This is a genomic window from Bradyrhizobium sp. USDA 4011, assembly GCF_054063415.1.
This window is the reverse complement of record NZ_JBSSGG010000001.1, coordinates 5885778-6114495: the sequence shown is the minus strand read 5'-3', so window position 1 is coordinate 6114495 and position 228718 is coordinate 5885778. Positions and strand designations below refer to the sequence as shown.

Below are 228718 nucleotides of genomic sequence, written 5' to 3'. Positions count from 1 at the left end.
TGTTTATGCCGGGGCGTACGCGTTCGGACGACGGGGTGTCCGGACGACGATTGAGAACGGCCGGAAGAAGGTGAAGCGAAATCCCCAGCGCGATTGGAAGGCCTGGGACGTGCTGATCCGTGAACATCACGCGGGCTATATCTCCTGGGATGAGTTTGTTCGAAACCAGCGCCTCATTGCGGACAATGCCAACGGCAAGAGCTATCTGGGTCGAGGAGCCGTCCGACGCGGCGAAGCACTTCTCCCTGGGCTTCTGCGCTGCGCGCGATGTGGTCGCCGGTTATACGTTCAGTATTCCGGGAGAGGCGGCGACACGCAGAGATATGTCTGCCGCGGAGACTTCAACAAGGCGGCAGTCGCAGCCTGTCTTGGCTTCGGTGGAATGCGCCTCGATCGGATGGTGGCGCGAGAGGTGCTGGAGCGGCTTCAACCGCTTGGCGTTGAGGCTGCGCTAAATGCAATGAAAACTCAGGGCGCCAAACAGTCGGAAAAATTGCGTCAGCTCCAAAGGTCTCTCGAACAGGCGCAGTACGAAGCGAGCCGGGCGTATCGCCAATACGACGTGGTTGACCCCGACAATCGTCACGTCGCTGGTGAACTTGAGCGTCGCTGGAACGAGCGCATCCAAGCTGTACGTACGATTGAGCGAGAAATCGAGGGCTTGACCAGCTCGCCTTCTCCTGGACTCTGCGCCGGCGATCGCGAAGCGATGCTTAAGCTCGGGGACGATCTGAATAGAGCCTGGCAACGCCCCGGCGTTACGTCGGAGACCAAAAAGAAGATCTTGCGTACAGTGCTGTCGGAAATCGTTGTCGACGTGGATCAAGACAATGAGCATCTTGACCTCGTCATCCATTGGCAAGGTGGCGATCACACCCGCTTGAAGGTTAAGAAGAACCGTGTCGGCGTGACGCGTTGGACGACCGACACTGAGGCAGTTGATCTTGTGCGCGCGCTCGCACGTCAAATGCCTGACTACGCGATCGCCGCCTTGCTCAATCGCTCCGGAAAAACAACCCCGCACGGGGCGTCCTGGACGAGGACCGGCATTTGTTCGTTGCGCAGAGCCCGCGAGATCGCCGGTTATCGTGAGGGGGAACGCCAGGATCGAGGTGAGCTCTCGTTAATCGAAGCAGCGGAGATGCTCGACGTCAGTCCATCAACCATACGTCGCATGATCATCGAGGGACGATTGCCTGCGGAGCATTTATACAAGGGCTCGACATGGATCATCAAACAATCTGATCTCACGCGACCGGACGTGCGCCAGGATGCCTCTCGCAGGCGATCGCGCCGCAGTCCGCCGTCTTGCGACGCCAACCAGAAATGCCTTGAGTTATAAGAGGATAGACAGATGGGCAGTATGAAGCGCCGTCGTCGGAGCCTGCGAACAGCGCATTTTTCCGGTTCAGCGTGATCGGACGGATCGAGCGCTCGACGACGTTGTTGTCCAGCTCGATGCGGCCGTCATTGATGAAGCGCGTCAGGGCCCCCCCAGCGTGAGAGCGCATAGCGAATGGCGTCGGCCAACTTGCCCTTTTGGCTGATCAACGCGAGCTAGCTTTGCGCGGAGCCATCGCTCGAAGGCTTCCGCCAGCGGCCGGATTTTCTGCTGCCGAACGAGACGGCGCCCCTCGGCGCCGCGACCACGGATGTCTCTTTCGATGGCGTAGAACTCGGCGATATGCTTGAGCGCCTCGCTGGCAATGGGCGCGGGACCGGGTGTGGCAAGTTCGTAGAAATTTCGTCGCATGTGCGACCAGCAGAATGCAAGTTGGACATCGCCACGCTCGGCGAGCTTGCCATAGCCGGCATAGCCATCGACCTGCAGGATCCCTTCGAAGCCTGCGAGATGGGCGATCGGCCGATCGGCTTTGCGATCGGGGGCATAGACATAGGCAACGCCCGGCGGATCGGCACCGCCCCACGGCCGATCGTCCGCTGCATAGGCCCAGAGCTGACCGGTCTTGGTGCGCCCGCGGCCGGGATCGAGCACCGGCATCGTTGTCTCGTCGGCGAACAGCTTTGGCCGTTGCCTGAGCTTGCCGAGCAGACGGTCATGCAGCGGACGCAAGTGGAAGGCAGCTTGTCCTACCCAGTCCGCCAGCGTCGAACGATCGAGCTCAATGCCCTGGCGGGCGCAGATCTATGCCCGCCAGGGCATCGCTCTCGATCGATCAACGCTGGCGGATCGGCAGAGGTGGACATACAGCTTACCAATAACACATTCAGCAAGCCGTTTTTGAGCGATCGCAATTCAAACTCAAAAAGGCCTCCGACGGGCATGCCGGAGGCCTTCTGGGAGGTCAGCGGAGGATCTTTAAGAATCCCAAGCGCGACTTAATTGACGGCTCAGAAGGTACGCGTAACGACCAGCTGGCCTGCGATATTGCTTTGGTTCTTCAGCTCATACAAAGCTGCCGGCTTTCCAATACCGGCTTGCAGCGGAAGTGCCACTGTACTTCCGCTCGCGAATTTTTGGTTGATCGTGCTGTAATCGAATTCCAACGCAAAGGCCAGACCCTTGACCGGAGTCCATATTGTCCTTGTGCCGACGACCCCATAGCTGAAGTCGGGATTGCAGCCGCCCATGCCACTCGACAGCGCGAGATTGGCTACGAACGCACCGCAGACGTAACTTTTGGCAGTACTATTATAGCGCACGAAGCCCAAGCCGCCGAAGATGCTAGAGCTCCAGTTCGGGTTCCAATTGTGGTTAAAAGCGCCGTTGAAACCATAGGTCGTGGTCAACTCTTGCCCGGAACCTGGAACGAATACCGTATCCGAAACACCAGCAATGCCGACACTCTGATAAACACCAGGCAAGTTCGTACTGCCGTACTTGGCGAAACTATTCGCTACGGAATCATGGAAGTTGTAGCGCGTAGCACCGTTCGTATACACCCCTGTAACGTTGATCGAGTCGCCAGGGCCCGTTGGGATGTTTTTAATGGAAAGCGCCAGCTGACCAGCCCAGCCCCACTTATCGTCCGGGTGCCCGGTGAGCTCAGTAGCACCGTAGTAGGCCGCATGATTATCGTGCGCAGCCAACGACGCTTGAAAGAGTCCCCACGGCTGGTCAACACGAAGAGACGCAACAAGGTCTGGAGCTATGGTGCCTGCGAGGTCGTTGCCACCATATGTCCCGGTCGCGATACCTGCGGCCGATGCAGCACTCACGTTCCAGACGCCGGATTGATCATGCTGGACCTGATCCTGTGCGGAGAACGAAAGCATGACGCCCTGACCGAAATCAGCGGTGTAACTGAACTGGTTAACTTGGTCCAAGGCGCTACTGCCGGGAAGCTCAGTGAAGTTTCCGGGATACTCGGCCCATGGCGTTGAGAACTGCGAGGTTGCCTTGCCGATCGTGAAGCCAGCGAACTGGAGAAAGGCGGTCCAGAAACCGACCGTACCGGCAGCGATGGCGCCCGGGTTAGCGTTATTTGGTGCCGAGACGCCACCGATAGATTGGTAAACGGTCGAACCATTTCCAGCCCCGCTGTAGCTTCCCGAGGTCCACTGAAACAGAAATTCGGCGTAGGTACGAATAGTGCCGTATTCACTAGCGGTACGGGTATCAATGATCGTAAATTCACGAGCGCGCCAAGTGTAGGCGTTAGTATAGCGGTTCACTGCACCAGCCGGACCAGCGTCCCCGTTGACAAAACTATTGCTATTCGTTTGCAGCCAAGCACGCAGGTAGCCTCCCAGCCTGAGGCAAGTGTCAGTGCCTGGGATGTAATAGAAGCCAGGGCCATACGCCGAGCATATCTTTACGTATTCGATAGGTTTTGCCTTGACGGGCAGATCGGCAGCCTGCGCCGAGCCCCACCCGATCAAACTCGCGGCCGTACCGAATAAGAGAGTCTTCGCCATTTCCATGAAAATTCCTCCAGACTTTTTGAAGGTAGGCAAGTCCCTAAAGCAGCGACTGACCATCTTCGCCCCCCAATGGCTTTCCCAAAAGTGAGTTCGCGAGACGGCCCATTCCGCTACCCGCAGATTCAAAGCTGACAGATAATCTTCACACTTGGCCCACAAAGTCTGTACGAACCGTACAGGCTTTGTCTGCGCCCGAAGGCTTGTGATCCAACCGCTTCATATCGGTACGACTGGTACCAACGTATCGAGAGAAATTTCCGCTTTCTTCGCTTGGTCACGCAACAAACTCGATTCAATAGCGTTACGAACCCAAACCGAAACTAAATGTGCAGGCCCGGGCACCCCATCCGCGACGAGCCTCTGCCCAGTTCGTGATGCAGAGCAAGAAGGTGGGACATGTTCAGAACCGTGGCGACATACTCGGATAGCGTAAGCGCTTCGCCAATCCCAATGAGGTTGGGCTTGACGCCTTTTGGAACCTCCATGGCGTGGGGTCTTCGATTGCGCTGTGCGCGTGACCGTCGAGGATCGCTGTGAGTGTCTCGGTGATTGTATGCGACTGGATTGACGTCGTTCGGTTTGCAGGTGGCGACGATGGACAGTGTCAAGCTTGAGGAGATCATCGACAGTTGTTTTTCGAGCCCCGGTTCAAGGAGGCGATAATCGGCGCCGCGTACTGTCGTCGAGCAGCGAGCCGGACTTCCGGCAACGAGGCGCGCATCGTCGTCTCGACAGCATACAGTGCTGCGATCTGATGCACGGCGGCCTCGTCGATCGGGACTTAGTGTTGCGCGTCAACTTGACAATGCGTCGACGCAGGTAACTCCAGCAATGCACGAGCGCCCATGGTCCTTGAGGCCGCTCGATGCGAGTCAGCAGATCGCAGCCCTCATAGGAACCGCCCGCGGAAGCACTGCAGGTATCGCTCGGATGCTCACCGCTGCGGCCCGGCGCAGAGCGGAACAGCACGATCGGAGGACCTTGGCCAACATGGCCACGATCATCGCAGGCCATCGCCCAGAAGAAGCCTTTCTTGGCTGGGCGTCGTCCCGGATCGAGCACCGGCGCCGTGGTTTCGTCCATGAACAGACGATCCGCCGCGGTCAGGTGTTTTCGCATGTGATCGGCGATCGCCGTAAGGCGGAAGTAGGCCCGGCCCAATTGCCCGGGTCGCGCGATCCAGTTGGCCCCCTTGACGGCCATACATCTCAGCTTGTCGATTGAACGCTAAACGGCGGCCGTCACTATGATTTCAACCAACATTCCGGGTTTCGTCATCCTCGCCTGACCTGTGGAGCGCGCTGGGGCGTGCTCTTTGGAGACCCACGCGTCCCAAACTTTGTTGACATCATCAAAATGCCTGAGATCGTCCAACCATAGAATTACATTGAGAATTCTGGTCTTATCGGTTCCTGCCAAGGCGAGAAGACGATCAATTTTTGCGAGGATTTCTCTGGTCTGGTCTGCTGCGCCTGCGCCTGCGCCTGGAGTGCCAACCTGGCCGGTAAGGTAGACGATGCCGTTGTAAGTTACCGCGTGGTGAATGCGGGTGTCGAATTCAATGCGCTCAATCTCGCCCATTCGCCTGTCCTTTGATGACTCTAACTGTGACATGAGACTGGAGGAGTAGTAGCACACTAATGCCATTCGTCATCTAGTACCTCGCTCTGGTACATTTAGGATCACGTGAGCCTCGATCGCTCATTTCAAACGGCCTCCTAACCCAGCAAAGTTGAGACGAGAGCTTCGCAGATTGGCCTTGTGATAAACCGTCGATCAGAATCTCAGCAGTCATGAGCTTCGCCGTGGATCGGCCAGAGAGGGCGCGGTCGCCCGCATCACTATCTCGCCTTTCTTTCCTGCTCGAAGCGTGCTGCTTTTCACCTCTCCATTCGATGCCCGACCAAAGTCAGGTAAGAGGCGAACGCTGTAGAGAGCCGAGCGTCCCGAGCGTTGCATGCCCACAAGGTGAGCCAATGAAGAGCCTCCCGCTCCGGGCACCGCCTCGTCGAGAAGGCTGTCAAGCTGGTCGCGGATATCGGAGAGCCGCAATCGCACCATCCTGGCATGGAGCGGAGACGATACTGCAGCTCGGTGCTCTCCTGATGCTGGCGCACCTGGTTCACGGATTACTGCCGCACGTAGACATGGGCCAGCTTGGCTCGGTATGCGGTCATGAGCCGCTCGTCAGCGATGTTCGAGCTGATCGGCACGCCCCAGTTCTCTTCCGGGCGTGCCGGGGGATCGCTTGCATTCATCGCATCAACGCGGCGATCGTTTAAGCAATCTGGGTTTGCGTCGCGGTCGCCAGATTCGGTCACGGGGCGGAATGCCAGCCTTCGGATGGCCGGGTGGATTCTGCAAACGTCGGCAGGGATCGATTCGCAACGCGACCTGGAAGCGGTCGGTGGGTCATCGCGAATCACCTTCTCGTCGAGAAGGCTCAGACTCGCGCTCAAATGTTGCATCAATGGGGTCAGCGTAAGTGCACTGACGCGCGGCAGAACGGCTGCGTCCGGGCAGGAGTTGATCGCCGTCACGGCAAGGTCCGCCGGCGCGATCCGAATCGCCGCCGCGTCCATCCAGCAGCGCCACCACGACGTAGGCGGGACCGCGTCTCGACCGCTCCTTCAGCGCCTCAGGCCGATACCCAAATAGGAAATGATGCGGGTCAGTGATCGTGACGTGGGACACGACCCATCAAGAATAGGGCAGCGGCGCCGCCCGCCATCGATCGACTTGTTCACTATGCAAGGATCAGTGAGATGAACGTCGCGAGCTATCGCAGACGCACCGCGCTCGAACGAAAATGCGGACCGGGACCGCCGCCCTCGCGCGCGACATCGAAAGCTCTCGCTGATAGACGCTCATATAGAACGGCGCGGCGCTCGCAGATCACCACAGTTCTGTTTTAATTCCTGGTGGCGCGCCCTTGGTTCACATTCCGGCGCTCTTGCTTGCGTTCGCGCCTTAGTCGCGGCAGGAACTAAGCGAAGAACTAGGGGTTTTTCTTGCCTGGAGGGTTCGTCCTGGGCTTCGGCGGCGGTTGAGCGAGCCTTCATGAACTCCAGGACAGCACGCCCGTTTTCCGTGATGCGCCAGCCACCCATGATACGCTCAACAAGCTTGTGCGAGAAAATGTCGAGGTTGGGCACACGCCCGGCCAGTCTCTTGGTGCGCTCGGCCCACTCTCGACCGCTCGTAGCTAGAATGGCCATGTCTCGCTTGAGGTCAGCCATCGATGCGAACCCGTCCTGACAGCTTACCAAGATCTTAAGAACTGTGACCTGAAAATTCACCTGAGGAGCAATATCATTTGTCGGGGCAGCTAGCGCCACATGGTCGGCGCGTCGGAAAGGGCTGCACGACCGATCTGTATGAGCCCTTCGTGAGTCGTCTCACCCTTAATGGCCGCTTCCAACATTTCCGAAGCGACATAGGCACGAATACCAGTTTGGTATGGTGAGAGATTCTTGCAGACCTCGTCAAGTGTTGCGCGCGTCAGCGCGGCGGTAGCGGCATCCAAAATCCCGAGCCTCCCCCTTCACTGTAAAGGATAGTGCGAATCTCCACCTCGGGAAATTGAAATCTTTGATTGGGCGCAAAGGTCGAGCCAATAGTCTTTGCGCATTCGGACCGATGACAGCGGGCGGAAAAACCATCGAAGGCATCTTCGAATGAAATGACTTGCTCGTGCCTGAGTCTCGATCGCGAGTTGTATGGGCATACAAACGCGAATACGCGGCAGGAGCAGAGTAGCGCCACGCCAGAGGGGGTCCGAAAGGCTACCCAAGACATGGTTACAAGCGCGCATAAAGTGGGCTCGGCCCCTCACAGGAGAGAGAGCCGGTTGCTCTGAGTGAGAAGCGGACCAAATAGCGTGAGCGTCTCCTCCAATATCTCGTCAGCGCGTCATGTCGCTAGTTCAGCAGTCCTCAGACATTGGGGGTTGGACCTGAAACCTAGAAAGCCCCAAGCGGGCATGCCTGAGGCCTTCTTGGAGGGCGACGCCGTATTGGCTAAGACGATGCAGTAGTGATTGGTGCCCTTGCTCAGGCCGCCTTGGCTTTAGCCACATGCGTCGCGATCGCGTCCATCAGCGCAGGCGACAGGCAGTCGTAGGGCTCGAGGCCAAGCTCCTTCAGCCGCGAACGAATGACAGTCATCTGCTGCGGCCTCACGCCCGATTCGATTACCGAGGAGACGAACGCCGCGAATTGCGGTGCCTGCGATCCTGGCTCCTGGAACAGCTCTGGGTGGATGAAGTCGAGGCCGTAGAACGGATGACCTTGTTCTCGATCCGGCCGTACATGTGCGTGCCGCATCCGGTGCAGGCGTGGCGCTGGATCACCGCGGCGCTATCTACGATCTTCAGCTTGTCGCCGTTCTCCAGCACGGTGACGTTCTCGCGCGGGACCACCGCGACCACCGAGAAGATGGCGCCCGCAGGCTTCCAGCATTTGGTGCAGCCGCAGGCGTGGTTGTGGGCGACGTCGCCCTTGACCCCGACCTTGACCTTCTTGTCCGCGCATTTGCAGACCAGCGTACCGCCGGCAAAACTGCCGGAGCCTTGCTTGACGCCATTGTCGACTGACGGGTGGATATGAACAGTCATTGACCTATCCTCCTAGTGCTTGGTGTTTTGATTTTAGAACACGACGACCGAACGGATCGACTTGCCCTCGTGCATCAGGTCGAAGCCCTTGTTGATCTCGTCGAGCTTCAGCACGTGGGTGATCATCGGATCGATCCGGATCTTTCCGTTCATGTACCAGTCGACGATCTTCGGCACGTCGGTGCGGCCGCGCGCGCCGCCAAACGCGGTGCCCTTCCAGACACGTCCGGTGACGAGCTGGAACGGCCGGGTTGCGATCTCCTTGCCGGATTCCGCAACGCCGATCACGACCGACACGCCCCAGCCGCGGTGGCAGGCTTCCAGCGCCTGGCGCATCACGTTGGTGTTGCCGGTGCAGTCGAAGGTGTAGTCGGCGCCGCCGTCGGTCAGGCTAACCAAATGCTGCACGATATCGCCGCTCACCTTGGTCGGGTTGACGAAATGCGTCATGCCGAACTGGCGGCCCCAATTGTCCTTGGAGTCGTTGATGTCGACGCCGATGATCTTGTCGGCGCCGACCATCTTGGCACCCTGGATCACGTTGAGGCCGATGCCGCCGAGGCCAAACACTATGACGTTGGAGCCCGGCGTCACCTTGGCGGTGTTGACGACCGCCCCGACGCCGGTGGTGACGCCGCAGCCGATGTAGCAGCTCTTGTCGAACGGCGCGTCCTCGCGGATCTTCGCCACCGCGATCTCGGGCAGCACCGTGAAGTTCGAGAAGGTCGAGCAGCCCATATAGTGGAAGACGGTCTTGCCCTTGTAGCTGAAGCGCGAGGTGCCGTCGGGCATCACGCCCTTGCCCTGCGTGGCGCGGATCGCGGTGCAGAGATTGGTCTTCTGGCTCAGACAGCTTTTGCACTGGCGGCATTCGGGCGTGTAGAGCGGGATCACGTGATCGCCAGGCTTCACCGACGTCACGCCGGTGCCGACCTCGCGAACGATGCCGGCGCCTTCGTGCCCGAGGACCGAGGGGAAGATGCCTTCGCTGTCGAAGCCGTCGAGCGTGTAGGCGTCGGTGTGACAGATACCCGTCGCCTTGATCTCGACAAGGACCTCGCCGGCCTTGGGGCCTTCCAGGTCGAGCTCGACGATCTCAAGCGGCTTCTTGGCTTCGAATGCGACTGCGGCGCGGGTTTTCATGGTAAACTTCTCCTTGGAGACGCCAAGAAGGGATCTCGGCTGCACTCTCAAGTCCAATTGCTCTTGATGCAGGAGTGTTCAGTCCCGGACATCGCAGTATGGTTTCGATGAATATCGCTAATACAGAGGTCAGTTTAATACCATGCCACCGCTGCGAACACGGACGTTTTGTTTCCAGTGTATCACTGGCACGTCACTTTCGTACGTCGCGTACATTTGCACATGCCGCTCTTCGGTATGTTCGTCAACTATGGTCGCTCATCGCTCACAAGCCGGCGGCGCGTGTCCAGTAAGCGGCATGTCCTATTTGGTTCGTCGGAATGCCAGTAGTGACTGTGCAATTACCCGACATTGGCGCCGCGGTTCGACGCGGCCAGCGCATGCATCGAGGTCTCCAGGACGCGCTCATCTTGGGTCGAGAAGCGTCTGCCGATCGTAGAGAGCTCGCCAGTACCCGCCCGTGTGCCGATCCATTAGAGCTAGGCGCTCCACCTTCATCGAGTACGCCCTCGCAATCAGCAACACTGAGGCTCCCAGTCGAGTAATATCTTTCGACCTGAGCCCAGCGCCTGTGGACGCTGTGAAGGAAGGAAAGCCACATCCCCTAGCTGCCCTAGAAAGCAATCGCAGTTGCGGCATCCTCTCACTTTACCAAATCTCGTACGTGACCTGCAGCCAGCCCTCGAAAAATAGGGTCCGGGCCGTGCCGCTCCATGGTTCGCAAGCGCGAATTTCATAGCGTGGACAACCGTCTCAAATGCGAGCAGCACGCCACTCGAACCCGATTTGGACATCCCGCTAGTGGCGCACGGGGATGATCTGCGAGCGAAAGTTGCTATTCTGCCTGCCTTCTGGAGCGCCGCTTGGCGCATCCAGCCGGCTCATGCGCCTCCCCTCTTCGCGATCGGTCGGTCGGGCACGTTTGAAAGAAACTCGTGCATGATACTTTTGCAGTTTCTTCAAACTCAGTTGGTATTCGGTTCCACGTAGACCGCTCGCAACCGCCGTAGCCACATTCGGTCCTCCTCTCGCCGTGCCGTGAAGCGGTCGAGGCATTTTTTTGAGCAGAGGGCCGTTCGCCAACTATAGTGGCGGATCAGTCCGAATTTGCCGCTGCAAATGGCGCAGCGCTTCACTGAATGGTCGCGGAAACTATCGTATCTGTTCTGCATGCTCGCCTCCTGTCGGCGTTACGTCGGTTACCCCCTGCCTTCCTTCGCCGCAGCACCAGTGCTGCGCATAAGCTGTGTCCATCAGATGCCAAATTTCGCGCGCACCGCCGGGGCAAGAGCTTGACGCTCGTGCGCGTTTTTTCGGCGAAGCGGCACTTCGCCAAACCCGGAGTTGCGATTTCGCACTTGACCAGTTGAGTTAGCTGGGCGTCGAAGCCCCTAAGTTGCGCCGACCCTCGCGAAGCGATCGACGACCTCTCCACGAGGACGGGTAGCTAGACTGAGTCTGTCGAGACTCATTTGACCGTGGCTTGCTTTGAGAGCATGGGGCATTTCTCTTCCCCAGTAGGTTGGTCGAGGCCGGAGCCGAGCCCTCGCTCATAACTCATCGATCGGAATCATACTAGGTATACCTAGATTGTCAATAGAAAAAATCAGCACATTTGCCCTGGAATCGCTTGCAAACTTGTGTCAGCGGTAGGTTCGACGCTGGGCATCAAGCTTTCCCAGGTGGGCGCCGCTAGCTAGCTTTCAGGCGTACCCGCGCATTCCGCACACTGGCCCTCCACCTCGATCATCCCGCCCCCGTGGCGCAAACGTTTCTCGTCGATGATGATGTCCGCCGCAACACGAAGCTGGATGCCATCGTCACGGTCATCGACGCAAAGCACCTCCTCGGAGAGATCGACCAAGCCCACGAAGCGCAGGAGCAGATCGCATTCGCTGACGTCGTCCTGCTCAACAAGACCGATCTGGTGTCGGAGGCGGACCTCAAGCTTGTCGAGGCAAGGATTCGTTCAATCAATCCCTATGCGATGATCCATCGCACCGAGCGCTGCGCGCTCGATCTCGAAAAAGTCCTGGATCGGAACGCGTTCGATCTCAACAGGGTCCTTGAGTTCGAGCCCGGCTTTCTCACTGAAGCTCACGACCATGAGCACGACAGCCACGTCAAGAGCCTGTCTTTGACGACGAATATACCGCTCACTCCCGAGAAATTCTTTCCCTGGATGCAGGAGATCGTTCGCCAGTTCGGAACCGATATTTTGCGCTTGAAGGGAATCATCCAATTCCAGGACGATCCTGATCGCTTCGTCATCCAAGGCGTCCACATGCTGCTCGAAGGAGACCATCAACGTCCCTGGAATCCCGATGAGCCCAGAACCAGCCGTCTGGTCTTCATCGGGCGCGACTTGCCGGAGGACGTTTTGAAGGCAGGCTTTGAGCAATGTCAGGGCTCAAATCACTGATTTAAGGTACGAGTGATGCACCAAACTGCAGCACGGCAGCGGAGCTTGTCCGTTGCCATGCTGAGGCTGGCAGCTCGCAAATCCATTCGGACGCCAAAAGCATGCCAAAGATTGCCTTACCTATGGGGCGACGGGTCCAAAGAATCGGCTATCCTCAGGCAGTTCAGGAATTAAAGCTGCAAACGCAGAAGCTGTTGGGCTTGTCGGACGACGTGACTGTTTCGGTCAGCGAGTTGACCTGTCGAGAGCCAGGATGTCCCGATGTGGAAACCCTCGTCGCGATCTTAAGAGACGGCGAAAAGCCAATGATTGCAAGAATCCACAAATCGATTCCCGATATCACTCTCGATGAACTGAAAACAGCGCTTGATCTGCGAGTTCATACCTAGCTCGAATGAAAAATGTCCGCGTCCGATCTTTCGAATAATGTGGGTCGAAAATATCTGCGCGGCAGAGCGTCACCGCGAGCGGCAGCGCCTCTCCCGTGAGGCCCTTCGAGTAGCAGGCAATATCGGGCGTCACACCGGCCTGCTCGCACGCGAACAACGTGCCAGTACGGCCCCAGCCTGTCATGACCTCGTCGGCAATGAACAGGACGTCGGAGGCCTCGCAGATCCGCTTCATCTCCCTTAACACCCAGTCCGGGTACATCAGCATCCCGCCAGCCCCCAACACGAGTGGCTGCACAATAAAGGCGGCCGGAATTTCGTTTCGACAGGCAAACTCGAGCGCATCGAGCGTCGCCTGCTCACAACCGTTTGTCGGAAATGGAATTGAGGTCACGTCGACCAGCAGAGGGCCATACGCCGCGTTGAACACGCCACGGGCTCCCGACCGAATCGCTCCGACCGTGTCTCCGTGGTAGGAATGTTGCATTACAACAATGCGGATTCGCTGCTTGCCGATGTTGTGCCAGTAGCCGAGCGCCATCTTTAGCGCGACTTCCACAGCGGCCGAACCGCTGTCGGAGAAGAAAACATGGTCGTGGCCACGGGTTCAAGCGTAGCGCCGCAACTTCCTCAGCCGGATCGTGAGTATAGGCGGCAAAAATGATCTGGTCGAGCTTGCCCGCTTTTTCCTGAATCGCACGCACAATGGGTGGATGACAATGACCGTGGGTCACGACTCACCAGGACGAGATTGCGTCTATGATGCGCCTACTATCTGCGGTGTAGAGATAGGTGGAAAAGCCGTGGCAATCGTCCCAACCAACGCACCCGCGCGATCTCACAAATTGCGCTCTCGCTCTCTGCATTGCCTTCGCCAATGAACGCCATACCTAGAATGCGGATCTGGCGCTTTCGGAAAGACTCCAGCGACAGCAGCGCGTGATTGATCGTGCCGAGTCCCGTCGTCGCACAAAGCACGACGGGAAGCCGCCAGCGCTCGAAGTTGTCAATGTAGCGTTCCGGTCTCATTTGGACCGGCCGCCGCACCGGCCAGACCGGCGTGGCCCCCTGATGACCCTTGCCAAGCCCGCCGACCGATCAGCTCGGCGGGCACGTCGCCCTCGTCGGAGAAATCGATGCCGGCCTCAATCAGCGCCGACGCCGCGATGATCTGTAAGCGTGTCGCCGCAGAGTGGCACCATCAGCCCGCCGGCGCCGCTCGATCACAAGCGGCCGCTCCCCGGTGTTCGGCACCTCGAGCAAATCAGCGTCGATGTGAACTCCGTCAATCTCCGCGGAATGGTGCGGCGAGGCTGAGATTCCTAGACGGTAGCGCTCAGGCAGGATGCGATCGGCAGGGAGGCTGCCTAGCCGCGCGGCGAGCTCAGTGTCAGTCTCTCCATCGAGGCCGGCCTGATTAGGTTTCCGATAGCTGGCTCCAAGAAGAGCCGCCAGCCCCGCTGAAGAGACTGTTTTTCCGATCCCGGTATCGATGCCTGTCACCACGGCGCGCCCGCTCATCGCGCATCGCCCCAGGTCTCTTCGACCAACGCATCGAGCATGTCGGATACATCCTCTTTGCCGACGTTCAGCGTCAGGGATATTCGTAGCCGTGCTGTTCCCGGAGGCACGGTAGGCGGCCGTATCCCGCGGATGTCAAAGCCTCGAGCCTGTAGGCTCGAGGCAATCCGCATCGCCCGCGCATTGTGGCCGACGATATAAGGGATGATGTGTGAGGCCGAAGGGTTTGAGCGGCCGCGTATGACGATCTCCCGATGTGTGAAGGCGATCAAGTCGGCCAGACGTTGCTGCCGCTCGGGTTCTTCCTGCAGGATCGAGAGAGACTCCCGTACGGCGACCGCCACTAATGGTGAGGGCGCGGTGGCGAAGATGAATGGCCGGCAGCGATTGATCATGAAGTCGCGCAGCACACCGCAGGCAGTGACGAGCGCGCCGGCGGCTCCCAGCGCCTTGCCGCAGGTATGGACGACCAGAAGGTTCTCGCGCCCTTCATACGGGGCGGTAAGGCCTCGTCCCTGCTCGCCGTAGACGCCCGTGGCATGCGCTTCGTCCACCATCAGGAACGCATCGTACCGGTCCGCGATCGCGACCAAGTCTTTGAGCGGTGCGAAATCGCCATCCATGCTGTAGACGCTCTCGACGACGATCCAGACGCGGCCTGTTCCGCCTTTCGCGCGCCAATCGCGAATTGTGCTTTCGATCGACTCGCGGTCATTGTGGGCACTTATGCGAACATCGGCCCGTCCTGCGCGCGCGCCTTCATGAATACTGGCGTGCACGAGAGAATCGAGGACGAGCAAATCGCCCCGTTGCGGCAACGTCGTCAGGACAGCAAAATTTGCAACGTAACCGCCGCCAAAGAATAGCGCAGTTTCGGCCCTGAAGAACTTGGCGGCTTCTGCTTCAAGACTTTCGTGCTCCTCGCAATTGCCGCGCAAGAGCCGCGACCCGCCGGCTCCGATCGGTGTGCCAGCCTCGATCGCAGCCATGACGGCCCTTTTCATGCGCGGCGCGCTCGCCAGTGCCAGATAATCGTTCGATGAAAAATCGATGCCAGCGCGTACCCTGAGGCCACGCAGCCGGTCGTCCGCTTTCAAGGCATGCAGATGCGCGACATAATCGGCAAACTTGGGCGCGTGGATTGAGTTCATTTTTTGCTCGCAGTGTAGTGATCGATCTCGGAAATTCTGATAGGCGCGAACAGGAGCACGCGCCTTGGGTGTTAGGCCGGCAAGATGCGATTTTGTCGGTCAACCAGCACAACACGTGGTCTGAAGTCGTTCGCTTCCACCTCGTCAAACAAGGAATATGCAACGATGATGACCTTATCTCCGGTCATTGCGAGGCGCGCGGCCGCGCCATTCAGGCCTATCGTGCCCGACCCCTTGGGTGCTTCGATTACATAGGTCGCAAACCGCGCTCCGGTATCGATATTGTAGATTTCGACGCGCTCGTTGATCAAAACCCCCGCTGCGTCCAGCAACGTACGATCGATCGATATCGAGCCCTCATAGTGCAGATCGGCCTCCGTCACCGAGGCACGATGGATTTTGCCTTTCATCAAAGTAAGCTGCATTTGTCACCTACACTGGGGTTCGAGAACAGCGTGCTCGCCTGTTTCACTTAGGCAAGCCCGGACGCGATGCCGAGCCGGTCAAGCAGATTGGCGTCACGGTCGGCTTGCGGGTTCTTGGTGGTCAACAGCACGTCGCCGATGAAGATCGAATTCGCGCCGGCCAAAAACACAGCGCCTGCACCTCATCGGCCATGTACCGGCGTCCGACGGAAAGTCGCAGCACGCTCTTCGGCATCATGATACGGGCAATAGCCACACGGCGCGCGAGCGCGATCGGATCGTTCCGCGGTGTTATTGACCGGCACGCCCTCGACCTGGTTCCACAAGCTGATCGGCACGCTTTCCGGATGTGTTTCGAGATTGACGAGCATGCCGAGCCGGTCCTCGAGGCGCTCGCCCATCCCGACGATGCCGCCGCTGCACACCCTGAAGCCGGCATCGCGGACATGTCCAAGCGTGTCGATACGGTCCTCCAAGGTGCGGGTAGAGATGATCTTGCCGTAGAACTCCGGCAAGGTGTCGACGTTGTGGTTGTAGAAGTCGAGCCCGGCTTGAGCGAGCCGTGTCGCCTGCCTCGGTGACAGCATGCCGAGCGTGACACAGGTTTCCATGCCAAGATTTTTGACCGCGCTGACCATGTCGCAAACGGAATCGAGATCGCGTCTTTTGGACTGCGCCAGGCCGCGGCCATGCAGAAGCGGACAGCACCGGCGTCTTTGGCGTGCTGCGCGGCGGCGAACACATCGGCGATCCATCAGGCGCGTGGCCTTCAGGCCTGTATCGTAATGAGCGCTCTGCGAGCAGTAGCCGCAATCTTCCGGACAGCCGATGATGCTGAGCAGGCTTGCCGTTTCGACATGGCTTGGATCGAAGTTGTCGCGATGAACGCTCCGGGCGCGAAACATCAGATCGGCAAACGACAGGCCATAAAGTGCTGCGGCCTCGGCGCGTTTCCAGTCATTGCGGACCGGCTTGTGGTTGCTGCCGTCGTCCCGTTCCGCTTCCTTAGTCGCAATCATTTAGGCTTGGTTCCCACCCCTATTATCATAGATTATCACCATAATTATCTATGATATTGACCATTGATGAATGCTAACTCACGTCCCATGTGTATGCATGTATTTTTATGATAGATAATCTATGATGAGTGCAGCTGAAGCATGACGACTGCGGCACGCATCGCCGAGTCAATCGGTGAGCGCATCATCAGCGGCGAACTGCCGCCGGACGCTCCGCTCCCGCAGGATCACATCGCGCGGGAATTCAATTCAAGCCACGTCCCCGGTGCGCGAGGCCTTTCGGCAATTGGAGGCCCAGCATCTTGTCGTAGCTCGGCCCCGCCGCGGCGTCCGAGTTGCTCCGCTCGATGCCAACTCGGTGCGGGAGATCGCCGAGACGCGCGCAGCGCTCGAAGTGGTCGCGCTGCGCAATGCGGCGCCAAAGCCCACCTCTCACCATTTGGCACGCATCGAACTCGCCCTGATCGAAGGAGACCATCCCCAGACAATTCGAAGTCGCTAGCCGCTCTTTTCACCAAACCTTGGTGGCGCCCTGCGCGATGCCGCGACGGCTTGCGAGCCTCGACGGGCTTCAGCTTGCAAATTCAAGATCGGTGTTTGCGATGGCGCGTACCAGCGGTTGGCGACCGCGGCCCAATCAGGATCACCGCCTGATTGTGCAAGCGCTCCGCGTGCATAACGTAGTCTGTCACCTGCTCGCGCGCTACATTCAGACCATTGAGCGTCTCGCAGTTCCCGCGTCCTGATCGGGTAGAAGTTCTTTGCGAGCTTCCGTTACCTCGGGATGTCACACGAGCGTCAAACAGCGTCTGCCGTCAACGCAGCGTCGGCATTGCCCCGACCATGATCCCGATATAAGGATGCGGCCAACCTGAGACTCGCGTTTGCGGCCACCATGATCCGTCACATCGTCTTCTTCACAGCCAAGGACAAGGCCGGTATCGACCAAATTATCGAAGGTCTATCGGTTCTCACCACCATCCCACATGCACGCCGGCTCGAGATTGCGCGCAATCGCAAGAGCGATCAACTCGGCAACGACATCGATGTCGTGGTCTATGGTGAGTTCGACAGCGAGATGGAGCTCGCAGCGTACAAACGCACGGATTGTATCAGGAAGCGATCCGGCGCGTACGACCGGTCCGGGAGCTGCGGTTTGCCGCCGACTACGATCTATCGAAAGACGTGCATTTCGCCGGAATGGCAGGCTTAAACCAAATTGCTCGGCGCGGCCGACCAAATGGCGGAGGCTGACCTGATGATCAGTATCGAAGGCCCGTACGTTTCGGACGAAGTTTGCCTTCATTCGGGACGGGATCACGATCGGTGCAAACGTGACAGCCTATCAGTTGTCGGCGACCGATAGCCTATGCACGTGCGCGAGTTGCCGTGGATTGAGCCTGTCAATGCGCTGCGATGTTTGCACAGCGGCCGCACCTTACTTTTCTCGATAGCGCGGCACGGCATGAGCAGCTTGGGCGTTACTCATATCTGGCCTGCGAGCCGTTCAGCACCTATTTGGTCACGGGTGGACAGGCAAGTTGTAATGGAGAGGCCATTGAGGGCGATCCATGGGCCGTGCTTCGTACCCTCCTCGCCAGATATCGACAAGCGCATCGACCCGATCTCCCACCGTTTCAGGGCGGCGCCGCCGGCTTCCTTGCTTACGATCTGAACAGGACATTGGAGCGATTGCCGGCGCCCGAAAATCCCGGCCAACGGCTGCCTCAATCCGTCCTGCATTTCTATGACGTGGTGGTCAGCTTCGACCACCGGGACCACAGGTGCTGGATCGTTTCGACGGGATGGGCGGAGCAGGACCCCGCTCGACGCGCCGAGCGTGCACGCCGTCGTGCCGACGAATTTGCAGCGCTGCTCGCGAGGCCAAAGTTGCCGCGGATCGTACTCCCGGGCACGGCGGGCGTCTGGCATTCGAACTTTCACCGCGAAAGCTATATTGCAGCGGTCCAGCGCGTCATCGGCTTGATCCTGGCCGGGGACGTCTTCCAGGCGAACATTGCGCAGCGCTTCAGCGCCAGGGTGTCCCGGCTGTTCGATCCGCTCACCTTCTACGGCCAGCTGCGGTCATTGAACCCGGCGCCGTTTGCGGCCCTCTTGCGCTACGGCGAGCTGACCATTGCATCGAGTTCGCCGGAACGCTTCCTGAAACTTGACGGACGACAGGTCGAAACGCGCCCGATCAAGGGCACAATCGAGCGTTCTGCTGATCCAAAGGAAGACCAGCGCCGCGCCGAAATCCTCCTTGCGTCCGAAAAGGACCGTGCCGAGAACATTATGATCGTCGACTTGTTGCGTAACGATCTGTCACGTGTTTGCACTGCGGATTCGGTCGAGGTTCCGCTACTCTGCGATCTCGAATCCTATGCCTCGGTGCACCACCTCGTCTCGATGGTCAGGGGCGAACTTGCTGCCGACGAAGACGCGGTCAGCCTGATTCGCGCCTGCTTTCCGGGAGGCTCGGTGACCGGTGCTCCAAAGGTGCGATCGATGGAAATCATTGCGGACATCGAGCGAGTGGCGCGAGAGGTCTATTGCGGGGCGATCGGCTTCATCGGTTTCAACGGGCACATGGACACGAACATCGCGATCCGTACTGTGACGATCGACGACGGCCTGGCTATGTTTCATGCAGGCGGCGGGATCACGGCGATGTCAAGGCCGGAAGCCGAATATGAGGAGACGTTCGCCAAGGCACAGCGCATCTTTGACGCTTTTGACGTCGAGCCACCTGGTGCATTGTGATTGTCATCATCGACAACTACGACTCATTCGTCTTCAACATTGCTTGCTATTTCCGCAAGCTTGGTGAAGAGACGGAAGTGGTCCGAAACGACGCCGTGAGCGTCACCGATCTTGTTGGATTCAAGCCGCGTGCAGTTGTCATCTCTCCGGGTCCCTGCAGCCCAATGGAGGCCGGCATATCCACCGCCGTCGTCCGTGAACTTTCAGGTCGCGTCCCTATTCTTGGCATTTGCCTTGGGCACCAGTGTATTGGAAGCATTTTCGGCGGACGTATAGTGCGTGCACGTCACCCCATGCACGGCCGGTCCTCGTACATCACACATGATGGCCGAGGGTTGTTCCGCGAACTCTCGTCCCCACTTTGCGTCGGACGCTACCATTCTCTGGCGGTCGAACTGGATGACTCCAACGCGCAGCATCTCATTGTGACGGCCCGCTCGGATGAAGGTGAGATCATGGCCTTCGCACATCGGCGTCAACCGACCTATGGGGTATAGTTCCATCCGGAGTCGGTACTTACCGAACATGGCCAGGTGCTGTTTATGAATTTCTTGCGGCTCGCAAAGAGTTTCCGAGCGTAAGGATCGGAGACGAAGTTGCGCACCACGCCGGCTCGCCCACAGGAGTGTAACGTGAGATACGCCCACCTCTTATAGGCGCTGTCTCACGAGATCTTTGACGGGAAGGAAGGACAGCGCGGCTTAGCCGTGGCTTTCGCTTGAGGGGACGCCGAACTTGACGCGGAGAGCTGAGCAACAACAGGAAGAGTGCTCGATACGCTTCATACCTAGCCGCAGGTCTGGTGCGCCTTGAACCTGACATGAGTGGGGCGGCTTCGGACGTGCCTACTGACCATAACCAAATTCGTTTTCGTTGAAGAAGCAGCATCTCGAAAACTGGAAGGTGGTCTGAGGAGAATTCAAATTCTAGCATTTCTGAGGATTGCGTTCTCAGGTTCCTCAGAATTCGGCAAAAGGCTTCAATTGGCTCGCTCGACGTTGAAGCCACATCACTTGCGCCATCTAGCTCGGATCGAAAGCCGAAAAAACGGCTTCAGCAAACCAAGAACTGACGTCCATACGGGGGACTCCATCGCCGTTACAGAGTCGCTGACTTTCTACTCAGATGCGGGCAAGCTAGTGCGTCGTGTCGCCGCAGGCAGGATCTGTCGCGTGCGAGTGGCAAGACAAGGTGAGTCCCTCCCTCTGCAGGCGAAGCCTTGCGAAAGAAAGGATCTTGTTTGTTGAAGAGGCAATACGACAGCGCGAAAAAGGGGCTCAGTACGCCCCGTACGTAACTTTCTCTTTTATTGCAATCTCGATTGAATTACTTGAGCCGTTAAGGTGAAGCTCTCCTCGTATCACCTTTATTCGATGAGACGGCGGATAATCCTCTGGCCCGGCCACCGAGATACCCTTTCGATATCCGCCAAGCGATTGGCGGTGCCGTGCGATAGTTTCACTATCGCTGCCCATACGGGCGTTTCCTCCCTAAACTTGGCCGCCGGTCCCCTAGGACCGGCGGCACCTTTCGTCCGAGTGTCAAAATTCTGATAATCGATGATCTGCACCGGGACGACGCGGGGGCAGAAAAGGGCGTGTGCTGGAATGGTTCATGCAATATAGAGGCGTACAATTTAGCATTCGAGAAGCGTTGCCAGGCGAGTGGCGCTTCAGTTTTAAGATTGCTGGCAAGACGATTACAGGCAAGACGCAAACCAGATTGCAGATTCTTGCGATTCGCCGCGTCAAGAAACCGCATAGATCGCGAACTGAGTCGCAGCGCGCTCTCGAGCGAAACTGAGAATTGAGGGTGAGGCCAGCGTCTTTTTTGTACGCACTTGTCTAAAAAACGAGGGTGCCTCAGCAAAACGTCTCGATGTCAGACTTCACAGCGCATTGGTGATCGAACGAGCTTGACATTCGCTATACAAAGAAGGGTGGCCCTGTGCCGGCGCGCTTGTAGCCGGCGCGGCAAACTCGGCTGCAAGTCGAATGTAGGATTATGAGCAGTAGATGTGTTGCTGGGGTCGTAATTATCAGCACGAGCTAAGCAAGACTCCGCGGCTCGATAGACCTGAGGATCGGAAGGTACACCGCAAAGAACAGCGCGTGAGGGAGCAGCACCTATCGCTGGCGATCAGAGATCACAAGCAAGCTGGCGTATCTTGACAAGCGAGCGGGATAGCGCATACCTAACCACCGATTTTCGACACGTCGGATTGCGCTTTCGGCCAAAGGGAAGGAAGAATCGTTACGCTGAACATCTGACGCTGGGAGAGACCGAGTTGTCGGCGCCGAAGGAGCAACCGCCCCAGGAAACTCTCAGGCAAAAGGACCGCGTCAGTCCAAACATCTGAAAAGAGATGCCGCTTGCATCCGCCGACGGGATAACGTTCTCAGGCAAAGAAACAGATGGGGCACTCAACATAGCTGAAAAAGCTGGAGTGCTTTGCGTGACAAGCCGAAATCCGCCCAACTTCCATTCTGAACTGCTAGCTCGTTCTGCTCTTAGGGACGGCGCAACCAAGAAGTTGCCGATAAGCGTCTTCGATCTGTTCAAGATCGGAATTGGCCCGTCTTCTTCACATACCGTCGGCCCGATGAAAGCCGCTGCGACATTCGTTCGTGGTCTGAGGGATGGGCGCGAGGATAGTGTCGTGCGGATCGAAGCCAGGATTTTCGGCTCCCTCGCTTGGACAGGCAAGGGTCATGCGACCGACAAAGCTCTCGTCCTGGGGCTTTCAGGCAAGACCCCCGATCGCATCGATCCCGACGAGGCGAGCCGACTGTTCGAACGAATTACCAACGAGCGCCAGATTGAGCTGCCGAGCGGCCGCAGGATTACCTTCGAGCAGGAGAAAGATATTGTTTTCGATACAAAGCGTCAGTTCAGCCGGCATCCGAACGCCATGGAATTCAAGGCGTTGGATGTAGGTACCAACGTTGTTTCGTCCGAAGTGTGGTTCTCGGTCGGTGGTGGATTCATTGAGCGACTTGGCGCCGAAAGACAGGAAGGCGATCTTGAATATCGTCTCGGCTTCGAATTTGGATCCTCGCGCGACCTTCTGGAGCTATGTCGAGTTCATTCCTGCAACATTGCCGATATTGTCAAGGCAAACGAGATTGCCCGCCGCGGCGAGGGAGAGACAATTCGAGAGCTCGACCGCATCATCGCTGTCATGATGAAGTGCATCGATCGTGGCCTAGCGCAGGACGGAGAACTCCCGGGCGGGCTGCGCGTGCGAAGAAGGGCCGGTGCTCTTTTCGAACGGCTGCAGAAGGTTGCTCTCAGCAATTCGCGGTCAACCAGCCGCCCCTTCGACCACATATCGGCTTTCGCCATCGCGGTGAACGAAGAGAATGCTGCCGGAGGGCGAGTCGTTACCGCTCCGACAAACGGGGCTGCCGGCGTCGTCCCAGCTGTCCTTCGCTACTACCGTGACCTCTGCGAGGATGCGAATCATGAAGGGCTGCGTACCTTCCTGCTTGCGGCAAGTGCTATCGGAAGCATCATAAAACGGAACGCCTCCATTTCGGGCGCCGAGGTTGGATGTCAAGGTGAAGTGGGATCGGCCGCTGGGATGGCAAGTGCCGGCCTCACGGCGGCCCTTGGCGGCACCAATGAGCAGATCGAGAACGCCGCCGAGATTGCCATAGAGCATCACTTGGGGATGACTTGTGATCCGGTCGGCGGCTTGGTTCAGATCCCATGCATCGAGCGCAACGCCTTTGGCGCCGTAAAGGCGGTCAATGCTGCGTACTTGGCCCTCGCCGGTGATGGCGAGCATCGGGTTTCGCTTGACCAGGTCATCGAAACGATGCGGCAAACGGGCGCCGATATGAATGACAAGTACCGGGAGACCTCGCGCGGAGGACTCGCCGTTAACGTTCCGGAATGTTGAAGGGAATCTCTCGTGAATGTTCAAGAGCCATCGACGCGAGTGTCGCCTGATCCGGCCGTTTTCCAGGCAATTGAGCGTGAACTCGCACGTCAGCAAAACCAGATCGAGTTGATCGCGTCGGAGAATATCGTTTCCGAAGCCGTATTGGCTGCTCAAGGATCGGTTCTCACAAATAAGTACGCTGAGGGTTACCCAGGGCGGCGATACTATGGTGGGTGCGAGTTCGTGGACGAAGTCGAGACGCTGGCAATTTACCGGGCGAAAAATTTATTCGGCTGTCAATTCGCCAATGTGCAAGCGCACTCGGGAGCTCAGGCCAATTTGGCCGCATTTCTGGCGCTTCTCAATACAGGCGATACCTTCATGGGCATGTCGCTTGCCCATGGCGGACACCTCACGCACGGCTCTCCGGTAACCATCTCCGGTAAATGGTTCTCGCCGGTTGAATACTGCGTGAGGGCGGATAACCATCGTATCGACATGGACAACGTGCGCATGCTTGCGCTTAGACACCGGCCAAAACTCATCTTGGCCGGCGGTTCAGCGTACCCTCGCGAGATCGATTTTGCGGCATTCCGTCAAATAGCCGATGAAGTCGGTGCGAAATTGATGGTTGATATGGCGCACGTAGCGGGCTTGGTCGCTGGCGGGGTCTATCCATCCCCAGTGCCGCATGCCCACGTCGTGACGTCCACCACGCACAAGACGCTGCGCGGACCGAGGGGCGGCCTTATTCTGACGAACGATCCAGACTTGGCGAAGAAGATCAACTCCGCAGTATTTCCGGGCGTCCAGGGTGGGCCGTTGATGCATGTCATCGCAGCCAAGGCTGTCGCTTTCGGGGAGGCGCTCGAGCCCTCGTTCAAAACATATGCGCGGCAAGTGTTGAGCAATGCGCGCGCGATGGCCGCCGTATTGGCAGAGGGCGGTCTATCCATCGTCTCGGGCGGAACGGACAGTCACCTGATCCTTGTCGATCTTAGACCCCTTGAGCTGACCGGGAAGGCCGCCGAAATCGCGCTCGAGCAAGTAGGACTTACCTGCAACAAGAACGCCATTCCCTTTGATCCCGAGAAGCCAGCCCTTACGTCTGGCGTTCGGCTCGGCTCTTCGGCCGGAACCTCGCGCGGCTTCGGAGAACGCGAGTTTCGAACAATCGGCTCGCTCATTCTGCAGAGATTGACGGAGCTTGCGAAGGACGATCCTGACAAGGCGCGGCTACAGCAAATTGCCAAGGACGTACGCAGGCTGTGCGAGGCCCATCCAATCTATTCTTCGATGCGGACCTAGCGAATCAGGAGAACGACAATGGTCTACGAACAAATCTTGAACGACATGCGCAAGGAAGCAACGGATCTCTACAAGGCTGTGCCGGAGGTCATGCGTTCGTTTCAGGGGCTGATGAGTGCCGTGAGCAAAGAGGGGGTGCTCTCGGTAAAGACCAAGGAGCTTATGGCTCTGGCGATCGCCATCAGTTCGAGTGTGAAGGCTGTCTGGTGTTTCACGTCCAGAACGCGATCAAGCACGGTGCAAGCCGCGAGGAAGTGACGGAGACGATTGCCGTCTCGATCGAAATGGGAGGTGGTCCTTCAACAGTCTATGGCGCAAAGGCGCTTGCCGCATTTGACGAATTGAAAGGCATGACAAATTAGGGTGTGGCAGGAGGAGTTCCACCCTTTCCGTAATTATAGACGGGTATCGGCTGCCACCCACGCAGCGGTCGCGCACGCTGCCCACCACAAAGTCGGCGCGCGGCTTCCTTGCCTACGAGCTGAATAGGACATTAGCGATCCCTCGTCCGGAAATCATGGCCAACCGCTGGCTTAATCCGTCCTGCATTTCCACAGCGTTGTGATAAGCTTCGACCACCGCGACAAAGGGCTGGATCGTCTCGACCGGATGGCCGGAGCAGGACCCACGCTCAACGAACTAGCGTACCCGCCGTCGCGCCGACGAGATTGCAGCGCTGCTTGCCGGGCTAAAGTAGGCCGCGGATTGTTCTCCGTGGCACGTCGAACGCATAGCAAGCAGCGCTCGTTACATCTGCCGGCATGACCTTGCCCCCAAGTTTTATCCAGTTCTGAGTTCGCTCTGGCTGGTGGATTTACCCGAATGGCCGGTGGTAGCGACGGGAGCTGGTGCGGAGCCATCGGCATAACGCAGCGCTAGATCCCGTCGCGGGTTGCAGGTGAAGGCAACTCGGATGGTGTTTTCCATCCGAGTTGCGAGTGGGGTCGGGTATCGTTGTGGTCGACCCGCCAATGTCCGAGTTCCGGCCCTGGCCTGGGCCAGCGAAGTGAACAGCGTCTCGTTCAACAATTCGTCTCGGAGACGGCCATTGAAGCTTTCGATGAAGGCATTCTGCGTCGGCTTTTCTTAGCGCGCAGAGGATGGGCGCTCTTTAAATCCATTATCCGAGCGCAGAACGCCTTTGACCGACCGTTCACCTCATCAGTTTCGGCCTCTGTAATAAGAGATCTCACCGTTGTCCCGATGCAATCGCGCTAATCACGACGAGAATAATACAGCCCACCACGAGGAGAGCGATCTTCCGTCTCAAGGACCGTTGAGCATCCAGCCGCTGCGTGCACGACAGACACAACGTCCGAAGACCGAAATAGCTTCTGATCGAGGGTGCTTCGACCCCTGCAAGAGCGGCTAACGCAACCAGTATAATTGATGGTGGAATGCTAAATAGTCCAGCCACGCTGGTTCCCGTTCTGACATTCCTGCGTGTACCTTGCCCTTTTGCCAGGCCGGTCCCACAAAGATAGCAGCTCGCCATTTCTGAACCTCGCTACCCACATCGATAGTATTTCGAGTTTCCCTTTGCGCTGGACCAGGAAAGGGCTTTTCCGGAAACAGCGAACTCAATTGTTGCTGGCCATCTATCTGCCCCGACCTGACAATGACCTCGCACTTTCCAGCCAGTTCGACTGGGGAGGAACGATTCGAATGTGCAGACGCCCCCCTCGGTCCGAGCCTCTTGGGCAGAGATCGTAAGCTCAGTGCCTTGTGTGCACGTCGGGTCGCTGGCCCAACCGCCCAAAAATGAACGGTTACGAGTGATAGCCCGAGGTGATTGCAACGCTTGAGTTGTTGTTGGGTCCAAACGGCTGTCAGGCGGCAAGTGATTAACGATCTTGAATTCCCGCAATCCATTAAGCGAAGTTGCGGTCCAGGAAGGCTCGATAGAGGCGGTAAACCCCAGGTCCTTCAGGCGCCCGATCGCGGGATCGAGCGTGACAGCGCTGGGAAAAGTGGGATCAGTTGGCGGCTGAGGTGCCGATTTAACCTCACGAACCGGATCGAGCGGAGGCAGCACTGGTGGAATAGCGGCAATCTCGGCGGTGGCCTTTTGCGGCTCCTGCGGAAGGCGGTCGAACGGCGACGGGGCTTGTCGCAGGGAATTTCCAACCAGGGCCGGTGTGGGTTGCACGGACAACCTACCGCCAGAACTCACGTTAGGCTGACTATTGTCCGCTACTATTGAGATATTCGAACCCGCCCAGGGCACGTTCATTGTAGATCGGAACGTGGGAGGGGTTGAAGGTACCGAGGGCGCGCTCGGGCCGCCGCCCGTTGCGCCAGCAACAAGGAATGCCGCAAAACAAGCCACTCCATACACCCAGCGGCGAGCGACGACATCACCGAACACCCGCACCTTCTCATCGGCTTCGGCCTGCTTGTATTCAACCCAGATCGCACGCGCTCGGTTGGTAAGATCGGTCCGAGAGCGCTGTATCTCGGCGGCCGCTGTCCGGATAGTGATCAAATCAGCCTTCAAGGCTGTCTCGAGAGCAGCGCGCCGGTGCGCGATGTCCGACTTAACTTGAGCAATGTCGCCGGGATTCACTGGTTGACTCGGATTGAAGACAAAGCGTCGTTCAAGGTCCGAGCGCCACGACAACAGAAGGGCAGCCGTCGCTGGCCCAAATCCGGGGATTCCCTCGATCCGTTGCCGAGAGATATCTGCGGCTGTGTTGATCCCATGCGAGCGCAGCGTCGCTTTCCTTGCGCTTCCGACGCTCTTTATTTTCGCTGTTACGAGGCTGAACCGCTCAAGATGATACTTCAGCTGTATCTCTCGCTGCCGCTGGGCCAAGTCTGCCAAGCGTCGCGCTTCTTCGTTCGGCAACTCGTTGTATTCGCGAATTCTCAGCTCGGATTGGCGCCTCGCATCGTTGAAGCGGGATGCGTCTGCTTCTGTCCGATAGCGCTGATCTACCTGATCCCAAGTCTGCTTGAGCTGATGCGAGCGTGGACCACTGGCGTGAAGCTGCTTCGGATTCCTAAGCGCGAAGTATGCGGACGTTCCGAGAGCCACCATGCTGATCAAGGGTGGGACAAAGCCCAACCTTAAAAGAGCGGCCGCCGCAACGCCGCCAAGCGTTGCCAGGATGAATTGTCCTGAGGAACTATCGAGCACTCCCTTGTTCTGGACGGTTGGCGTGAGCTGGACGGCCGGCATTGCGGAGTCTAGCGACGGCGCGCTTCCCGGATCAGCCACGCCACGGATGGCGGCAATGAGCTGGCCTAGATCCAGCGGTGTAGTCGTATTGATGTTGAGCGGCGATGGAAATGCAATGAAGCCTGGGATGGCCTTTTCGAGCGCGCACCACGGGCACTTTGGTGACGACGAGAAATGGTAGTGTCCCGCTGTCGCGGTACACTTGATTAGCTGCGTCTCGGCTCGGTCCAGAAGCGAGATCCAGTCGGCGGACTTAGGACGCCCGCCGTTTGCGCCGCCGGGCCCGAAGCAGGCCTCAAATGCGGTCGCAAGCTCTCGCGGAACATAAGAGAGCGTCGGCGCGAAAGGCGGGGGCTCTGTTTGGGTACGAGACTTATCCGCGGAATACGCAAAGCGGAATTCAGCGATCGCCCGTTCTTCGGGCATATCGCCGCGACCAAGATACCGACCAGAAAATGGATGCCGCCCGAGAAACAGCAAGCTGAATATAGCTACGCCCAAGCCGAATGCATCATGGTTAGGCGTCCGACTTGTGTTGAGAGATTTCCCCTGCAACTCGGGAGGCGTGTAGTCCGGCACGCCTACCTCACAATTGAACGTCTTCCCATCCTTCGAGAACTGAAATGAATCGCAGTCGATAAGAGTCGCGGTAGCATCACCACCAACGAGGATACCGGAGTGATTTAGATCCCCGATAACGCAACCGCTCGAATGCACCGCGGCGACCGCCCTTGCAATGTTCTTGGCGGTCCGAACCAACAGCCTGTAGTCAGCGTTTGGAAACTCATTCCGCCGGCTCGCGGGTGAGTACAGCTCGTGAACCGGCTTTTGCTTCCCGACGCGCCGCATCGTGAAACCGGCGAACGTGCCAGTGCCCTCATATAGCGGAGCCAGAGGGAATGCCGCGTTGGGTACCTGAGTCTGTATCCCGCTGGCGGCCATGGCGACGATCTTTTGCTGCCGCTCCCGTGCCTTGTCGGGATGATAGATCTTTGCCGCCAGGTCTGGCTCGCCGACTATTTCAAAGACAGCCCCTTCGCCGCCGCGTCCTAGCAGCTTACCGAGTGGAATCGCCTTCCTATGCTGATCAAATATGCTCTTGAGGCGCGACATTGATAATTCGACGTGCAAGCAACAAAGTTTTGTCGTCATCAGTCCTGTCGCACACCGATGGACTATTCAGATAATTGTATAGGTGCCGCGACAGCTTACGGTTCTTCCGAGACCCCTCCGATTTAAAGCCGGAGAACATTTGATTGAAGAACGGCGGGAACGCGCCGCGTGTCGAGAAATTAAGAACAAGATGTTCGATGCCATCCGTAAAGACGGCGAACTCGGAGACAGAGCCTTCGATCTCGGTCAGCTGAAACGAAGGCTCGGGATCGTCCGTTACAAAGTAGGTGGTCGACGCATATTCTCCATGCGATGGCCAGCTACCAACCAACCAGTCCTCAGAGTTAGTCGCGCGATAGACAACGGCTCCGTCGCCGACGTGCAAAATCTTGGCTGTCCTTTCGCCGACGACGCAGCCAACCAGCGTCGCCGCAAAGTCGCGAGGAGTCAGTTCAGCGGATGTTGACGTAACCTCTATCCGCCCGCGCATGTCGTCGAGCCAATCGCTCGCAATCTCCCTGGAAAGGCCGGCCAGCGTTCCACCGCCATTAAAGTAACTCGATACGCTTCGGCAAAAGGCGCGAACGATGATGCGCGAGCCAACGGACGATCGCTGGGCGGATCCGGCCCCATCTGAGCAGACCGCGACGAGCGCCGATTCATTCTTGCCTGCCACGAGCATGCAAGCGCCCGAGTCATCGCAGCCTCGATTAACTCGAAGATGCGATGTCCCTATGGCGCTCGCAGAAACCCATTGCCAATCGGACCTGGTCATCCCGCCGTGGCCCAGCCATCAGGAGCCGTGGGATTTTGCAGCGGCACTTGATCGCCGGGATTTGACTTAGAGACGGATGAAAGGGAGGCCGAGAGCCACTGAAAAAACTCTTTGAACTGAAGCCCCTTCAGTTTCAGAGGCTCCCGAGTCGCAATTGTACGCAATGTACCGAAGTCGGCACCTTCGACCGCCACCGCATAGAACATGAACGATTTCGCGGCCTCCCCCTCGTGCACAAGCTGAGCAGCACGGCTTACGGAGTCGGTCGGCGAGCCGTCGGTGATCAAAAAGACCCAAGGGCGATAGTGCTTAACGCCAGCAGCGCGGTAAGTCGCCTTCCTTTCCCTCAGCATGTCGAGGGCGCGCTCGATAGCCTCCCCCATTGGGGTAGCGCCGGCACTTTCGATCCGTGGCGGATAAAAATTATGGACCGTCGCGAAGTCTGACTGGATTTGAACGGGCCCGAATGTGATGACGGCCACCTCAACCCTCTTGGCGGCCAGGCTATCCGCCGACAGTTCTTCACGAAACGCCTGAAGGCCCTCGTTGAGTTGTTGTATAGGAGCACCGCTCATCGACCCAGAATTGTCGAGAACCAGGATAACCGGGCACCGATTTTCGGGATTCTCTACGAATTCCGCGGCATTGAACGGTTGTTGTGCAAAGTCGGACTCCGACATGTTCGCCCCCTAATGTCGTGCAATTACAAGCTTATCTATACTATGCGCGGGCCAATACAACCAAAAGAGGAGCGACGAAATGCGGTCTTCGACTAAATGAGGAGATTAAAATCGCATCGCATCCTTTCCGGCTCCGCGTTTGCCGAAGTCCGGCTTTTCTCGCCGCCAAAGACACCTATCCCACCTATCGATGTTTCAGTGTCACTTCGGCTGCATCTGGCGAGGCTCGGTCACGTCGACCAGACGCCCCCGGGCTTCGCCCGGCGCTTAACGGGACGCGCGACAAAGATATCAGACTTTCAGATATTCACGGGCGGCACATTCCTAACCACTGCCGCCGGCACGCCTTCGGCCATGATCGGCTTACCTTAAGGAGGGGCGCAGCGACCAACGTCGCCTGCCCCCTGCCAGAGACCCCCGGGACGGCCTCTTTCTAAGAAACTACTTTTTCTGCGCCCGCCTGGGCGGAGGCTTCAGGAATTCAGCGGGCTCAACGTCCAGCACCTTTGCCAGTTTCCCAATTATTTCCAGACCTACAAACGATCCGCCCTTTTCCAACTTGCTCATGTAGGTCCGATTACGCCGGCCTCGTAGGCCAGATCTTCCTGAGACAACCCCTTGGCGTGCCGAAATCGGCGCAAGTTTGCAGCAAAGACTTGGCGGAGGTCCATGCCTCAACCAAACAAGGGGCCGCTTATTTACCCACCGCTTTAAACAGACAAAATTCTGGACTATTCGGTGAGATAAACATTACAAACCGACAACCGAACCTTGACCACGCGGCGAGACATCAACACCCGGGGGTTAATTTTGACCGATTCAACGGCGGGCGACGAAGGATGGTTCTATGCACAGGGCGGCCAACGCAAAGGCCCTGTGACTACCGACAAGCTACGCGAGCTCCTGGCAGCCCAGACAATCGACGGAGAGACCCCCGTCTGGCGTAAGGGCCTGGCTGACTGGCAACCACTACGCACCGCAGAGATCGGGAGGCAGCTCCAGGATACTCCGCCACCAATCGCCGCAAATCACGTGAACAATGGTTTTGTATGGGCGCTTGCTTTCGCACCGTTCGTCTATCTATTCGTGGATGTCGCTCTGGTCAGCTACCAGAATAGTCATCCGGCAGGCGACGAATTCTTCGAAGCCTTTCTATCACCGATCAGTTGGCTTGTTCCGCTCTTGACGAACGCGGCGCTCTGCCTAGTCGACACCGAACAGCTCAAGCGCGCTGGCTACGGTTCGGGGTGGCTGACACTCTTCGCGCTACTGTTAGCACCAGTCTATCTTTTCGTACGCGCGCAACGCCTGCGCCAGACGCCAACCTACGGATTCGTCTGGATCGCATCGTTTATCCTGTCGACCATTTTGCGGGCGGCGTGACGTGCAAACAGATTCCCATACCGACGACCTCTTCCTAGTCATATTTTTCCTCGTCATCGGCATTATCTACATCGCGCCCACTATCGTGGCCTTCTGGCGCAATCACCCGAACCGTTGGGTTATCCTGGTCATCAATATCGCCTTCGGCGGCACCATCATCGGATGGGGGATTGCGTTGGTATGGGCGCTGCGAGCAGCTCACCGACTAGGCGCAGTGAGCAGTGGCGGGGAGTCTGGCCTCAACCTCTTCGTCAACGACGTCAGAAAGATTCAGATCGTTGATCCCCCACCTCTGCCGGCCACATCGCCTGTGCAGGAGCTGGAACGCCTCCATGATCTCCTCGTCCGGGGAGCGATTTCCCAGGTCGAATTCGACGGGCTGAAAGCCAAACTGCTTGGCGCTGCCTCATCACGTTGAGCAAGAAAAATGAAACTTCGACTGATTATTGCGCTTCTGCTCTCGGCCATTCGGGTCGATAATCTCGACGCTGAGGAAATCCCCTTCTATAAGAGGGAGACGGATGATTGGTGGACAGTTTTCGGGGGAGCCAACGCGGAGACTGGGCAAGCCACTTGCTACGGCAGCGCGCACAAGAAAGATGGATCCTTCATTCAAATCCATCGCTCCCTAGTTGACGGCGAGGTCTGGGCCATCGTCCACGACACCGAATGGGAAATTCAAGGACCAGAACGAGGCTCACTTCGCTGGAACTTCTTCAACGGTGTCTCAAGAATGGTCTCGTCGGAGGTGCAAACTTCGACTACGTCCTCAAGGACAAGAACACGATCCTGATCCTGCAGATTGACCCCAAGGATTTCTCGCAGGCACTATGGAATGCCCGGTACTTCACCCTTGTGATGCCCGGCAACGTGCCGAACATTTCGATCAGCTTTGGGAGCAAAGGCGGCTCGATGCTTTCTGCGCTGGCAGAGTGCGTCAAACGGAACGAGGCGAAATACAAGAACTTCAAGCCGTCTTTGGAAAAGGTCCCAGATTCGGTAAGGGAACAGCTCTGAAGGCGTGGCCACCTGTACAGGGGCGGAAAATGGCCGGAACAAATTCCGCACGCGGTCGAACCTGTCTCCCATAGACCAAACGGCGATCTGAGTATGTCGAGCTGGACGATTTCTGCCTTCACCCATCGCGGTCGCGTGCGTCAAAACAATGAAGATGCAGTCGCAATCGACAACCGTGTGCTCACTGGCGAAATGGACGTGCCGATCGTCATGACGTCACGGAACGATTATTGCCTCCTTATGATTGCGGACGGCATGGGCGGCCATGCGCATGGCGCGGTGGCTAGCCGAGCCGTACTCGATCATTTGGTTGCTGCGATCGATCGGCTTTCAAAGCCGGCCTCCTGCGCTGAGGCAGTCGAGGAAGCGAATCGACACCTTTACAAACTCATGCGAGACGACCAAGAAACGCTCGGCATGGGTTCGACCCTTGTGGGAGCCGTTCTAGGAGGCGGTCAACTACTCACATTCAACGTCGGCGACAGCCGCTGCTATCTGCTCAGCAGAGGCCAATTGGTGCAACTCAGCCATGACGACATAGTTGAAAGCGAAAGCAGGTACATCCGTCCCCGCCGGTCCCATGTCCTCACCCAGGCATTGGGCGGCTCTTCGTTTCCAGTCGGGATCGAACCGCACATTTCCGTCGACCCGCCGCTTGGTGCCGGAGAGACCCTGCTCCTGTGCAGCGACGGCCTCACCGACATGGTCACCAGAGATGTGATTGGCAGCATCCTGAGAACGGCCGACGATCCTCTCCGGGTCACCCGGCAGCTCGCTGCCAAAGCTTTCGGCGGTGGCGCGCGAGACAACTTGTCCTTACTGGCCCCGCGGGTCGGTCAAAATCCCCCGGGTATGGTCACTTGAAACTCCCCCACCCGATAATCGCGGTCAGCGCCGCTGAACAGCGGTAGCCGATCAGGCAGGACGTTATTTTCGGTCCCTTTAGCCAGCAAGAGGCCGGGGAGTTGAACGTCTTGAAGCCACACCTGCAAAGCACGGTATTTACGCTACTCGATCGCAACGCCAGCCAGCGCGAGATCCACAGGCTGACGGGGGTCGACCGCAAGACGATCCGGCGTTACCGGGCGCTGCGGGCTGATGCGGAGGCAAATTCCCCCGGGGAAGTGACCACCGGCCCGGTGAGCGTAGACGGCCAAATTGCTCCACCCCGACCACCGGCTTCTGGGGCATCGGGAGCGACGGTCACCAGCAACCTGGCCCGTTCGGCTTGCGAACCGCATCGGACGTGGATCGAACAACAGGTCCGCCTGAAGCGGAATGCGCAGGCGATTTACCAGGACCTGGTCGATCAATTTGCCTTTCCGTCCAGCTACCAGAGCGTCAAGCGGTTTGTGCGCACGTTGCGACACAGCGATCCCGAGCAGTTTGATCGACTTGAGTTCCTTCCCGGCGAGGAGGCCCAGGTCGACTATGGCGAGGGCGCTCTGACGATTGATCCCAGGAGCGGCCGGTACCGCCGTCCCCGCCTGTTCGTGATGACGCTGCGCTACTCGCGGCGCAGCTTCCGGCGGGTGGTGTGGCAATCCAGCCAGCAAGTCTGGGCGCAGCTCCACGAAGAGGCGTTCCGGTATTTTGGCGGGGTCCCCAGCTATGTCGTGCTCGACAACCTGAAGGAAGGCGTCCTCAAGCCGGATTTGTACGAGCCCGAGCTCAACCCGATTTACAGCGCGATGCTGGCTCATTATGCCGTGGTCGCCGATCCCGCGCGGGTGGCCGATCCCAATCGGAAAGGATGCGTCGAGAGTGCGATTCAACATACCCAGGGCACCGCGCTGGCCGGACGGCGCTTCGAGACACTGGAAGCCCAGAACGAGTTCTTGAGGCACTGGGAGGAGAATTGGGCCTCCAAGCGCATCCACGGCAGCACGCGTCGTCAGGTCGAGGCGATGTTCCAGGAGGAGAAGCCACACCTGCGGCCGTTGCCAGTAGCAGCCTTCCGCATCTTCACCGAGGTCGTTCGGACCGTCTGCGACGATACCACCGTGCGTGTTGATTGCAGCTATTACGCCGCGCGGCCTGCGCCCATCGGCAGCCAGGTCGTGGTGCGGATCTACGCCTCGACGATCAAGATCCGCGATCGCCACACCCATGCGCTACTGCGCGTTCATCCCCGGATGGCGCATCCCGGTTCTGTCGTCCTGCCGACCAACGAGCGGCCGTTCAATCCGTCGCGGCAAACCGCGGTGCTGCTGGCGAGCGCCGAGCGCATCGGTCCGCAGACCAGGGCGCTCTGCCAGCAAGTGTTCGACACCGAGGGGCGCCCCGGACAGCGCGCGATGTGGGGCATTGTCGGGCTGAGCCGGAAGTATCCGGCACGGCTGGTCGAGCAGGCCTGCGCGCATGCCATCGGCAACCGCATCTATCGTTAAAAGCACGTGCGTGCGACCGTCGAGCGGTTGTTCGAACAGGCGATCGCGCAGGTTGGAGCGACGCCACAGCCGGCATCGCCGCTCACCCAGGATCATCCGCTGATCCGCGCTCCAGCCGAATACGGCGATCTCTTCAGCCGTGCCGCGCGGCACGATGCCGGCGCCAATGGCCGGCAGGCCGAGGCTCACGACGACCGCGCCCCTGCAGCCCGCGCTCGTGGCGCCTGCGCAACCCCGGCCAGCTCCGGCGCCTCGAGCGCTCCCGCGGCTTCTCACCTCAAACTGGAGACCAAACCACATGATGACCATGCCGGAAATTGAACGTTGCCTGCGGCAGCTGCGCCTGTCAGGCGTCCGAGACACGCTGCAGACGCGCGTGCTGCAGGCGCAGGGCGCCAACCAGCCATTCCTCGAGACCTTCTCGCTGATCCTGCAGGACGAACTGGACCGTCGTCAGTCCCGCCTTATCGAGCGACGATACCAGCAATCCGGGCTCGACGAAAAGCTCACGCTCGCCGAGTTCGACTGGTCCTTCAATCCCAAATTGCCGCGCCAAACCTGCTTCCAGCTCCACACCCTGGCGTTCATCGCCGCCGGAGAGAACGCGCTGCTTGTCGGCAAACCTGGCACCGGGAAGTCCTACATCGCCAAGGCGATTGCCTATCAAGCGATCCTACAAAGCCACAAGGTCCAGTATCTTGAGACCGACGACTTCTTCCATCGCTACGCCATGAACTCCCCGGCACAACGCGACGCCCGGCTGCGAGCCGTCATCGACTGCGATCTCCTCGTGCTGGACGATCTGTTCCTCGCCCGCGCCATCCCTGACGACGCCGGCACATTGCTGCAGACCCTGATTCATCAACGCTACAAACTCCACCGCAGCGTCATCGTCACCTCCAATCGCGTCGTGCAGGATTGGGGGACATACCTGGGGGACAACACCATGAGCACGACGATCCTCGATCGCCTGATGCACCATTGCCATCTGCTTGAGTTCGACGGACGCAGCTATCGGCTCAAAGAGGCTGCTGAAGCCCTTGCCCGGGAAACAATGTCAAACTAACAATCATCATGTCCTGCCTCGCGGGTGGAGGAATTTGACTGACCACACCCGGAGGAATTTGAAGTGACCCGCGGGGTACTGGTTGCACGATGCGATTGACACGCCTGTCAAGTCACAAGAGCAGCGGCGCCACCTGGATCCGCATGGGGTGGACGCGTCTCCTCTTCGGACGTATGCACAACTCATTCGTCGCCACCCTTGTTGGCCCACGCATGATGAAATTCACGACCGAGACATGAATCTCTTGTTCGCCGAAAATGGGTTGATCAGCGCATCAGCAGTGATTCAATCACATGTTGCCCCGCGATCCGCGACGCAGAAGAACCAGTCGCGCAATGACGCTCGGAGTGCGATCGAGACCGCCCCGATCGGACCCTACCTTCGGCGTCGTTCCAGCGGGAAGCTGCCTATGGGCTTCTTGGAAGTCGACTTCAGATACTTCGAAAGTTTGCGCTCGACCTTCGACCGATCGAAGGTTTCGCACTCCCACACCACAAGCACTCTCCATCCACGGCGACGCAACTCCTTTTCCGCGATCTTGTCGCGACGAAGGTTTGCAAGGAACTTCGACTGCCAAAATTCCGCGCGCGTCTTCGGAGTAGTAGTTCGAGCACATCCTTCGTGCCGATGCCAAAAGCAGCCGTGGACGAAGACGACCTTGCGCAATCTAGGAAAGACGAGGTCCGGGCTTCCCGGAAGATCCTTGCGGTGTAGGCGAAAGCGATAACCGAGACCATGAGCGACCCGCCGGACGATCATCTCCGGCTTCGAGTTCTTGCCTCGAACCCTCGACATCAAGGCAGAACGGCTTGGATCGATTGGAGGATCGTTCGGCCCAGATTTCACGATATCTTGGAACCCCGCGGATAGAAGTCGATTGGCTCGACGGGCGTACCTTGAAGGGAGACCAGGGGCGATTTGTTTGGATTCTTACCGAGCTGGCAATAATTCTCGATCGTGGAGACCAATCGACTTCTCTGATGCAAAGTGTACTTCTGAAGACGGCTCTGCATGGCGACGCCGACGCGGGCATCACGCCACTTTTGTTGGAAAACCTCCATCAAGGCGAACTCAAGAACGTCCAAGGGATGGGCCAACACCGAAAAGATGCGCGGGACCTCCTTGACCTTTCCTTCGAATTGGACATGAAGCATCGGATGACCGATCGTGCCCGGGTGAATGTCGAAGTGACATTCGGTCGACTCGGGCGCGTCTCGCCATTGGATCTTCAACGACGTCTTCCCGCCCGCGACGATCAAACGGTTCGGATGGCTCGGGTCCAAGGCACCGGTAAACGCGAATGAGATTTCCGCGAAGATCTCCTTGGTCAATGTCTGGAAGCTACGATAGTCCTTGCTGAACTTCGTGCGCACCGGATCCTCGGAGCCGCCGTGCTTGGTGCTCCAAATCACCGAACCGCCGCCTTGGCGAGCTTGTGCGGTCGCGCTCACAAGCTGATTTCTCAACCTGTCGAGCCGCGTCCAATCCGCCACGAACTTCTTCGACGCTTCCGCGAATGCGATCAAGTCCGCCTCCAAGGCATCTATCTCGATAGCGACAGCCACCTTCAGTTTTCCTCCAGATCCGACGGATCGCACATTGCCCTCAACGTACGATCCCTTTCGATCTCGGAACGTGGCAGCCAAGGTTCCATCGCTTCGGCAGGCCAGCCGGGTGGATGAAGCTGAACGAGTTGGTCGACCGGTCGAATGGAATCCTCTCGAAAGTCATCTGTCCACGCTACCGCGTGGGTCGATATCGGGACGAGAGGACCGACTTTTATGCCGGGTGCGACCTCAGCCAGGGCAGACTCGCGAGTCGCGGATCGCGCACTCACCTCTTCGAGTTGCCAGACCAGCTGACCGATTCCGGCGCGCCACCAGCGGCGCCCCAAGAAGTCGTGGAGCAATCCTTGATAACGACACTGATGCAGCCCCTCAAGCCAAGCTGTTTTTGCTTCCGCATTGGCAAGCGCCCGAAAGCCGTGCACCGTGAGCCCCAGCGACCAAGCGGCGAAGAGGTCCGACATCAGCATTCCGGGATAAGACAGCGCGCGCTGGCACAGCCATCGGATGACTTGAGCAGAGCCACGAACCGATTCCTGGGCGGACGGATCCATTTCGTTGACAGGTGGCCTCGCAGACTGCAGTTCTTCCTTCGCTCTCTCCGTCCAGATAGCGCCGGCTGGGATTCGCAGCAAGCCCTCGATCTCCCCGAGGCTCACTCCGTTCGAACCCGAAGCCTTCCGAACTTCTTCGTAGCTTAAAGCGAGGCTTGAGATGCGGTTCGCGATATCCTTTTCGTCCTTGAACGCGATCCACTCGACATCCAAGGTAGGTGCAAGCCGATGCTCCCGTCCTCGGAATGAACCGCCCAACGGGACCGACGCGCCGACGGCTGGAATTTCGTTGGCGAACGCGTCCTCTTGGTTAGTGAACATCACCAAGGGGGCGAGCTTCACACGACGAGTTCTCGCCCAGGAGCGAAGATGAGCAACGAAGCTCGCCCCATCCTGCGCCTTCATGGATAGACTGGGCGTTTCGTCGCGGAATTTGTGGTCGATCAATATCACCGAGGCTGATCCGACATGAGCGGTCAGTTGCTTGGAAAACTCCGCATCATCGTCTCCCGTGGGATCTATGACCTCGAGATCGAAGCGGGCCGGAAGGGACGGTAATGCCGCGTGCTCGTCGTCGATGGCCAAAACAAGCAATTTATCTTCCATGTGTCGCTATCCGTACCTCGACTGCCGTCGAAAATCCTTTGGAAGGCGGAACGAAAGCGATCGACCCGCCATATTCATCAAGAAGACTGCGCGTAATTGTCAGCCCGAGACCCATTCCTTGACCGAGCGTTTCATCGACCTCTGAAGTAGTCGACTTGAACGGTTCGAATAGTTTCTCGGCGTTCTTCAAGTCAACCGCCTCTCCCGTGTTTTCCATTCTGATGACGAGTTCGCCATCATCGGTCGAGGCATTCGTTTTGATCGTTCCGTCCTTGCCGGCGAATTTGACGGCATTGCCGAGGAGATTGCTGAACAGCGCCGAGACCTCGGCAGGAAACATGGGTGGCGTCTTGAGGTGCTCCGGGAGGGAGGTCTTGAAAGTGATCCCTCTCTTCTCGGCGGCCGCGGAGAAGAAGTCCGCGACCTTGTTGAATCGATCCAGAAGCGACTGGCGCGATCTCCGTTTTCGACCTTCGATCCCGGTCATATCGGCCAAGTAGACCGCGTTGCGTCTCAATCGATCCCGGATCTCACGTGCTTGTGCTGCAACAAGACTCAAGCGCCTCGACAATTTCTGGTCGGTCATCGAGGCGATCACCGCTTCGATCCCCTTCACGACGCCATCGCAGAGCACCGCGAGAGCATTCACTTCGTGGATGAAGGCGGCCTGTTCGAGGCCCATGGAGGCGACCACGCGGTACATTGCAGCCTCCGAAATCGACTCCGACGACAGCTCTCTCGCGGAAGAGACCCGTCGCTCCGCCTCCACTATCGTATCTTCGGCGACCTTGACGTCTCCCCGCGACAAGGCGACACGCGCGATTTGCAGGGATTTCAGCGCCTCGTCTTGCAGGGATGCGACGACGAAGGAGGTGGGAGCTTCCGCGACATCGGATCGATCGACGGCATCTTTCTGACGCCGCTGGTTCTCCTTCCTGGCCCGAGAGAAATCGGTTCTTGCCGCAGAGTTCTGTCTGATCTGTAGATCGATTCCGAGACGCACCATTTCCACGACAAAGTCCAGCTCCCTTCCGGGTAGGAAGCCCTCGCGGTTGACCAACATCTTCAGACCGGAAGCTCCTTCTCTCGTAAGGAAGACGGCTCCGAAGAATTGACGGTTGCCTTGGATGACCAATCCTTCTCGGCCGCCGCCGGCGGGGAGATTCCAGGAGGAATATCGGCGCAATCGCCCGAGCTCCTGTTCTCCGCGCGTTCGATAGTCCCGATCCAAATCGAGCCAATCATCGGTCGGATCCCCATAGGGCAGGACTCGAAAGCCCTCGTGATAGACGCGAATTCCGAGGAAAGCTTTCGGCCAAGAGGCGTAATTTCTCTGGAATATCCTCGCTTGGAAGCTGATCGATGGCGCATCGCGCAATTTGCGCTTCAAGTGGAACGGCTCTGGTTTCGCTACTTTCGGATCGTTGAAAGCGACTAACGTGGGCAATACGGCGATACGTAGCACCCGGGTCAAGGACTCGTATTCGACCTCGATTATCCACGCGGCACTCTCCAGCGCCGAAGCCAGTTCCGGTTCGCGAAGAGAAAACTCGCCCCCGAAGGTTATTTGGAAGCCAGCATCCCTTTGCGCGTCTCGTACCCGTACGGTGTCGAAGACCGACTTTTCGTCCTTTATGAATTTACTCGGAAGGGGGGCCATCAATGCCGAAGGCGGCGTCAGCGTGACGACTTCCGTAAAGAACGAATCCAGCGCTCTTGGAGTCCACGTGCGCCGCAGCCCGTGTATCGTGAACCGCGTCCCGGAGCTCCGCCCCTTCACTTCCGGACGAGGAAGGTGATCCACGACGACGGCGTTGGAACGCGCTACTTCGGCGAGCGTCTCAAGCTTTTCGATCCGATCCCAATCGATAGTGGCCTTGACGCCGCTCGAAGCCGCGAAACCAGTTACGTCGTCTCTCGCCTTGCCGTCCCATTTGCGAGACACGACCGAAAGCTTGCGGCCCAACTTGTGCGCGGCAAGCCGGCCCACGCCCTTCTCGCCGGTGAAGCGGCGTTTGAACCATCCGGAACGCCGATCGGCAGTCTCCTTCGTCCGTCCGGCGATGCGTAGAAATCCCTTCTCGAAATCAGCCTCGTCCATCCCGGTGCCGTCGTCGGCGATCGAGATCGTGCCCTTGCTCAGTTCGTTGAGGTCTCGCCCGACGATTTCTACTTTCGTGGCATCCGCATCGTAAGCGTTCTTGATGAGCTCGACGAGGGCCGTGGAATCGCGCCCCACCAACAGCTCGCCTAGCTCTCGGAACAACTTGGTGTCTACGGTAAAGCCTGCCACGTGGAAGTCCCTTGCGCAACCTATTGTAGAGAAAACGACGCTCACACCAAGACAATTTGCTCCAGGAAGCGCTTGTAGCAGCGGATGAACCCACCCTTCACCTTGGGAGCCTTTTTTTCCAAAGCCGCAGCGAGTCCGCCCCCCAGCAGTTTCTCGTACAATGGAGTAAGACGGTCATCAGGGGCAAAGATCGCGTAGACGCCGTGCGAGGGGATCCTCCCCTCGGGGTCGAAGGCGACCCGAGGAACCTTCGCGAGCTCCGGAATCAGCAGCTTGGGGCGCGACCAATCGACGGCGCGAACACGGTCGATGGTGCGGTACCAGGGAGCGCCGTTCTCGACGATGGACCGCTTCTTCAACGGCTTGGAAAATCGCCTAAGTCTCGCAGCCAATTTGGGTAAATTCCGCAGATCGCGCAGCTGACCATCCTCACCGTACATGGTTATCACGCGGCGCCCTCGCCAGCGGATGAGCCCCTCCTCGATCTCCGTGCCATCCACCCAAGGAACGAGGAGTTCGGCCTCGACTTCCTGCTCGTCGGGCGTGAGGACGTAGGCTTGGGTGTGTCCCAATGCCGGCCCGACCTTCACCACGTATCCCGCCTCCCTCAAGGTGCGTTCCGCGCCACCGGCTGCACGGACGACGAGCGGGTGCCGGGCCGTCGTCTTCTTCGCCGCCAGGATCGACGGATATGCATCGACTTCGCGCATGAATGCACTGGCCGCGGCAACGCTTTCCTCGGCAATCACGTCGAGACACGGCAGCCATTTGGTGCGGAATTGAGCAGCGAATGCCATGAAGCGCCATCGGTCCGAGCAGAGAAAACCACACTTCCCGCCCAATCGCATTTGATCGAGAGCCCGGTCCAAGAACGGCAGAAAAAGATCGCCGCCGGTCATCTCGCTCGGCAGCGAGCGATCGTAACTGCTCCGCAATTTCGCGGGTATCTTTGACCATCTGATGTAGGGCGGATTTCCGACCACGTGCGAGAACTTCTCCCGCGGCGGGGCTGACAACAGAAAATCGCCCTTCACCACCCATCTCGACGCGAGGGATGAGGCCGTCCGAGGATGGAGACCCAAGGTCAGCAGGGTCGTCGTCACCTTTCTTCGGCAAGACGTGGCTGCGGGGGCATAAAGCTCATAGGCCAGAATGCAGTGTCCGATGTTCTGCACATTGGGCTCGATCCCGAAACGCCGACACGCGACGATAAGCCGCCGTGCAGCCTCACTCACGAACGCGCCATCACCGGCCGCGGGCTCAAGCAGCCGAAAATCGAACGCCCGGGCCGACGACTTCCAGCCGACCGCATCGAGGATGCGACAGACGACCTCGGGTTTGGTGTAAACCCCGCACCTCCGATGAAGCTCGCGCACCTCGGTCCGCGCTGTTTGCGGACCAGGCGCAGATGAGCCACGATTAGCTGTTGATGGGGAAGGAGAAGGCATCTGGTATCCGTGGTGGCCGCGTACGCACTATGTCATTCAGTAGTCGAACGAATTATGTTCGATCAGGGATTCTCGTCGGGTTAATAAAATGCGGGTTGCGGGGCTTTTTTCGGGAATCGGCGGGTTCGAGCTCGCCTTCGCGCAGGCGGGTTTCAAGCCCACGCTGCTCGCGGAGATCGATCCGGATGCGCACCGTGTGCTGAATGTCCGTTTCCCGGATATTGAGCTGTTCTCGGACGTCAGAGACCACATGGAGATCTCCAAGGACGTCTCCGTCCTTACCGCGGGATTTCCCTGTCAGAATCTGAGTATGGCCGGTGACAAGACAGGGATCGACGGACAGAAGTCGGGCATCGTAAGCAGGATGTTCGAACTGATCGGCCAATCGTCGATCCCGACAATCGTAGTCGAGAACGTCTATTTCATGCTCCAGCTCGATCGCGGTCGGGGCATGCATTGGCTGGTGCAACAGTTCGAGGTGCAAGGCTACAAGTGGGCTTATCGTGTACTCGATACCATGGGTTTCGGTCTCCCTCAGCGACGACGGCGCGTTTATCTCGTCGCAAGCAAGGAGCTGGACCCACGGTGCGTCCTGTTTGCCGATCAAGCCGTGGCGGCGCAACAAGAAACCGTAAGTCTCGCACGCCCCGTCGGTTTTTATTGGACCGAAGGGCGAACCGGTGTGGGACTGACGGCGGATGGCATTCCACCACTCAAGGTCGGCTCGTCCGTAGGCATTCCTTCCGCGCCGGCCGTACTCTTTCCCGACGGTGAGGTGCTGATGCCCAGCCTACGAGCTTGTGAGCTGCTGCAGGGATTTCCTGCAGGATGGACCACCGTGGACGGCGCCCCTCCCCGCAGCCGACGGCCGGAATGGCGCTTAATCGGCAATGCAGTTTCCGTTCCGGTGGCACATTGGGTCGCCGGACGGGTAATGACGCCGGGGCAGCTTCTGGACTTCCCGCACAAGGCGCTGGAGGACGGCCAGCGATGGCCGGATGCCGCCTGGAACGTAGGCAGCGGCCGCTTCCGCGTGGAGGCGAACGACACACCCAAGATTTCTCAAACGCCCTCGATATCCACTTTTCGTGATTCGGCATGGACGAGGCTTTCGGATCGAGCCCTCGACGGATACATCAAACGGGTAGTCGCCGGGGGGCTTCGGGTGCCGCCCGGGTTCGTGGAGGCCCTTCGGGCCGCGGAGCGAAAGATCGTTCGCGCTGCCTAACCGGACAAGCTCATCGTTCCTGCTGGTCGTCGTCGTGGAGAGCCAAGTCGGGACGCGCCGCTTCGACGCACAAAATACCATTGACTCGACTTGAGATTGCCTAGCATTGCTTTGAAAACGCCGGGCTGACAGCTGATCGAGCAGGCGCGCTGCCGAAGATCGGTACGCTTGCGGCGGTGCGCTCGAACAAAACAGCGATAGGGCCGCAAACCAAAACTGGCGCCAGCCGAGCGGAAGGCGGCCCTGGCGCTGTGCTTAGCCGATCAGACACAAAGCCGTCGGCCCGGGTTTTATGTTGCAGCTCGACGATTTCGCGGCTCAAGCCACCTATCCCGGATGATCGGACTGCTTCGGAGAATGCCGCTCAAGAGGAAGCTCGTACCGGAACGTGAGACGCAATCCTTCACACTTCGTGCGGCGCTGCTCGATGCGCGGCCAGCGGAAACCGGTGGACGGGATCACGTAGTAGAGAAACGCGAAGCACTGCAGCATACCGCCGGCAAAGATGTCATTCGCGATCTGCCGGTTTTTCTCGGAACCGATGAGCTCTTCAAGCCCCGCTGGCCGTGAACGCTCATCAGGAAACAACTGAAGATGATTGCAATAATATCCTTTTGCTTGTCGACCACCTGGTGCTGCGGGGATGTCCAGAGCTGCATGGCGCCGGTCGCGTCCCTCGATGCTTTCAGGAACGTGTAGAAGGCAGTAATATCGTTAACGACCGCGGGATCGAGGGACGCCAGATCGCTTGCGTTGGCTTTGAATATTGTGAAATAGTCGCTCATTTCGGGCAGAGTCCGCGAAACCAACCGCGCCTGTCGCTTCCATTGCAGATGTGGATGCATTCGCCGTTTGTACCGGCGCATTTTCCGACACCCCTATCCTCTCATAGAGCCTTATGAAATCGCCAATGATGTTGGCCGAGGCGACGACGCGCATGATGCTAAGAATCTCGCTGGCGAATAGGTCGATCGTCGCCAGCCGCTTGATCGCGGCGTTGTATGTTCGACGCAAAAGCTCGATGAACGTGCCGAATACCGCCGTCCCGAAGATGATTTGGAGTCCTGTGCCAAAACCTTGAGCGGTATCGGTCAGATGGGAGCCGAGGATGACTGAAAGGGCATTGCTATGCCACCAGATAAATGAGCGCGGCGATTCCAAGATCGACATTGTACCCGGCCAAGATACGGCGCCGCGTCGTGCGTTGCCATGCGTCCTCGACGCAACTCGAAGTTTATTTGGTGATCGCATGCTCGACGACGAATTTAACAAGCAGCGGGCCAGTCTGGTTCGCGACCTCGCCAGCCGCGCCGACCCTTTTATCAAGCGGCGCCTGCTCGATCTGGCCTCGCGCTATGAGAAAGGGTCACCCAAGACCAAGCCGCTGCCGATCCTATCGCTGAACGACCCGCGCACTTCGGACCGGTCGGACAGCAGCGACGCCGACTAGGTCATTTGGAGCTGTCGTGTTCGGTCTTAGGCTCGGAGCGTTCACACCCTGCCGTCGCGCGCCTGCTCAGCAAACGCGATGACGGCTTCGCGGACTTGCTGATCCTTGATCTCCGAAAAGGCCCGTAACAGCCTCAACGCCCGCAACTGCTCCTCTGTGGCTTTCATGATGCCTCCGACCAAAAGTATACGACGGGGAGCACGCCGGGTCACTAAAGTGCGGCGCGCTTCGACTTAACCTTGAATGCGGGACGTCAACGGGCTCGGCAGTCTCAGCACTGCGAACGCCTGAGGAATTCCGGCAACCATGAAATCGCCCTGGCGATCCGCCGGGCCTCTTCGCACGAGAGGAAGTTGTTCGCGTATTTGTGTTTTGTCGCGGCGAAGATCTTCACGATGCGCGACCCCGCAGATGAAGAAGCCGTTGGCGTCCTCTCATGCGGCACCTGTGTCCGGGTCCCCCGTCCTCCGCCAGCAATAGGCGAGCATCGAAGAGACTTCGATGCTCGCCTGGAAACCCGAAATCCGTCCTCGTGCTCTTCTATCACCCAGGGCGCTTGAAACGTCCAGAGATCTCCGAACAGGAAAGTGACTTACATTGTCAAGTCCGCGTCAATGTCGATCGAGGCCAAGCTTTGGAATTTTGCAAAGCTTCCGGAAAAGCGCGTCCACTGGGAATTCACCGTAGGAATCTGCAACCGCCTTCAGACCGTGGCCCGTAATAGCGTCCAGGATATCTCGAGCAAGCCCATGCTTGCGTCCCAGCGTTCTGATCCGATGACGCCAGGAATGGCTCGGTGACAGGCGAGGATCCTTCAATCCGAGCTGACGTACGAAGCGACCGATCATTTTCGTGCCATTGCCACCGCGCTTACCGAACTTGTCGGGCGAGAGATCGGCAAAGACCGGTCCAGACTTGACCTGAGCAACGTAGTTCAGCAGCCCGCTCTCACTGAGAGCGGGATGAACGGGGACGATGCGCTCAGAGCCCGAGGTCTTCAGGGACCCTGCTTCTGGAGCAAATTTCATGCACCAGATGTCCTCGATCTGGAGGACGTCCTCGGAACGCAATTGGCAAATCTCGGAAAGGCGAGCGCCAGTATAGGCGCCGATCCAGGGCACCCACCGCTTGACGGGGTCTCGTTCTGACAAGGCCGCGCGCAGGATGATCTTTGCCTCCTCGTCAGTGAAGCTGCGCTTCTTCTCTCCCTGCTTGCTTTTGGTCTCCAGCGAGATGCCGTCGGCGGCATTGGACGCGACCAGCTTGTTTTGAACGCCCCACTGCAAAATCGCGCGCACAGGTGACAACTTTGACCCTTGAATGGTCTTTCCGCGGAGGCCGGCGGCAACCATTGACCGCTTCCACTCGACGAGGTTGTCGCCAGTGACCCGATGCGCGTCGCTGTGACCGAGATACTTCTCAAGCTCTCTGATCACGCGTGACCATTCGTAGACAGTTTTGGCGACCGGCCGGCGCTCAGCCTTCCAACCATCCAGCAGGTCCTGGAAGGAAACCGCTCGCTGCGGTGGGACGGGAATTGGCGACAACGGGGTCATCCCAGCAGGTGAGAAGAGCGTAGAGGCTATAAACTCGCCCTTGGCCATCCTCGACAGGGTGACACTTGCACGTTGGACGGCTGCAGCGACAGCGCGAGCCAGAGTTCGTCGGCTCTGATCATCAACAACGAGCCCCCGTTGCGAAAGGCAGTCGTCTGCCGCCCGCAAACACCATTCTTCCATTTGGAAGATCTTTGTCGCGGCATCATCAACCGCGATGGTTGAGAGGTCGAACAAATGATCCAGCTCGGTCGAAGTGAGCCGCTTCGGCGGTGCGAAGATGCGCTCCCCGAGTTCGATGTCCCAAAAGGCTTGTTGGCTCGGATTGTCTCTATGCTGTTCCAGCCAGCGATCATGCGCAACGACCGCCAACTCGTGCGCCTCGCGCTCCGTCAACGACTTCGGGCCCTTGCGCAGGTTCGCCCATCGCGCCTCGAGCTCGGCCAGGGCCTTGGCATGGCGAACTTTCGCTCCTCCGCCGGATCGCGAGTTTGAAGGCTGAGCTTCTCCTCGCGCTTGCCAACGAGCTTGCGCAGGTCGTCAGGTACGACTTTTCGGAGCTGATAGATTCCCGTTTTCGGGTGCTTCCAAGGACGTGACATTGCGAGCGGCATTGTACCACTTCTTTGTACCAACGAGGTAGCGTCAAGCCATTGAATTTGCTGAATTGCCTTGGACAACAGGCCCTTAGGAGAGCCGTGGTGCCCAGGGGCGGGGTAACCGACGTAACGCCGACAGGAGGCGAGAATGCAGAACAGCTACGATAGTTTCCGTGACCATTCAGTAAAGTGCTGCGCCATTTGCGGTGGCAAATTCGGGCTGATCCGCCACTATAGTTGGCGAACGGCCCTCTGCTCCAGAAAATGCCTCGACCGTTTCACGGCGCGGCGAGAGGAGGACCGAATGTGGCTACGGCGGTTGCGAGCGGTCTACGTGGAACCGAATACCAACTGCGTTTGAAGGAGCTGCAAAATTATCATGCACGAGCTTCTTTCGAACGTGCCCCGACCGTCCGATCGCGAAAAAGGGGAGGCGCATGGGCCGGGCTGGATGCGCCAAGCGACGCTCCAGAAGGCAGAATAGCAACTTTCGCTCGCAAATCATCCCGGGGCGGCCGCTACCGGGATGTCCAAATCGGGCTTGAGTGGCGTGTTGCTTCGCATTTGAGACGGTTGTCCACGCTGTGAAATTCGCGCTTGCGAATCATGGAGCGGCACGGCCCCGGACCCTATATTTTCGAGGGCTGGCTGCAGGTCACGTACGAGATTTGGTAAAGTGAGAGGATACCGCAACTACGATTGCTCTACGGGATGTCGCCTTTCCTCCTCACGGCGTCCACAGGCGCTGGGCTCAAGTCGAAAGATCTTGCTCGACTGGGAGCCCCGCTGTTGCTGATTGCGAGGCGTACTGGATGAAGGTGGGAGCGCCCGGCTCTAATGGATGGGCACACGGGCGCGTACTGGCAGCTCTCTACGATCGACAGACGCTTCTCGATCCAAGATGAGTGTGTCTCGGAGACCTCGATGCACTGCGCTGCCCGCGTCGAACCGCGGCGCCAATGTCGGGTAATCGCACAGTCACTAATGGCATTCCGACGAACCAAATAGGACATGCCGCTTACTGGACACTCGCCGCCGGCTTGTGAGCGACGAGCGAGCATAGTCGAAGAGCGGGGTGCACAAATGTACGTGGCGTACGAAAGAGAACTGGATGACCGCACACCGAGCCAAGCTGGTCTATGTCTACGTGCGGCAGTCATCCGTGAACCAGGTGCGCCAGCATCAGGAGAGCACCGAGCTGCAGTACCGCCTCCGCTCGATGCCAGGCTGGCGCGATTGCGGCTCTCCGGTATCCGCGGCCAGCTTGACAGCCTTCTCGACAAGGCGATGCACGCGAACCTGTCGGCGCGTGCGACGCTGAGGCCAGCGTAAGCGGATAGAGTCGTCGAGCGGGAGGCTCTTCAATTGGCTCACCCTGTGGCCATGCAACGCTTGGGGCGCTCGGCTGTCTACAGCGTTCGCCTCTTACTGGACTTTGGTTGGGCATCGAATGGAGAGGTGAAAAACATCACCCTTCGAGCAGGAAAGGAAGGCGAGATAATGATGCGGGCGACCGCACCATCTCCGGCCGATCCGCAGCGAAGGCTCATGACTGCTGAGATTTTGATCGACGGTTTATCACGAGGGCCTATCTGTGAAGCTCTCGTCTCAACTGTGCTGGGTTAGGAGTTTGAAATGAGCGAGGCTTACGTGATCCCAAATTTACCAGAGCGAGGTACTAGAGCATGATGTGTTTATACGGAAACGTACCTGAATTTTTGAGATAGTTGGCGCACTCCTCCTTGGAGAAGACGTCGAGGAGTTCGCCGACCTTGCGCCAAGTCGCTTCGACATCACGCGGCTGCGCGGCTCGCATCAGGTGTTTGAGCTTGGCGAAGACCTGCTCGATCGGATTGAGGTCGGGGCTATAGGGCGGCAGGAAGAGCAGATGGGCTCCTGTGGCGCGGATGGCGTTGCGCGCCGCCTTGCCCTTGTGACTGCCGAGATTGTCGAGAATGACGAGTTCACCCTTTGCGAGGGTCGGCGCCAGCACCTGCTCGACATAGAGGGTGAAGAGCTCGCCATTGATGGGGCCGTCGATGACCCATGGCGCGCTGATCCGGTCGTGGCGCAGCGCCGCGATGAAGGTCATGGTCTTCCAATGGCCGAAAGGCGCAGACGCCTGGAGACGTTGCCCACTCGGTCCCCAGCCTCGCAGCGGCGCCATGTTGGTTTTGATCCAGGTCTCGTCGATAAAGACCAGGCGCGAAGCGTCGATCCTGCCCTGATGGGTCTTCCAGCGCGTCCGTTTACGCGCGATATCGGGGCGATCTTGTTCGGCCGGCAGGATCGTTTTTTTTGAAGCTCAGCCCTTCGGCATGGACGAACGTCCACACTGCCCGCACGTCGGTCTTGATCCCGCGCGCAGCCAGTTCCTGCGTCAGCTTCCGCAAAGTGAATGGGCCGGAGCGAATGCGTTTGCGCAGCCAGTCGGCATTGGTGCCGGACAGAACCGGCTTCTTGTGACCGCCGATCTTGCCGGGAGAAACGCCTCCGGTCTCCCGCCGCAGATTCTTCCACTTCGTCACACAGGAAGGACTGATCTGAAGCGCTTCTGCAATCGAACGAACGGTCTCGCCCGCGTCAGCCCGCTCCAGAGCGAGTTCACGAAGATCTTCCGAATAGGGTCGCGTCATCCATGCTGGCCCCCGTTCCAGCATGGAGTTTGAATCAGAAATTGTCCCCTCTGGGAATCCCGATTCCGGCAAAAAACAACATGCACTAGTGCAGCGATTTGGACCACCCAGAACTAGAGTTTTGCGCTTCTTTCACGGTGGCGGGCTGGTGTCGCCATCGCGGTTATGCGGCAAAATCGGCGCTCTGTTGCCGATTGCCCCATGCGGACGTTCTTCATTGTACAACAAGATTCAAGAACGCCCACAGGATCGTTTTTCGCGAGGTACTTTATCGGCATCATCCTTGGTTTGGTCGCGGAGTTTGCGTTCATGGGGCCATCGACAAGGCTGACGATATCATTTTTCGCTGCGCCCTGGACGAGTCGCAAGCAGATCGTTGGCTGGAAGTGCCAGCATGGATGTTCGACCGGACGGCATGCCCTGACCCCACGCTTTTGACAGCTCAGCCATTTGTTAGCATCGATGCACTTGCGGCGCTTTCTGCGCTTCTCGATTTGGCGTTAAAGGATCGAACGCGGCGCTGACCAGTCTGATGACGCAGTTGATCCTCGACCATGCTGCGACGACAGCGACGCCGCGCGCGATCGCGAGAGCAGCGCGTTGCAATACGCCATGCGGGACCGGCTGACGGCGCTCGGGTGTCAGAGATCGAAGTGATCGATGCTGATCTCGGTCGTTCCGCCGCCGGTGGGGTCCAACGCGCCGGCTTCGAGCGGATGGTCGCAGAGGTTTGCCTTGGTAAGGTTGGTGCGGTTTGCGCCCGCGAGGTCTCGCGCTTCGCTCGCAACAGCCGGGATTGGCAGCAACTCATCGAGATCTGCCGTGTGGTCGATACCGTTCTGGTCGATCAGGAGACCATCTCTGCGCCGAGGCACGGTAACGATCGCCCTGTTGCTCGGACTCAAGGGCAGCCTCAACGAGTACGAGCTGGATCTGTTGCGCCAGCGCTCGCTCTCGGCCCGCTACGAGAAGGCGCGCCGCGGCGAGCTGGTTGTGGCGGCGCCGATCGGCTTCGTGAAGTCCGGCGACCGTTATGAGAAAGATCCGGATCGCCGTGTCCAGGAAGCGATCACGCTGGTGTTCGACAAGGTCGAGGAGCTGGGTAGCGCGCGACAGGCGCTCTGCTGGCTCCACGAGTACAATCTCGATCTGCCGGTGAAACGGATCAACGGCGATACGGCCTGGCGGCGCCCGAGCTACTCCGCCATCCACCGGATCATTGAGAACCCGGTCTACGGCGGCGCCCATGCCTATGGTAAGACGGCTGGCGCGGCGGGATACGGCGCCGATGCCATGAGCGTGAAGATCCGCCGCAAGGCGCGGAACGAATGGTTGGCGCTGAAGCCCAATACCCACGAAGGGTATGTGAGCTGGGAGAGGTTCGAGGCGATCCGCACCATGGTCAGCAGCAACGTTCCCACCAGTCGGCATCACGGAGCGCCCAAGCAGGGTGACGCGCTGCTGGCCGCTCTGCTCCGGTGCAAGCGCTGCGGCCGCAAGCTCATGCTCCGCTACTCCGGCATGAAGCACCATATCCCGCGCTACAGCTGCAACCGAGCTTGGATGGACTTTGGCGGTGCCCACTGCATCGCCTTCGGCGGACTGCGCGTCGACGATGCAATCGAGGAGGCACTGCTCGGCGTCGTCGGTCCAGGCGCTATCGCCGCGGCGACCGCTGCCGCTAGGGAGGCCAGGGAACGGCGGGATCGGGTGCGCGAGGCTCTCAGTCGCGACCTCGAAGCGGCGCGCTATGCCGCCGACCGGGCCTTCCGGCAGTACGATGCCGCTGACCCCGTGAACCGGCTGGTGGCAGGCGAACTCGAAGCGCGCTGGAACAGGGCGCTCGGCCACGCGGCGGAGGTCGAGGGCAAGGTCGCCATGCATGATGCGGCGATGCCCGCCCCCATTGCCGATCCAGCCTCGCTTGGCGTTCTGGCCTCGAACCTCAAAACGGTCTGGGATGCGCGACGACGGATGCGCGCCTCAAGAAGCGGATTGTGCGCACCGTCATCCATGAGGTGGTGGCCGATATCGACGATGCGGCCTCCGAGATTATCCTTATCGTCCACTGGGTCGGCGGCGTTCACAGCGAGATACGCCTGCCCAAGCGCCGGTGCGGGCAGCGCAACAGCACCTCCGCCAACATCATCGAAGCTGTACGCTAACTGGTGCTGATCGCCAGCGACGAGCTGATCGCCGGCCTCCTCAATCGCAATGGCCTCAAGACAGGTAACGGCAATCGCTGCACGCGCGAGCGCGTCACCTCGATGCGCTCGAACTATCGCATCCCGGTGTTCAAGCCCGCCGAGGACGGGATCGAGCCCTGGCTAAACCTGAGCAACGCGGCAAAGCTCCTAAAGATTGCGCCCAAGACGCTCCGGCTCGCCGCCGAAGCCGGCGAGATCGCAGCCATCCATCCGCTATCGGACGGCCCGTGGATTTTTGCTCGCGCCTCGCTGACAACAGCTGCTGCTCAATCTATCGCTGAACGAGCCCGACAGAATCCAAGATACCCCACGGGATCACATCCCGATCAGCAAAATCTCTTCTCTTCAACAACGTAGACAGATGGGTGTTCTGATGCGCGATTGTAGTATCTGCGCCAAGTCTCCACCTTTTCCTGGGCGTCCGCAAGGCTGAGGAACCAGTGGACGTTGAGGCATTCGGCTCGGAAGCGACCGTTGAAGGCCTCGACGAAGGCATTGTTTGCCAGGCCGCGAGAAGTCCAGCGTGACGCCGCGCTGGTAGGCCCACAAGTCAAGCTCGCGCGACACTAACTCGCTGCCCTGATCGACGCGGATCGTCGCCGGGAATCCCATTTCCTTGCAGGCCCTTTCCAGGATCGCCACGACGTCGCTGCCGCGGGGCTGCAGCGCCGGCGAGAAGCGGGAGAAGATATCGACGATCGTGAGCACGCGCAGCTTATACCAATCCGCTGAGGTGCTGGCTCACGGCGGCCTTCCCAAATCAGAGGATCGATGATTCCTATGTGGCAACTGGAGGGAGTTGCCATGGGCCAGCCGATTGCGGTTCGAAGGGATTTTGCAGCGGTTGAGGTGCGCCGGCTGCCGCGGCGAGCGAAGGACAGTGATCAGGTCCGGCGCCTTCTGGCGATCGCTGCCGTGCTCGATGGCGCATCGCCGGCGGAGGCCGCCAAGGTCGGCGGGATGGACCGGCAGACGCTTCGCGACCGGGTGATCAGATTCAACGAGCAAGGGCCTGACGGTCTGGTCAATATTCCCGCGCCAGGTGCGCCGGCGAAGCTCAACACCGAGCACCGGGCGTTTCTGGCGCGGATCGTGGACGAAGGGCCGACCCCGCCGATCCATGGCGTGGTGCGCTGGCGGGCCTGTGACCTGATCATGCGGCTGTATGAGGAGTTCGGCATCTCGGTGTCAGACGATACGGTCTATCGAGCCCTCAAGGACCTCGGCTTCTCACACGTCAGCGCCCGGCCGAGAGCCTACAAGCAGGATCCCGAGGCGATCGAGGCATTTAAAAAAAATTCCACGCTCGCGTGGAGAAAATCCGCAGTAGCCTCGCGCCGGACACGCCGGTAGAGGTGTGGTTCCAGGATGAGATGCGGGTGGGGCAGAAGAACAAGCTCACCTATCGCTGGGCTAGAAAGGGATCGCGGCCGCGGGCCGCTCACGACCAGCGTACGCAGTCGACCTACCTGTTCGGTGCGGTGTGCCAGGAGCTCGGAACCGGCGCGGGACTGGTTCTGCCCTTCTGCAACAGCGAGGCCATGCAGCTTCATCTCAACGAGATCGCAAGCAAGGTCAGCCCTGGCGCTCACGCCATCGTCATCCTCGATCAGGCCGGGTGGCACGGAGCCAAGGAGCTGAAGATCCCGCACAACATCTCGCTGATGCAGTTGCCGCCGCGTTCGCCCGAGCTCAACAGTCAGGAGAATATCTGGCAGTTCATGCGCCAGAATTGGCTGTCAAACCGCGTCTTCAAATCCTATGACAACATCGTCGATCACTGCCGTTACGCCTGGAACACTCTCATCGATCAGCCGTGGAAGATCATTTCAATCGCGCTCCGCGATTGGGCCTACATCGGTCCATCAATTTGAGGATTGGTATTATATTATGCCCCGTCGCCAACTGATCGTGGACAAAATCCATCGCCCAGGTCTCGTTCGACCGCGTCGCCGGCCGGCGATCGTCGCGCAGCTTGCGCCTTGACGCCGGCGCTTCGGCGTTTTGTTGCGCAATTGCAGGCCCAACTCGCGATAGATGCGCGGGGTCTTGTTCTGGCCGTGGCGCCATCCCTCGCGGCGCAGCAGAACGTGGACACGGCGGTAGCCGTAGCCAACGCGGGCATGACAGATCTCCCTGATCCGATGTTCGAGGGCAGCCTGGCCGGAGCGACGCGACTTGTAATGGTAGGTCGACCGGTCGAACTCGAGGGCTTCGCAAGCCTTGCGGATCGAGACCTGCCACTCACCGCAAACCTCGTCGACCAGCTTGCGTTTCCGGCCAGGCTTCATAGCTTTCGGCGGATCACGTCCTGCAGCATCTCCTTGTCGAGCGACAGATCCGCCACCAGCTTCTTCAGCTTGCCGTTCTCGTCCTCGAGCTGCTTCAACCGTCGCATCTCGGTCAGCAGCAGTCCGTCATACTTCTTCTTCCAATTGAAATAGGTAGCCTGGCTGATCCCGGCCTTACCGCAGATCTCTGCCACCGCAACGCCATCGTTGCCCTGCTTCAGGATGAACGCCTTCTGAGCGTCCGAACGAAGCCTTCATCGTTCTTCGCTCCTCCCAGCCGGGAATCGGTGCGAAAACTCTAGTCAAGAATGGTCCAGTTTGCCGACCTCGGATCGGTTCGGGCCGGACTCTAACTCCTCGTGGAGGAAATACGCAGTGGCAGGTCGAGGCCTTTCGAGTAGCAGACGATATCGGGCGCGACGTTGGCCTGCTCACACGCAAAAAATGTTCCAATGCGGCCCCAGCCGGTCATCACCTCGTCGGCGATGAACAGAACCCCAGATGCTTCGCAGATCCGCTTCAATCTCCTTGAGCGCCCTCGCGGGAGAGATCGGCACGCCGCCGGCACCCAATATGAGACGCTCGACGAAATGCTGCAGGAATTTCGTTCCTACCTGTTCATGACCTCTCACAGGAAACGGGACGGAGGTAACTCCGAACATCAGGGGTTGGTATGTTGCGTTGAACACGCCTCGGGCGCCAACCGACATCGCCCCAACCGCATCGCCAATGCGAACTCACTGTTTGCCGATATTATGCCAAGAGCCGAGCGCGAATCGAACATGCAGCTGGCACACGGCACTTGGCTCAAAGCCCAAGAACCTCATCGTCATCAGGCAGACCGAGCCCGCTTCATAATGCTCACCTTTCTATCTCGTTAGAGTCCCAGTTCATTTTGTAGCGGATTGCCAGACGGCGGACGTCGGAGGCGCCGCGCGGTGCGGCTCGTTTGACGTCAGGACGCTCAAGATCGGCTGCTTTGATGATCCAAGGTGCCCCTTTGCAAAGCTGGCTCGCCGCGAGCTGGCCGTCCTTGATCAGACGTCGCACGGTTGATTGGCTGACGGAGAGGGCCGCCGCAGCCTCGTCCAGAGTGGCCTCGCCGCGGTCGCGGCGCTCGCCTTCGCGATAGGCTGCGATGTCGTTGTGGCTGCGCAAGCTGCACACTCGCGACTTGGTCCAGCCATTGCCGCGCCCCGGGTCTTGCCGGAGCGGTTGAGCACCGACGCGATCGCTTTGTCTGGCATCTGCCGCGCCAGCACGCGCACGAGATCGACTGTCTCTCCCGCTGCGCTCCAGCGGTGCTGGCCGGAGCGATTCTTCTTGACCTTGAGAGCGGAGTGGTCGCCGCCGTGCCAGCGGATCACTAGATCGAGCGCGTTGTCCTCGACGCGGACGACGATCTCGTCGATCAGCGTTCGCACGATCCGCTTGCGCGTCTCGGGTGCCACGCCGGCACTCGACCAAGCACGCTCCAGGTCGGCGCCTAGCGTCATCAGCCGCTCCCTGTCGGCAGGTGTGAGATCAACAGCGGGCGAAGCCGTCAGTCCCTCCAGCTCGGTCTCCAGATTGCGCACGACCGCCAGCCGGTCATTCCATCGCTTTTCCAGCTCGGCGGCGACGAGGCGATTATCGGGATCGACGGCATCGTATTGGCGGCGCGCGCGCCCCACCTCATAGCGAGCCTGCTCCAGCGCCAGCTCGACTTGGCCGCGTTTGTCTTCGTTCGCACGGCTGCGCGCGGCCTGCGCGGCGAGTGCCGCCTTCGATACCGAGCGGCTGCAGGCGCTCGATCACTTCGGCGGCCACGTCACGATCAATCCGCATGCCGCCGAACGACATGCAAGGGTCACCGCCATGATTGTTGGCGCCGCCCCGACAATGGTAGCGACCAGTGTTGCCGTCCTTGCCGGAGTAGGCGACGTGAAGTTTGCGCCCACAATGGCGGAGCGCAGCAGGCCGGCGAGCAGAGCCTCACCTCGGCGCAGGGCACCGCGGCTCCTCGGGTTCTTGCCGTTGGCGTTGTCCGCAATCAGGTCGAGGTTCGGGCAACGGAACGCGCTCGTGTCTGAACCAGAGGTGCACCTGACGCACCGACTGCATCTCGGTGAACTTGGCGAAGACGAGTGCGATCGCCTCGCCGACGCGCCGATCCGGGTCCTTCTCGATGCGGTTGTGGCCGACCCGCACGTAGCCGACGGCGACGGTCATGAACAGCTCTCCCGGCGCGCCTTCTGCTTCAGCGCTTCGAACGAGCGCTGGCGCAATACCGACAACTCCATCTCGCTCATGGTGCCCTTCATGCCAAGCAGTAGGCGATCGTTGGGCTGTCGCGGATCGTAGACGCCGTCCTCGTCGGCGATCAGCGTGCCGACGAGACCGCAGAACTCGAGTAGTGTGTGCCAGTCGCGACCGTTGCGTGCGAGCCGCGACGCCTCGATCGAGACCACGACCCCGACGCGTACCTCACAGATGGCGGCCAGCAGCTTCTCGAAACCGGGCCGCGCGACGCCTCCGCCGGAGCGGCCGAGATCGTCATCGATGACGGCAACATCGCTCCAGCCCAGCTGTCGCGCGCGCTCTGGCAAATTGTACTGACGGCGTTTACTTTCCAGGTTGTGGACGACCTGATCAGACGTCGACTGACGGATGTAGATGACGGCCTGACGGGCGACGTGCTCAGGCGTGATCTTGCTCATGAGCGGCCTCCCTCATCTCTGTGATTGGCGTGCCTATCTCGATATTGCTCCGTCGGCGAGGGCCTCGACCAGCAGCCCCTCGATCAGGCGGACCAGAGTGCTTCTCTGCGACACCGGAATCGCCGGCGTCTGGCGATCCGCCTCGAACAGGCCCTGTTGCAAGTGGCGTCTTGGTTGCATGATCCCCTCCTTCAGGCGGGGATCATGCCCCGCCTTGACAGGCGATAAGCACACGATTCGCGCCCGCAGCTCGACGAGCCTTTCGACAGCCAACCGAGGGCTTGCTGTGAGCGTTGCAGAGCGAGCAATATCCTCGCTCATCCAGGCCGGGATCAGGGCGAGTGTCCCGTCGGGCTGCACCACGACCAGATGGTCCTCGCCGGCGAAGCGCTTGCGGTGCTCGACCTGCACCATCTGCCCGGCCCGAGGATGGAGCGGATAGAGGATCAAAACCTCGAACGTCGGACACCCGGCATTGTGACGCTGTCTCGACCAGTAATGGCAAAACCTGGCTGGCCTGTGCCTTCGGACGTCAGGCCGCTAGGCTCGATCATTCCGTCCTCCACTTGCGGATGCCAGGCCTGTTCGAAGCCCTCGCCATGGCCCGGCTCGACGGTCGCTGCCCACGTCTTTCGACAAGCTCGCGCTCGTCCAATTGCTTATCGTGGACGATTGGCGCACCCACACCCTCAATGACCCGCCGCGCCTCGACCTCCCGGAAATCTTCGAAGAGCGCTACAAGCGCAAATCTACCCTGATCACGGCCCAAGCTGCCTGTTGCGCAATGGCACGACAGGGCGGAGAATCCGCCATCGCCGACGCTATCCTCGACCGCATCATCCACAATGCGCACTGCATCGCCCTCGAAGGCGACAGCGTGCGGAAGAAAAAGCTGCGCCTGACCAGCGCTGAAAACAGCGAACCAATCTTAAGTAAAATCAGGCAACCAAGTCCGCTGCAGCATCACTGTCCGCAATTTAGCGAAACTGCTGTCCCTTGGCTATCGAAACCACTTTCCGGCTTTCGCGAAATACGCAATTAGTATCACTTTATCGACCTGTACGCCCTTACGCGTCGCTTTGGTTTGTGTCTGTTCGCTGGCACTCATGCTACGCCTCTTTCAGGTTTAGTTTTTGGTTTTCGAACGCCGTCTTAAGGGCGGCTCGATCGACAAGACATTTGCATCGACCGCATTGTAGGTACGCTTGATGACGAGTCCATGTTCGGCTTAACGATCGTTTCGTGGATGTTGAGGCGCGCAGACGTTTCCTGTTCTGTCAGCATGCTGCGATCTCGCAGCAGCGCGAGCGCAGGCCGTAGTGCTGGACGAGCTACGCGACCTTCAAGTGCCGTGAAGCCGCATCGTTGCGGCCGCGCAGGCCAACTCTCGAGTTTCCCTGTACACACGATCCCTGTCCAATCCCGTCTGAGGAAAAGAGCCGAACAGCTGACAAAGCTGCCCGGATTGTCGCATCCGCGACACGGTGTTGTTCTTGGCCTGCTTCTGCACTCGTGTAAGCGACTGCACCGTTGATGGAAATCGTTGTGACCCTATATCTGCGCGGTTGGCACGGCTTTTGAAATTTCCTTGTCTAGAACCGCAAGAAGCTGCCCATCGATATCGGGGGTGAGCAAGGTATTCATGCGGCCGGTCTTCGCCAGAGCTCAAGCCTCGCCAATAGGGAGATCCAAATGCGTGCGACGCTGAAAACATTGTCACCCTTTGATTCCGCCATGGTCGCCCATTTGGACCTTGAGCCCGAGCAAGAACAGTTCGTGGATCCGTTGGATTGGGTATTTGCTCAACTTCTAAATAGCTCATATCCTGAACTAGAGCACCCGTTCGCGATCGTCTTTCGCCATGAGGTTGTTGGTTTTCTCGTTCTTCGCGAAAAGGCGGCTTCACCTGAATGGGCGCCGCCAAACGTGATCACATCGCATAGTCTTCGGATTGGCCGCGCATACCAAGGGAATAGATATGGTGGGGCAGCGGTTGGGCTTATGGCTGAATGGGTATTGACAAATCGACCAGGTATCAACCGTATCATGGGAGCCATCAACGCGCGCAATTTAACGTCTAGAAACGTTCTTCTGAAGGCTGGTTTTCGAGATACGGGCGCTACTCACTTAGGCCCAATCGGGCTTCAGAACATTGTTGAATACCAGATCAGTTCGGGATGATTAGCTCGGTCCTGCTGCTCTTTTGACTATCCTGGCAGGCATTTGTGAAGAAAGCCGTGTGGATTTTACCAGTCTTAGCCACAACTGTGTGGTTGCTGCCACTACACGACGCCCGTCGGCCTTGCGTAAGGGTGCGACCTCCCCTACTGGACTCAGTTGGAAAGACATGATGCTTTCCACGATCGTAATGCAGGTAATCGGACGGCACCGATGATGCGATCGAACTCACCAAGCGGGACGATTGTTGGTTCTGAACTCGAAACAAAACAATCCGGCGGCGCGATGAAAGATCGCGTGGCAAAGTACAGTCGTCACCGCGCTCCAGGAAGACTATGCTAGTCTCGCCGAAGAACCGATCGGCCAACTTTAGGACGCATCGACGCGATGATCCCGAGGGAGCCGGGCGATCGCGTGCAGACAAGGCAAACCGCCCGGACGCTGTTCCTCTCGCCCGGCTGGTGCGCGCCGGGCTCCCTCAAGCCGTAGCCCACGCGGCACGCTGGCGGGCCGCCTTCCAGCTCCAGGCGAACGGCTCATGCAGCTGATGGCCCTTGGTTCGCCCGGAAACGATACGCTTCAACACGTCCCCTAGGTAGGCCTACGGATCGAGACCATAGAGTATTGCCGTGTTCACGATTGACGCCAGGATCGCCCGGCTTTCAGCGCCACCTTCGCTGCCGCTAGACAATGAGTTGCGTCTTCCCATCGCGATCGGGCCCATTGAACGCTCGACCGTGTTGGAGTCAACCTCGACGCGACCGTCACGGAGAAACAGCGTCAGCTCTTCACAGTTGCCTCCGCGAACTTTGAGCGGGAGAAGAGCTGGCCGACTATTGCCGTTAATTGCCCCCTGAGCGCCGCCATCAACGGAGCGGCCCTAGCGCGGCCGGCGTTGGGCTTCACAGACGGCGTTCACAAGATCATCGCCAATCTCACCACAACATCACACGAGCGCCACCGCACCGGCAAATTCTTGAAGCGAACGGCGCGAAGAAGAGGCGAACCGTCAGCGATCGGCACTAAGTGGCATTGACGAACATGCGGTTGATGCAAGGCGAGACTCCTGGAAAGCAACCAAACATGTCCTAGACCCTATGTTCGCGATCTGAGGTGACGGGCGGCCTGCCCCGCCGCGCATCGCTCCGGCCACTGCAACCGAAATCGTCGCCTTATGCACATCCAGCCCTACGAAAATGCTATCGTTCATCAGGCCCGCTCCCCCTGCTTGAGGCTCGGCGCCGGACCATCCGGCGCAACCCTCGATCGGAGCTTGCCGCGGGGCATGCCGCCCGTCACCTCAGATCGCGAACATAGGGTCTAAGTCTTGGGTGATTCCAAAGAGTCTCCATCAGACCGAAGACCTGTGTTCGTGAGCGAGATCGCCTTGAAATCGCTCCCGGCGTGAGGCCAACCTCGATCTGAGCTAATTACAGCAATCAGGGTACGACGGTATTGCCGTGCATGCCCCGTCGCAGCCCCCTCGACATCACTTAACGGAGCTGCAAACAACGGTTCAACCATCTATGAGCCACAGCCTCTTGCCCAAACAGTGCCGACGCCGAGTCAGCGAATATGGATTTCGAAACGGCGGTCACCGCTTGCACCCTGCGGTAAGGCGTGACGCCAATCGTACCCATGGCCATCAACGGCCAAGGCCCAGTGCTATTGATCATCGCCGTCCACACTCTCTCAGATTTAACAACTTCTCCCGGCCTCCTGCGTGTCCCGCGGTGGCTCACATTGCGGAAGCGGCAACAGGCCCTCCACAATCGCGAACGATATAGCGGCAATATCTCGGTCCATCGCTCGATCTTCGACTAATGGCGCGCTGATCTTCCTCACCTCTTCATACAAGTGGCTCAAGGCGGAGGGCAGTTGAGATCCATTGGACCGCAGGTCGACGGCTTGACAGGCCGCCAAAAGCGTCATCGCGACGACGTCTCTCAATTTAAGCTCCATCTCCGCTGCGCCAAGCGCTGCGTGGAGTCCCAGGCTGACGATATCCTGATTGAACTGTTCGGTTGGCAACGTATGAACGCTTGCCGGAGCACTCTCGCGCCGTAGATGCGCGACGAGAGAGGTATGCGACATTTGCACTCCTTTAAAGCCTTGGTATAGGCCGAGCCGGGGACTCAACGAATTCGGGAGACCTCGCGAAAAGCGGCTGTCCATCAAAAGGGCCATGACGGCATGCATATGATTTCCGACTGTTGCAATATCAATCTTGAGCGCGTCCATTGCGCGGGAAACATGCTGCCCCATAAAATTTCCGCCGTGAAGGACATCCCCAGTCTCCGGATCTATCAATGGGTTGTCGTTTGCTGAGATCGCCTCGCGCTCGATCACTATCCGTGCCTCACCCAGGGATTCCGGAACAATGCCGAGTATTTGTGGCGCGCACCGGATTGAATATATCTCTTGAACGCCTTCCGCGAGCTGGACGATTCCGGTGGTTTCATTCGACCTGTGAACACCTGAAGAAAGATGCGATGACCTACACGCCAACATTTTGCGAAGCGCTGTGGCGACGGCAATTTGACCTGGATGCCCTTTCGCAGCATGAATACGAGCATCGTAGTGTTCTCTCGAGGCATGCAATGCATCTACTGCGAGGGCTAGCGCACCGAGCGCAGCTCGAAACGTCATCCATACTCGCTGCACCGTTAGCGCGCCGATGCCTGTCATCACTCGAGTACCATTGACGAGAGCCAGCCCCTCCTTCGCTTTCAATTCGACCGGTGTTATGCCAGCTCGAGACAACGCTTCACTGGCGCTCATCTCTTGTCCGGCAAAGCGGACGCGACCGCACCCGCAAAGCGCGCTCGCGATATAACTTGATGGAATCAAGTCTCCGCTCGCGCCAACGGAGCCATGTCGCGGCACAGTTGGAACGATGCCCAGATTAATGTGCTCAAGAAGCCTCCTCACGATTTCAGGACGCACGGCGGACCAGCCGCGCGCCAGAGCCAACAGCGTCAGAAATTGGGCTGCCCGCACGTACTCCTCTGCAAGGCATTCGCCGGTTCCCGCTGACAGGAATATGAGGAGATTGCTTTGATGGAGCGCCAGCAGATCGTCAGAGATTACGAGATTGCTGTTGCCGCCGAAACCCGTGTTGATGCCGTAGATAACTTTTCTTGAGGTCAGTCGATTTTCGAGCTGGGCCCGCCCCTTCTGGACTAACTCCAACGCGGCGGGTGCCAAGTCAACCTTGCGGCGATGTACGGCGACGTCGTGAATGTCGTTAAGATTGACATCTGCATTAAGCTTTACAACGAAAGGTGTTTCCCGTCGACGCGCGGCATCCGCCGATTCGATTACCATAAACTCGTTATTCCCGCGGGCAGGTTTAGCGCGCACATTCATTTGCAGCAACTCCATTAGAGACGCGAATCCAGATATAATCTGTTGTCGCAATTCGTCGCTCGCCCCGGAGCTAGCGGCTCCTGCACTCTGGCGCGCAATCCAATCGAGCAAAATCGTACGACGGATATGACGACGGGGCTAGCCTAGGCGACCTCCTAATCCCGGTAGTTGGCCCGACGCGTGCCTTGCAGTATTTTCGCTGGGTCGCTGCTTTCTTGGGACCACGACCGCTAGGCTGATCGCACGACGTAGCAGACTTCCGCCGCAGTTTCGCCGCCGTGTTCTTGGCGGCAACATTCGTCGGTCTCTTGCTCTCGATCGGCAGCAAAATCTGAGTGACTTCTCAGTCGGCAACCACGCCCGCTCCTTGTCGACTTTCGTGCGCAATCGTCCATCACGTCGACCACATCGCTCACGCTGGGACGCTCCTTCTTCGCGATCGGCTGATCGACCTCCTTCTTGTTCATCCGATCAATCAGCGCCGATTCGTAGTGATCGTCAAATTCGTCTGGTTCGAAGTACGCTGCCTTGTGATCGACGATGTGCTTGGTCAGATCGAGCACTTTATTGCTCCGCTCCACGTACCGTCGAAACGTTCCTTCTCGTCGCGCACTTCGTGCGGGTCGGCGTAGCGCGTGTCGACTAGCCCAGCTTCACCTGCTAAGTCGCGCCTTGCATTATATAGTCCATTGACGACCGGCGGGAAGACGGAGCCTTTAGCAGAGACGCGGCAGCCATGCGTGTCGAGGCGTTGTCGCGCAAGCCGGTCAGATCGGCCCGGTAGCGTTTAGTTTGACGAGAGGTCTGACGATCGGGGATTCGGAGAAGAAGGCCATCCGCAAGTTCGGCGAATGTGCCGGACGATCTCAGTGCGCTGTGATGGTGTCGCATTGTATATTTGGCGCTTAATTCCGGCCCTGCTCCAGGTAGAGAAGGTCTGATCATGAAAGCTGCGAGCGCCTAGGAGACATTGCCACGACGCTGCCGCTCAACGATCACACATAACGTCCATGCCGGTTCAGGTGCGGTAGTGAGCAATTGGCTTGATCGGAGCACTTCGCCGCTCATCGCGATTACCGCAGGATAGAAGCATCGCTTGCGATTTAAGCGTGCAGTACGGTGATCAAGGCCAACGACGCCGGACAGCGCTTCACCGACGCTTGTCTGCCAGTATTGGGCCAATACCAAGGTAGCCTTTCACAAATATGATGACCCGTCCGAAGCACCGAGTCGTCAAGCTACAAGAATCAGCCAGCTAGAATCCGGTTAAAGACACGACTAGCGGGCTTCAGCCCTGGTTTGAAAAACCGGTCACCAGTGCAGCCGGCAGGGGCTCCCCACTCGATCGGAGAGTCCGGCCGCGGCCGTCGGCGGCCCTCTTTCAACAGAAGCCCGAGCTTCGATCGATCGGTACAAGGAGCCATGCTTCAGCCGAGGTGACGGAGGCCTTGGTCTGAGCCCCGTAAATTACTCCAAAAATGGGTAGAGTCCGTCACCTGGGAAGGGATGGACCATGAAGCCAAGTCGGTTCACAGACGAGCAGATCATCGGGATTTTGGGGGAGCAGGAGGCGGGCGCGACGACTGCTGATGTCTGTCGCAAACATGGGATCTCCAGTGCCACGTTCTATAAGTGGAAGGCCACGTACGGTGGCCTGGAGGTGTCGGATGCCAAGCGGCTCAAGTCGCTGGAGGACGAGAACGCCAAGCTAAAGAAGCTGTTGGCCGAGGCGATGCTCGACAACGCCATGCTCAAGGACGTTGCATCAAAAAAATGGTGACGCCCGTCGCGAGGCGAGAGGCCGTCGCTCATCTGCGGGCCACGTTCGAGGTGAGCGAGCGGCGGGCGTGCAAAGTCCTTGGGGCAGATCGCGCCTCGGCGCGTTATCGCGGCGGCGCCCCGACGATGCTCTCGTACGTGCCCGCCTGCGCGAACTGGCGGCGATCCGCCGCCGGTTCGGCTATCGTCCTCTGCTGGTGCTGATGCGCCGCGAGGGGCTGGTCATGAACCACAAGAAGTTCCGGCGCCTCTATCGCGAAGAACGGCTGCAAGTCCGCCGGCGTGGCGAGCGCAAACGGGCACTGGGCACCAGGGCGCCGCTTTCGATACCGCAAGGCGCCAACCAACGCTGGAGCCTCGACTTCCTGTCGGATGCATTCGCCGACGGTCGACGCTTCCGCATTCTGGCTGTGGTCGACGACTTCACCCGCGAATGCCTGGCGCTCGTCGCCGATACCTCGTTGCCGGGCCTACGGGTCGTGCGTGAGCTCGATGTCATCATCGCCTGGCGAGGGCGGCCGGCGATGTGCCTGTCCGATAATGGCACCGAACTGACCGGTATGGCCGTTCTGCGCTTTAGCCAGGAGCAACAGATCGAGTGGCATTATATCGCGCCCGGCAAGCCAACCCAGAATGCCTTCGTCGAGAGTTTCAACGCCCGCCTGCGCGACGAACTTCTCAACGAGACGCTGTTCACCTCGCTCGCGCAGGCGCGCGCGGTGCTGGCGGCCTGGAAAGACGACTACCACGACGCCCGGCCGCACAGTACGCTGGGCAACCTCACACCGATCGAATACGCCAATCGCAGCGATCCTGAGCCGCAACGGGGCGGGACGCTGCGCTATGCCGAGGGCTCCGCGCCCCGCCCCGTTGCTCCACCGAGCCCTATGGGCTCAAATGTCACCGGAACTCTCCCCATTGCTGGATGAGGTAAGGGGCTCAGACCAGAGAGAAGGCCGACATTGAGAGCACGCTCTTCAGCGTTGACGGAAACATTTACAGCCTGGATTATCTCCGAAGTGATCGCTTTCTTCATCGATACGCTGGAGGGATGCTGGCGCCGCGCAAGGGACAGTGCCGACGCTCACGAGCCGACCGAGAATGCCGGCCTGCTGCTCTCGCTTTTAAGGGCTGGCGAAAATGCCAAGAAGTCCGACATTTACGGGTATTGGTACGCCCTACGCGATTTCTGGAACGGCTTTCAGGATCACCGCCATAACAGGCCAGTTTGCACCATATAGAGTTTCACTTCCTGTCGGCTCCTGTGGTCTTTCCCCAAGTCGGTCTGGGTGAGGCCTGGCGTCGGAGACTCCGCTCTTTTCGAAACGAACCAGATGAAAAATGTCTACAACGGCCTGTACGCCACGTATACCGAAGCTCTGGGCTACAAATTCCGGTTGATCCATCCGGAGGATATGTACATCGCGAGCGGCGAGTCCCCCATCGTCTGGCATGGTGAATTCGGCAACATACTGACCCAGGATGGAGCCGCCTACATCGGTCTGATACATCCCGATCTGCAAAAGGAAAGAAAGCAGGAATCGCTTTATCGACTGATCGCGAATTCGACGAACGTTCGATTGCTGAATTTGTACGGCAAAGTTCCCGATGGTCTGCAAAGACAAGTTTCGCGGAGTTGATATCGCGCGGAAACTCGGGCTGCACGCATTGACTACGGCACTGCTCGGGGCGGAGCGCGCCACTCGTTCACAACTGGACTTTGCCGAGCAGACCGGGGGCTCCTATCCAATGTTCATCCGGCCACGCGATCTGACATCGGGGCTGGGGAAGAGAACGATAAACGACCGGGCCGGGCTGCTGAAGTATATTGAAAACCCTCCGTTTCCAGGGCCATTGCTTATTATTCAGCCCTGCATTTCGATCGAAGCCGAGTATCGCGTTTATCTCGACCGCTGCGAGATTGTCGCGTGCCGCAGGCGCGGGCCATTGAAGGAAGGAGAATTGTGCGCCACGCCGGATGCTATGCTGGAAGGCTCCCGAGCTCTCGCAGAACACCTGGAAACGACATACCTGTGCGTTGACTGGCTATGGACCGGCTCCGAGTTCTGGTTTTGCGAGTTCGAAACGGGCGGGGGATTCAGCGAACTGAGTGAGCCTCATCGGAGCCGTGTTGCCGCAGCGTTCTTTCGGAAGCTCGCAGCATAGCTGCAGCTACGAAACGTCAGCACCATGGCGTCGAGTCGTACTGGCCTGCCACTGCTTGTTCATCTGGCAGCGGCAAGAGTCGTGGAGTTTTGTACGCCAGGTGGTGCCACGGAGGATCGGCGACGCTGGTCGGGATAGCGCAGCCGATCGTCCGTTGCGGTGAGGCAGGCGCACAGGCCGCCGGCGTGAAATATCCGGGGAGTGCGGACCGTCGGAGACCGCAGCCGGCGACCCGGTTGGCGACCTGGTCCGGTTTTGCTTGATCTCACTGTTTCAGAGATTTGCTCATTTGCTCGACGACAGGGCACTCGAGTTTATGCCGATCGATCGAAGGAGTGATCTTACCAGCAGGCATCTTCTCGATCCTGCCGATCAGCGTCACGACGTGGCCGCCGGCACCGACGCCGGGGCGAATTCGGGCGATCATTTGCCGATTGCGTCTCCTGCTCGACAGCGTATTTCGAAATCCGGCGCGCGATCATGTAATGAATGTCCGAGTGGGAACGGCTCCAGATGGCGCGCGTGCAGAACAAAACAGCAGTCTTTCGCCGTTGAGCAGGTTTGTGATTTCCGCATTGGGGCGCACTTCCCGGACGGCGCGATGACTTCGTACAGCAGCGGCCTTCAGAACTCGTCGCCGCGACAGCAGACCGGCCAGTCCACCTGGTATGGGGCACAATCAAAATATGAAGGCCCCCGGCGGGCATGCCGGAGGCCTTTCCTGGAGGTTAACCCGGATCAACAGAGCTGTTTCGTCTTCTCCTTCGCTGGTGTGATTTGACACTTACCAATTGCGCTGAGCGCGGAGCAGAAGCGTAAGGCTGTTCTGGTCCTTTAGCTCATACACAGCACCTGGCTTGGCGATACCTGACTGCACGGGCATTGTAACCGTGCTTCCGCCCGCGTATTTCTGGTCGAGCATTGCGTAAGAAAGGTCGGCCGAGAACGTCAGATTCTTAACCGGAGTCCAGCCAGTCATTAGACCTACAGTCGAATAGTTGAAGTCCGGGTTGCAGCCGGCGGCGCCGCTGGATAGCGCAAGCGTTATCACGAACGCGCCGCAGATATAGCCCTTGGCGGTGTCGTTGTATCGCACGGCAGCCCACGCACCGTAGATGCTGGTGGCCCAGTGCGGATCCCAGTTGTGGGTATAGCCGCCGCGGAAGCCGTAGGTCGTGGTCAACTCCTGGCCGGAACCTGCGACGAACACAGCGTCAGAAAGGCCACCAAGTCCGACGCTCTGGTAAGCTCCTGCGAGGCCCGTCCCGCCGTACATCGCGTAGGTGGTCGACATATAATCTTGGAAATTGTAGCGGCTCGCGCCGTTCGTATAAACACCGGCCACGTTGATCGTGTCGCCCGGTCCGGTCGGGATGTTCTTGATCGACAACGCCAGCTGGGCAGCCCAGCCCCATTTGTCGGCCGGATGACCGGTCGTCTCATCAGCGCCGTAGTAGGCGGCGTGATTGTCATGTGCAGCAACCGCCGCCTGGAACAGGCCCCAGCCCTGATCAACGCGAAGCATGGCAATAAAATCAGGAGACGCTGTTCCAGCGATGTCGTTTCCGCCGTAGGTACCGGTCGCAAGACCCGCGCCGGTTGCCGCGCTCACGTTCCAGATGTTGGTCGTGTCATGCTGGACCTGATCCTGGGCCGAGAATGAGAGGCTGACGCCCTGGCCAAAGTCTGCAGTATAGGTGAATTGGTTGACCGGGTCCCAGCCGCCGCCGCCTGGCAGGCCGTCGAAATTATTGCCGGGATAGTTTGCCCAGGGAGCGGAGAATTGCGACTGCGCCTTGCCGAGCGTGAAACCGGCAAACTGAATGAACGCATAGTAGACACCCAGCGTGCCGCCAGCAACGGTCGCCCCACTATAGGCAGTCGAACCATTCACGGCAGTTGTACCGGCACCGGTATAGCCGCCCGCGTTCCAGGTGAATACAGCGTCGAAGAATGTGCGTACCAGGCCATATTCTGTCGCCGTGCGGGTGTCGATGGTCAGATCTTCACGCGAGCCGGTGCTGTAGGAGTTGCCCAGTCGATTTTGCGCGCCGGCCGCCCCATTATTGGCCGCGTCATAGAGCGCGTTCGTGGCCAGCCCCGCCTGGACGCGCAGATAACCGCCGAGCTTGATGCAGGTATCAGTGCCGGGAATATAGTAGAAGCCCGCCCCATACAGCGAGCACGTCTTCACGTACTCGATCGCTTTAGCCTTCACGGGAAGATCAGCCGCCTGCGCTCCGGCGCCAGCGAACATTGCCGCAGAACAGAGAACAAAAGCATTCGTCAGTTTCATCGATAACCCCCCAGGTTGGAAGCACGATCGTCGCTTAAACGTCGTGCCTGACGAGAACCTTACGTCGTTACCGCAGTCGGGCTTCGTCGATCTGGGCCTTCGGAAGTTCCAAATTATGCGCCGAAGCGGGAGGTTTCGCAGTTTTTTGGCGCTCGCGTGTCAGGCCTCAATTCCAGGTCAAGGCTCACGCTGTACTCAGCAGGAGCCTGGTTCCAGCGCCTGACCGCGTTTCTATAAAGCGATTGCGCAGGACAGTCTGACCCATGCTCGAACTACAGACAGACAGGTCCAGGAAACGGCTCGCGACCCGTCTGGCCCCGCGCGGGGCGAGCTCGGCATCATCTGGGCTATATGGTCTAACATCACCAGCAGGCTGCGCGCCTGGCGCGCAGCCGGTCTCCAGGGCCATCCGGATTCTTCAGGGAAACGTTCTCGCAAGCGCAGGCAACGACCGCAGTGCCAAATCGGAATTCGGCTTCACGCGAAAGCCGATTCTTTCGAGAGTTCGTCGAGCACCTGCCTTGTCGCTCCGTGCGCGAGTTCAACAATCTCATCGATTTCAGCTTCGGATACCACAAGGGGTGGAGCGAAGCCAAGAATGTCCCCGTGCGGCATCGCACGAGCAATGAGCCCGCGATCACGCGCAGCTTTCGAGACGCGGGCACCGACCTTGAGCTGCGGATCAAATCGCCGTTTGGTGTGGCGATCTGCAACGAACTCGATTGCGCCGAGCAAACCCACGCCTCGCACTTCCCCGACGATCTCGAGCTGCGCGAACCGCTCCTTGAGCCTGTTCTGGAAATGCGCGCCGACAATCCTCGCGCGATCGCTTAGGCGCTCCCTTTCGACGATATCAAGAACTGCGTTGGCAGCTGCGGCCGCAATGGGATGCCCAGAATAGGTGTATCCATGCGAGAATGCGCCGACTCGATCTGCGGTTCCCTCCATGACCGCGTAAACTTTTTCACCAACGATGGCTGCCGAGAGCGGCACGTAGCCGGAGGTCAGGCCTTTGGCGACAGTCACGAGGTCAGGCTCGATCTCGTAAAGCATGCTGCCGAAGTCCGCTCCGGTTCGCCCGAACCCACAAATCACCTCATCGGCGATCAGAAGCACGTCGTGACGTCGAAGCACGGCCTGGATTTCACGCCAGTATCCTGTCGGGGGAGGCGTAATACCGCCCGTGCCCAACACCGGCTCGGCGATGAACGCGCCAACCGTTTCGGGCCCCTCCCGCAGGATCAGCTCCTCCAGCTCGGCAGCACGTCGGCGAGAAAACGCCTCCTCCGACTCGCCTGGTTCGGCGCCCCAATAGTGGTGCGGTGCGCCTGTGTGCAGGATACCCGGAAAAGGCAGATCCATATGATCGTGGTAGAATGACATCCCGGTCATCGAGCCGGAAACGACCGAACAGCCATGATAGCCGCGCTCACGCGAGATGATCTTTTTCTTCTTCGGCTTGCCGCGTAAGTTGTTGTAGTACCAAACGAGCTTAGCTTGGGTTTCATTGGCATCCGAGCCGGACAAGCCGTAGAACACCTTGCTTGGCTTTCCAGGCGCCATTCGTACCAGACGGTCTGACAGTGTCGCCAGCTCTTCGGTCGTGTGGGCGGCGTATGTGTGGTAGTAAGCCAATTGGTGAGCTTGCCGTGCGATGGCCTCAGCCACCTCGGTCCGGCCGTATCCAATGTTTACGCAGTAGAGGCCAGCAAAGGCATCGATGTAGCTGCGTCCCTCGGCATCTTGGATGCGAATGCCTTGACCGCCCGTGACGATTGTCGGATCTCCAAGCTTTCCCGAGGCGAATTCCTTGAGCTGGGTGAACGGATGCAGGACACTCGCGCGATCTCGTTCAGCGATGATTTTGATGTCAGTCATTCCAATTCTCCTAAGCTACCAGATCGCCGAAGCAGACGTATTTGAGCTCCATGTATTCCGCCAGACCATGTCGCGAGCCCTCGCGACCAAGACCGGACTGCTTCCACCCCCCAAATGGAATCGGCGGTCCCGTGAATGAAGCCGTATTGATACCGAGCATGCCGCACTCGATCTGCTCGGAAAGGCGAAGCGCTCGACGCAGATTGTCCGTGTAAATGTACCCGGCAAGCCCCATTTCATTCGCATTGGTTCGGGCGACGACCTCTTCTTCAGACTCGAACGGAAGTACGGCAGCTACCGGCCCAAACGTCTCCTCCCGCGCAATGAGCATGTCTTCGGTGACGTCGCTTAGCAGCGTCGGCAAGACAAAGTTCGGACCCAAACTGACACCTTGATCAGCGCAGAAGACGCGCGCGCCTTTTTTTACGGCATCGTCGATCTGGGCTCTGCATTTGTTGGCAACCGACAACCTGGTCATCGGTCCGATGTCTGTTGCAGCTTTCAGACCGTGACCGACTTTCAACCGGGCGATCGCGGCGGCAAACGCTTCGACAAAGCTCGTGTAGATGCCTTTTTGAACATAGATGCGATTGGCGGCCAGACAGTCCTGACCTGAGGTAGCAAACTTTGCGGCCATTGCCCCCTTGACGGCCTTCTCAAGATCAACGTCGTCAAAGATGAGGAAAGGAGCATGTCCTCCGAGTTCGAGCGAGACCTTCTTGATCGTATCGGCGGCGCCCTCAAGAAGCAGACGACCGACCTCGGTAGAACCGGTGAATGAAAGCGCGCGTATTCTTGTATCGCGCAACAAGGGTGTCGAAAGTTCGATCGGATGACCAACCACCACTTGAAATACACCACGCGGGATGCCGGCCTCTTGGGCCAACCTGGCCACGGCAAGGGCAGAGAGCGGCGTCTCGGGTGCGGGCTTCACAATGACCGGACACCCGGCCGCAAGAGCGGCCCCCGCCTTTCGGGTAATCATCGCGACAGGAAAATTCCACGGAGTAATCGCGGCCGCCACACCGACTGGCTGCATTCGCACCTGAAGCAGGGTTCCTGCCCTGTGGCTGGGGATTGTCTCTCCATATGCGCGCTCGCCTTCTGCGGCGAACCAGTCGAGAAATCCGGCGCCATATGCAATTTCCTGACGGGCCTCATGGAGTGGCTTGCCCTGCTCGCTCGTCACCAGAATGGCGAGTTCTTCGGAATGGTCGAGCATCAATGACGCCCAGGACCTGAGGATCGCTCCACGCTGTGCCGGCAACAGGCTTCGCCATGCAGCAAATGACCGATCAGCTGCCGCGATCGCAAGAGCCATATCACTGGCAGAGCAACGAGCCACATCCGCGATATCTTCCCCGGTCGCGGGATCGACCACCACCTCTCTCTGGCCGCTCGCAACCCAGCGTCCGTCGATCAGCGCGTCCCCCGCCGCAAAATCGCGACGGCTAAGGTTCTGCAGATGCCTGGCAGCAAGACCGACCAAAGAAGGGCTTTTGTGCCGGATAGTCTCATGGGCCATTCGAAGGTCCGAAGCGGTCATTTTGTTGAAATTTCCTGTGCATTCAGGATACTGGTGTCGCACAAGACATTTGCGTCGCATTTCCTGCCGCTCGGATGATTTCCTGCATCGCGCAGGCATTTTGCGGCGAAATTCACCTGAAGGCTGGAGAAGACTATGCCGTACGATCGGACAGACGCTCGAATCCTCGAGATCGTGCAAAAGAACAATCGTTTGACATCCGAGGTGATCGGCGAAATGGCGGGCCTTTCCGCAACCGCATGCCAGCGACGACTGAAGAGGCTCCGCTCAGAAGGCATCATCGAGGCCGACGTCTCGATCGTTGCTCCGAAGGCGGTGGGAAGGCCTATTCAAATGCTCGTTCTGGTAGAGCTGGAGCGGGAGCGTTCAGATATCATTGACAGGTTCAAGAAGGCGATCAAGTCGTCGGTTGACGTCGTCAATGGATTCTACGTCACCGGGGAGGCCGACTTTGTCTTGTACGTCACCGCGCGCACGATGGAAGAATATGAGCAGTTCACTCGGCGATTTTTCTATGAGAACCCGGACATCAAAGGCTTCAAAACGATGGTGATCATGGACCGCGTAAAGGCGGGCTTTGCCGTTCCAATTGAGGCTCCGCGCGAGGACTGACATGACGGTCCCGAGGCGGATCGATGCGCTGAGTGCTCTTCATCGCCAAGTCGTGCTGCTCTCGGCACAAGCCGCCGACCATTCTGCTGTACTTCAGCAAGGAACGCCCATCCATCTCTCTGGAACAGTTGCTAAGCCATGTTGAAGGCGAGACGCGAAGCCGCAGGCCGCCAGAGGTCTGTGCACTCCTGAAACAGACGTTTCCAAACACGCAATTTATCCTCACCACACAGGACGGGTATGGCTCAAGTTCATGCAGAACGAAAAGCTGGTTCAGAGCACGCTCAGCTTCGGCGGCTGGACGGTTGACGGCGGTCCACAGGTCTGGACCGAAGGCGGCGTCTGGACGCAGATCGAAGAAGGCCTCGCGAAGAGCAATGTCCCGCAGGCGGCGGGAACCTTGCGGCGCTATCTCGAATTCACCTCGACGATCCTGGCGGACAACCTGCGCGCTCGCATCGAATACCACGGTGGACAATATGATCTCGGCGGGCCGAGTGTGTTGGCTGCATGGAAAGCCCGCCTCCAGGAGGCGCGATTCTGCTGCCTCATGGGGCAAGAATATCCAGGATGCCGAAACGCTTCAGGTCGAGTCCAAGAAACGCGTCGCTGCGACGAAGTCAGAAGAATGGATGATTAACAAGGCCGTCCACTACAATGCTTGGGCGGATCTCCAGCCAAAGGAATTTGTTGCGGTCGCGAGTTCGTTCCGTGAGTTGCTCCGACTGATGCAGTGCCCCAATGCCGATTGTGGAGAATTCCTGTGCGTGTCGCCGATCAAGGGTGACAAGGAAGTGCTCCGCTGACGATGAAGCTGGGCGCATCCGCTATGTTGTGGACAAGTCGGAGACGTTGCAGCTGCGGTAGCGTTACGCTCAACCTGGTAGCCAAAGAGAAATGACGACTCGGCGGTTGCAGAGGAGGACGGGCGCCAGGCTGTCGCCGCTAGACGAAGAGGTGGAGCTGGTCAGCGCGTCGCTTGACGCCGATGACGCCGACTTTTGGGTCCAGGCAAGCGTCAGCATAGGCTGCCATGCGAGTTCGATCGCCGCGCATGTTGTCCGCTGATGTGTGATGCGCGAAGATGGCCAGAATGGCGCCAAACACGGAGGCCTGCGATCTTCGCGCTTCCAGCGTTTCCCGACTGCTTAGCGTGGACGGATGGTCAGCAGCTCTTCGACGTCGTCGGTTGCGATCGTCGGAGCCTTATAGCTGAACCCTTCGGGAGGGAACGCGCTGTGGATCAGCTCGCATTCCCGCTTGCTGACGCCAACTTGCCGGCAGACTCGATACCATGACTGCCCGATGGTCGCTTTCATGCCGTCAACGCAAATGCTACGGGGCGTGTTGCTAGCCTTCGCCACGTTTTTCTTTGTCCTCGAACTTCTCCCGACGACTTGCGACGTGCTTCCCGCCTTCGGTTGCGGCTGATGCGAGCACCTTATTTGGTCCAGACCGGTGCGTTGCGCTTGAGCGATCTTGAAAGCCATGGGCTAGCTCTCTTGACCAGCGGCAAAGCAATTGTAAAGGCTGCGGTCGAGCTCATGGAGAAGGTTGCCCGAGCACTTGGCCCAAGGCAACAATGCGATCAAGCAATGAAGAAGCGGAACATCGCCACTATGACCAGTGCCGGAATATTCCCATTGAAAGGCTGGCCGCTGTGTTTGCCCTGCTGGGCGATGGAAGCGACGGGAGCTGGCGCGGAGCCTTCGGAGGCGACTGCCGCCCCCTCAGGGGGCCGCTCGTCGCGATAATGTCTGCCCATGTCTCCTAACAAATGGGCATTGACGCATCCGGCCCCTGCTCTTGAAGCCCTTGTCGGCGGCTTGTAGGGGCGCGAGAAAGTCCAGCGTGCCGCCGCGCTAAGAGTCCACAGGTCACGATCACTCGCCTCCTTGATCGGCGCGGATCTTTGCCCGGAATCCCACCGACCTGCAGCCCTTTCCAGCATCACCACGATGGCGGAGCCGCGGAAGGCGATCCGGAGCATGCAGCCGAAACCAATCCCGCGGAACTCCAAATTGTGATGGAAGCACGGATAGACCCCACCAATTCGTGCAGGAGATTTCGCAGCTCACGTCAGTTAGCTTGCTGGGTGTTAGTGACTTTGGGAGACTTTTTCTTCGATGTTGATTGTTGAAACTATTTTGAAGCCAGACCAGTTTGGCGGTATTGGACTTTTCTCCGCGACTCGTTTGCCTAAAGGCACGTTAGTTTGGATCCGCAACCCGATCGTTGACATTGCGGTGACGCGCGAACAATACGAAGCTCTAGCTCCAACATTTCAAGCTTTACTTGATAAGCATGCCTATCCCAGAGACCACAAAGTTAATGACGGTGTCGTAGAATATAATGCTGACAACGCTCGCTTCATGAATCACAGCAGTCATCCAAACACATATCAAGACGATCATTGCAGAATTTTCACAGCCCGTGACGTACGACCTGGTGAAGAACTTACTTGCGATTACTTGTCTTTCGATCCAGGGTGTGACTTATCGTGGAATAAGGAGCTATTGCCGACCTCCAGCTCCTGCTTTCGAAGCGGCGCGGAGCCGGCTCCGACAGGCTGATCCTGCGCCGTACGCGTTGTTCTAGTGATTCAGTGAGCAGCTCTCGACAACCTAAAAATCCTCGCCGTCCAATCGCGCGGCGGAGCAGTGTCGCTTTTGGAGCGGACTCGCGACGTTCAGCGCGTGACACGCTGTAATCGCGTGCAAAAGCAGTTCATGAAGCTAAGCGATTTGTGCGACGTAAGCGCTGCGCGAGCGGTGCACGAATCGTCAACCTGTCGCCCGGCCGGGAAACAGATCAAGCAATCGCACCGCAAACCCGGGTCCGCCAATAGGCCACGTTGCGACGATTGCCAGAAGCTCGGCTAGACCGCAAATTTCGCACGCAGCGCGGACTATGCGCTCAACGCCGAGCCGGGCTTGGTAGGTTGATTATTTTGCGCGGCGGCGCATGTCGCCGCGCTTCTCCATTACCCACAGCGACCACAGCAGATCATCTCGTACACAGCGTTTATAATCCGTTTAACGTGGGCTCTCCGTTCGTTACCGGCAAACCCATTGCTTTCCTGCATTCCCTGTTCAGCTCATCTTCCGGCACGCGATTTGCGCCGACCGAGTGCGCCGGGCAAGGAGCGCGCCCCGCTGGTATGCCCCACTAAATCTTCCCATAAATTAATAACTAGGAAGGCTTCGAGGCAGCCTTCGGTTCGTCGGGCGGCTTTAGTCAAGCCTGGGTCACGCAGAATGATGCAGTGCGCGCTCTTTGGTCTGAGATATCTCAAGGATCAGATTTCGCGGCATTGGTTGCTCACGCCCGCTGCAGCGTCGCGTCGCCCTTGCGCACCAACGTCGCGGTAGGATTCGCAGTCTCCATCTAGCCTGCGCAAACCCAATCATTTATACGGCACATATATCAGCTAGCTGCAAGCGGCGCTCAATTCTTCGTGGCGCCCCTTCAGATAGCGCGCATCGGCGAGCGATGAATAGCATGCGCCGTGATGCGAAGGCTACTGTACCCTCGCCGCGATGTCGCTTTGACGACGTCCGGCGCGTTCACCGAACCGAACGCCCTTGAGCCAGCCGAGCGATGGCCTAGTGTGAACTGTACCATTGATGATCCCGTCCGCCTTTTCGTCGCGTTATCCCCAGCCAAGGGAGCTCGAAGCGGGTTACGCACTAGAATCCAGCGGATGCGCACACTAGATTCTAATGTCGGCGAGATGGAACTGAGTCTCTCGCCCGCACGGAGCTGCACGATGCCGGAAGTGACGGAAGCGGTTCGGGCATTGGCAGATACGCTGGAGCATCTTGGCGCGCCTTTTTCGTTGCCGGAAGACTGGATCATCCTTTGCGACAACGATGATCTGCGACACATGCCGCGGGCAGAGGCAAAGCAGTTGCTGCGCAAAGCGAAAAAGGAAACCGCGCGCCGATGGTTGGCTGCGCGCTTCGATCCAAGCGAAATGGATCAGGAGCTGTCCGAGGAGTCCGGTTGCAGTGACGAGAGCCACGTGTTTGACGACAGGCAACTAAAGCAACGCGCGATCATATCAATTGATGATGCCGTATCCACCGTCATGTCCTCGCGAGCTGCTTACGCAAACCTTGCGAGCGGCAGCACGCAACCGACGGCTCACGAGAAGACGGTCGCCGCGGCGCGTGGCGTATGGCTATTCAAAAGATCGACCTGATCGGAGGGATTGCTTCGATCAAGATGTGCGCCGCCAATGCGCCCGTATCATCAACGGGATCTACGGCCAATCGGTGAAATCATCCGGTCCGGTGGTCTACCTGATCAGCACGGACAATCTGGAATTCGTGAAGATCGGATTTACCAGGTGTCTGGAGCACCGCCTGAGGTCGCTTCGGACGGCATCGCATGTCGAGCCAATCATTCGCTTGACCATTCCGGGCACGCAATCGCTGGAGCGCGAGCTTCACACTCGCTTTGCAGCATCTCGCACTAATCGCGAATGGTTCCGGCTGACAGACGACATCAGGACACTCATTGCTTCAGCGAGCGGGGGCTGAAGACGAAAGTCGCCTTTGCGTTGTCGCGAAGTGTGACCATAGGGTCATAGAGGCAGGTCTTGATCACCGCAACCTTGGCGTTGTCGGGTACGAGGAGTTGCGTCGCGCCGCCAAAAAAGCTGAAGGCCGCATTGTGTCCCGCGATCCAGTCGCCGAGCTGCTCGGTCCACGTCGCAAGCGCGAACGACAAGCTGGACGGGCCCATGACCGCCACGAAGATGTGCGCGTCACGCACCTCGCCAGTCTTAATCAACCACCGGCACCGTGTCGCCGGCATAGTCCACAAACAATTTCCCGCCCCCGCCGTGGTGCTGACGCATCACCAGCGGCAGCCGGTCTTCCCAGTTGCCGAACAAGTCACAGAAACGGCTGTACCGCTGCCCATCCGGACGATCCGCAATGTACTCGTCCCACAGCACCTGCAAAGTCACATGCTTGCGCTTGAGCGCGCGGGCAATAACGGACCCGTCAGCTCGGCCACCTTGCGGCGACCAGGCATCACGCCAGGTACCCCGTACAGCAGTTGCTCCAGCTCGGTGTGGCTTATCGCTTCCGGGACTGGCCATGCCAGATCCGCGCGCACAAACCGCTTTACCGTATCCCGTACCGTCGTCGGCCCGACGCCGACACGCTTACCAACCACGCGCGTCGAGAGCCCAGCCTCAAGGCTCAATCTGACAATCTCGCGCACCTGGCGTATGATAACCCTCCTCGTCGGCATCCAATTCTCCAAACTGTTTCTTGCCGAAGAAATGGCCCAATGATCGGGCCTCACACCATCCGTAACTGCGCGCGATCAAATCGAAATGCTGCGCCTAAAATGCTCGGAATGCTGCGCGCGATCATTGCGGAACACTGCGCGCCATCAGCTCGGTACGATGCGCACCATCTTCTCGGAATCCGCATTCAGTAGCATTTCGAATTCATTTCCGCCGTCAGAGGATGTAGAAACTTCTCTTCATCCTTCGCTTTCACGAGAAAATCTGCCGATGCCTGTTTGACCACCGAGATTGCATCACGCATGGCAGGCCCACGCGGGGACCAACTCGCGGCGATTAGATTTGTCAAGGAATGTGAACTCTTTCATTTTGCCTAGCGCCTAGTCGGGCGACGAAACCCGGACGACAACTCCAGGGCTAGGCTCCAACTGCGGTATCCGTTGTCCGTTCACATGGGCGATCGTTTCGCTGATCAAAGCTCGCAGGTGATCTCGAAGAGAGCACTAATCTTCTCATGTCCACAGTCCTAGTGCGGTGGCTTCGAGCTTCGCGTTCGCAGTCTCCCGCTGCACTGCGAAAGGGCGTTGAAACCGCAAAACGAAGACGACTTTTGACACCAACCATCCATACGGAAGGCAGCTTGTGAAGCCGAAGAGGCCGCAGCTGCCGTGCTACAGCGCTCGCAGCGCGACTATTTGCGTCTCAGCGTGATCGAGGTACGCCGGATGCGTCGGATCAATCCGCCAAATACTTCGAGCATAGATTCCATCGATCGCGTCCGCCGTAGAAATTGTGATTGCTCTTGGGAGGGCATGTCCCCGTCGGTATCGTCGCTCTGCACGGGCCGCCTCGCTCGCCATCATTCATCGCGATTTTGTCGAATTCCGACATTCTACACTGCTAGCTCGAAGTATAGATCATCGACCTGAACGCCTGATAGCGCGACTTCAGGGGCCTTATCTGTCCTCAGCGTTCGCGCATGGGTCCTATCCGACAACGCGGCCACCAAGGAGGACAGCGGCATTGCTCCCCAGCGCATCTTTTTGGCAACGACCTCGTCGACCGGGATGATCGCCGTTTTCAAGCCGGTCATCAAGTCGAGCCCCTTCTCCTTCATAGTGGCGTTGTGGCTGCCGTGATGACCGACCTTGTAAAAAATCGTGTGCTTGAGCAATCCCGGTCCGGTTCTGCGGTCCGCGCCCGTGCCCCATTCCAGCGCCTCCCACGAGAGCCAATTCCCGACTTGAGCGTCCGCCGCGAAGAGCAGCACGTCCCCGCCCGCCAGTTCGATGGCCAGAACGAGACTGGTATTGTTGGTCGCCGATTGAAGCATCAGGGCGAACTCGTCGGTGTTGCCAAGCCACTCCGTGTCGATCCGCTGCCAGTCGGCTCCAGTCCAATAGGCCTTGCGGAAGAACCGATGTTCTTCCGACATGGAAAGCGGAATCCGGGAAGACGGTGGAAATGGTACGACGTCGCCGTCCCCGGAGAGCGCGCCGATGACACCGAGCGGCAGCACGCCACTGCCGTCGAGCGCTAGCTCATAGGTCTCTGGATTCTTTTTTGACGGGCTAAAGTGTTTGATGGCCTTCTCGTCGTGCGGCGGCCCAAGGACGAAGATCCGGAAGTCGCATCCTTCAGGTACGATGGGCGGATCGGCCGGATGGAGATAGACGGGAGCCCCGCTTCCCGCCTTTGCCTTGGCAATGTCGAATGCGGCCTTTGTCTTCTCCCCTGCCGCGCCGAACATGCCCGTCAGGGCGAGAACAGAATCGGCGCCCTGCTCGTTTCCTGCCGCTCGCAACGCATCGACACTGGCTGACACCAATTGGAGCGCCTGAGCGCGTTCTTTGCGCAGCTTTTTCGCGAGGTCATCGCTAGGATCCTCGGTCCAGGCAACCCAGACCTGACCGACGGTGAGTTTGTCGAATAGTTCCTCCGCCTGTTGGAAGCCGGAAACGTGGTCCCAATGCTCATGGGTCACGGCGAGCGCATCCACAGATCCTTGCGTGACGTCCAGAATGTCCCTCATCACGGATTGCATTTTTTCCGCGCCCTGCTTTTGGGCTACTGCCACTCCGCAATCGATGAGCAGCTTGAACATCGGCCCGTTCTTGCGCGGAATCCGGACAAGAATGCGATCCCCGAGCCCGTGTCTGTAGATGCGGATCAGAGCCCTCGGATCGCCTGTGCGTTCGGTCGGCGTCTTGCGTCGCGTTCCCTCAGCCGGCTTCGTCTTTTTTGCAGCTGGAGGCGTCTTTGCCGCGCGAGTGTTCTTGATGGCGCCGGTCTTGGTCGTTGCCGCAGATTTTCTGTGACTTGGTCGCTTGGCGTGCTTTGCGGTCCTCTTGGCCATTTCAAGCCCCCCAGCCGCGGTGCAGCAGAGCAAATTGCTCGCGCTCGTGATGAGGATCACCCGGCGAAACGTACGCGGCGCCCCGCGCTGCTGCGCGCTCTCTGGCCGCCAATCTGGCGCTGCTGCTGGGCCATCGCGCCCGCCGAGCCGCGCAGACACTTCCGGATGAAGTAGACCGGCATATTGTCGTTGAGATCGACCATCACCGTGCACCCACCGCGATAGCGCTCGGCATCAGGCTGCGCTCTGAAGGTCTGCGTGATCCCCATCACCAACCAACCGTGACTGGAACCGTCCGGCGCCGTCTTACGCGACGGCCGCACCGAATGGACCTCCACCGGACGCATCTCGCCGACCATCTCACCGATCTTCACGTTGTCGGCTGCGTTCTCGAAACCAAGCGAAGACAGCAGCGCCGCGCGCTTCGGATCGGATATCCATTTCCAGACCTTGAAACGGTTCCGCTCTGAGGTCTCATATGCATTCCGACGGACCGAATTCAGATTCCAATCGAGGTCCAAAGACTTAACGAGAGCCGCGAAATCGCGCGCCATTTCATCATCGATGGCTGGCGGTCTCCTCCACACCAGGCTATCCTCGGCTAGATGGGCGACGTCCTTCGGATAGATGCCGCGATCGCGAAAGGCGGAGATGAAGGCAACGCGGTAGCCGCGGGTGTCTTCGCGTACCAGATCACGATCGCCTGTGATCAATGCTCGCAGGTATTCGCCAAACGTCAGATCGGTCGGCGGACAATAGTCCAATGCGCGGATGCAGATGTTGAGAACCTGGTCCGCAACCGTGGACGCCTCGGCGGCCAGTCTCAATGCCAAATCGTGCGAGATCTCGCCTTGCGGCAACACGCCTGTGCCATTGGTCGCCAGCCTCACAAGGTCTGCGCTCCGTCCCCGATAGATTGTTTCGAACGCCGCAAACACAGCGGAGACCAACACCGAGCCCAAAAGGTGCGGATCGGCGGTGGCCTTCTGCGTGTCATAATCCTTCTTGCTGGGTTTGATGGCTTGCCACTTCCCCTTCACGTTCTTGCCGATCGCGCTCCGTAGTGGCCCGTGCATCCCGCTGGCCTGTCCGAACTGCACAGCGAGCTGTCCCAGCAGACTTTCTTGGCCGAGGTCGCCGTGTGTGTGCTTGATCTGTTGGAGGAGCGCTTCCGGGATCGTGAAGTGCTGAAATAGCGCCACGATATCCGCAAATGCCTCGTGGAACGCGAGCATATCCGGGTTGGTCGCCTCCTGGTATCTGGGATGGAGACCGTCGAGCAGTGCGTGGGTCGTCTCGTGTGCGATGATGTCATGCGAGACTGAGCAGAAGACCTGCGATCCTGGCAGGGATGTGCCGACATCGCCGTCTTGCGCGGTGAAATAGCCGAACAGAAGCGCCATGCGGGCGCTGCTGTAGTAGGCGTTGTTCTCCCTCAACGCGTGGGGATAGACACGTAGGCGCTGCACGAATTTGCGGTCGACCGCGTTCCCGTCCGGCCCCCGTACCATCCGTGGCGCCCAGAGCGCTCTTCGCCCGAGTGCGCGCTCGAACCGCGTGATGGTTCGCATCGCTACCGCATAGGTCATCTGCTGGTGAAATTGAGGGTTCGCCTCCGATGGGGCATGTCCGTTCATCGCGAGAAGATGGGGATGATTGAGATCCACCGGAGCGTAGCAACATTTGCTTGCCGGATCGACGTCCACCACCTCGAGATATTCTCCGGTCGGACCTTCGGTCAGATCGGTTTCCCAGGGAACTGATACCGTTGCTTCATTGATGCCGAACATCTGAGGATCGGTCTGCAGAGTCGGGTCGTAGGCGAAGACGCGCAGCTTCCGGACCGGAGGAACCGGCAATGGAGGTTCGAGCGCAAGCTGAATGTTGAGCTGATCCATTGGCGTCATCGCGGCGGAATGCGTGGTCGCCGGCGCCTTTGCGCTCGCCGCCGCAATTGGCGCATTCATCAACGCCTTCTTTAACGTCTCCGAAGCGAGCGGGCTTGCCAGTATCTCAGCCACCACGGCACCGAGCGCGGCCCGCGCCGGTCGGTCCGCCAATTTGGAATCAAGGCCGGTCTTCTGCAGGACCTGGCAGAGTTCAAGGTCCAACATCGGTTGCTTCAGCGGTCCTGCGGCCGCCAGTCCGAACACGAGGTGGGCCATGGAAAAGCTGGCATCGTCTTCGGGCTGCTTCTCCATGTGGCCATGCGGTATCCAGGTAGACGCGTCCTTTGCGCGTAATCTTCCGGCCCCGAGATATTTCGCACGGGTCCGGTCGTGAGCTGCGGATTCGAATAGCGCATTGCGGATCAGTTCGACCCTTTGCCACGGCTCCGCTACTCCTTCGTAGAGACGCCGATTTACCTGGATCCAGGTCGCCGCTGCGGCGGCGATCTGAGGCGTTGCGGCGGACGTGCCTGCTCCATCGAAATCGACGATGCTCGGTTCTCCGAATCTGGCCCAGGGAACATTGGGTGTGTAGGCGGCTAAGGCTCCTGCCATCTTGCTGTCCGGGCCGTAATCACCCGCCATCAACGACGCCGCCAGATCGGCGTAGGGGGCCCCATCCGCCATGACGCCGCAAGCGGCAACCACCCGATTGAATCGCGCCGGATAGACTATGAGATGGGTCGGGAAATTGCCGTAGTTGTTGCCGGCGGCCGTCACCACGAAGACGCCAGCATCATAAAGGGCATTCACAGCTTCTGCCCAGGCCTGCGACGGCACGCCTCCCATGCTCATCGTGACGACATGAACGAACGTCGATGGCGTCCTGCACAGGCCGTGGACATGATCGAACGCTTGCGCAATCGCGCTGTTGCGGAACAGAATCACGCGGTTCGCCACTCGAATGGGAATGATCTCCGCGTTCGGCGCACAGCCGAACGGCCTCACGCCTGATCCGCCTCCTCCCGCAAGAATGCTAATCGTACCGGTGCCGTGGCTGAAATTATTGAACAGACCCGATGAGCGGTCCCTTGCATCGTCGGGGAGGTCAGGGTCGACGAAATTCTTCTGGCCTCGGATGAACTTCGGGCAGGTCGCGTGGTCCGGATCAAAGCCGGTATCGAGGTGAGCAATCCGGATCCTATGGCCGTCGCCCGGATCGGATTGCCCCAATGCGGAAAACTGGCCGTGATCGCGATCCGCAAACCAGTAATTGTCGGCTTCGCGCGGGTAATGCGGATCTTGATCGTTCGGTGCACCCGTGCGCAGTGCAAGCGTCTCCTCGACCAATGGCGGTTTGCCAATCGGCCATTGCTGCTCCAAATCCGGCTCGGCAAATCGGATTCCACCCGCCGCGAGCGCCTGCCCTTTCGCGACCAGTTCATGACACGCATCCCAGGCCGCGGCTGCGTCCGCATGAGGAGCATCCGCCTCGACGATGAGCCAGTTGGCGGGTGTCGCGGCTCCAAGCCCCGCCCCCCTGCCGATGCTTTGAAAAAGCGGTTTCGCCGTCACTTCAACGGCGGGTCCCGTAGCCAGAGCGATCGGCGCTGTCGGCGAGCCTGCCGCCTTCACCAGAAACCGCATTTTGCCGCTTGCATCGCTCATCATCGATCCCGAGCTGCAGGGCTCCGCCAAGGGCGGAGACCGCTCACGAGCACAACGAAATCAGCAGTTGAGCCGGCTGACTACTGGGCGCCTCCCTAGGTGAGCGCGCCGAACCGCGTCACAGCCTCGCTCAGAAAAACCACTCGGCGTGACGAGCGCCGCCGTAGAAGGCCGGTGCAAGGGCCGCCCCGCTCCTTCCCAATGCTTGCTTCGCGTTTCGCGTACAGCCTCGGACCCGTAACGTAGACGTTCCATCCCTGTTTCTCGGTGTGGAATTTGAGATGCCAGCGAAAGGGGTCACGGGCACCAACGGCAATCCAGATTTCGTCCATCTTTAGAGCCTTGGAATAGTCCAGCCTGTCAGGATCAGCGGACCCAGGTGAGCCGGCCTCAAACCAAATGCGTTGCCGCGGTGCACGATACCGACCTCCGGTCCCGGCCGAGGCACGTGAGCTGATAACCATTCGATATCAAAGAGACGCCGTGAACTGCATCGCCCAATGTCGTGCGTCGACGTTTTCCTCCTCTCCTTCAGAGATTCCTTGGCGTACCGTTCGACTGCATGCGGCTTTGGCATTGTCAGGGCTCGCAGCAACATCAGCCAGCCGCCCTTTATTCGCGAAAAACTCATCCGGTCACGCCGATCCACACTGCGGCTCTTCGAGCCACATGCCCAGGCCACATTCTGGACAATCAAGCCGCTCCAACGAGTCCTCACGGCTGAGCGAGATTGCGGGGCGGTGGCCCGGCGCCGCCGGCGTCGTGACAGCACTCACCACTGTGATTGGCCTCCGCGGTGTGCATCGCGCACCACTATTTGACCAAGGCCATGTCGCCCCCTTTTTAAGAACGCTCCCTAGTCGCCCTTCTTTGCTTGATCCGGAAGCTCGAACAGCACACCTACGACCTCTAACAGGTCAGTCAATCTCGGCAGGCCATGCGCGCCATCCAAACTGAGCAATTGCGCAGCCGTCGTTCCATCCGGATTCAAGCTTTCCAATACAACGAGACTGCCGTGAACACGCAACCGCTTAAAATACCGTTCGCCGGTCTCGTCCACCGCCACAACAAGCCGGCCTTCGAGCCGCTTCAATGTGTCGGGGCCAAACGTGGCAGGGTGAGTGGCAAGAAACTGCCCGTCCAGCGCGATCGGCTCAGCACTTCTACCCTGTACCTGGAATAGGCGCGCATTTGATAATGTCTTTTCTACCAGAGCCAAATCGTTCACCGCCACAACCTCCTGACTGGCGATGTTGGGCGGCGGTGATGCAATATGGGAGACAAACAGTGTTCCGACGATCTTTTTCTGCTGCACCTTCTCCTTGGGTGCGATCAGGGGCTGCGCGAGTTGATGAGGTTCGAGTGTTTGCGCCGTCAAAACAACCATCGTCGGGTGAAGATCAGTTTCGCTATGACGGCGGGCCAATAACTCATCGCCAAAGGTTGCAACGACCAAGCTGTGTTTGGTGACGGGAGCAAAGTTCGAAACGATTACGAAGTCACCAATGCCTGCGACCGGATCGAGGGTACCGGCAGCCAGCTGATAGACATCGTGGTTGAAGAGTTTGACCGGTTCGCCTGATTGCCACTCGCTGAGCGCGACAATTCCATCGCCCGCTTTGCCGTCCGACTTGGCGGCCGCCGCCACGCCCGTCTTCATCAGCGTAAGCGCCTTCAGGGTGTCTCTGTGACCGGTCGGGAATGCAATAACGTTGTCCTGCCATGAGAACATTCGCGGCTCGCCAGAAAACGCCTCGAACTGAGCGCACACATGAAATGCCTGGTGCAACTTCGGCCGGAGCTTACTATCCCAAAACTTCTTGATATCGACTGCCTGCGCGACTCCCAGGGTTTCGTTATCCTTGTGATGAGGATCGTTGATTATGTTCATTTCTTTGCCGCCGCCACCAACCAGCAGGTCGACGAGCTCTTTGAACGTCTGTCGGTTGAATGGCGCCACGTGCGCTTCGCGCAAGCGCTTCAATTCGTTCCGCAACGCATCAAGGCTCATATCCGCGATTTCCGGACTTTCCGCCCGCATCATGCACTTCAGCAAATCTTCAGCGTAGACCCTTATGGCGCCGATGAACTGACGAGCCATACTATCATCGTTATTGGCTTCGGCTTGGTAGTACCAACGGTCGACGTTGGTACCGTTGACTATCGTAGCGACGGGCGAGGCCTTGTTGAGCGGCGCGACCAAGCCTTGCTGCCCGCTCAGGCGATGTTCGTCAACGACGAATTGGAAGAACTGGCGTTCATGCGTCGTCATGATCAGTTGCATTCCGAGAGGATTTTCCGCACCTGCGTTGGCAAGACGAGCGATCTCTTGCGCCCATTTTCGCTTGTTGCGAGGGTCAAAAGTCACTTGAGGGTCATCCAAAAGCACAAGCGGCATCGGATTGGAGCCTGCTGTCTCGATCGTTTCTTCGCGCAACGCAAAAACGAATGCCCACATAATTGCACGGAGCCAAGACGTGTTGGCGACCAATAACGCATTGATTTGAAGACCGGGTTCGAAGCTGCCTTCCACATTGATAGCTTTGCGCCCCAGCGCTGCGTCTTGAAACAGAAAACGCTCTTTCAGACGGATTTTGCCGAGGACTGACCGGATGCGGCCAGAAAGTGTCGTTATCGATCTCGCAGTTTCTGCAACGACGAGGTGCTTCAGATCCTTGAGAGGCTCTAACGCCTCAATGATCGCTTCGCGAACACGCTGATGTTTTTGGACGGTCTCCCACTTTTCTGCCGCTTCCGCGGCTGTCTGCAAGCTGACTGCGAGATCATCTAACGGTTCGGCCTTCTCGATTGCTTGCTCAAGGATGTGCAGCTGGCCTACGATGGACCTAAGAGGCGGCGGATCGTCTTTTTCCGCCGTCTTGCCGATAAGTTGTGCCCAAGCGTTTCGAAAAGCGCTTGCATTGTCTTCCCACCAAATAGCGAGGTCAGAGACGACCTGAAGCGAGTGAACAGTTTGCCGAAGGGCGGTCACCGACTGGGACGTATCCGGCACGAGCCCTTCTATGTCTGACGCGAAGAAATCCGGAAGGGCAGCGACCTGTTCATCGACAATCTCGTTCGTCAGTTTTGCAATGCCGGTCAGAACGTCGCTGAATGCGTCATTCGTGGCGAAGCGCAGCCGCGCGGCATCAGAATACGCGTTTTTGGGAACCATCACCCGGAGCAGGTCGAAATGCTTTCGTATCGCGGGCGTGAGCAGCGCTCTCAGTTCCCGATCAATGGCGCCGCAGGCATCGTCGATCTTGCGCTCCGCCACTGACGCATGCGCCCGCAACTCCGCAAGTTGAGCAGCAAGATTCTTTTGCTGCTCGCTTGCAAGCTGCCCCTCGCAAAGCGGACAAATCGCAAGCGCGTCATCTTCCGGCTCAACGAAGTATTGTGCCGCCAGTGCCTTAAGTCTCAACCTCGCGTCTTCGCGCTGTCGCTCATGCCAATGCACGGCTTCTGCGAGTTTCTTTTTTGCTTCTTCTATAGCCGCAGGAATTGACCTGAACTTCTCATCCTTCAGGGCTTCTCTCAAAGACACCCAGGCTTCAAATTGTATAATTCCATCAACGCCGAGTTTCGTGATGGCGCGAGCGCTCTCTACAGCTTGCTTTACCCGCGCTCGAACGGCGGCAACGCTGGTGTCCAGGTTATCCGAGATCTCGCTCTTGAGGGTTGCGATGTGTTCGGCAGCCTGAGCAGCAGCTGTCTTCGCAGCCTCAAGAAGGGATTTATGATGATCCTGCTCGCCGAGCGTCCGCAACCTGGAGAGGTCCATCGCCAGGGCCTTGGCATGGATTTCTGCCTTTCCGATGCTCGTGGTGAACGAGCCTATGATCGCATCAATGCCTTGATCTTTTGCATATTTGTAAAAGCGCTGGGACTTATTACCGAATTTTGCCGCGCCGTCGGCGATATCCCCAAGTTGATCGAGGCCTGTGAGAAGCTTTACGGCCTCGTAGAGCGATTGGCTTTTGTCGCCGAAACCTATCCGAGGGATTCGCGCGGGCATCAGGAGCCCGGTCTCAAGCAGCTGGGGAATCGTCGTCAGCCGCGCGTCGACTGATACGCCAATCGAGGCCGGCCCCTCTTTAGGCGACTTGAGTTCACGTTCCGCCAGCGCTTTCTCATTTTTCTCGTTCTCGAAGGTGAGCCGTACCCAAGCAATGGCCTCCTTCGCGAGCTCTGCAACCGTTTTGGGGTAAGAAACAATGGAGGGCCAGGAGCCGACCTCTTTTCCTCCAGGGCCGTTGACCGGTGATCGTTCTCCTAATTCATCGACAAGTCCATCCTGTTCACGAACGCGCTTTCCCGTCATCGCCCATAGGATGGCGTTGCTTAGAGACGTCTTCCCACATCCGTTTTGCCCCTCTAAACACCAGTTCTCACCGCCGACACTCATGTCGAAAGATGGACCGTCCCAAGTCGTCAGACCCGCGAAGTTCTTGGCTTCGATGCGAACTAGCCTCCAAACGCCACCAGCGTCGACATCCATTTTGGTTGCCGTCGATGATGCGGGATCATCGGTGGCTTCCCATGCGGCGATGAGGCCTGGAAAAAGCGCCTCGTTCGCCTCAGCGACTTTTGAAGGGCTTTGTTCGACGAGAAACTTTAAAAGCCGTCTTGCACCGGGCGTATTGAGCGTTAACGAACCCGCTTTGTGATTTTCGAACTTCGTCCAGGACAGAGGCGCGCCCTTGAGCAACTGGGCCGTTGCTTCGCTCAGCGATATCGGCATTTCGGTTCCGCGTCATGTTTAGAGGTCTGTGCCCACCTTCCGGCTTTTCTCAATCTCAAACCAGGCATGCGGGACTGTTCAAATAAATTGTGCAGCGGAAAACATGCACTTGGGATGACGCAGCGTCTGACCGCATAGAAGACATCCGCGCTCGTTTGCGGTGCATTAAGGATTTCTCGCAGGGCCTTCTGCGCCGGCGCGTGGATTCGAAATACCCTCAACTCCAGATCTTGCTCGTTTTCAGACATCGCTCCCGTCCTTCGCGGCTCGTGTAATTCGGCCCCAGGGTCGCTGGTCCACATCCGAAGGCAGGGTCGCTGGCCAACGACGGAATACCGAGCTGTCGATGTGGAGACAACGTTTCCGTAACTGAAGGCAAGCTGGGGAAACGCCTAGGATACCGGGACGTCATGGCTGCTAGAGTGGTGTATCTGTATCTACCAGGCCCCTCTCGATGCCGGCAGGAACCAGACAACCAGGCAATCCTCCTCCCTTCCGACGTCTACGGATCTATGCGTTCGATCCGTCGGCGTCGCTGGATATGCAGACCGCCGTGATTAACGAAGCGCGGGTGCAGCTTCCTTGGGAAGAGTTGGCTGAAGGCCCAAGCGGAGAATACGTCGAAGTCATCGACGTGGACCCGGCCAGCGGCGGCTTCTACCCGGCGGTGCAGCTCGATGAGGTGGCACTGCTGGTTCAGGACGGGCTTGCTCCTTCGGAGGGGAACCCTAAATTCCATCAGCAGATGGCTTACGCCGTCGCAATGATGACGATTCGGAATTTCGAACGCGCTCTTGGGCGAAAGGTGCTCTGGGCTCCTCGACCTTGGCGCTCGATCGGCAAAAGCGGCGAACGTTTTGTGGAGAAGCTTCGCATCTATCCTCACGCATTGCGCGAGGCAAACGCTTACTACAGCCCCTCCAAGGTCGCTTTGCTGTTCGGCTATTTTCGAGCTTCGACGCGAGACGCCGGCCGCAACCTTCCTGGTGGCGTCGTCTTCACCTGCCTCTCGCACGACGTGCTTGCCCACGAAACCGCCCACGCAATTCTCGATGGAATGCATCGACGGTTCATCGAAGCGAGCAACATTGATTCGCTGGCCTTCCATGAGGCGTTTGCTGACATCGTCGCATTGTTTCAGCACTTCACCTTGCCCGAATCCGTTCGACATCAGATTTCGCACTTGCGCGGCGACCTTGGCCAACGCTCGCTTCTGAGTGGGCTCGCGCGACAGTTTGGCGAAGCGATCGGGCGACACCATGCGCTCCGGGATGCGATCGACGAGGTGGATCCTGTCACCAATCTACCTGATCCAACGGCGCTCGATCGCACGACCGAACCTCACGAGAGGGGCGCTATTTTAGTGGCGGCTGTGTTCGACGCCTTCGTATCGATCTACAAGTCCCGCGTCGCTGATTTGCTCAGATTGACAACCGGCAACGCAGATCGGTTTCCTTCTTCCGACCTCCATCCCGATTTGGTCGGTCGGCTGACCGTCGAGGCCACGAAGTCGGCGGGGCATGTCCTGCGAATGTGTATCCGTGCGTTGGATTATCTTCCGCCTGTCGACGTCACTTTCGGCGACTACCTGCGCGCTATCATCACGGCCGACGCCGATCTAGTTGCTGACGACGTACGCGGATATCGGCTCGCCTTCATCGAGGCATTTCGCCGCCGCGGCATCTACCCTAAGGACATAAGGTCTTTGTCGGTTGAGAACCTGATCTGGGAGCCTCCCGAGGCGCCCATCAGCATTGGCTGGCTAACCAAGCAAGACTTTTCATATCGCGGGAAGCGGCGCGACATATTCCGGACAGAGGAGCTCAGGAAAAGGAATCTGGCGAACTGGCTCGTTTCGAATGCGGAGATATCGCATGAGGCAATCAGAGCCATGGGACTGTGGCTCCGGTCCAACGCGAAGGTTACGATCCGGCGCTCCAGAGAGTTGAAAGGACCGCGTTTCGAGGTCCAGTCCGTGCGTGTTGCCAATCGCGTGGGTCCCGATGGACAGCTTGAGCCCCAGATCATCATCGAGATAACCCAGGAACGCAGAGGCTATCGCACCGCGGAGCTCCAACAAGAGGTCGAGCGACAGGGGCGGATCCCGGGTGTGAGGGCGGACTTCACCTTTCGCGGCGGTGCCACGCTCATCGTCGATCTTCGGACACGCCAGGTCCGCTGCTGCATCGTCAAGGATATCGATAGCGATGCCCGGCTCGAGGCTCAACGAGCGTTTCAGTTCGGCGCACAGAGCGAATCGCTTGGCGCCACCTATTACGACGCCGCGGGCCGCCGCGAGCCCTTCGCTTTTCTCCACAGAATGCTGTGAGCACGATATGCGTGATCAAAATGTGCAATCATCGGCAGGGAATGTTGCAATTCGGATGTATCGCGACATCCTCGGAGACTGTTTCCTGTTGCGGCTCCCCCAAACTGAGGGTGCGTTCCATATCCTGATTGATTGCGGAATTCTGCAGGGAATGCCCGACGCCGCATCCCGGGCAAAGCGCATCATGAGCGACATCCGCAAACAAACCAATAGAATAGACGTTTTGATTGTCACCCACGAACACTGGGATCATCTATCTGGCTTCGAGCAGGCCGCAGAGGAGTTTGCATCGATTTCGGTGGGACAGCTTTGGCTCGCGTGGACCGAGGATCGTCGGGACGAACAAGCTCGACGCCTCCGCGAGGGGCGTGAGCAGGCTATGCGGGTGATCGATCGTAGCTTCAGCGCTCTCACAGCCCTCCTCGCCCCTGAATTCGATCCCGATGCTGCAGAGGAGGAAGAGTCTGAGCCCTCTTCTGCTTCGATGCCGCTGGATGGCCTCACGGGACTGATGGCGTTCGTCGGAGCTGACCAACCGGGTTACATGCTGCCTGCGGCAGAACGCACAACGTCGATCCTGGACCGATTGCGTGCCAAGGCCGAGACCGTAAAGTTTCTCTCCCCCGGCGGCGCCGTCATCCGCCCAATGGATAGTGACCAGCTTTCGGTTTATGTGCTGGGTCCACCACGCGATGAAAAGATGCTGAAGCGGAGTCGTCCCAGTAAACGGGGACGGGAAGTTTACGAGCTCGCCGGAGATGGTCCCGAGGTGGATATGTTCCTGGTGGCGGCGCTATCGCCGGTGGCGGGCGTCGACATGGCCCAATCAAAGCTTGGTATGCCGTTCGCAACGCGCGAACTTATCGCAAACGATGCGGTTGGTGCTCGAGCTGAAGGAATTCGTACATCTCGAGCGAAATACAACGATCCCGACGCGGAATGGCGACGTATTGATACGGACTGGCTGGGCGCCGCCGAAACCCTAGCCTTAAGACTCGATTCGGACACCAACAACACCAGTCTTGCCTTAGCCTTCGAACTTCGGGGCGGGAAGGTGCTGCTTTTCCCTGGTGACGCGCAGGTCGGTAGTTGGATGTCGTGGGGAGACTACGTGTGGCCTCCAGAGGCCGAACAGAGCGATCCAGGACGCGTGACCGCCGAAAAACTTCTCGCCCGAACAGTCGTTTACAAAGTAGGCCATCACGGCAGCCATAATGCCACGCTGCGTGAGCGCGGATTGGAGTTGATGAATCATCCCGGACTGGTCGCTTTTGTGCCGGTCGACGAGCGCTTCGCGCGGGACGTAAAGAAGTGGAATATGCCTTTTCCCTCATTGAACAAGCGACTTGAGCAAAAGACCGGCGGCCGCGTGATTCGTGGTGACAGGGATAGGGACTTTCTCGTCACGGAGGCTCGCCACCGATCAGGGAAGGCTGGAGAATTGTCGAGATCAGACTGGGACAGCTTCCTCGATGACGTTTTCGACATCGAAGATGAGGAGGGAAAGGTGGCGATCGAATATCGTCTGCGCATCTAACTTCGCCGACGGCCAAGGGAAGCCAACTCAACAACGCCGTTCCCGCCTGGCGCAAGCGGTAGCTGCGATCCGATCCGCCCCTTGGCGAGCAACCATGCCCGCCTGCCGCCTGCGGGCCTTAACTCAATCGAACAGATGCGATGCCTCCAAACAACCGCAAGTCGTCCGAGTTCGGGCGACGAAGCGGGACCTGGACGTTGCGGCCACTGGGGCATTCCCTAGGTTGTTCGAAGCGCGTTGTCTGGCCACAGATGAAGACAAAAGGGAAGGGATTCGCAGCCTTCGGCGGTGATCATGCTGCTGGGCACTCACGAAGGACGGAGAACATTCGTGCTCGATATGAAGATTCGTCTTGGCGGAAATTCGCTTGCCGTGCGCGTTCACCGAGGCAAGGGACCGGCCGTCCTGCTGATACACGGCAACTCCTCTTGCAAGGAAATCTTCCTTCACCAGGAAGCCTACCTGACGAGGCGCGGGCATACCGTCATCATCCCTGACCTCCCCGGCCATGGCAGCTCTTCGGATGCCGTCGCAGCCACGAGGACTTACAGCTTCCCGGGCTATGCCGCGGCTCTGAAGGGAGTGATGGACCACCTCGATATATCCAGCTTCCACGTGATCGGTTGGTCACTCGGCGGCCACATCGGCATCGAGATGTGGTCCCGCATGAGCGCCGTCCGCTCGCTTCTGATTTCGGGAACCCCGCCGATTCGGTTGAGTCCCGCCGGCGTCGCTGACGGCTTTCTCTCATCAAAGGTGATGGACCTCGCGGGCAAGCGCGATTTTACGCCTGCAGACGTCACGGCCTATGGTTCGGCCATGCTTGGCAAGCCCCTCGATCGACGTAGCCGCCTTGCGGCGATGATCGAGCGAACGGACGGCAGAGCCCGCTACTGGATGGTCCGCAATGGTCTGGCCGGACGGGGGCGGGACGAGATCGCGTCCGTCGCCAGATGCGCCAAGCCGCTGGCGATTATCCAAGGACGGCGCGATGTCTTCGTACGTATCGAACATATCCGTAAACTTACCTATAGACACCTCTGGTTGCGCAGACCAATATTGATGGAGGCTGGGCATGCGGCGCATTGGGAAAGCCCCGATGCATTCAATAGATGGATGGGAAGGTTTTTGAAATATGTAGACTAATTGCCGGGGAGCATGGGCGTTTAAGGGGGATGCCATATGGTCGCCAATGTAGATGATTTCATTGACGCTACTTTTCCGATTGTTTCAGACACCGAACTGCTCGACCTGTTTCTGAAAGCCGTCGAAGCGGAGGGCTATCAGAATGCCGTGTTCGCGAAAGCACGAAACAACCGTTTGCAGTCGATCCCTTGGGACCGCTTCCCGACGGGATATCTAGACACGTACAGGATACACGAATGGGATCGGATCGATCCGGTCGTGCAACAGATCCAGCATGCCAGACGTCCGTTCAGTTGGGACGATCTTTGCGCCCGGACAAATTTGGACCGCAAGCAGAAGATCTTCTTGCAGGAATGCAAGGAGCTCGGCGTCCATTCGGGCGTCACGATCCCGCTGCACGGACCGGGTGGAGATGTCGATCTGATCAGTCTTAGCTTGAGGGACCAGCGCAAGCCGAATCCAGATACGTTCGGACGAATTTATGGCGTGGCCGTGCAGTATCGACTCAAACTGGGAGAGTTGCAGGCAAAACCCGAGCCGCGCGCGCTGCACCTGACCGGACGAGAAGTCGAGTGCTTACGCTGGTGCAAGGAGGGAAAGACGAACTGGGAGATTGGCGAGATCATCGCGACTTCCGAAAAGACCGTCGAATTTCACCTGTCGAATGCGATCAGAAAATTGGGCGCCTGCAACCGTATCACGGCTGTCGTGATGGCGATTCAGAACGGAGTCATCTCGCTGTAGGCTCAGGCGGCCAACTCGGGCCGATTGGCTTCCTCGACCGCTACGGCCTCGACGGCGGCGACCAGTCGAGCCAAGCCCTCTCGGAAAAGAGAAAGATCGATATTCAAGGGTGCCAGGATTTTGACGACCTCGTCACGAGGTCCGCAGACCTCGAGCAGAAGACGTCGTTTGAACGCCTCATGTGAGATGGCCTGAGCAAGCTCAGGGGAAGAGCACTCGAATCCGGCCATCATAGCAAGGCCCTTCTTGCGCGTGATGATGCGCGGAAATCGAGCGCATAAGTCCGCCAGCGATTGATCGAGCATCCTCGAGCGGACGGCGATTCCGGCCACAAAGTCCGAATCCGACCACAGATCGATCGCCGCCCGCGCCGTGACGAATGCCAAGCTGTTGCCCCGGAACGTCCCGTTGTGTTCGCCAGGACGCCACGTGTCGATCGAGGGATCGATTAACAGCAGTGACATCGGCAAGCCACAGCCGCTAATGGACTTTGCAAGGCATACCATATCAGGTGCTATCGCAGCATCTTCGAAGCTGAAAAAACGGCCCGTGCGTCCGCAGCCGGCCTGTATGTCGTCGACGATCAGCATCGCCCCGATACGGGTGGCGACGTCGCGCAGGCGACGAAGCCAATCGCTCGATGCGACGTTCAATCCGCCCTCTCCCTGGACCGTCTCCACGATGATGGCGGCAACAGGATCTATTCCTCCGGACGGATCTTCGGCCATCGCCGCGAACCTTTCCAGGTCCGATTGGCCTGCCCCGTGATAGCCGTCGAAGGGAAGCCGCACCACGCCGTCCAGGCATCCCTGCAGACCCTCTCGCGCTCGGTTCGATCCGGTCGCCGATAGTGCTCCTAACGACATTCCGTGGAACGCGTTCGTGAAGGCGACGATGTTCGTTCGCCCGGTATGTTTGCGCGCCAATTTGAGAGCCGCCTCCACGGCATTGGCGCCCGTCGGACCGGTGAACTGCATGCGGTAGTTCAGGCCACGCGGCGACAACACAACATCGCGAAATGCGCGAATGAATGCCAATTTCGCGCCTGTATGAAGATCGAGCGCGCAGCCGATACCATCAGCGTGGAGATAGTCGAGCAAAGCCGATTTGATCTTCGGTTGGTTATGGCCATAGTTCAGAGACCCGCATCCTGCCAGGAAGTCGATGAATTCCATTCCTTGCGCATCCCAGACGAGCGATCCCTTCGCCGTCACGAATAGATTCGGGATCTGGCGACAATAGTAGCGGACCTCGGACTCCGAGTACGCGAAATCAGCGAGATGGTTCATTTTCCAGCCTTTCTGACTGTCGCCTCATCTTCTTGGCAGAGCTCATCCGCTGGGACGGCCGCGCTCCCGACACCGTCTTGCTTGGTTTCTTTCATCAGACTGCGACGCACGGCGCGGAGGTCTTCTGCGATTTTGGATAGACCGGTCCGATCGGCCACCGAACTCAAATACGTCACGGCGTCGGCCATCCTCCTCGCAACCTTGGCCGGAGCCGAATCGTCCTCTGGATTCTCCAATGTCATGCAGCTCTCCGGAACGGTGTAGGCGGATGTTCCTTCAAAACGGAGCCAGGGATGGCGTACTTCCGGCAAAAATACACCGGTCGAATGTGGGCGGTGGGAACGAAGAAGGCGCGTTCGACCTCGCCTTCGATGAGCGCTTCGTCGCCGAGCCACTCGATCCCTTCCCTGATGAAATGGGACAACAGATGCTGGCGCGTCACGCCGACCATGCCCGCGAAGCCGTTTGCTTGAAAGAATTCAGCTATCGCACTCAACAGCTCGGGAAACACCGTCCTGCGTACCTCGGGTGCCAGTGTCCGATCAACGCAAACCCTTGTCACCTCCCAAATCTCGGAGCTGTTGGGCAAGGCACCTGACTTCACCAGAAAAGGCCAGTAACGTGCCAGCATGTAAGGTCGATTGGTGACAAGCAACCTCGCCATGCCGCGGACCCGCCGCTCCCCGTCTCTCCAGACCAGGTAAAGAGCTGACGGCGTGTCGAATTCATCGAATTCGAGCTCGTCGAACGAGGAATGATCCAATCCGCGCTGTTTTACGAAGACATCGTATCTGAGCCTTGCCTGTGAAGCCAAGGCATCCTGGTAGAGATGGGCCGTCGCAAGCGAAAATGCCTCGATCATCGGTCTTTCGATCCTTCCGGCACCGGAAGGAAAACACCAGACCTCGATTCGACCTACTCGGAAGGTTCCTAGGTTCACGCGAAGCAAAGACCCTGTTCTGAGCCCACGGTCACATCAAGAGGCCTGCCTCCGACGTCGGTCTCGGTTTTTAAGCCATCCATTGTTTGACGCCGGACGGCTTTGCGGCGGTCGCCGACGTTTCGCAGACAAGGTCCGGGCTGCCGACACCAACCTGGTTCGAGCAACAACGATGACCGATGAGGTGATGAACCTTCGCGGGCCTAGCAAGGCATATGGCTTCATCACGTCGTTGAACGGTGCGCTGGTGACCCTGCCGCAGGGCACAAGTGTGTTACCCTGGGGTGGGTGATAACCTAATGATGACGGTAAACTGTCCGGAGCGTGTTCGCCGGTTGCTCCGTTTATCTGGATGCTGTTCGGGACGAGGGAATGCCCCGCGAACTGCCTTTGAAGCAAAGTCAGGCGGTGATGCTGCCGCTTGTGGCGGCATGCCAACTCCGCTGATGAGATCAACAGCTGCCGCAGCAGCGCGCGAATTCGACCGCAAGGAGCGTCAATCTTGTAAAAACGAGGATCCGTCGCTGGCTCTTCGTGACAAATTGCGCCAGCCGCGAGCCGTCGGCCTGGGGCGGGTAAGGCCTTGCAAACGCGCGGCGACATCACCCGGATCCCCCCCGGATCGCCTTCGTCATAAGGGCCATTAGCCATCAACAAAAAACATCAATCAAAGTCAACTGAATTTTTTCGTTTGACTAATTTTTTTCATAAATCGATAGTGCTCGAAGATCGATATCCCCATTCCTCGTCAATCAGCTTTTGCAGCCATCATGACCGTGCGTGAAACCATAAGGCGTGAAAGCGCGAATCTAACCGCCAGCGAGCGTAAGATCTCGAACGCAGTGCTCGCGGACTATCCATTCGGCGCTCTTCAAACCATCCAGGAACTGGCCGAGCGTACAGGCGTCAGTGCGCCCTCGATTACACGTTTCGTCACGAAGATAGGCTTCGCCGGCTATCAGGAGTTTCAGCGCCAATTGATAGCAGAATTGCGGGAAAGCCGACGCTCGCCGCTGGAGCTCAAGGCCACTGAAAAGCTCGGCAACCGTCGCGCTTTTCTGGCCGACTATGCGCGGCGGGCTTCCGAACGGATACATGAGATGAGCGCAAGCGTTCCGCAGGAACAATTCGATCGGATCCGAGAGCTCATCGCCGATCCTGCCCGAGCAGTTTTCGTGCTCGGCGGCCGCGTCAGTGACAGCATAGCTAGTTTCCTCTCCGTGCACCTCAAGCAGATTCGACCGAAGGTCTATCATCTTCCACCCAATCCAGAGCACTGGCCGGACCAGCTGCTGGCGATTCGCAGGCAAGATGTCCTGGTCCTGTTCGACTTTCGCCGGTATCAGCCCGACTTGCAGACCCTCGCCGATATCGTCGCAAAAGAATGCCGACCGTCGATTGTGCTGATCACCGACAAGTGGATGTCGCCAATTGCCCGCCACAGCGACCATGTCGTTGCCCTGCCCATCGAAATTGAAACAGCGTGGGACACGCTCGTCTGCGCACTCACCCTCGTCGAAGCCTTGATCGTCAAAGTATCGGAATCGAACTGGTCTACGACGAAGAAGCGGCTAGAGGCCTGGGACAAGCTTCGCCTGGTGCCACCGGGTCAGCCTTCGGAGGAAAAAAATGATCGCTGAGGAAATGCTGATTGCATGCTGCACGGATCTTGCCGGCAAGCTTCGCGGCAAGGCGTTTCCCGTGACGCAGCTCGACAAGCGCGCAAAGCGGGGCATTGGCTGGACGCCGACCAACGTCCAAATCACGTGTTTCGACACGATCGCCGAAAGTCCGTTTGGCTCGCTTGGTGACCTCGTCCTCATTCCCGACGAAACTGCGAGGGTGCGCGTACAATTAAGCGACGATTTGCCGGCAGAGCATTTCGCGCTCGGTGACATCCGCCACACTGATGGTCGGCCTTGGGAGTTCTGTACCCGTTCGATCCTCAGGACTGCTCTCGATCGCCTCGATCGGGTTACGGGGCTGACGCTATTGGGGGCCTTCGAACACGAATTCCAGTTCCGGAATGACGATTGCCGCATTGGCGAGGCGTACAGCGTCAACGGCTTCCGTGTCGAGCGACGCCTAGCCGAAGCGGTTGTGGCAGCCATGCGCGCGGCAGGCCTGGAGCCGGACACATTCATGAAAGAGTTTGGCGCCAACCAATATGAAGTCACGATGGGGCCGTCGCGCGGGATCGCCATAGCTGATCAATCCACGATCTTACGCGAGCTTGTGCGCCAGGTTGCCTACGCTTCTGGAAAGGAGGTTACGTTCACCCCCATCCGGGACCCGGCCGGCGTGGGCAATGGCGTTCACATTCATCTCAGCTTCCTCAATAGCGATAAGCCTGCGACCTGGGATCCGACCGGCAAACATGAGCTTTCCAAGACTGCTGGCCAATTCGTTGCTGGTATCCTCAAGTATCTCCCAGCGATCATCGCGATCACAGCGCCTAGTGTCATATCTTATCTGCGGCTCACACCGCATCGCTGGAGCGCGGCCTTCAACAATCTCGGCTTCCGCGACCGCGAGGCGTCGGTCCGCATCTGCCCCGTTTCTGATTTGAGTGATATTTCCAAAGCAGCTCAGTTCAATTTTGAGTTCCGCGCGGCCGACGCCACGGCGAGCCCGCACTTGCAACTCGCCGCCATCGTACACGCCGGGGTCCAGGGCGTTGAAGAAGAACTGCCGACGCCTGACGCCACCACCGAGGACCTCTCGCTTCTTGATCCATCGGCCTTGGCGGCGCGCGGATTCTGCCGCCTGCCAACATCGTTGCCCGAAGCCCTTGATCGCTTGCTGGCGAATCGCACGGTAACCGAGTGGTTTCCTGCCGGATTCACTGAGACCTACGTAAAGCACAAGAAGGGGGAGATGGCGTTCCTTGAGGGGAAAACGCAACAGGAGATCTGCAAACTGTATGAGCAGGTCTACTGAGGTCCGGTCGACGACGGGCTGCTGCGCCCGAATACAAACGCCCGCATCAGCCATTTTGTCAGGCTGGATAGATATATCGCCGCTTTGCATGGGAGCACCCAGACGGGATCGCACGACGTGAAAGTTGCAGCCGTTGTGGGAGCTCGCCTGATGGCGCACTGGCCCTCACCATCGAGACCATCAGGCGATGACCGGGAGGATGCCAGGGCCGAAGCACCGCATAGCTTTCCATGGGGGCGGCCGGCCGGTCGTCAGTACCTGCTCGGTCAAGTCCGCCGCGCATGACGGCCGGGACGCTTCCGGAAACTCCTGTCTCCCACCGTACGGCTGGAATCGAGGCGAGGGCAAACGGTCGTTGAGTCGGTCCCGCAACACCTGTCCGAATCTTGCCGCTGCGAAATGCCGGGTGGCTTTCGGGTTAGGCCAAGGCGGTCTCGCCAAGCCTTCTTGACCTGGCGTGCCGCGCTCCATCCCTCATTCCATCGAACAGCTGGGAATACGGCCGTCTTTCCACTTCGAGCCTGATCGTTCCATGCATGGCATGACCTCAAATGAAGGGCGCCGGCGCAGCTGAAACGAGAGCAGCCAGTGCCAAACGCGGGCAGGAGTGCCGCGACAACGGGAGCCAGCCGTCCGCATTCCGATATCAAGGGTTACCAGGAGCTCGCGGCGCGCCAGGTGCTTTCTGTCCCAAAGGTGACCTTTGACGATCAGGAACCTGCCAATGTGTTGCACACGCGACAATCAACCGCAAATTTCCCACCAGTTTTCGTCAACATAGCTGGCCCAACTCATGCACTCGAGTGACGCAGTTCGATCCGTCATCGGGAGCGCCGCAGCGCCTTGAGCTGCTTTCAGCCAGGCCCACAAAGTTCAGGTGCCCGTTCCGGGAGGCAAACGGACATGCGCCCCGAATAAAACACGCAAGGAGACGTGACGCTCATGATGATTGAGACGGTTACAGGGGCGATCCCCGTCGCGAGCCTCGGGCGCACCCTGATGCATGAGCATTTGTTCATCGCCTTTCCAGGCGCCTGGTTCGATCCGCTCGCCAGATTTAGCCGCGCGGAATTGATTGCGGAGGCCGTCCGGCGGCTGGTGCAACTTCGTACTGAACATAAGGTACGCACGTTCGTCGACCCCTGTCCGATCGAGCTCGGGCGCGACGTCACCCTGATGAAGGAGGTTTCTGAAAAAGCCGGCATGCAGATCATTTGCACCACCGGCTTCTACTACGAGGAAAGGGGGCTGCCGTTCTACTGGCGCGCCCGCACCGAAGACGAGATTGCGGAGCTTTATATTCGGGAAATCACCCATGGGATCGGCGAGACGGGCGTGAAGGCGGGCGCTCTCAAGGTCTCGACGAGCGCGCCGGCCGTCACCGATCAGGAGAAGAAATTTCTGGCCGCGGCCTGTATCGCACAGAAGGCGACGGGTGTGCCGATTATTACCCATACCACAGACGGCTGCTGCGGGCCTGAACAGCAGCAGCTGTTCTCGGTCGGCGGCGTTGCCGCCCATCGATGCCTTATCGGCCATTGCTGCAGCAACGCCGATCAACTCTACCATCGGCGGATCGTGAATGCTGGCTCTTACATCGGGTTCGATCAAATCGGGGCGGACCACTTCCAGCGTGACGATGTTCGCGCCGACAATGTGGCGAAGCTCGTGCGCGATGGTTTTCGTGCGCAGATCATGATCAGCATGGATCGCCTCTGCGGTCACCTCGGCAAGCCGTCTGCGCGGCAGCTGAGTACCGACGAGATCGCCAGGATCGAAGAGTTGAAGTCACGAAGGCTTTGGCAAGAGCACACCTACATGTTCACCGACTTTATCCCCATGCTGCGCGCCCGCGGCGTCGCTGAAACGAACGTCATCTCGATCCTGGAAGACAATCCTAGGCGTTTCTTTGCCGGCGCGACTCTGCCGGGAAACGCAGCAAACTAGCGTGCGCGCCACACTGCATCAGGCAAGGAACGGGCGCATTTTCGGCGGCACTTCCGGGCTGGATGATTGCAGCCGCAACTGCGTCACATGCGCGCGGTCAAGTAACTTCAGCCAGGAGGCAGGCTACTTGATGAGGTGATCTGCCGCTGGCCATTGGAACGCGCTGGCTGGAGTTTTCGCCACCGAAATTCTGCGAAAGGCAGAAGTAAAGGACGACTAGCGTGAGGGCATTCATGCTGGAACAGGAGAAATGATGACTTGCTCTCGCAGAGTTCAGCCGCCGGTCGATCAGCAGAGGGCCTGATGCAAGAGGACGATGATGAACGACTGCCGAGATCTCGATTCCCAGGCCGCAGGCTGGAGTTTGACAGGATGGCCGGGTGCCCTCGAACAGCAGATCAGGGCATCTGTCATGGCCAGCTTTGCTAGGCGAGCGAATATCGCAGGTCGCACCCGTCCACCTTTCGATGCAGGGCGATCGTGGTTCCAGTGCCGTTCGTCTCATGGCGCTTCCTGACCACAATGAACCGATGATCCTCCCGAGGACGTTCATGGACCCGAAGGTCAACCCGATTGACGCCGACGTCATTCCTGCTCAGAGCCGCGCCGACTACCATCGGCGCTCGCTACTCAGCCTATGGCACAGAGCCATCCGACATCCTGCCACGCGCCACCAATTCCCAGTCGGAGCTGCACAACCAACGTTGGCCAACATCACGTTGGCTTGGGCAACGGTGGCTGTAAGGGACGTCTACGATCACTTTGAGCATCTGCATTCGGCTGGTCCGCCCGAGGCCGACCGACCATGCCGCGGTTCAGACATTATCCTTTCCGCAGGAGAGCCGAGGAAGCCGAGGACCCTCATCGGCACACATGAGGAGATGCTGTACAACGCCTGCTTCGATGGAAAGGCCTACTATCTTTCAGGCATCGACCGTGATGACAGGGTACTCTTGTTGGGGGCAAGCGGGACTTGTAACGCGGATTATTGCAATTCATACGCTTTGTCACGAACGGCATGCACGATCATACCCGTCAGGGACTATAAGAGCGGTCACGAGATCGCTAAAATCATGCGCGAGTTGCGCGCGACCGCAATCGTTGGGCCTCTGAGTGCTCTCCTTCCACTGCTGTCTTACTTGGAACTTAAGGATCTGACTTACGCTGGGATTAGGCACATTGTTAAAGGCGGGGAGCCCTTGTCTAAACAGCTTCGCGCGCGACTTGCGCAGCGATTCGGGGAAGATTTATCCTTCCATTCTGTACTTCAGACGCCGGATCATGGTGCGCTAGGTTTCCAATGCGCCTCGTGTGGACCGGGCGAGTACCACCTCCATGAAGGCCTTATCTACGCGGAGCTCCGTCCAAGGAACGATGAGGGCGCGACAGAACTCGTTGTTTCGAACCTGCATCGCTCCCGCACGCCAGTTGTCCGGCTTCGAACCGGCGATTACGCTGAATGGGCCGATCCAGAGGGAATGTGTTCGTGCGGGCTGACCTCCAGGAAAATACGAATTCTGGAGCGAATACGCGATTCTTCGGAAACCCGGGATGGCAATCCTCCGCCATAATTTGCGCCTCGCGCACTTGAGCGGCTAACTGCCGACATTCCGTCCTGCAGTAGTGTCGATTTTCCGAGCGCCGCGGGCAATCTTCGCCATCGAGCGCATCGCGATCGCAAGCGGTCGCCCTGGCCGGTAGTTGTTCAAACCGTGAGCGCTTATTGGCGGGTGCCGCTGCTCAGCAAGCAGCACCTATCTCCTCGATCAGTGCGTTTGTGTATACCTGGCGGCAATACCCTTCGATGACCCGCAAACTATGGTCGTGATGCTCCTGGCTGTAGCTGACGCAGGCATCTGGCACGAGTGTGACCAGGTAGCCGAGGTCGCAAGCGTCACGTACAGCCGATTCCACGCACTCGTCGGTAACCACCCCAGCCAACACCAGCTGCTTGACGCCAAGATTGCGCAGCAGGTAATCGATGTTGGTCGATACAAAGACGCTGGAAGACGACTTCGGCAGCACGATTTCGTCGTCGCCAGGCGCAAGCTCGTCAATGACCTTGCCATCCCATGAGCCTCTTGGGACGTTGAAACCCACGATCTTGTAATTCAGGCCACGATCACGACCATCCTTTGTGAGATTCTCGATGGTCGTGTAAAGTACTTCTATTTTTGCCGTCCGAAACGCCGCTTGCAAGCGCTGCATGTTGGGTATGGCAACGCTCTTCAAGCGATCGAAATAGTAGCCGTAGTTGCCGGCAATGTCTGCTTCGGGGACATCCTTGAACTCACCGCCATCACGACGCACGCAAAAGTTCTGGACGTCAATGAATAACAGCGCCGACTCCTTCGGATTGAGCGGCACCTCGCGTGTCGTCGGGATTTCGTTCGTTGGCATGCTCTTTCTCCCGCGCATCGATCCGACCATCGGCAATCACGGTCGCACTGTTTGTCATCCCTCAGGATCACCGATCAAATGATTTGCGAATTTCAAATAGCAGGCGCGGCAACCGGCACGCGTTCAGCATCGACGGGCAGGCACGACGGTTATGAGGCCAACATCTGCTCAGCTTCCTCCTGACCAACAACACGGCTCCTCAACTCTTCGCCAGTCAGCCAGATCAGCCAATCATCGTCGACAATTTGCTCTTCCACCAGCCGCAATATCGATCCGGCTTTCTCATGGTGTGCATATCCGTACTGCGAAACAACGCCCTTATCAATCAGCCAGCGCGCCACCAGTCCGCATACGAAATCAGGAGCCCACATGGCGAAAGACACACCGAATGCTATTCCCGCCATGATCCTGGGCATGCCCGATCCTCTGAAATCTCTGCGCACCCAACCATCGCCGTGATAAGCTACTCTTCCGGACATCGTCTTCGCACTTGGTGCTCGACAGGTACACGTGTCCTCGGGATGGGCATGTTTCGCCGGATCGGCGTAGAATGCCTTCAAGGATTCAAGATGCTCTGCAAGGTTGCTGCGCGAAAGGTCATAAAGTCGGACAGCCTGTAAGACCGCAACTTCGTCGTTTTTGTCAGCGCCCACCATCCAAAATCCCTCGCCTGGTCTAATGGGCGAGCGGTCCGGCCGGAAATTCGGATATGTGGGCCCCTTCGTTTCAGTCGATCGCGTAATCGAGACATACTCGTGAAAGTCGACGCCCAACGAAAGCTTGATGCCTCTTTTGGCGGCGGCGGCGTCATAGCTGTGAATGAAGCGCGATACGTGCAGCAACTCAACTACACTCGTCATTGCTGCACCTTGCCCTGGTGTGATGCGTCGGGTCCGCAAGGACCGCTACAGCATGAGCGAGGATCGAGATACTATCGGGTCTGGTAGGGAAGATGAGGGGTCCGATATTCGATCAAGTGGCTTCGCTAGCCAGCAGCACCATCGCGCCGACAGGACAATCAGGGCCCAGGGCAACCACCGACGAGGTCATCGCCGGGCTGAAGACCAGACTCTCAGTGCGGTGCATCTTGTCCACCGCCCTGCTACGTATCAGATCAGAGTGTGCGGGCAGGCCTATCCGTCCGTTGTGCGGCGCGCTGATGAAGTTGGGTCGTGAATAGGCATCAAGCTCATCGTCTTCTTTCGCACTCCGGGCGATTCTGGTCCCATGTTGCGAGACCTGCGACAAGGTCCGCGCTTGCATGGAGATCCGGAGCAGCGGCGCTGGCCGCTCGCGCCGCGCGGCCGTAGCGCTGCACAAGCCGTGAGTTCGCGTGCGGCTATCGTTTTTGAGCGTTTGCACCTTTGAGATCGTCGGACATCACTGTGGCCGCTATCGATAGGGCCTCCATGATCTTCTCGAACAACAGGCCAGTGTCGCGTTTCGATTAAGTGCTAATGCTGCACATGAGGCCGGGATTTAGTCGCGCCATGCGTCTTACCCTTCCCTTCCGATTTGTCGCGAAGCCTTGATGTGACCGAGGCGTACCGCGAACTCGAGCGCGTGAGCGAACAGCTAAGCCACAATCCGATCTTTGAAGATCACGGCATCAGCTAACCACCAGCGCCGGTCGGCCATCCGGCGGCGCCGACCGCACCGGTCGGCCGCGCAAGCCTGCGCGCGTCGTGTCAGGCCATCGTCCGTTTTCGCCGTCCCATTGACCGCATTCTGCGGCTGGATCGAGCAGATCGGCCGCAATCCGGTCGTACGCTGGCTGCAAACCGGAAGGCCCCTTCAACGCCTGATCAACAGCTTCTCATACCTTCGCCCGGCCGTCTGCCTAGGACCTTCCCTAGTCGCTCACCGCGTCATGTAGGCGCAAGGTGTGCCGATGGACTCTCATGCGCTGAACGAACCGGGGGCAACACAATGGCGAAGCGGGAAAAGAAGGCCGCTAAGACGGCAGCGAAGAAGGGAGGCAAGAAGGCGGTCAAGAAGCTCTCGTCGTCTCGAGGCGGAAGAGCTGCAGTTCGCGCGGACAATCTGGTGCTCGAGAGCTTGGCCGCCGACTCGAACAGAGTGATCTTCGACCACATCATCGGAACGCACTGGCCGGATGATCGCAAACTCGACCCTCCGTTCGACAGGCTCGCGTTAGCCGGGCTTGCCGCCAATATCAAGGCGCACGGCGTTCTCGTACAGACCGCCCAGGTACAGTTGTGCGACGACGTCAAATGCGTTCTCGGCTTGATGAGAACGGCCAACCCTGGAGGCGGATAATGAAACGCGTTCTTCCGCTGCTCCTCCTGCTGTACTTCAGCGGCGCGTCGTGGGCTGCAGAACTTACGCCGGCCGAATTGCAGGCCCTGCACGACATCGCCCTCGACAAAGACAAGCTCGCCGCCGCCCGCAAACGTCTAACGCCGGCGGCGAGCGATGCGAGCCAGAAGAAGGGCAAGCCTGAGATGATCGCGGGCGCGCCGCCTCCGCGCATAGCTTATTCCGATGCGTTTTCCGAACTCGTCCGCAAGCAGGAAAGAGCCCCGGATACCCCGATAGCTGCCGCGAAGCCAGTCGAATTCAGTCCCTGCGCGGGTCTCAAGTTTCTCCTCAGGCAGGACTGGAAGGATATCGGGCTTCTCGAGTGTCCACAGTCGGTCGACAAGGCTACGGGCGCAGAAATCGCGTTTGCAAATGATCTGGCGAACCACAATCGGACGTGGTCAGTTAATGGCACTGCCGCACTCGTCTACAGTTCTCTGACCTCCGACCCACCTTTCTGGTGGATGCCCTATTACACGTCGTTTGCGAGCTACGTGACCGCCAATCGAACCGTAAATACGTCACCTGCCTTCACGAGTAATGACGTCGAGAAGTTGGCATATGGCGCGTCGGCGGAGTTTGGCTGGGAAAACGCCGGAGGCGCAAATTACTTCCGCGTCCGCGGGGATCAGGTCGAAAACAATCTGAAGGGAACCATCTCGGCTACCGCCACGGCCGAGTTCATTCCTGTATACTACCCACTTTACATCCACTATCCGGTCATCCGGCCGGCCGGGCTTCCAATCGACGTTCGCTTCGACCCGGAGCTGCTCGTCCAGTATGCGGAAATAACCGGTCCGAGGGGCGTCCTCGACTTCAATGGCATGACGCGCGCATTGCGCGTCGGCCCCCAACTATCGGTCTATCTCTTCCCGGAAGTCGATCCGACGAACTTTCTGTCGAGAATGAACGCGAACCTGACCTACCACTGGGCTTACGAAACATATTCGGGCAGGCCGATCGACTGGTTGCAGGCTGCGATTACCTACAACATCGACGATGCAGGCCATTTCGCTGTGGCGGCAACTTACAAGCGCGGACGCGACGAGGACACGGGCAGCTTCTCGCATATCTACCGTATTGGATTGACCGGGAAAATCTGACTGCAACGAACGCGCGCATGCTCGGGTGCAAATGGGTAACAGGTTTCGTTTGCGTTCGCGCTGCGGATACGCCTATCGAAGATCGTAAAACGGCTTCTTGAACGCATTGGATGCCTCTGCTTCGACCGTCTCAAGCTCGGATAAAGCGGCGGCAATGGTCAGCCAGGGCGGAGATGCATACTTCCCGTCTCCACGTCGCCGCGCGGCGATGTCCTCCACAATCACGCGTCGCTGCGCCTCGTCGAGCAGATGCGGGCTCTCGAAGAAGATCAGTCGGCGCCCCAGGCGTTTCAGGCGCACATCTTGGAAACGATGGACCAGGTCCGGCCGCGCCTCCCATGGGATGCCATGAAATTGCCGGCACAACTCGGCATCGGCGTCGGAAAAGAAGCTACCGTAGATCTGTTCCTCGACGTGATCTGAGGGCGCATATGTCGGCTCGAGGGAGGCCGCCGCACGGGTGAGCGCAGCCATGAACTCGGGGTCGGCGCGAACCGACGATGCTCGGCGCGCGCACTCGTCTTCCGTCAAATCTAAAAACCGGTCGGCGTCGATGTCCCACAACGGGTATAGCAGTGGCGAGGCGTTGACCTTCAGCCGCCGGATGGGGCGAGGCTCCACTGTCATGCGGGAGGCGAGTTCGCCGTCGTCGAGTTTGCGCAAAGCATCGATGTCGCTTGCGAGGTCAAGGCAATAATGCGCATTGGCGTCGCGGGGGCTAATGCCGACCCTCGTCAGGAAGTGCATCACTTGCGGGCGCCCGAAGTAGTCGAAATATGCGAATGCGTCCTCGGCGCGGACGAAGTCGATCACCGCCGCCTTCGAGGAGAAGCGCAGGAACGTCGACCAGAGATCGGGCGCGGCGGTGCGCACCAGTTTGCAAAGACCGAGCATGGTATCGACATCGGCCGCGGCGTCGTGGACATTGCGCGACACGATGCCGTTCGCCGCAGCGACGGCACCGAGACGATGAGTTGGACGCCCGTCGGGCTCAAGGCCGGCATGCAACACGGAAGGATACAGCGTCGTTGCAGCGCGCATCAGGTTGAGAACATCGGCGCGGGCATTGCCGTTCGTATTGGTCAGGAAGATTGGATGCAGGCAATGATAGAACGCCTGCCGCAAGAATTCCTCGTCGAAGCGAATCGAATTGTATCCGAGGAACGTCGCCGGGCACCACGATGCGAGCACATTGGCGACCTCGCATACCATGGAATAGTGCGACTGCCTTGAAAGGCTGTCGACGTCGGCGAGCGTATGACCGGTAACGAGCAACGCCTGCGGCGACGGGACGACGTGGGGCATCAGACGCGACTTCGTCTCGAACCGATGGGTCTCATCGAGATCGGCGTCGGTTCTGACGGCGGCGAATTGGAGTATCTGGTCGAAGCGCTTGTTCAACCCCGACGTTTCGACATCGTATAGGATGAAGGCCACGATCGGCGCCGCCTACAGCCTTCCGAGCCTGAACTGCAGCGCGGCGAGGCTAACGCGGAAGCGATTAGCCATGCTGATCAGGTAGTCGTCATCTTGGATGTCGCGGGATGATTCTGCCAACACCTGTCGGACGAGCCGCTCCGGCATCAGAAGTTCGGAAGCGAACGCATTGGCTTGCATTTCGAAGGGATCGATGCCTTCCGTGGAAACGGAATCGCGCGGGAGGAAATTTCTGCCCTTATCGACCAGGACCGTCGCTTCGAGCTTCGACCGATGCAGCACAACGTGAGCCAGTTCATGCGCGATCGTGAAGCGCTGCCGGTTCGGGTGATGGTTGGAATTGACGCCGATGACCGGCTTGCCGTCCCGGATGAACGCCATTCCCGACAATTCGTCGTCGAAAGGCGTGTATTCTACGCGAGCTCCGAAAGCCTTTACGAGCTTTTCCACCGGGACAGGGGGAGCCCTCAGTCCGAGCTTGTTGACCAAGGCGCGTGCTTGCTCTCTCGCCTCGTCCAGTTCGCTCATTTTCGGCCCCCGCCGGTCCGTCTTACGATTTGCTCGATCTGCGCCCGCTGCGCCTCACTCACCTCGCTGCCCTCGATCATCAGCGGACCGCTCGCCTGCTCAAACGAAAAAGTCCCCGGAACGAGGTCAGTAATCGACTCGGCCCTTAAGGCCGAAGCCAACCGATAGATCTGGTGGAGCATGATCTTCTGGCGTCCTCGCTCGATGTTGGCCAGCGAAGCCCGCGTGAGACCGATCTGATCTGCAACCTCCGACTGCTTGAGCCGGAGTTTCTTCCGCCTGGCCGCCAAACCGGCGCCAACGATCCTGTAGATCTCCAAATCAGCCATGGCACGAGAGAATCGCAATTCGATTCGCGCGTCAACCACGCAAACAAATTTGTGCTTAATACAAACATTACGTATATTTAATGTTTTTGACATAAATATTGAGTGGGGATCCCGGTAGGCTTTGGACGTTCGGGTGCCGATTCCGGAGCGCCCGCGGAAACGGAGTCGATCATGCACGATCGCGGAAATAAGAACGCCGACCGGCTGGACCGTGAGGCAAAGGAACTCGAGCGGGAAGCCGGCCGGTTGGAAGAGACCGCGCATTCGATCGAAGAGCATGCCCATGATCTCGAGCGGCGAGCTCATCAGCTCGAGGAAGAAGCCCGTCGCGAGCGGGACCACGGCAATGACGACCGCGGCCATGACGACGGTCACGACCATGGCGGCAACAATCACGGCAACGTCGTGAAGATCACGATGGTGGTCAACGGTCAGCCGGTCACGATCGAGGCCACTCAGCAGGAAAAGCTCTCCGACGTCCGTCAGCGCGCGCTGACCGAGACGGAGAACCTGGCCCAGCCCCCCGAGAATTGGGAAATCAAGGACGAGGCAGGCACTGTGCTCGACCCCGACAAGCGCGTCGGTCACTATCACTTCGGCAAGGAGGTCACGCTCTTCCTCAGCCTGAAGGCGGGAGCTGCCGGTGGCGCCGCAGGTCGTTGATCCGGCGGTCTCGCGCGCCAAGTTTGACCGCGAGATCGCGGCATACCGGGAGTTGGAAGCCACCTACCGCAAGCGCGGGTGGCTCCTTCTTGACGCCGGTTTTCCCGAGGTGTGCATTGCCTTCGCGGTTCCGAAACTGCGTCCCTTTCCGATCGTTGCGGCAGTCGTGATCGACTTCACCAACTACGACCTGTGGCCCTTGTCGGTCCGCTTCGTGGATCCCTTCACCCGCGAACCGTTGGTCGCGCGCAACCTCAACTTTCCCATGCTGCGGCGTCAGAGCATGCCGCCCGAAACGTTCGCAGCAATGCTCCAGCAAGGCGCCCTTCCGGCCACCAACATCGTGCAGTTCAACAGTCTCGACGACCATCCCTTCATCTGCCTGCCGGGAATCCGCGAGTATCACGACAATCCCGCCCATACTGGTGATTCATGGCTTCTGCATCGCTCTTCTGGCGAAGGCTCCTTGGCCTTCATCCTCGACAAGATCTGGACCTACGGCGTCGAGCCTCTGTCGATGTTCCAGATCCAGGTGCAGGCGACCACGCTCCCCTTGGGAGTCGATCCGCAGGCGCTCCGGGAATGATGCGGCTTTCCGACGTTCGTTTCGTCCGTGTACCACGGAACTGCGCCGATACCGTCCACGCCCACATGCGCAAGGTCGGACGAGACGGCTTCGAAGGTCTTGGCCTCTGGGCCGGCCGGCAGACCGGCGACACGTTCACTGTGGAGGAGGCCGTCATCCCGGCCCAGAAACATATCCGGACCGAGGACGGCGTTTGCGTCATCACGGAGGCCCAGGAGTTGCATCGGTTGAATGTCTGGCTCTACCGCCAGAAGCTGTCGCTGATCGCGCAGATCCACAGCCATCCGAGCCGGGCCTACCACTCCAGTACCGACGACCGATACGCTGTCGCAACGACGGTGGGCTGCTTCTCCCTGGTGATGCCCGATTTCGCGACCGGGCCGTTCGCGATCGACCGCCTCGCCTCGTACCGGCTGGACGCTTCCGGCACCTGGCGCGGCATTTCTGCGTCGCAGGCTGCCCGCATGATCACGATCGTGGAGTAGCCATGGCCTTCGCCAACTTCTTCGATAGAAGCGTGACGGCCGCCTCGCTGGTCCTTGCGAATTTCCGGCTGGAAGATTTCAAGGAGCGGCTGGCGGCGCACCTCGTAGCGCTGTCCTTCGACGATGCTGCGGTCAAGTCGCCGGAAGGTCGTGCCACTCTCGATCTGTCGGTGCGCCTCCTTGCCCGGCTCTATCCGGTGCTGGCCATCCATCCGGTCGGATCCGCGGCCGCCGAACACGCGGCCCGGCTCCAGGAGCTGGCTGTGAGCATCAACGACCGGATCGAACTGAAAGACGAACTTGCCGAGGCCGACATCGTCGTCGCCGTCGGCGACACCGCAGTGGTCGCCGGACTCGACGTCATCTACATCGGCTCCGACGGGTGGCGCGCTCTGTTGTCGCGGCAGGGGCCAGTGCGGTCCGGATCGACGACGAATCCATTCGGCGCCGGCGCGGCCGCGTGTTTCGGCGCCGCCAACGTCTTCAGAAGGATCTTCGCCGACCAGCTTGCCCGCGGCGATCTCGACGACGGGATCGACCTTTCGTTATTGACCTATCTTCAGGGATCCACGACCGCATCGGCGCTGCCGGAGAGCTGTGACCTGGGAGACGCCTATCTCGTGGGGCTGGGTGCGATCGGCAATGGTGCCGTCTGGGCATTGTCGCGCGTTCCAGGTCTCGCCGGCATCCTTCATCTCGTCGATCACGAGAACGCCGACCTTTCGAACCTGCAGCGCTACGTCATGGCCACACAGCTCGACGTCGGCCGCCAGAAGGTCCGGCTTGCCCGCGCGTTGTTCGAGCAGCGCGCACTCAAGGTGAGAGCCCATCCGCGACGATGGAGCGACTATGTCAACGCTCGCCGCACGCGCGCCTTCGAGCGGGTCGCGGTGGCGCTTGACACCGCCGAAGATCGCGTCGCGCTCCAGGCCTCACTGCCCAAATGGACCGTGAACGCATGGACCCAAAACGTCGATCTGGGCGTCTCCCGGCATGGCTTTGCGGACGATGGCGCATGCCTCGCCTGCCTCTATTTGCCGACCGTCGCGGTGAAGAACGAGCACGAACGGGTGGCGGAGGAACTAGGGATTCCCGATGCCCACCAGGAAATCCGGGAACTGCTGCAGACGCATCAGCCGGTGTCCGAGCCCTTCGTCAGACGCGTCGCCGCCGCCTTCGACGTCCCCTACGAAGCGCTCCAGATGTTCGTCGGCCAGCCGGTACAGGCGTTCTACCGGAATGCCATTTGCGGCGGCCTGATGGTCAGCCTGACCGGCGGGAGCCACGCGGGCACAGCCGTCGTACCCATGGTGTTCCAGTCGGCGCTCGCGGGGATCATGCTTGCGGCCGATCTGGTCAAGCACGCGGCCGGCATGCAGCCGGCTTCGACCACGACGACACGGATCAATCTGCTGCGACCGCTCGCACCGGTCCTGGGCGACCCGCGCGCCAAGGATACGAGCGGCCGCTGCCTCTGCTGCGATCGCGACTTCCTCGATGCATACAGGCGGAAATACCGCGTGGCGTAGACCTGGATACAGATCCGAGGGCCCGCGCGAGACCTCCACGCCGACGACGCGCCTTCACGCGATGGGCCAGTCCGGCGGCGGGACGGGCGCGATGACGGGGGGATAACCGGACTTCGTCGTCATGGTTGACTGGTCACGAAATTGCTACCAATGGTCGGGGATGGACAGTCGCTGTCACGTCACGAAAGGGGTTCCCCCTCGCGTCCGCGAACCAGTTCTCTGGCAGGGCACACCTCTGTCGTGCCTCGCGGACATCGCACGCCCGCGAAGTCCTTCGGTGGCGGCATGAACGGACCTATCCGGGACATTTTCGGTATCTGGTGCGGGCCGGACGGCCTTGCGAGCTCAGGCGATGGCTTCGCTCCTCCGCTCGAGGGTGACGCAATGAGCGATCTGTTCGGTTGCGTGCCGCCCGAAGCCTTCAGGATATTCACCGGTCGCCACGCCCGGGCGGCGGAAGCGGCGCTTTTGCGGCTGTGCGTCACGCATTTCGGCGAAATGGCGATCGAGAATCCCGAACGCGATCAGGTCAAGAACTCGATCGCCGCCGCGATCGAGGGAATGCCGGCACCGCCGCCGAGCACCGAACAAGGCGAGGAAGACGAGCCGGAATCGGCGTCGTCCGACTACCTGTATCTGAAGATGCGCGAAGGCGGCTGGCTGGTCGAGGAGTCCGACCGCTGGCTGATCCGGGTAACGATGCCCGATGGCTACCGGCGGTTGATGACGGTGCTGCGCGACCTGAAGGAAAACGTTGCCAGGAGCTTCACGGGACTGGTCTCGCAAGTCTCTTCCCTGATCGGCGCGGCCGCCGATGACCCGACGATGCACGCCACCAACATCGATGCCGCGTGGCAGACCGCAGTCGGATTCCGGGGCCACATGGCCGGCATTGATGCGGCGCTGATGGGCTCGACGGAGCGATCGAGGATGCCGCCGACAAATGGACCAAGGGAGCCGAGTGGTATCGCCTGCCGGCCAAGGCGGAGCTGGTGAGCAGCGTCTTCGCCACCGCGGCCGGCTTGCTGGACGTCGCGTTCGGGACGCATTTCCGCGTCGCCTCCGCGCAGACCTCGGGTCGTCCAATCCTCGAGCGCCATGGCGCAGCCGTCCGCGCCATCCTGCGGCGCGCGCTGGCCCTGCCCTGACGACACGCGGCAGGACGAGATCTGGGAGATGCTGGGCCTCGTCAGGTTCGGCCATCCCGTCTGTCTGCGCGCCCCGCTGCGATTCGCCGACGCCGCGGGAACCACGGTAAGCGGCTTCGCTCTCCCCTGGAGCGCAGTCAATCCCGACTTGGTGGCAAGCTGTGCGCCGAGCGGGGACGAGCCCGCGTTCATCATGACAGTGGAGAACTGGACAAGCTTCAACGGCCAGTGCCGCAACATCGGACGGGGCGCGGTGGTCTACACGCACGGTTTCCCACCGCCGCCGGTCCGCTTGCTCGTTGGCCGGATGGCGCAGTTCTGGCCGGACGCCCCGTTCTATCATTGGGGCGACGTCGATGCGGGGGGCTCCTGATCGCCCAGTCGATCCGCGAGGCTGCGGGCCGGCCCGTCAAACTGCACCTCATGACGGCCTCATTGGCCGAGCAACACGGAGCGCGACGAAGACCGCTGGCGCGGGTGGCGCCCCTCGCTGCGAGGAACGACGACTTCGGCGAGCTGGCCCGCTATCTTGCGGGCGACACCTGTCGCACCTTTGAGCAGGAGATGTTGCGACCCGTGGATCTCTTGGAGATGACTCCGTGAGCAGACAGTTCACCGACGGGGAGATCGTCGCAGCGATCCGGGCGATTGCCGCCGAGGGGGCGCAGCTGTCGCGCGCCACGGTGCGCAAGCGCCTCGGCGGCGGCGGCTCGACCCGGATTTCCGCGATCCTGAAGGAGTACGCCGCTGGCGCTCACGGTCCAACGATCCGGCCCGGACCGAACGGTCCGGTCCGAACCGGACCGGCCTCCGTTGCACCTGACGGCAAGGCCGTGCCGGCCCCGGCGGATGTGCCCTCTCCGGCGGTCGTGGCCCCGTCCGCGAGCTCAGCCCCGGCGGACGGCCGGGAGAGCGAAGGCAGCGTCGCTCAACTGCAGAGCGAGATTTGGGTGTTGAAGATCCTTCTCGAGTCGGAACGGAACGCCCGCCGCGAGGAAGAGGCAGGCACACTCGCACGATCGAGGCTCTTCGGCGCGAGATCGAGATCGCCAGCCGCGGTTTGACCGACCGGGGCGCCGGAGGCGCCCGGCCATCGCGGACGGCCAGCGCGCCGGAACCGCGTTCGAGGACCAGATCATGAGAGCCACCGACGACCGGTTCGGACCGCTGGCGCGAGGATTGCTGCGGCCCGGCTGCAGATGGCTTGCGACGGAACGACGATTCGCGCTTGTATTCGAATCCCTGAAACGGGTGCGCCTCGGCCTAACACTGGGACGTATCAATCGGCGAGACCGATCGCGCCTGCCGGCATCTCAAGCGCGGCAACCACCAGGTTCGGACTTATCTGTTCGAGGCCGCGAACGCGCGAACGGACGTCTTACGTCCAGCAGAGAGTTGCGCTGGACTGTAAGCAGTCCCTCTGGAACTTCAGACAGCGAACACGCGTATTGTTGCCTCTGAGATTTTCCGGGCTCACGCCAACCAGGCTTATCCTTCTCTTCAGTCAGCTCGTCGGCAAAGAGCAGCGCGCAAGGAGGGAACGACGAGATCCCATGCAAGACTTCTCGCAGATCCTCGACGGTGTTATTCGTGTAGCCGAAGAAACCAAGCGGCACTAGCGCAACAGCCTGATGGCAGCGACCTGCTTATGCGAGACTACGGCGAAAACGCCCAAGACGGCCATTTGCCCGACGTAGCAATTCTCAACCGATGGAAAATTGCTTTCGCCGATGGCGAACTTCCTCCGGATTCCTCAAAGAGCTGATCGCCATATTGAAGAGACAACGGCGCACTTATACATCGAGATGCGCTCGACATAGATCAGACGAAACGCTCCGCGACTGTCCTGAAGGTTGTCCGACAATCCCATAAGCCACATCGAATTTTATCCGCGGCGCCGCCTAGCCGCCCGCATGCAAGCTAGCTTTTTTCAGCGAAGATTATCCGGCGCTCCAAGCGAGAGTCCGCTGTTGCGGCCGCTGCACATCGCACCTGCGAACGTCTCACGGATCGGCATAATCAGGTACATTATTACCAGCCAGCGAACGCTCCCGCGAGCGAAGGGTCCACTTTGCCCGCCTCGACATCTGTAAGAGCCATATCAAGCATCTCGACACCGCGGTCGGCTTCCTCACGCGTCAACGTCAACGGCGGGGTGAGCTCGAGCACGTTCGAGTTGACACCAACATAGAACATCACCAATCCGTACTCGAACGCGCGATAAACAGTCATTGCGGTCTGCCGTTTTGCCGGCGCCCTTGTGCCTTGGTCGGTGACCAGCTCTATTCCGATCGCCAGACCCTGGCCGCGCACGTCGCCAATCAGCCCATGCCTCTTCTTTAAGGCTTGGAGACGGGTGAGCAAGTGAGCGCCGACCTTGGCAGCATTTTCTGCCAAACGATCGGTTTTGATGGCCTCAAGCACGGCCAACGCTGCGGCGGCGCAAATCGGATTGCCATGTAACGTCTGAAAAGAGAATGCTGGCGCGAAATTCATGATGGCTTCTGGCCCTGCGACTGCCGAGATCGGCAATCCGCCGCCAAGCCCCTTCCCGAACACCACGATGTCGGGTTCGATTCCATGATGCGCAAAGGCATGCAGCCGCCCGGTTCTGCCTAATCCGACCTTCACTTCGTCGCTGACGAGAAGGATTCCGTGCTTGCGGCATCGCCGCTCAACTTCTGCAAAGAAGCCGACTGGAGGAACCAGCATTCCGCCGTCGGACTGGATTGGCTCGATGAAGAAAGCGGCTACCTCTTGTGGAGGGACAGCGCCCGCAAAAAGCCGATCGAGCTGAGCGAGCGCTTTTTCCGCAGCTTCCTCCCCGTCGGCATAGCTGTTGGGATAAGGCACAAGCGTCAAGCCAGGCGCCTTCGGTAGAGCTTGCGACGGGTGACCGGAGACTGCGGCAGAGCCGGTGGTGCCACCGTGATAGGCGCCTGCGAAGGAGATGATCCGCGGCCGGCCTGTCGCTGCAACGACAATGCGTGCGACGGTTTCATTGGCGTCCGAACCGGAATGGCCAAACCAGATCCTGCCCGCTGCGCGAGAGGGCACCAGCGAGAGGAGCTCTTCGGCCAACTGCACTGTCGCGAGGTTGGCGCTCGAAAGATAGCTTGCTCCGGCCTGGCTGGACAGAGCGCGGTCAACCGCCGCCCTGATACGAGGATCGGAATGACCCAGGCTCGCAGCGCCCCAGGAGGCCGCAAAATCCAGAAGCTGTCTGCTGTCATCCGCAATCAGTGTCGCGCGGGCGCCACCTTTCACGGCCAGCGGATAGAAGCGCAAATGAGCCAGTTTCGAAATCGATTGGGCTTCACGTTCATACAACCGGGTCATGTCTCGTTCCTGAGCTGAGATACTGGACACTGGCCGCTCATTTTGCCCCTTACGACTGGCGTGCGAAACCGAGCGCGTTGAAGACGGCTTGCGACAGTCTGCACCGCGGTCGTCTCACCATCGTCATGCCCACGAGGTCATCAGGGCAGCGAGCCCAGCCAATTCTCCTTGACCTCGATCAATTCCCGGACAACCACGCGCTTTTAATCGTATCGCCTGATCCGAGGCTTGGATCCCACCCTCGCCCTGCACCGAATGAGACTGCGGTCGCTCAACGGACCGCAGATTGACTGGCAGTTTCAGCCTCGTTCTCCTTGTCGGTCGAAGTCATCAGCACCTGATCCGCCGAAGCCGTCACAGGCTCTCGCGATCGCTTTTGGTTCGCGTTCCTTGCAAGACTTGCCGGCAGTGCGGAGGCCAGCCCCTTTGGAAAGAACAGGAGGACGACGATCATCGCCAGAGCAACCAGCATGAAGCGACCTTCGGCGAAGTTGTTAATGCCTGCGAGCCCTTCCGAGATGAAGGTCAGGAAGAGCGCAGCAAACAGCGGCCCGTAGATGCTGGACGTGCCCCCGACAAGCACCATGCTCAAGATGAGCGACACGGTCGAGAAGTCGAAGACCTCCGGCGAGGCAACGCGCAGATAGATCACGTAAAAGCCGCCCGCAACCCCCGTGAAGAACGCACTTGCCACAAGCGCCTTCAGGCGTTGCAATGCGATCGGGATGCCGCGCGAGACGGCGTAATCCTCGTTGTCGCGCAGAGCTTTGATCGAGAGGCCGAAATCGGAGCGCACCAGCCAGCGCAAACAAACGGTCGTGGTGACAAGCAGCCCAAAGGCGACATAGTAGTAGCCGAGCTTGTAGTCGCGCAGGAAATTGTAGCCCGGCAACCATATCGTCGGCACGCGTACCATGCCTTGAGTTCCGCCGGTGAGATTTGACTGATTGATCACAAGTTGCATCACGAGCTGGCTGAAAGCAAACGTGACCAGCACCACATAGACGCCCTGAAGGCGTACGACGGGCAGAGCGACGATGACAGCAGCAGCAGAAGCGGCGAACCCGCCGATGAGCATCGCAACCCACGGATCAATCCCGAGAAGCTTTGCGCTCAGTCCTGTCGCGTAAACGCCCACGCCAAAAAAGGCGACATGGGCAAAATTGAAGATGCCAGCATAGCCAAGACTGAGGTCCCAGCTCGCTGCGACAATCCCGTACACAAAGGAGATGATGAAAAGATGCCGCAGATAGCTGTCCTGGACGAAGATCGGCACAAGGAGCCCGGCGATAAGCAGGACGCCAATCAGCCATACCTTGCCGTTGCGAAGCTTGCCATCGTGGAGGGCCATCATCAACGCACCACCTTTCCGAGCAGCCCCTGGGGCCGGACGAGCAGCACGAGGATGAGCAGGAGAAAGATCATTGAGGGGGCCCAGTAGATGCCTACGAAAAACACGAGGGCCGCCTCAAGGAGGCCCATCAGATAGGCGGCGACAACCGTCCCTCCCAACGAGCCGAGCCCGCCGAAGATCACGATGATCAATGCCTTGACGAGCGGCTCGGAGCCGAATTCCGGAGTGAGCAGACGAATCGAGCCGAGAAGAACGCCCGTAAGCCCGGCAAGGACCGCCGAGAGGGCGAACGTAATGATAAAAAGCCTGGAGACGTCGATGCCGATCAACTTGGCGGCATCCCGGTTCTGGCCAACCGCCCGTATTCCGCGTCCTATCCGCGAACGATCGAGGAAAAGCCAAAGCGCTCCAAGCAACAAGGGCGCCACGACTATAATGAGCGCCTCCTGTGCGGAAATCGTCGTTTGCCAGATTTGAACATTGCCCGTCGCGATCGGAGCCAATTGCTTGAGCCTTGCCCCCCAGATGAGCTGGATCCCCTTCTGCATGAATATCATGGCGGCAAGGGTTGTCATGACGGTGACGAGCAGGATATCGCGATGATCGTAGAACGGCCGAACAATGACCCGCTCGATCAGAATGCCCACACCGATCATGATCGCTGCTGAAACGGCGATTGCCAGACCCAGCCCGAAATTGAGCCCGGCCGCATCCGACACGGTCCATGCGAAATAGGCGCCGAGCGTCATCAGCACCCCGTGAGCGAAATTGAAGATGCCAAGTGTCGTCCATACCAGGGAAAGTCCGCTCGCCATCAAGGCATAGCCGGAGCCGAGCACGATGCCGCTGACGAGAATGGCGCTAAGGATGTCACTCGTGATCATGCGTTCTCCGACCCGAAATACATGTCCATGATTTCCTGATGGTCGAGTTCTCCGCTCCGGTTGATTTCCCGGCCGATCTCGCCGTGGTCGACGAGGTACATACGGTCGACCAAGGAGAGGATGAATGCGATATCCTGTTCGACGAGAAGAAGCGGAATGCCGCGCGACGAGATTTCCGAGATTGCCTCAGCAAGCTCGTCCTTGAGCTTCGGAGACAGCCCAAGCGTTGGCTCATCCAGCATCAGCATGCGAGGCGCGCACATGAGCCCTGCGCCGATCGACAACATCTGACGCTCGCCCCCTGACAGCGTCTTGCATTGCTGCCGACGGCGCTCGGCAAGCCGGGGAAACAGGTTGAGCACATAATCGAGATTTGTCTTCAGCTCCTCCCGCGCGCGCGGCGTGAACGCCGCAAGCTCGAGGGTCTCCATGATCTGCATGTCGGGAAAGAGGCGATTGGCCTGAGGCACGTGAATCAAGCCGCGTGCCACGATCTTCTGGGGCGCGAGCTGATTGATCGGCTCGCCCATGAAGCGGACATCTCCCGCTCGCGGGCGGATCACCCGCGAAATCGTGTTGAGAAGCGTCGTCTTGCCGTGCCCGTTGGGTCCAAAGAGCCCGACGCGCTCCGTCCGTCCGACATGAAAGCTCATGCCGAGTAGCACGTCGGAAGCATCGTAACCGGCGCGCAACCCGGCGATTTCAAGGGCGTTCGTATTGTTGCTCAAAGCCTGGCCTCCCGTTTGCCGAGATAGGCTTCGACGACCTCCGGGTTACGTACGACCTCTGCCGGACTTCCTGAGGCGATGATGGCACCGTGATTGAGAATCATCAGACGTTCGGACACGTTCAAGAGAAGCGGCAGGACGTGTTCAATGAGAACAACCGTTATGCCGCGTCGGTGAACAGCAAATATGAGATCGGAGAGCCCCGTGACTTCCGGCTTGGTGAGACCGGCGGCAGGCTCATCGAGGAGAAGCACCTTGGGCCGGCCCGCGATTGCGGAAGCGATCATCAACTGCTTGCGCTCAAAGACCGAAAGGTCCGAGGCAGCTTTGGCCCGGCGTTCAGCCGTGAGTGACACGTCATCGAGCGCCCGGTCAGCGGCTTGTTTCGCCTCAGTCGATGTCATCCTCCCGCAATAGACGGCGCTTGCATAAACGTTCTCGCGCGCGCTCAGCGTCGCAAACTCCGCGTCCTTTTGGAATGTTCGAAGGACACCCGCTCGGCTGATCTGATGCGGGGGCAGCCGATGGATCGGCCTGCCAGCAAGCAGTATCTCACCCTCGCTCGGCGGAAACGGAATCCCGGTGATGACATTGAAGAGCGTGCTCTTGCCACTACCGTTCGGACCGGCGATGCCGAAGATCTCGCTCTTTCGAACCGAGAACGACACATTGTCAAGCGCGAGCAGTGCACCGAAGCGCCGGGTTACCTGGCGCATCTCGAGCAGCGGCTTATCGTCATTTGGTTCTACCATCGTCTCATCTCCCGGCTCGCAGTGGAAGAAGCGGCCACGTGCCATTGCCGCGTGGCCGCACGCCGAAGCGCTATTGCTGCATCCACGGAGGCATGCGGAACTCTCCGTCTGCATACTGCTTCGGGTAAAACAGAACCCGCTTGCCGTCCCAGATCTGGAAGAACTGGATGGGAATTGAGTCATCACCTTGGTTGGCGAGATGCGTTTTCGCGTCAAAGGAGAGCTTCCCGCTCACGATCTGCTTCCGGCTCTCGCCAATAGCCTTGCCGATCGCGCTCCTCTTGGTCGGGTCCCCCACCTTCGCCAGGGCATCGGCATAGACCATGACCTCCTCGTAGAGTGCCGGCCCGTACGTGCCTGGTTCGTGGCCGTATTTGTCCCGATATTTCTTGATCACCTCGGCAGCCCGCGGGTTCGCAGGCGTGTTGAGCGTGCCGCCCAGCAGGTTATAGACGACGCCCGTGGCCTGCTTGCCCGTCAACTTCAAAAATTCGGGAACCGAAGGCGCATACTGGATGAAGACCAGGCTGTCCGTCGGCTGCTCGAGGAACTGGGTCAGGAATTTCCCCGCGTTGCCCGGCTGATAGTCGGTATTGATGATGACGGCCGGATTGTCCTGGCGGACCTTGGCCAGGAATGTTCGCCAGTTGTCGATCTCACCGAACGGCAGAAGGTCTGCCGATGTCACGGTCCAGCCCGCGCCCTCGAAGCTCTTCTTGAGCCCGTTCATGATGGTCTTCGAATAGGGATTGTCCGAAGAGATCAGGGCCACCTTCGTATTCCGCAGCCTGAGCTTGCCATCTGCAAGAAGGCCCTTAACAACCGGGACCATGGCCGTATTGTACTCATCCAGGGACGGAGCCATTGACCAGACAGTCGGGAACTTGTCCGGATGAGGCGCGATGATGTCCCGTGTCTGAGCCGAATTCGCCCAGATCAGGTACGGCATATCCTGCTCGGCCATGATCTCGATTTCAAAATTGCTGCCGCTGGCATAGCCGGTGAGGATGGCGTTCAGGTCATGGTCACCCGCCAAGCGTTCGATCGCGCTAGTCACGGCATCGGCGGACTGGTTCTGGGTGTCGCCTACGACCACCCGCAGCTTGTAGCCAGCCACCCCGCCGGCTGCATTGATTTCGTCAACGGCGAGCTTGGCGCCGTCGATCATTTCGTTTCCATCCGCGGCCGAGTTTCCGGTCAGCGGCGCGAGAATACCGATCTTGGCAATTCTATCAGCAGAGTGGGCAGGCGCTGCCGCGGCGAGCGCAGCAACAACCAGACAGGTCAAAAGACTAGAAAGCCTCATTGTAGCAATCCCTCTTTCACAGCGTTTGTTACTCATTTGCGAGCAATCATTTGATTCCGCACCAATCGATGATTCCGGCGGCCAGGGTTTTGGTTGTTTCCTCCAACGAGGCGATATCCACATACTCGTCGGCGCCGTGGAAACCATCGCCGGTTGCACCGCAGATCACGGCATCAACTCCCGCGCCGGCGTAGTGCGCCGCGTCGACGACGGCAATCATTCCGGAGATCTTGGGCTTGCCGCCCAACTGGGTTCGACGCTGCAAAAGCGACTGCACAAGCGGATGATCTGGCGCGGTATCCATAGGCGGGAAATGGAGGCCACCGAGCTCCCATTGCACCTTGATCGGGTTCTTCTGCAACCAAAGATCCTGCTGGCAGAAATGATGGACGAACGCTTCGAACTCAGACCGGATCTCTTCCTTGGTCTGGTGGGGCAGGAATTTGTAGTCGAGGTCGATAACCGCCACATCCGGAATGATGGCGGGATTGGTCATGATGAGCGGCAACCCGTCCGGCCCAAGCCCCGCGCCAGCACGCATTGCCCCGACATTGATCGTATTCATACCGGGCGGCAGCAGTGGGTGTTGACGCATGCGGCACCTCGAATATTCGAAATTCCTGAGCGCTTCCAGAAAACGGGTTGCAATATCGATCGCATTCACGGCTGGCCGCAGCCGATCAGGTGCATCACGCTGCGGCCAAATCTCGTTGTAGCGCCACGCCGAATGGCCTTGCCGACCGGTGATGGTGATGCGTATCCATTCCAGACCGCCTTCGCAGACCTGGATATCGCCCATCGTGAGTTCGGTGATGATCGCCGCCTTGGCGAGATAGCCTCGCTTGACAGCGTCTATCGCACCAAAACCGCCAGCTTCTTCGTCGACCACCGAATGGAGGGCAACACGTCCCTCAAGTTCGATACCTGCCGCCCTGATGCCGCGGATGGCAGCAATGGCAGCTGCGACGCCGCTCTTCATGTCGATGGCACCACGCCCGTAAAGCTTGCCACCCTTGATCTCACCCCCGAAGGGGTCGACCGTCCAGGTGCCGACCTCGCCGACCGGCACCACATCGATATGCCCGCACAACAGCAGGCTGCGCTCTTCTGAGCCAGAGAGCTGACCGATGACGTTCGGCCGGTCCGGAAAGACGTCCCACCGGTCAATCGACATACCAAGTGACGTGAGTTCCGATTCAACCAGGTCTTGGACCGCGCTCTCGCGGTTCTGGCTCGGATCATTGACGAACTTCGGATTGACCGAGGGTATTCGGACCAGCCTTTGGGTGAGCTCAGTCGTGTAACTCCGCTCGCGATCGATCGCGTTCCAGGCGGCCTTTACTGCAGCGTCTAGATTACCCATTTGGAACCCCTCCCTTATTTCCAGCAAGATATCGCTTGGCCATGGCAGCCAACGCGCGGCCGCCAGTCTCATGGATCAGCATGTCTGAGCGTGAGGCGATAACGCCGCGTCGCTGCAATACTTATTGCTTCATCCAGGGCGGCATGCGGAATTCGCCGTCCGCGTGCTGCTGCGGAGAAAACAGGACCCGCTTGCCGTCCCAAACCTGGTAGAACTGGATCGGAAAACCGTCGTCGCTCTGGACGGCAAGATGAGTTTTCGGATCGAAAGAAAGCCTGCCCTGCGCTGTCAGCTTGCTGGTTTCACCGATGGCTTTTCCGATGGCGAGACGCTTTTTCGGGTCGCCGACCTTCTTCAATGCGTCGGCGTAAAGCATAACCTCCTCGTAGACCGCCGGTCCGCTTGAGCCCGGCTCGTAGCCGAACTTAGCTTGAAACTTAGTATTGATCTCAGTCGTGCGCGGGTTTTTCGGCAGCGTTCCGCCGATGAGATTATAGATGACGCCCGTTGCCTTCTCGCCCGTCAGCTTGAGGAATTCCGGAATGTGCGGCGCGTACTGGATAAATACCAGGCTGTTGGTCGGCTGCTCGAGAAACTGGGTCAGAAACTTTGCTGCATTGTCGGCCCTGGGGTCGGTATTTATGACGACTGCCGGGTTGTCCTGGCGGACCTTGACAAGAAACGTCCGCCAGTCGCTGACCTCCCCGGTCGGCAGAAGGTCAGCAGATGTGACCGTCCAGCCGTCTTCCTCGAAGCTCTTTTTCAATCCATTCATGATCGTCTTCGAGTAGGGATTGTCGGTGGAGATCAGAGCCACTTTCCTGTTCTGCAGCTTCAGCTTGCCGCTCTTTTCCAGGCTATGCAGCACCGGAATCATTGCCGTCTTGTAGGCGTCATAGGAAGCATTCAACGACCAGACGGTCGGGAACTTGTCCGGATGGGGTGCAATGATCGCGCGCGTCGAGTCGGTGCTGGCGTAGAGCAGATACGGCATATCCTGCTCGGCCATCAATTCGATCTCGAAATTGCTGTAGTCGGCATAGCCGGTGATGACGGCATTCAGGTCAGGGTCACTGGTCAGGCGCTGGACGGCGCTGGTAACCGCCTCCACCGACATGTTCTGCGTGTCTCCCACAACGACCTGAAGCTTGTAACCGGCAACGCCGCCCGCCGCATTGATTTCGTCGACGGCGAGCCTTGCACCATCCACCATTTCGTTGCCGTCGGCAGCGGTGCCGCCGGCGAGCGGCGCAATCACACCGATCTTGCTGATCTTGTCGGCGGCCTGGACAGGGTTGGTCGCGATCAGAGCGGCGAACCCCAGGCTCATCCAGAGGCCGGAAAATTTCATGGTCATCGTCATACTCCCCTCTCCTTGATTGCAGGCACCGAACATCCCTCAGCGGGGGCCGATGATCGCCGCCACCACGATCGGTCCAGGCGACCGACTTCAGCCGCAAGGACTGGCGATTAACTCGCCCTCATGACCTGACCTATCCCGGGCGCGTTCCGATCTCGTCGAGCAGCACCTCTGTGTCGACCTGCCGGCAATACCCCTTGATCGCCCGCAAGGTGTTGTCGTGGCGGTCCTGGCTGTAGGTAGCGCAGGCATCCGGGACGAGCGTCACGAGGTAGCCGAGATCGCAGGCGTCACGCACCGCCGATTCCACGCACTGGTCGGTAACCAGCCCGGCCAGGACCAGCTGCCTGACCCCGAGATTGCGCAGCAGGTAATCGATGTGGGTGGACACAAAGACACTCGAGGACGATTTCGGCAGCACGATTTCGTCGGCGGCGGGCGCAATCTCGTCGATAACCTTCCCATCCCATGAGCCCTTCGGGACGTTGAAGCCGGTGATCTTGTAATCGAGGCTGCGATCGCGGCCGTCCCTGGTGAGACTCTCGATCGTCGTGTAAAGTACTTCTATGCCTGCGGCACGAAACGCTCCCTGCAACCGCTGCATATTGGGGATGGCAAGGTTCTTCAATCGATCGAAATAGTAGCGGTACCTGCCGGCAATCTCGGCGTCCGGGACATTCCTGAACTCGCCGCCATCACGTCGCACGCAGAAATTCTGCACGTCGATGAACAGCAGCGCCGACTGCTTCGGATTGAGCGGCACCTCGCGTGTCGTGGGGAAATCAGTCGTTGACATGCCTTTTCTCTCGCGCATCGGTCAGCCCATCGGCGATCAAGCTCGCCCATCTGTGCTGCCCCTCGGGAACGCCGATCAAATCGTTACGAATTTCAAGCAACAGGTGCGGCAGGCCGCGCGCCTCCCCGTGCACCGGGATCGTGTAGTCGCCCTGATCGTCGACCACATAGGGCTCGTTGTGCGCACAGATTGTCGCTGGATTGCGCTCCTGAAACGAGTCCAGAAAACGCCCGGCAAAGCTGCGGTCGCGGTTGGAGAGCACACCGAGTTGCCATGGCCGCCTCGGTCCTCCTGCCAGCCGCGGTGTAAAGCTGTGCACCGCGACCAGCACTGCCGGCGAACCTGCCGACGCGCGACGATCCAGAAAGAGCGCCACTTCCCGATGGAAGGGCTCGTGGATCTCCGCATAGCGCTGCCGGCGCCGGTACTCCGCGAGCTGTAAATTGCCCGGAACGACTGTCCCGTCGCTCACCTCCGGGATACAGTCGGGTGCGCTGAAGGGACGATTGCAGTCGATGACAAGCCGGCTGTAGCGCTGCAGGAAAAGTGGGGCATCGAGCTGATCCGCAAGGCGACGCGCCACACCTTCGGCGCCGATATCGCAGGCAATGTGCCCAAGAGTTTCGATCGCGGGCAGACCAAGGTTCGCGAGCCGTCGCGGAACAGCGGTCCCCGCGTGCTCGCAAACCAGCACGAAGTCAGCACGTCCGTCGGCGTTGACCAGCTCAACCGGGCGCGGATCCGACGACGAGAGCACACCCGGCAATGTTCCTGAGTACTGCAACACGTCACCCGAAGTTGGTGCATGGCATCCGTCGCCACACTGGATTACCCGAGAAAACGAAATTCATAGATCAAAGTCAAACATTTTCTTTCGTTTGACATATTTTTTTCATAAGGCTATTGCCGGAACTCGACTTTTTCCGATCCGGATTTGCTCAGGTTGGGTTGCGTGACACGGCAGGACACGAGGCGCGCTGCGCCATCCAGCCCGGCGACGGGGCAGCGGAGCTGTTCAAGCTTTTGCTGGATGGTTGCGGACGTTCGATCAAATGGAGAGGCAGATCGCGAGCAGCGCCTGCCAGCCCGGTGCTGCCAGCGTCAGGAAGACTTTGCTGTAAATCAGACGCGCACAAGTGGCTCGCAAATGCTCATTCCTGCCCTCCCGTTGCGCCGCAGCCTGCCTCAGCATGCTTGCAGGAAGCAGGCGCGAAGCGCGCGCAGTCAGCGGTCGCACTTCTCCTGACAGACGCCGGCACAATGAAGCCGTCGTCGAAAACATGACGAAGAGCACAAGTTAGCCGAAGGATGCATATCGCCCGGAGCTCAGCTTCAGGGATGGCGACCTTCTCAAACGTGCAACTGAGGACAGGTAATGCTGAAAAAAGGCAAAACGTTCGACGAGGTTCGAACCGGGTTTCGGTGGAATATCCCCGACTACTACAATATCGGTGCGGATATATGCGACAGGTGGGCCGATAAAGAACCCGGTCGACTGGCGATCATTGACGTGGAGCCTGGAAAATCCACTCGCGAATACAGCTTCGCCCAGCTGAAGGCATTCTCCAACCGGCTGGCCAACGCCTTGAGCGCGCGCGGCATCGGCCGGCGTGCCGGAGAGATGGGCGATCGGGTTGGCGTTATGCTCCCTCAGCGCTTCGAGACAGCAGTTGCGCATGTTGCGCTCGCAAAACTCGCGTGCATCTCGATCCCGCTATTTACCCTGTTTGGACCCGATGCCCTTCTGCACCGTCTGGCAGATTCCGGCACACGGGCAATCGTGACAGACGCCCCGGGCGTCGAGCGAATAAAACCTCTTCTTCAACAGCTGCCCGCATTGAAGCTGATCATCTGCGTCGATGGCGCGATCGGACCGGCCAGCTGCCTGGCTGCACTTTGCGCGGCAGAATCAGATGTGTTCGAACCTGTGTCGACACGCGCGGATGATCCGGCAATTCTGATCTACACGTCAGGCACCACAGGAAACCCCAAAGGCGCCCTTCATGCCCACAGGGTTCTGTTGGGACATCTTCCGGGCGTCGAAATGAGTCACGAGTTTCTCCCCCGGGACGGAGATCGTTTCTGGACTCCTGCGGACTGGGCATGGATTGGCGGTCTGCTCGATGTGCTCATGCCGGCGCTTCATCATGGCATTCCGGTTGTCGCCTGTCGGTTTACCAAATTCACCGCAGAGGCGGCTTTCGACCTGATCAGAAGCTGCCGGATACGTAACGCCTTTTTGCCTCCCACCGCTTTGAAAATGATGAAGCTCCTGCCCGGGACCCGGACGCCTGAAGTGCGCCTTCGCTCGGTGGCAAGCGGCGGCGAACCGCTTGGTGAAGAATTGATGGAATGGGGGCGTGCCACGCTTGGGGTGACGATCAACGAGTTCTACGGCCAGACCGAGTGCAACATGGTGGTTTCTTCCTGTGCAGCGCTGGAGCCCCCCTTGCCGGGCAAAATGGGCCGGTCTGTGCCTGGCCACGTTGTCGATGTAATCGATGCTGCGACCGGCATTCGTCAGCCTGACGGGAGGGAAGGCGCGCTTGCGATCTTGTCCCCCGACCCCGTGATGTTCCTCGGCTATTGGCAAAATCCCGAAGCGACCCGCGAAAAGTTCGCGGACGGGCCGGATGGGAAATGGCTTCTCACGGGTGACCTGGGGATACGCGATGCTGAGGGCCGGCTTCACTTTGTGGGGCGCGATGACGATGTAATTGGCTCCGCCGGCTACAGGATTGGGCCTTCAGAAGTCGAGGATTGCCTGCTTGCGCACGAGGCTGTCCGCCTTGCCGGGGTGGTCGCCAGGCCGGATCCGCTGCGAGGGGCGGTCGTTGCCGCATATGTCGTACTCAAGGACGGATATATCGGATCAGATGCATTGGCTGACGACATTGCAAAATTCGTCAAATCACGCCTGGCGGCGCATGAATATCCGCGTGTAGTACGCTTCATTGATGAGATTCCCCTGACAACAACGGGCAAGATTATTCGTGGTGCCCTGCGCAAGATGGCCCGGGATGAAGCTGCAGCAGAGCACGTCGCAGCGAGTGGATGAGAACGCAGAAGCATTCGTTTGCCGCGACCAGGCGAGTCCGGACTCGACACACCCGGGACCCGAAACATTTTCCGTCGCAACCGTTCGGCGCCCCTGCTCGACAGCCGGCGTCATGGCAACATCCCGGCCTGAGCCCGGCACGAATTGCCTGAGCACTGGTCGAGGAGGACTCCGAAACGCTGCGCCAGCTCGTTGGTGGCGCCTCTCACCTGCAAAAAGGAGGCAAGAAACTCGCTCTTCGACAGCCTCCGCAGGAATTCGACATCGTCCATCGGGATGCCATTCGCGACGACGTCCTTCCCCCGCCCTGTGAGAATTTGAGGCCGATTGACAAGCATCCACCGGAGGAATGGCGCACCCCGATCTCGCGCCCCGCAAGGTCCCGCGCCAGATCCTGGAATTCAATGTGGGACAAACTCAAAAAGCTCATAGGTGATACGGTCAGCCTACGGGGCCCATTTGTTGGCCAAACAAGCAACGAATCTATTTTCCTCGCTTCGAAGCTTCGCGCGAAACAAAATCCGCGGCAATTGTCGCGTCTGTGCGCGTCGGCGACGCTTCGGCCTGGTGATCGCTCGCGCAGGGAGATCAATCAGGCACTCGGGTATCGTCCAGCCAAAGCAACTCTATGAGAGAGACTTCATCCGGCTTCGAGAAACCAGATCAACGTACTCTTTCATCTGGTCGATCCGTGCCGCTGAAGGAGAAGATGTACATTCATCCAAATGGTCTTCCAGCCTTTCAATGCGCATCAGTATTTTTTTGCCCTGCCAGGAAATGCTGCGAAATACCGGGATGGGCTTGATGCTTTCGATATATGTGCTCCGGGCGCCATTTCTGCTGCCCTTCGACAATTGAATGTTCAATATCATACTCAAGACGAGATGCGGCGCGGTATACCATCCCCACGTCAAGCTGCCCAAAGAGTAGGCGATCACACCAATCCGGTCCGGATCCCTCTTCGTCCGGTAATATTCAAGTGGCTGAATAACGTGAGGGTGATGCCCCAGGATCAGGTCCACTCCGTCCTCGATCAACGAATGAGCGGCCTCGATTTGTCTGTAACGTGGAAAAAACTCAAACTCGTAGCCCCAATGAATTGATGCAATAATGAAATCACAACCTTGCTTCTTGCAATCCTCGATTTGCATTTTGAGCAACGTCAGGTCCGTTGGGACATACCTGGACAAGAGTCTGGCCGTGTGCACCCGAAACGTTTCGTTCCCGGGGAGCTGATGAGCATTGAGTCCAAATGTCGCCGATACGAATCCGATCGTGACTTGATTCTTGACAAGAATGTTCGCCCGCCCGTATTCCCGGGGGTGACGGGGGGCACCGATATCAATGATCCCGGTTTGTGCCATCGCTCTCCGGGTAGCTTCAACACCCTCTATTCCCAGGTCCAGTATGTGATTGTTGGCAGCGTTGAGAACGGTAAAATGCCTGCCCCGATGCCCGGTCAACGCGGAATATTGAGCGAATGAGCAGCACATCATCGCCGTTCGTCCGTCACCTATGGCTCTTCTTACAACCTCCTCATCTGCTACAGGCGATTCATAGTTCGCAAATGAAATGTCGGCATCAAAGAGGGCAGAAGCAACATTTTCAAAAAGGAAATCCCTGGAGGATTCGAGGCCATCTGCCTGAATCAAATCACCCGCAGCGCTCAGCGTCACCGACGTATCGCTCCTGAACTCATCCGGCAACTTCACAACGGATCTGTCGTTTAGAAACAGGATTTCAGGCACGTTCCTTTCTGATTTTATGATCGGCCTTGCGCTTTTATAGAACCAGTACGCCATATCGGCGAATTTCATTTCTTCCAGATCGGTTGCGACATCCCGAAGCGGACGATCCCAGAGACGTAACCATGCCGCGCATTGTACGGCTGCGCGCGTTCGGACAGAAGCACGGAAAACCTCGGCAGGACTTGCGGGAAGGTGACGCGGCATGAACAGATGTGTCTCGACTGAAGAGGAAGGCGTTTTGTGATCCGGGCGGGTTCAATAGCCGCGGTCGGTGACCCGATTATTCGCGCTGGCAGAACACTCCCGACGAATTCAACCCGATGACCGCGTCCGCATCGGGATTTTCCCGGTTGGTATTGATACGCTCCTCAACCAGAGTCTCTGACGCGTCATAGCCGACCGCCGGATGAGTTTGACAATCTGCCGTGCCATCGATTCCGGCGATGCCAAGTGCTTGCAAGTCCGTTGTTTGACGACGCCTGCCACCAGTAGCGGACATAGAACTCCTTCCTCTTCCCGGAACTGCTTGCCTCCAGATCTTGATGCACTCAAAGTAGATGGAAGCTCGCACCTTGAAACTACCAACATCGGTAGCTGGCACCCCGGCGAGCCTCCGTCGACTGCCAGTTACGCGACGGCCTTCCGGTCACCTATCCATCCTTCCCCAGCCTTACGCTCATGGGGACACAGATGATGAGTTCGATTTCCCGAACGGAGAACCAACGGACCGGCGACAGCCACCATTTGCAGATTGTCACGAAAGGACGTTGCGCTGCTGCCGCCAATGCTGGACTTCAACCCGGGCCGCTCCCGGACGACAGGCGACGCAGATCGATTTTCGATCGGCGGCAGGATATGAACGCAGGTTACCCGGACGATCCCGGACTACCCCACAAGAGGCCAGATCAGGCTCGCCTCGGTCATTCCGGTATCCAGAGGTGCAGCGGCGAATCTCGAGCTCGAATCAGGAGGCCGGTTGTTGCTCTGCCTCAGCGTTTCCCCCTCGCCCGGGCCCCTTCTTCCGCCACCTCGACCGCAACCAACCGGTGATTTCAGAGTGGAGCGGCAGGCTCGTCGAAGGCTCTCGCAGTCGTTGGCGCTACGGAGAGGCGGCGCCGGCGTCCGGATGACAGCCAGGAAGAGGAGCAACTGGCCGACGCCTCCCGATCCCGAATGATGCCGCTGCCGCGCCAGCTACCAGGGAGCACTCGGGCAACCCGGACAATAGCAGACAGGGCCAGCCCGGCTGAGGAGGGTGACAAAATCCCGGCTCTATGAGCCAGCGCAAGGCGAGCCGGAGATTCATGAACATCAGAGACCGTGCGACGACGAGGGTGCTCTGCCCTCACCAACTTCGCTGGGCAATCTGCGCATGGGGAGGCTGGTCGTCCGCTGCGCGTCCATGAGCCAGCATCTGTATAAGCCGGACGCCCCTGACAGCTTCCCTGTTCTTATACTCAATATTGGTTCGAGACTGTCGCGCGACCCGCTGGACGTGCCAGATCATCCTCACGCAGAAATCCGGATTTGAATCTGCATCAACTGTACCTGCTTCGTCTTCCGGGAGGCGATCCCAGCCGGCGCTTTTGAGGAACAAGCGCAGCTGTCAGAGAGACCTTCGATCGCTCGCGCAGCCCGATCACGGAACAGATCCTACGGTGATGCTCCAGCGGAGCTTTCCTCGCAGCTCACATCCTCGAAATATTTTCTGGCCTTGAGATGTTTCTGCAGGGCGACTGGTCTGTACGGGCCGAAGCTCGTATAGTTGCGTACGGATTTCATGGCAAGGCGCTCATAGACCGTGTCATGAAGTTGCGCTGTGTCCGGGACTTCACGGGCGGCCCTGGACCAATGCAGCGCCGTTCCACCCATTCCGACCATGCATTCATCATGCATCATTCCGTCGGCTGACGGATAGAGCCGCAGAAGGTTTCTGTCGACGAGGACACAGCCGGGTTCCGGGATTTTTTCGGTAATGAATTCCACCATCCAGGCGAGTGTGATGTCCGACAGGCGCGACTCATTTTCCGGATAGCTTCCGCCTATATCGGCGTGATTGCCGGCGAACCAGATCTGGTCGAATTGCTCGGGCTCGCCCTGCCTGTCGGGCCACGTGACCGTCCCGGTGCCTCCCCATGGCACGCGCTTGAAGTCCTTCCGACCTTCGTCAATCGATTGCAGATGCCGTGCGTACTGAACGTCGGAGGGGAAATGCCGGTCGTAAGTCCATTCGGGAAAGATGCGCTGCCAGCCGATCGCCGCAACTGCATCCCATATCCCGATGAAATAAACGGAAGCACCGACGGCGCGTCCGGCTTCCGATTTGTATGCCGACCGGAACTGCTCCGCTCGCCGGTCCGCATCCGTTCCCTTGCGTGGCATTCCGAGCCAATAGATACAGGCAACGGCCTCTCTGGCGATCCGTCGCAACGATTTAGGATCAAGGCTGATGGATTCACCACTACGCTCCGTCCTTGGAATGCCGCAGAGCTCCAGTACATGGGCAAGGCACCTGGCGGTGTAGGCACCCCGGCTGAAGCCGAAGAGATAGATGCGATCTCCGGGCTCCCACACGCCGATAATCGCCGTGTAGCAATCAATGATCTTTCTGGTGATACCGAAGCCGAACATCTGCTGGACCGTTTCCTTGAGCCGGCGCCAGCGGCTCTCATATCCTGGCGCCGGGGTGCCTATCCCCGGGACATAGAGTGCCAACTGCTTCCCGGGATCGATGATCGAGTCGGGGCCGGTCCGCGTGGCCCGGTAGAGTTTATAGACATTGGTCCGGCTCTCGTCTGGCAGCAGACCACCTTCGTTTCCCGTCCCGTCAGCGAACAGCAGGATGTTCTTCGCCAAGTTCAGTCTCCCAGGGTCACGAGCGGTTCGAGCAACGAATCCGCAATGACGATGCCGGTCGCATCCGTGAAGATCGCGGCAACATCCCTCGCCTTCTGCCGGAACGCCTCGTATGCATCCTGGCCGATCAGCGGAATGGCTTCAGCGAGGCTTGGCACGTGGCCCGGCTTTTTTGCGACTACCGCGGCCTTGAGTTTTTGTTTCGTCAGAGCGAAGGCCCGCGATGGCGGCGTTGAGCTCAGAGATGTTGGTGGGCGTCACGAGCTTGCCGCCAATGTAGACAGCCTGGCTGAGACCGACGATGCCAAGAATCGTATTCGGAACGGTGAACGTCGACAACTGACTGACGCCTGCGGCGACCAGACCGCCCATGACGACCAGACCAAATATGAAACTCTGGTAGCGGTACACGTCAAAGACGCCGTCGGTGGTGAAGAAGTCCCGCCATGTTGCGTTCGATGGGTCAACGACAGTCCTTGCCATGGGAATCCACCCATGTCTCAGAAGCCAAGCCCGATTGTCAGCTGACAGCATATTGCGCTGACTGTCCGTACCCTTGGCTATCGTGGCTCCGATGCCGCTGATCCCGAGCAGTGCAAGGATCGAGCCCGAGAGGTCTACGAGGGTTCCAGTCTGCAACAGCAACAGCGTTATCAGGGCAGCGACGGCCAGCGAGAAGGCAAGTGTCTGGAACGTCGAAAGACTGCCTTTGCCGTCCGGCCCTGCGGAGACCCGGGCAGGATTCAACCCACGCAGAAACGATCCGAACGTGTGATCCCGCCTGCGAAGCGCAAATGCGACCCAAAGGTAAAGGACGAGAATTTCGACGAATACCGAGAAGATGCTGAGCCAGTACGGACTGAGCCTGACGCTCACGGACGAGACTCGCCAGGGAGACTGGCCGACGGGACTGTTGCACGTGTAGAGATACAAATCGACCCTGCTCCAGAACCAGGCCAGATCATCGGCCATGTTCAGCGTAACAATTGTCTGATCAGGCTCGAGCAGATGCTTCTGCACCAGCAGATCAGACTCTGTCGCGCGGCGCGTGACAGCGTCCTGACGCTTGAAGATATAGGTCTGATCGCTGTAGTCGATTGCGGCAAAGTATCGGATGCCATCGACGAATGGCGTACGCACACCGATGTCCACACGCTGGTTTGTCGGCAGGAAATTAGTGGGGAGCACGATGGGAGCGCCGACCGGATTCCGGCCGGAGCGGAGCTCCACGGCAAATTCGCCGGGCTTGACGCATTGCTTCTGGGGATCACCCGATGCGGCGACTGCCGGGACCCCCGCAGCTGCGGGCTTTCCGGCCGTCAGATCCTCGCGCGGCGCCTCGGGCACCGGACTCTGGTCCGCCAGTACCTGGCCCTTCACCGCAGCCGTGCGCTGTTGCGCGTTCGTCGCCGGGCACAGCGAGACACCCGTCAGCGCAACAGTACATAGGGCGACGAACAGCGATCTGAGCATTACCCCCCGGCGGCCGGATCATCGCCATTTACCAATGGTTGCATTCACTTTGCAAGCCAACCTGTGCCGTTGTCCCGGCCGTTCGATCAGCGTCCCCGATGCGGGCAGCGACAGCTAGGCCGGAACGAAATATCCGGCGCGGAGCCAGCGTCCCGTCTCGCGTCAGTCGCCGGAGGTGGAAAAAGTGTAGTCTCATTCGCCAAAGCCTATCACCTGCCGGGTACCGGCCGACGGTATGGACAATACCGGGCGTCATGGCCTGAAATCATCGTGACGGAAGGAGGCCCTGAAGGCGGTTTGCAACGTATCTGCCGAAAGAGGAGCAATCCATGGCAGTCGGCCCAACCATCGCACCCGACCGATCTCGCATATTGCCCTCACGGCACCCGAGTTCCTTTCGCCAACGAAGGCTATGCCGAGAATGTCGATATGACGTCTTCGAAGAGCGTCTATGGACAGCAGTGAGTAATTGATCGTCCCCGGAGCCGAGCTGGCGCAGAGAACGACCGGGAGCCGCCATTTTTCGAGAATATCAATGTAGACCGAGCCGCTATTCAGGGGCTCCATCAATCCGCCGGTCCCCTCAATCACAAGTGGCTGCCTTCCCGTATCAGGCACGTCCAGCGAATCTGTATCGATGCGAACCTCGCCGGTTTCTGTCGAACAGTGGAGCGAAGCGGCCGCCTGCAGACGGTAACGCTCGGGCAGCGTACGACCGGATGGAAGAGCGCCAAGCCGAATGACCCGCTCGGTGTCCGTCTCTCCTTCGAGCCCGGCCTGAACCGGCTTCCAGAACTTCGCGCCCAGAAGATTAGCAAGCCCGGCGCAGAAGACCGTCTTTCCGACGCCGCCGCCCGTACCTGTCACCACAATCCGCTGCGGGTTCATCGAGCCTGAACTCTTGTCCCGTCGACGAGAATATCCAGCATTGTACGCACCTCATTCTTCACGATACGCAATCGTGAGTTCTCAAACGTATGCCCGCCGAGTGAAGCGACGTAACACCGGGGCGATTGCCTCCTGTGACGATAGCGCACGGATACCCGACCTTCCCGGCGATTCGAGCAAGAAGCCGCCGAACATGTTTCTTCACTTCCTCATGCGGGGCAGCAGCTGCACGGTTGACCGGTTGACTACAGGAGTCTGCCGCGCAGTGGTCGCGGCTGCCCTGAGTTGCGTTTCATGCGTTGTGGCAGGTCAAGATTGTTTTCGGCGCGCAAATACCGTCCGTACCGGACGATGGCGTTCATGTTTGGGGGGATGTATCCCGATAGATGCAGAACTGTACGTTTCGAACTGCAGCCTTACGACCTGGTGACTGAATCAGCTTGTCCGGCCTCCTTGCCAAAGACATAGGTCAACCGGGACGAAGCGATTTGCGTATCATCGACTTACGCGCGCGAACATCCACGGGGATGCCGGCAGGTCGCGTCGCGCAGCCGATCAGGATGATCCGCCAAAGGACAAGTCTCTCAGCCCCGAAGCAGGAAGGTCGCTCAATTCATAATCAGCCCCGTTTCGCTGCCCGAGTCTGGGCCGCGGGTGCGGTCGTTCCAAAATGCACACGGCCGCGACACCAGTCGACCACCCCGGGACGACCAGATCGACCCCATTGCTATTTTCTGAAGTCCCGCAGCATCGTAAAGGAGGCTCATTGACCGGCGAAGACCGACGGCTCGGCCTTTTTCGCGTTCAGGCCGGCAATATCCGGTTTTCCCGATCAACCAGCACAACGCGCGGCTTGAATGTAATTGCTTCCGCCTCCTCGAAGGAGCCGTAGGCAACGATGATCACCTTGTCACCTGTCATCGCAAGCCGCGCAGCGGCTCCATTCAGGCCTATTGTGCCGGATCCTTCCGGCGCCTCAATCACGTAGGTGGCAAACCGCGCTCCAGTTTCGATATTGTAGATTTCGACGCGTTCGTTGATCAGGAATCCTGCCGCATTCAGCAATATACGATCTATCGATATCGAGCCTTCGTAGTGCAGATCGGCCTGGGTCACCGAGGCGCGATGAATCTTTCCTTTCATCATAGTAACCTGCATGGATCTCCTGTCCTGAAGTCTGTGCGCAGTGCACTTGCTGCTCTGGTCTGGCTTGAGCACGGTTACGGACCTGATGCCGTTCCGGCCCAGGAATCGTGTGGCGGTCGGCTTACGGGATTTTGCTGGTCAAAAGCAAGTCAGCATTGATGCGCCGGGCAGGGTCTGAATCCAGGTCCCGGCGATGAACGCCCCGCGCCGAAACATCGATCGCTGCGAGCCCCCAATCCACTCCAACAGCCGCAATCACCTGTCCTGCTCTTCCTCTGGAATCATATAATCGAGACCTGTGAGTCTGGAGTGGTCGCATTGCGCGATACGGTGCAGGAACTGAACCTGCGACCGTGCGGAACGTCCGACTGGCGTTGATCGTGCAGAGCGGACAATTCGGAAGAGGTTGCCAGCCTCGCCTTTCATAAAATCCTGATGGCATCCTGCGCAAAGACATGGCTGCCAGTCAGCCGGGATCGCGAAAGACACGACGCATCACGGATTGGTATTCACCATGGCACATACCAGTGTAGCGCACGCGATCACAATTATCGCCCTGGTTTTACAAAACGCCCACAGCATTGCGCCGATCAGGGTTCACCTGTTCGTACGCTACGTTCAGAGCGTCGGGCGCCAGGCAACTCCCGCATCCTGCTCAGGCAGAACTTCTGCAAACGTCTGCTGCAAGGCAGGAATGGTCGCACAGCATCGGACAGCATTCCTGCTGCCAACGTCATTCGTGCATTGCGCTCGGCCTGATCCAGATATAAGACGCGACCAGGTTGCGGCGTCACGTTTGCAGTTATCATGATCCGTCACATCGTTTTCTTCACAGCCAGGGATAATTCCGGTATCGACCAGATCGCCGAAGGTCTGTCGGTTCTCACCTCAATCCCGCACGCGCGCCGGCTTGAGATCGCGTACAACCGCAAGAGCGATCAGCTCGGCAATGAGATCGATATCGTGGTGTATGGCGAGTTCGACAGCGCGACGGAACTCACTGCGTACAAAACGCACGATCTGTATCGAGAAGCAATCCGGAACGTCCGGCCACTTCGGGAATTGCGGTTTGCTGCTGATTACGAGCTTTCAGCAGATGTGCGTTTCGCTGCAACCGCAGGGGTAAGCCAGGTTGCTCGACGCAATCGATCGGTTCGCGGTTAGCTTGATCATCAGCCTCGAGGCTTCGTACGTGTCGGACGAGAACGCCCCTTATTCAGGACGGGACTACGATTGGAGCCGACTTTACAGCCCGCCGATCTTCGGCATCCGATAGCCTCATGCACGTTCGCGAGCTGCAGTGGATTGAGCCTGTCAAGGCGCTACGATGCCTGGCGCAGCGCCCGCATCTTACCTTTCTCGATAGCGCGGCAGAAGATGAGCTCCTCGGGCGTTACTCGTATCTGACCTGCGAGCCGTTCAGCACGTATCTGGTCTCCGGCGGACAGGCAAGCTGGAATGGACAGGCACTTACGGGAGATCCATGGGCAATCCTGCACGACCTTCTCGCCAGATATCGGGAAACACATCGCCCCGATCTCCCGCCGTTCCAGGGTGGTGCTGCCGGCTTCCTTGCGTACGATCTGAATCGGACGCTGGAGCGGCTGCCGGCGCCGTCAATCCCCGGTCTCGGATTGCCCCAATCGATTCTACATTTCTATGACGTTGTGCTCAGCTTCGATCATCGGGACCACAGGTGCTGGATCGTCTCGACCGGATGGCCGGAGAAGGATCCCGCCCGGCGGGCCGACCGTGCGCGACGTCGGGCTGACGAGTTTGCCGCGCTGCTTGCCAGACCAAGGTTGCCGCGGATTATCATTCCTGCCACGGCGGGTGCTTGGCATTCGAACTTCAGCCGGGAAGGCTTCATAGCGGCGGTCCGGCACGTCAGAGAGTTGATTCTGGCCGGAGATATATTCCAGGCGAACATCGCGCAATGCTTCAGCGCCAAAGTGTCGCCCCTGTTTGATCCCCTCACCTTCTATTATCAGCTGCGGTCAGTGAACCCTGCACCGTTTGCAGCCCTCCTGCGCTACGACAGGCTGACGATTGCATCGAGCTCTCCTGAGCGATTTCTGAAACTTGACGGGCGACAGGTCGAAACGCGTCCTATCAAGGGAACAATCGCGCGTTCCGCGGATCACGCAGAAGATCGGCGCCGGGCCGAAATCCTGCTTGCGTCCGAGAAGGATCGCGCCGAGAACATCATGATCGTCGATCTGCTGCGCAACGATCTGTCACGCGTTTGCACAGACGATTCGGTTGACGTTTCAACACTGTGCGACCTCGAATCCTATGCCTCAGTGCACCACCTCGTCTCGGTCCTCACGGGCGCACTTGCAGCAGGGCAAGATGCTGTCAGTCTGCTTCGCGCCTGCTTTCCTGGCGGATCCGTGACCGGTGCTCCAAAGGTACGAGCCATGGAAATCATTGCGGACATCGAGAAAGTGGCCCGAGAGGTCTATTGCGGCTCGATCGGCTTCATCGGATTCAGCGGACACATGGACACCAACGCTGCTATCCGCACAGTGATGATCAATGATGACCAAGCCCTGTTTCATGCGGGGGGTGGAATAACGGCAATGTCCAATCCTGAAGCCGAATACGAGGAAACGCTTGCCAAGGCGCAGAGTCTCTTCGGCGCTTTTGGTGCCGATCCGGCCGGTGCATTTTGATCTTCATCATCGACAATTACGATTCCTTCGTGTTCAATATTGCACGCTATTTTCGCAAGCTTGGCGCGGAGACGAAAGTCGTCCGGAACGACACGATCAACGTTACCGATCTCGTTAAACTTCAGCCACGAGCAATCGTCATATCTCCCGGTCCCTGCACACCAATCGAGGCCGGCATATCCACTGCGGTTGTTCGCGAACTTTCGGGGCGCATCCCCGTGCTTGGCATCTGTCTTGGGCACCAATGCATTGGAAGCGTGTTCGGCGGATGCGTGGTCCGCGCACGCCGCCCCATGCACGGTCGGGGTTCCCATGTAACTCACGAAAGGGACGGATTGTTCAAGGGACTCCCGTCCCCCCTTTACGTGGGGCGCTACCATTCTCTGGTCGTCGAACTTGGTCCAGCAGACGCGCCGGATCTCATGGTGACAGCTCGTTCAGATGAAGGTGAGATCATGGCCCTGGCGCATCGGCATCAACCAACCTACGGGGTACAATTTCACCCGGAGTCCGTACTTACCAAGCACGGTAATTTGCTACTTATGAATTTCTTGCGCCTGGCGGAAAGTTTTCGAGCGTGAACCAGAGCTCCTTTATTAGCAGCTCCAGAAATCGGGTGCCGAAGACAAGATGAGCTGCGGCATTTGATGGACGAACTCGATGCACGTCGTGAAAAACAGTAGATGGAGCGAAAGCGCGAAAAAGCTTAATTTGTACGCCGCGTAGCGCAGCTACAAATGCACTACTTGAGACCACCAACGCGGAGCCTCTTCGCATCACCTTGTTTGATGAACAGGCGGATTATCCTCTGGCGTAATCGCAAGAATATTTACTCGAGATCCGCCAAGAGATTGGCGGTGCCTTGCGGTAGTGTTGCTACCGCTGCCCTTAAGGGCGTTTCCTCCCTTGACTTGGCCGCCGGTCCAATCGGATCGGCGGTCCTCTTCGATGTCGAGTCGGCGCTCTCATGATTGAGGAATTCCTACAGCGATCTGCAGCTCGACGACGCCGGCTGTAGCTGCAACGTCTGTCATCGTGGTTGAAAGCATTCATGCAACATAGAGGTGTCCAATTCAGCATTCGAGAAGTGCACCCCGGCGAGTGGCGCTACAGTTTCGAGGTCGATAGCAAGAGGATCAGTGGCAAGACCCGAACGAGGCTGCAACTTCTTGCAGTCCGACGGGTTAAAGATCGCATTAATCGTGAACTGAATCGCAGCACGGAACATGGAAGTTGACCGGTTGCCCGTGGGTTCGAATCCTACCCCTTCCGCCAGTACACTGTTCTCCGTTGTTCTCCACTGTTCGGAATCCCCAGTAAAATCAGCGCCTTTGTCGGCAAACTGTATTCCTTAGTTCGCCGTCGTTCCTCACAATCGGGGTGCAAACCGTAGTTTGGGACCGTGAGTTCGGAGGACGGTTTTGACCGGAGGAACACATGGCTGGGAAGCTAAAGCCGCTCGACGTTGAACGCCAAACGAGGCCCGGCAAATACGCCGATGGTGATGGGCTCTATCTCGTCGTGACTGGACCAGCAGCAAAGAGCTGGTCCTATCGCTATTGGAAAAATGGCAAGGAACGCTGGCACGGCCTTGGCTCGTTCAAGGACGTGTCGTTGAAAGATGCTCGGCTAGCTCGTGACGCCGCTCGGCTGCGAGTGAAGGGCGACCGCAATACCGCTGGCGTCGACATTGTCCAGGAGCGCCGCGAAGCCCGTGAGGACGCTAAGGCCGTCGAAATCAAGGTCGCCGCGCCGGCTTTTGAACAGTGTGCCGAGGCATTTATTCGAGAGCACTGGTCGACCTGGAGCGAGAAGCACCGGGATCAATGGCCATCTTCACTCAAGCGGTACGTCCATCCTCCGAACTCGATCCAAGAAGTCACTGCAAATGCTGACGTTGTTCGCCCTGCAGCTTTTGGTAAGAAGGCAAGCTACGGTCGAAATCCACGGTCGCTGAGGCGGTACGGTCTGCAATTCGTGCTCAGGTCACCTCATTATCAAAGCAGCTTCCGCGCCCGTCTAGGTTGCGGTAAGCTCCCCACGTTGGTTTTAGAGGATCTGGATGAGCCACTCAGTATGGGCGATTGCCGCCCTCAGTTTTGTTGCCGGAGTGCTCGCCGTCGTCGCGCAGCAGTCGCTGCAGATTATTGTATTCAAGCAAGCGGCTCCGCCTGGGCTGGCCGCTCTCGCACTAAGTGCCATAGGACTTGTGAGTTGTACTGCCGCGGCGGCAGAAACCCAGCTGTTCGACCTTGCGCTTGATGTCCAGCCTTTAGAACCCACCTCTTATCACGCACTCAAGCACAAGAGGCTTTTGTTCGCGACGACCCGAGCGATCGCACAGAATGCAGAGAACGCCGCGCGATCGAAGGAGGGTGGATCTTACCGATACGAAGATGTCTTCCAGGAAACGCTTAGCCCGCTCCTGGCCTATGGATGGGTTGAAGTAGCGTTCCCAAGCAATCGCGAGTTCGGCGCTCAGAGCTATAGCGATGACCCCTTGAAGCCAAATCCATTTAAGTATTTCGCAATCGAGGGGCATGGTTTCGTTTCGACACGGCAAGACGCCCAAAAACTGGTGTTGACGCAAGGTTACGACCCGACCCAACGGGCCCTCGTTTTCGTCCACGGGATCAACAACAGTTTCCGCGACGCCGTTGAACATCTTACGCAGTTGGCTGTGGATCTGAAGGTCAGCGGGGCACCTGTCCTGTTCAGTTGGCCGTCTGAGACCGGGACACCAATAGTGCGCGTCAGTGCTAATTCTTACAAGAAGGTTCTAGAAAACGCGAAGACCTCAGAACCCTACCTGGCGCAAGCTCTTCAGGACATCTTGGCGTCACAACAGAACAATTTCGATGTTCTTGCACACAGCATGGGAACACTTGTCGCATTCGATGTGCTCAGGTCGCGACCTGCCAAAGACGTTGGCAACTCGGACCCAAAAGCGTCCTCTCCTACGGCACTTCCAAACGTGGTTCTTGCGGCGCCCGACATTGGCATGAAGCATTTCAATACCTGGCGCGACGAATTCATCCGGAAATCGCAGCGGCGTACGATCTACTGCGGCCCAGACAACGCGCTCTCTTGGTCTAAGGATGTAAATAAGGACGAGCGCCTTGGCTATTGCAAAGACCCGAAGCCAGTGAACGACGACGTCGAAGGGCTGGAATTCGTAAGGGTATATGGGAATTTTCGCGACGTTTGGAAGCATTCCTATTATCTGAATGTACCTCAGGTTGTGAGTGACATAAAGGAAGCGCTTTCCACAGGTGTTGACACCGGCGCTTCCCGCCGGAGCGATCGGCCCTATCGCGAGATCTTTCTAAATTATTGATCAACTCAGGGATCTAACGTGACCCCGCGTTGCGCTTTGGACGGGCTGGGCCTATCCTCTTTCGACCTTGGAGAGGATGTCATGAAGACCCTCGTCAAAATTGCTGCTGCAGGCTCCCTGGTTTTCGCTGGCCCCTGCATGGCTCAAGATGTTTTCTTGAAGGAGAAGTTCGGCCTCTGGTCGGTCTACTGCCTTAGAGACGGCGCACCAAGTAATGGCAAGTGCACCGTTACCGCGGGAGTTCACGCAAACGACAATCCTGATCTCTGGATTAAGGTCGCAGTGGGGTTCGCAAATCCCGCCGGAGATCTAGTGATGACGTTACGAACGCCGCTGCTGACCTATCTCAGAAACGGCATCTCCGTTGGCTTCGACGGTAAGCAGACCGTGAAAGCGTTCGTAGACAAGTGTCCGAACTCTACTTGCGAAAGCACCTTAGCAATCGATGACCGGTTGATGTACCAGATTGCCACGCACGATAAGATGTCGGTCGAGTATCAAGTTTCTGAGGATCGAGGCATCGCGCTTATTCTGGATCTCGATCAGATCTTGTCGGCATTGAATTCGATAAAACCGGGAGGGGGCGAGGCCATCGCTTCTGCGGACCCGAAGAAACCCTCGCCGCAGGCTGCCGTGCGCGTACTGGTCGAGCGGCGAAAGCATGAGCTTGCAACCAGTCTCAGCTCAGGAGCTTTAGCAGCATGGAACGCGCCCCTTCAGAACTGCCCCAAGGTTCCCGCCACTAAGGTAGTCCTGGTCAATGCTGATCTCACAGTGCAAAATGAGGAAGAACTTCTCGATTGGGCTGACAAGTCGAATAAGTGTACGCCTGATGCGGTTGCCTGGATAAAGGCCGAAGGTAGCTCAAGCCCAAACGGCCCGGCATTAGATCGATCCCGAATGGCTTCCTGGACGCTGTACAATTACGTAAGCAAGACGATGCCTGCCGGAGTAATTCCCGAAGATGGTTCTCAAGTGGCTATTCTTCCGGAAGCATTTGACTTTTACCCATCAAAAGTTGGCCGGGGGACCATAGTGACCACTACAAGCGGCGGCGCAGTTGGTCGAGATACTACCGGTTCATCAATCCCGGAAAAAACGGCGACGAAAAATCGACGTCGGGACTAAGGCCGACACTGCTCGCAAGTTAGCTGGGCAGGCTATTTATACCATTCGATTTTCTTGCCGAATGTGCTGCTTCGCCTGTGCCGGTTACGTCGTGGCCGGGACCGTAGCTTTGCTACGCGAGATTTCAGAAAGCTAAGTTATTTCAATGTGGTTGACAGGACACCCCTTCCGCCAACAGCTTGTATTTCTCCGTTCACCCACGTCATTTTTTGTAGCGTAAGCACTGTATTGTCAGTGGCTTGCTGTACTTTATATCTAAAAGTGTCAGCCTAAGTCAGCCCGTGTTCACGATTTTGACGTGGAGGGCAGCGCGGGTTTTGGAGGACACTTTTCGATGGCCAGAGAGACGCTAACGGCATCCCAGGTCATGAAGGCCCGGCCGGGTGACAAGTCGGCGACGGGGGCGGTCTCCGCCTCGACGTGGACCCGCGCGGGGGCTGCTCTTGGGTCTTCCGGTTTCGGTCCCCTGTGACCGGCAAAGACCGCTACATGGGATTGGGATCGGCCGACAGAAGTCAGCTAGCGCAGGCGCGCAAAAGCCTCGCCAGCCCTCGTCAGGCCGCCGAGGAAGCGCGCGGGCTGATCCAGAGGGGTAAGCGTCCGAGGAGAGACGCCTTGCAGCGGGCTAGCCTGATGGTTGAGAACTGTACGTATGGACAGCCATACGATCAGTGCGCTGAATCGACTTGAAGTGGTTGATACAGGCCGGCGGCGCCGCTGGTCTGAGGAGGAGAAGGCACGGATTGTTTTGGAAAGCATGTCCGAGCCGCGCCTGGTTGCGGCGACGGCGCGGCGCTATGGGCTGTCGCGGTCCCTGCTGGTGACTTGGCGGAGGGCGTTCGCGGCGAATCGGGCCGAGGCCGACGCTGGTTTTGTCAGAGCGGTTGTCGTGGAAGGTGGGCCAGTATCCTCGGCGGCCATTCCATCGAGGAGCGCCACGGCGCATCCGCCCGGTCAGCGAATTGAGATCGAATTGACGAGCGGACGGCGCATCATTGTGGATGCATGCGTCGACGTCGAAGCACTTCGCCGGGTCATCGAGGCTCTGGATCCGCGATGATTCCGGTTCCCACGGGAGTTCGGGTGTGGCTGGCGACGGGCCACACCGACATGCGCAAAGGCTTCGCCTCATTGTCGTTGCAGGTGCAAGAGGTGCTGCGCCGCGATCCGCTGAGTGGTCATTTGTTCTGCTTCCGCGGACGCAGGGGTGATTTATTGAAAGTGATCTGGCATGACGGCCAGGGAGCATGCCTGTTTACGAAGAAACTCGAGAGAGGTCGTTTTGTCTGGCCGTCACTGGCGGACGGCGTGGTGTCGATCTCGCAGGCGCAGATGAGCTATCTGTTGTCCGGCATCGACTGGCGCAATCCCCAAGAGTCCTGGCGTCCGACCAGCGTGGGCTGAGACTTTGTCATTTGAGTTTGGCAGCGAATGTGATTCCATCTGGCTATGGACTCCAGCGCCGACCTGCCGCCCGATCTTGCCGCCGCGCACGCAATGATCCTGGCCGAGCGCACGGCCAGGCTTGCGGCGGAAGCCAGGCTCGCTGAAGCGGCCAATGCCCAGGCGAAGCAATCGAGCACCGAAGCGCTGATTGCCCATCTCAAGCTCGAGATCGAGAAGCTACGACGCACGATATATGGCGCGCGCTCGGAGCGGTCGGCGCGGCTGCTCGATCAGCTGGAGCTTGAGCTTGAGGAACTCGAGGCGGGCGCGACCGAGGATGAACTCGCTGCCGAGAAGGCGGCCGGGAAGACGCAGACGGTGCGTTCGTTTGAGCGCAAGCGGCCGGTGCGCCAGCCCTTTCCCAATGACATCGAGCGAGAGCGCGTGGTCCTGCCGGCCCCGACGCAGTGTCCCTGCTGCGGATCGGCCCGGCTGTCGAAGCTCGGCGAAAGCGTGACCTCGACGCTGGAGGAGATCCCCCGCCGGTTCAAAGTGATCGACACGGTGCGGGAGAAGTTCAGTTGCCGGGACTGCGAGGCGATCACGCAGCCGCCGGCGCCGTTCCATGCCACGCCACGCGGCTATATCGGACCGCAGCTGCTGGCGACGATTCTGTTCGACAAATTTGGTCAGCATCAGCCGTTAAACCGACAGAGCCAGCGCTTCAAATGCGAAGGGATCGACCTGTCGGTCTCGACGCTGGCGGACCAGGTAGGCGCTGGAGCCTTTGCGGTCCGGCCGGTCTTTGAACTGATCGAAGCCTATGTGCTCTCCGCCAATAGGCTTCATGGCGACGATACCAAGATCCCGATCCTGGCGAAGGGCAAGGCGGATACCGGCCGGATTTGGACCTATGTTCGCGACGATCGGCCATTCGGCGGGCGAGATCCACCGGCGGCGCTGTTCTACGCCTCACGTGATCGGCGCGGCGAGCATCCCGCGCGGCATCTTCAGAACTTCGCCGGCATCCTGCAGGCCGATGCCTATAGCGGGTTCAATGCTCTCTTTGATCCCGGACGCAAGGCGTTGCCGGCCACGCCCGCCTTCTGCTGGGCACATGGCCGGAGGGCGTTCTTCGAGCTTGCCGACATCGCCCAGAACGCCCGCCGCGGAAGATCGGCGACGGCGATCTCGCCCATTGCGCTGGAAGCGGTTCGTCGAATTGACCAATTGTTCGAGATCGAGCGCGAGATCTATGGGCTGAGCGCTGAGGAGCGGCTGCGGATCCGCCGGGAGAGAAGCGCGCCACTGCTGACCGACCTTGAGGCTTGGCTGCGGGCGGAATCTGTCCGGCTCTCGCGTTCGTCCAACGTGATTAAGCCGATCAACTATCTGCTCAACCGTTGGGACGGCTTTGCCCGCCTTGTCCACGACGGAAGGATCTGCATGACGAACAATGCTGCAGAGCGAGCGTTGCGCGGTTTTGCTCTGGGAAGAAAGGCATGGTTGTTCGCCGGTTCTGATCGCGGCGCCGAGCGGGCTGCCGTGATGGCCACGCTCATCATGACGGCGCGTCTCAACGACATCGACCCGAAAGCTTGGCTTGCCGACGTTCTTGCGCGCATCGCCGACATGCCACAGAGCCGCCTGCACGAGTTGTTGCCCTGGAACTGGACGGCGCCTGCGTCGGCACCCTCCACCCAAGCGGCGTAGCCATGCACGTCAACAAGGTTCATGCCGTCTTCACCATCGATCGCGTCGCCAAGGACCTCGGAGAGGACGAGGACTGGCTCTGGGATGTCGCAAACGGAATGGAAACGGAGGACGGCGTGATCTGGGTTTACGGCATAGGTGAAGACGGTGTCATGGCGTTCACCGACTTCGGCATCGAAAACCTGATGGAGCTCATCAGGATGCACAAGGAAGACCCCGAACTCCTCAAGCGGTGGAAGCCGTAAGCCATGTCCGCGGCTTAGCTCGGATGGATACCCAGAGGGATGTCGATCCCATAGAGCACAGGAACGACCAGCGGACCGCCGTGAAGGCGGCGGCCCAGAAGGCGATAACCTTTCAGTTCTTCGCCGAGCAATTCGTCGGGACACATAAGCCTGGATGGAAGAACCCCAAGCACGCTCAGCAATGGGAAAACACGCTGAAGACTTACGTCTACCCCGTGATCGGGGCGACATCGGTCCCCGACATCACGACGGACGACGTGGTCAAGGTGCTGAGCCCCATTTGGCTGACCAAGCGAGAAACAGCGGCGCGCGTCCGTGGGAGAATCGAACAGATAATGAATGCGGCTGAAGCTAAGAAACTCCGCCCCAGGGGCAGCAATCCGGCAGTGCTCGCAATCATCAAGCATCTGCTCCCTGCTCAGAAACGAAAGAAGCACGTCAAACATCACCCCTCCCTGCCCTACGAGGAAATGCCGCAGTTTTGGAAGTCGCTGGCAGAGGACGCGTCCGACTCGGCACGCATGTTGCGATGGATCATTTTGACGGCCTGCCGTTACGGTGAAGCCCGCTATATGGACCGGGATAAGGAAGTGAAGGCCGATCTTTGGACCGTCCCGGCCGGTCGAATGAAGGCTGAACGAGAACACAGCGTGCCGTTGACGCCGCTGGCTCTGACGCAGTTGCCGTTCAGGCCCGTTTCGGATGCCGCGTTAGCGCATTGCATTGCACGCCACACCAAGCGACACGCCACGACCCACGGAATGCGATCTACCTTCCGAGATTGGGCTGGGGACGAAACGGCACACGCGTGGGAAGTCGCGGAGGCCGCAATAGCGCACTCCACCGGGGACGATACGGAAGCGGCGTATCGAAGGCGAACAGCGCTGGCGAAACGCCGCAAGCTGATGGACGACTGGGCGGCTTACTGCACGTCCGAACGTCGGTAGCGCGAGTGCGACCGAGCCAGCCGCAAAATGCTCGTTCCGGGCATGACGAACGTCCAACTTGCTCCACACGCCTAACTTGTGCAAAAACCGTCACTCTACATTAAGGAGTTTCCCTCTCATGAAGTTGACTGACGGCGAAAAGCTCATCCTGCTCATGCTGACCGACATGTATAAGGCAATGAATATCAAGGGTGAGTTTGACCCGGAATTCATCGCTAATACGATCTACAAAGACAAGCTCTGGGGCTTCAACTGGGAGCTTTCGGGCATACCGTGGGAGCGTTCTGAAGACCCGCCAGAGGTGCGAGAAACGACCGACTTTCTCGACATGTGGCGCTTCGTGGAGGAAGGATACGAAGCACTGACCCCGGCGGAAAAGACGAAGCTAGCAAAAGATGCGGAGCCGTTCGGAACGCATGTGAAATTCCCGGGCTTCGACGGGAACAACGAACCGCATTATCGTATTGCAAACTACATGCTGAACGATATGCGGCATCGCTTCGATTCCTTCAAAGGCCGTGGTGACCTGAACTCACATAGCCATTCGGTCGAATCTTACAGGCGGATGTACAGTGTGTTCGAGCCCATTCGCGCAAACCTACACAATCGAAGTCTCAATTTAGCCGAACTTACGGAAATCTTGAACGCACGAAGGCATCCTAGCCAATGTTAGTTGCTGGCGCGTGGAGGTAGCATGAAGGGCCTTTTCAACGGTCTATTCGGTTTCGGACGGGCCTATACGAAGTTGCCTCCACACCACAACTTCGCCGAGCTTGCTGACAATATCGACGCCTTCGCCAGCCAACTTCTCGACCGCGCTGTCGGCAAGAATTTTGGAGGAGAGAGCTATTTGAATGCACCCGATAGATGGGAATGGAAGCTCGGTCGCGACCTAAAGACGCTAGTCGATTACGCGCGAAGCTATGTACCTGACGATGTTGATGGGCTGCATCGAAAGTGAAGCGGTCGACCGGATACAAAAACGTCCGCTACCATCACTGTGAAGATGACTTCGCGCCGCATGAGCTTGCGGTTCTTGCGCCACCGGCGGGTGACGGCGAACTAATCTGCGTTCGGTGCATTGAAATTGTGCTCGGCCGAGCCCATCGCGAAGCAGGACTGGCTCCTAGATGAACGCGATATTACCGAATGTGAACTCGTAGGGCTGCAATCGCACCGTGATAATCAACCGAGCATCGTGCTCGCTCGGTGGTGTATCCAAATCCTCTAGCAATTGATCCATTTCGACTGTGACTTTAGAAATGAGATTGTCATTCTGTAGCGGCAGTAAAATGGCGTTTCGCCATCGGCCGGAAGCACGGTGTCGTATCCCTGGTTGGCGTCCGGAATTTGCAGACTGTCGAAGAGCGTCTTCAGCCGGTTACCTATGTCGCCATGGTTCCATACGCTGCCCCGTGGCTGCCGCCGAAGAAACAGCACGTCGAGCCAACATGACAACTTCAGCTCCTCAGTAACTAACGGCAAGAAAGTCCAGCCGTACCTTTGGTACTAATTGGCTACGGCCTCTTTGCTGTATCGAGGAAGATAGGTCTCGGTATATCCGTCCAGCGTTGGGCCACTCGGAGTTCCGGTGTTGAGGAACGGCGTGTTCTCAAAAACCTTCTTTATCTGAGGGTGGAAGCTCTGGCGTAAGATGCGTTTATACCCTTTGCGTGCGGGTCTGGTATCCCGGTCGCCCGCGTTGCTCGCAAGCAACTGGCCATCATATGTCAGCCGGAATTCGACGCGCTAATTCCTCCTCGCAAAGGGCGGATCACGTTAGACTCTACTCCTCGTCGTCCTTCTTCCCTCGCCACGCTCCTATGATCTCGGAAAGCTTTTCTCGTCGAATCACGGCATAGGACACGAAGGCGGCAACGTCACCCGACGTTCCGCCGAGCTGGTGCAGCGCGTAGCCGCCGAAAATGACGCCAGTCAGCTCAAGAAAGACCTTCGTGAAAGTTGGATAACTCTCTGTGAACCGAACGATCTGATCGCGAGCTTCCACGATTGCCCTAGCCGCCGAGGCAAAACGATCTGTGGCGAAGCCGTCCAACTCTAAGGCTGCACTTTCAAACCGATTTGCGATCTCGTTGAGCTCGGCTTTGATAACGGCGGCGCTATTCCCCTGTCCGCCGTGAGTGGAATAGTTCTCTGCGTCCTTTCGGAGCGCGACAGCGGCAAGTTGGATGAGTTGCCGATAGAAATCTGGATTCTGCGCTAGACGCTCCGCGATCCCATTCTCGCTAAAGGGAGCCCAGATAACCTCCGCATCAGTCGTCATGCCCACCTGTACGGCTTCGGTAATGCTGGCCTCGGCCGGGACTGGTTCGGTCAATCGAATCTCGGGTGGGTGGAACAAGTCCGGCGCTTGGTGGCTCTCGGCAAAGCCATCCGGCAAGAACGTTGCCCCGGTGCTGTTAAGTGCCAATGATGCCGAAATCGGTGCCGCCACCCCAATCGCAGCCACGCCTGTAACGGCAGTATGCCCTGACGCTGTAAGGTGCACTTGGCCGTTCGGCGGTCCTGAGCCGCGCTGCGGTGCGGATGGTTTGCTTTCGGCCGCCATAATGAAGAGCCCTCCGTGCGACCCGACGCCGCCCAGCTAGAAATGGCAATTCGGCAAGAAAGTCCAAGACCCGAATTGTTACGCCGGAAACGAATCACTACTTCGCTCACCGAAGCCGCCACAACGTACCCGCCTTTGTCAATCCCGAAATTCACTCTATCCTTGCTTGAAGTAGCGGCTGTCGGCAACCATGTCCCAGCCGGTATTCGCGCATTTGTGGGACACGCTTACGCGCGCAAAGCTGTGCAGGCGTTAGCCGATAATCGCATAGAGCCAGGTAACTATGAAAAAGCGGTCAGCACTACTGTTTGCAGGCCTCCTCTGCTTCTTACCGTCTTTGTCGGCATTTGCGCAGACTGGTGCACCTGCTCCAACAGCAACTGTCGATTGGTTCGCAAGACTGACTTCGCTGATTGCACTTTTGATCGGTGCGGGAGGTTTGGTTCTTAATCTGCTCACCCGGCGTGATAAAGCGCGAGAGCGCGAACCCTCGATTGACATTGACCTTACAAAGTCGTCTCGCATGGCCGACTACGATTTCGAGCTGAAAGTACGCAATCGGGGCGATGTCTCGATTCAGTTGGTTAGCCTGCGATGCAAGCACGGCGAACTTGAACCGGACGATGCAGACATCGACGATGGCGGAAGGCGAGCCAACTATAATGGCCTTCGCATCGAAAGGGGCGCGGAGGAATTACTAATTGGGACGTACAGGTGCGAGTACGACTTCGAAGGACCGGAGGAGTTCACGGTGACCATTCGCATCAACGACCAGAGGCAGCAATTGAGCGAGCGGCTACTGGTTCGACAGCTCCCGTAACGTTGCTCGCGGCGATGCCGGAGAGATAACGTCGGACCGTGCGCGGCACTATTTCAGCGAAAGACGGATTTCGGGGATACGAAATGTTTAATACAAGTACAGTTTTTATAATTGGGGCGGGCGCTGGAGTTGAAATCAATATGCCTGTTGGCAGCGCCTTAAGCTCGACTATCGCCGATAAGACGCACATCAAATACAAAGATTTCGGCCACGATCTAGCATCGGGTGACGCTGCTATAGCGAACGCACTGAAGCGTATCACCAAAAAGCGCGACCTCGATTTCAATAAGTGGCGAGCTGAAGCCTGTGCGATCCGTGAAGGCATTCACCATACTCGCTCTATAGACGCGTATTTGAACACCCACAAAGATAACGAAGCCATCAGGGTTGCCGGTAAGTTAGCCATTGTGCAAAGCATTCTGGGGGCGGAAAACCAGAGCGATGTCCAGCGTTACCATGGCCACTGGCGGAATAACGACCGCGTAGCCCAGTCGTGGTTCCCAGACCTATTCTACATAATGCAAGACGGGGTCGGTAGGTCGAGCGACACGCGCGACATTTTCAAGAACGTCAGCTTCATTAGCTTCAATTATGACCGGTGCCTTGAGCATTACCTTTTCCATGCAATCATCGAACTTTACCGTTTCGACGAACAAACTGCTGCGGACGTTATGGGATCAATTCGCATGCTCCACCCTTACGGGCAAGTCGGCTCGCTAGCGTGGGCTTCAAAGGGCCGGAATGTGGGTTTTGGCGTCGAAGATTATGGCGACATAGAGGGACTGTCACAGGAGATCAAAACCTTCAACGAACAGATTCAGGACAGAACATTAGTCGACGCTATCCATCAGGCCATAAACGAAGCTGAGCGGATCGTTTATTTGGGATTTCACTTCCACAAACAGAATTTGGACCTGATGACCGTGACAAATGAATCCGGGACGGTTCGTCCGAAAGTATACGCCACAACGCTAAACCGATCTGGGCCTGAGCAGACCATGATCGCTGAACGCATAAGCAAACTGACCGGTGTCAATCGCCCCTCGAAAACAATCGACATGGAAAACGTCGGCTGCAAAGACCTTTTCAAAATTTACGGTACCACCTGGATGTGAGGCATCTGAGGTCGTTCGCTGGTCAGGGTCGATTTCGTTCGGCGCGCTTAGATTGCCAGTCTGCCAGCGGATCGCTCGATGCGGCCGTATCCGTGGGAAGACCAGAAGCCCGGTCCAGATACCAATCAATCGCCTTCCGGTCCCACCGCTGCGTGCCGGGAATCGCCCCCGGCACAATGCCCTTCTTTACCCATGTATCGAACGCGTCCTCAGAGCAGCCGCAGTAAGCGGCTGCATCGGCCTTTGTCAGCCCTCTAGGGGCGATCTGCTCGGGTCGCCGCATTTATCTAGGCCAATTCTGAAAGTCTCTTTGTGATCGTACAGTCCACCCGAAGTAAGCACCCCAACCGAGTGGGATCGTCTCCTTCGGGCCGACCATTCTCTTCGGCTTCTGCCCATTCGGCGATTAGGACGCGGAGTCTGTCGTGAATTTTGGTGCGCTCCACGTCGGTCAGCCTGTATCGAGAAGCAACCCAAGTCTGACGCTACAGCATCGATCAATTTGAGCTTGGTCTTCTCTCGCTCGAACAACAGCCTCACACGCTCGGGACACTCGGCAAATTTTTTTACCGCCGAGTCCACCACGTCTGACATCATGCTCAAAAACGAACGATACTCCCCGTCATCATCGGGCAACGGCCCATAAGACTCCAAGCAGAGTATGATCCTAACAGCCGCTACGTTGTTCGGATCGACAAAGAATTGGTTCCATCCGTGATCGCTCATACTCTGCTCCCTTACGCTGCCAACTCAGACAACAGTCGCTCGTTGCATCGACGTTCAGCGACCGATGCTCCTCGACGACGCGCAGGATGGTAGGTCAGCCAACTTACCGCCTGCTCGCGGTGACCGTCGTCACGACTTCACGTCCTCCAGGCTTGCGCGCCTCTTCGGCGAGGTAGAGCTTACCGTCTGCTTTGCGCATGAGACGGAAGTGAGCCTCACACCATTCGCCGCTTTCCGGGTGGCGGTCTAGACTGATGCGGGTAGCGACAGCGACATCGCCTGCGGCGTTGATCTTCGGCTTCGAGACAGCAAGGTTGGCTTCCATCGTAGTATCCCCATTTTGTTCACGTGGAACGCCAAGGGAGACTGTGAAAGCCCCCGCTGGCGGCGGGAGGTTGATAACCTGTGAAGGACAGGCGGGCTTATTCGAGCGGTTTCCCGCCTTATCTCGCCGCCCTCCCGCCGTAGCGGAACGTCAAACGGAAAGTCGAACACAAAAATAGCGCCGTAGGACGTTCGGCGCTTTGTGCGCCTTCAAGGGGTTATCACGCCCCCCCCCCCGATCTATCGACCGTGCAAGGCCTACAGAGCAGACCGGCGTATTTTTGTCACGACTTGAATCTAAGTTTTGTTTTCGCTACTATACGCCTCAAGGTTGTAAGGTCTGTAAGGTGACAGACCTTACTGCCCCACAGCGGCTGGAACAGCTCGCTCACCGGAAAGCGCAGCTTCAGTTGCTTCAAGCGAGCACGACCAAGCGCGCGTTCAAGCACCGGCTCCCCGCAGCACTTCACTAGCACCTGCACATGGCGTGCAGGCACGTCCTGTCGGCGCGATGCCGCCCATGCAAGATGGGGCAGCAAGACATCGGGCAACGCATCGGTGAGCCGCAACACGTCGATAGCGTCCTTGCAGGCTCTAAGCTTCGCCAGTCTTTAACAAGAACATCGGGCATATCAGTTTCAACGGGCGCTGTGCGCGGCGCGAACTGAAGCTTGATGACGTTGCTCACGGGTATCCCCAAGCAACGCATCGTGAGTTGCGATGACATGCGACTGTTGCTAACAGCGCAACCTCAACCGACGTGGAGTTTTTGAGTTGAAACGCGTAAAGAAGAAGACTCAATATCGTCGCGAATGGACTGCGATGGACGTACGGACCTTGAAGAAGCATTCAAAGGCCCGCACGCCGGTTGCGAAGGTATCCAAGGAACTTAAGCGGACCGTTGGTGCCGTTCGGGTTAGAGCCTCGCAGCTTGGCATTGGCGTCGGTCATCAACGCTGAACGACAGTCTTTGAAGCTCCATGTCGGCGCGTATGTCTTGCTCGCGCGCGTTGCGCATGATGGCAAATCCCGTCCGTGCCAACTCAAGGAAGTGGCTCGCTTGGATCGCGGCGACCTGCGCGAATAGTTCTGCATTGATCATGTGGTGATTCTCATCAATAGGAGCGCCGCGCGAGCGAGAGGACTAAACGCTCGCGCGGCGCAATGAGAGCGCGACACCCGCAAGTCGCGCCTCAATCGGTGTCTTCGATGTCTATCGTTCGGTCGCACCGAAACGAATCGCCCTGCCCGGAGCGGAGATAGTTCACGGGAGGCGTCTCGTCGGACGACCCAGGGCAATACGCCTGACCGATGCCGATGCAGGATGCGAACAACATTGTCAGCGTTGCGAACGTGTCGGCTTGACGTTCAGCGGCATCGGCGATGCGCCTTTGCACGTCGAGATTGGCTTCGGCCAGTTCGGCCAGCCGCTCGGTTGCCTTTCACGCAGCGAAGCCGCTCGCGGGTCTTCAGTAGGTCGGTATCGACCGTGATCGTGTCGTCGGGAAGTTCAAGGTCGGCCGGCTTCAAGCCAGCGGCGAGGCCTGAAAAAAGCGGATCAGATTTGGACATGGTGTGATGCCTCTAGTGAAAGCATGCGCCGCGCAGATCGTCACGAGTCGTCCGCGCGGCGTGAACGGGACGGCGACCAAGTCTGCCAGTCCGCTCATCTAGATTTCGTCGGCCGCAATTCGCTTCGTCGCCCCTACTCGACCTGGGGTTTGGTCCTGTGGCGACCGAACCCTCACGGATCACGATCCTGTGGCCTCCGGCCCGGCCGTGCTGTGTGGAAGCAGCTTGGCGTGGTCGGTGTGGCAGCCTGCCCCGGACGCGCATCAAACGTGACCGCGCGTTGTTTCGGAAGCGTGCATTCCCATGCGATCGGAAGCGGTGCGGAGTGCTCTTTAATGCCGTAGCCTCGCGCGGCTTGGACGCGATGAGGATTGCGGCCCTCATAGATATAAACGCCCCAGCGGGGCGTTCTGTGACAGCTACGGCAAGAAAAAAGATCGTGCCGCCTTCTGGTCTGCACTCCCCGGTCTTTGCCTCTCCCCTTCGCTCCGACGAACAGACGGTCGGTCTGTCAGTCATCTCCTAAAGGAGAGAGATGACTGACCGACCAACCGACCGACCGCGCGGTCGGTTAGTCAGGTCGGTTTGTCGCGCGACCGACCGACCATTGATGTAATTAGGGAATTGGGGATTTTTGACGCTAAGTCGATCAGTCGGTCGGTCGTGCAAGTGACCTTTTGGGTCGGTTGGTCGACGTTTGGTCGGTCAGTCAAAATCCGCGACTGACCGACCCAACCTCCTCGGAAATCGCGCCAACTCATTGCGACTTGGCTCGCCAGCTACCCTCACGTGCATTTGCCCCATTGAACAGGCTGCAATCTTAGCGTTAGTATGCGGATCATTTCGACTTAAAAACATACTTGCCTGAACAGGAGAGTGCATAATGAGGTCGTGTCCCCGGTGGTGGTGTAGCTCGGTAGAGCAAAGCCGCCCGGACGCGCGCCTCAACTAGCGCCGTAGCGGGCGGGCGGCTTTGCGGTGGTCACCGGCGGTTCTCCGGTAGGATCGGGTTGCGACACGCCAACGCAACCGAGGAACCACCGATGACCGACGACATGATGAACCTGCGCACGCTCGTGGAGAAGACCCCTGATGCCGATCTGTTGCGCGAGATGATCGGCTTTGCTGCCCAGCGGCTGATGGAGCTGGAAGTCGAAGGCCAAACCGGTGCAGCCTACGGCGAGAAGAACCCCGAACGGCTGGCCCAGCGCAACGGCTACCGCGACCGGACCTGGGAGACCCGGGCCGGCACGGTCGAGCTTCGCATCCCCAAGCTGCGCAAGGGCTCCTACTTCCCGGGTTTCCTGGAGCCGCGCCGGATGGCCGAGAAGGCGCTCACCGCCGTAGTTCAGGAAGCCTATGTGCAGGGCGTCTCGACCCGCTCGGTCGACGATCTGGTCCAGGCGATGGGGATGAGCGGCATCTCCAAGAGCCAGGTGAGCCGGCTCTGCGCGGAGATCGACGACAAGGTGAAGGCGTTCCTCGCCCGGCCGATCGAGGGCGACTGGCCATATCTGTGGATCGACGCCACCTACGTGAAGGTGCGCCAGCAGGGGCGCATCGTGTCGGTCGCAGTGATCGTCGCTGTTGGCGTCAACAGCGACGGCCGGCGCGAAGTTCTCGGCATGGATATTGGCCCTTCCGAGGCCGAGACGTTCTGGACGGCGTTCCTGCGCAAGCTCGCTCGCCGGGGCTTGCGTGGCGTCAAGTTGGTCGTCTCCGACGCCCATGAGGGCATCAAGGCCACCGTCGCCAAGGTGCTCAATGCCAGCTGGCAACGCTGCCGCGTGCACTTCATGCGCAATGCATTGGCCCATGCCGGCAAGAGCGGCCGCCGCGTCGTCTCCGCCTTCATTGCCACGGCGTTCGCCCAGGACGATGCCGAGGCCGCACAAGCACAGTGGCGGAAGGTCGCCGACCAGCTTCGTCCCAAGCTGCCCAAGCTTGCCGGCTTCCTCGACGAGGCCGAGACCGATGTGCTCGCTTATATGGCGTTCCCGCCGCAACACCGGACCAAGCTGCACTCGACCAACCCGATCGAGCGCCTCAACGGCGAGATCAAGCGCCGCACCGAGGTCGTCGGCATCTTCCCCAATGAAGACGCCATCGTCCGCCTCATCGGCGCGATCCTGCTCGAGCAAAATGATGAATGGGCCGTCCAGCGCGCTCGCTATATGACGCTGGAAACCATCGCGCCGTTGAGCGATGATCCCACTGTCAGCCTTCCGGCGATCGCCAGCTGACCTGCCCGGCTCTTGCCGGTGAACGCGGTCTCCCGCCGCCAGCTACACCACGCAACGGGACACGATCCATAATGAAAGCGAGAATTCCTACAACGGTGTTCTTACTCCTGGCTACAACGGCCACCGCCTTCGCGCAAAATCTGCCACTACTTTCAACTTGGAAGAATGATGGCGGTTCTATCCTGACGATCTGGTCGACGTCCGGTGACACCTTTCGCGGCTCATTCACCAATTTCGCACCAGGCTTCAAGTGTCAGGGGATTCCGTATCCCGCCGAAGGTTCGGTGAAATCGAATGGGGCCGTATTCCTGACGGTCACATTCACGGACTGCAGCACTGTCACGAATTGGCGTGGGAGGCTCGTCGGCGATCAAATTCCAACACGCTGGAAACTGATCTATTCCGACTCCGAGAAGTTCCACACCATGTACGGGAAGAACGTCTTCATCCGCCAATAACAGGATGTGCGCCCGGCTGGGAGACAAGCGGCCCGAATCGCTCGGACCGCTCCGGAAGTTTGCCATACACGGCGGTGGCCTGTGACCGATTGTTGGACGTTTCCGGACAGCGCAATATGGGGCACGATCCCCCAGTGGTTGGCAGCGGCTATTGCATTTGTCGCGGCAATCATCGCAATTTCTTCCATTCAAGTTCAGCGGCAAATCGCCCGCAAGCGCGCGACAATCGATTTCTTCTTGAAGTCCTCAATGGACAAAGAGTGCCTGGAAACCTACGAAACTTTCAAAGCCGAGCTTGCAAACATCCAAAGCCCGGGCGTTCATTTTGACAACTACATTAAGACGCCCGCGTACAAGAAGGTACGTATCTGGCTCAATATCTGTGAGCTGATATCTGTCGGCATAAATCGCCGCGTCTTCGATGACCGCGTCGCATTCGACTGTTGGGAAGACCTACTACCCTGGTGCTACAATGAGAGCGAACCCCTCATCGAGTGGTTTCGAGAGAAACAAGGGAGCGAGTTGTCGTATATTGACTTACATACAGTAAGCACGCGGTGGCAGAAGCGTGCTGTTCGGGAAGACTACGCAAGCAAAGCAAGACGACGCGCAATCGAAAGAGTCAACGGCCCGCTCTATTAGGCGCTCTCGCGCAAAGAGCGGCCCATTGCCCGAACCGCTCTGAACGTCTGTCCGACTTATCGACCGCCAGCCGTTACGCCGCTTCGTCCTCATCGTCGACCGGGTCGAACTCGTACACACGCGGCGCAGGGCGCGACGCACCGCGCTTGTAGACCTTTAAAACTTGCGCCGCTCCGACCCCTTCCCGCTGGCCTCCGAGATGGCTTCAGTGATCCAGCCGCGAGCTGTCCAGTTGGCGATAATCTCACGGATGCTCTCCCGAACATGCTTGGCGTCAATGTCCCACCCGGCCGCGTCCGCGATCAGGCGTCCGATCCAGTTAGCATGTCGCGTGTCCGAACCGACCGGCTCACTGCCATCGAGCGCGGCTAGGACTGTGAGCGTAGCGTCATCGCCGATTCCCACGTCCTCTCGCTTCGGTGGGTTGTACACCGCAAGCGCGACCGTGCTGTCCGCCGCGAACTCATCCGTGCCGTTTTCGGCTTGTACGGAGTGGGCACGAAAGAGCTTTGGAACGACATCGCGGGCGCTGTAGTTGCTCTTCGCCCCGGCTGACAGCGCAATGATATGCGGTGCGTCATCAGGCGGGATGCGCCACGTCTGAGTATCCTTTTTGCTAAGCCTCCGCATGTTGAGAACGACGCGCACAGGTGTCGTTATCGTTCCCGCTCCACGGGCGTCGTCCTGATTGGCGTCATCAAGTCCCTTTCCGCCAATGTTCTTTTTGTCATGGTGCGCGAGCAGCAACGCAATCAGCTTCGTCGCCGCGAGATTCTTGAATCGGGTCATGACGGCGTTCATCTCCGAGTTTGCGTTCTCGGGGATTGAGTGCAGCGCAACCAGAGGGTCGAGAATTAAGATGTCGATACCGCGCGCTTCGATAAGCTCTGCTAGTTTCTTAAAGGCTTTATCGTTAAGAACGACGCGCCCATCTCTGTATTCCGCGAGCCGCATCGATGCCCTGACGCCGCTGATAATCGTCAAGTTCTCCCGTACCAACGCGCGCATTTCGGGCGTGAAGTTGTGGTGTGTAAACTGCGCGCCGACACGCCTCAGCATCTCGTCCTGATCGTCCTCACCGTTGTAGACGAGAACCTTACGCGGCTTGAACTCGCCAGCTCCCAAGTGGTTGACCCCGCACGCGATGTCTATCGCCGCGTCTAGCGTCCATGCGGATTTGCCAATGCCACCGGCCGCAGATAGCAACGTGACGTGCCCGCGCATCAAGTACTTGGCGTACAGATACGGGCGCGGAGGCAGCCTATTGATGTCGAGATCAACGGGAATGCTGATCGCATTATCGTATCAATGAGTCGTTTCGGTCTGCCCGTCTGAACGCTCTTCGTCCTCATCGACGACCGCGCCGAATGCTTCGCCGGTCGACGCCTTGCTGAGGCCCTGGTTCTTCAGCCACTCGCGGGCGGTCTGCCGCTTATCGTATTCGCCGGATCGCGGCTTGCCTTCGACGAAGTCGCCAGCCCCATCCCACGCTGCGAAGAATGACGCAAGATGCTCTACCGGCATCTGCTGCCACTCCCGCATAATAACGCCTGCCTGCACCAGAGCACTTGCGGTGTGTTCGGACATGCGGCCGATGGCCTCGACGACTTGGGTCGCTTCGAGCTTCCCGTGAGGGTCGTCCGCGTCGGGATATGCATCATATGTGAGAGAGCCATCCTCGCCGGAGCCGTCGCGATCTGCGACGCGCGGCAGGTCCGCGTGAGATACCTCACGCTTGTGAATGCGACCGCGTTTACGAAGGTAGTCCCGAAACAGGTTTCGCGTGAGAGCGTATAGCCAACAGGGTACGCTACCGCCATGGAATTGATCGCGGGATTCTAGGGCGCGCAGATTGGTGTCCTGTAGAATTTCGTGGGCGGTGTCTTCCGCGTTCGGTTGACGCGCGCACAGTCCGCGAGCTGCGGAACGGAGAAGAGGCTGTGAACGAACCAGTTCGGATTCGAAATGCTGCCGGGTGATTGATGCCATCACACCACCTCACGAGCTGCGGCAAAGCGCTTCTCTTCCAAGGCGGTCACGTCAGCCAGTCGCCAGAAGCGTTTGCCGCCAACGAGGACGGATCGCGGAAGGTCGCCGGTTTCCTCGCAGTGATAGATGTAGGTTCGGCTGGCCGGTTTGCCGTTTGTCCCATAGCGGGCGCGCATGTCGGCCATTGAGAGTAGAGGGGCAGTCATTGGGGCAGACTCCAAGGATTGGGCGCGCGGAGGCGTTTGGCTGCCAGCGGCCACGAACGGACGTTTTCGATGTTGGTTGGCTGTCTGGCCGTGTCCGACGCGGAGTTTCCCCGTCAGAATGCTGCGCTGATTTCTCGGCCCCACACCTGTCTACACCCAATGGGTGCTGTGAGACTTCTCGACTGCGCGAGATAACGTCGTGTGCCGCGTATCGGCGGCAGGGTTAGAGAAACACAGACTTGGACAATCTGTCGACTATTTCTCCCTCAAACTTCCCGATGCAGCCGTGAGCGATACATGTGTTCAACACCCGAACCGTGCTTTAGGCTGTAGCTTTTGAGAGAAAAAATAAACTAGGAGCCCCCTCCCCACGTTTCGCCTAGTCGACGTGGAGAGCCACGTGGAGAATTTACACAAGGAAGAAAAATTACAACAATTACAGCGATATATGGAAGACACCCCTTCCGCCAAATCAAGTGTTTTTCCCGGGTTTTTGGACAATTCCGAAACTTCACCCGCACTTCAACCCGCCTCGGGTATAGCGTTCGCTCAGAGGAAATGAGTCCAGGCCGTTCTCGGTTCGGCCTTGTCCGTGGTGGCCCTTTAGGGGTGCGTTTGTCCCCGAGATTGCCCTCAGAGGAACCCTTCCCGTGAACCCGCCGATGTTTCCAGTCCAGACGCCTTCCGGATCGGAGGCGCAGCAGTACCTGCACCGGGCGATGGTGTTTCGAGATGCAGGATATCCTCAGGCCAGCTATGTCAACGGGCAACCCAACTGGCCGCGACTTTCCCTCCTGACGCACGCCATTGAACTTGCGCTCAAAGCGTTTGTCCTCAACGCAGTGGAGTCTGGAGGCAAGGCTCCGGCGCGCCGCCCGGCGAACCACGACTTGGAAGCCTGGTATCAGACCGCGGTCGATTGCGGGCTACCAGATCACGATGGTTTGGCGGGAGACATCACGGAGTTGAGCGACGTACATAAGCCTCACCTGGCCCGATATCCGGCTAGCCCATCCCGTCCTATTCCCGATCCTGCAGTCGTTCCGGACAGGGTTGTTGAGAATCTGATGGCATATCGGTGATCTTCCCGCGATGATTGACTATCCACACCCGTGATGCGCAGCTACCGAAGGAGTGCGAACGTGCATAGCGAACCTGACGTGTTGAAATGCCCCGAGTGCGGGATCGAAGCTCACGTTGAGGGCGGCGGAGCAGCAAAATCTTTCGCCTTCCCGCAAAGCGAAATAGACGTTACTGCAAGCACAACAGCGTTGGTTCTATCTGTCCTCACGTTCGACAAGGGTTAGACCAGGTCAGGGACTCGATGGTGCAACGGGATGATCGGTGAACGGGCATTTTTGACGGCGCGTGCGGCCGGGACCGTCAACCTTGCGGTTTGGCGGTCCCTCGTCTCTGGGTCCGCTAGCTAGATCACGTCGAGCACGCTCTTGATGAACTCAATCTGATACCTTGTTTGATCGATCGGTAGGCCATTGTCGTCAATTTTGCCGACCCGAAATATTCCGGATTCAAGCTGCTCTAGCCGCCTGCGGAGATCGCTGGCCTGATCCTCGATGTTGACGAATTTTTCCATAGTCACTCCTATGCGATTGTGGGTGTGACACCACGTCACCCGTAAGCAGCCTCATCGCAGGTCCCTTGCGGAATCGTTTAGCCGACCTGCCGCCAGCCCTTACAATTCGCAGTCCTTGGACGACAGTTCCGCTGCCGACCAAGGGCGATTGATGCACGGGTTCGCGCCAATGATGGGTCGGCGGCTCCCCCATTCACGGTCAACGATCAAGATTGACGTTCAATCCCAGCTGAGCGCTCCGCCGTTCTGGTATTCGATCACGCGGGTCTCGAAGAAGTTCTTCTCCTTCTTCAAATCCATCGCTTCCGACATCCACGGGAACGGGTTCTCCGCCTCCGCGAACACCGGCGTCAGCCCGATCTGGGCGCAGCGCCGGTTGGCGATGAAGTGCATGTACTGCTCGCACAACCCCGCGTTCAGCCCGAGGAAGCCGCGCGGCATCGTATCGCGGCCGTAAGCGGCCTCGAGTTCGGCGGCCTCGCGGATCATGCCACGGACCTCGTCCTGGAACGTGGACGTCCACAGATGCGGGTTCTCGATCTTGATCTGGTTGATGACGTCGATGCCGAAGTTCAGATGAATGCTCTCGTCGCGCAGGATGTATTGATACTGCTCGGCGATCCCAACCATTTTATTGCGGCGGCCGAGCGAGAGGATCTGGGCGAAGCCGGTATAGAACCACATGCCCTCGAAGATCACGTAGAAGGCGACGAGGTCGCGCAGAAACGCCCGATCGGCGGCCGGCGTGCCGGTCTTGAAGTCGGGATCGTCGAGATGCTGGGTGTGCTTGATCGCCCACACCGCCTTGTCGGTAATCGAGGGCACCTCGCGGTACATGTTGAACAGCTCGCCCTCGTCGAGGCCGAGGCTTTCGACGATGTACTGGAAGGTGTGGGTGTGCACCGCCTCCTCGAAGGCCTGGCGCAGCAGATATTGCCGGCACTCCGGATTGGTGAGGTGGCGGTAGATCGCCAGCACGATGTTGTTGGCGACCAGGCTCTCGGAGGCCGCGAAGAAACCGAGATTGCGCTTGATGGCGCGGCGCTCGTCCTCGGTGAGGCCGTCGCGCGACTTCCACAGCGCGATGTCGGCCTGCATCGAAACCTCGGTCGGCATCCAGTGATTGTTGCAGCCGGCGAGATATTTCTCCCACGCCCATTTGTATTTCAGCGGCAGAAGCTGGTTGACGTCGGCGCGGCAGTTGATCATCCGCTTCTCGTCGACCGAGACGCGGCCGCTATGGCGGTCGACGGTACCGAGGCCGGCGGCCTCGGTCGATGCGGCAGGCGCCGCCGCGAAGGGCGGCGGTGCTTTCTTGGCGGTGGCGGCGGTCTCTGACCAGTCGAGCATGTTCTTGATCCTTCTTACTGGCAGGCTTCGCAGTCGGGATTGTCGATCGAGCAGGCGATGGCGCCCGAGAGGTCCGGCGCCGGCGAGGCCAGCGCCGCCGACGACACCGCATTGAGCTTGCCGTCGGTGCCCTTCAGCGTCGATTTCTCGACATGCGTCGCGCTACGCGAACGCAGGTAGTAGGTGGTCTTCAGTCCCAGCGACCACGCCAGACGATACAGCGCGTCGAGCTTCTTGCCGGAGGGATTGGCAATATAGAGGTTGAGCGACTGCGCCTGGTCGATCCATTTCTGCCGCCGCGCCGCCGCCTCGAGCAGCCAGCTCGAGTCGATCTCGAACGCGGTCGCGTAGAGTGCCTTGAGGTCGTCGGGGATGCGGTCGATGGAGCCGACGCTGCCGTCGAAATATTTCAGGTCGTTGACCATCACCTCGTCCCACAGCCCGCGCGCCTTGAGGTCGCGCACCAGATAGTCGTTCACGACCGTGAAGTCGCCGGACATGTTGGATTTGACATAGAGATTCTGGTAGGCGGGCTCGATCGACTGGGCGACGCCGCAGATGTTGGAGATCGTCGCGGTCGGCGCGATCGCCATCACATTGGAGTTGCGCATACCGACCGACGTGACGCGGCTGCGCAGAATCGCCCAGTCACGCGTCGAGGTGCGATCCATTGCGACGCCGCCACGGGCGTCGGCAACGAAGTCGATCGAATCGATCGGCAGGATGCCCTGGCTCCACAGCGAGCCCTCGAACGAGGGATAGCGGCCGCGCTCGGCGGCGAGATCGCTGGAGGCCCAGATCGCATGGTAGGAGATTGCCTCCATGCTGATATCGGCGAAGGCAACCGCCGCGTCCGACGCCACCGCGATCCGCAGCGCATGCAGCGCATCCTGGAAGCCCATCAGGCCGAGACCGACCGGGCGGTGCCGCAGATTGGAGCGGCGCGCCTCCGGGATGGTGTAGAAGTTGATGTCGATGACGTTGTCGAGCATCCGCATCGCGGTCGTCACTGTGGCCTTCAGCCTGGCGTCGTTGAGCTTGCCGTCCTGTATGTGGTTGGCGAGGTTGATCGAGCCGAGATTGCACACCGCAGTCTCGTCGTCAGACGTGTTCAGCGTGATCTCGGTGCAGAGGTTCGAGGAGTGGATCACGCCGGCATGGCGCTGCGGCGAGCGCAGATTGGACGGGTCCTTGAAGGTGATCCAGGGATGGCCGGTCTCGAACAGCATGGTCAGCATCTTGCGCCAGAGATCGACGGCGCGAATCTGCTTGAACACTCGCATCTCGCCGCGCGCGGCCTTGGCCTCGTAATGGGCGTAGCGTTCGGCGAACGGCTTGCCGTAGAGATCGTGCAGGTCCGGCGTCTCGTCGGGCGAGAACAGCGTCCACTCGCCGTCAGCCTCGACGCGCTGCATGAACAAATCGGGCACCCAGTTCGCGGTGTTCATATCGTGGGTGCGGCGGCGGTCATCGCCGGTGTTCTTGCGCAGATCGAGGAATTCCTCGATGTCGACGTGCCAGGTCTCGAGATAGGCGCAGACCGCGCCCTTGCGCTTGCCGCCCTGGTTCACCGCGATCGCGGTGTCGTTGGCGACCTTGAGGAACGGCACCACGCCCAGGCTCTCGCCATTGGTGCCTTTGATGTGCGCGCCGAGCCCGCGGACGCGGGTCCAGTCATTGCCGAGCCCGCCGGAATATTTCGCCAGCAGCGCGTTATCCTTGATCGACTTGAAGATGCCGTCGAGATCGTCAGCCACGGTGGTGAGGAAGCACGATGAGAGCTGCGGCCGCTGCGTGCCAGAATTGAACAGGGTCGGCGTCGAAGCCATGAAGTCGAACGACGACAAGAGATTGTAGAACTCGATCGCGCGCCCCTCGCGGTCGATCTCGCGCAGCACCAGACCCATCGCAACGCGCATGAAGAATGCCTGCGGCAGCTCGATGCGGTTGCCCCGAACGTGCAGGAAATAGCGGTCATACAGCGTTTGCAGCCCGAGGAACTGGAACGACAGATCGCGTTCCGGCTTCATCGCCGCCGCAAGCCGCGCCAGATCGAAGCGGCCGAGTTCGACATCGAGCAGTTCGGCCTTGATCCCGGTCTTGATATAGGCCGGGAAATACTCGGCATAGCGGCTCGCCATGTCGGCCTGCGAGGCGCTGGTCGGCATATCAAGCACATAGGACAACACCTCGGTGCGCAGCTTGTCGAGCAAGAGGCGCGCGCTGACATAGGTGTAGTTCGGCTCCTGCTCCACCAGGGTGCGCGCGGCCATCACGGAGGCGAGCGCCAGTTCATCCTGGCTGATGCCGTCATAGATGTTGCGCTGGGTCTCGGCGATCAGGGGCGCAGCATCGACGCCATCGAGGCCGGCGCAGGCCTCGTTGATGATCAGCGCCAGCCGGGCGTGGTCGAGCGGCACCTCGCTACCGTTCGGCAATGTGATGTGAATGGCCGGCCCGGCCACAGGCTGGGCCACCGCCCTCGCCGCGTCCTGCTCAGCGCGCTGCCTCGTGCGCTCCTCACGATACAGCACATAGGCGCGCGCCACCTTATGGTGCTCGCTCCGCATCAGCGCGAGCTCGACCTGGTCCTGCACGTCCTCGATGTGGAAGGTGCGACCTTCGCTCATGCGACGCGTCAGCGCACTGAGGACCTCGGCGGTGAGCTGCTCGACAACCTCATGGACGCGGCGCGATGCGGCGGCGGTGTGCCCCTCGACCGCCAGGAACGCCTTGGTCATCGCAACCGAGATCTTGCTGGCGTCGAATTTCGACACCGTGCCATTGCGGCGGATCACCTGCATCGGAGGAGCGGCCTCCGGCGCGGCAAGCACTTCCGGACGCAGCAGGATGAGTGGCGCTGGCTTTGTTTCGCGATCGAGAGAGAGTGACATCGTGCAGACCCCGTGACGTTTGTTGGGGCCGGATGTCAGGGGACGCTGCATCATCCCGGCGGCAACGCACCGGCATGGCTGTGCAAGCGACCGCCGGGACACCCCGCCCGTGGACGTAATTTCGGTGTTACGGCAGGTCTCCTGACTCGCAGGTCGTCGTCGCTCCCGTGTCTTCCCGATGCGGACGACGCATCAGTGACGTGATTTCGGGAACAACTCGCTGCTTACAGTTGCGGGGGCAGTGCCGGATTTTCGGTGAGATCACCGGCTTCCCTCTTAGCCACCATGCTTTGCGGCATGACGGACCGTAACAACTATATCTGGTGTGATTTGGCACACTGTGTCAATGGGTCGCCAGAAAATGCAGATGGCGCCTGTTGATGATGTGAACAATGTCGCTCGATCACACGTGATGCCGCCCGAGTTGACGGCCACGCGAAGTTGCCGATAAGTGGCGGCGTCGTGGTTCTCCGAGAGGCACTTTCTCCCGGAGCTAAGAGGGAAGCCGGTACAATGCCGGCGCTGCCCCCGCAACTGTAAGCGGCGAGTTGTCGTCCACTCAAAGCCACTGAGGCGAAAGCTTCGGGAAGGCCAGACGACAGCTAGGACCCGCGAGCCAGGAGACCTGCCTCGACAACATGAACGTCCTCGGGCGGGGTGTCCCGGTGGTGCGGTTGCGACCCCGCACGCGCTTTTCCCGCGTCTTGCGGAGTCCAGACGTGTCACTACGGCCTTTGCCCCCAACTTTTGGGGTTAAGCCAATGTCTTCCACATCTACCTCCTCACTTGCTGTTGCGACTCTCGGCACGCCGCGGATCGGTCCGCGCCGTGAACTCAAGCTTGCGCTGGAAAGCTTCTGGGCCGGCGCGACAAACGAAAAGACGCTGATCGAGACCGGCGTCGGTCTGCGCGCCGCCAACTGGGCACGCCAGAAAAAGCTCGGCGTCTCGGTGATCCCGTCGAACGACTTCTCGTTCTACGACCAGGTGCTCGATACCTCGGTGATGGTCGGCGCGATCCCGGCCATCTATGGCTGGAGCAGCGGCCCGGTGCCGCTTGCGACCTATTTTGCGATGGCGCGCGGCGCTGAAGGTAGCGCGCATGACGCGTCGTGCGGTCACGCGCACCATAGCCAAGGTCATGGCGTACCGGCGCAGGAGATGACCAAGTGGTTCGACACCAACTACCACTACATGGTGCCCGAACTCTCTGCAGATCAGCAGTTCCGCCTCGCCTCACGCAAGCCGATCGAGGAATATGAGGAAGCCAAGGCCCTCGGTTACCAGACCCGACCGGTGCTGGTCGGCCCGGTTACTTTCCTGAAACTCGCCAAGAGCAAGGACGCCGGCTTCGAACCGCTGTCGCTGCTGGACCGCCTGCTTCCGGTCTATATCGAGGTACTGCGCGAGCTTGCCCGCCGCGGCGCCGAATGGGCGCAGATCGACGAGCCCTGCCTGGCGCTCGATCTCGACGATACCGCCCACGATGCGCTGCGTCGCGCCTATGGCGAGATCGCCAAGGCGGTGCCGCAGATCAAGATCATGCTGGCGAGCTATTTCGGCAGCCTCGGCGCAAACCGCGACACTGCGTTCACGCTTCCCGTCGCCGGCCTGCATTTCGACTTGGTGCGCGCGCCCGAGCAGCTCGATGACCTCGCCCACCTGCCCGCTGAGCGCGTCGTCTCGCTCGGCGTGCTCGACGGCCGCAACACCTGGCGCGCCGATCTCAGCAAGCTGCTCAACCGACTGGAACCGGTCGTCGCGAAGCTCGGCAAGAACCGCGTGCAGATCGCGCCCTCCTGCTCGCTGCTGCACGTGCCGATCGATCTTGCCCTCGAAGCGAAGCTCGACGCCGAGGTCAAGAGCTGGCTCGCCTTCTCGGTGCAGAAGATGGAGGAACTGGCCGCGCTCGGCACCGCGCTTGCGAGCGGCCACAATTCGATCGCGCCGACGCTGAAGGCGTCCGACGCAGCTGCCGCTGCGCGCAAGACCTCGCCACGGATACACGACGCGAAGGTCGCACAGCGCATGGCTGGCATTGACACCGCGATGCGCGGCCGTGCCAGCTCCTTCGAGGAACGAACCGAAGTGCAGCGCGCGCGGTTCAATCTGCCGGCGTTCCCGACCACCACCATCGGCTCGTTCCCGCAGACGCCCGAGGTCCGCAAGTCGCGCGCCGCGCATGCCAAGGGCAGCCTGAGCGACGCCAGCTACAAGGCCTTCCTGCAGGAGCAGACGGCAGAGACTGTGCGCTGGCAGGAAGCCGTCGGCCTCGATGTGCTCGTGCATGGCGAGTTCGAGCGCAACGACATGGTGCAGTATTTCGGCGAGCAGCTCTCCGGCTTCGTATTCACCGAGCATGCCTGGGTGCAATCCTACGGCTCGCGCTACGTCCGGCCGCCGATCCTGTTCGGCGACGTGTCGCGCCCGAAGCCGATGACGGTCGAATGGTGGCAATACGCGCAGTCGCTGACCAAAAAGCCGATGAAGGCGATGCTGACCGGCCCGGTCACGATCCTAAATTGGTCATTCGTTCGCGACGACATCCCGCGCAGCGAAGCCTGCCGGCAGATCGCGCTTGCGATCCGCGACGAGGTCGCCGACCTCGAAGGTGCCGGCGCGGGCATGATCCAGATCGACGAGGCGGCGCTGCGCGAAGGCCTGCCGCTGCGCCGTTCGGAGTGGACGACCTATCTAGACTGGGCGGTGGAATGCTTCCGCATCTGCTCGTCGGGCGTCCGCGACGAGACCCAGATCCACACCCACATGTGCTACTCCGAGTTCAACGACATCATCGACGCGATCGGCGCGATGGACGCCGATGTGATCTCGATCGAGACCTCGCGCTCGAAGATGGAGCTGCTGGATGCATTCCGGAACTACCGTTATCCGAACGAGATCGGTCCCGGTGTCTACGACATCCACTCGCCGCGCGTGCCTGAGATCAACGAGATGACCGAGCTGCTCAAGCTGGCGCGCCAGCGGCTGTCCGACAGCCAGCTCTGGATCAACCCGGATTGCGGCCTGAAGACCCGCAAATGGGAAGAGGTCCGCCCTGCCCTCGTCAACATGGTCGCTGCTGCGCACGCCTTGCGGGTGGCGTCCTGACACTTACGGAGACTGCCGATGCAATTCTGGATCAAATGCACCCGCTTTGGCAAAGCGGATCCCTACTATGTGAACATCTCGCTGGTCGGCGGGATGTCGCGCGAGGGCGAGAAGACGATCCTGGAATTCGTCGGCAGCAACGCACAGATCATCGAGGTGAATGAAACGCCGGAAGAAATTCTGGCGCTTCACCTCGGTGAGTCCGGTGAGCGGCGCTCCTGAGCGCCGCTTGTCCGGCTGCTAGCGCCGCTGCGGCATGCCTTCGGGAATGATGGTCTGAACATCGAGGCGTCGAGCGCCTCGTACTCATGCAGGCCGATTGTGGCATAGAGCTCGGCGCGTGTCTGCATCAGCTCGACGGCACCATGCGTGCCGCCATCGCGCGCGATTGCTGCATAGAGCGCTTCCTGCGCCTCCCAAGCTCATGATCGATGGCATGCCAAGTCGGCCATTCAGTACAGTGACAATAAGGGTGCAACAGTGAAGCATTTCAGATGTCGTTGCGTAAAGCGCATCACCTGATGTGGCATCACCAAAACTATTCCACAATCGGAGGATACTGCGACTGCGCACCAAGCTCGCGACGATCCCTTCGTCGCGCCCCTAAAGCTGCCCATGGAGACCTTTCAGTGCAGGAACCGCTGCTCGATTTGACCGTCGATGACATTGCACCATTGGGTGCGAGCCTGACCGTCTATGACCAGGAGCACTTGGCTACATACTGGCGGCTGCTTGACGCTGATGCTGAAGCTGCAGATTGGCGCGAGGTAGCGCGCGTTGTTCTTCACGTTGACCCTGCTCAAGACTGGGATCGGGCGCGTCGCGCTTTTGACAGCCATCTCGCTCGGGCAAAGTGGATAGCAGATGACGGTTATCGTCAGCTTCTCCGCAGTGACGCTCGGAACTAGACGAGTGGATCCACCTCGCAACCCATGACGCGTCAAGCCGGCGGAACCCGAATATCGGCCTTCAAAGAGCCGACTCAATTAATTGAGCTCCAATAAGCAAAACAATCACTGTCCCCGGGTGCGCCCAAGCATGGATGGGAATGCCTTTACTGTGAGCCCTTGCGGCCTAGGCACCTGTTCCGGCGGCGTTGCGGATAACTGGTTCCTGAAAGGCTCACGGCTCATGGCGGGCATCGCCTAAATGCTTGGCGACGACCCGAGCCGATTTCCTCCGACATGTCAGCTACGCGAAATTCCGTCAGTGTATCCGATGCCTGACAGGCCTATCGACGATGGCAACACGGCTTGGTCGCGACGAACTCATATGAGTTCGCACAGAAGAACACGAGCCATTCATTCGCAGAGGCGGACACACTATTTCCAGTCGCCTACCAACCTGATCAGTTGATCAAGAAGATAGCCACATGGCATGCATCCGCGTCTATGAACCTCTCAAGAACGTTGACCTCGGATTGGGTCGAGAAGAATGAAACGGCTGCTCCTGGGCACGATAGTCATCGTCTTGCTGGTCGCAACTGTCGCCAGTCTGGCCGCGCCGCTCTGCGAGCGAAGCGGTTCTGATATCGGTCTCAATCGCGGTGATGGCCGTCGACGTTGGGAACTCGGCAACGCGGCAGATGTGGTCCGTGCGCCATCTCCTGCCCTGACGTATCCTAATCCAACAGGAAGTCCGGCCGGCGGTGAAATCGGCTTCCGCTGGCAGATCGCCAACTCGGTGTTTGGAATCGCGATGAACGGCACTGCGCCAGTCCCGACGGCTCTAACGCTAGACTCATTCTGCCGGGCCTTCAGGATGAACGCAAACTTGTTACCTGTAGCCCCGTTAACGACCCACTCGGTGACGCCTGGATTGACGTCCTCCTGTACGCAACAGGCGCTACTGCGGTCGTCATCAATAAATATCAGACCTGCGACCTTGCGACTCAGCTGCCGCTCGTCAACGGCAGCGAGGGCCAACAGGGCTGTGCAGCAGGCGTGGACATAAGTCTTCTTTTCTGCCCCCTTGGCCGCCAGCGCTGAGTACGATTGCGTGCCCATGGCCCTCCGCTCGTTGGTTTTTGCTCAACCGGAATCGCAGGCTTTTCCAACGAGCTGCCCGTAGGAACTGCCCGCGTTGGGCAGAACATCAACGTCGGCTTGGTCCACGTGAAAGCTGACGGCTGGATGTCGCGGGCGTCCTTGTTGGTGTGAATCCATGTCGAACGACAAGAGGCACTGATGTCCAGAATTTTGGCTGTTGGGACGGCTTTGCCACCGTTTCGGTTCTCTCAGACCGAGCTCAAGGCTTTAGCGGGTCACCACTTCGTATCCAGAATGGAGAAGCTGAAGAGATATCTTACCGTATTCGATCATGCGCTAGTCGATCAGCGGTTCTTTTGTGTTACGCCCGAATGGCTTCTCGGCGAGCATCGCATAAGTGAGACCAACCAGATATATTTGGATTGGGCGAAGGAGCTCGCGTACAAAGCGACGATGCTCTGCCTCGACCGGGCTGGGGTTAAGCCCGAGCAAGTCGATCGGCTTTTGTTCGTCTCGACGACAGGGATAGCGACCCCTAGTCTCGACGTGGACCTGATCTTCAAGGTCGGGTTGCGACCAGATGTGGGACGGACGCCGATTTTTGGCCTCGGATGCGCTGGGGGAGCATCAGGAGTTAGTTTGGCAGGAGCCCTTTGCCGAGCTACCAACGAACGCATTCTCCTCGTTGCTGTGGAACTGACTTCCCTTACATTCCAACCGAATGATCTCACGCCAAAGAACGTTGTCGCCTCAAGCCTCTTTGGAGATGGTGCTGCCGCGTTATTAATCGCGCCAGCTGAAAGCGGTTCTGGCAAGCTGGATATCGTGAGAAGTACGAGTTTGCTTCACCCGGACTCGACTTCTCTAATGGGCTGGCATTTTGGCGACGCGGGATTTGAAGTCGTGGTCTCCGAGCGCATTCCGTCAATGATTAGGGAATTGATGCCACGTGCAATGGACTCGTTGCTCGCGGAGGCTGGCATCCTTCCTGGCCAAGTAAGGAGCTTTATCTTTCATCCTGGCGGCAGAAAAGTATTGGAAGTTTGTGAGCGGGGCCTCGGCAGGTCCTCTGAGAGCTTTTTTTCCAGCTATGAGACGCTTCGACTTCATGGAAATATGTCGAGCGCAACTGTGCTATTCGTGCTGGAACACGTGCTGGCGCATGAGGAGCAAGCGGCTGGATCATACGGTATCTTAGGCGCCTTCGGACCAGGGTTCTCAGCCGAACTGACGCTACTGAAATGGGCTGACACGGAAGCAGCACAGCCAAAGCCCGCCCACCTCGAACAGCCGGGCAACCAATTGAAGCGGGTTTCCTAGTCGTGATCGGCATCACCAAACTGATCGCTTGGTGCTGTTGAGCGCTTGCGTGGCCGAGATGCTGCCGCTGATCAGCTCTGTTCCACGGCACACAGCAGCGTCCGCAAGACCGCTTGCAGTTACAGAATTTGCTGCGCCAATCCGGCTCTCCCTCTTAAGTAACCTCAGACGGCGAGTTGATCAATATCGAAACTTCGTCACGGTTTAATCGCTCATGCACCGCCCTGATCGCCTTGAAGACCGGAAAGCGCTTTTGCTCGATTTTCAGGTCCTCGCCCGTTCGACGGATGACGCCTTGCGAGTGCAATAATTCAAGCCCGCTCCTGGCGACACCCAACATGTCGCACGTCACGTCCACCTTCACATCAATCGATGCAGAAATTCCTGCACTGTCCGCACCGCGACACGTGCCAAGATTGCTGGATCCGATTCATCCTTTGCGGCCAGCCTCCAGACCTTCTCGGCAAAGCATGCCTTCCGCCTCAGTTTGGGCACCATCCGGTCGGCATCGTCAGAGCACATACCAGCTCAGTACACACTCTATTTGGGACCGATTTTGTAGGTCCCATGATGCTACTCAAAATAGAATCTGTTCGTGCCGGCTCCGGCTCAGCCCAGCCAGTATTTCCGAAAAATGCAATCCGGCATCCTTGGCGCGTCCCTCTGGTGAATGTGGCAGGGGCTAGCCAATTTGGCTCTCTCTTAAGTCTCTAAGTGCGTCAGCTTGTCGACAGCTGAACCTAATAGAGCGAGAACAGAGAGCGACACCATCTGCTCGGGATCGCGACCGACTCAAACGGGAGGTGACATGGAACCATTTAACAGCATCAACCCATTCAGCCAAGATCGCGCTGCTCACAACGCCGCGGAGCCACAACCGCAGCAGCAAGCGGAGTTTGAGCCGTACTTGGATGAGGTGGCGCAGCTTGATACCAGTGCGGTCGCAGGGATTCCTATTTCTTCAGATCACTACCCTCATCTGCCTGACGAGGACCGTGGACTCACCGAGGTGTTGGAACTTGGGCACCATAGGGCCCGCCCTGAAGACGCAGTTACCAGACGCCTCGGGGGCACCGCTGCGCAGCACAGCGCGCCGCAGGAAGCTTTAGGTTGGCCGAACGAGCTGACTGCGGAACATCACCGTCAGGATCCGCTGCGAGGGATGATGGGCGAAGCCATCCTAGCATCGTCTCTCATGCCAACCGCGCGCGATCACCAGGCACCGGATCCCGGAGCCGTGCATCACTTCAGCCGGAGCGATAGCTACCAGCCGGCTCCGACCGAATTGACAGGGAGCTGCCCCCTTTCAAGGCACGAGGTCCTCATGGGTGAGGATTACACGGGGCAGTTGAGGCCTGCGAAGAGGCAGAGGACGCTAAATCAGCTGGAAGGGGATGCCATTGGGCGCCAGCTGAGCGAGTCCGACAATTCAGTCGCTCGTGTGCTGATGGAAGACGCCGGCGCACCGTCGCCTTTCGGGACAGCGGTCGGTTCGCCGATCGTCCTTCCCGCGGAAGACTACGTTCAGGATCTGCTGTGGGCGATGATGGAAGACGCCGGCCCATCGTCCTCTCGCGAGCCGACCGCGCGCCATCACCAAGCCCTGGATTTAGGAGAGGCCGTTCGTTCCTTTAACTCGCGGCACGGCGACCAGCACGCGCCTGCTGCCCTTGACAGTAGCAGCGTCCCGGCGAGCCAGGACAGCCGCCCCACCCGTTTCGTGGTTCACAATGACCGCTACACCGCGCTGTTCGTGCCCGCGGCGGAGATGAGGCGAACCACCCCGCTTAATCCGCCAGGCGCTGGCATTCGTCTCGGATCTCGGCCGGAAAACGTTCCGCAGCCCAGCGCGCGGCCTGCGAATCGGGCCTCGCCAGCGCTGCTTGGACGGTCGATGGAGCAAGCCGCTCCGTCGTCCGCCAGGGCTGCGACGACATCTCCGGCGGCCCGCGAGGTTTATGCTGCATCATTCGCCGTTCCCGAGGATTTTTCGCACGGCACCCAACCCGCCTCGGCCACGATGCTCTCGAAGCTCGGCCGCTGGGGCCTGTTGCCCGACGCGACGCAGCCGGTAAAACAATACGACATTCGCGGCGAGCGCTACTTCGCCATCGTGGGGCCGGGAGGGCCCAATGACGTTCGGCTCATCCATGAACCACGAATGGCGCCGACGGACACTCCCGACGCTAGGAGCCCGTCCAGATAGCTCTGGTATCGGGCTCGTTAATGGACGACAGCTTGCTCCAGCGACTCTTACGAGCTTGGCGACCTTATGGGCGGTGCAGATGAGCGCTACCCGTCCCGACGAACTTGCGCGCATCATCGCTCAGCGACTCCTCGTTCAACCGAACGGCCATCGCGTCTTGTTATTGAAGAGCCGGCCGCCAAAGCTGCAAAGAAAAACCTACGGTGTTCTTGACCGCACGTTTGGCGGCATTGCCCTTCGTAAGGCCCTCCTAAGCCCCGAAATAAAGGAAGCATCCTCGGAGTAAAGAGGCTGCTTCCTGCGTCGTATTGAAACCCCAGTCGACTGATTGGTGCCAACTGATGACGGTTCTGGTGGTCCATCAACCCAGATGCACATCCTGGTCGTGGCCTTCCGCAGCTCCTCTGGCCAACGCCGTGCTGCAGCGTCGTCGATTCGCCTCGAGTCTATTAGTGCCGTATCTTCGGGATCAGCAATGGTCGGATACCGGGTGCGATCGCCGTCGCTTTTGCGCCGACCGACTTCCGCAGCTGAGCCCGTGCTGCGCCGACGTTGCCGCGACGCCAGTGTCCTGGTTATAGCTCTTGACATCAGCATCCAGCGCCTCTGCGGAAAGCCGGCCAGCAATGCCCTATTTTTTGAGGCAGATAGTCGCTGACCTCTGAGAGCAGTGCATAGATCCTTCCAACTAGGTCACCGACGCTCGCTCAGTTCGCTGAGATCCTGATCTGACAGTAGCAGCACCGAAAACAATGCAGAGATCGAAGAAAAATCGAACTTGTGGCGGAGGCGCGATTAAACGACCCTGCCAATTCTTGCAGGAGATTTGCGGGACCTAGGTCAGTTAGCTTGCTGGGTGTTAGTCACTTTTGGAGCTATTTCAGTGTTGATTGTTGAAACCATTTTGAAGCCAGACCGCTTTGGCGGCATCGGACTTTTCTCCGCTACTCTTTTACCTAAAGGCACATTAGTTTGGATTCATAATCCAATCGTTGACATTGCCGTGACGCCTGAACAGTACGAAGCCCTACCTCCAACGTTTCAAGCTTTACTTGACAAGCATGCCTATCCGAGAGACCGCGATGTTGATGATGGTGTTGTAGAGTACAATGCTGACAATGCCCGTTTCATGAATCACAGCAGTCAGCCAAACACATATCAAGACGATCATTGCCGAATTTTCACGGCCCGTGACGTACAACCTGGTGAAGAACTGACTTGCGATTACTTGTCTTTCGATCCAAGGCGCGACTTATCGTGGGTTAAAGAGCTAGCGCCGAATCCTGGGGCCGGAAGGCGCCAGGCGGCGTTGGATTGAGTTTGCGGTCTGGCGACGTTGATTCCGTCGGCGAATCGGCACCGGGGATAGTTTCGGCAGCGGTTGTTCCCATCGAGACGACGCGAGTTGAAGATCATCGTGAGCGCGGTCTTGTTCGACGTCCCTTGGCGCCCACGAACGCGCTTTCGATGACGTTGGTAGCGCCTACGTGGAGTTACTACATCTGTTGCGCCAACCTAAGGCTTCGCCACTGACTCGCTAAACGTCCGCAACGCGTCCTGGCAGCGAAAACACTGGGCTGCTGTTACGATTCCCTCCTGAGTCTTTAAAGGAATTGGTGAGGCGCTCATGAAGAAGCAGATCGTGGGAGCGGACGCTGCTGCCAGAATGCCTCGAAGACTTGGTTGACGAGAGCAGCCCGGTTCGCGTGACTGACGTATTTGTCGATGCGCTCGGCTGAGATAGGCTTGGAGGTTGCGGAGCCGGCGGCGGTTGATCATCATCGGCGCGCCGATCATCGCGTTCCGGCAATTCTGGCGCCGGCGCCGCCGACGGCGATCATGGGCGCGATGATCGCGCTGTCGACATTGATACCGACGCCGACGATCCTCATCCTGCTGGTGCCGGTGTTGGTGCCGCCAGCGCTGGCCCGCGCACGCAGCCCCTTAGGCTGAAAGTGTCAACGGTCGTTTATAAGACCGATCCGGCGAATAGCGGCGACTCTTATCGAGTCTGCCAATTCTTTGGGAAAGCCCTTGGGGAGGCCCTTTATCACTTTCGCAAAGGCTGCCTCGAAGTTTTCGACGAGATCCTCAAAGATTGCGTGGACTACGGCCGGCCCAACGCCGGAGATTTCGGCGGTCTGCAGGAAATGACGCGGCAAAATATCAGTCATTCCATAGTGGCGATTTTTGCCGACCGACATTGCAAGTTTAAAAGCTTTGCGCTGAATTTGTCCGGCGTCGAGGCTTGGTTGCGCGCTCAAGACATCATAAAGCGGCGTGAGTCGGAAGCGCCCGCCGGGGCTCAGGAATAGGCTAAAATTCTTGGCGTGTCCGTCGGTTGCGCCGATGAGCCAGAACACGATGCTGGCCCGCAAAAATGTCGCGATGTCTTCGGTCGGTTCATCGCTACCCTTGAGCAGTTGCAGGATGTCTTTCATGCCGGGGCCGCCATCCGATTGATATTTCCGGGTGGTGGGTACGGATAGAGCCTGGCAGCAATCTTCCTGAGGAAGGCGCAGCAACCTTTTATCATTGGTCCAGCGCCTATCGAAGCGCTCGACAATCAACGTGCGGCGACCACCAAAATCGGCGATCTCGACGTTCGCCGTTGGCACGCCAAGCGCGGCCAGCAGCTTAAGGCAGAAATATTCGTTCTCGACGCTGTTCGAGAGATCGATCCCGTTCGGCAAACGACCGATTTGCGGTTTGAGAATGTGCGTCGTCGCCGTGGTACCAGTCGGCTTGTACCATTTGCCATCTCGCCGCAGCAGGGCGGTCTTCTCCTGGGCACCAGCGATGGAAATCCGGAAATCGTCGTCTTCCCCCATCCCAAGTGGAGCGCTCGCAAGGTTCTTGATGATGGCGGCGACATCGCGGTCGGTGACAGCCTTCCCTTCGATCGTACCGGCAGGTGCAGGATCGACACGCTGTGGAAGAAACTGGAGTGCACCAACGCAATCATGCCCGAGTGCAGAGAGCATGCTGTAGGCGTCAGTACCTTTTGCCCCCACCCGCTCCGCGACTCGTTTGCGTATCTGTTCGCTATCGGGCAACAGGTTGTCAAACACGGCGATTACAGGTGCGCCGATATAGCGGTCTTCGCGCAAGGGCAGCGATAGCGAGATTGGGAAGGTCGATTCCCAGGAGAGCCATTGCGGAGTGTAACGAAAATCGATCGCACCGCTGGACTCGCGCCGGAGCATGCCTGCCAGGCGTGCGTTGACGAACACATTCAGGGGCGCGTTTGCTGGAGGCCGGCCCATCAGAAAATGTCCTCGATGTCAGTCGAGGTGGCCTTGCTGCGGGTACGGACCACCAGTTCAAGATTGAGCGCGGCCAGCGCCTCCATGAGGGTGCGGAGCTGAATGGCAGGCTCGCCCGCTTCCAGTCGGGATACGGTGCCCTGACGCAGATGGATCTGCTTTCCTAAGCCTGACTGGGTAAGTCCGGCCTGTCGGCGGGCCCGCCGTAGAATGGCGCCGAGTTGCTTTTCCGTACGAGCAATATGCTGCGTCATGTGAATCTCCTCGTTCAATATACGCGAATCCGTATATATTGTCAATATACGCAAATCCGTATATCATAGTAATATACGTGTATGCGTATATGAAACAGATATACGCGATCGCGTATCGGCTATTCTCGATTGCCGGCCGTGCTGGGTGGTGCTTGGCAAGTCAGTGTTCGGCAACATTCCAAAATGTCATCGATCGCCGCCATCAATGCTGCCGTACTCGAGACGTGCTTATCCGTCGTGCCAGATGGTCGCAAAGACCCATCCGCTGTTGGGATCGAAAAATGCGGCTTGCTCGTCCTTCTTGATCTCCTTGCGCTTGGCCCGAAGCAACTGAGCGAGACAGCGTCCCTCAACCGCATTGACCAGAAAGTGGCCGGTCGGTTTGTCCTTGGGGCCGCGTTCGGGTTCGACGACAGGAAATCGCAGCATGCCGAGGATGCGATACTGCGGCGAGAGCTTCGACTTCAGCCTTTCGAATTTGGCATCTTACGAGCATTCTTGGGCGACTTCTTCAGTTTGCCGCGCGGCACCATCACGACAGGCTGCGGCGGAGGTCTTGGTTCTGTTATTTTTCTCCTTAAGGCTGAGTTTGTGCGCGACAAAAAGCCGCCATAACCCCTGCCTCGCAGGCGTAGCGAGGTGTGCAAGGCGCAAGGGCTGAAGGAAGTTGGAACAACTTTTTTGGGGCACCGCGGACCGTGGGGGAGCCAAAACCGAAGGCCTGTCCTTGCGCCGCGCTGAGGGGCGACGCCCCTAAGCTGCTGCCGCGGCAGCGGCGATACAATGCTTTATAGAACTAAAGGCGCGCAGGGCTTGGGAATAGAAGTATTTCCAAAGCCTCGGGGAGAGTGGCGCTCCGGCGGCACCGGCCTTTGAGCGGCACCCGTCTGACGCGGCAGCGATAGCGACGGCGGCTGACCGCCGGACCGCTTCAGCGAGTGCCCCGGCGAGGAGAACCTTATGTCTTGCGCGAGTAATCGTGACCCGAGGCCGAGACAGCATGCTCGGTGAGCCGGCGCATAGACGAGGTCGTCACCGCGTGTAATGGCGATCTGCGCAACGCCCTCATCGCTGGCGATTGACCAGGGATGACCTTGATGATTTCAGCCCAATACTGAATCCCGGTAAGCACCTGATCTATCTCCCAACGAGACAAATTGCGCGATGAAGATCCCGGATCGGCCTCGTCGGCACTGAGTATGCGGACCCGCATGAACGGCACACCGTTCGAATCAGCGACATCGTAAATTTCGACGGCCCTACTGGGCGACCCCAGCACCGCTGCAACCGTAAGCACGACGGTGGCAATTGTCTTCGAATTCATACTACCCATTCAATTCGAGGAGTTGATTGCAGCGTGCGTTGCCATCACATGTTCGACCATGCGCACGCGTAATGCGCCTGAGAAAGCGCGCCTGCCCTTGATTCCTGGGCGAGATCAAATCGGTACACCCGGGCGAGATCATCGGAATCCGCACTTGATCAAACACTGGCTGTGCGCATTCGCGGCGACAACCTGACGGCCGCGCCGCAATATCAAAGGAAGGCTCCTCCCGTGGAGGTGACCTGATGAATCTGGATCAACTCACAGAGGCGCACTCGCTGATGACGTTTACTTCCTTTTCCTGGAGCTCAGTGTCCGGTGCGTGAGGTTCGCCATGTGCGTCCGGCTGAACGCGGCCCGCCATGAGCGGATATCCTCGACGTCTGCAGCGCAGGCACGATCCTTCCTTTAAATTGTGTCGTCAACAATGCGAGCTCATGCTACCTCTGATCGTAGGAAGGTCCCTGGTTCTGCAGCGACAATCCCGACAAAGTAGGTGGCCGCACACAATTGGTAAGCAGTGGAGCAAAAGCCGGGCCAATTGCCTGATCCTTTGCGCATACGCGCGCCGGCTGAACCCTGCGTGCATGCGCGGTCATCTGTGTGAAAACAGGCGCCTTCTGTTCGGTGCCCACCAAATTGTCGCAAACTCGCCATGCACAGAAGCACAACGAGTGCCGCGCCCGACAATTGCAGCGCGCCTGTTCATCTTGCCGGCGATTACCGCGATCAGCTCAAGCTTTGAACGGGCCGCAAGAGGCAGGCATTCTTATTGCACTCGTGAGCTTCGTCCTGGCATGCGTCAGGAATGTAGAGCACGGGGACGCGGGTCCAGCCCACATCAAGCTAGATGACGCAGAGCAAATGAAGTGCAATGCGCTCGACCTCGCTTCGAAATGATCAGGCCGGTGATCGTGCCTCGGACGGATCGAGAATGGGCAAGCAATCTACTCGGCGGAAACCGGAGCCGGTCCTCGTTCCGGCAGACGAACCCTTGACCCGTCGCGCCGTGTTGGGTGCAACGATCGGCAATATTCTCGAATTCTACGACTTCGGGACCTACAGCTTTTTCGCCATCCAGATCGGTCAGGCGTTCTTCCCGGCAAGCGACCCGTTCGCCAGCCTCATGCTGTCGCTCGCAACCTTCGGCGCGGGTTTTGTGACCAGGCCGATCGGGGCCATAGTGCTCGGCTCGTATTCGGATCGGGCCGGGCGCCAGCCCGCGATGACCGCGAGCTTTGTCTTGATGAGCGCCGCGATCCTTGTGTTAGCGCTCACTCCCTCATACGGGACAATAGGAGCTGCTGCGCCGCTCCTGGTCATTGTCGCGCGTTTGGTGCAAGGCTTCGCGCTCGGCGGTGAGGTTGGTCCGACAACTGCCTATTTGCTGGAAGCGGCGCCGGCCGAGGGGCGCGGTCTTGCTGTCTCGTTTCAGCCTGCCAGCCAACAGATCGCTGCGACGGCCGGAGCGCTTGTTGGAGAAATACTCTCGCTGACCATGACCAGCGAGGCACTCAATGTGTACGGATGGCGGATCGCGCTGCTGCTCGGCGCCGCTACGCTGCCCTTCGGACTTTGGTTGCGGAACTCCCTACCCGAAACGTTACACCGCCCTGAGCTGCCTGCTCTGGTCATCCAGACGGTACGGAAATCGCCTACTGCGTGCCGCACCATGAGATTGGGGTTTGTCATCTTGGCCAGTTGCACGATCATTACCTATGTCACGGGATATATGACCACTTATGCACTGAGCACCCTGCACGTTTCGGCGCCTCTCGCCTTTGGCACCACGCTCGTTAGCAATACGGTAGGAATTGCTGCCGCGCTGCTGGGCGGCTGGCTCGCAGACCGCGCGGGCCGCCGGCACATCATGATATGGCCGCAGATCGCTGCGTTGTTGATGACCTATCCGGTGTTCTTCTGGATCTCAGAGAGCCGCAGTGCCCTCGCACTTCTCGGGGGTCTCGGCGCGCTCACACTTATCGGAACGATTCCGTATAGCGCCTTCTATGTGAGCATGGCCGAAGGTTTGCCCAAGAACATTCGTGGTGGCGCCTTCGCGATCATCTACGCTTTTGCGATAGCGATTTTCGGAGGCACAGCTCAACCAGTCGTCACCTGGCTGATCTATCTTACCGGAAGCGCGCTGGCGCCCGCCTGGTACATGCTTGTCGCTAGCACGGCCGCGCTCTGTGCCATGCTCATGATGCCCGAGACCGCACCGCTCAAAATTAATAGCGCTGTAAACAAGCAAAGCCCGCCATAGCGCTGGACAATATGATCACGGGTCACTTCCAGCCGATCGCGTGACGTCTCATGCGGTCTGGCGAGAATGTAGGCTGCTGCCTTCGCAGGTCGATCGCGCGACCGTCGAGAGCCGATAGCGCGGAGTACTCTGAGAGCACCCAAGACCTCGTCGATGGTTACCAGGCTCATCAGACTGTCGGGCGCCCGCAGCGCTTCACACGACGCGATCGATGACGCAAAGTACCTCAAGGCTCTCTGCGTCTACTTCGGTCGAATAGCGGGGCTTTTTGTCTCATTGGACAACATAGCTTGCCGAAGTTCTTTGAACGGCTTTTCCCCGATGACTCATCCCTCCCTCAAAACACCGGCACGGAGCCCTGAGGCTCGACAGCTTCCCTTCGGCAAGCTAGGTGCTGTCCTAATTCGGACACTCGTCCTGCGGAACTAGGACACTGTTGCAAGCTGGCTATAGCGAGGGATTCGAGCCGGGTGCAGGATTGATGGCTACCGATCGGCGGATCGGGTATCGGCTCCAGCACCGGCCCCTTGGCCCCCAAAGGTGCTGGGGCCGTTTTCTCTAAGGGCTCAACACAACGCCGCCTCGCTTAAAATGCTTGCGGGCGGCGTCGGCTTTAGCCCCAGGAAGGTCGCGGCAAAATCCTGATGGGTGCAGCTTGGCACAAAATGCATACTGGGGCGATTACCTCAGAAGGGGTATCTTAGAAGTTGCGGCGCGGTAGGACGGCCTCAGCGTATTCCAACGCGCTGGGGCCGCTTCTTTGTGTGCGGCGCGCCGGCATTCGCATTTGCCAAGTGGGGATAGAATCGGGGATTACCCGGGACGCTGTACTTTTCTCACGTCATCAGGGCTCAACCATTCCTCTTGGATCGCGCGTCGAATTCCATCCTCGATCAGAGCCTTAGCCACATCAGTTGGACTTGTCCCGTGGGTGCCTTTTTCTGAAAGCACGGCCAGAAAACCATGCGTTTTGAGGCCCAGCATGACTTGCAAACGCTCTGTTTTCTCTGTGCGCGATGCCATTTTCGCCTACTCAAAAATGAGTGGAAAATTACTCATTTTTGCCGCACGATGCAAAGGTGATTCGCCACCGAAGGGGTTGGTGCGCTAAAGAAAAACCGGACGCCCTTGCGGACGTCCGGCTGTAGTGAAGTTGGTGAGCTCGACAGGATTCGAACCTGTGACCTTGGGATTACGGAGCCCCCGCTCTATCCAGCTGAGCTACGAGCCCGAAAGCCGCTCGTAACGGCCTTCAGCGTTCGCCCCGCCCCTTAACAAGGCGGGGCGAATCGCATTACCCTCAAGATATCCGAAACTTCGGTTCCGACCGATTCGGGAGCGCGATTTTTTTGCGCGCGTCCACACTATTCATCGGCTTTTACCTCCTTGAATTACGCTGAAGTTTCGCGTTACGCGGACCGGCCGATTCGGCTCCATGGGAAGCACAGCGTCGAGCAAATCCCCAATCGTCCATACCCTCTCAGCAATGCCCAGCGCGACCGCTGGCGTGGTCCGCAGCGCCTCATGGACGCGGCAGAGATTGTAGTGGGACACGTACAGGCTGACCGCCGCAGCGTGGTTGGTGAGCTTCTTTGAGAAGCCGTTGGTGAGGCGTGCAAACCGCTTCTGCGTCATCCGCAGCGTGAGGTTCTGACGCTCGACGTAGCTGGTCGAGATATTGCCTGGCGTCCCACTCTCTACCTCACGGCTTACTGCTACTACTTCGGCGGGGCTGTAGCGGCGCGGCTTCTTTTACAGCCAGGTTCGTTACGCTGTAGGTCTTTACGATCACGCCATGATGGGCGCGGCCGTTGAAGGCGTCGCGGATCGATACCTTGTAGGGATGGAAGCCGTCCGTGCTGATCTCTGGCGCTCCGATCACGCGCTGGCGAAGGTCTTGCACGAACAGGTCCGTATTCTCGCTGTCGCGCTTGCCGGTGCGATAGCTGATGATGGCCTTGGCGGACGACGCTATGCCAATGAACGTATACTGAGCGCGAGATGGTCGGGCTCGGTGTCGCCGAAAAACAAAAAGAGCGCGCCCGACAAGTGTTCGAAAGATCGGCTGAGCAGGCTGGCTATTTTGAGCACGGACGAAATTGACTTGTGATGCCGGGCATTGCTCCCGGGGCACAACGTGAGGAAGAGAAGCCGCGCGAGGAAGAACAAAATGGTGGTGGCGGCATTGGTGGGGGTGGAGGAAAACAGCCGCCAGTTGATCCTATCATTGCCGGTCTTTTGGCGCGTCTTTCGAAGTCGGGTGACGTATGGCCGATATCGGAACGCAAGCTGTGGCTGCAATTGCTGGAGGGCAGTTTTCAGCTGATCTACAAAGACGCGCCCGTAACCCCAGCTGGACGTTCTGAGTCGGTGGATACTGGTTTTCCCGATCCCGATAAGATGCCTTGGGCTAAGGGCGACAACACCAAATGAAAGGAGGCCGCCAACTGAGGCGGCCTTACTGTGCACTGGCCGGCGGCTCGCGCGTGGCGATCTCGCGCTCAACCATCGATACCAGCAAACCTAAATGCTCTGCCAATCGTGAAAATAGCTCTCGTTTCGGAATGTCTGTCGTAAGATCGCGGATCATCGCGCACTCCGCTGCATCGCAGCGGAGCTTCTCCAGATAGTTCCGAATGTCTTTCATTTTTGTCCCTTTGCCCCGACGCTATACCCTTACCGGGACGAAGGACATCAGCAAATTGGACTGAGCAAGGCCCGCGCTGGCACAACTGCATATAGCGTTGGATGGCCGTATAATCGCTGATAATGGACCCCAGAACGTTCAGTGATCGTCCCAGTAGTCCTACCGAGAACATCGGCTAACGCGTGGTTTCCGCTCGCTTAATCGGAATTCCACCACTTGGGTGCGATGGAACGAATATCTCTCGTTGTGGAAGGGATGTGCGTAGAGGCTACGGTTCAATGACTGCAGTTCCCGCTCCATCTTGCCGATCCGGGCCGTGAGCGCGTTGATGAACTCGCCGCGGAGCAGCGTCGAGGCCTTTTCTGCCGCTTCTCGGGCCTGCCGTTCGTACTGGCGCACCTCGTTGGACTCGATATCCTCGTTCTATGCTTGGTTGTCTTCCGTCGTTAGTGCTGTACGCACGACGGATCGGTCAAACAGAAAAATAAGTCGCAGATACCATCCAACGGGTCATCCGCGCATTGAGGATATGACGTATCGGCTACCTGCACCTTGGTGTCGACCGGTTGGGCGGCAACCTCAGCAACAAAGGTCGGCACCGCCGCCGTTCCAAGCGCGAGGGCGCTCGCAGTCACGATCACGAATTTTTTCATTCTAGAGTCGCTTCGCTAGGTTGGCCCCAACCCGTCCATCACGTCTATATGACCGCGCCGCAAGTGGTAAAATTGATTTTCTTGATTGGGTCTATCTACGGAATGGATACGTTCGGATATCTCGGCAGGACCTCGCCTTAAGTCAATCGGAATCAGCGGAGCCGTTTACGCTCGAGCTCTCGCCCAGCCATCGAAGCTATCGATGCAGCTGTCGAAGCAATCGAAGCACCCTCGTTTGTTGATCATGGCATACTGTGCGTTGCAATGGTTGGAACCGCGCGGGTTTCCCGACGACCCCTGCGTCCCCTTGCGATTAGTGAATACGCGATTTCTTCACGGCCGATACGACGACTATGGGGATCGCCCTGGTTCCTCTTTGTTACGGCTGCGCTGCAGACCACACCGCAAGGCTTGCTCGGCTGTAGTGCCAAGTCCGGCTGGCAGTTCAACGTCTCGGTCGCAGCGCCTTAGCGTTGGAAGCTTAAGCTATTCGCCGTGTGGTGCGGATGCCTAGCTCGAAGTTGCGCCGCGCGGGTCTTGTTCGCCACCAATGCCCTGCGTGCCCACGCGAATCCTCGCGCTCCGTCAGGACTCCTTGCAGAGCACAATCTGCTTCCACGCAACCCCAAGCGGTCACGAGCCCGACGGCTGTGACAAGATCGGCTATTCGGACCAGAGCCCGCGTCTCGAGCGGCACTTTCGGGACATCGATTCACGATCGATGCAAGCCTGCCTCGGCAGCCTTCCTTATGCAACTTAAGCTCAGGCTCGTTGCGCCTCCGCCGGGCTGCGTCTGCCGACCTTTCGCACTGCCGGATTTAGCGACGATGGCGCCATCTCGCCAAAGTCAGCTCTGCGATGAACAATGGACGGTCGGCACAGTCGCAAGGGCTGGATATTCTTCAAGCAATGAAACTCGTCAGCTGATCGACAGCCAAACCCTCTAGCATGATACCATCTCTATCCGCACAAGGCTGGGCTTGATGGGCTCATAATCTGGAACAGAAGAAGGAGCTGGATCCCTCGACATACCGCCCCGTCGAGAACCAGATCCGCTTCCGTTTTATAGGCGTTTGTGCACGTCTCGGTTTCCGACCCTCGCGACTCGCTCAAATCTGATCAACTTGTCCGATTGATATCGACAAGGCTACCAAAGGGAAAATGGAATGAACCCGTTTGACAATATCGGTCCTGCGGCTCTTACGAATTACGTCGAGCTGCAACAGGAAGAAATGGGGCAAGCAGACTTTGAGCAGCGGCTTGGAGAGCCTCAGCCAATCCTCCAAACATCAGAGGCGGCCGGGGCCGGATCGTCCCGGACTGACACGAAAGGCAATTTGAGAGCGCGGGCTATTCAGGGGAACGAACGGTGCGCAGCTGCATCCTTTATCAGGACGAGCGCTCGGCTTGCCGCGACGCTGACCTGCGCAACCGTTGCGGAACTCAGAAGAGAAATCGAACTCGCGGCGCAAAAATCAGCACGATGGTCAAAAGCAACTGGGCCATCAGCCGGCGGCGTCGATAGTGGCCGCGTTTACGACGAGGTGGTGGCATCGTCGTACGCTGAGCTGCAGCGCTTTCAAAATCACGCCAGCCATTGCAAGCCACATGTACTGGACCGTCAAAGCGCGATGGACCATCTGCGCTCCATGGCGGCTTTGCGTTACGACGCCGCCCCCTGGAATATTTGGGGAGGCCAACAACTTGATCTGGGTCGCGCAGCGGCAGCGCACATGAGAGGGGACACTTATTCTTCGCCTTTTGTATCACTGTCCGAGGAGGCCTCACAACTGCTCCTGTCGCCGGACGATGACAACGAGTATGGCGCCAAAGCAATTGCGGAAAGCGCGAACGAGTTGCACTCCTACACGGTGCCACGGGTCACCACCTGGACGGCCGAAGAGATCGTCAGTATCCTTGAGGACGGGACTGAGAGTGATGAACCCAACCTTGCATGGGTGAGCGATACCCCAACCGAGGAGCGCGAGGTACTATTTCTGGGCGGGAATCTGGATGACTATCGGACCGCTAGCGAATCGAATCCGTACAAAAAGTCAGAGACGAGAGGCTGAGGCTAAAGGGTGCGAGAAACGCGACATCTCTCGTCGCGCTGCTCGGAAGTAGCGTTCCGCGGCATCTATAATGCCTGATCTGAGTGGCCCGCGGGGGAGTTGGTCGGGTAGCGCACGTCGACCATCAAAGTGTCCGCCGAGATCTGTACCGTCTTCAAATTCGTCGCACTTGTCGTCGGAGGAAAGCGAGGCATTTCGCGCGCCGATAGGCCAATATGGCCCCGTTATAGTCGCCAGAGCTCCACACTCGAGTCAGCAAATGCCAGCAGAGCACAACGAGCTTCCCGCCACGCCGACGCGGTCGTGGCCGTCACGGGATTTGCAGAGAAGCAGCCCCGCCCTCACCGGCTGGGACACTCGGAAGAACGAAAAGCCCCAGCACCTTCTGGGGGCCTGGAGGCCGGGATGCTGGGGCTCTCGTCGCCTTATCCAAGTGAAGCAAACGGACAGGCGGGCTCATTGTGCATTGCGAAGTCGATTCGTCAAACCAGAGCGCATCGTTTTCTTTTGGCATGCCAACCATCCGAAGCAATCCCTCTGGAGGTTTACTTGTCAGTTGGCGGCGCACATGCAGGCCTTCGCAACGAGCGCGACGCATCCGGCCGTATCGTCTTCGGGATCACACACATGTTTCTCCGGCTGCCGCGCTCAGCGGCTGGCTTCGTGCCCGCGCCGATCTTTGGCGCCACCAATGGCCTCATAGTGAGAGCTTACTTGCCCGTGATCGAAAATGATCCGGCTCTCCAGCCGACGAGCCTCTCGCGGATTTGGTGCGTGGTCTCTCCTCCGAGCTCCATCCGTTGGGGAGGTGGAACCTGAAGAGCCCGGTGCGGCTCAGGTAATCCGCCGAGCCGACCTGGAGGCATGAAAGCTGCCATCGAACGGCATGCTGCCGCAAGACAAGAAGCTCACTAGATTCCCAGTCGCCCCATCTGCGCTGACACGTGCCCAGCATCGGAAAGGTGGTACAACGCTTGGCCGCCAGCTGCGGTGCTCAACAATGACTTGCAAAACGCAGGTGTGAGCTTGCCGCGGTGGATCACGACGTTGTCGTGCCCCTCGGCGGCTCGAGCGTTCTGCCAGTGGCGATTATAGCCGCGCTGTTCATCGGACTTCACGTGGCAAGCGGCGAAGTCGAGGTCCCCCAACATTGGCAATTGCCAGGCATGTACCGGCCGCTTGGTATGGATGTGCACCCACATCGGGCTTGGCCTCGCACCACTGCTCAGCGCCTTGGGCTGCAGCTTGACCTCGAACAGCCTCCCTGGCTCTCCCTGCAAGGCGCGCGGTGGATCGACTGGCGCCAATTCCCCGGCCGCCCGCAATTGTTCAAGGTACCTTTGCGACGGAAACGCATAGGTCTTCATGCAATCGCTCGTGATTGCCGCCTTTCGCACGTTCAATGAGTTTGCCTGGCCCTGCACCTCGGACCGCATCGCCTTGAGCCGAAATATTTTTTCGTGCACTTCGGGCACTTGCACCGGCGTGAGCAGGCCCCGGCGGCGAGGCTCCTCCAGCGCGACTACACAGGCCTCAATCTCGGCAGCCTGCGTCTGCAAGCGCTTACTGACGAGATCCAAGACGTGGTCGGCGTCCTCGGGCTTCATCTGGCGCGCTTGCGAGATGGCACTTTGCTGAGCCGGCAGATCGAATTGCACCAGTTCGTCCAGTCGCTCGAGTAATCCCGCCAGCGCTTTCCTGGAGGGCGGAGCCTGCCACATCTGGAGGTGCTCGGTAGCAGAGGGTGACGCGCTCGCGCGTGCCTCCTCCGCGGTCGCGAGTTTTTTTGTACCGAGGTCCGAGAGCACGATAACCTTGCCGGTCGGGGCCGTGGCCGCATCGGGCCTGGCGAGTTGCGGCTCGGGCGGGCGCGCCGTCGAACTCCCCTCGCCTGCGGCCGCTGCGCGCCTTCCTTTGCCCTTTCTGCGCGCTCTGCTGCTTTCGCCCACCATGGCGGTATTTTCCGGCAGCGCAGCCCAAGCCGGCGGTTCAATTGTGGCTGCCAACTTTGGCTGCACTGCTAGCAACCGCATGACTTCGTTCGCCGTAAGCCACGCACTTTCCACGATCTGGTCCAGCAACTGCAACGGAAGGTCAGCTCCTGATCCGGCTTCCCTCAGCGTGGCAACCATGGAACTCACCCCTGAAGCGAATTCCGAAAGCCGCTCCATGACACCTTCCAGAACGGCGCGATGCTCGGCGTCGAGCGGTGCCCCGTTGCTGTTCAGAACAGCATGGCTGGTCGAGACGAATGCTGGAAAAACATCTTCGATGAAGGTCCCGAGCAGACGCACCCGCCCGTTCTCGTTCATGAGGGTTTCGTGCGCGCCCGGTTCCAACGTGCTCGCTTGCGAGTCAATCAAGAGCTCCGCGAGAGCTATCCGGGTTTGCAGATACATGCACTTCGTATTGAGCGCATGGCCGGTGTGCAGCCTTAGTGCGGCCTCTTCGGCCTTGCGCATCTCGGGCGTAGCGCTTGGCAAGTCCGCAGTAGCTGCGCAGACGGATTGCATCCGCTCCAAGCGCAGTGTCTTCTTTCCCCACCACTCCATGTGGGCCGCATAATGTTCCGCCACGCTTGCAACCGAGCGGCTCAGCTGGTGGGGCGTTGCGGTGCCTTTCAACCTCTCGAGGCATCTCAACGCTTCTTTTCTCTTCTTCTCCAGTTGGTCAACAATCTGCCTGGCCACGGTGTTACACTGGGTGGCTGCGTCAAGCACGTCATCGCGGAGAAGGCGGGCCCGATCGTCGGGCAGAATGCGACGCGCCAAATTTGGGGGCAGATCGGCGTAGTACTCCAGAGCTGCTGAGCCTGCCCTGACGACTTGGTCAATCAGCTCTTGCGCCTCGGGCAAATCTCGGGCGCGCATGGCCGCTCGACGACAAGGTTCAAGCTCCTCAAGGAGACTCTCCAATGTTTGCCTTGCTGCTTTGATCTCGTGCCGCGTTGGCGCCACCACATCTGAATCTGGTGGCTGGCTGGCGAGCGGCACGGCCCGCTCCTCAGGCCCGGAGCGCATCCGCTCCACGACGGCGTCGAAGGATCGGCTGCGTTCCCCAGGGACGACGCCGAGTTCCCCGGTGCTGTCGGCTGCTGCCGCCCCCACGTGCGATTTCCCGGATCGGCCAATGCCCGTCATGCTTTATCTCCGATTAAGTCGACGATGTGCAGCCTGTCTGGATAGACCGCTTGGCTGACGAGTAGCTGACCAAGAGCGTTCTCCAGGGATGCGCCAAAAAGCGTATGTCGCCTGTGGTTTCATTTCCCGTCGCAGCTCCTGTGTTGTGCTGAAGTGCGGGGATGACGCGTGTGTTGCCGGATAGTCAGCTGAAGCACATGACCGCGGACTCGAATGCGACAGTACCGGCCGCGAGGCGATTCGTGATCATCCTGCTTCCTGACCAGTGGTGTGTTCACACGAACTGGACGAAGCCATCCACATGCTGGAGAGCACGAGGCAACGCCGTGGTCGGGCAGAAATTGGCCAGCGAAGATTGATCAAGACCTACGGCCGCCCCGCAGGCGTCTCACTATCCGGCAAGGAGACTTCGAGAAGAGCTTACGAAGCCAGCGGCCACGCACCGCCTCTGATGAAGCGTAGAAAGCCGATCAGCAACAACATTAGCCCCGGCCGAAGCGAGCAGAACCGACGATGCGCAGGTCTTTTGCAACTACATCTCGGCGAAGCTGGTACCCATCCAGGCTCAGTCAGATCAGCCTCATAGACATACGGCAGCGAGCGTACCAAGCGCACCGAGCATCAACCCGATCAGCGAACCGGCCGTCGGAACGTCTCTAAAGAGGAGAAGAGTGAGTATCGGCTCCACCACCAGAATAGCTCCCACCGATATTGCGACAATGATCCAGATATTCTTCAGATGCATATAGCCCAGCGCGTATCCAAAAACGAGAAGGATGCCACCGAAAGATATCAGGAGAAACATCGGCAGGAGCATCGTCACATCCCCGCCGGCCTTTCCAAACCGCCTTGAGGCAATCAACTCGGCGATGATCGAAATCGCTTCTCCAAGGAAAATCGCTGCCACCGCTACAATCTTCAATATCAAGTTCATCGGCTGTCCATGGTGGCCCGGATATGGGGAATTGGAGGGCACCGTTGGTGTTGTTTTTTCGCTTGTCCGGCGCCTGCACGGCGCCGGGCCGGCTCACCTGTCGCTCCTTACGCGGGCTCGTCAACGCCTGCCCGATTGCCGACCGGCTCGCGACATGCAGCGATCGTTTGGCGCCGATCAGGCCGCTTTCGCTAGCGGCGTCAACGAATGCGGTTCAAGACGAGCCCAACCGCACCGCGTGCCGCCGACGCGATCAGGGACTAGGCTGCAATCCGCACTGGGAGTGAGGAGTAGCCGTGCACGAAATTAGATGCGATTCGCTCGGGTTCGCCGACAACGCTTACGTCTAGCCCTGCACGCAATATTTCGTCCCAGAGGATATTCAACTGCAGTTGTGCAAGATGCCGACCAACGCACCGATGGATACCAAATCCGAACGATAGATGCTGCCGCACATTCTTGCGGTCGATCACAAAGCTGTCGCCATTCTCGATGACTTCTTGATCCCGGTTGCCAGAGATATACCACATAACGACCTTGTCGCCCTTGCTGATCTGCTTGCCACCCAGAATGCAATCTGCCGCCGCGGTGCGGCGCATATGGGCGATCGGGGTCTGATATCGAATAATCTCCGACACGGCGCTCGACACGAGCGCAGGGTTATCGCGCAGTTTTTGCAGCTCGCCGGGGTACTGATTCATGAATAAGACGCCGCCGGTCATCGAGTTGCGGGTGGTGTCATTGCCTCCGACGATCAGCAGGATCAGATTGCCGAGAAACTCATCCGGCTTCATATGGCGCGTGTCGGGCGAATGTGCCATCAAAGAAATCAGGTCCAGGCGCGGCTCGGCATTAATGCGCTCGTTCCAAAGTCGCGTGAAATACTCGAGACATCCGGACAGGATTGTTCTTCGCTTTTCCCAGCTGTCGATGGCATGGCCAGCTCTCGGAGGTGTAACAGCTACATCTGACCAATAGGTCAGGAGCCTTCGGTCTTCGAAGGGAAAATCGAAGAGTGTGGCAAGCATCTGCGTCGTCAGTTCGATCGACACCATATTCACCCAATTGAACGGATCATTGCGCGGCAACCCGTCCAGAATCACCCTGACCCGGGAGCGGATCAGACTTTCAAACTTCGCCAGGTTATCCGGTGCGACTATCGGACTTACGGTATTGCGCTGCCCGGCGTGTTTTGGAGGACCCATCTTAATGAAGCTCGGGGTCCAGTGCTCGTCAGGCACATCGACGATCGTGACACCCTGTTCTGACGAGAATGCCTTATGGTTTGTATCGACCGCGACAATATCGTGGTACTTCGTGACGGACCAATAGGGGCCATAGCAGCTGTCTTGGCAGTAGTGAACGGGATCCTCCCTTCGCAGCCGCTCGAAGTACCCCCATATGCTATCATCCTGAAAGCGCTTGGCTTCGCTAACATCCAGCTTGCTCAGCGGGATACTCGACGCCTCATCGGCTCTACGTGCCGATCTCGCTTTCATGATGGTCTCCGCAGATTTTGTTCATTCGAGAGCATACGGGTCCGCATAGTCGCGCTCCACGACCGCCCTGATGTGTTGGTTGCGAGCATGTCCTCGCTCCAACAGAGTATCTCAAAGCACGAGCCGGCCTCTCCTACCATTTCTGGCAGGACAGATCGCATTGACTTTCTAAGTCGATCCAATCCAGTGGACCTTAGAACCATCACGGCAACGCTGGCATCGCCTGAGATCGGCGATATCGTTGCTCGAAATCAAATAGCTGACATGCCGCCACAGCCTTCCAGGTCTTCCGCAGCGCGTGCGGCGACAATCATTAGCGCTGCTCATCCTCCATGACACCACCTAGCCGCAGCACCACCGAGAGTACGCAAATGTTCTGTTCGGCCCGACAATCGCCTGCTTGATCCAACATCCTGGCGGGCAGCCCAGCAACTGAACGAGACAGGAGCTCTCGAGGACGATCGTCTCCGAGGCTACGATGCTCAATCGCTATCCACCCAGTTCATGGCCGCGGAACCATTCGCAAGGACGATGGCTTGCGCGACAAGTAAAAAGGATGGTCCGGACCCTGGCACCGTCATAGGCAGAACTCCAAATAGCCCTTTCGCCCGGTCAGCTTCTGATCAGCATCGCCGCTGCTCGGCAAGCTCTGCGCACATTGCGACGAGGAGGCCAGGGCCTGGCACCCGGCTCACGCGAAAACTAGACGAGGATGTCAATGACAGCGAACGGTACTATGCGTAGTCAGCACGTAGAAAGCGGTATTCGACCCCGAGAGATCGGTGCTACGTTCAGCAAACGCGTTGTCGAACCCGGCGCATTGCCGACCGCCCCTTGCTCTCCTTCCAGCAGTTCCACCTGAAAGGATCAAAGAGAATGACGGCATACCCGACGACGCTGAAGAAACTGCGCGCGGCCGATCCTGGTAGCAAGGTATTGGAGATAACCACGACCACCGGCTGCATCGTCAGATGTTCTTATTGCTCCCAGGACAAGTTTGCAGATCGCCAAAGGCTCGTATCCCAAGCCAAGCATCTGGGTGTTCAGGATTTCAAGCAATGTCTCTCACGCGTACCGACAGCTACCGGCATTAGTTTTGCCGGATATTCGGAGCCCTGGTTGCATCCGCATTGTAGCACGATGGTTGAGCACGCTTACGCACGCGGCCACGACGTCCGGATCTTCACGACCCTTGTTGGAATGAACGGAACTGACGTTCGGCGCTTGCAAGTGCTCCGGTTCAAGACTTTCGTCGTTCACGTACCCGACGACGGCACCTATATGAACAGCCGCCTCGTCGGAAAAAACTACATCAATGTCATGCGCCGACTGATTGAGGCAAACATTCCCTCAATTCAATTGGTGGTCCTGGGTAAAATCCATCCTGATCTAGCCGACGTAATCCCCGCCAAAAAGCTACAACGCCTGCGGCCGCTGAGTAGCAGGCGAGGACGTATAGATCCGAGAATGATCACCTCCCGGCAGCCGATCGCCGGCACTCTGACGTGCAATGGGAAACAGCAGCATCGGAATGTCCTTCTTCCAAACGGCGATGTTACTTTGTGCTGCATGGATTTTGAGCGGCGTCATGTCCTTGGGAATCTTTTGCGCCACGAGTACGAAGATCTGTTCAAAGGCCGGATATTTAGCGAAATCGCCGACCGCATGAACGGTACGGATGGCTTTCTGCTTTGCAGGACGTGTGAATTTGCCAAACCGGAGCCGGAATGTAGGAGCCCTGCCCGCGCGCTGTGAGAATGGCCATACCGATGGAAGCGCGCCGCACCAGCTGGACTAGTCCCAGAAGACGGATCAGAGTCGCGCCTCGGCGAATGCACGACCGGGGACCAGCCCTTACGAGAGCTCCAAGGATCGCCTATGTTCAACTGGTGCACTGGAGGTGGTAGATGCTTTTCCCGCAAGATGACGGACGATTTGGCTTCGCAGTTGATCTCGTGCCTCTCGATCGATCCAAAAGCCGTCTTCAGTAATTCAATGAGCCGCTCTCCAATGGGAGTTCGAACGTACAAGAGAGCGTAACGGGCCTGACCCACATGCCCGCCATGACGAGACCAACGTTGCGCTTGCAATTCAGCGAGGTCAGTAGCTGCAGAATATTCCATCCAGGATCGATTACAACGACCTCGACTTGCCGATCTTGCCAGGAAAACCCGCACACGGCGGCGCTGGTGCCCTCTCACAAACCATGCGATGTGGGCATCCGACAGGTTCGTTCCCCGGGGAGGTCATCACCTGCATATCGAAAGAGCTGCCGCAGAATCAACTGCGACATTGTCCGCTGATCTTCCGCTCAATAGGACGCTCATAGCGCAAACAGTATATTGGCCGACTGACGTTCTCATGAGGAGAGGGATTTTCCAGCTGAAGGAGCGATACGCTCTCGCGCTTTGTCGCCCGATCCTTATTCCAATTGCGGCCTGCCTCCAAAGCTCCTGTTCAGCGCCGAGCGCCTTTTCGGTAATAAAATCGGATGGAAACCGCAAATGGTGCGTCTCAGGAAGTTCCGCCAGCCTCGAACGGAAACAATCCACAGGTTTAAGCTCTCTTTATAGAACGTATCAGGAACTTACGGGAACCCAGGCTAGCAGGCCGGCCAGTGGCTCGCACGTTAGCTAGATTATTCTCATCATTTTTTGACGAGTAGCTTGCGGATGACGGAGAATCCCCATAATCTCCTCATAGGATGCCGAGATTATGCCGTATATTCACAACACTCCCGCCTGGCCCAGTTTCAACTGGAATGTTCAAAGCATTGCTGATCGGCTCGCCGCAGTCCGCCACAAGCAGGGGCGCCTCATAGGCCGCATGGAGCGACTAGGCTTCCCACTTAAAGCAGAAGCAACGCTTCAAAGCCTCACCGAAGAAGTCGTGAAGTCCAGTGAGATCGAAGGCGAAGTCCTCGACCGCAACCAAGTGCGCTCGTCAATTGCTCGCCGATTGGGCGTGGACATCGGTGCGCTTACACCGGCTGACCGGAATGTCGAAGGCGTCGTCGAAATGATGCTCGATGCCACAGAAAAATATGCCGATGAGCTGTCAGCCGAACGCCTCTACGCTTGGCATGCGTCGCTCTTCCCCACCGGACGAAGCGGCATGACCAAGATCGTGGTCGGTGCCTGGCGCACCGAGAAGTCCGAGCCCATGCAAGTCATCTCTGGACCCATAGGGCGAGAGCACGTGCATTACGAGGCTCCCGCCGCCGCACGGCTCGAAAATGAAATGCGCGCCTTTCTGGCCTGGTTTAACAGCCGGGCTGATATGGACCTCGTTCTCAAAGCTGCAATTGCCCATCTATGGTTTGTAACCATACACCCTTTCGAGGATGGAAATGGACGCATCGCGCGAGCCATCGCCGATCTAATGCTGGCGCGTTCCGAGAACATCACGCACCGCTTCTACAGTATGTCGGCCCAGATCCGTCGCGAAAGGAACGATTACTATGCGGTTCTCGAAAGAACCCAAAAAGGCGACCTGGATATCACCGAGTGGATTAAGTGGTTCCTAGATTGCTTGGACCGTGCCTTTGACGGAGCTGCGGTGGTCCTCGCCAGCGTTCTGCGGAAGGCTACTTTTTGGGACGAACATGCGGGAAAGCAACTCAATGAGCGTCAGCGGGCCGTTCTCAACCGGCTTCTGGATGGCTTCCATGGAAAAATGAGTTCATCCAAGTGGGCGAAGTTGACAAAGATTTCCCAAGCGACGGCTTCGAGAGATATTGATGAACTCGTTGCACTCGGCATCCTGAAGAAAGACGCAGCAGGCGGCAGAAGTACCAGCTATTCTTTGATCGAGCCGATGGTAGAACGCTCATGAAGGATACGATCAAGAAGAAGCCTTCGAGAAGACGCTCTCCATGCAACTTGTCCGAACCATCGATTTCGTCAAGTTCGCCGAAACCAAGAATGCCGCCCTTCTTACGTTCTCCTCGCTTTGGATCATCGGCACGATCAACCTGCTAACGAGCCAGGCCAGCTTGCCACTCGGTTACAACGTCGCATTCTGCGCGGCGCTTCCTCTCCTCGCTGTGGGCGGTCTGGTTTGTATTCTGTCGTTTGTCCCCCAGGTGTTGGCTCAGTTTTTCGAGACAGATGACGACTCCGTCAGCTTACTGTATTAGGGCGCCGCGCCAAGCACACATTCAAGCGCTGCCTTTGATCTTATTCCATATGCAAGGCGTTCCACCCCCTGAGGACCCGGGGTGCCAGTCTGGTATCGACGAGTTTGCTCCAGGACTTGCCTACTTCGATCCAGCGGCATTTTCGCGCGGGCAAGCTCTCCAGCACTTTTTGGGCAATAGGTGCGAGACTCGCAGCTTCAGAGGTTGGGTCAAGGCCAGCATCTGCAAGGATTTTCACGGCTGCCTCTTTGGATCGCATCCACGCCGCTTCGGTGAACCTGTTTTCCGAGAAATATTCGAAACAGGTGCGAAACGTCAGAGCACGGCCGATGACCTTATGGTTTGGTAATCCCGTCTCACTGAGCCATCGGCGCAAATGGTCGCACCATTCCTTGTTGCTGAAGTCGAGAAGATTGCCACCTTCGAAAATCAAAAGCGCCGCCATGCCAGCGATTTCAAATCGTACGTCCTCATCTTGTTTTTCGAACCATTCGCGGATTGCTTGCAAGGGCGTCCTCGGCATCTCGGCCGCGCCGGTCCGTTTGAACGGGACGACGTTTTCCAGTGAGGGCATGCGCGGCCAAGGCTTCCCCTTTGCGTCCCATAAGACCCAACGCTCTGCGATCGCTTTTGCTTCTTCCGGTGATCTGGTCCGCCAAAGCTCCTTGAGCGCCTCGTCGACGTAGTATGAAACATCCGCCTTCAGGCCACGTGTACGCGCGATTGCTGCTAGGCGTCCGGCGTCAAGGAGCCGGGCCGCGAAGTTGTTCTCTGCGTTCATTTTCCGAGGTCTTTCGCGCCTCTCCAAAGCGTCCCGTTCATTCTGCTCTACCGTACTACAAGCCCGCTATTCACGCCGTTGAAAGTTAGCGGCGACGTGACAAGACGCCCGCCGGTATCGGCCGAGCAGACGCTGTCTGCCTTATGTTAGCGCCGCTAACTTCAGTGGCCAGCCACGGCCGCAACTTGCGATGGTAGCCATGCCCGGAAAGCCCTAGGCATGGCTAGGGGTGTGCATTCTTCGTGCCAAGCAATCGTCGACAGTTTGGATGACGTTTGAGTTGGGTTTGTCTGCTTCCCGACATACTAAGGTCTCGATCCTAGCAGTAGAGCTTGTCCGCAGCGGGCTCATCTTGATGCTGCCGTCTCCGCAATGGATCAAAAAGCCTTCTGCTTTCGCTATTGGCGCTTTAAATCGGCCCCCCTGCAACAGCGCTGGGCTCCCTCATGGTTAGTTTAGTCCGTCCGGTTCGTAAAAGACTCCTGCTCCAAGCTGTTTGCGGCACTCTTAGACACACAACCTGCGTTCCAATCATCTCAATAGCAGTCTGGCCATTGGTGATTGTGCTTTCTATCTCAGGCGTCTTCAGAATCTTCCGACAACGATGGCATTTTAACGTCCGGCACGTGCATACGAGAGAGATGCACTGATACCCAATTAGAATAATTTTCATTCGTCGAACTTTGGACAACTTAATGAGTGTATCGCGTGCGGAGATCGACTCTAACAAACAGATCGTTCCTGTCCGAGGAGAATCATTTCTTTACTTTCTTCTATCGCCAAAAAGGGGACGACTGGCTCTCAACTCTTGACGAGGTCGATCGGCGCCGTGTCGTGTTTGCCTTAGTCGAATAAGTAATCTATCGAGTTGGCGCGTCGGCTTCGCCGACTTGGCTCGACGCGCGCCGAGCCTCCCATCCGGCCTTCGATTAGCCCCCTCGCGAGTGGCTCCGCCCCGGCGCCCACGAGGATCGTTGCGCTCGCCGCGGCCGTCTCCCCAGCCTTCCGCGCTGCGCTTGTGCAGGCTGAGTGATCCCCTCGGCAGCTCGTCCCTGCGTGCGCCCCCGGTCTCAGTGGGCTGGGCATGACGGTTCAGCGTGGAAGTCTGCGCTGGATCGTTACCCCGAATGGAAAAGTGAAAGATCAAGAATTGCGTCCAAACGACAGCCTAAGCGGTGTGCAAACCCACCGCGGCAGTCGCGGCACGATCTTAAGCGGGATGGTCCAATCACTGTGACCGCATTTGGAAGCACGAAACTCTCAGATGAAAGGATCATAAAGACGCGGGATGCATGATACGAGCGCATTGTCGGGCGGCCGAGGAGTAAGCATCATCATCGCGGCCAGCAGCTTGATCGGGCTGAATCCTCACAGGATCGCAGATCAGGTGCGGACGTACTTTGGAAAGACCCGTCTGGAATGTTCAAACGACAGGCCTGTCTCCGAACAATATGAGGATAGCCGGAACCGCCGATCTTCCGATAACTGAGGTTCAATGAGGATCGATGGGCGTCATACGGTACCTTGAGACAGCAAGTTCGTGCACTCGACGCGCTTCAGGAAAAGACGGCCAGAAACCATCTGGCCGTCTCTCACGATCGAAACCATGCGTCATGACCTGCGAAGGTGTTTGCACGGTTAAAGGATCAAGGTTTCGAAGCGCGTCCCCTGCGCTGTTCTCTTCGTTTACCAGATGAACTTAGCGCCATCCGGCAGTTCGCAGATGAATTCGCCCTGGTTCACGAGTTCGGTGGTCCCGACGACAAGCTTCGAAGCCCGCACCGTGAGCCTGCCGTCGCGGCTGAGGCTATGGCGGATGTACTCGGTCACGGCATGTCCGGAGCTGTCCACCGTTTGGTGGGCATTGGCGAAGCTAATGCCGTTCTGGGGGGTCACCCTGAAGGCATTGATGACCAGACCAGCCTGAGTTGCCGACGCAGCTTTGCCACCATCCGCGGCTGTACAGCGGCTCATGTCCAGTACGAGCTTCACATTCTTGCCGGTCTGCAGGGCATGGAGCACCTCGGTGTATTTCGGCGAGGGCTCATCGGCTCTCGCCATCGTGCTCACGCCTACGGTCGAAAGCAAGGACAATACGATCGCCAGTCCTTTGCCTGTACACTTCATACGCTCTTCTCCCTCGATAAGTACTACAGATCGCACGCTGCAAGACGTCGTGTAAGCCGATTGGCGGATTTAAGACATCAAGCGTGCCTGCGACAAAGACAATTTGCCGCAACTAGGCGCAAGTGGTTGTAACGGCTATTCCGACGTCACAACCTCGTAGGTCAGGTTTGCTAAAGCGGCTCGCCCCTGTGCGAAATCGACTAGAACGATTTGATCGAGCGTCGGCCGCTTGGAAACCACAAAACGGCAACCGGTCGCGCTCGTCCATTGCAGGTCCGACGGCCGAGAGAACTTGAGAAGAACACGGCGGCCCGTCGCATCCGCCAGCTTGTCCATGGGATAGCCGGGCAAGGACTGCTGCCCCAGAGCGCGTACCCGCAAAGAGGTGGTGGTGGAGCGAACCTGGCGCAGCGGTCCGAACGAGCTCAGTCAAGGGACCCGATCTCGGCCCATTCAAAACAGCAACGACAGAGAGCACAAGACAGCGCCGACTTGTGATCCCTGGCTTTGCGCGTCTTCCTTCTGGCTGACGATCGCCTCACTGACCAAATCCATCCGGCTCCCCTCAAAGGCCAAGGCAAATGGCTTCCTGCCTGGTCCGTCAGCTTCTCGAAAGCTGCGCCTGCAATAGTCTGCGCCAATCGCCGGCACTCGAATGGAGACTGAAATGAATGTTGATCCCCGGAATGCCGCCGACACTCCATTCGAGGTTCACGACGTGCTGCAGCAGCCGAGCCACGTCGACGGGCAATCAGACGAGCTTAGCGCCCAGACCAGCGCACCGGCACACAGTTCCGAGGATCAAGCAAGCTTTGAGCAGCAGTTGGAGGACCTGGACCTCAATGACAAGGATTCGGCTTTGCCAAGGTCGGATTCAGTCTCGTCAGTGGCAAGCTCCACAACTGGCAGGTCGTCGTCTGCGTCGAACCAGGCGGTCCCGGAAGCCGGTTGCTATCCAGCCACATCATTTGTCAGCGCCCGCGCTCAACTTGCCGCAACACTGACGGCTGCCACTCTTGAAGCGCTCCGGAACGAGATCAACCTTGCTGAGCAGCAATCGGCACGTTGGTCACCGGTAACCGCGCCCCCCGTCGATCGGGACCGCGTATTCGACGACGTGGCGGGGTCGTCATATGTCACACTGCGGCGCTTTCAGAATCAGAACAGCGATTGCAAGCCGCGCACGGAAGAAAACACGAGCGCAATATCGCATGTCCGTAACACGGCTCGGGATCATTCTTCCGTTGGATACCCGCTGGAGCGCTATCCTATGGACCGGGCGCGCCAAGCTGGCTGGCATATGCGCGGCCAGACGACCACATCTGCCTTCGTATCGTTGGTCGAGAATCCGGAAAAACTCGCCGTTTCGCGCGATCCTTGGGCGAGAGCGATCGCCAACAATGCGGATGCGCTGCACACCTACACGGTACCGAAGTCCGCGATCTGGACGCCCGACGACGTGCTGAGCAGCATCGGGCTTGGAATGAATGCCGAAGATCCGGACCACATCGACGGGGATGTCGATTTGATGTGCTCACTCGGCAGAACTCCAACCCGAGAGACCGAGCGCCTGTTCCTGGGCGGCAATTTGGAGAACTATCGGACCGCCAGCGAAGCAAATCCCTACAAGCGCGGGAGTAATGAATAGATACTCTGTCGACCGCGCCATTTAGCAGGTTCGTTTGGGTTCATGCACCAAGACAACCACCTCAAGGTAGACCTGGAGCACGGCACACCTCACGCGTAACAGTTTGCGCATAGGGCGTGGCGCGACCGATGTCTGATCAACTCCCGATCGAACGGGGCAGCCCCCTACGCAATGCGCTACGGGCGGTTGAGGGCTCCGAGAGGGAAAGTCGCACTACGACGGTCGGGAGGAGCTGGCCGTTCGACGCATCCTGTTATCTTGGCTGCGTTTTGACATCGCACGGCATCAATTTGTTAGTGGCCATCACGCGTGGCCGGAGGCGTGATGAGGTAAACCTCTGAACGCGAAGCATCGCCCCTTTTTGCTAACTCGACCTGACATTGAACGCGCGATCAACGCTTCGGCCACGATCGCTTCAGCTATTCACTCGTCTGCGACAGGCGATACTGTTGCAGCAAGGCCGATCCGTCACCTGGATGTGTTCCATCAAAACAATCGATTTTGCCGGGCACGCCTAAACGCCTCATAGTCGATCACGATCTATGGAGGCAGCATTCAAAATGACGTCTGGCAATCGATTCTCTCCTCAGTTCCCTGATGATCAAATTGGCTCGCGCGATCGCTCGTCCGCATCTCGGCTGTTAGCCCATGCCCGTCACGTGAACGCATACCTGCCCCGGTCTTCCCGCAAAATTGCCACGCATGAGGCGGATCCGTCGATCGTCCGATTGTGACGCCATGGCTTTGCCCAAAGCCTGGCACGAACGACTGGCTCTTCGTGCACATCCATGGCTCTGGCGCTGAGCTTGGTCGGACGGCGGAATGCTCGCGACCTGGATAGCGCAAGACCGCCATGCGCAGGTCGATGGTCTGGTCCACACTGTGTCGCCGTTATCTCACAATGCTTTCGAGCCTGATGGTACCGCTACAAGCAGTCGTCAAAGGCACTTGAATCTCACGTAGCGTCAGATTGTAGGATTTCCGACAGTCTCGCGACAGAGCCCGCTCGCGTGAACTTTTCCTGACAGGTAGCAAGAATTGCGAACGTCTCAAAAACTCAATGCACGGCCGCTCCGCCTCGTTACACTACTCGATGGCTTCTCTTCAGAGCGGACATCGTGCATCGCCTCTGCGCACAGTGGAGGACGACGCGCCCCACGCGTAGCCAGGCCAGGAACCAGCGGGCGAGAAGAACGCGGGCAGTCGCAATTTTGTCCATGCCGGTCACACGCCGAGTTCGAGATCAGATCATTGTTTCGTGGTTTACCCCGTGTGACGACACGGAGCCTGCGTAACCACCTCAGGCGATGCGCGCTCGCAACGCCGGACTCGATTCCTCCTTCGTTCGCAGCATTCGCTCCGCGGCGGCATGGGAGGACTTCGGCGCGACCGCACTTCTGGACGGTTGGCACCTTGCGCAGCAATCACCGGCCAACGAGAGGATGCCTATCCAGCCGACAGGCGTATTGATCTTTCGTCGTGCATCTCGGCTTCTTCCAGCACATCGGCCAGATGCACAGCGCGTGAACTGTCTTAAAACGCGAAAAACCTTGCATTGTCGTGGCTTGACGACACTACAGGCTCAACAGCCTAGCAGGACCGACCGCGGATTAAGACGAATTGGGGGAGTTTCCAAATGTCAACTTCGCTAGTCTGTTCGGCCAATTCAGCCGCTCTCGCCTGCGATTTCGTTTCACCCGCGCGGTTTGGCGCAATCGCTCCTGCAGGCGGCGGCCTCGGCCCACAGATGCATCAGCGCGCTGCCAAGGCTTTCAACCTTGTTGGAAATCGCGGAGCCAACATGCAGGGTCTTTTGAACGGTGTCGCCGGCGGACGCGATGCGCGGCAGGCCGCCTATCCGATGACGATAGACCGGCAGACATTGATCGCCTGCCACTATGCTCCATCCTGGCATTTCCGACTTTTCGAATTCACGTCAAAGCGGCCGCCCACCGAGCCACATGGTCAACCGTGACACGCTCAAGTCCTGCCGAGGATGGACGAGAGGCAATGAATGCGAATTCTCCTGGTTGATCATCATGCGGACTTTGGCCGCGCCGTGAAGGAAGCGCTCTTGAATTGCGGCTTCGCCGTTGATGTGACGCGCACACTGGATGAGGCGTCGGCCGCGCTGGAATGCGCGAACTACCACATGGTCCTGCTCGAATCTGTCTTGCCCGACGGAGACGGACTGGATTGGCTGAAGCAGTTGCGGCGCGAGGGACGATCAATGCCGGCGATGATGATGAGTAGTCTCAATGATCTCAGCCGCCGAATTGCGACTTTCAATGCAGGTGCGGATGATTTCCTGCCCAAGCCCGTGTCTATCGACGAACTCATCGCCCGCATGCGAGCCATCCTGCGACGATCGACGCAAATGACGGCGCCGGTGGTGACATTCGGCAATCTGCATTTCGACCCGATCGCAAGGCAAGTCTCGGTTGGCGGCCGGATACTGAGAATTGCGCGGCGCGAAGTGTGCATTCTCGAACATCTGCTCAACCGCGCCGGCCGCACCGTGCCGCGCACATCGCTGGAAGATAGCTTGTATGCGTTTGACGACGATGTCTCGACCAACGCGCTGGAAGTCGGGATTTATCGCTTACGCGCGCATTTGAACCAGGCCGGTGCGACGCTCAGGATCAAGACCGCGCGCGGGGTCGGCTACACCCTTGAACTCGTCGGCGCGGCATCGGCTGCCTAGCAATCTAACTTGAAAGCAACAATCCCTTGAAGGTCGTCAAGAATGCTGCCGGCGCCAATCTGCCGCCGATGGTCATGATCGCGCAACGCTCTGCCGCTCTGCCCCGCTTGTGGCACGTCCTGTGCGGACTTGCTCTGCTATTTCCGCTTGCCGGCGCAGCCGAGACAAAATGGGACGGCAAAGGAGAGCCGCCGCCACGTGCGGCGCCTGGCAGCACCACCGGCACGCTCAACCTCACCTCCTCACAGGGCAAGACGGTTCATCTGAACGCGCCGGCAGCGAGCATTTTTGTTGCCGACCCGGCGATCGCGGACTATCAGGCGCCATCGAGCAGCACGATATTCGTATTTGGCAAAAAATCCGGACGAACCAGCCTGTTCGCCTTGAACGAAAACGGCGAGGCTCTCGCCGAGCTGCGCGTCGTTGTCACCCAGCCGATCGAGGACCTGCGTGCCACGCTGAAGGCCGAGATCGGCGATTATCCGATCCAGGTCAGCTATACCCCACGCGGCGCAATCCTTGGCGGTACGGCTCCCAACGCCGATATCGTCGAGACGGCCAGGAAGGTGACCGAGCAGTTTCTCGGTCCGGGTGCGCTGGTCGTCAACAAGATTCAGGTGGCAGGTTCGCTGCAGGTGAATCTGAGTGTGCGGGTGGCAGAAGTCTCCCGCAGTGCCGTCAAGGACCTCAATATCAACTTCACGGCTTCCGGTCCGAACGGCGCTTTCCTTAACACCGGAAAAAGTGGCGGTTCCGGGCCGGCCCGCGGCGGCGGCACGATCGGCATCGGGTACAGCGCTGGCAATACCAACCTGAGCGCTATTCTCGACGCACTCGCCAGCGAGCACCTCGCCTCGATCCTGGCTGAACCGAACCTGACCGCCATGTCCGGGGAATCCGCAAGTTTTCTGGCAGGTGGCGAATTTCCGATTCCGGTGATGCAGGACAACCGGCAAGTCTCGGTCCAATTCCGACAATTCGGAATCAGCCTAGAGTTCGTCCCAACCGTCCTCAGCAATAATCAGATCAATATCCATGTGAAGCCTGAAGTCAGCGAACTGTCGAAAGAAAGCGAGGTCAACGTCAACGGAATAAAGGTGCCCGGCCTCTCCACGCGTCGTGCCAGTACTGTCGTCGAGCTTGCCAGCGGTCAAAGCTTCGCCATTGGGGGGCTCATCAGGCGCAATTTCAGTACCGACATCGACACTTTTCCTTGGTTAGGCGATGTTCCGATCCTTGGTGTGCTGTTTCGCTCCTCTTCATTTCAGAAGCAGGAGACCGAACTGGTCATCATTGTCACTCCCTACATCGTCCGACCGGGATCTGGCCCGGGCAAGATGAGCGCTCCAACTGATCGCATCGGGCCGCCTTCGGACGCAGGGCGCACCCTGACGAATACGCTGGCTGGTTCATCGAAGGGCCGTGAGGCGGCGCCCGGCACGGCCAGATCGGGTGCAACCGTCGGTGCCGGCTTTATCATTGAATGAGGACTGCCAATGACCTTGCGACACCTATGGCTTTTGATCGCAGTTGCGGCGGCCCTTGGCGGATGTGCAAATAGTGCTGCGATTTCTTCCGGACCGGCTGGACAAGCGGCTCGGGTGGAGCAGAAGACCAGTGTCCTGCTGCTTCAAAATCTTCGTCGCAACGAGAGGTACGGCCTGCGGGATTTCATTGCGAATGCCAGCCGCGGCCGGCGCGATGCACTCCAACTCGACGTCGCCGGCTCACCGCGGCTCGTAGCGCAGGTTGCCCATGAGGCGCGCGCGATGGGCCTTGCCCCCTACAATATCCGCCTGTCCGCCTCTCCCGTCGATCTACCCGCACATTTCGGGGTCCGGATCGAGGCAATTACCTACGAAGCACATCCTGCCGTCTGTCCGCCGCTCGCTGTCACCGGCCCTTCTCTAGGCGACAATTCGTTCGATCCAACGCTTGGCTGCTCAGTCCGCAATAACCTCGCAGTCATGGTCAACGATCCTGGCGACCTGCTAGGCAATGGCGCCGTCATGCCGACCAGCGGTGATCGTGCAGTGCTTCCCATCACAGCTCGTGGGCCCGCGGCGACGGGCAATCGCAGCAATTTGGAGGGTGGAACCCAAAACAGGGGGGCGCCAGAAACCCAATAAGCGGCTCGCAACATCCGGGCAGGACGAACGACGCTGGGCACTCTGGTTTCCATATCAGTCTTGCGATGGGCCGACGAGGCTCCTGGAATCCTGTCTTTGCTCGGCCGTTGTCCTTGGATCGCGCAGCTTGTACCAGGTTCTGCGACATAGGGTCTTTGCCCGAAGGTCTGAGCGTATCGACGCTATACAAGGCCGGCGGCAAACACCGCCTTTGCGACTCTCTCGAAACAATCCATCGGAACGGCCTTGCCCATCGCACCTTTGCGGATCAGCTGCCGCGCCAACACATGATCCTCGACAATGCTCAGACGCTGGGCCCGCGCCTGCGCCAGTAACTGTGACGCCACCGCGCCTTCACCGCGGCACACCAGCACCGGGACGCCTGTCTCGCCCCGAACGTAGCGCAGCCCAATCACCGTCGCCGGTCCACTCAGTATCAATGTTGCCCGGTGGATGCCGAGCGGAGACTCGTTCGCCGACTCGCGACGGATCCTGCGGTGTTCACCCTTGATGTGCGGATTACCATCCTGTTCCTTGGACTCGCGCTTGGCCTCGCTCTGCGTCATGCGCATGTCGCGCAGGAACAACCAACGCTGAATGAGCAGATCGCCCAGCCCACTAATCAAAAAGGCGCCGGCAGCAATCGTTATCAGTACTTTCAGCTCGTTAAAGACAAAACCAAGGCAGCTTAGATCGCACACCGGCAAATAGACCAGTGCCCTCCAACCTGCGAGCACAGTGAAGAGGAACGTGGCACCAAGAACCAATACTTTGACGAGGGACTTTCCAAGCTCGACAAGCGAGCGCTGGGAGACAATCCGCTTCAGCCCTTTGACCGGATCCAATTTCTCAAAACTGGGTTTCAACGGCTCGACGGAAATCGTCAACCCGCCGTTGGCCAAGACGCCGGCCAAGATGGCCGCAACCAACGCCGCACCCAGGATGGGAGCTACGGCTGCCATAGAAAGGTCCATCAATCCGACCAACGCCTGCCCGACCGCGCTGTTGAACGGCCGGCCCTGCAGCTTGTCGATGAGCCGCACCGCTTCGCGCCATGCGTCTACGATCGGGCCCGCCCTGAAGCACAGGCAGCCGAAACCAGCGCAAAGGCTTACCGCGGTCACAAAATCGGCGCTGCGCGGGCTCTGCCCTTTCTTACGCGCGTCCCTCAGCTTCTTGTGACTTGGTGGAAGCTTTTTCTCTTCACTCGTGTCGTTCATTTCAAGAACTTCTCGAGCCACTCCAGCACACCGTCGAACTGAACGATCTCGGCTCCCATATATTCGATCAGGAAGACGGCGTAGCTCACCATGATGATGCCAAAGGCGGCATTCTTGATAGTCGGAGAGAGATCGTTCAGCTTGATTTGCGGCGCAAAGCGCCCGAGCAGCATGAGGGATACGTCGATCAGAAGCAGCAGAGCCAGCACGGGCCCGGCGACCAGGAGGGTCGTATGCATGATATGGTCGAGAAGCTTGATAAACTCCATTGCCCCCTGCTCGGTCAGGGGCGGTAGCAGTCGATACACGGGCCAGATCAGATAACTTCCGTAGAGGCACCTGACCATTGTCTGCAGGCCCCCCGATACAACAAAGATCGTAACCGCCGCAGTTCCGAGAAAGAGCCCCATTGCGGAGGTTTGACTGCGCGTCGCAGGATCGTCTACCTGGCTTGAGATGCCGCGCTGGGTATCAATGATGTCACCAACCGCTTGGATGCTCCAAAGTGGTATGCTGAGCAGAAAGCCGAATAATAGGCCGATAAATATCTCCTTCACACCGAGGAGCGCGACCGCAATCATACGGGTGCCGGGATCCAGCGTCTGCAAGCCGCTCTTGATTTGCATCAAGCAAGGCAATCCAATCACAACCGTCGCGCTTGCGCGGATCATCCCGCTAATGTGCGGCCGGGTGAATACCGGATGAACCAGCATAATGCCAAGCGCCCGGGCCGCGCCAAGTCCGGCCGCAACGACGAATTCGACGGCAGTCTGAACCAGACTTTGCGTCTCGGTGGGTGACAACGCATCCATTTGAGCTCAGCGCGGCGCTCGCTTCAAGCCAATCTAATCGCCCGTGCCTCGCCATGATGCGAGTCGTCAAGCACCCTGCTGGTCATCTACCTCGTCTCCTAGCGGTTGCAGAGCGACATACCTAGCGCCGGGCCAGGTCATGAGCTTTAACTCTCCGCAGCCACGGCTGTCGCCAATAAGGTATGACCATTTCAAGATAGGACCCGCCGAATAGCGCCGCTGCAAGGCCAGCAAGCCAAGCTCCTTCGGGTCTCACCGGCCGCAGGGCGGTGCTGATGATCTGGAGCTTCGGAGCTTCCATCAATTCAACAGTTTGCGGCGATCGCTCTCGGGCGGCACCTTCATCGCGGCATGATCCATCAGAACGTCAAAACCGTGCGGCCGCTTGAGATCAAAGCGGTTCGCCTGTCCCCCTAGTTGATAACTCGCCAGGTTAGACATCGAGGGCCAGGCCTTACCGCAGGTTATTCCATCGTGAGCAAGATTTGAATTGAGTGGATGTCAATTTCAGATGAGATCATTCTTCCTCCGAAGGCCCATAGAGCCGAACAGGACAGTTCGGATATCTATCTGTCCCATGCTAGTGAGGCGAGCTTTCGGTAAGCTGACGAAACTCGCCTCTTCTGGTCGCGGTTCACAATGAGGACAGACAAACCCGACGCCATAGCTTAGGCTTGGTCAGCCTTGCGTTCCCCGCACTAATACCTCGCTGTGAGCGCGGGGAACTCAGTGAAGATATGCTGGGCTTGCTCGATTAGCGGCGCGCTCAGCACCGGGGCAAACAGAACGAGCACCGCGACGACGACGAGGAGCTTCACTGTCAGTGGCAAGGTTTGATCCTGCAGCTGGGTTGCTGCCTGCACGATGCCGATACCCAATCCGGCCACGAGAGCTGCCAGGAGCGGCGGCAGAACCCAGATCATGAACAGGACAAGTGATCGGCTCAGGTGGGTGAGGATGCTGGCTTCGTCCATCTCAACCTCCGGGCGTTGCGTAGCTTAACACCAATCCGTGCATGAGCCGCGACCAGCCGTCGATTGTGACGAATAGAAAGAGCTTGAAAGGAACGGATATCATTGTTGGTGACACCATTGACATGCCCATGGCCATCAGAATCGTCGTCACGATCAGGTCGATCGTGATGAACGGAAGATAGAGAAGGAAGCCAATCTCAAATGCACGCTTAAGTTCCGAGATCAAAAAGGACGGCACGAGAATTGCTAAATCATCAGCTGATGCGTTGCCGCGCATCTCATCCGACCAGATATGTTCCGTCGATGACAGGAAGAACGTGCGCTGTTCCTCAGTGGTGAACTTTTTGAGGTGGGCGCGCAGCGGCTCGCTGCCCTCCTTGGCGGCGATCAACCAGTCGTCGGCGGTTTGGTAGCGAAGTTGCGGATCGGTCACGCGATTGTAAGTCTGTTCGAACACTGGAGCCCCTATGAACACGGTAAGAATCAATGCAGCGCCATACAGGACGATATTCGGCGGTATGGACTGAGTTCCAAGCGCGTTGCGAACCAGGAAGAGAACGACAGAAACCTTTATGAAGGCCGTCGTTGTGACGACTGCGAACGCCAGCAGGCCAAGGCCGACCGTCGCCGCAAGAAGCGCAAGGATGCTCGGTTGAATGTCAACCATTGACTGCCAACCTGCTACGTAACCGGATCCCAAGCGCCTCACCGATGCGCACGATGTCGCCCCGGCCGATCAATTGACCGTTGGCTACAATATCGACTGGACCGTCCAGGGGCCGCCCAAGTTCGAACACGTGTCCCTCGTTGATGCTTCTCAACGTACCCAGCGGGATAGGCCAGCGGCCGCATTCAAAGACAAGCGTGATCTCAACACTGTCGATGTCGGCTTCCGAGGGCGGGATTGCTTGTTCCGTTTGAGAGCGTATCGTCATATCTACATACCTTAGAGGATGGGGCTGCAGGCGGAATGGTCCGCGAAGGACAAGTCTGTCGTCCGCGGCCTGCGCCGGCGCCCACAACCTGTCCGCCGTGAGGATCAGCTGGCTATGGGCAAAGGGAATGACGTCGGGCAGCAGTGCGTCGCCGGGCTGTGCTTGGCGAAGGAGCCTGACAGGCGCCCGCAGCGAGCCGATCTCTCTCGCAATCACGACCGGCAATTCCGACGAAATGTTGCCTTGCTCTCGCGGTAATTGGCCAATCAACTCGCCCAACAAGCGAAACGCAGAAGGAATCAGACCGTCAAGAGGCGCGAACAAGAACAGGCGGGCCTTTCCTGCCAGCGCTCCGATGGCAACATCGAGCTCCAGATAGGGGTCTTTCGCCGTTGCGTCTTCGATGCGGATCAGCTGCACATTCGATGCGAGCACGTTCTCTAATCCAATGATCCAGGGTGCCAGTGCAAGCTCGAGAACGAGCGAGCGGGTGGGGTCGGAGGGTAAAGTAAGGCCCTGCTGGACTGTTGAAATCAGTGTCTCGACGAGAAGGCGAGGCAAGGACAAAACAGCTGTCTCGCCTCCGGCGCGAAATACGCAGTCGAGCATCGACATGGCATATGGCTCGGCCTGCCAGACAAGCCGGCTCACACGGATGGATAGCGGCTTGTCGCCAAGGCGGCTCTGCAGGACGGTGCGCCGTGCGGCAATCTCGTTGACCCACGAGACCACTTCATGCGCGAGCTTCACCGCTGGCTGAAAGAGTGCGGGTTCAGCCACGGCACTTACCGACAGGCTGCACAGGCGCAGTTCGCGACGTCATAACAGAACCAGCCATTAGAATGCCCCGCCGATCGTCTGGCTGCGCGAACCACCCTGATATCGGAGCAAAACTTCATCGTCGGCGTCGATTTCGGCCGCAGACTCCGAACGGACGGCGGTCGCGCGCTGGACATTTCCCTCAATCTCTTGCCATTTCTGGCTCGCCGCCGAACGCCCGGCCCATAGTGCCCGCGCTTCATTCACCGCCCGCTGGGTCTCCTCGTGCGCGATGCGTGCCTGCACAAGCGCCTGACGCGCCGATTCGATCTCTGCTGCCAGTCGCCCAAGGACGAGGTGACACCGTCGATCGAGTTCGGTCACGGACGTTGTCTCGAGCTGCGCCAGTTCCCGATAAAGTTCAGCTTCGACCTTGGCGCGATGCTTCTGCGTGGCTTCAAGATCCTCAGACGCCCGCTGCAGCGCGTCGGCTGCAATTCGGCGCTTGTTTTCCATGCTCGACAATTCACGAAGCGCGCTTCGCTCCCTCATGTCTTTCACCAGCCGCAATTTCGACGCTTGCACGGGATTCAGGCCGTGAGACGCGACATCCATGAAACGGTCTCCTCAAAGCTGGACGGCTCGTCCTGTCCCTGGCGCAAGAATGCGCGCAGTTCCTCGATTGCCTCGATTGCCCGATCAGTCAGCGGGTCGCTGCCGGGCTTGTATTCACCGACCTTGATCAGGAACTCAGCTTCATTGTAGCGCGAGAGCAGATCGCGGAAGACGGAGGCCGCCTTGCGATGTGGCGCGGAGGCGACCGCATCCATGACACGACTTCGGCTCGACAGCACGTCGATGGCGGGAAAATGCTCGCGCGAAGCCAGTGCGCGCGAAAGAATGATATGACCATCGAGGATGCCGCGCGACTCTTCGGCGATCGGATCGCCCGTGCCGTCACCTTCGACAAGCACTGTATAGAATGCCGTGATGGAGCCCCGCTCCCCCATACCGGCACGTTCCAACAGACCGGGCAGCAGCGCAAAGACGGAAGGAGGAAAGCCGCGCCGGGTCGGAGGTTCTCCCGCGGCGAGGCCGATTTCGCGCATCGCACGGCTAAAGCGCGTCAGCGAATCCATCATTAGAACGACCTGCAGTCCTTGATCACGAAAATACTCCGCGAGTGCGGTCGCCATATGAGCGCACTGCGCCCGCTCCATTGCGGATCGATCGGATGTCTCAACGACAACGATCGTGCGCGCCATGGCATCTCCAAGATGACGCTCAATGAATTCACGCACCTCGCGGCCGCGCTCTCCTATGAGTGCAACTACGGTGACATCAGCGGCCGCCCCTTTTACAATTTGCGACATCAGCGTCGACTTACCGCACCCAGCATCTCCATAGATTCCGATCCGCTGACCTTCGCCACACGTCAGAAGCCCATCCAACACGCGAACGCCGAGAGGAAATGGTTGCTCGATGCTACGCCGTTTCATCGGGTTGGGTGCCCTGCCGCGGAGCGGACAAGTATGGACCGTCTTTATGGGCCCCTTGCCATCGAGTGGACGGCCGAAGCTGTCGATCACGCGACCGAGCAGGCCGGGCCCGACTGACACTTCCTGCATGCGCCCGGTTGGGACCACTTCCGCGCGGTGTGACAGGCCCACCATATCGCCGATAGGCGTCAGCAGAACCCCATCCGCCAACAAACCGATGACTTCGGCCTCAAGCGCCCATCCGGATGCGTGATCCTGCAACAGGCAAAGTTCTCCGACACGGGCCCCTGGTAATACGGCATGAAGTAACGTGCCGATCGCCCGCGTGATCCGTCCCCGCACAGCCCGCGTATCGACATCCTTTGCTGCGGACCTTACAGATGCCAGCGCCGCATGCAAATCTCCTTCTCCGGCCGCTTGATCATGGTCTGATCGTTGCATCGTCACGATTCGCCTTCCTGAGAGGACGGATCAAGCCTGAGACGCAATTTGCGGAGCTGTGCGGCAAGTCCTAAATCCACATTGCCGAACTCGCTCCACAGAACGCACTGGTCAGGCCCCATAGCCGGGTCCGGATCAATTCTGACTCTCGGCCGACCATCCGTCCCGTCGAACGCCTGGAATTCATGTCTTAGTGCATCAGCGTTCACAGGAGACACGCGAAGGCATACTTCTGCGCTGCCATATCTTTGCTCGACGGCGTGACGAACGGTCCTTACCAGCATCTCGCCGGGATCAAAGGAGCCCAGCAGGTCGGTCAATATCTCAAGGACGAGCTGTGGCAACTCCTGCTGCAGAACGGCTTTTCGCCGGGCCACATCGGAAGCAGCTCGGGCGATCAGCTGTGCCATTTCGTCCGATCCTGACCTAAGACCCTCGCTGTGGCCGCGCTCCCGCTCTTGCTGATGGGCTTTGCTTGCCCAGCTGCGAACCTGCCGCAGATAGCGGTCGGCTAGCGCACGCGTCTGCACCGCATCGTACCAGATGCCAAGTTCCGCGGCTGGTATGAGTGGACCAAGCGGCCGTATCCGTGGGCTGTCTGGCCGGGCTATTTCATCGGCCGTCATGCCGCTGGCGCCTCGCTGGCCAAGTGGGCTACCACCAAAGACAGCAAACGACTCGCTGCGTTGTGGTGTTCGGCTGCTGGGGATTCGGCGGCGGTCCCCACAGGTAAACGGAAAAGGACGCGCATACGGTCAAGCTCTGATGCGTCCTTGAGCCAGGCACCAAGGCAGGCAAGTCCGTCATGTTCAATCTGGCTCGATAGTTTATGCGGATCGACAATCGATGTGGTCGCGACCGCACCAGATAAGTGTCGGATTGAGAAAGCATGTGCTTCCGCACCAATATTTTCGATCAGAATCGCCACATCATGCTTTGACACAAGCTTCAGCACCGAGCGGGCGTGCCAGATACTGCCAGCGAGCAGGGCCGCCCGACGCGGATCATGCCCGAGCAGAACGTCCCTGCCCCAGTCAGTTCCGTTCGAGGCCTCCTCACTTTTCAGCAGCAATTCGGCCAGTCTTTGCTGCAGCCTCGGAGTCTTCTGCAACTGCAGTACTGTGGCCTCCGACAGGAGCCCATCAAGATGGCCGGCCAAACGGCTCGGATGGATCAAGGCGGCAAGCTCGCGCAGGCGATCGGAATGCGCGTTGAGTATATGATTTTGGTCGGGGGATACCATCGATACGGACCTGAGTGCCCGCCTACTTCGCATCGGAGGAGAGCTTTTTGCCGACGGACTGGACCGCTGGCTTGCTGGCACCACTGCCGAGATTCATCAGCTTACGCCAGGATTGGCGAAGTTGGCCCCCACGTGCGCTCAGCAGTACGCAAGATAGGATGCCCAATACGGCGAGCGCACCTCCTGCTCCGATCGCAATGGGAGCCGAGACGAACCTGGTTGACTCGTTCGAAGCTGCCGTTGGCGTAACCGAGGCCTCATGCTGAGTCCGCTCAACGGGCACGAACACGACCGCCACCTTGTCGTATGATAGACCTTCGATGCTGTTGGCGACGAGCATCTTGATCTGCGGTAGCAAGGCTGAGAGCTTCGCGTTGGAGGCGTGCCGAATGAAAACCGACGCCGAGGACGGGGTTGCATCCTGCCGCAAAAGATCATTCTTCGGCAGAACGACATGAACACGGGCGGAGAGAACCCCATCAATCTCGTTGATCGTGCGCGACAATTCTTCGCTGAGGGCATAGACGTAGCGGGCCCGCTCCTCAACCGGAGAGGCAACGAGCCCCGACCCCTTGAACACCTCACCAAGGCTCTTGAAGGGCTGGCGCGGCAAGCCCTGGTCATTTAGCAACTCGATGGAATAGGCGAGCTGCTTTTCTTCGACCTGAATGGTGCTCGTCCCATCCTTGCCGATAACCCGGATGGCATCGACACCCCTGCTCAGTAGCAGCCCAAGCATCTCGTTGGCGTCACGCTCCTGAACTTTGGTATACAGATCGGCTTTGCAACCGGTGAGCATCGGTAAAAGCAGCAGCAGACCAAGAGCATGAAGCCGCTTGCTCGCGGGCCGACCGTTACCGATCTTGCCTTTCGTCAAGACAGCCAACGGCCCGCTCAGCCTGCTGATAGAAGCTTATTCAGAGATGAACTGACGGCACCTGTCCCCTTGGAGATGAGCGAAACCTGGACGACGCCGTTGTAAACATCGCGCAAATTCGTCAGCGCCGAATCGAAATGATCCGCACCTTCCGGCTTGCCCGCCGGATGCACCTCGACTTGCTGCGGCCGCAGCAGCGGTTGCGCGGCCGGCCCAAGCTGGAAACTCTTCGCGGGATCAGCGTCGCCGACGAGTGCCGGCGAAACTGCACCTCCAGGAAATGGTTTGTCCTGGTGGATAGCAGAAATGCTCTGAAGGACGCGATCGCCAAGCGGGCTCGCCGGCGTGACTGCGCGCTGCACTTCCGGCACCGATGACACCGGCACGCGCTCGGTCACAGAAGAGGCGCCCCCCTGTTTCAAGGCGGCCTGCGCGAGATTCTCGTGAAACTGAGCGTGTGCCAGCGAACAGCCGCTGGAGGCACACTCGACGGGGTTGGCGGAGACCGACGCAATTCCAAGCAACATGGGAGAAATCATTTCTGTCACGTTGTGAGATTAGCCATTCGCTGGCATGAATGGGCTGGCACCCTAGAGAGGCAAGCTGACCAAAAGCTGACGAGCATCTGTCATCGAATGATCACGGTGGGCTTCCAATTTCCGGCGAAGCGTCGGCCTCCAAATTTTGGGACGAATTCCAGTGCTTAGTCTCAAGTAGAAGAAATCGCAGAAATGCTCATCTCGTCTACAAGGCTGCATATCTTGAAGAAAGTTCTCTATGTTGGTGTTTTCATTTGCTTGGGCGCCATCAAGGCGCTCGGCGCCCCGCTGGCGCTGCCGTCGACGCCGTATAGTTACACAGTGCTGGATCAGGACCTCGCGGCCGCGCTGCAGGAGTTCGGCAACAACCTCAATATCAGAGTCAATATCAGCACCGGGGTGAAGGGACGAATTCGCGGGCGAATGCCGGATCTCCCACCGCGCGAGTTCCTCGAACGGTTGACCAATCTCTACAATCTTCAATGGTACTACGATGGGCTGGTGCTCTACGTATCTGACGCGCATGAGGTGCAAAGCCGCCTTCTGGTCTTGAGTCCGATCAGCTTCGACGCATTCAAGGCGGCGCTCGACGCACTCAACATCTCGGACGACCGCTACCTCGTGAGAGCCGTACCGGGAGATGGCCTCGTCTTCGCGTCCGGTCCGCCTCGCTTTATCGCACTTGTGGAGCAGACACTCAAAGGACTGGTCGCGGAGGCACAAGCGCGACGAAACCCGAACGGAGCCGAAAAGCCACCGCGTGAGTCGGTTTTGATGCTGTTTCGCGGATCTTCCAGCGTGGTCGTTCGCGAAGGACGCCCCAATGACGCTCCTTCGCCCGCACTATCACATCAAGACGGCGCGGCTCACGCACCTGATACTGGCAAGAAATGAACGGATGATAACAGATAGGTTGGGAAGAGATGTAATTTCTACTCATGCCCTCTGTCAGCTTTTCGAAAGCCGCTGCTGTCATGATTAGAGGGCGGCTGTCCAGCGGCGATGCCGCAGGACAGGCAATAACCGTCCGGGCCCGCACCACGGGATGCGCGAGCCTGAATCCGGGCAAGCAGTCTCCGTGGCCCGCCTTGCAGCCTTAGCGCTTCATGCGAGCCTTTGAAATGCTCTACGAAGTCCGTCATGAACTTCGTCGCATCGGTTGAGAGCCGTTTTGTTGTGCAAAAGGAGAAACAGGATGGACTTCAATGCGCTAAGCAGAGCAGACAAGAACCCATCACCCCACTCGGCCTCATCGCCCGCCGATCGAAGTGAGTTTGAGCGTGAACTGATAGCGTTGCATGAAATGCCCGCGTACAGTCAGGACCTGATTTGGCAGGAGCTTGGAGGCCGACCGTCGCATGTCGAGCCATCATTGATCGGCGGCGAGTAGTCCAATTCCCGCCCAGCGGTCGCTCAAGATCGCGCGGACGCCTCCGATTTCGGCAACGACCCTGTTTGGCAAGATCTTGAGCCTGGACCCATGCAGGCGGGGTCACCTCACGCCGGACGGCCCCAAGGGCGGACCGCGCTGCCCGCACGCATCGCGCCGCCGGAACTTGGCGATTTCGTCATGGCGAACGGATATCTCGCCAGGGACAACTGGGTCTGCCAAACAGCTACGCCTGCTCAGATCGAGATGTTGATCAGCACACGCGAATCCTGCGAAGAGCGGCAGACTCGTTGACCTGGCTGTCGCAGAGGAGAGCGACCGAGCACCCAAGCAAGCCGATGCCGAATCGAGGACACGTCGTCGCCTTGAGCGACGCCATTTCGCAACTAATTGTGAAATCCTCTGAGCGCCGTCAGCTTCTCGAAAGCTAATCGTTCCTACCATACGGCGTGAATATCTAGACGGCGATGTGCCTATAGATTGTAGCGAAACTGAGCGCTGGGAGCGCTGTGCAATCGGAAGCAAGCGGTAGGAGCCATTGAAGCCTATCGACATTTCTTGCTCGTTGTTCGCCGCGATCTCAGGCTGCGCCACATAGCCAGTTTGTGGTGCGATCTCAAATCAGAGGACGTATGATGTCAGTCAACAATCTGCCGCTAACCACCAGCTCGAATTTGGCTTTGTCGGGGCTAGCCTCCGGGCCCTCGCCGGCGCGTGACTTTTCAGGCTTTGAGGCGGTGCTGGTCAGTTTGTCGTTGAAGGGCACGACTGACGAGCATTCCCCACCGCAGGGTCCGGCGGCCGAGGACTCGGCCAAGCAACTCACGGAAGAACTCACGCGAGAGGTGCGGAACATTATCCCGCCGGAGATCAAGGCCGCACTGGACGCATGTCAGGAGACCCCCGAGCCGTCCTCCGAGGAAGCCTCCTCCCCTGCGAACGCCCCAAAGATCGCAGAAGCTCCCGTACAAAGCTCCAGAATCACGTGGAACAGCGGCACCCCGACTGAGGCCGAGCTGCAGATTGTGTCGGTGCTGATCCGACACAAGGACAAATGCCCTCTGGATTGGAAATCTCTGGGAGATTTGGCCAACGATCCTTCCACACCGCCGGATCTAAAGGCGGCGATCGAGGCACTGCAGCGGGACCCCGAGCTCTTCTACGCGATAGGCTCGCAAGGCGACGGCCACTGCGGCGGCAAGATCAAAGCAGGTGATCTCTCCGGCTTCTCCGATCACCACCCGCAAGTTGCTGAGTTCCAGGAGCAGCGGGCAAAGAACTATACGCAAAACTACATCCCCTCCGACGGCAGCGGGAATGGCGAGCCATCGGTTATGATGCTGAGCGATGCATTGCGCGAGCTCTATCGCTATTCCGACAACCTGCCCAAGAACCTAAGCCTTTCGGATTTCAAGCAGATCATCGATGGCGAAGCTAAGACGGGCAAATGCCCGCCGCAGGTTCTCGCGGCCGCTCAATACTTCCTCGACCATCCGGATGAATGGAAGCAGTTGTACGGCGGCTCGATAGACAAGGTCCACAAAGAGGACTTCCTGCAGGTTGCTTCATCATCTGTGAATCTCACGAAAGCCGAGCTCAATACGCTCGACACGATCAGCAAGAGCCAAAGCGCCTTTTTTGGGAAGGGCGATCTCACGCGGGAAAAGCTGGCGAGCATGGCCGATGACAAGAGCCTCGCGCCCGAGGTGCGAAAGGCAGCCTCCCAGCTGCTGTCCGATCCTGTGCTGTTCGGGTTAATGAACAACGCGATTACGGGCTACAAAACCCACCACAAGTTCTTCGACTTCGGCGGCGGCCATACGGTCGATTCCGGCAATATCAGCAAGAGCGACTTCAACCAGTTCTTCAGCAACATGTCCGGTGCGAACCGCACCGTTCAGCATGTGAAGACGCATGCCGCCCGAACTGCCGCCGAGAAGGACGCGGTCGCGGACATGACGATGGGCGTGGCAGACCAGCCCGACATCAAGTCTCCCAAAAAAAACGGTGGCGCCTTCATGCACGCAATCAATGACGTGCTCAAGGTTGGCTCGAAGGTACTCGACTGGGCCGCGACAGCAGTCGGTGTACTTAGCTTCATTCCAGGCTTGGGCGAATTGGCCGATCTGGCGTCAATGGTGCTCGAATCCGAAGCGCAAGCTGCAAATCTTCTTCACACCGCCATCAGCGGTGGCAACATAAAGCAAGCGCTCGAAGAAGCTGGCCTGAACCTTGCGGCACAGGCGGTAGGCTGCATCGGCGGCCCTGAGGTCAAATTGGCAATGCGAGAAGGCTTGGTGAAGCAGGCAATTCAAGAAGCGGCCACGGCGGGGGTCAACCTCCCGGTTTCGGTAGCCCAGTCCTACGCGGAAGACTACCTGAACAACTTGAAGGCTCGCATCGAGTCCGAACGCATGCAAGCTGCAGGTGCTAACGCCTAGCCGGATCGCACTCTCCGTCAGGATCACGCTGAAAACGCCAGTCGAGCTTGTGCGGCTTACGCGCGGTCGGGTCTCCCTGCCGAGCAGTCGGTCCGCGCAAGCTCTACCATCCTCGATACCGTCCGCCGGATCCGAAGAACTTGTCTCGCTCTTCACTGCGCACAATTTATGTGGGCCGCGCTCGATCGCACGAGGCCGACCTCAAATCCAGTTTTCCGCTGCGAAGGTCAATCAACTGCATACGCAGCCCGGCAAGAAGGTCGATGCATTAAAACTGGCGACAGAACCGGTCAGAGCCGCGGAGCCTGCCGGCTTGCGCAACGATCAGGAGCACGCTGATTGCGGAGCGCGAGGGCGAAGGACCGGTTCTCGAGCGACAGGCTGCTGTTCGCTCTGCATGATGGCGGGCCCCGATTGACGGATCCTTCATGAGCCCTCCAGGACCGAGGGATCGTCCTTGACCGCTGAATCACCGTCAATCTGGCTTTCCACCCCGCTCCAGACCAGGTCAAGCTCTGTCCCGCTGCGCCCGGCCGCAAGCAAATTGTCGAAAGACCCCGCGGGCATCGAAAGTGACGTCAGCCCGAGATTGCAGCACATCGACTTCAAACGCGATCTATTAATGGTCGCGTTAACATCCGCCTGTTGAAGCTTTCAACTTGATGAGCAGCGATCCGACCCGAACAAGCTCCACAAACGAACGTTTGTCCTCGTACATACCATCTGATCTGCGGCTTTCGTAGATCCAGCATTGGCACATGTCATTTTTTAAAACTCGTCAGCTTTTCGAAAGCTAACGTTTGCACATTGGTGGGCGGAGACTACCTCCCTTGGCACGATCGAATTGACATAGGAGACCCCGATGCGCGTTACGAGCTCTAGCCCCGCTGGGCACGTTGATGCCGACCTCCATGCGGCTGGCGGCAAAAGCAGCGGCAAAAAAGGATCTCACAAACCTGACGAGCGCGATGATCATGACCGATCGCCAGATGCGAACATTCCCGTAAGCGGCGGCGCGTCCACTTCAGGCGGCACCTCGCGAGAAGCCGCTATGCAGCAAGCATTCAGCGTCGCTCTGGGGGCCGTTGCTCTGCAGTTTGCAAATAGTGCAATGGGTCATTTCGACGACGTCATGGCTGAAACAGAAGAGGATTCCTGACGTCGCATGTTGCGGCATCAGGAAAATAGGAGCCGCACGTTGCGGCGAAATTCGAGCACACAGGAGAACTAGTATGACTAAGGGTGTTGGTGCGTCTCATACCTCGACTGCAGGTGGTGCAGCTGGCACCGCTACTGCTGCCGCCGGCTCCGCGACTGCTGAAGTTGCCGGCGAGGCGGCATTCCAACGGCAAATCGCCGCTCTGACTGCCACAAGCACCAAGGCTGCTGAAAGGGATGTGGAACTTCGCGTCGTCTCGACCGAGCTCTCGACCGTCAAGAAAGCAGCCGACGAGCGGGTGCAGTAAGGGATGAGGCGGGGCGATGTACGTCGCCCACTTTCCCGGGCTGCTTAGTCCGTGAAGTCTCGACGGGCCGTACGGTTTTGCCGTACGGTTCCGTTCGCTGTTCAGGAGAGCGACCGTGAGTGAACCACATTGCCAGCGCTTCGAAGTGCTGCTGGGGTGCTATTCTGGGCTGACAGGGAAAGTGGGGGTCGGATCGTGTCTGATCGGCAGCAGCCTCGATGCTGATTTAATCTTTGTCGAACAAGGCCTCGAACCGCACCATCTTCGTGTCACCCCGCATTCCAATTCGATCGAGATTGAGGCCCTGGCGAGCGACGTCCGTGTCGAAGGGCACGACACTATTTTGCCTAACGAGCCCGTCGTTGTCCCTCTTCCTGCCGTCCTGTATGCCGGCGAAATGTCGATCCAGTGGTCTATCGAGGATCTCGAAAAAGCTGGCTCTATCGATCGCCGGCGTGTATCGCTCGCCGGACTCGCCATGGTCGTTATCAGCTTTGCCGTGGTTGGCACATTCTCGACCAGTTTTGTCCAGACCGACACGGCTACAGTGCCAAGTCCGCCTGCCGACGTTGCCCCCAAGCTGGCGCTCAACGCTCCTGATGCTCTGGTCACCGATGCAACTGCGGGGCTGCTGCAGGAAGAAGTTGACAGAGCAGGCCTTGTCGGCATCAAAGTCGGTTCTGGGGCCGGCGTTGTCACCGCCGATGGCAGCGTTACGCCCGCTGCACTTGCCACGTGGCAAGACATTCAGCAACGGTTTGATCGCGATAGCAACGGCGCTTATGCGCTCGTCAATGCAGTCGTCGTCAAGGATGAGAAGACACCCTCCGCAGTTGGACTCCAGGCTGTGTGGCGGGGCAGCGACCCTTATATCGTCATTGCTGGTCAGAAATATTTTGTTGGCGCGCTCTTGAGCAATGGATGGACCGTCAACGGGATTGAGGAAGGGCGTGTTCTGCTGAGCCGGAATGGCCGGCTTGCCGCTCTATCCTATTAGCGCTTCAGGCCGCAGGTAAGGAAGCAAAGTGCCATGACTAGGCTGCCCCCGAATCCCGTCGAGCCTGGCACCTCTTTTCAGGGACCAAACGTTGATAATCATGCATCTGCCATCACGCCGGACAATTCTCGAGCCAAGTCCATCGGCGTCGACCGGACGCGTGGCAATGATGACAAGAGCCACAGCGCAACTTCCCGGCATGACGATGCGCCGGACCGCTTGGTTGACGCCACGATCGACAGCGTGCTCGAGCTCGGTTCGATCAATGCGATTTCGCGCGTCAATCTCGACGAGGCCCGCGCCCAACCAGGTCAGATCGAGCCAGGCTCGGAACTCGCTTGGCTTAACGGGCCTAATCTCGCGCATAGCCTGCTCTCTTTCGTGACGCCGCGGCTACGTCATTCGCACGTTCTGCGTCCTGATCAACACGGCCCTCTTTTGGAGCGTTTAGCCAATACGCTATCTGCCGCGCCAGAGGATTTGTTGGCACGTGAAGGAGCCGCCCTTCTGCAGCTGGAGCTGCAGCGGTTAATCTTGCTCCGGCAGAGCCACAACGGCTTGATCAAAGGCTAGCAATGGCCGAGCTAGACAAATTGCAGCGCGTCACATCTACACAGCCGCCAAACGTTTCCGAAGCTGATGCTCTCGAGCTGGTCTCGGGGCCGGAGCGAGATTTGCTCTGCGTGCTTTCTTATATCTATCTTTCGTGCGGGCAGAGCGCAAAGAGCCTGGCTCTATTGCGGTTGGTTGCTCACGAACAGTCTCGAGACATCGACCTGCTGCGAATCCTGGCCTACGCTCTCATCTCGGAGCGTCGCGGTGACGAAGCACTGTCGGTATTGGATCGGCTTGACAAACTAGATGACGAACCGTCCTCATCTCTGCCCTTGATGCTGATGCGTAGCCACGCGCTTCGCCACGCCGGCCGCATGACCGAAGCGCAAGCCACCTTCAGGCGCTATGTTTCATTGCGGGCCAACACAGCTGCAGCTAGGCAACAATAAGGCTTTTCATGGCCAACGTTCTACGAACTCTCATCACGCGCGCGCCCGCCCACCCGGATTTGATGGTCGCGCTGATGCTTCTTCTGGCGATCGGAATGATGATCATGCCGATCCCGATCGTCGTGATCGATATGCTGATCGGCTTCAATCTGGGCTTTGCCATATTGCTGCTGATGGTTGCCCTGTATCTCAACACGCCACTCGACTTTTCGTCGCTGCCGGGCGTCATCCTGATCTCCACTGTTTTTCGGCTCGCTCTTACCGTTGCAACGACGCGGCTGATCCTGTCCGAGGGTGACGCCGGCAGCATCATCCATACATTCGGCGATTTCGTCATATCCGGCAACATCGCCGTCGGCATTGTCATATTTCTGATCGTAACCATGGTGCAATTCATGGTTCTGGCCAAGGGCGCCGAACGAGTGGCAGAGGTGTCGGCGCGCTTCACGCTCGATGCGCTCCCGGGCAAGCAGATGGCGATCGACGCGGAGCTGCGCAATGGCCATATCGACCAGCACGAAGCCCGCAGCCGACGCGGCGCGCTGGAGCGGGAAAGCCAGCTTCACGGCGCGATGGACGGCGCCATGAAATTCGTGAAGGGCGACGCCATCGCCGGACTCATAGTCATCTGTATTAATATGCTGGGTGGCATCACGATCGGCTCGCTCTCCAGGGGCATGTCCCTTGAGGAGGCGATGCATCAATATACTATCCTGACAATCGGTGATGCGCTCATTTCGCAGATCCCAGCGCTGCTGCTGTCAATTACAGCCGCAACCATTGTCACTCGTGTCAACGGTCCTTCCAGACTCAATCTCGGCGCCGATATCGTCAACCAGCTTACGGCTAGCACACAAGCGCTCCGGCTGGCCGCCTGCGTCCTGCTTGTGATGGGGCTCGTTCCTGGCTTCCCTTTGCCCCCTTTTGTCATACTGGCCGCACTCTTCTCCGCCGCCAGCTTTGTCAAGGTTGGCGTGCCAGAGAGCAAGATCGCTCCAAAGGCCGGCGTCAATCCCGCCGGTTCGGCTCCCGCTTCCACGCAGGGTCAGAAGCAAACTGTGCCGGCCGAAGCACTTCCGATTACGCTGTTGCTGGCGCCGAACCTGATGAAGGCAATGGATGTGGGGGAACTCGAGCAGTGCGTCGCACGGGTTTCAGCACTGGTCTCAGCTGATCTAGGTATCACAATTCCACGCATTCCCGCCCAAAGCTCCAACCACCTGGCCCGATCGCAATTCAGTGTGGCCGTCGAGGGCGTACCCGTAGAAGAGGGCGCTATTGACCCGACAAAGCTCTTGCTTGACGACGACGTCGCGAACATCGAATTGAGCGGCATCCCGTTCTGGCAGGATCCAGACACGAATCGGATCTGGATCGAACAGGGCCATGCGGCTGCTCTCAAGGCGGCCGGCATAGGGCATCACGGTCCGAGCGAAATCATCGCCTTGCGCGTCCGGTCCACGTTGACGCGCTATGCACAGCGCCTGGTTGGCATTCAGGAGACGCGCCAGTTGCTTGGCCGGATGGAGCAGGAATATGCCGATCTGGTGAAGGAGGTGCTGCGCACAACACCGATCCCTCGGATCGCGGATGTCCTGCGTCGTTTGCTGGACGAGGGCATCCCGATCCGGAACACCCGCTTGGTTCTGGAGGCGCTTGCGGAATGGAGCGAGCGGGAGCAGAACGCCGTGCTGCTCACCGAATATGTGCGTTCTGTTCTGAAGCGGCAGATCTGCCACCGCTATGCCAACGCGCATCGCGTTGTGGCCGCCTTTATCGTCGAGCGCGAGACTGAGGATATCGTGCGGGGTGCCGTGCGTGAAACCGCCGTCGGCCCATACCTCGTTTTGGACGACCGGCAAAGCGAGATGCTGCTTTCCCAATTTCGCCAGATCCATTCGAGCATCGCGCGCAGCCAGAACCAGCCAGTTATTCTGGGTTCGATGGATATCCGGCGTTTCGTTCGCGGCTTTCTCACCCGCAACGGAATCGACCTACCTGTCCTTTCTTATCAGGATCTCGCCGCAGATTTCACGGTCCAACCGATCGGATCCGTGAAGCTGGCAGCTGCCAAGGACAAGAGCCCTTCCCCGGACAGTCTCCTGAGCGCTGCGAGTTGAGACGGCACAGCAGATCATCGTGAGCAGGTTATGAATTCAAATGGGACCAGACGTCGGCGGCGCTTGTGCTTCGTTGGTCCAGGCCCATGGTCGGCTCTGCCTGCGATGCTCACTATTGTGATGCTCACCGGTTGCGCGAGCCCGTCCGATCTTTCACGCCAGCAGTGGTCCACGTCGGACTTGGCAGGCGGCAAAGAGTTTGATCCCGCCATGCACGAGCGCATCTCGCGCGCTCTCGTTCATGCCGATGAGCAGAGTCTGCGCGCGACCCTGGACCAACAACCGGACAACGTCAATGCGGCAATTTCGCTTGCACGCGCCTTGTTGGCGCGCAACTCCTCAGATGAGGCACTTCAGGTACTCAATGAGGTACTGTTGGCAGCCCCCGGCGACCTGCGCGCATTGAATGCAAAGGGCGTCGTGCTCGATCAACAGGGGCGCCACGAGGAGGCGCAAGTGCTATACCGTCAAGGCCTCGCGATCGAGCCCACAAATTCAATGTTGCGCAACAATCTTAAGCTGTCGGCCGCACTTGAAGGCAAGGCGGGTAGCCGAAACTCTAATCAGGAGTTGCAAACTGGCGACCAGTACGCGTTAGCCAGATCGAGATCTCACAGCCAACAGCGGTAAATCGCGGATGCCTACCATGTCGGTCGTCTGACCGACAGACAGCTGGATAATGATCACGTGCAGAGATTACAGGGCACATTTGCTTTCGAACGATGTTGTCGCGAGGAGCCCAACTTTATCGTGTACAATCGCGAGAGACGAGCGCCATCTCCTGGCTGGATGGCGTGCGCCGACACGCGCTCGCCTGGACGGAGCAGGCCTCTACCCTCAATTAGAAGCCAATAGGTTCAAACCGATCTTTCACACGACTGCCTAACCAGGTCATCCAGCCACAATTCCATATCTTGAATTTACCCATTCTCGGGTAGCGGATCTTTGAATCGCCCGGCCACTTCAACGAGGACACGCAGTCGAACAATCAAAATATCTCTCAAGCTCCGCAACTGCACGGTCTTCCCAATCTGCAGCTTGCGCCAGCAATGAGCCCCCTTGGATTGGCCGAAATGCGGCAGCCTGCCGGCACAGGGACGCTATCGCACGATAGCGGCGCACGTTTTCCATAACGGCCAGTCCAGTCATGTGCAAATATTTCCCCTGTGGTCCCAGGCGAGAACTTGCTGCATAACAGTTTTTGATCCGTTAGCGCGGCAAGGACGAAAGGCGTGAATGGTTGGCAGATTCTTGCCGGCTTGACAGCCGATGAACTTTCCCGAGGAGGACATCTTCCATCAAACGCGTCTCGGCGATGCCGGCCAAGGTCGCCGTTGCTCCGCGTTTGCTCGGCAACAAACTCCGCCAGGCAAGAGTATAGATGACGAACAGGATCGAGCGCGCTTCTCGGCTTACACATCAATCAAGCGACCTGTAATGCTAGTTGGCTTCCAATGCGAAGTCACAAGCGGCCAACGCGTTGTCAACCCCTCGACGAGGCCAAGGATTGGGATCGACTCTGACGCAGTTTGACATCCCTTGGTGCCAATCCGAACCTCGGTCCCATGCCACACGACAGGGCTAATTCTGCGCGGTCCAGGCTGACCGATCCCTAGCCCGAACCAGCGACGTCGCTGGAGCTGGGGACACTAAAAGTACCTGTCAGCATGACAGCCCCGAGGAGGCTGCACTCTCAACGTCGGCGCATCATCTTCCCCCTCCAATTGAGAGTCGGGTTTTCGATTTGCAGCCCTGGGCCACAAGCACTTGCTGCCCTTTCGGGTGGCGCTTCGGCCAAGGCAGACGTCTCCGACCTAGAATCAACTCGCCAAAGCATATAGGTGACGGCACCTGTAGTTTGCAGCAGACTGCTGTACGAGCGCTCGATTCACGATGGCACGCTGGAGCGCTCGCACCGCGAATAGGGGCACTCAGATGATCACGCCGGTTCGGCGGCACTGGAGTCCAAAAGAACTATTCAATTCTCTTACGCCAACGATGTTCAACGCTGAGCCGTCGGCTATATGTGCGCGTTGGAACAAATTGTGGCCTGACCTATACACGGAATATGACGCCCGGCACCTGAAACAAGAGTTAGCCGACCGAAACCTCATCGTTAGCGATGAAGCTGCAGCATTCTTCAACGCCTGGGCGATCGACGAGGAGCGCCACACCGATGGCTTCATCCGCACCATTGAACTCGTCGCTAATGGATCCGAAAAGGATCTTCGGGAGAGATTGGACGCTCGGCCGCACGATTTTGGTCCAATCGTTGAGCACCTGAAGGACGAATTCTCCCTCATGGTTATGATTGCATTTGATGAGATGTGCACTTGCCGTGCCTATGCAGCAGAGAAGCCCTTCTATGACACCCTTGGTAACAACACGTTTCATCACTGGCTGA

Annotated in this window: 201 protein-coding genes, 1 tRNA gene, 19 pseudogenes and 4 riboswitches (2 of these 225 only partly in view); of the genes and pseudogenes, 110 read left to right on the top strand and 111 right to left on the bottom strand. The window is 58.8% G+C overall.

The genetic code is table 11. The annotated features are described in order from the left end of the window. Nucleotides 1-1342, top strand: the 3' portion of a protein-coding gene (locus tag ACVW1C_RS28860) for a recombinase family protein (protein WP_456761231.1). Its footprint begins 737 nt before the window's first position; 1342 of the gene's 2079 nt are visible here — the last part of the coding sequence; the start codon falls outside the window, past its left edge; it ends in the stop codon at nucleotides 1340-1342. On the opposite strand, the pseudogene tnpC (ACVW1C_RS28855) reads toward ACVW1C_RS28860, so the two are convergent. The 3 genes and pseudogenes from tnpC (ACVW1C_RS28855) to ACVW1C_RS28845 all read right to left on the bottom strand — a co-directional run. Beyond that, nucleotides 1338-2146, bottom strand: a pseudogene (gene tnpC, locus ACVW1C_RS28855) (IS66 family transposase); the annotation flags it as partial. The gene ACVW1C_RS28860 and the pseudogene tnpC (ACVW1C_RS28855) sit on opposite strands and share 5 nt — an antisense overlap. 206 nt (nucleotides 2147-2352) lie before the next feature. Further along, nucleotides 2353-3885, bottom strand: coding sequence for a porin (locus ACVW1C_RS28850; protein WP_456761230.1), 1533 nt, complete (start codon nucleotides 3883-3885; stop codon nucleotides 2353-2355). A 648-nt stretch (nucleotides 3886-4533) separates the two neighbouring features. Further along, a complete protein-coding gene (locus tag ACVW1C_RS28845; RefSeq protein ID WP_456763205.1) occupies nucleotides 4534-4992 on the bottom strand; it encodes an IS66 family transposase in 459 nt (152 codons plus the stop codon). Between ACVW1C_RS28845 and ACVW1C_RS28840 the strand changes: the two genes are divergently transcribed. Then, the gene (locus tag ACVW1C_RS28840) at nucleotides 4876-5109 is read left to right on the top strand and encodes a hypothetical protein (protein ID WP_456763307.1); all 234 of its coding nucleotides are present in this window, start codon (nucleotides 4876-4878) and stop codon (nucleotides 5107-5109) included. The two genes, ACVW1C_RS28845 and ACVW1C_RS28840, sit on opposite strands and share 117 nt — an antisense overlap. Before the next feature lie 3 nt (nucleotides 5110-5112). Here ACVW1C_RS28840 and ACVW1C_RS28835 read toward each other — a convergent pair whose 3' ends face one another. Next, nucleotides 5113-5466 (bottom strand): RidA family protein, encoded by a 354-nt coding sequence (locus tag ACVW1C_RS28835; protein ID WP_456761229.1) that lies wholly within the window; start codon nucleotides 5464-5466, stop codon nucleotides 5113-5115. Nucleotides 5467-6014: 548 nt separating this feature from the next. Then, nucleotides 6015-6467: a hypothetical protein gene (locus tag ACVW1C_RS28830; protein ID WP_456761228.1), complete on the bottom strand. Its 453-nt coding sequence runs from the start codon at nucleotides 6465-6467 to the stop codon at nucleotides 6015-6017. Nucleotides 6468-6611: 144 nt separating this feature from the next. Here ACVW1C_RS28830 and ACVW1C_RS28825 point away from each other — a divergent pair. Continuing rightward, nucleotides 6612-6800: pseudogene (locus ACVW1C_RS28825) on the top strand (hypothetical protein); the annotation flags it as partial. Here ACVW1C_RS28825 and ACVW1C_RS28820 read toward each other — a convergent pair. The 3 genes and pseudogenes from ACVW1C_RS28820 to ACVW1C_RS28810 form a co-directional block, all read right to left on the bottom strand. Then, the gene (locus ACVW1C_RS28820) at nucleotides 6753-7184 is read right to left on the bottom strand and encodes a hypothetical protein (RefSeq protein WP_456761227.1); all 432 of its coding nucleotides are present in this window, start codon (nucleotides 7182-7184) and stop codon (nucleotides 6753-6755) included. The pseudogene ACVW1C_RS28825 and the gene ACVW1C_RS28820 sit on opposite strands and share 48 nt — an antisense overlap. Nucleotides 7185-7937: 753 nt before the next feature. After that, a pseudogene (gene gfa, locus ACVW1C_RS28815) lies at nucleotides 7938-8500 on the bottom strand (S-(hydroxymethyl)glutathione synthase). 33 nt (nucleotides 8501-8533) lie between these two features. Next, nucleotides 8534-9643, bottom strand: coding sequence for an S-(hydroxymethyl)glutathione dehydrogenase/class III alcohol dehydrogenase (locus ACVW1C_RS28810; protein WP_456761226.1), 1110 nt, complete (start codon nucleotides 9641-9643; stop codon nucleotides 8534-8536). A gap of 1741 nt (nucleotides 9644-11384) precedes the next feature. On the opposite strand from ACVW1C_RS28810, the pseudogene ACVW1C_RS28805 reads away from it, so the two are divergent. Both ACVW1C_RS28805 and ACVW1C_RS28800 read left to right on the top strand, forming a co-directional pair. Then, nucleotides 11385-12065, top strand: a pseudogene (locus tag ACVW1C_RS28805) (CobW family GTP-binding protein); the annotation flags it as partial. Between the two features lie 101 nt (nucleotides 12066-12166). Next, entirely contained in the window at nucleotides 12167-12454 is a 288-nt protein-coding gene (locus ACVW1C_RS28800; RefSeq protein WP_456761225.1) for a nitrate reductase, read from the top strand. Here ACVW1C_RS28800 and ACVW1C_RS28795 read toward each other — a convergent pair. The 7 genes and pseudogenes from ACVW1C_RS28795 to ACVW1C_RS28765 form a co-directional block, all read right to left on the bottom strand. Further along, nucleotides 12447-13320 (bottom strand): annotated as a pseudogene (locus tag ACVW1C_RS28795) (aminotransferase class III-fold pyridoxal phosphate-dependent enzyme); the annotation flags it as partial. The gene ACVW1C_RS28800 and the pseudogene ACVW1C_RS28795 overlap by 8 nt on opposite strands. After that, nucleotides 13226-13472: pseudogene (locus ACVW1C_RS28790) on the bottom strand (AAA family ATPase); the annotation flags it as partial. The pseudogenes ACVW1C_RS28795 and ACVW1C_RS28790, both read right to left, overlap by 95 nt. A 131-nt stretch (nucleotides 13473-13603) precedes the next feature. Continuing rightward, on the bottom strand, nucleotides 13604-13975 hold the full coding sequence (bioD, locus tag ACVW1C_RS28785) for an ATP-dependent dethiobiotin synthetase BioD (protein ID WP_456761224.1): 372 nt from the start codon (nucleotides 13973-13975) through the stop codon (nucleotides 13604-13606). Further along, nucleotides 13972-15126 carry an 8-amino-7-oxononanoate synthase gene (locus tag ACVW1C_RS28780; protein ID WP_456761223.1) on the bottom strand — a complete coding sequence of 385 codons (1155 nt, stop codon included), beginning with the start codon at nucleotides 15124-15126 and terminating at the stop codon, nucleotides 13972-13974. The genes bioD and ACVW1C_RS28780 overlap by 4 nt, the downstream gene beginning before the upstream one ends. 71 nt (nucleotides 15127-15197) lie before the next feature. Then, complete coding sequence (panD, locus tag ACVW1C_RS28775) at nucleotides 15198-15551, bottom strand: aspartate 1-decarboxylase (RefSeq protein WP_456761222.1); 354 nt, start codon at nucleotides 15549-15551, stop codon at nucleotides 15198-15200. Between the two features lie 47 nt (nucleotides 15552-15598). Continuing rightward, nucleotides 15599-15786, bottom strand: a pseudogene (locus ACVW1C_RS28770) (hypothetical protein). Further along, complete coding sequence (locus tag ACVW1C_RS28765) at nucleotides 15734-16324, bottom strand: radical SAM protein (RefSeq protein ID WP_456763204.1); 591 nt, start codon at nucleotides 16322-16324, stop codon at nucleotides 15734-15736. The pseudogene ACVW1C_RS28770 and the gene ACVW1C_RS28765 overlap by 53 nt, the downstream one beginning before the upstream one ends. Here ACVW1C_RS28765 and ACVW1C_RS28760 point away from each other — a divergent pair. The 9 genes and pseudogenes from ACVW1C_RS28760 (at nucleotide 16241) to ACVW1C_RS28720 (ending at nucleotide 24889) form a co-directional block, all read left to right on the top strand. Further along, on the top strand, nucleotides 16241-16624 hold the full coding sequence (locus ACVW1C_RS28760; protein ID WP_456763306.1) for a hypothetical protein: 384 nt from the start codon (nucleotides 16241-16243) through the stop codon (nucleotides 16622-16624). The genes ACVW1C_RS28765 and ACVW1C_RS28760 overlap by 84 nt on opposite strands. Nucleotides 16625-16711: 87 nt before the next feature. Continuing rightward, a pseudogene (locus ACVW1C_RS28755) lies at nucleotides 16712-17316 on the top strand (GntR family transcriptional regulator). Nucleotides 17317-17465: 149 nt separating this feature from the next. Next, nucleotides 17466-17824, top strand: a pseudogene (locus ACVW1C_RS28750) (Dabb family protein). A 115-nt stretch (nucleotides 17825-17939) separates the two neighbouring features. Then, a pseudogene (gene pabB, locus ACVW1C_RS28745) lies at nucleotides 17940-19333 on the top strand (aminodeoxychorismate synthase component I). Further along, nucleotides 19330-19914 (top strand): annotated as a pseudogene (locus ACVW1C_RS28740) (anthranilate synthase component II). The pseudogenes pabB (ACVW1C_RS28745) and ACVW1C_RS28740 overlap by 4 nt, the downstream one beginning before the upstream one ends. A gap of 1681 nt (nucleotides 19915-21595) precedes the next feature. Further along, nucleotides 21596-21683, top strand: a riboswitch (glycine riboswitch). Between the two features lie 2 nt (nucleotides 21684-21685). Beyond that, nucleotides 21686-21750, top strand: a riboswitch (glycine riboswitch). Nucleotides 21751-21866: 116 nt separating this feature from the next. Then, nucleotides 21867-23237 (top strand): L-serine ammonia-lyase, encoded by a 1371-nt coding sequence (locus tag ACVW1C_RS28735; RefSeq protein WP_456763203.1) that lies wholly within the window; start codon nucleotides 21867-21869, stop codon nucleotides 23235-23237. Nucleotides 23238-23249: 12 nt separating this feature from the next. Then, nucleotides 23250-24527 carry a serine hydroxymethyltransferase gene (glyA, locus tag ACVW1C_RS28730; protein ID WP_456761221.1) on the top strand — a complete coding sequence of 426 codons (1278 nt, stop codon included), beginning with the start codon at nucleotides 23250-23252 and terminating at the stop codon, nucleotides 24525-24527. 18 nt (nucleotides 24528-24545) lie between these two features. Then, the gene (locus ACVW1C_RS28725) at nucleotides 24546-24785 is read left to right on the top strand and encodes a carboxymuconolactone decarboxylase family protein (protein ID WP_456763305.1); all 240 of its coding nucleotides are present in this window, start codon (nucleotides 24546-24548) and stop codon (nucleotides 24783-24785) included. After that, complete coding sequence (locus tag ACVW1C_RS28720; RefSeq protein ID WP_456761220.1) at nucleotides 24734-24889, top strand: carboxymuconolactone decarboxylase family protein; 156 nt, start codon at nucleotides 24734-24736, stop codon at nucleotides 24887-24889. Before ACVW1C_RS28725 ends, ACVW1C_RS28720 begins: the two co-directional genes overlap by 52 nt. A 418-nt stretch (nucleotides 24890-25307) precedes the next feature. On the opposite strand, the pseudogene ACVW1C_RS28715 reads toward ACVW1C_RS28720, so the two are convergent. From ACVW1C_RS28715 to ACVW1C_RS28700, 4 genes and pseudogenes are all read right to left on the bottom strand, one after another. Then, nucleotides 25308-25610: pseudogene (locus ACVW1C_RS28715) on the bottom strand (integrase core domain-containing protein); the annotation flags it as partial. A 424-nt stretch (nucleotides 25611-26034) separates the two neighbouring features. After that, nucleotides 26035-28821, bottom strand: a complete 2787-nt coding sequence (locus ACVW1C_RS28710) for a protein kinase domain-containing protein (protein WP_456761219.1) — start codon at nucleotides 28819-28821, stop codon at nucleotides 26035-26037. After that, entirely contained in the window at nucleotides 28796-29596 is an 801-nt protein-coding gene (locus ACVW1C_RS28705) for a PP2C family serine/threonine-protein phosphatase (RefSeq protein ID WP_456761218.1), read from the bottom strand. Before ACVW1C_RS28705 ends, ACVW1C_RS28710 begins: the two co-directional genes overlap by 26 nt. Continuing rightward, nucleotides 29593-30276, bottom strand: a complete 684-nt coding sequence (locus ACVW1C_RS28700; RefSeq protein WP_456761217.1) for a vWA domain-containing protein — start codon at nucleotides 30274-30276, stop codon at nucleotides 29593-29595. The genes ACVW1C_RS28705 and ACVW1C_RS28700 overlap by 4 nt, the downstream gene beginning before the upstream one ends. An 810-nt stretch (nucleotides 30277-31086) precedes the next feature. Between ACVW1C_RS28700 and ACVW1C_RS28695 the strand changes: the two genes are divergently transcribed. From ACVW1C_RS28695 to istB, 6 genes and pseudogenes are all read left to right on the top strand, one after another. Then, a complete protein-coding gene (locus ACVW1C_RS28695) occupies nucleotides 31087-31659 on the top strand; it encodes a DUF4339 domain-containing protein (RefSeq protein WP_456761216.1) in 573 nt (190 codons plus the stop codon). Nucleotide 31660: 1 nt separating this feature from the next. Continuing rightward, nucleotides 31661-32077 carry a superinfection immunity protein gene (locus ACVW1C_RS28690; protein WP_456761215.1) on the top strand — a complete coding sequence of 139 codons (417 nt, stop codon included), beginning with the start codon at nucleotides 31661-31663 and terminating at the stop codon, nucleotides 32075-32077. A 251-nt stretch (nucleotides 32078-32328) separates the two neighbouring features. Continuing rightward, nucleotides 32329-32676, top strand: a complete 348-nt coding sequence (locus tag ACVW1C_RS28685) for a hypothetical protein (RefSeq protein ID WP_456761214.1) — start codon at nucleotides 32329-32331, stop codon at nucleotides 32674-32676. Nucleotides 32677-32769: 93 nt separating this feature from the next. Then, nucleotides 32770-33540 (top strand): PP2C family protein-serine/threonine phosphatase, encoded by a 771-nt coding sequence (locus ACVW1C_RS28680; RefSeq protein WP_456761213.1) that lies wholly within the window; start codon nucleotides 32770-32772, stop codon nucleotides 33538-33540. Nucleotides 33541-33605: 65 nt separating this feature from the next. Continuing rightward, nucleotides 33606-35387: pseudogene (gene istA / locus ACVW1C_RS28675) on the top strand (IS21 family transposase). After that, nucleotides 35365-36132, top strand: a complete 768-nt coding sequence (istB, locus tag ACVW1C_RS28670) for an IS21-like element IS1631 family helper ATPase IstB (RefSeq protein WP_456761212.1) — start codon at nucleotides 35365-35367, stop codon at nucleotides 36130-36132. The pseudogene istA and the gene istB overlap by 23 nt, the downstream one beginning before the upstream one ends. Nucleotides 36133-36507: 375 nt before the next feature. On the opposite strand, the gene ACVW1C_RS28665 is transcribed toward istB, so the two are convergent. From ACVW1C_RS28665 to ACVW1C_RS28645, 5 genes are read right to left on the bottom strand one after another with little or no spacing between them, the layout of a single operon-like run. Then, a complete protein-coding gene (locus ACVW1C_RS28665; RefSeq protein ID WP_456761211.1) occupies nucleotides 36508-36978 on the bottom strand; it encodes a very short patch repair endonuclease in 471 nt (156 codons plus the stop codon). Continuing rightward, nucleotides 36975-37697 (bottom strand): hypothetical protein, encoded by a 723-nt coding sequence (locus tag ACVW1C_RS28660; RefSeq protein ID WP_456761210.1) that lies wholly within the window; start codon nucleotides 37695-37697, stop codon nucleotides 36975-36977. The genes ACVW1C_RS28665 and ACVW1C_RS28660 overlap by 4 nt, the downstream gene beginning before the upstream one ends. A gap of 2 nt (nucleotides 37698-37699) precedes the next feature. Beyond that, on the bottom strand, nucleotides 37700-38857 hold the full coding sequence (locus tag ACVW1C_RS28655; protein ID WP_456761209.1) for a hypothetical protein: 1158 nt from the start codon (nucleotides 38855-38857) through the stop codon (nucleotides 37700-37702). Then, a complete protein-coding gene (locus ACVW1C_RS28650) occupies nucleotides 38847-41150 on the bottom strand; it encodes a sensor histidine kinase (RefSeq protein ID WP_456761208.1) in 2304 nt (767 codons plus the stop codon). Before ACVW1C_RS28650 ends, ACVW1C_RS28655 begins: the two co-directional genes overlap by 11 nt. A 41-nt stretch (nucleotides 41151-41191) precedes the next feature. Beyond that, a complete protein-coding gene (locus ACVW1C_RS28645; protein ID WP_456761207.1) occupies nucleotides 41192-42526 on the bottom strand; it encodes an Eco57I restriction-modification methylase domain-containing protein in 1335 nt (444 codons plus the stop codon). A gap of 160 nt (nucleotides 42527-42686) precedes the next feature. Between ACVW1C_RS28645 and ACVW1C_RS28640 the strand changes: the two genes are divergently transcribed. Both ACVW1C_RS28640 and ACVW1C_RS28635 read left to right on the top strand, forming a co-directional pair. Beyond that, nucleotides 42687-43826, top strand: coding sequence for a DNA cytosine methyltransferase (locus ACVW1C_RS28640; RefSeq protein WP_456761206.1), 1140 nt, complete (start codon nucleotides 42687-42689; stop codon nucleotides 43824-43826). 357 nt (nucleotides 43827-44183) lie between these two features. After that, the gene (locus ACVW1C_RS28635; protein WP_456761205.1) at nucleotides 44184-44396 is read left to right on the top strand and encodes a hypothetical protein; all 213 of its coding nucleotides are present in this window, start codon (nucleotides 44184-44186) and stop codon (nucleotides 44394-44396) included. Nucleotides 44397-44540: 144 nt separating this feature from the next. Here ACVW1C_RS28635 and ACVW1C_RS28630 read toward each other — a convergent pair whose 3' ends face one another. Beyond that, nucleotides 44541-44996 (bottom strand): hypothetical protein, encoded by a 456-nt coding sequence (locus ACVW1C_RS28630; RefSeq protein WP_456761204.1) that lies wholly within the window; start codon nucleotides 44994-44996, stop codon nucleotides 44541-44543. A 79-nt stretch (nucleotides 44997-45075) separates the two neighbouring features. Here ACVW1C_RS28630 and ACVW1C_RS28625 point away from each other — a divergent pair, with 79 nt between their 5' ends. Continuing rightward, a complete protein-coding gene (locus ACVW1C_RS28625) occupies nucleotides 45076-45276 on the top strand; it encodes a hypothetical protein (RefSeq protein ID WP_456761203.1) in 201 nt (66 codons plus the stop codon). Nucleotides 45277-45317: 41 nt separating this feature from the next. Here the strand turns inward: ACVW1C_RS28625 and ACVW1C_RS28620 are convergent, their stop codons facing one another. From ACVW1C_RS28620 to ACVW1C_RS28605, 4 genes are all read right to left on the bottom strand, one after another. Further along, the gene (locus ACVW1C_RS28620; RefSeq protein ID WP_456761202.1) at nucleotides 45318-45443 is read right to left on the bottom strand and encodes a hypothetical protein; all 126 of its coding nucleotides are present in this window, start codon (nucleotides 45441-45443) and stop codon (nucleotides 45318-45320) included. Between the two features lie 444 nt (nucleotides 45444-45887). Next, nucleotides 45888-47204 carry a site-specific integrase gene (locus ACVW1C_RS28615; protein ID WP_456761201.1) on the bottom strand — a complete coding sequence of 439 codons (1317 nt, stop codon included), beginning with the start codon at nucleotides 47202-47204 and terminating at the stop codon, nucleotides 45888-45890. Between the two features lie 20 nt (nucleotides 47205-47224). Next, on the bottom strand, nucleotides 47225-47434 hold the full coding sequence (locus tag ACVW1C_RS28610; RefSeq protein WP_456763202.1) for a DUF6538 domain-containing protein: 210 nt from the start codon (nucleotides 47432-47434) through the stop codon (nucleotides 47225-47227). 1675 nt (nucleotides 47435-49109) lie between these two features. Next, a protein-coding gene (locus ACVW1C_RS28605; RefSeq protein WP_456763201.1) for an IS630 family transposase occupies nucleotides 49110-50067 on the bottom strand; the annotation gives its coding sequence in 2 pieces (ribosomal slippage) (nucleotides 49110-49730 and nucleotides 49732-50067; 957 coding nt in all). Nucleotides 50068-50621: 554 nt separating this feature from the next. On the opposite strand from ACVW1C_RS28605, the pseudogene ACVW1C_RS28600 reads away from it, so the two are divergent. From ACVW1C_RS28600 to ACVW1C_RS28590, 3 genes and pseudogenes are all read left to right on the top strand, one after another. Beyond that, a pseudogene (locus tag ACVW1C_RS28600) lies at nucleotides 50622-50861 on the top strand (recombinase family protein); the annotation flags it as partial. A 97-nt stretch (nucleotides 50862-50958) separates the two neighbouring features. Next, on the top strand, nucleotides 50959-52242 hold the full coding sequence (locus ACVW1C_RS28595; protein WP_456761200.1) for a recombinase family protein: 1284 nt from the start codon (nucleotides 50959-50961) through the stop codon (nucleotides 52240-52242). Further along, complete coding sequence (locus ACVW1C_RS28590) at nucleotides 52236-52631, top strand: hypothetical protein (protein ID WP_456761199.1); 396 nt, start codon at nucleotides 52236-52238, stop codon at nucleotides 52629-52631. The genes ACVW1C_RS28595 and ACVW1C_RS28590 overlap by 7 nt, the downstream gene beginning before the upstream one ends. Here the strand turns inward: ACVW1C_RS28590 and ACVW1C_RS28585 are convergent. Next, nucleotides 52601-52991 (bottom strand): annotated as a pseudogene (locus tag ACVW1C_RS28585) (integrase core domain-containing protein); the annotation flags it as partial. The gene ACVW1C_RS28590 and the pseudogene ACVW1C_RS28585 sit on opposite strands and share 31 nt — an antisense overlap. A gap of 87 nt (nucleotides 52992-53078) precedes the next feature. Here ACVW1C_RS28585 and ACVW1C_RS28580 point away from each other — a divergent pair. After that, nucleotides 53079-54148 (top strand): IS630 family transposase gene (locus tag ACVW1C_RS28580; protein ID WP_456761198.1). Its coding sequence is split into 2 segments (ribosomal slippage): nucleotides 53079-53573 and nucleotides 53576-54148, totalling 1068 coding nucleotides; the frame shifts between segments, so codons are not numbered across the junction. Here ACVW1C_RS28580 and ACVW1C_RS28575 read toward each other — a convergent pair. Together ACVW1C_RS28575 and ACVW1C_RS28570 are read right to left on the bottom strand one after the other, a co-directional pair. Beyond that, a pseudogene (locus tag ACVW1C_RS28575) lies at nucleotides 54123-54789 on the bottom strand (transposase); the annotation flags it as partial. The gene ACVW1C_RS28580 and the pseudogene ACVW1C_RS28575 overlap by 26 nt on opposite strands. 125 nt (nucleotides 54790-54914) lie before the next feature. After that, complete coding sequence (locus ACVW1C_RS28570; protein ID WP_456763200.1) at nucleotides 54915-55037, bottom strand: hypothetical protein; 123 nt, start codon at nucleotides 55035-55037, stop codon at nucleotides 54915-54917. Between ACVW1C_RS28570 and ACVW1C_RS28565 the strand changes: the two genes are divergently transcribed. After that, complete coding sequence (locus tag ACVW1C_RS28565) at nucleotides 55018-55446, top strand: hypothetical protein (RefSeq protein WP_456763304.1); 429 nt, start codon at nucleotides 55018-55020, stop codon at nucleotides 55444-55446. The genes ACVW1C_RS28570 and ACVW1C_RS28565 overlap by 20 nt on opposite strands. Here ACVW1C_RS28565 and ACVW1C_RS28560 read toward each other — a convergent pair. The 5 genes from ACVW1C_RS28560 to ACVW1C_RS28540 all read right to left on the bottom strand — a co-directional run bounded on the left by ACVW1C_RS28560 (nucleotide 55427) and on the right by ACVW1C_RS28540 (nucleotide 57678). After that, entirely contained in the window at nucleotides 55427-55615 is a 189-nt protein-coding gene (locus tag ACVW1C_RS28560; protein ID WP_456761197.1) for a hypothetical protein, read from the bottom strand. The genes ACVW1C_RS28565 and ACVW1C_RS28560 overlap by 20 nt on opposite strands. Then, the gene (locus ACVW1C_RS28555; RefSeq protein WP_456761196.1) at nucleotides 55603-56238 is read right to left on the bottom strand and encodes a hypothetical protein; all 636 of its coding nucleotides are present in this window, start codon (nucleotides 56236-56238) and stop codon (nucleotides 55603-55605) included. The genes ACVW1C_RS28560 and ACVW1C_RS28555 overlap by 13 nt, the downstream gene beginning before the upstream one ends. Nucleotides 56239-56539: 301 nt before the next feature. Then, a complete protein-coding gene (locus tag ACVW1C_RS28550) occupies nucleotides 56540-56776 on the bottom strand; it encodes a hypothetical protein (protein ID WP_456761195.1) in 237 nt (78 codons plus the stop codon). After that, nucleotides 56773-57264, bottom strand: a complete 492-nt coding sequence (locus ACVW1C_RS28545; protein WP_456761194.1) for a recombinase family protein — start codon at nucleotides 57262-57264, stop codon at nucleotides 56773-56775. Before ACVW1C_RS28545 ends, ACVW1C_RS28550 begins: the two co-directional genes overlap by 4 nt. A gap of 33 nt (nucleotides 57265-57297) precedes the next feature. Continuing rightward, a complete protein-coding gene (locus ACVW1C_RS28540) occupies nucleotides 57298-57678 on the bottom strand; it encodes a hypothetical protein (RefSeq protein WP_456763303.1) in 381 nt (126 codons plus the stop codon). Here ACVW1C_RS28540 and ACVW1C_RS28535 point away from each other — a divergent pair. The 3 genes from ACVW1C_RS28535 (at nucleotide 57606) to ACVW1C_RS28525 (ending at nucleotide 59445) form a co-directional block, all read left to right on the top strand. Next, nucleotides 57606-58022 carry an ATP-binding protein gene (locus tag ACVW1C_RS28535; protein WP_456761193.1) on the top strand — a complete coding sequence of 139 codons (417 nt, stop codon included), beginning with the start codon at nucleotides 57606-57608 and terminating at the stop codon, nucleotides 58020-58022. The two genes, ACVW1C_RS28540 and ACVW1C_RS28535, sit on opposite strands and share 73 nt — an antisense overlap. Then, nucleotides 57929-58306: an ATP-binding protein gene (locus ACVW1C_RS28530; RefSeq protein ID WP_456761192.1), complete on the top strand. Its 378-nt coding sequence runs from the start codon at nucleotides 57929-57931 to the stop codon at nucleotides 58304-58306. Before ACVW1C_RS28535 ends, ACVW1C_RS28530 begins: the two co-directional genes overlap by 94 nt. 650 nt (nucleotides 58307-58956) lie before the next feature. Further along, entirely contained in the window at nucleotides 58957-59445 is a 489-nt protein-coding gene (locus ACVW1C_RS28525; RefSeq protein ID WP_456761191.1) for a GNAT family N-acetyltransferase, read from the top strand. 598 nt (nucleotides 59446-60043) lie between these two features. On the opposite strand, the gene ACVW1C_RS28520 is transcribed toward ACVW1C_RS28525, so the two are convergent. The 3 genes from ACVW1C_RS28520 to ACVW1C_RS28510 all read right to left on the bottom strand — a co-directional run bounded on the left by ACVW1C_RS28520 (nucleotide 60044) and on the right by ACVW1C_RS28510 (nucleotide 63374). Then, nucleotides 60044-60220 (bottom strand): IS66 family transposase, encoded by a 177-nt coding sequence (locus ACVW1C_RS28520; protein WP_456763199.1) that lies wholly within the window; start codon nucleotides 60218-60220, stop codon nucleotides 60044-60046. A gap of 920 nt (nucleotides 60221-61140) precedes the next feature. Then, nucleotides 61141-62826 (bottom strand): HAL/PAL/TAL family ammonia-lyase, encoded by a 1686-nt coding sequence (locus ACVW1C_RS28515; RefSeq protein ID WP_456761190.1) that lies wholly within the window; start codon nucleotides 62824-62826, stop codon nucleotides 61141-61143. A gap of 215 nt (nucleotides 62827-63041) precedes the next feature. Next, entirely contained in the window at nucleotides 63042-63374 is a 333-nt protein-coding gene (locus ACVW1C_RS28510; protein ID WP_456761189.1) for a hypothetical protein, read from the bottom strand. A 950-nt stretch (nucleotides 63375-64324) separates the two neighbouring features. Between ACVW1C_RS28510 and ACVW1C_RS28505 the strand changes: the two are divergent. The 4 genes and pseudogenes from ACVW1C_RS28505 (at nucleotide 64325) to ACVW1C_RS28490 (ending at nucleotide 66756) form a co-directional block, all read left to right on the top strand. Further along, nucleotides 64325-65519 (top strand): annotated as a pseudogene (locus ACVW1C_RS28505) (IS3 family transposase). Nucleotides 65520-65609: 90 nt separating this feature from the next. After that, complete coding sequence (locus ACVW1C_RS28500; protein ID WP_456761188.1) at nucleotides 65610-65831, top strand: hypothetical protein; 222 nt, start codon at nucleotides 65610-65612, stop codon at nucleotides 65829-65831. Nucleotides 65832-65924: 93 nt separating this feature from the next. Beyond that, the gene (locus tag ACVW1C_RS28495) at nucleotides 65925-66230 is read left to right on the top strand and encodes a hypothetical protein (RefSeq protein ID WP_456761187.1); all 306 of its coding nucleotides are present in this window, start codon (nucleotides 65925-65927) and stop codon (nucleotides 66228-66230) included. Beyond that, on the top strand, nucleotides 66199-66756 hold the full coding sequence (locus ACVW1C_RS28490) for a hypothetical protein (RefSeq protein WP_456761186.1): 558 nt from the start codon (nucleotides 66199-66201) through the stop codon (nucleotides 66754-66756). The genes ACVW1C_RS28495 and ACVW1C_RS28490 overlap by 32 nt, the downstream gene beginning before the upstream one ends. Before the next feature lie 265 nt (nucleotides 66757-67021). Here ACVW1C_RS28490 and ACVW1C_RS28485 read toward each other — a convergent pair whose 3' ends face one another. The 4 genes from ACVW1C_RS28485 to ACVW1C_RS28470 form a co-directional block, all read right to left on the bottom strand. After that, a complete protein-coding gene (locus tag ACVW1C_RS28485; RefSeq protein WP_456761185.1) occupies nucleotides 67022-67183 on the bottom strand; it encodes a hypothetical protein in 162 nt (53 codons plus the stop codon). A 357-nt stretch (nucleotides 67184-67540) separates the two neighbouring features. Next, nucleotides 67541-69052: a porin gene (locus tag ACVW1C_RS28480; protein ID WP_456761184.1), complete on the bottom strand. Its 1512-nt coding sequence runs from the start codon at nucleotides 69050-69052 to the stop codon at nucleotides 67541-67543. A gap of 477 nt (nucleotides 69053-69529) precedes the next feature. After that, entirely contained in the window at nucleotides 69530-70930 is a 1401-nt protein-coding gene (locus ACVW1C_RS28475) for an aminotransferase (protein WP_456761183.1), read from the bottom strand. A gap of 10 nt (nucleotides 70931-70940) precedes the next feature. Continuing rightward, a complete protein-coding gene (locus ACVW1C_RS28470; protein ID WP_456763198.1) occupies nucleotides 70941-72419 on the bottom strand; it encodes an NAD-dependent succinate-semialdehyde dehydrogenase in 1479 nt (492 codons plus the stop codon). Nucleotides 72420-72611: 192 nt separating this feature from the next. Here ACVW1C_RS28470 and ACVW1C_RS28465 point away from each other — a divergent pair, with 192 nt between their 5' ends. The 3 genes from ACVW1C_RS28465 (at nucleotide 72612) to ACVW1C_RS28455 (ending at nucleotide 73894) form a co-directional block, all read left to right on the top strand. Then, nucleotides 72612-73088, top strand: a complete 477-nt coding sequence (locus ACVW1C_RS28465; RefSeq protein ID WP_456761182.1) for an Lrp/AsnC family transcriptional regulator — start codon at nucleotides 72612-72614, stop codon at nucleotides 73086-73088. A gap of 253 nt (nucleotides 73089-73341) precedes the next feature. Next, complete coding sequence (locus ACVW1C_RS28460; RefSeq protein ID WP_456761181.1) at nucleotides 73342-73728, top strand: hypothetical protein; 387 nt, start codon at nucleotides 73342-73344, stop codon at nucleotides 73726-73728. Next, nucleotides 73721-73894: a hypothetical protein gene (locus tag ACVW1C_RS28455; protein WP_456761180.1), complete on the top strand. Its 174-nt coding sequence runs from the start codon at nucleotides 73721-73723 to the stop codon at nucleotides 73892-73894. The genes ACVW1C_RS28460 and ACVW1C_RS28455 overlap by 8 nt, the downstream gene beginning before the upstream one ends. A 342-nt stretch (nucleotides 73895-74236) precedes the next feature. On the opposite strand, the gene ACVW1C_RS28450 is transcribed toward ACVW1C_RS28455, so the two are convergent. Both ACVW1C_RS28450 and ACVW1C_RS28445 read right to left on the bottom strand, forming a co-directional pair. Continuing rightward, complete coding sequence (locus tag ACVW1C_RS28450; protein ID WP_456761179.1) at nucleotides 74237-74578, bottom strand: hypothetical protein; 342 nt, start codon at nucleotides 74576-74578, stop codon at nucleotides 74237-74239. A 98-nt stretch (nucleotides 74579-74676) separates the two neighbouring features. Beyond that, complete coding sequence (locus ACVW1C_RS28445; protein ID WP_456761178.1) at nucleotides 74677-75078, bottom strand: hypothetical protein; 402 nt, start codon at nucleotides 75076-75078, stop codon at nucleotides 74677-74679. 136 nt (nucleotides 75079-75214) lie between these two features. Here ACVW1C_RS28445 and ACVW1C_RS28440 point away from each other — a divergent pair, with 136 nt between their 5' ends. From ACVW1C_RS28440 to ACVW1C_RS28430, 3 genes are all read left to right on the top strand, one after another. Beyond that, complete coding sequence (locus tag ACVW1C_RS28440) at nucleotides 75215-75661, top strand: SET domain-containing protein (protein ID WP_456761177.1); 447 nt, start codon at nucleotides 75215-75217, stop codon at nucleotides 75659-75661. 1196 nt (nucleotides 75662-76857) lie between these two features. Continuing rightward, nucleotides 76858-77292, top strand: a complete 435-nt coding sequence (locus tag ACVW1C_RS28435) for a hypothetical protein (RefSeq protein ID WP_456761176.1) — start codon at nucleotides 76858-76860, stop codon at nucleotides 77290-77292. Then, nucleotides 77261-77632: a GIY-YIG nuclease family protein gene (locus ACVW1C_RS28430; RefSeq protein WP_456761175.1), complete on the top strand. Its 372-nt coding sequence runs from the start codon at nucleotides 77261-77263 to the stop codon at nucleotides 77630-77632. Before ACVW1C_RS28435 ends, ACVW1C_RS28430 begins: the two co-directional genes overlap by 32 nt. On the opposite strand, the gene ACVW1C_RS28425 is transcribed toward ACVW1C_RS28430, so the two are convergent. From ACVW1C_RS28425 to ACVW1C_RS28400, 6 genes are all read right to left on the bottom strand, one after another. Further along, on the bottom strand, nucleotides 77607-77885 hold the full coding sequence (locus ACVW1C_RS28425; RefSeq protein WP_456761174.1) for a hypothetical protein: 279 nt from the start codon (nucleotides 77883-77885) through the stop codon (nucleotides 77607-77609). The genes ACVW1C_RS28430 and ACVW1C_RS28425 overlap by 26 nt on opposite strands. Continuing rightward, a complete protein-coding gene (locus ACVW1C_RS28420) occupies nucleotides 77878-78063 on the bottom strand; it encodes a hypothetical protein (protein WP_456761173.1) in 186 nt (61 codons plus the stop codon). The genes ACVW1C_RS28425 and ACVW1C_RS28420 overlap by 8 nt, the downstream gene beginning before the upstream one ends. After that, entirely contained in the window at nucleotides 78060-78353 is a 294-nt protein-coding gene (locus tag ACVW1C_RS28415; RefSeq protein ID WP_456761172.1) for a helix-turn-helix domain-containing protein, read from the bottom strand. The genes ACVW1C_RS28420 and ACVW1C_RS28415 overlap by 4 nt, the downstream gene beginning before the upstream one ends. Before the next feature lie 890 nt (nucleotides 78354-79243). Further along, complete coding sequence (locus ACVW1C_RS28410; protein ID WP_456761171.1) at nucleotides 79244-80707, bottom strand: MBL fold metallo-hydrolase; 1464 nt, start codon at nucleotides 80705-80707, stop codon at nucleotides 79244-79246. 56 nt (nucleotides 80708-80763) lie between these two features. Continuing rightward, a complete protein-coding gene (locus tag ACVW1C_RS28405; protein WP_456761170.1) occupies nucleotides 80764-84264 on the bottom strand; it encodes a S8 family serine peptidase in 3501 nt (1166 codons plus the stop codon). A gap of 856 nt (nucleotides 84265-85120) precedes the next feature. Continuing rightward, a complete protein-coding gene (locus tag ACVW1C_RS28400) occupies nucleotides 85121-89008 on the bottom strand; it encodes an AAA family ATPase (protein WP_456761169.1) in 3888 nt (1295 codons plus the stop codon). Between the two features lie 541 nt (nucleotides 89009-89549). On the opposite strand from ACVW1C_RS28400, the gene ACVW1C_RS28395 reads away from it, so the two are divergent. From ACVW1C_RS28395 to ACVW1C_RS28380, 4 genes are all read left to right on the top strand, one after another. After that, on the top strand, nucleotides 89550-91337 hold the full coding sequence (locus ACVW1C_RS28395; RefSeq protein ID WP_456761168.1) for a hypothetical protein: 1788 nt from the start codon (nucleotides 89550-89552) through the stop codon (nucleotides 91335-91337). A 7-nt stretch (nucleotides 91338-91344) separates the two neighbouring features. Beyond that, nucleotides 91345-92874: an MBL fold metallo-hydrolase gene (locus ACVW1C_RS28390; RefSeq protein WP_456761167.1), complete on the top strand. Its 1530-nt coding sequence runs from the start codon at nucleotides 91345-91347 to the stop codon at nucleotides 92872-92874. Between the two features lie 339 nt (nucleotides 92875-93213). Further along, nucleotides 93214-94020 (top strand): alpha/beta fold hydrolase, encoded by an 807-nt coding sequence (locus tag ACVW1C_RS28385; RefSeq protein ID WP_456763197.1) that lies wholly within the window; start codon nucleotides 93214-93216, stop codon nucleotides 94018-94020. Between the two features lie 36 nt (nucleotides 94021-94056). Beyond that, complete coding sequence (locus tag ACVW1C_RS28380) at nucleotides 94057-94764, top strand: helix-turn-helix transcriptional regulator (protein WP_456761166.1); 708 nt, start codon at nucleotides 94057-94059, stop codon at nucleotides 94762-94764. 2 nt (nucleotides 94765-94766) lie between these two features. On the opposite strand, the gene ectB is transcribed toward ACVW1C_RS28380, so the two are convergent. The 3 genes from ectB to ACVW1C_RS28365 are packed head-to-tail and all read right to left on the bottom strand — an operon-like array spanning nucleotide 94767 to nucleotide 96915. Then, nucleotides 94767-96053: a diaminobutyrate--2-oxoglutarate transaminase gene (gene ectB, locus ACVW1C_RS28375; RefSeq protein WP_456761165.1), complete on the bottom strand. Its 1287-nt coding sequence runs from the start codon at nucleotides 96051-96053 to the stop codon at nucleotides 94767-94769. Then, nucleotides 96050-96295 (bottom strand): hypothetical protein, encoded by a 246-nt coding sequence (locus ACVW1C_RS28370; RefSeq protein ID WP_456761164.1) that lies wholly within the window; start codon nucleotides 96293-96295, stop codon nucleotides 96050-96052. Before ACVW1C_RS28370 ends, ectB begins: the two co-directional genes overlap by 4 nt. Then, on the bottom strand, nucleotides 96292-96915 hold the full coding sequence (locus ACVW1C_RS28365) for an acyl-homoserine-lactone synthase (protein WP_456761163.1): 624 nt from the start codon (nucleotides 96913-96915) through the stop codon (nucleotides 96292-96294). Before ACVW1C_RS28365 ends, ACVW1C_RS28370 begins: the two co-directional genes overlap by 4 nt. Nucleotides 96916-97763: 848 nt before the next feature. Between ACVW1C_RS28365 and ACVW1C_RS28360 the strand changes: the two genes are divergently transcribed. The 3 genes from ACVW1C_RS28360 to ACVW1C_RS28350 all read left to right on the top strand — a co-directional run bounded on the left by ACVW1C_RS28360 (nucleotide 97764) and on the right by ACVW1C_RS28350 (nucleotide 101880). Next, on the top strand, nucleotides 97764-98633 hold the full coding sequence (locus ACVW1C_RS28360) for a MurR/RpiR family transcriptional regulator (RefSeq protein ID WP_456761162.1): 870 nt from the start codon (nucleotides 97764-97766) through the stop codon (nucleotides 98631-98633). Next, nucleotides 98623-99933, top strand: coding sequence for a glutamine synthetase (locus tag ACVW1C_RS28355; protein WP_456761161.1), 1311 nt, complete (start codon nucleotides 98623-98625; stop codon nucleotides 99931-99933). The genes ACVW1C_RS28360 and ACVW1C_RS28355 overlap by 11 nt, the downstream gene beginning before the upstream one ends. A gap of 942 nt (nucleotides 99934-100875) precedes the next feature. Beyond that, on the top strand, nucleotides 100876-101880 hold the full coding sequence (locus ACVW1C_RS28350) for a phosphotriesterase family protein (RefSeq protein WP_456761160.1): 1005 nt from the start codon (nucleotides 100876-100878) through the stop codon (nucleotides 101878-101880). Nucleotides 101881-103620: 1740 nt separating this feature from the next. On the opposite strand, the gene ACVW1C_RS28345 is transcribed toward ACVW1C_RS28350, so the two are convergent. Both ACVW1C_RS28345 and ACVW1C_RS28340 read right to left on the bottom strand, forming a co-directional pair. Further along, nucleotides 103621-104280 carry an isochorismatase family cysteine hydrolase gene (locus tag ACVW1C_RS28345; protein WP_456761159.1) on the bottom strand — a complete coding sequence of 220 codons (660 nt, stop codon included), beginning with the start codon at nucleotides 104278-104280 and terminating at the stop codon, nucleotides 103621-103623. A gap of 149 nt (nucleotides 104281-104429) precedes the next feature. Next, the gene (locus tag ACVW1C_RS28340) at nucleotides 104430-105140 is read right to left on the bottom strand and encodes a hypothetical protein (protein WP_456761158.1); all 711 of its coding nucleotides are present in this window, start codon (nucleotides 105138-105140) and stop codon (nucleotides 104430-104432) included. Nucleotides 105141-106209: 1069 nt separating this feature from the next. Here ACVW1C_RS28340 and ACVW1C_RS28335 point away from each other — a divergent pair. Continuing rightward, complete coding sequence (locus ACVW1C_RS28335) at nucleotides 106210-106560, top strand: hypothetical protein (RefSeq protein ID WP_456761157.1); 351 nt, start codon at nucleotides 106210-106212, stop codon at nucleotides 106558-106560. After that, nucleotides 106560-107705, top strand: coding sequence for a hypothetical protein (locus ACVW1C_RS28330; protein ID WP_456761156.1), 1146 nt, complete (start codon nucleotides 106560-106562; stop codon nucleotides 107703-107705). The genes ACVW1C_RS28335 and ACVW1C_RS28330 overlap by 1 nt, the downstream gene beginning before the upstream one ends. 72 nt (nucleotides 107706-107777) lie before the next feature. Here the strand turns inward: ACVW1C_RS28330 and ACVW1C_RS28325 are convergent, their stop codons facing one another. From ACVW1C_RS28325 to ACVW1C_RS28315, 3 genes are read right to left on the bottom strand one after another with little or no spacing between them, the layout of a single operon-like run. Then, nucleotides 107778-109142, bottom strand: coding sequence for an exonuclease domain-containing protein (locus tag ACVW1C_RS28325; protein ID WP_456761155.1), 1365 nt, complete (start codon nucleotides 109140-109142; stop codon nucleotides 107778-107780). Nucleotides 109143-109154: 12 nt separating this feature from the next. Continuing rightward, nucleotides 109155-109670: an ImmA/IrrE family metallo-endopeptidase gene (locus ACVW1C_RS28320; protein ID WP_456761154.1), complete on the bottom strand. Its 516-nt coding sequence runs from the start codon at nucleotides 109668-109670 to the stop codon at nucleotides 109155-109157. Then, nucleotides 109667-109999, bottom strand: coding sequence for a helix-turn-helix domain-containing protein (locus ACVW1C_RS28315; RefSeq protein ID WP_456761153.1), 333 nt, complete (start codon nucleotides 109997-109999; stop codon nucleotides 109667-109669). Before ACVW1C_RS28315 ends, ACVW1C_RS28320 begins: the two co-directional genes overlap by 4 nt. A gap of 171 nt (nucleotides 110000-110170) precedes the next feature. On the opposite strand from ACVW1C_RS28315, the gene ACVW1C_RS28310 reads away from it, so the two are divergent. From ACVW1C_RS28310 to ACVW1C_RS28275, 8 genes are all read left to right on the top strand, one after another. Beyond that, entirely contained in the window at nucleotides 110171-110662 is a 492-nt protein-coding gene (locus ACVW1C_RS28310) for a DUF2604 domain-containing protein (RefSeq protein ID WP_456761152.1), read from the top strand. Next, nucleotides 110643-111248: a putative metal-binding protein gene (locus tag ACVW1C_RS28305; RefSeq protein ID WP_456761151.1), complete on the top strand. Its 606-nt coding sequence runs from the start codon at nucleotides 110643-110645 to the stop codon at nucleotides 111246-111248. Before ACVW1C_RS28310 ends, ACVW1C_RS28305 begins: the two co-directional genes overlap by 20 nt. After that, complete coding sequence (locus ACVW1C_RS28300) at nucleotides 111245-111733, top strand: Mov34/MPN/PAD-1 family protein (RefSeq protein ID WP_456761150.1); 489 nt, start codon at nucleotides 111245-111247, stop codon at nucleotides 111731-111733. Before ACVW1C_RS28305 ends, ACVW1C_RS28300 begins: the two co-directional genes overlap by 4 nt. A gap of 2 nt (nucleotides 111734-111735) precedes the next feature. Continuing rightward, on the top strand, nucleotides 111736-113262 hold the full coding sequence (locus ACVW1C_RS28295) for an E2 ligase fold family C protein (protein WP_456761149.1): 1527 nt from the start codon (nucleotides 111736-111738) through the stop codon (nucleotides 113260-113262). 384 nt (nucleotides 113263-113646) lie between these two features. Then, entirely contained in the window at nucleotides 113647-114258 is a 612-nt protein-coding gene (locus tag ACVW1C_RS28290) for a Wadjet anti-phage system protein JetA family protein (protein ID WP_456761148.1), read from the top strand. Then, nucleotides 114255-114410: a hypothetical protein gene (locus tag ACVW1C_RS28285; RefSeq protein WP_456761147.1), complete on the top strand. Its 156-nt coding sequence runs from the start codon at nucleotides 114255-114257 to the stop codon at nucleotides 114408-114410. The genes ACVW1C_RS28290 and ACVW1C_RS28285 overlap by 4 nt, the downstream gene beginning before the upstream one ends. Nucleotides 114411-114438: 28 nt before the next feature. Beyond that, nucleotides 114439-114783 (top strand): Wadjet anti-phage system protein JetD domain-containing protein, encoded by a 345-nt coding sequence (locus tag ACVW1C_RS28280; RefSeq protein WP_456761146.1) that lies wholly within the window; start codon nucleotides 114439-114441, stop codon nucleotides 114781-114783. A gap of 226 nt (nucleotides 114784-115009) precedes the next feature. After that, nucleotides 115010-115474: a DNA-binding protein gene (locus ACVW1C_RS28275; RefSeq protein WP_456761145.1), complete on the top strand. Its 465-nt coding sequence runs from the start codon at nucleotides 115010-115012 to the stop codon at nucleotides 115472-115474. Nucleotides 115475-116441: 967 nt separating this feature from the next. Here the strand turns inward: ACVW1C_RS28275 and ACVW1C_RS28270 are convergent. The 10 genes from ACVW1C_RS28270 to ACVW1C_RS28225 all read right to left on the bottom strand — a co-directional run bounded on the left by ACVW1C_RS28270 (nucleotide 116442) and on the right by ACVW1C_RS28225 (nucleotide 127076). After that, nucleotides 116442-117749 (bottom strand): aspartate aminotransferase family protein, encoded by a 1308-nt coding sequence (locus tag ACVW1C_RS28270; RefSeq protein WP_456761144.1) that lies wholly within the window; start codon nucleotides 117747-117749, stop codon nucleotides 116442-116444. A 271-nt stretch (nucleotides 117750-118020) separates the two neighbouring features. Further along, nucleotides 118021-119103, bottom strand: coding sequence for a branched-chain amino acid ABC transporter permease (locus ACVW1C_RS28265; RefSeq protein WP_456761143.1), 1083 nt, complete (start codon nucleotides 119101-119103; stop codon nucleotides 118021-118023). Then, nucleotides 119103-119987, bottom strand: a complete 885-nt coding sequence (locus tag ACVW1C_RS28260; RefSeq protein ID WP_456761142.1) for a branched-chain amino acid ABC transporter permease — start codon at nucleotides 119985-119987, stop codon at nucleotides 119103-119105. The genes ACVW1C_RS28265 and ACVW1C_RS28260 overlap by 1 nt, the downstream gene beginning before the upstream one ends. Next, a complete protein-coding gene (locus ACVW1C_RS28255; RefSeq protein WP_456763196.1) occupies nucleotides 119984-120640 on the bottom strand; it encodes an ABC transporter ATP-binding protein in 657 nt (218 codons plus the stop codon). Before ACVW1C_RS28255 ends, ACVW1C_RS28260 begins: the two co-directional genes overlap by 4 nt. A gap of 71 nt (nucleotides 120641-120711) precedes the next feature. Then, nucleotides 120712-121467 carry an ABC transporter ATP-binding protein gene (locus tag ACVW1C_RS28250; protein WP_456761141.1) on the bottom strand — a complete coding sequence of 252 codons (756 nt, stop codon included), beginning with the start codon at nucleotides 121465-121467 and terminating at the stop codon, nucleotides 120712-120714. 70 nt (nucleotides 121468-121537) lie between these two features. Next, on the bottom strand, nucleotides 121538-122773 hold the full coding sequence (locus ACVW1C_RS28245) for an ABC transporter substrate-binding protein (protein WP_456761140.1): 1236 nt from the start codon (nucleotides 122771-122773) through the stop codon (nucleotides 121538-121540). Nucleotides 122774-122819: 46 nt separating this feature from the next. After that, a complete protein-coding gene (locus ACVW1C_RS28240) occupies nucleotides 122820-124136 on the bottom strand; it encodes a M20 family metallopeptidase (RefSeq protein ID WP_456761139.1) in 1317 nt (438 codons plus the stop codon). Nucleotides 124137-124257: 121 nt separating this feature from the next. Beyond that, complete coding sequence (locus ACVW1C_RS28235; protein WP_456761138.1) at nucleotides 124258-125499, bottom strand: ABC transporter substrate-binding protein; 1242 nt, start codon at nucleotides 125497-125499, stop codon at nucleotides 124258-124260. 130 nt (nucleotides 125500-125629) lie between these two features. After that, nucleotides 125630-126310, bottom strand: coding sequence for an isochorismatase family cysteine hydrolase (locus ACVW1C_RS28230; protein WP_456761137.1), 681 nt, complete (start codon nucleotides 126308-126310; stop codon nucleotides 125630-125632). Beyond that, on the bottom strand, nucleotides 126279-127076 hold the full coding sequence (locus ACVW1C_RS28225) for an N-formylglutamate amidohydrolase (RefSeq protein WP_456761136.1): 798 nt from the start codon (nucleotides 127074-127076) through the stop codon (nucleotides 126279-126281). Before ACVW1C_RS28225 ends, ACVW1C_RS28230 begins: the two co-directional genes overlap by 32 nt. A gap of 591 nt (nucleotides 127077-127667) precedes the next feature. Between ACVW1C_RS28225 and ACVW1C_RS28220 the strand changes: the two genes are divergently transcribed. Then, on the top strand, nucleotides 127668-129350 hold the full coding sequence (locus ACVW1C_RS28220; protein WP_456761135.1) for an AMP-binding protein: 1683 nt from the start codon (nucleotides 127668-127670) through the stop codon (nucleotides 129348-129350). A 626-nt stretch (nucleotides 129351-129976) separates the two neighbouring features. On the opposite strand, the gene ACVW1C_RS28215 is transcribed toward ACVW1C_RS28220, so the two are convergent. From ACVW1C_RS28215 to panD (ACVW1C_RS28185), 7 genes are all read right to left on the bottom strand, one after another. Further along, nucleotides 129977-131302, bottom strand: a complete 1326-nt coding sequence (locus tag ACVW1C_RS28215) for a CapA family protein (RefSeq protein WP_456761134.1) — start codon at nucleotides 131300-131302, stop codon at nucleotides 129977-129979. A 76-nt stretch (nucleotides 131303-131378) separates the two neighbouring features. Continuing rightward, nucleotides 131379-131597, bottom strand: a complete 219-nt coding sequence (locus tag ACVW1C_RS28210; protein ID WP_456761133.1) for a hypothetical protein — start codon at nucleotides 131595-131597, stop codon at nucleotides 131379-131381. 1154 nt (nucleotides 131598-132751) lie between these two features. Then, the gene (locus ACVW1C_RS28205; RefSeq protein WP_456761132.1) at nucleotides 132752-133954 is read right to left on the bottom strand and encodes a DUF2235 domain-containing protein; all 1203 of its coding nucleotides are present in this window, start codon (nucleotides 133952-133954) and stop codon (nucleotides 132752-132754) included. 2 nt (nucleotides 133955-133956) lie between these two features. Then, nucleotides 133957-134112 carry a hypothetical protein gene (locus tag ACVW1C_RS28200; RefSeq protein ID WP_456761131.1) on the bottom strand — a complete coding sequence of 52 codons (156 nt, stop codon included), beginning with the start codon at nucleotides 134110-134112 and terminating at the stop codon, nucleotides 133957-133959. Then, nucleotides 134096-135427 carry a hypothetical protein gene (locus ACVW1C_RS28195; protein WP_456761130.1) on the bottom strand — a complete coding sequence of 444 codons (1332 nt, stop codon included), beginning with the start codon at nucleotides 135425-135427 and terminating at the stop codon, nucleotides 134096-134098. The genes ACVW1C_RS28200 and ACVW1C_RS28195 overlap by 17 nt, the downstream gene beginning before the upstream one ends. Nucleotides 135428-135679: 252 nt before the next feature. Further along, a complete protein-coding gene (locus tag ACVW1C_RS28190) occupies nucleotides 135680-136315 on the bottom strand; it encodes a dethiobiotin synthase (RefSeq protein WP_456761129.1) in 636 nt (211 codons plus the stop codon). Nucleotides 136316-137119: 804 nt separating this feature from the next. Beyond that, entirely contained in the window at nucleotides 137120-137473 is a 354-nt protein-coding gene (gene panD, locus ACVW1C_RS28185) for an aspartate 1-decarboxylase (RefSeq protein WP_456728190.1), read from the bottom strand. Between the two features lie 795 nt (nucleotides 137474-138268). Here panD (ACVW1C_RS28185) and ACVW1C_RS28180 point away from each other — a divergent pair. The 14 genes and pseudogenes from ACVW1C_RS28180 (at nucleotide 138269) to ACVW1C_RS28115 (ending at nucleotide 149853) form a co-directional block, all read left to right on the top strand. Continuing rightward, nucleotides 138269-138625, top strand: a complete 357-nt coding sequence (locus ACVW1C_RS28180; RefSeq protein ID WP_456728191.1) for a Dabb family protein — start codon at nucleotides 138269-138271, stop codon at nucleotides 138623-138625. 116 nt (nucleotides 138626-138741) lie between these two features. Continuing rightward, nucleotides 138742-140136, top strand: a complete 1395-nt coding sequence (gene pabB / locus ACVW1C_RS28175; RefSeq protein ID WP_456761128.1) for an aminodeoxychorismate synthase component I — start codon at nucleotides 138742-138744, stop codon at nucleotides 140134-140136. Then, nucleotides 140133-140717 (top strand): anthranilate synthase component II, encoded by a 585-nt coding sequence (locus ACVW1C_RS28170; protein ID WP_456761127.1) that lies wholly within the window; start codon nucleotides 140133-140135, stop codon nucleotides 140715-140717. The genes pabB (ACVW1C_RS28175) and ACVW1C_RS28170 overlap by 4 nt, the downstream gene beginning before the upstream one ends. 856 nt (nucleotides 140718-141573) lie before the next feature. Beyond that, a pseudogene (locus ACVW1C_RS28165) lies at nucleotides 141574-142011 on the top strand (integrase arm-type DNA-binding domain-containing protein); the annotation flags it as partial. Nucleotides 142012-142198: 187 nt separating this feature from the next. Next, entirely contained in the window at nucleotides 142199-143473 is a 1275-nt protein-coding gene (locus ACVW1C_RS28160) for an alpha/beta hydrolase (protein ID WP_456761126.1), read from the top strand. An 81-nt stretch (nucleotides 143474-143554) separates the two neighbouring features. Then, complete coding sequence (locus tag ACVW1C_RS28155; RefSeq protein WP_456761125.1) at nucleotides 143555-144601, top strand: invasion associated locus B family protein; 1047 nt, start codon at nucleotides 143555-143557, stop codon at nucleotides 144599-144601. 402 nt (nucleotides 144602-145003) lie between these two features. After that, a pseudogene (locus ACVW1C_RS28150) lies at nucleotides 145004-145291 on the top strand (Arm DNA-binding domain-containing protein); the annotation flags it as partial. Then, complete coding sequence (tnpA, locus tag ACVW1C_RS28145) at nucleotides 145254-145661, top strand: IS66-like element accessory protein TnpA (RefSeq protein WP_456761124.1); 408 nt, start codon at nucleotides 145254-145256, stop codon at nucleotides 145659-145661. The pseudogene ACVW1C_RS28150 and the gene tnpA, both read left to right, overlap by 38 nt. Beyond that, nucleotides 145658-146005, top strand: coding sequence for an IS66 family insertion sequence element accessory protein TnpB (gene tnpB, locus ACVW1C_RS28140; RefSeq protein WP_209296670.1), 348 nt, complete (start codon nucleotides 145658-145660; stop codon nucleotides 146003-146005). Before tnpA ends, tnpB begins: the two co-directional genes overlap by 4 nt. 45 nt (nucleotides 146006-146050) lie before the next feature. Further along, entirely contained in the window at nucleotides 146051-147700 is a 1650-nt protein-coding gene (gene tnpC, locus ACVW1C_RS28135; RefSeq protein ID WP_456761123.1) for an IS66 family transposase, read from the top strand. Between the two features lie 2 nt (nucleotides 147701-147702). Continuing rightward, entirely contained in the window at nucleotides 147703-147945 is a 243-nt protein-coding gene (locus tag ACVW1C_RS28130; protein WP_166218230.1) for a hypothetical protein, read from the top strand. A gap of 23 nt (nucleotides 147946-147968) precedes the next feature. Beyond that, nucleotides 147969-148892, top strand: a complete 924-nt coding sequence (locus tag ACVW1C_RS28125) for a tyrosine-type recombinase/integrase (RefSeq protein ID WP_456761122.1) — start codon at nucleotides 147969-147971, stop codon at nucleotides 148890-148892. 118 nt (nucleotides 148893-149010) lie between these two features. Then, nucleotides 149011-149565 carry a YfbU family protein gene (locus tag ACVW1C_RS28120; protein ID WP_456761121.1) on the top strand — a complete coding sequence of 185 codons (555 nt, stop codon included), beginning with the start codon at nucleotides 149011-149013 and terminating at the stop codon, nucleotides 149563-149565. Between the two features lie 21 nt (nucleotides 149566-149586). Beyond that, nucleotides 149587-149853, top strand: coding sequence for a hypothetical protein (locus tag ACVW1C_RS28115; protein ID WP_456728196.1), 267 nt, complete (start codon nucleotides 149587-149589; stop codon nucleotides 149851-149853). Between the two features lie 825 nt (nucleotides 149854-150678). On the opposite strand, the gene ACVW1C_RS28110 is transcribed toward ACVW1C_RS28115, so the two are convergent. Next, nucleotides 150679-151461, bottom strand: coding sequence for a hypothetical protein (locus ACVW1C_RS28110; RefSeq protein ID WP_456728198.1), 783 nt, complete (start codon nucleotides 151459-151461; stop codon nucleotides 150679-150681). A 283-nt stretch (nucleotides 151462-151744) separates the two neighbouring features. Between ACVW1C_RS28110 and ACVW1C_RS28105 the strand changes: the two genes are divergently transcribed. Both ACVW1C_RS28105 and ACVW1C_RS28100 read left to right on the top strand, forming a co-directional pair. Then, nucleotides 151745-152281 carry a hypothetical protein gene (locus tag ACVW1C_RS28105; RefSeq protein WP_456761120.1) on the top strand — a complete coding sequence of 179 codons (537 nt, stop codon included), beginning with the start codon at nucleotides 151745-151747 and terminating at the stop codon, nucleotides 152279-152281. Nucleotides 152282-152364: 83 nt separating this feature from the next. Beyond that, nucleotides 152365-153396, top strand: a complete 1032-nt coding sequence (locus tag ACVW1C_RS28100; RefSeq protein ID WP_456761119.1) for a hypothetical protein — start codon at nucleotides 152365-152367, stop codon at nucleotides 153394-153396. An 829-nt stretch (nucleotides 153397-154225) separates the two neighbouring features. On the opposite strand, the gene ACVW1C_RS28095 is transcribed toward ACVW1C_RS28100, so the two are convergent. Together ACVW1C_RS28095 and ACVW1C_RS28090 are read right to left on the bottom strand one after the other, a co-directional pair. Beyond that, a complete protein-coding gene (locus ACVW1C_RS28095; RefSeq protein WP_456761118.1) occupies nucleotides 154226-154447 on the bottom strand; it encodes a hypothetical protein in 222 nt (73 codons plus the stop codon). A gap of 915 nt (nucleotides 154448-155362) precedes the next feature. Then, on the bottom strand, nucleotides 155363-155548 hold the full coding sequence (locus ACVW1C_RS28090) for a hypothetical protein (RefSeq protein ID WP_456761117.1): 186 nt from the start codon (nucleotides 155546-155548) through the stop codon (nucleotides 155363-155365). A gap of 1513 nt (nucleotides 155549-157061) precedes the next feature. On the opposite strand from ACVW1C_RS28090, the gene ACVW1C_RS28085 reads away from it, so the two are divergent. The 3 genes from ACVW1C_RS28085 (at nucleotide 157062) to ACVW1C_RS28075 (ending at nucleotide 159361) form a co-directional block, all read left to right on the top strand. Continuing rightward, complete coding sequence (locus ACVW1C_RS28085; RefSeq protein WP_456724903.1) at nucleotides 157062-158261, top strand: IS256 family transposase; 1200 nt, start codon at nucleotides 157062-157064, stop codon at nucleotides 158259-158261. A 71-nt stretch (nucleotides 158262-158332) separates the two neighbouring features. Next, the gene (locus ACVW1C_RS28080) at nucleotides 158333-158719 is read left to right on the top strand and encodes an avidin/streptavidin family protein (RefSeq protein WP_456761116.1); all 387 of its coding nucleotides are present in this window, start codon (nucleotides 158333-158335) and stop codon (nucleotides 158717-158719) included. Between the two features lie 138 nt (nucleotides 158720-158857). Next, complete coding sequence (locus tag ACVW1C_RS28075) at nucleotides 158858-159361, top strand: DUF4760 domain-containing protein (RefSeq protein ID WP_456761115.1); 504 nt, start codon at nucleotides 158858-158860, stop codon at nucleotides 159359-159361. A gap of 156 nt (nucleotides 159362-159517) precedes the next feature. On the opposite strand, the gene ACVW1C_RS28070 is transcribed toward ACVW1C_RS28075, so the two are convergent. From ACVW1C_RS28070 to ACVW1C_RS28060, 3 genes are read right to left on the bottom strand one after another with little or no spacing between them, the layout of a single operon-like run. After that, nucleotides 159518-160648 (bottom strand): AAA family ATPase, encoded by a 1131-nt coding sequence (locus tag ACVW1C_RS28070; RefSeq protein WP_456763195.1) that lies wholly within the window; start codon nucleotides 160646-160648, stop codon nucleotides 159518-159520. Between the two features lie 18 nt (nucleotides 160649-160666). Next, nucleotides 160667-161350, bottom strand: coding sequence for an RNA polymerase sigma factor (locus ACVW1C_RS28065; RefSeq protein WP_456761114.1), 684 nt, complete (start codon nucleotides 161348-161350; stop codon nucleotides 160667-160669). Next, nucleotides 161350-161556 (bottom strand): helix-turn-helix transcriptional regulator, encoded by a 207-nt coding sequence (locus tag ACVW1C_RS28060; protein WP_456728206.1) that lies wholly within the window; start codon nucleotides 161554-161556, stop codon nucleotides 161350-161352. The genes ACVW1C_RS28065 and ACVW1C_RS28060 overlap by 1 nt, the downstream gene beginning before the upstream one ends. Before the next feature lie 650 nt (nucleotides 161557-162206). Between ACVW1C_RS28060 and ACVW1C_RS28055 the strand changes: the two genes are divergently transcribed. Next, the gene (locus ACVW1C_RS28055) at nucleotides 162207-162638 is read left to right on the top strand and encodes a hypothetical protein (protein WP_456728207.1); all 432 of its coding nucleotides are present in this window, start codon (nucleotides 162207-162209) and stop codon (nucleotides 162636-162638) included. A 344-nt stretch (nucleotides 162639-162982) separates the two neighbouring features. Here the strand turns inward: ACVW1C_RS28055 and ACVW1C_RS28050 are convergent, their stop codons facing one another. The 3 genes from ACVW1C_RS28050 to ACVW1C_RS28040 all read right to left on the bottom strand — a co-directional run bounded on the left by ACVW1C_RS28050 (nucleotide 162983) and on the right by ACVW1C_RS28040 (nucleotide 167394). After that, complete coding sequence (locus ACVW1C_RS28050) at nucleotides 162983-163150, bottom strand: hypothetical protein (protein ID WP_456728208.1); 168 nt, start codon at nucleotides 163148-163150, stop codon at nucleotides 162983-162985. 219 nt (nucleotides 163151-163369) lie between these two features. Next, nucleotides 163370-164500 (bottom strand): ribonucleotide-diphosphate reductase subunit beta, encoded by a 1131-nt coding sequence (locus ACVW1C_RS28045; protein WP_456761113.1) that lies wholly within the window; start codon nucleotides 164498-164500, stop codon nucleotides 163370-163372. Nucleotides 164501-164514: 14 nt separating this feature from the next. Beyond that, nucleotides 164515-167394, bottom strand: coding sequence for a ribonucleoside-diphosphate reductase subunit alpha (locus tag ACVW1C_RS28040; RefSeq protein WP_456761112.1), 2880 nt, complete (start codon nucleotides 167392-167394; stop codon nucleotides 164515-164517). A gap of 114 nt (nucleotides 167395-167508) precedes the next feature. Then, nucleotides 167509-167719, bottom strand: a riboswitch (cobalamin riboswitch). A 121-nt stretch (nucleotides 167720-167840) separates the two neighbouring features. Continuing rightward, nucleotides 167841-168041: riboswitch (cobalamin riboswitch) on the top strand. Nucleotides 168042-168155: 114 nt separating this feature from the next. On the opposite strand from ACVW1C_RS28040, the gene metE reads away from it, so the two are divergent. The 8 genes from metE (at nucleotide 168156) to ACVW1C_RS28000 (ending at nucleotide 177968) form a co-directional block, all read left to right on the top strand. After that, on the top strand, nucleotides 168156-170501 hold the full coding sequence (gene metE / locus ACVW1C_RS28035; protein ID WP_456761111.1) for a 5-methyltetrahydropteroyltriglutamate--homocysteine S-methyltransferase: 2346 nt from the start codon (nucleotides 168156-168158) through the stop codon (nucleotides 170499-170501). An 18-nt stretch (nucleotides 170502-170519) separates the two neighbouring features. Continuing rightward, a complete protein-coding gene (locus ACVW1C_RS28030; protein ID WP_456761110.1) occupies nucleotides 170520-170723 on the top strand; it encodes a hypothetical protein in 204 nt (67 codons plus the stop codon). Nucleotides 170724-171130: 407 nt separating this feature from the next. Beyond that, nucleotides 171131-171409 (top strand): DNA -binding domain-containing protein, encoded by a 279-nt coding sequence (locus ACVW1C_RS28025; RefSeq protein ID WP_456761109.1) that lies wholly within the window; start codon nucleotides 171131-171133, stop codon nucleotides 171407-171409. 1278 nt (nucleotides 171410-172687) lie between these two features. Then, complete coding sequence (locus ACVW1C_RS28020) at nucleotides 172688-173809, top strand: type III polyketide synthase (RefSeq protein ID WP_456728231.1); 1122 nt, start codon at nucleotides 172688-172690, stop codon at nucleotides 173807-173809. An 808-nt stretch (nucleotides 173810-174617) separates the two neighbouring features. Then, nucleotides 174618-176015, top strand: a complete 1398-nt coding sequence (locus ACVW1C_RS28015) for a hypothetical protein (RefSeq protein ID WP_456761108.1) — start codon at nucleotides 174618-174620, stop codon at nucleotides 176013-176015. Between the two features lie 79 nt (nucleotides 176016-176094). After that, the gene (locus ACVW1C_RS28010) at nucleotides 176095-176301 is read left to right on the top strand and encodes a hypothetical protein (protein WP_456761107.1); all 207 of its coding nucleotides are present in this window, start codon (nucleotides 176095-176097) and stop codon (nucleotides 176299-176301) included. A gap of 597 nt (nucleotides 176302-176898) precedes the next feature. Next, entirely contained in the window at nucleotides 176899-177333 is a 435-nt protein-coding gene (locus tag ACVW1C_RS28005; RefSeq protein ID WP_456761106.1) for an SET domain-containing protein, read from the top strand. A 428-nt stretch (nucleotides 177334-177761) separates the two neighbouring features. Beyond that, the gene (locus tag ACVW1C_RS28000; protein ID WP_456761105.1) at nucleotides 177762-177968 is read left to right on the top strand and encodes a hypothetical protein; all 207 of its coding nucleotides are present in this window, start codon (nucleotides 177762-177764) and stop codon (nucleotides 177966-177968) included. Nucleotides 177969-177973: 5 nt separating this feature from the next. On the opposite strand, the gene ACVW1C_RS27995 is transcribed toward ACVW1C_RS28000, so the two are convergent. Beyond that, nucleotides 177974-179281 (bottom strand): type II toxin-antitoxin system HipA family toxin, encoded by a 1308-nt coding sequence (locus tag ACVW1C_RS27995; protein WP_456761104.1) that lies wholly within the window; start codon nucleotides 179279-179281, stop codon nucleotides 177974-177976. Further along, nucleotides 179281-179535 carry a helix-turn-helix domain-containing protein gene (locus tag ACVW1C_RS27990; RefSeq protein ID WP_456718407.1) on the bottom strand — a complete coding sequence of 85 codons (255 nt, stop codon included), beginning with the start codon at nucleotides 179533-179535 and terminating at the stop codon, nucleotides 179281-179283. The genes ACVW1C_RS27995 and ACVW1C_RS27990 overlap by 1 nt, the downstream gene beginning before the upstream one ends. Before the next feature lie 183 nt (nucleotides 179536-179718). Here ACVW1C_RS27990 and ACVW1C_RS27985 point away from each other — a divergent pair, with 183 nt between their 5' ends. Further along, nucleotides 179719-180150, top strand: coding sequence for a hypothetical protein (locus tag ACVW1C_RS27985; RefSeq protein ID WP_456761103.1), 432 nt, complete (start codon nucleotides 179719-179721; stop codon nucleotides 180148-180150). A gap of 343 nt (nucleotides 180151-180493) precedes the next feature. Here the strand turns inward: ACVW1C_RS27985 and ACVW1C_RS27980 are convergent, their stop codons facing one another. Beyond that, on the bottom strand, nucleotides 180494-180859 hold the full coding sequence (locus ACVW1C_RS27980; RefSeq protein WP_456728236.1) for a hypothetical protein: 366 nt from the start codon (nucleotides 180857-180859) through the stop codon (nucleotides 180494-180496). Between the two features lie 934 nt (nucleotides 180860-181793). Between ACVW1C_RS27980 and ACVW1C_RS27975 the strand changes: the two genes are divergently transcribed. Then, the gene (locus ACVW1C_RS27975; protein ID WP_456728237.1) at nucleotides 181794-183125 is read left to right on the top strand and encodes an MFS transporter; all 1332 of its coding nucleotides are present in this window, start codon (nucleotides 181794-181796) and stop codon (nucleotides 183123-183125) included. Between the two features lie 813 nt (nucleotides 183126-183938). Here the strand turns inward: ACVW1C_RS27975 and ACVW1C_RS27970 are convergent. Together ACVW1C_RS27970 and ACVW1C_RS27965 are read right to left on the bottom strand one after the other, a co-directional pair. Then, nucleotides 183939-184148: a hypothetical protein gene (locus ACVW1C_RS27970; protein ID WP_456728238.1), complete on the bottom strand. Its 210-nt coding sequence runs from the start codon at nucleotides 184146-184148 to the stop codon at nucleotides 183939-183941. Nucleotides 184149-184279: 131 nt separating this feature from the next. Then, nucleotides 184280-184356 (bottom strand) — tRNA-Thr (locus tag ACVW1C_RS27965). Nucleotides 184357-184920: 564 nt separating this feature from the next. Between ACVW1C_RS27965 and ACVW1C_RS27960 the strand changes: the two genes are divergently transcribed. Then, nucleotides 184921-185235, top strand: a complete 315-nt coding sequence (locus tag ACVW1C_RS27960; RefSeq protein WP_456728239.1) for a hypothetical protein — start codon at nucleotides 184921-184923, stop codon at nucleotides 185233-185235. Next, nucleotides 185235-185558, top strand: a complete 324-nt coding sequence (locus ACVW1C_RS27955) for a hypothetical protein (protein WP_456728240.1) — start codon at nucleotides 185235-185237, stop codon at nucleotides 185556-185558. The genes ACVW1C_RS27960 and ACVW1C_RS27955 overlap by 1 nt, the downstream gene beginning before the upstream one ends. A gap of 25 nt (nucleotides 185559-185583) precedes the next feature. On the opposite strand, the gene ACVW1C_RS27950 is transcribed toward ACVW1C_RS27955, so the two are convergent. Both ACVW1C_RS27950 and ACVW1C_RS27945 read right to left on the bottom strand, forming a co-directional pair. Continuing rightward, a complete protein-coding gene (locus ACVW1C_RS27950) occupies nucleotides 185584-185772 on the bottom strand; it encodes a hypothetical protein (protein WP_456728241.1) in 189 nt (62 codons plus the stop codon). 446 nt (nucleotides 185773-186218) lie between these two features. After that, on the bottom strand, nucleotides 186219-186425 hold the full coding sequence (locus ACVW1C_RS27945; protein ID WP_456728242.1) for a hypothetical protein: 207 nt from the start codon (nucleotides 186423-186425) through the stop codon (nucleotides 186219-186221). A 1166-nt stretch (nucleotides 186426-187591) separates the two neighbouring features. Between ACVW1C_RS27945 and ACVW1C_RS27940 the strand changes: the two genes are divergently transcribed. Next, nucleotides 187592-188497, top strand: coding sequence for a hypothetical protein (locus ACVW1C_RS27940; RefSeq protein WP_456728243.1), 906 nt, complete (start codon nucleotides 187592-187594; stop codon nucleotides 188495-188497). 911 nt (nucleotides 188498-189408) lie between these two features. Here ACVW1C_RS27940 and ACVW1C_RS27935 read toward each other — a convergent pair. The 3 genes from ACVW1C_RS27935 to ACVW1C_RS27925 form a co-directional block, all read right to left on the bottom strand. Next, nucleotides 189409-191637, bottom strand: a complete 2229-nt coding sequence (locus ACVW1C_RS27935; protein ID WP_456761102.1) for a hypothetical protein — start codon at nucleotides 191635-191637, stop codon at nucleotides 189409-189411. A gap of 580 nt (nucleotides 191638-192217) precedes the next feature. Then, entirely contained in the window at nucleotides 192218-192571 is a 354-nt protein-coding gene (locus ACVW1C_RS27930) for a hypothetical protein (protein WP_456728245.1), read from the bottom strand. Nucleotides 192572-192831: 260 nt separating this feature from the next. Next, complete coding sequence (locus ACVW1C_RS27925; RefSeq protein WP_456761101.1) at nucleotides 192832-194070, bottom strand: cytochrome P450; 1239 nt, start codon at nucleotides 194068-194070, stop codon at nucleotides 192832-192834. 876 nt (nucleotides 194071-194946) lie between these two features. Here ACVW1C_RS27925 and ACVW1C_RS27920 point away from each other — a divergent pair. The 3 genes from ACVW1C_RS27920 (at nucleotide 194947) to ACVW1C_RS27910 (ending at nucleotide 198208) form a co-directional block, all read left to right on the top strand. Then, nucleotides 194947-195825, top strand: coding sequence for an SPASM domain-containing protein (locus tag ACVW1C_RS27920; protein ID WP_456728247.1), 879 nt, complete (start codon nucleotides 194947-194949; stop codon nucleotides 195823-195825). Nucleotides 195826-196785: 960 nt separating this feature from the next. After that, entirely contained in the window at nucleotides 196786-197904 is a 1119-nt protein-coding gene (locus tag ACVW1C_RS27915; RefSeq protein WP_456761100.1) for a Fic family protein, read from the top strand. A gap of 40 nt (nucleotides 197905-197944) precedes the next feature. Continuing rightward, entirely contained in the window at nucleotides 197945-198208 is a 264-nt protein-coding gene (locus ACVW1C_RS27910; RefSeq protein ID WP_456728249.1) for a hypothetical protein, read from the top strand. Nucleotides 198209-198248: 40 nt separating this feature from the next. On the opposite strand, the gene ACVW1C_RS27905 is transcribed toward ACVW1C_RS27910, so the two are convergent. The 3 genes from ACVW1C_RS27905 to ACVW1C_RS27895 form a co-directional block, all read right to left on the bottom strand. Next, nucleotides 198249-198989, bottom strand: a complete 741-nt coding sequence (locus ACVW1C_RS27905) for a hypothetical protein (protein WP_456728250.1) — start codon at nucleotides 198987-198989, stop codon at nucleotides 198249-198251. Between the two features lie 1686 nt (nucleotides 198990-200675). Then, nucleotides 200676-201116 carry a VirK family protein gene (locus tag ACVW1C_RS27900; protein ID WP_456761099.1) on the bottom strand — a complete coding sequence of 147 codons (441 nt, stop codon included), beginning with the start codon at nucleotides 201114-201116 and terminating at the stop codon, nucleotides 200676-200678. 135 nt (nucleotides 201117-201251) lie between these two features. Further along, a complete protein-coding gene (locus tag ACVW1C_RS27895) occupies nucleotides 201252-201452 on the bottom strand; it encodes a hypothetical protein (protein WP_456761098.1) in 201 nt (66 codons plus the stop codon). A 331-nt stretch (nucleotides 201453-201783) separates the two neighbouring features. Here ACVW1C_RS27895 and ACVW1C_RS27890 point away from each other — a divergent pair, with 331 nt between their 5' ends. Further along, on the top strand, nucleotides 201784-202764 hold the full coding sequence (locus ACVW1C_RS27890) for a hypothetical protein (RefSeq protein ID WP_456761097.1): 981 nt from the start codon (nucleotides 201784-201786) through the stop codon (nucleotides 202762-202764). Nucleotides 202765-204457: 1693 nt separating this feature from the next. Here ACVW1C_RS27890 and ACVW1C_RS27885 read toward each other — a convergent pair. Further along, nucleotides 204458-204661 carry a hypothetical protein gene (locus ACVW1C_RS27885; protein WP_456761096.1) on the bottom strand — a complete coding sequence of 68 codons (204 nt, stop codon included), beginning with the start codon at nucleotides 204659-204661 and terminating at the stop codon, nucleotides 204458-204460. Between the two features lie 117 nt (nucleotides 204662-204778). On the opposite strand from ACVW1C_RS27885, the gene ACVW1C_RS27880 reads away from it, so the two are divergent. The 3 genes from ACVW1C_RS27880 to ACVW1C_RS27870 are packed head-to-tail and all read left to right on the top strand — an operon-like array spanning nucleotide 204779 to nucleotide 207597. Beyond that, the gene (locus ACVW1C_RS27880; RefSeq protein WP_456761095.1) at nucleotides 204779-205468 is read left to right on the top strand and encodes a response regulator; all 690 of its coding nucleotides are present in this window, start codon (nucleotides 204779-204781) and stop codon (nucleotides 205466-205468) included. Between the two features lie 26 nt (nucleotides 205469-205494). Then, nucleotides 205495-206955: a type II and III secretion system protein family protein gene (locus tag ACVW1C_RS27875; RefSeq protein ID WP_456761094.1), complete on the top strand. Its 1461-nt coding sequence runs from the start codon at nucleotides 205495-205497 to the stop codon at nucleotides 206953-206955. Between the two features lie 9 nt (nucleotides 206956-206964). Then, entirely contained in the window at nucleotides 206965-207597 is a 633-nt protein-coding gene (locus ACVW1C_RS27870) for a CpaD family pilus assembly lipoprotein (protein ID WP_456728256.1), read from the top strand. Between the two features lie 182 nt (nucleotides 207598-207779). Here the strand turns inward: ACVW1C_RS27870 and ACVW1C_RS27865 are convergent, their stop codons facing one another. From ACVW1C_RS27865 to ACVW1C_RS27815, 11 genes are all read right to left on the bottom strand, one after another. Next, the gene (locus ACVW1C_RS27865; RefSeq protein WP_456761093.1) at nucleotides 207780-208817 is read right to left on the bottom strand and encodes an EscU/YscU/HrcU family type III secretion system export apparatus switch protein; all 1038 of its coding nucleotides are present in this window, start codon (nucleotides 208815-208817) and stop codon (nucleotides 207780-207782) included. Next, entirely contained in the window at nucleotides 208814-209629 is an 816-nt protein-coding gene (sctT, locus tag ACVW1C_RS27860) for a type III secretion system export apparatus subunit SctT (protein ID WP_456718427.1), read from the bottom strand. Before sctT ends, ACVW1C_RS27865 begins: the two co-directional genes overlap by 4 nt. A gap of 698 nt (nucleotides 209630-210327) precedes the next feature. After that, nucleotides 210328-210603 (bottom strand): EscS/YscS/HrcS family type III secretion system export apparatus protein, encoded by a 276-nt coding sequence (locus tag ACVW1C_RS27855; protein WP_025038819.1) that lies wholly within the window; start codon nucleotides 210601-210603, stop codon nucleotides 210328-210330. A gap of 1 nt (nucleotide 210604) precedes the next feature. Next, entirely contained in the window at nucleotides 210605-211270 is a 666-nt protein-coding gene (gene sctR / locus ACVW1C_RS27850; RefSeq protein ID WP_050420712.1) for a type III secretion system export apparatus subunit SctR, read from the bottom strand. Continuing rightward, nucleotides 211263-212318, bottom strand: a complete 1056-nt coding sequence (gene sctQ / locus ACVW1C_RS27845; RefSeq protein ID WP_456761092.1) for a type III secretion system cytoplasmic ring protein SctQ — start codon at nucleotides 212316-212318, stop codon at nucleotides 211263-211265. The genes sctR and sctQ overlap by 8 nt, the downstream gene beginning before the upstream one ends. Nucleotides 212319-212375: 57 nt before the next feature. Further along, nucleotides 212376-212912: a hypothetical protein gene (locus ACVW1C_RS27840; RefSeq protein WP_456761091.1), complete on the bottom strand. Its 537-nt coding sequence runs from the start codon at nucleotides 212910-212912 to the stop codon at nucleotides 212376-212378. Beyond that, on the bottom strand, nucleotides 212888-214243 hold the full coding sequence (gene sctN, locus ACVW1C_RS27835) for a type III secretion system ATPase SctN (RefSeq protein WP_456761090.1): 1356 nt from the start codon (nucleotides 214241-214243) through the stop codon (nucleotides 212888-212890). Before sctN ends, ACVW1C_RS27840 begins: the two co-directional genes overlap by 25 nt. Continuing rightward, a complete protein-coding gene (gene sctL / locus ACVW1C_RS27830) occupies nucleotides 214240-214863 on the bottom strand; it encodes a type III secretion system stator protein SctL (RefSeq protein ID WP_456761089.1) in 624 nt (207 codons plus the stop codon). Before sctL ends, sctN begins: the two co-directional genes overlap by 4 nt. Beyond that, nucleotides 214860-215480: a nodulation protein NolU gene (locus ACVW1C_RS27825; RefSeq protein ID WP_456761088.1), complete on the bottom strand. Its 621-nt coding sequence runs from the start codon at nucleotides 215478-215480 to the stop codon at nucleotides 214860-214862. The genes sctL and ACVW1C_RS27825 overlap by 4 nt, the downstream gene beginning before the upstream one ends. Nucleotides 215481-215502: 22 nt before the next feature. Next, nucleotides 215503-216279 carry a type III secretion system inner membrane ring lipoprotein SctJ gene (gene sctJ / locus ACVW1C_RS27820; RefSeq protein ID WP_456763194.1) on the bottom strand — a complete coding sequence of 259 codons (777 nt, stop codon included), beginning with the start codon at nucleotides 216277-216279 and terminating at the stop codon, nucleotides 215503-215505. Between the two features lie 95 nt (nucleotides 216280-216374). Then, entirely contained in the window at nucleotides 216375-216896 is a 522-nt protein-coding gene (locus ACVW1C_RS27815; RefSeq protein ID WP_456761087.1) for a nodulation protein NolB, read from the bottom strand. A 192-nt stretch (nucleotides 216897-217088) separates the two neighbouring features. On the opposite strand from ACVW1C_RS27815, the gene ACVW1C_RS27810 reads away from it, so the two are divergent. The 11 genes from ACVW1C_RS27810 to ACVW1C_RS27760 all read left to right on the top strand — a co-directional run. Next, nucleotides 217089-217790 carry a secretin N-terminal domain-containing protein gene (locus ACVW1C_RS27810; protein ID WP_456761086.1) on the top strand — a complete coding sequence of 234 codons (702 nt, stop codon included), beginning with the start codon at nucleotides 217089-217091 and terminating at the stop codon, nucleotides 217788-217790. 301 nt (nucleotides 217791-218091) lie between these two features. Further along, entirely contained in the window at nucleotides 218092-218286 is a 195-nt protein-coding gene (locus tag ACVW1C_RS27805; protein WP_456761085.1) for a hypothetical protein, read from the top strand. A 635-nt stretch (nucleotides 218287-218921) separates the two neighbouring features. After that, complete coding sequence (locus ACVW1C_RS27800) at nucleotides 218922-220727, top strand: HrpF/NolX family T3SS translocon protein (RefSeq protein ID WP_456734184.1); 1806 nt, start codon at nucleotides 218922-218924, stop codon at nucleotides 220725-220727. A gap of 862 nt (nucleotides 220728-221589) precedes the next feature. Continuing rightward, entirely contained in the window at nucleotides 221590-221886 is a 297-nt protein-coding gene (locus tag ACVW1C_RS27795) for a hypothetical protein (protein WP_456728267.1), read from the top strand. A 73-nt stretch (nucleotides 221887-221959) separates the two neighbouring features. Beyond that, nucleotides 221960-222193 carry a nodulation protein NopA gene (locus ACVW1C_RS27790; RefSeq protein WP_456728268.1) on the top strand — a complete coding sequence of 78 codons (234 nt, stop codon included), beginning with the start codon at nucleotides 221960-221962 and terminating at the stop codon, nucleotides 222191-222193. A gap of 115 nt (nucleotides 222194-222308) precedes the next feature. Further along, nucleotides 222309-223190, top strand: a complete 882-nt coding sequence (locus ACVW1C_RS27785) for a SctD/MshK family protein (RefSeq protein WP_456761084.1) — start codon at nucleotides 222309-222311, stop codon at nucleotides 223188-223190. A gap of 33 nt (nucleotides 223191-223223) precedes the next feature. Continuing rightward, on the top strand, nucleotides 223224-223763 hold the full coding sequence (locus ACVW1C_RS27780; RefSeq protein WP_456728270.1) for a hypothetical protein: 540 nt from the start codon (nucleotides 223224-223226) through the stop codon (nucleotides 223761-223763). Nucleotides 223764-223765: 2 nt separating this feature from the next. Continuing rightward, complete coding sequence (gene sctY / locus ACVW1C_RS27775; RefSeq protein ID WP_456761083.1) at nucleotides 223766-224194, top strand: type III secretion apparatus assembly chaperone SctY; 429 nt, start codon at nucleotides 223766-223768, stop codon at nucleotides 224192-224194. 8 nt (nucleotides 224195-224202) lie between these two features. Next, nucleotides 224203-226314, top strand: a complete 2112-nt coding sequence (sctV, locus tag ACVW1C_RS27770) for a type III secretion system export apparatus subunit SctV (protein WP_456761082.1) — start codon at nucleotides 224203-224205, stop codon at nucleotides 226312-226314. A 105-nt stretch (nucleotides 226315-226419) separates the two neighbouring features. Then, nucleotides 226420-226944, top strand: a complete 525-nt coding sequence (locus ACVW1C_RS27765) for a tetratricopeptide repeat protein (RefSeq protein ID WP_456761081.1) — start codon at nucleotides 226420-226422, stop codon at nucleotides 226942-226944. Nucleotides 226945-228249: 1305 nt separating this feature from the next. Then, nucleotides 228250-228718, top strand: the 5' portion of a protein-coding gene (locus tag ACVW1C_RS27760; RefSeq protein ID WP_456761080.1) for a hypothetical protein. The gene runs 242 nt beyond the window's last position; only the first 469 of its 711 coding nucleotides appear in the window; its start codon is at nucleotides 228250-228252; its stop codon lies off the right edge, out of view.

Excerpts from the sequence above, each read along its gene's own strand:
- ACVW1C_RS28850 (WP_456761230.1), bottom strand. The coding sequence starts at position 3,885 with ATGGAAATGGCGAAGACTCTCTTATTCGGTACGGCCGCGAGTTTGATC.
- ACVW1C_RS28840 (WP_456763307.1), top strand. The coding sequence starts at position 4,876 with ATGGCCACGATCATCGCAGGCCATCGCCCAGAAGAAGCCTTTCTTGGC.
- ACVW1C_RS28835 (WP_456761229.1), bottom strand. The coding sequence starts at position 5,466 with ATGGGCGAGATTGAGCGCATTGAATTCGACACCCGCATTCACCACGCG.
- ACVW1C_RS28830 (WP_456761228.1), bottom strand. The coding sequence starts at position 6,467 with ATGGACGCGGCGGCGATTCGGATCGCGCCGGCGGACCTTGCCGTGACG.
- ACVW1C_RS28810 (WP_456761226.1), bottom strand. The coding sequence starts at position 9,643 with ATGAAAACCCGCGCCGCAGTCGCATTCGAAGCCAAGAAGCCGCTTGAG.
- ACVW1C_RS28800 (WP_456761225.1), top strand. The coding sequence starts at position 12,167 with ATGCCAAAGATTGCCTTACCTATGGGGCGACGGGTCCAAAGAATCGGC.
- bioD (WP_456761224.1), bottom strand. The coding sequence starts at position 13,975 with ATGAGCGGGCGCGCCGTGGTGACAGGCATCGATACCGGGATCGGAAAA.
- ACVW1C_RS28780 (WP_456761223.1), bottom strand. The coding sequence starts at position 15,126 with ATGAACTCAATCCACGCGCCCAAGTTTGCCGATTATGTCGCGCATCTG.
- panD (WP_456761222.1), bottom strand. The coding sequence starts at position 15,551 with ATGCAGCTTACTTTGATGAAAGGCAAAATCCATCGTGCCTCGGTGACG.
- ACVW1C_RS28760 (WP_456763306.1), top strand. The coding sequence starts at position 16,241 with ATGCAGAAGCGGACAGCACCGGCGTCTTTGGCGTGCTGCGCGGCGGCG.
- ACVW1C_RS28725 (WP_456763305.1), top strand. The coding sequence starts at position 24,546 with ATGGTCTACGAACAAATCTTGAACGACATGCGCAAGGAAGCAACGGAT.
- ACVW1C_RS28710 (WP_456761219.1), bottom strand. The coding sequence starts at position 28,821 with ATGTCGCGCCTCAAGAGCATATTTGATCAGCATAGGAAGGCGATTCCA.
- ACVW1C_RS28705 (WP_456761218.1), bottom strand. The coding sequence starts at position 29,596 with ATGACCAGGTCCGATTGGCAATGGGTTTCTGCGAGCGCCATAGGGACA.
- ACVW1C_RS28700 (WP_456761217.1), bottom strand. The coding sequence starts at position 30,276 with ATGTCGGAGTCCGACTTTGCACAACAACCGTTCAATGCCGCGGAATTC.
- ACVW1C_RS28685 (WP_456761214.1), top strand. The coding sequence starts at position 32,329 with ATGGGAAATTCAAGGACCAGAACGAGGCTCACTTCGCTGGAACTTCTT.
- ACVW1C_RS28680 (WP_456761213.1), top strand. The coding sequence starts at position 32,770 with ATGTCGAGCTGGACGATTTCTGCCTTCACCCATCGCGGTCGCGTGCGT.
- istB (WP_456761212.1), top strand. The coding sequence starts at position 35,365 with ATGATGACCATGCCGGAAATTGAACGTTGCCTGCGGCAGCTGCGCCTG.
- ACVW1C_RS28655 (WP_456761209.1), bottom strand. The coding sequence starts at position 38,857 with ATGGAAGATAAATTGCTTGTTTTGGCCATCGACGACGAGCACGCGGCA.
- ACVW1C_RS28640 (WP_456761206.1), top strand. The coding sequence starts at position 42,687 with ATGCGGGTTGCGGGGCTTTTTTCGGGAATCGGCGGGTTCGAGCTCGCC.
- ACVW1C_RS28635 (WP_456761205.1), top strand. The coding sequence starts at position 44,184 with ATGCCGCTCAAGAGGAAGCTCGTACCGGAACGTGAGACGCAATCCTTC.
- ACVW1C_RS28630 (WP_456761204.1), bottom strand. The coding sequence starts at position 44,996 with ATGTCGATCTTGGAATCGCCGCGCTCATTTATCTGGTGGCATAGCAAT.
- ACVW1C_RS28625 (WP_456761203.1), top strand. The coding sequence starts at position 45,076 with ATGCTCGACGACGAATTTAACAAGCAGCGGGCCAGTCTGGTTCGCGAC.
- ACVW1C_RS28620 (WP_456761202.1), bottom strand. The coding sequence starts at position 45,443 with ATGAAAGCCACAGAGGAGCAGTTGCGGGCGTTGAGGCTGTTACGGGCC.
- ACVW1C_RS28610 (WP_456763202.1), bottom strand. The coding sequence starts at position 47,434 with ATGTCACGTCCTTGGAAGCACCCGAAAACGGGAATCTATCAGCTCCGA.
- ACVW1C_RS28565 (WP_456763304.1), top strand. The coding sequence starts at position 55,018 with ATGCGGCCCCAGCCGGTCATCACCTCGTCGGCGATGAACAGAACCCCA.
- ACVW1C_RS28570 (WP_456763200.1), bottom strand. The coding sequence starts at position 55,037 with ATGACCGGCTGGGGCCGCATTGGAACATTTTTTGCGTGTGAGCAGGCC.
- ACVW1C_RS28550 (WP_456761195.1), bottom strand. The coding sequence starts at position 56,776 with ATGACCGTCGCCGTCGGCTACGTGCGGGTCGGCCACAACCGCATCGAG.
- ACVW1C_RS28545 (WP_456761194.1), bottom strand. The coding sequence starts at position 57,264 with ATGAGCAAGATCACGCCTGAGCACGTCGCCCGTCAGGCCGTCATCTAC.
- ACVW1C_RS28540 (WP_456763303.1), bottom strand. The coding sequence starts at position 57,678 with ATGGTGCAGGTCGAGCACCGCAAGCGCTTCGCCGGCGAGGACCATCTG.
- ACVW1C_RS28525 (WP_456761191.1), top strand. The coding sequence starts at position 58,957 with ATGCGTGCGACGCTGAAAACATTGTCACCCTTTGATTCCGCCATGGTC.
- ACVW1C_RS28515 (WP_456761190.1), bottom strand. The coding sequence starts at position 62,826 with ATGGAGTTGCTGCAAATGAATGTGCGCGCTAAACCTGCCCGCGGGAAT.
- ACVW1C_RS28495 (WP_456761187.1), top strand. The coding sequence starts at position 65,925 with ATGAAAAATGTCTACAACGGCCTGTACGCCACGTATACCGAAGCTCTG.
- ACVW1C_RS28490 (WP_456761186.1), top strand. The coding sequence starts at position 66,199 with ATGGTCTGCAAAGACAAGTTTCGCGGAGTTGATATCGCGCGGAAACTC.
- ACVW1C_RS28485 (WP_456761185.1), bottom strand. The coding sequence starts at position 67,183 with ATGATCGCCCGAATTCGCCCCGGCGTCGGTGCCGGCGGCCACGTCGTG.
- ACVW1C_RS28480 (WP_456761184.1), bottom strand. The coding sequence starts at position 69,052 with ATGAAACTGACGAATGCTTTTGTTCTCTGTTCTGCGGCAATGTTCGCT.
- ACVW1C_RS28475 (WP_456761183.1), bottom strand. The coding sequence starts at position 70,930 with ATGACTGACATCAAAATCATCGCTGAACGAGATCGCGCGAGTGTCCTG.
- ACVW1C_RS28465 (WP_456761182.1), top strand. The coding sequence starts at position 72,612 with ATGCCGTACGATCGGACAGACGCTCGAATCCTCGAGATCGTGCAAAAG.
- ACVW1C_RS28460 (WP_456761181.1), top strand. The coding sequence starts at position 73,342 with ATGCAGAACGAAAAGCTGGTTCAGAGCACGCTCAGCTTCGGCGGCTGG.
- ACVW1C_RS28455 (WP_456761180.1), top strand. The coding sequence starts at position 73,721 with ATGATTAACAAGGCCGTCCACTACAATGCTTGGGCGGATCTCCAGCCA.
- ACVW1C_RS28450 (WP_456761179.1), bottom strand. The coding sequence starts at position 74,578 with ATGGCTTTCAAGATCGCTCAAGCGCAACGCACCGGTCTGGACCAAATA.
- ACVW1C_RS28445 (WP_456761178.1), bottom strand. The coding sequence starts at position 75,078 with ATGCTCCGGATCGCCTTCCGCGGCTCCGCCATCGTGGTGATGCTGGAA.
- ACVW1C_RS28440 (WP_456761177.1), top strand. The coding sequence starts at position 75,215 with ATGTTGATTGTTGAAACTATTTTGAAGCCAGACCAGTTTGGCGGTATT.
- ACVW1C_RS28435 (WP_456761176.1), top strand. The coding sequence starts at position 76,858 with ATGCCGGAAGTGACGGAAGCGGTTCGGGCATTGGCAGATACGCTGGAG.
- ACVW1C_RS28415 (WP_456761172.1), bottom strand. The coding sequence starts at position 78,353 with ATGCCGACGAGGAGGGTTATCATACGCCAGGTGCGCGAGATTGTCAGA.
- ACVW1C_RS28410 (WP_456761171.1), bottom strand. The coding sequence starts at position 80,707 with ATGGCCAAGAGGACCGCAAAGCACGCCAAGCGACCAAGTCACAGAAAA.
- ACVW1C_RS28405 (WP_456761170.1), bottom strand. The coding sequence starts at position 84,264 with ATGAGCGATGCAAGCGGCAAAATGCGGTTTCTGGTGAAGGCGGCAGGC.
- ACVW1C_RS28400 (WP_456761169.1), bottom strand. The coding sequence starts at position 89,008 with ATGCCGATATCGCTGAGCGAAGCAACGGCCCAGTTGCTCAAGGGCGCG.
- ACVW1C_RS28395 (WP_456761168.1), top strand. The coding sequence starts at position 89,550 with ATGCAGACCGCCGTGATTAACGAAGCGCGGGTGCAGCTTCCTTGGGAA.
- ACVW1C_RS28390 (WP_456761167.1), top strand. The coding sequence starts at position 91,345 with ATGCGTGATCAAAATGTGCAATCATCGGCAGGGAATGTTGCAATTCGG.
- ACVW1C_RS28385 (WP_456763197.1), top strand. The coding sequence starts at position 93,214 with ATGAAGATTCGTCTTGGCGGAAATTCGCTTGCCGTGCGCGTTCACCGA.
- ACVW1C_RS28380 (WP_456761166.1), top strand. The coding sequence starts at position 94,057 with ATGGTCGCCAATGTAGATGATTTCATTGACGCTACTTTTCCGATTGTT.
- ectB (WP_456761165.1), bottom strand. The coding sequence starts at position 96,053 with ATGAACCATCTCGCTGATTTCGCGTACTCGGAGTCCGAGGTCCGCTAC.
- ACVW1C_RS28370 (WP_456761164.1), bottom strand. The coding sequence starts at position 96,295 with ATGACATTGGAGAATCCAGAGGACGATTCGGCTCCGGCCAAGGTTGCG.
- ACVW1C_RS28365 (WP_456761163.1), bottom strand. The coding sequence starts at position 96,915 with ATGATCGAGGCATTTTCGCTTGCGACGGCCCATCTCTACCAGGATGCC.
- ACVW1C_RS28360 (WP_456761162.1), top strand. The coding sequence starts at position 97,764 with ATGACCGTGCGTGAAACCATAAGGCGTGAAAGCGCGAATCTAACCGCC.
- ACVW1C_RS28355 (WP_456761161.1), top strand. The coding sequence starts at position 98,623 with ATGATCGCTGAGGAAATGCTGATTGCATGCTGCACGGATCTTGCCGGC.
- ACVW1C_RS28350 (WP_456761160.1), top strand. The coding sequence starts at position 100,876 with ATGATGATTGAGACGGTTACAGGGGCGATCCCCGTCGCGAGCCTCGGG.
- ACVW1C_RS28345 (WP_456761159.1), bottom strand. The coding sequence starts at position 104,280 with ATGCCAACGAACGAAATCCCGACGACACGCGAGGTGCCGCTCAATCCG.
- ACVW1C_RS28340 (WP_456761158.1), bottom strand. The coding sequence starts at position 105,140 with ATGACGAGTGTAGTTGAGTTGCTGCACGTATCGCGCTTCATTCACAGC.
- ACVW1C_RS28335 (WP_456761157.1), top strand. The coding sequence starts at position 106,210 with ATGGCGAAGCGGGAAAAGAAGGCCGCTAAGACGGCAGCGAAGAAGGGA.
- ACVW1C_RS28330 (WP_456761156.1), top strand. The coding sequence starts at position 106,560 with ATGAAACGCGTTCTTCCGCTGCTCCTCCTGCTGTACTTCAGCGGCGCG.
- ACVW1C_RS28320 (WP_456761154.1), bottom strand. The coding sequence starts at position 109,670 with ATGAGCGAACTGGACGAGGCGAGAGAGCAAGCACGCGCCTTGGTCAAC.
- ACVW1C_RS28315 (WP_456761153.1), bottom strand. The coding sequence starts at position 109,999 with ATGGCTGATTTGGAGATCTACAGGATCGTTGGCGCCGGTTTGGCGGCC.
- ACVW1C_RS28310 (WP_456761152.1), top strand. The coding sequence starts at position 110,171 with ATGCACGATCGCGGAAATAAGAACGCCGACCGGCTGGACCGTGAGGCA.
- ACVW1C_RS28300 (WP_456761150.1), top strand. The coding sequence starts at position 111,245 with ATGATGCGGCTTTCCGACGTTCGTTTCGTCCGTGTACCACGGAACTGC.
- ACVW1C_RS28295 (WP_456761149.1), top strand. The coding sequence starts at position 111,736 with ATGGCCTTCGCCAACTTCTTCGATAGAAGCGTGACGGCCGCCTCGCTG.
- ACVW1C_RS28290 (WP_456761148.1), top strand. The coding sequence starts at position 113,647 with ATGAGCGATCTGTTCGGTTGCGTGCCGCCCGAAGCCTTCAGGATATTC.
- ACVW1C_RS28280 (WP_456761146.1), top strand. The coding sequence starts at position 114,439 with ATGCTGGGCCTCGTCAGGTTCGGCCATCCCGTCTGTCTGCGCGCCCCG.
- ACVW1C_RS28270 (WP_456761144.1), bottom strand. The coding sequence starts at position 117,749 with ATGACCCGGTTGTATGAACGTGAAGCCCAATCGATTTCGAAACTGGCT.
- ACVW1C_RS28265 (WP_456761143.1), bottom strand. The coding sequence starts at position 119,103 with ATGATGGCCCTCCACGATGGCAAGCTTCGCAACGGCAAGGTATGGCTG.
- ACVW1C_RS28260 (WP_456761142.1), bottom strand. The coding sequence starts at position 119,987 with ATGATCACGAGTGACATCCTTAGCGCCATTCTCGTCAGCGGCATCGTG.
- ACVW1C_RS28255 (WP_456763196.1), bottom strand. The coding sequence starts at position 120,640 with ATGAGCTTTCATGTCGGACGGACGGAGCGCGTCGGGCTCTTTGGACCC.
- ACVW1C_RS28250 (WP_456761141.1), bottom strand. The coding sequence starts at position 121,467 with ATGGTAGAACCAAATGACGATAAGCCGCTGCTCGAGATGCGCCAGGTA.
- ACVW1C_RS28245 (WP_456761140.1), bottom strand. The coding sequence starts at position 122,773 with ATGAGGCTTTCTAGTCTTTTGACCTGTCTGGTTGTTGCTGCGCTCGCC.
- ACVW1C_RS28240 (WP_456761139.1), bottom strand. The coding sequence starts at position 124,136 with ATGGGTAATCTAGACGCTGCAGTAAAGGCCGCCTGGAACGCGATCGAT.
- ACVW1C_RS28235 (WP_456761138.1), bottom strand. The coding sequence starts at position 125,499 with ATGACGATGACCATGAAATTTTCCGGCCTCTGGATGAGCCTGGGGTTC.
- ACVW1C_RS28230 (WP_456761137.1), bottom strand. The coding sequence starts at position 126,310 with ATGCGCGAGAGAAAAGGCATGTCAACGACTGATTTCCCCACGACACGC.
- ACVW1C_RS28220 (WP_456761135.1), top strand. The coding sequence starts at position 127,668 with ATGCTGAAAAAAGGCAAAACGTTCGACGAGGTTCGAACCGGGTTTCGG.
- ACVW1C_RS28215 (WP_456761134.1), bottom strand. The coding sequence starts at position 131,302 with ATGCCGCGTCACCTTCCCGCAAGTCCTGCCGAGGTTTTCCGTGCTTCT.
- ACVW1C_RS28210 (WP_456761133.1), bottom strand. The coding sequence starts at position 131,597 with ATGTCCGCTACTGGTGGCAGGCGTCGTCAAACAACGGACTTGCAAGCA.
- ACVW1C_RS28195 (WP_456761130.1), bottom strand. The coding sequence starts at position 135,427 with ATGCTCAGATCGCTGTTCGTCGCCCTATGTACTGTTGCGCTGACGGGT.
- ACVW1C_RS28190 (WP_456761129.1), bottom strand. The coding sequence starts at position 136,315 with ATGAACCCGCAGCGGATTGTGGTGACAGGTACGGGCGGCGGCGTCGGA.
- panD (WP_456728190.1), bottom strand. The coding sequence starts at position 137,473 with ATGCAGGTTACTATGATGAAAGGAAAGATTCATCGCGCCTCGGTGACC.
- ACVW1C_RS28180 (WP_456728191.1), top strand. The coding sequence starts at position 138,269 with ATGATCCGTCACATCGTTTTCTTCACAGCCAGGGATAATTCCGGTATC.
- pabB (WP_456761128.1), top strand. The coding sequence starts at position 138,742 with ATGCACGTTCGCGAGCTGCAGTGGATTGAGCCTGTCAAGGCGCTACGA.
- ACVW1C_RS28160 (WP_456761126.1), top strand. The coding sequence starts at position 142,199 with ATGAGCCACTCAGTATGGGCGATTGCCGCCCTCAGTTTTGTTGCCGGA.
- ACVW1C_RS28155 (WP_456761125.1), top strand. The coding sequence starts at position 143,555 with ATGAAGACCCTCGTCAAAATTGCTGCTGCAGGCTCCCTGGTTTTCGCT.
- tnpA (WP_456761124.1), top strand. The coding sequence starts at position 145,254 with ATGGACAGCCATACGATCAGTGCGCTGAATCGACTTGAAGTGGTTGAT.
- tnpB (WP_209296670.1), top strand. The coding sequence starts at position 145,658 with ATGATTCCGGTTCCCACGGGAGTTCGGGTGTGGCTGGCGACGGGCCAC.
- tnpC (WP_456761123.1), top strand. The coding sequence starts at position 146,051 with ATGGACTCCAGCGCCGACCTGCCGCCCGATCTTGCCGCCGCGCACGCA.
- ACVW1C_RS28130 (WP_166218230.1), top strand. The coding sequence starts at position 147,703 with ATGCACGTCAACAAGGTTCATGCCGTCTTCACCATCGATCGCGTCGCC.
- ACVW1C_RS28125 (WP_456761122.1), top strand. The coding sequence starts at position 147,969 with ATGGATACCCAGAGGGATGTCGATCCCATAGAGCACAGGAACGACCAG.
- ACVW1C_RS28120 (WP_456761121.1), top strand. The coding sequence starts at position 149,011 with ATGAAGTTGACTGACGGCGAAAAGCTCATCCTGCTCATGCTGACCGAC.
- ACVW1C_RS28115 (WP_456728196.1), top strand. The coding sequence starts at position 149,587 with ATGAAGGGCCTTTTCAACGGTCTATTCGGTTTCGGACGGGCCTATACG.
- ACVW1C_RS28110 (WP_456728198.1), bottom strand. The coding sequence starts at position 151,461 with ATGGCGGCCGAAAGCAAACCATCCGCACCGCAGCGCGGCTCAGGACCG.
- ACVW1C_RS28105 (WP_456761120.1), top strand. The coding sequence starts at position 151,745 with ATGAAAAAGCGGTCAGCACTACTGTTTGCAGGCCTCCTCTGCTTCTTA.
- ACVW1C_RS28100 (WP_456761119.1), top strand. The coding sequence starts at position 152,365 with ATGTTTAATACAAGTACAGTTTTTATAATTGGGGCGGGCGCTGGAGTT.
- ACVW1C_RS28095 (WP_456761118.1), bottom strand. The coding sequence starts at position 154,447 with ATGGAAGCCAACCTTGCTGTCTCGAAGCCGAAGATCAACGCCGCAGGC.
- ACVW1C_RS28090 (WP_456761117.1), bottom strand. The coding sequence starts at position 155,548 with ATGATCAATGCAGAACTATTCGCGCAGGTCGCCGCGATCCAAGCGAGC.
- ACVW1C_RS28085 (WP_456724903.1), top strand. The coding sequence starts at position 157,062 with ATGACCGACGACATGATGAACCTGCGCACGCTCGTGGAGAAGACCCCT.
- ACVW1C_RS28080 (WP_456761116.1), top strand. The coding sequence starts at position 158,333 with ATGAAAGCGAGAATTCCTACAACGGTGTTCTTACTCCTGGCTACAACG.
- ACVW1C_RS28065 (WP_456761114.1), bottom strand. The coding sequence starts at position 161,350 with ATGGCATCAATCACCCGGCAGCATTTCGAATCCGAACTGGTTCGTTCA.
- ACVW1C_RS28060 (WP_456728206.1), bottom strand. The coding sequence starts at position 161,556 with ATGACTGCCCCTCTACTCTCAATGGCCGACATGCGCGCCCGCTATGGG.
- ACVW1C_RS28050 (WP_456728208.1), bottom strand. The coding sequence starts at position 163,150 with ATGGAAAAATTCGTCAACATCGAGGATCAGGCCAGCGATCTCCGCAGG.
- ACVW1C_RS28045 (WP_456761113.1), bottom strand. The coding sequence starts at position 164,500 with ATGCTCGACTGGTCAGAGACCGCCGCCACCGCCAAGAAAGCACCGCCG.
- ACVW1C_RS28040 (WP_456761112.1), bottom strand. The coding sequence starts at position 167,394 with ATGTCACTCTCTCTCGATCGCGAAACAAAGCCAGCGCCACTCATCCTG.
- metE (WP_456761111.1), top strand. The coding sequence starts at position 168,156 with ATGTCTTCCACATCTACCTCCTCACTTGCTGTTGCGACTCTCGGCACG.
- ACVW1C_RS28030 (WP_456761110.1), top strand. The coding sequence starts at position 170,520 with ATGCAATTCTGGATCAAATGCACCCGCTTTGGCAAAGCGGATCCCTAC.
- ACVW1C_RS28020 (WP_456728231.1), top strand. The coding sequence starts at position 172,688 with ATGTCCAGAATTTTGGCTGTTGGGACGGCTTTGCCACCGTTTCGGTTC.
- ACVW1C_RS28015 (WP_456761108.1), top strand. The coding sequence starts at position 174,618 with ATGGAACCATTTAACAGCATCAACCCATTCAGCCAAGATCGCGCTGCT.
- ACVW1C_RS28010 (WP_456761107.1), top strand. The coding sequence starts at position 176,095 with ATGAGCGCTACCCGTCCCGACGAACTTGCGCGCATCATCGCTCAGCGA.
- ACVW1C_RS27995 (WP_456761104.1), bottom strand. The coding sequence starts at position 179,281 with ATGGGCCGGCCTCCAGCAAACGCGCCCCTGAATGTGTTCGTCAACGCA.
- ACVW1C_RS27990 (WP_456718407.1), bottom strand. The coding sequence starts at position 179,535 with ATGACGCAGCATATTGCTCGTACGGAAAAGCAACTCGGCGCCATTCTA.
- ACVW1C_RS27985 (WP_456761103.1), top strand. The coding sequence starts at position 179,719 with ATGTCATCGATCGCCGCCATCAATGCTGCCGTACTCGAGACGTGCTTA.
- ACVW1C_RS27980 (WP_456728236.1), bottom strand. The coding sequence starts at position 180,859 with ATGAATTCGAAGACAATTGCCACCGTCGTGCTTACGGTTGCAGCGGTG.
- ACVW1C_RS27975 (WP_456728237.1), top strand. The coding sequence starts at position 181,794 with ATGGGCAAGCAATCTACTCGGCGGAAACCGGAGCCGGTCCTCGTTCCG.
- ACVW1C_RS27970 (WP_456728238.1), bottom strand. The coding sequence starts at position 184,148 with ATGGCATCGCGCACAGAGAAAACAGAGCGTTTGCAAGTCATGCTGGGC.
- ACVW1C_RS27960 (WP_456728239.1), top strand. The coding sequence starts at position 184,921 with ATGATGGGCGCGGCCGTTGAAGGCGTCGCGGATCGATACCTTGTAGGG.
- ACVW1C_RS27955 (WP_456728240.1), top strand. The coding sequence starts at position 185,235 with ATGCCGGGCATTGCTCCCGGGGCACAACGTGAGGAAGAGAAGCCGCGC.
- ACVW1C_RS27950 (WP_456728241.1), bottom strand. The coding sequence starts at position 185,772 with ATGAAAGACATTCGGAACTATCTGGAGAAGCTCCGCTGCGATGCAGCG.
- ACVW1C_RS27945 (WP_456728242.1), bottom strand. The coding sequence starts at position 186,425 with ATGAAAAAATTCGTGATCGTGACTGCGAGCGCCCTCGCGCTTGGAACG.
- ACVW1C_RS27940 (WP_456728243.1), top strand. The coding sequence starts at position 187,592 with ATGAACCCGTTTGACAATATCGGTCCTGCGGCTCTTACGAATTACGTC.
- ACVW1C_RS27935 (WP_456761102.1), bottom strand. The coding sequence starts at position 191,637 with ATGACGGGCATTGGCCGATCCGGGAAATCGCACGTGGGGGCGGCAGCA.
- ACVW1C_RS27930 (WP_456728245.1), bottom strand. The coding sequence starts at position 192,571 with ATGAACTTGATATTGAAGATTGTAGCGGTGGCAGCGATTTTCCTTGGA.
- ACVW1C_RS27925 (WP_456761101.1), bottom strand. The coding sequence starts at position 194,070 with ATGAAAGCGAGATCGGCACGTAGAGCCGATGAGGCGTCGAGTATCCCG.
- ACVW1C_RS27920 (WP_456728247.1), top strand. The coding sequence starts at position 194,947 with ATGACGGCATACCCGACGACGCTGAAGAAACTGCGCGCGGCCGATCCT.
- ACVW1C_RS27915 (WP_456761100.1), top strand. The coding sequence starts at position 196,786 with ATGCCGTATATTCACAACACTCCCGCCTGGCCCAGTTTCAACTGGAAT.
- ACVW1C_RS27910 (WP_456728249.1), top strand. The coding sequence starts at position 197,945 with ATGCAACTTGTCCGAACCATCGATTTCGTCAAGTTCGCCGAAACCAAG.
- ACVW1C_RS27905 (WP_456728250.1), bottom strand. The coding sequence starts at position 198,989 with ATGAACGCAGAGAACAACTTCGCGGCCCGGCTCCTTGACGCCGGACGC.
- ACVW1C_RS27900 (WP_456761099.1), bottom strand. The coding sequence starts at position 201,116 with ATGAAGTGTACAGGCAAAGGACTGGCGATCGTATTGTCCTTGCTTTCG.
- ACVW1C_RS27895 (WP_456761098.1), bottom strand. The coding sequence starts at position 201,452 with ATGGACAAGCTGGCGGATGCGACGGGCCGCCGTGTTCTTCTCAAGTTC.
- ACVW1C_RS27890 (WP_456761097.1), top strand. The coding sequence starts at position 201,784 with ATGAATGTTGATCCCCGGAATGCCGCCGACACTCCATTCGAGGTTCAC.
- ACVW1C_RS27880 (WP_456761095.1), top strand. The coding sequence starts at position 204,779 with ATGCGAATTCTCCTGGTTGATCATCATGCGGACTTTGGCCGCGCCGTG.
- ACVW1C_RS27870 (WP_456728256.1), top strand. The coding sequence starts at position 206,965 with ATGACCTTGCGACACCTATGGCTTTTGATCGCAGTTGCGGCGGCCCTT.
- ACVW1C_RS27865 (WP_456761093.1), bottom strand. The coding sequence starts at position 208,817 with ATGAACGACACGAGTGAAGAGAAAAAGCTTCCACCAAGTCACAAGAAG.
- sctT (WP_456718427.1), bottom strand. The coding sequence starts at position 209,629 with ATGGATGCGTTGTCACCCACCGAGACGCAAAGTCTGGTTCAGACTGCC.
- ACVW1C_RS27855 (WP_025038819.1), bottom strand. The coding sequence starts at position 210,603 with ATGGACGAAGCCAGCATCCTCACCCACCTGAGCCGATCACTTGTCCTG.
- sctR (WP_050420712.1), bottom strand. The coding sequence starts at position 211,270 with ATGGTTGACATTCAACCGAGCATCCTTGCGCTTCTTGCGGCGACGGTC.
- ACVW1C_RS27840 (WP_456761091.1), bottom strand. The coding sequence starts at position 212,912 with ATGGATGTCGCGTCTCACGGCCTGAATCCCGTGCAAGCGTCGAAATTG.
- sctL (WP_456761089.1), bottom strand. The coding sequence starts at position 214,863 with ATGACGGCCGATGAAATAGCCCGGCCAGACAGCCCACGGATACGGCCG.
- ACVW1C_RS27825 (WP_456761088.1), bottom strand. The coding sequence starts at position 215,480 with ATGGTATCCCCCGACCAAAATCATATACTCAACGCGCATTCCGATCGC.
- sctJ (WP_456763194.1), bottom strand. The coding sequence starts at position 216,279 with ATGCTCACCGGTTGCAAAGCCGATCTGTATACCAAAGTTCAGGAGCGT.
- ACVW1C_RS27815 (WP_456761087.1), bottom strand. The coding sequence starts at position 216,896 with ATGATTTCTCCCATGTTGCTTGGAATTGCGTCGGTCTCCGCCAACCCC.
- ACVW1C_RS27810 (WP_456761086.1), top strand. The coding sequence starts at position 217,089 with ATGCTCATCTCGTCTACAAGGCTGCATATCTTGAAGAAAGTTCTCTAT.
- ACVW1C_RS27805 (WP_456761085.1), top strand. The coding sequence starts at position 218,092 with ATGGACTTCAATGCGCTAAGCAGAGCAGACAAGAACCCATCACCCCAC.
- ACVW1C_RS27800 (WP_456734184.1), top strand. The coding sequence starts at position 218,922 with ATGTCAGTCAACAATCTGCCGCTAACCACCAGCTCGAATTTGGCTTTG.
- ACVW1C_RS27795 (WP_456728267.1), top strand. The coding sequence starts at position 221,590 with ATGCGCGTTACGAGCTCTAGCCCCGCTGGGCACGTTGATGCCGACCTC.
- ACVW1C_RS27790 (WP_456728268.1), top strand. The coding sequence starts at position 221,960 with ATGACTAAGGGTGTTGGTGCGTCTCATACCTCGACTGCAGGTGGTGCA.
- ACVW1C_RS27780 (WP_456728270.1), top strand. The coding sequence starts at position 223,224 with ATGACTAGGCTGCCCCCGAATCCCGTCGAGCCTGGCACCTCTTTTCAG.
- sctY (WP_456761083.1), top strand. The coding sequence starts at position 223,766 with ATGGCCGAGCTAGACAAATTGCAGCGCGTCACATCTACACAGCCGCCA.
- sctV (WP_456761082.1), top strand. The coding sequence starts at position 224,203 with ATGGCCAACGTTCTACGAACTCTCATCACGCGCGCGCCCGCCCACCCG.
- ACVW1C_RS27765 (WP_456761081.1), top strand. The coding sequence starts at position 226,420 with ATGCTCACTATTGTGATGCTCACCGGTTGCGCGAGCCCGTCCGATCTT.